The following is a 199,363-nucleotide window of genomic DNA, read 5'->3' on the forward strand; positions in this document are numbered from 1 at the left end:
CCGGCCATGTCGCCGTGCAGTGCACCCTGTTCGAAAAATCCGAGTCCGTTAATTGGCTGGTGCCGGTGCATCAGGATTTGAGCATTCCCGTACGCGAACGGACTGATGCCGAAGGCATGCGCGGCTGGTCGCTGAAAGAGGATGGCTGGTATGTTCAGCCTCCGTTATCAGTGCTAGAGCAGATGGTCGCAGTGCGCGTGCATCTCGATGATTGCGGTGCGGATGATGGGCCGCTTTATGTGGTACCTGGCTCGCACAGGCAAGGCGTCATCGGCGCGCCGGATGCAGCGGCGATGCGGGTTCACGAACAGGCTTGCCTTGCGAGGGCGGGTGATGCCTTGGCCATGCGGCCGCTGTTGCTGCATCGGTCGTCAAAGTCTTCAGGCGTCAACAGGCGCCGAGTCCTGCATTTCCTTTTTGGTCCAGCTTTTATATCGCAAGGTATACAATGGCGGGAGCAAGAAGGAGTGTGCTATGAAAGTTGTCGTCACAATAATTAGCTTGGTGATATGCCAGGCCGCGCTGGCCGGGACCAGCGCTTTGCCACCAGCCGACGAGGCTGCCGCCTTCAAGGCAGCCGGATTCAAACAACACGGCAAACAGTGGAAATCATGTAAGGACTCGAGCGCCAGCTATGTGCCGGGTGCGATCGAGCAAGTTCAGGACCTCAATGGAGACGGACGTCCCGAAGCCGTCATCACGGAAGGCAGCACCGCCTGCTTTGGCGATACCGGTGTGGGCTACGCCCTGGTCAGCAAACAAGCCGACGGCAGTTGGGAAGTCATGTCGCGCGGCGTCGGCATTCTTTTGGTCCAGAAGACCAAAGGTAAAGACGGCTGGCCCGACCTCGAAATCGGCGGCCCCGGCTTCTGCTTCCCTATCGAGCGCTGGAACGGCAGCGAATACAAAGTCGTCGGCAAACAGTACGAAGGCAAGCCCTGCAAGCGTTGATGCTTGAGCAAGCTCAATGTCAAGACACGTATGAAAGGTCTAAGATAGTCAGATAGAGTGGGCCAATTGGAGACCGACCATGGAACAGCAGAGAGACGAGGCCGACGAACGCATCCCGCAGGACGAAGAAGCAGAGCGGGCGAAAGTAATCAGGGAAATGTTTGTTCGCTTGCGCAAGTATCGAGGAGCATTGCCCGCCGAGTTCAAGTTTGACCGCGAACAGGCTCATGAACGGCGCTAGGCTCTTCTTTGATACCAACGTACTTCTTTACCTCGCGTCCGGCGAGGAATCGAAGGCCAATATTGCTGAATTCGTGCTTTCTTCCGGCGGGGTAGTCAGCGTCCAGGTATTGAATGAGTTTGTAGCCGTGGCGCGCCGAAAGATGTTCTTATCCTGGGACTCGATCGCGGAGATAACGCGTTCAATTCGCTTCTTATGCCGCGTGATCCCACTTACTGTTCCTGTTCATGATCACGCGGTCCGGATCGCGCAACGATACCAAATTCCAATTTACGACGCGGCGATAGTGGCGGCTGCAATTGACGGCGGCTGCTCACTTTTACTTACTGAAGATTTTCAGCATGATCAGCTGTTTGAAGGAAGCCTGCGCGTTCGCAATCCATTTTCCGCGACGGGCTAGAACCTGGTTTCGCGGGCGGCGCGGAGGAAACTGTCGAGGATGCCGGTGCAGTCGAGGAGTTCAACGCCGCCGGCGCGGTGGAACTCTGGATGCCACTGCAAGCCCATGACGAAGGGCGCCCTTTGGTAGCGGATCGCTTCGATCATATTGTCCGGATAGGACAAGGCTTCCACCTGCATGTCTTTGCCCAGCGCTTTCACTGCCTGGTGGTGGATCGAGTTTACCAGCGCGCGCTGCGGGCCCTTCACCATCGCGGGTAAGGAGGAGCCGGCAGGGAAAGTGACTTCGTGGCGGTGACGGTCGTAATCGTCCGAGACGTGGAGATGCGCGTCCGGTACGTCGCTGGCAATATCCTGGTACAGCGTGCCGCCGAAGGCCACGTTCAAAAGCTGGCATCCGCGGCAAATGCCCAGCACCGGCTTGCCCGCTTCGACAAACTCGTGCAGCAGTTCCAGCTCGTACATATCGCGCGCCCGGTCGCCGCTCCATTCCGGCTTGGTGGGTGCTTCGGCATAGCTTTGCGGCGAGACGTCGGCGCCACCTTGAAGCACCAAGCCGTCAAGGTGCTTGGCGTAATCGCGCAGGCGGATATTGGATGGGTGCAGCAGGCCCGATGTATTCACGGTAGGGATCATGAACACCAGCACGTCGCGCGACATCACCCACTGCGCCACCGACTCCTCGAGGTACTGCAGGTTCTTGCTGCGCAGCCCAGTGGCGCCGGGTTCGGGGTGGTAGATGCGCGCCGAGACGCCTATGTGCAAGGGCCGCTGGATGATGTGACGCGTGGCCGCTGCTGCCCAGCGCTTGTAGCGCGCCACAACCACGCGGCCCCACAGGGTGAAAATGGTTTCGCCGGGATCGAGATAGCGTGGAGCATCGCCGGCACGGCGCCGTTGTCCGCGGTCGCTTTCGCGGCGATCATTTTTGCGGGGATCGTGGTCGGTCATGCGCTGGCTGCCTCCTCAATACGAGTTTCGCATACACGCAGATTTAAAGACGCACTACTGGCCCTTGAGCAGCTCCAGCACTTCCTCTTCCGACACTTGCGGGAAACTGCGGTAATGCCGGCTGACCGACATGAAGTTCATCGGCGCGGCGAGATAGATGATTCCGTCCGCCAGCGGCGCAATGATTTCGAGGGAATCCGGCGCCGCCACCGGCACGGCGGCCAGCAACTGGAAAGGCTTGCGGACGCGCGTCGCACGCAGTGCTGCCGCCATGGTTGATCCGGTGGCCAGGCCATCATCGACAATGATTACGATGCGGCCTTCGGGGTCGGCGGGCGGCCGCTTGCTGCCGTAGGAGGCGCGGCGGCGCTTCATCAATTCAATCTGTTCGTGGGTTTGCAGTTCGACCCATTCCATGCTGGTGCGCGTACGGTTGAAGTAGGGCGCCAGTTCCCGGTTGCCATGTTCATCGACAGCGCCAACGGCCAGTTCAGGATCGATGGCGGAAGGGATCTTCCGCACCAGCACTACATCCAGCTCACCTTCCAGCCGGTCGGCGATGATGCGCCCCATCGGTACGGCGCCGCGGGGAATGGCAAGGATCAGTGGACTGCTTCCGCGCAGATGCGCGAGCTTTTCGGCAAGCAGTTCAGCGGCTTGCTTGCGATCTTGAAGGGGGAGTTCGATGTCGTCCATGCTGGCCTCCGCCACGCTGCCCATATGACAGCATAACGCGGGAAGCCGCGAACGTTAAGCCTTGATGTCCAGCAGTGTGCCGATACGCTCATCCGCCGCCTTCACGACTTTGGCGGACAGGTCGAAATTGGCTTTGTAGACCAGGGAGTTGGTGATAGCGCTTGCCGGGTCGGTACCCGAAGGTGCGCCGCCGGCATTGTCGGCAGCTGCCAGGCCGCGCGCAGCGGTGGAAATGGTGACGTTTGTCCCGCCAGGTGTTTGCTGGAAGTTCGCCTGTTGCGGCTGGAAATTCTGGGTCGACAGGTTGGCGATATTGTGCCCCTCCACCGCCAGCGCTTGCTGGTTGGCCTGGAGGCCGGAAAGTCCGGCTTGGAGTGCAGAAATCGTCATGGCGCTAGTTTAACCGATTCCGTGTGGAAACAATCCGCCTGCTCAAAAAATAAGCACGGCGCACAACACATGGTATGATGATGGTCGCAATGATTGATGCGAGAGGGGTTTGCCATGAAGATCACCAAGGAAAAAGCCGCCGAAAACCGGCAGTTGCTGGTTGAAACGGCGGCGCGGCTATTCCGCGAGAAAGGGATCGATGGCGTGGGCGTGGCCGAAATCAGCAAGGCCGCCGGCCTGACTCACGGCGCCCTTTACGCCCATTTCCCGTCCAAAGACGCCCTGGCGGCGGAAGCGATGCACTTCAGCACCGGCTCCGCCTATGGCAAGTTGACGGCAAATCCCATTTCGCTGCCCCAGCTGGTCGATTACTACCTGGCGCGTGAACAGCGCGACAACCTTGCCGAAGGCTGCCCCCTGGCCGCCGCTGCCAGCGAGATTGCACGCCAGGAAGAGGGTGTCGGCGCCAACTACACCAGCGGTTTCCGTCAGATGGTGGACTACATCAGCCGCCAGTTGCCGCCTGCGGAAGGGCAGAAGCAACAGGCGCAGGCAATCATGGCGGCACTGATCGGCGCCATCTCAGTGTCGCGGAATGTCTACAAAACCGACCCCAAATTAGCTGATGAAGTGCTGGAATCCGTGCGAACCATGCTGTTTAAGCTGAGTTAATTGCTACGTTTAATGTTTTGGGATTGCTTTCCTGAACCGTGCGCATAAGAATCTGGGATATTGCCCAAACGCATCGTTCCGGAGAGCATCATCAAAGCCTTCGCCGCCCGACTTGCCGCCGTACTGCTGGCCTGCGCCAGCCTGCCAATTGCGCAGGCCGGGGAAGTTGTGCTCGATGCACGCCTGAATGAGCAAATTATTAAGGTTCCCGCCGGCCGGGCACAGGACGTTCAGCTGGAAACCACGGTTTTCCGGCCGCCGGGCCCAGGCCCGTTCCCGCTGCTGATCGTCAACCATGGCAAAGCACCGGGCAACCCCAAGCTGCAGGCGCGCGACCGTTTTATCTATTTGGCCACGGCATTTGTGCGGCGCGGCTACGCGGTGATGGTGCCGATGCGCACCGGCTTCGCTAATTCCACCGGCAAGTTCGTTGAATACGGCTGCAATATGACTGCCAACGGCTACGAGCAGGCGGGTGATATTGCCGACGTAGTGCGCTATGCACGCTCCCAGTCATGGGTCGACAACGAACACATAGTGCTGGCAGGTCAGTCCTTCGGTGGCCTGGCCAGCATGGCCGCAGCTACACAGGAGATGCCGGGCGTGCGCGGCGTGATGAATTTTGCGGGCGGCCTGAAGGTGCACGGCGACCTGTGCGACTGGCGTGGTGCGCTGGTCAAAGCCTTCTCTGAATACGGCCGCCGCAACAAGCTTCCCAGCATGTGGATGTATGGCGCCAACGACAGCTATTTTGGCCCGGAACTGGTGGCGCGCATGCATACCGCGTTCCGGTCCGCTGGCGGCAAGGCGGAGCTGGTGGCTTACGGCGCGTTCAAGAAGGACGCCCACGGCTTGCTGGGCAATCGCGATGGCGCCACGGTCTGGCTGCCGGAAGTGGAGCGCTTCCTGTCTGAAATCGGCATGCCGACGCGTGAAGTCTATGCCGTGGCCGAGCCGCCGCCGCAGCGCGCCACACATTACGCGTCGCTGGATGACATCAACGCCGTGCCTTTCGTGCCGCAACGCGGCCGCGAGCAGTATCGTGAATTCCTGAAGAAGGCTACTCCGCGCGCCTTTGCGATTTCGTCCACCGGCTCGTGGGGCTGGGCGGAAGAGGGCGAAAATACCAACGAGAAGGCGCTGTCAGCCTGCCAGGCGGCGAGCAAGGAGCCATGCCGCCTGTATTCGGTCGACAACGATATCGTCTGGCCTGAACAAGGCACTGCCGGCCGCAACTAAATCAAAGTGAACGCCGCTACCAAGGTGAGCGCGGCGCTCAGGTAGCCAAGCGGACGCTGTGCCCACAGCATGCGGTAAGCCATCACGGCGCAAGGCCGGTGCAGGTTCACGAAGGCGTAACTGGAGAGCAGGTTCTGTACGGCGACCCAGGCATGCATCATGATGGCTGCGCCAAGCATTGCGATGCCTCCGCCATGTGCGTAGGTGGCGTGCTCAACGGCGGCTACGATCACCGCGCCTTGTGCCATCCCGAGCATCATTCCGAGCATCGCCACGCGCAGCAAGCGCGGGTTGAAGTATTGGTGCTGCCATTGCGGCACCAGGCTGAGGGCATGCAGAACCAGGACCGCCGTCAAACTGAGCTGGTATAAGTCCAACATGGACGCCAGTGATTGCAAATTTTCCACGGGCGCACCTCCGCGCTGTGGCATCCTTATGTTGAAATTAACATATTCCTCCACAGGGCTACGCATGATACCCTGAGGTAAGCATACGCCAATTACGCGAGGTGAATCAGCGCATGATTCCTATTGCAGTGCAGGGTGCCAGCCGGGAACGCAAACGCCAGCGGCCTAAAGGCCGGCAGGTTGAGGCTGCTGCGTTGCAGCAGGTGCAGGCTTTACTCGGCGCCGCTCCGCGCCGCCGCGATTTGCTGATTGAGTTTCTGCATCTGATCCAGGATGCGTATGGCTGCCTGTCGACGGCGCACCTGGCGGCGCTGGCTTCCGAACTGCGGCTCGCGCAGGTCGAAGTTTTTGAAGTCGCGTCCTTCTACCACCATTTCGATATTGTCCGGGAGGGCGAGACTGCGCCGCCTGCGTTGACCGTGCGCGTGTGCGATGGATTGTCGTGCGAGCTTGCTGGTGCGGGCGCGTTGGCGGCGCGCTTGCCGGCGTTGCTGGGGCGTGAAGTGCGAGTGCTTTCGGCGCCATGCATCGGGCGCTGCGAACAGGCGCCGGCGGTGCTGGTCGGGCAACGTGCGGTGGGGGAGGCCAGTTGCGAGAGCGTTGCGGCTGCCGTTGCCGCGACCGCCGGCGGTGCGGATACTTCGGCGATTGGCGACGGACCGCTCTTCACGGTGCTGCGCGAGTGCCTGTCCGGGATGCGGACGGTGGATTCGGTGATCGCGGAGCTGGAGGATTCAGGGTTGCGCGGCCTGGGGGGCGCAGGCTTCCCGGCCGGCCGCAAATGGCGCATCGTGCGCGACGAGCCTGGCCCGCGCCTGATGGCAGTCAATATCGACGAAGGCGAACCAGGCACCTTTAAAGACCGCTACTACCTCGAACGCAATCCTCGCCAGTTCATCGAAGGCATGCTGATCGCGGCATGGGCTGTCGGCATTGACGATATCTACGTCTACCTGCGCGACGAGTACCACGATTGCCGCAAGCTGCTTCAGCGCGAACTGGAACGTCTGGCCCCGGCAGAACCCCGCATTCATTTGCGCCGCGGTGCAGGCGCTTATATCTGCGGCGAAGAATCCGCCATGATCGAATCGATCGAAGGCAAACGCGGCATGCCCCGCCTGCGTCCACCCTTCGTGGCGCAGAAAGGGCTGTTCGGCCGCCCAACGCTCGAACACAATTTCGAAACTCTGTACTGGATACCGGAAATTCTGGCCAAAGGCGCGAAATGGTTTGCGAGCCATGGCCGGCGTGGTCGAAAGGGCTTGCGCTCATTCTCTGTGTCAGGCCGCGTCAAGGAACCCGGCGTGAAGCTGGCCCCCGCCGGCATCACGCTGCAGGAACTGATTTCCGAATACTGCGGCGGCATGCAAGACGGCCACCAGCTGTATGCCTACCTCCCGGGCGGTGCGTCCGGCGGCATCCTTCCCGCCAGCCTGGCCGACATTCCACTCGACTTCGACACCCTGCAACCGTATGGATGCTTCATCGGTTCGGCCGCCATCATTGTGTTGTCGCAGCAGGACAGCGCACGCGCCGCAGCCAGCAATATGATGCGCTTCTTCCGCCACGAATCGTGCGGCCAATGCACGCCATGCCGCGCAGGCACCGCCAAGGCAGTCGACCTGATCGCGCAGCCGGTGTGGGATGCCAGCCTGCTCGGCGAACTGTCGCAAGTGATGCGCGACGCCTCGATCTGCGGCCTTGGCCAGGCAGCGCCAAACCCGGTCGACTGCGTGCTGAAATACTTTCCGCACGAGGTGAGGCGATGATCGACTTCGAGCTCAATGGCCGCGCCATGCAAGCCGCAGAGGGCGAAACGCTTCTGCAAGCCGCGCGCCGTGAAGGCATCGAGATCCCGCACCTATGCTACAAGGACGGCATGGCCGCTGCCGGCAACTGCCGCGCATGCATGGTGGAGATCGACGGCGAGCGCGTGCTGGCCCCATCCTGCTGTCGCCACCCGGCGCAAGGGATGAAAGTCAGCACCGATAGCCCGCGTGCGCTCGCCGCGCAGAAAATGGTGCTCGAGCTGCTGCTCGCCGATATGCCGGAAAAGGGGCACACGCGCCACAACGAAGTCGAACAATGGGCCGCCAAGCTCGCCATCGGCAAGCCGCGCTTTGCCGCTCGCCGGCAGCCGCAACGTGACTTGTCGCACGCCGCCATTGCGGTCAATCTCGACGCCTGCATACAATGCACGCGCTGCCTGCGCGCCTGCCGCGACGAGCAGATGAACGATGTGATCGGCTTGGCCTGGCGCGGCGACCACGAGAAAATTGTGTTCGACATGGACGACGCGATGGGCGCCTCCACCTGCGTAGCCTGCGGTGAATGCGTTCAGGCCTGCCCGACCGGCGCCCTGATGCCCGCGCGCGATGCGGCGCTTTCCGTGCCGGACAAGCGGGTGGACTCAGTCTGCCCATATTGCGGCGTGGGCTGCCAGCTCACATACAACGTCAAGGACAACAAGATCCTCTATGTGGAAGGCCGCAACGGCCCCGCCAACCAGGGCAGGCTTTGCGTGAAAGGCCGCTACGGTTTCGACTACGCCCACCACCCGCAGCGACTGACCAAGCCACTGGTGCGACGCGCCGACGCACCGCCCAAGTCGGGCGACTTCGCGATGGACCCGGACCACGTGTACGGCGTGTTCCGCGAAGCCAGCTGGGAAGAGGCGCTGGCGCTGGCCGGCGGCAGGCTGGCAGCTATCCGCGACATGCATGGGCCGCGCGCGCTGGCCGGCTTCGGCTCCGCCAAAGGCAGCAATGAAGAAGCCTATCTGTTCCAGAAGCTGGTACGCACCGGTTTTGGCAGCAATAACGTCGACCACTGCACTCGGCTATGCCACGCCTCTTCGGTCGCTGCATTGTTGGAGGGGATAGGCTCGGGCGCCGTCTCCAATCCCGTCAAGGATGTGATGAAGGCCGAAGTGGTCATCCTGATCGGCGCCAATCCAGCGGTTAATCACCCAGTTGCGGCAACCTGGATCAAGAACGCGGTCAAGCAGGGCACCAAACTCATCGTGTGCGACCCCCGCCGCTCCGACCTGTCGCGCATCGCCCACCGATTCCTGCAATTCCAGCCCGACACGGACGTCGCGCTGCTGAACGCCATGATGCATGTGATCGTGACGGAAGGCCTGGTTGACAAGGAGTTTATCGCCAGCCGCACCATTGGCTACGACGAACTTGCAGCCAACGTGGCCGATTTCAGTCCCGAGGCGATGGCGCCGATCTGCGGTGTCGAGGCCGACATCATCCGTTCCGTCGCGCGCCAATATGCCACCTCGCGCGCATCAATGATCCTGTGGGGCATGGGCATTTCGCAGCACGTGCACGGCACCGATAATGCACGCTGCCTGATTGCACTCGCGTTGATGACAGGCCAGATCGGCCGGCCCGGCACAGGACTGCATCCGCTGCGCGGTCAGAACAATGTGCAGGGCGCCTCCGACGCGGGCCTGATCCCGATGATGTACCCCGATTACCAGCGCGTGACCGAACCCGCCGCCAAGGCCCGCTTCGAAAACGCCTGGGGCCTGGCACCCGGCGCGTTGGACGACAAGCCCGGCCTGACCGTGGTGGAAGTGATGGATGCGGCCAAGGCAGGCCAGGTCAAAGGCATGTACATCATGGGCGAGAATCCCGCCATGTCCGACCCGGACGCCAACCACGCGCGTGACGCGCTGGCTTCCCTCGAACACCTGGTGGTGCAGGATATCTTCCTGACCGAGACGGCCTACCTGGCGGACGTGATCCTGCCTGCCAGCGCCTTCCCCGAAAAGACAGGCAGTTTCACGAACACCGACCGGCTGGTGCAAATCGGCCGCCAGGCATTGCAACCGCCAGGCGAAGCGCGGCAGGATTTGTGGATCATCCAGCAGCTCGCGCAGCGCCTTGGCCTCGATTGGCGGTACAGCGGCGCCGCAGACGTATTTGCGGAAATGCGGCAAGTGATGCCCAGCATCGCCGGCATTACGTGGGACAGGCTGGAACGCGAACACGCCGTCACCTATCCATGTCTTGAGGAAGGCGATCCCGGCACGCCCGTGGTGTTCACTGAAGACTTCCCGCGCGAATCGGGCAGGGCGCGTTTCGTGCCGGCCGATATCATCCCGGCCGACGAGCGCCCCGACGCTGAATACACGATGGTGCTGATCACGGGCCGCCAGCTCGAACATTGGCACACCGGCAGCATGACGCGCCGCACGGTGGTGCTCGACGCGATCGAGCCGGACCCGGTAGCACTGGTGCACCCGCTTGACCTGGCCGACCTGGGCGGCAAGCCCGGCGACGTCGTGACGATCGCCTCGCGCCGCGGCCAGGTCTCGCTGTACGCGCGCGCCGACGACAGCTCACCGCGCGGCGCGGTGTTTGTGCCTTTCTGTTATTACGAAGCAGCGATCAATAAGCTGACCAACCCCGTGCTCGACCCGTTTGGCAAAATCCCGGAATTCAAATATTGTGCGGTTAAGGTGTCGCTGGGCGGCAAGGTCCAGCCCCAGTCCAGCTATGGAGGTGGCAAGGCGATGGAGGCAGCAAGCGCATGAGACTACCGGAAATGACCCAGGCCAGCGTGCCGCTCACGCAGGAAGTGGAAGCGGTCGACGAGAAAGGCCGCCGATCCTTGATCCACATCCCCGCCGAGCGCCCGCTGACGGTGTACGTCGACAAGCGCGAACTGGTAACCCTGATGACGCTGGGTGGTGCGCCGGAAGCCCTGGTGCTCGGCTACCTGCGCAACCAGCGCCTGGTGCGATCATTGGAAGATGTGGAGTCAATCCACGTTGACTGGTCGGTGGGCGCAGCAGCCGTCAAAACTCGCAACGGCGTCACGGACATCGAAGAACGCACATCACGCAAAGTGGTCACCACCGGCTGCGGTCAAGGCTCCGTATTCGGCGACTTGATGGACGAAGTGGACGACATCGTGCTGCCGCCGGACGCGCGGCTCAAGCAATCAGGCGTCTACCGCATCGTTGAAACCATCCGCACGCTGCAGTCGATTTACAAGCAAGCCGGCTCAGTGCATGGCTGCGCGCTCTTCACCCAATCCGGCGAACTGCTGTACTTCGTAGAAGACGTAGGCCGCCACAACGCGGTTGACTCCATCGCCGGGAAAATGTGGCTGGACGAGATGAAAGGCGACGACAAAGTGTTCTACACCACCGGACGCCTGACGTCCGAAATGGTGATCAAAGGCGCGCAGATGTCGATCCCCTTCCTGCTCTCCCGCTCCGGCACGACGCAAATGGGCCACAGCGTCGCCAGCCGTCTGGGCATGACGCTGCTGGCCCGTTGCACCGGCCGCCACTTCCTGCTCCTGACATCCCCCGAACGCCTGATCCCCGAACCCGAACTTGCCACAGTCCCGCCCGTGTCAACCGTGGAGCGGGAGGGGTGATGGGGCTGCTGGAGGCGGTGCAGGGGGCGTTCCGGCTGCTGTTTGAGGGTGATCCGGTGTTGTGGCGCATCGTGTGGATTTCGCTTAGTACCAGCGTTGTGGGCTTGCTGATTGCGACGCCGCTTGCGGTGATGGGCGGTTATGCGATTGCGATGTCGCAGTTCCGGGGGCGGCGTGTGGTGATCTGGCTTGTGCAGGCGGCGTTGTCGCTGCCGACGGTGCTGATCGGACTCCTGCTGTACATGATGTTGTCGCGCCATGGGCCGATGGGCGGCTTGCAGTGGCTGTTCTCGCAGCCGGGTATCGTGGCGGGGCAGGTGCTGATTGCGCTGCCGGTGCTGTTGGCGTTCACGCTGGCGGCGGTGCAGGCGGCTGATCCGCGCCTCGCGGAAACCGCTATCGCGCATGGCGCTTCGCCTTGGCGTGTGATGTCAACCTTGCTGTATGAAGTGCGCTTCGGCGTCATGGCTGCGATTATCAGTGGCTTCGGACGCGTGATTTCGGAAGTGGGCTGCGCGATGATGGTGGGCGGAAATATCGCTGGCGAGACGCGCACTATCACCACTGCCATTGCGCTGGAAACCAGCAAGGGCGAGTTCGCGCAGGGCATCGCGCTAGGCGTGGTGCTGGTGACCATCGCGCTGGCGATGAATGGTGCTTTAATGGTGCTGCAGGGCGATGCCCATGCGGCCAGGGGCAGGGGATGACAGCTATGCTTTCAATCGCCCGCTTGAGCAAGCACTATGGGGATAAGCTGCTGTTCGACCTGCGGGACTTCCAGCTCGAGGCCGCGTGCGCGTACGTGTTGACCGGGATGAACGGCGCCGGCAAAAGCACTTTACTGCGTGTACTGGCTGGCCTGGCGCCAGCGGATGCGGAGGGGATTCAATTCGCGGGCGAAGGGGTGAAGCTGGCGCCTTATCCGGCAAAGCTGCGGCGTGACATCGTCTATGTGCACCAGCATCCGGTGATGTTTTCCACCAGCGTGGCCGGCAATATCGCCTATGGCCTGCATGCGCGGGGCGTGGCGCGCGGCGAGGCGGCGCGACTGGTTGAGGAGGCCATGCATTGGGCCGGTGTGCAGCATCTGCGAGCAAGCCAGCCAGCAACGCTGTCGGGTGGCGAGAAGCAGCGGGTGGCGCTGGCGCGGGCAAAAGTCCTGCATCCGCGCTTGCTATTGCTGGATGAACCAACCGCCAGCCTCGATGGCGAGGCGCGCGAACAGGTCTTGGCCTTGATCCCATCGCTGACCCAGGCCGGCAGCACCGTCGTCATGGCCTGCCACGACCGTGACTTGATTAACTTGCCCGATGTGCGGCGCCTGAAGCTGCGCGACGGCCAACTTGAGGAGAAGTGAATGAAACGCAGGCTCCTGTTAGCGGCTTTTGCCACGGCACTGTTTGCCGCCCACTGCGCACAAGCGCAGCAAATCATCCGCCTTTCCACCACCACCAGCACGGAAAATTCCGGCCTGTTGGCTTACCTGTTGCCGGCCTTCGAGGCGAGGACCAACAGCAAGGTTCACGTGATCTCGGTCGGTACCGGCAAGGCGCTGGAGCTCTCGAAAAACGGTGACGTGGACTTGACCCTGGTGCATGCCCGTGCGGCCGAAGACAAATTCGTGGCCGAGGGCTGGGGCGTGGATCGGCGAGATGTAATGTACAACGACTTTATCGTGGTCGGTCCTGCTGGCGACCCATCCGGCATCAAGGGCGGCAAGGACGTGCTGGCAGCCTTCCGCAAGCTTGCAAGCGGCCCGGCGAAATTCATTTCGCGCGGCGATAATTCGGGCACCGATATCATGGAGAAGGCGTATTGGAAGCAGGCCGGCATGCAACCCGCTGGCGCACAATACGTTTCTGCGGGCCTTGGCATGGGCGAAGTGCTGAATATGGCGTCCGAAATCGGCGGCTATACGCTGACCGACCGCGCGACTTACGGTGCGTACCAGGCCAAAACCGGTCTGGCCCTGATGGTTGAAGGCGACCCGCGCATGTTTAACCCTTACGGCATCATCGCCACCAATCCGGCTAAGCACCAGGGCGTGAATTACAAAGGTGCGCAACAGCTGATCGAGTGGATCACGTCGCCGGAAGGACAAGCGAAGATCGCGCAATTCCGTCCCGCCGGCCAGCAGCTGTTCTTCCCAAGCGCAAAGACGGATTTAACCGCGCTGGAGCCACGCAAGTAGGGCATCCGCCACGGCGCCCGGATTTTCCCGCTGCGGGAAGTGGCCGACGCCGGCCAGCAGCACGCGATGGTATGGGCCTGTGAACAGGTGTTCCTTATGTTCGGATGTTTGCGGGCTGTTGGCGCCATCCTCGGTGCCGTGCAGGGTGAGCGTCGGCACGCTGATCACGGACTCGTGCCGCAAGCGGTTTTCCTGCGCCGCGTAAAACGGATCCGGGAAGGCCAGTCCCCAGCGGGCGCGGTAGGAATGCACGGTGACTTCCACCCAGTCCGGGTTGTCCCAGGCGTGCATCGTGTCGTGGAAAACGCCTTCGCCGAAATGCCAGGAGGGTGACCAGGTGCGCCATAGCAGGAGGGCGAAGTCGCGCCGTTCCTTGCGCAAGGCTTCCGCGCCGCGGTCGGTCGTCAAATACCACTGATACCAGTAGTTGCGGGCCTGGACCATGCTCAGCGCCTGGTCCGGGTCATTGGTGCCCCAGCCGACCGACAGCGCCATGCAGCGCATCACGCGCTCGGGCGCCAGCAGGGCGGCATTGTAGGCCGCTCGCGCTCCCCAGTCATGGCCAACTACGTTGAAGCGCTCGATACCGAGGGCGCTGGCGAAGTCCAGTAAGTCCTGGGCGAGGGCGGATAGCTGGCCGCTGCGCGGGGTGCCGTGGTCGAGGAAGCGGGTTTCGCCGAAGCCGCGCAGGCTCGGTACGATCAGCCGGTAACCCGCGGCGGCCAGGGTGGGCAGCACACCGTCCCAGGTGTGCATGTCATCGGGCCAGCCGTGCAGCAGGAAGATGGGTTCCCCCTGCATGTCGCCATGCTGGCGGAAGGCAATGCGCAAGCGGTCGGTATTCACGTATTCCATGAGGCCTCCTGGCTGGCGAAGCGTGCCCTCGGGATTATAAGCCTGCGCTATACTGGAATACATGGAAAACTTGCATATCGTCTGTCCCCATTGCGACGCGGTCAACCGCGTTCCCTCGGTTCGCCTGGAAGAAGGGGCCACCTGCGGCAAGTGCCAGCGCCCCCTGTTCACCGGCCATCCGGTCGACTTGTCGACGGAGCGTTTCCTCAAGCATGTTGAGCGCAACGATATTCCGGTACTGGTGGATTTTTGGGCGCCCTGGTGTGGGCCGTGCCGGCAAATGGCGCCGTTCTATGAACAGGCGACGGCCAAACTCGAGCCTTACTTCCGCGTGGTAAAGGTCAATACCGAGGCGGAACAGCAGTTGGCGTCCCGCTTTGCTATCCGCAGCATTCCCACGCTCGCCGTGTTCAAGGGCGGCCGCGAACTGGCGCGCCAGCCGGGGGCGATGGATACTAACAGCATCATCGCCTGGGTGCAGCAGCACCTTCGCTAAGCGCGCTCCAGCCAGCGGCGTACACCGTCCAGTGAGCGGAAGTCGGCCACGGATCGGCAATCGATGTCCGGGTGGCGTGCGGATAGCATTTTTGACAGGGCACTGCCCGGGCCAAGCTCCAGCGCCGCTGTGATCCCGCGTTCGGCGCAGGCATCCATGCAATCACTCCACATGACTGTTTCGGCCAACTGGCGCGAGAGGCGGTCGATGGCGCTATCCCTGTCGCGAACAGGCATGGCGTCCACTCCGCCCAGGACGGGGACTTGCATCTCGCGGAATGATTCGTGCCTAAGCAGGCCGGCAAACGGTTCGACTGCTGCCCGGAGGTAGGGGGTATGCGACGCGACGGCGACTGGTAGCGGCACGATGCGGGCGCCAGGGAGGACGATGGCGGCGACATTGGCGGTGGGGCCGCCTGCAATGCATGTGTCTTCGCCTGTTTCGATCGCGATATGGAAGCCTTGCGCGGCCAGCATGTGGTGCAAGGTGTCGATGCGCCGGCCGCTGATGGCGAGCATGGCATGCGGGCGGTCCGGGGCGACGCAGGCGTCCATGAATTCGGCACGTCGGCCTGCCAGGGCGACGGTGCGCTCGGGAGTCAATGCTCCCGCTACGCCGTAGGCTGTCAGTTCGCCGACGCTGTAGCCGGCGGCCAGCGCGGGTGGCGGACAGTCGCGGCGCAGCGCCTCCCATATGGCGAGGCTACTTGCGACGATGGCTGGTTGGGCGGTGCGATTGCTGAACAGGCTGGCCGGATCGCTCAGGCCGGGCAGTAGCGGCGCCAGTTGATCCAGCAGGGCGGCGCCGTGCGGGTTGCTGCGGGCCATGTCGTACATGCCGGCATGCTGGGCGCCCTGGCCGGGACAGAGTATCAGCAGGCGGCTTTTCATGGCGGCGGCATGGTGGACAGGCTGTGCACCAGGCAGGTGGCGGCCAGGAGGTCGGCCGCTCCGCCGGGCGATAATCGCTTCGCGACGAGGCGCTGGTGGCAATCCTGCGCGAGATCTTCCCACTGAGGATTTGCCGTGCCGCCCAGTTGCAGGAAATGGCACGCGTCGCGGCGCACCGTATCGGCGCCTTCCGCTCCGCCCCGATGGTAGATATTGGTGTCGCTGATGTGCGCCATCAGGGCGAAGATGGCGTCGACGCGGGCATGCAGCAAGGGTGCGCCGCGCGCCAAGGCCTTGTGCAGCGCGGGCAGGCCCACTTCGAATACCGAAGGCAGGCCAAGCGCGCCTTCTTCACGCGCGCCGCTCGCAGCGTGTTGGGCGGCCGCCTGCTGGCCGTGCGAATCGCCCGTAGCGTATGTGTGGGCGGCCAATTCCTCCCCCCAATGCAGCAGGAGCGCTGTACGCAGGGCGGTGGGCGTGAGCGTCATGCGCAGCGCGCGCAAGCGGCCCATCGCGGCGCACAGCAAGCCCAGTGCGAAGATGGCGCCGCGGTGGGTGTTGACGCCTTGTGTCGCGGCCATCATGCGCTGTTCGGCGGCGATGCCGAGTGCTTTCAGCACTGCAAAGGGAGCGCCGTCATAGCCGGCTTTGCAGATCCTGGCATAGTAGTGGCGCAGGGCGAACAGGCTGCGCATGAAAGTGGCGGCATCCATGTCGCTGTGGCTGCCGTTGTCGATGAAGGAGACCAGGCCGGGTTTTGGGTAGAGCGCCAGCTCGTGATACAGGCTGCGCACGGCGCGCAGCGCGACTTCGTGCGATAGCGCGTGCGCCGGATGGCGGCGCTGCGTGCAGCCGACGGCGCTGATGGCAGCTTGCGCGGGCGTGGAATGGACAGTCATGCTGCCTCCAGTTCTGCGCGCAGTTCGGCGCGGGGGGCGAGTTTCACGTCGACCTGTGATTTGACCAGCACCCGCTCGGTATGGGCGCGGGCTGTGAACCATTCTTTCCACGCTACGGCCTGGCCGCTGGGGAAAATGATCTCGCCATCCAGCGGCAGCTCGCCAAGGAAGCTGGCGAGCAGCAGGGTGCCGGCATCGAGCTCGCAGATGCTGCGTGGACGGAACAGCAAGTCGATGTCGGAGCTGTCGCGCAGGTACAACTGGCCTGTCAGCGCCTGCAGGGCCAGTGAGCCGAACACGCGCAGGTCGAGGCCTTCGCCGGCTTGGCGCAGGCGGGAAAACGGCGCCTGCCAATTCCCGGGAAGGGAGTGCGCGACTGCTTCCAGCAGCAGCGGGGCGCTGTGGCGGGCGATATGTCGGGCTGGGACGATCAGCGGCAAGCGGAATTTTGCGCCGCTGGCGGGATCAGGCGGCGCAGCGAGGCCGAGAAAGACCGCACCGCTATCCGTGCCGGTTTCGGCGCCTGGCTGCGTCGGTCTGTCGTGACGCCGCACGATGAGAGGCCAGCGTGAGCCGGCCCAGCGCGCGATCGCGCCGTGCGCGGCCGTGCCTGGCGCAACGGCCGACAGCTCTTGCTGCCAGCCGTCGTCCGTCAACCAGGCCAGGTCATGCCGTGCGTACATTTCCGCCGCCTATGATGGCCTCGATGACTGGCTGCGCTGCCTTGCGGCCTCCTCGCAGCAAACCTAGTGCGCTGCGCTGGTCCTCGCGTGGCGCATTGGCGATGGCGTGCGCAAGGTGCGCCGCGAGGTCGCCTTCCCAGATCGCCTGCAGGCCGCCCATGCGCAGGTAGTTCTCGGGACCCGGTGCAAAAACAGGATTGCTGCGCGCCAGTTCGACCAGCTTTTCTTCCGGCACCTTGGTAATGCGGGCCATGGCCGGCAAACCCATAACGCGGATCGTGGCATCGGGCAGGGCATAGCATGCGTCGGCCATCAGCCCGCTGGTAATGAAGCCGCCGGACAAAGCCTGGTCGTACACCAGCCCGATGATGCGGTGGCCCTGGCGGCGCGCCAGGTCGACGCATTTGCCCAAGTGGGCCATATAGCTGTTGATGCCTAACATTTCGTCGCGGTGGCGCAGGCGCTGGCCTTGCGTATCAACCAGCAGCACGATAGCTCGGCCGGGATGGTTGCGCACCGTCGCCAGTACAGCCTTCGCCTGCGCCAGCGCGATTTCCACGCCGATCGGCGCGTGGCCGGTGGTACCGATAATGCTGACTATCTGGTCAGCCACGCGTGCGGTACCGTTCAGGAATTGTTCGTGCTCCACGATGTCGTGCCCATCGGGGAACAGGGCATCGGCCAATACTTTCCATTCCATGCTCAAGCTCCCAGTCGGTGCGGCGCGACCGCTGCGGTGAATGAATCGACATCCAGCATCGGGATGTCTTGCGGTGCAGTAATGCCGATCGCAGCCCAGATGTCGGCGGGGTCACGCAGGTCGCCGAAGCGCTCGATGCGCTGCGCCAGCATGGCTTGCTCCGCTTCCAGCCCGGCCAGCGTCAGTTCCACAGTTCCGTTGCGGGCTTCTTCGATGGCCTCCAGCGCCGCCTGGCGGAAGGCGGGAATGCTGTCTTCCACGATGCGCTGCACGTCGCCCATCAGGTAGCGATGCTTGCCGCCGGTGGTGCGCCACACCAGGGCGCGGTCGCGCGAATCAAACTCCTCGACACCGTTGGCAGTCTCAATCACTTCCGGCCCCGACATGGCAAGGCGGCCTTCCTCGGAAATCACCAGCGTATTGGCGCAGCGTGCCACGATGCCCATGCCGCCGAAGGCGCCGTTGGAGCCGCCAATCAGGATCACGACGGGGATGCCCGCCGCGCGCACGTCAAGCACGGCTCGCATCACTTCCGATACCGCGATCAGGCCGGCATTGGCTTCATGCAGGCGCACGCCGCCGGTTTCCAGCAACAGCAGCACGGCGGCTGGGCGCTGAAGCAATGCGAGCCGCAGCAGGCCAACCAGCTTGGCGCCGTGCACTTCGCCCACAGCGCCGCCCATGAAACCGCCTTCCTGCGCGGCGGCAAACACGGTCAAGCCTTCCAGGCTGGCGCGGCCGACCACTACGCCGTCGTCGAAGGACACCGGCGCGTTGAGCTGCCCCAGGTGCGGGCTGACCACGCGCTGCGCCGGGCCGATGAATTCTTCGAAACTGTCGAACAGCGCCAGGCGCTCGCGCGCATTGGCTTCCAGGTAGCTGCTCATTTGGCCTCTCCCAGCATGGATTCCACCGCCTGGTCCAGCCGCAGGCTGACCACGGCCGGCGTTGCGCCCATATCGTTGATAGCGATGCGCGTGTCGGCCAACTGCCAGCGCTGCTGGAAGTCGGAGATGACGGCTTGCCAGATAGGGCCGAAGCCGACGGCGGCGGTCTGTATGCCAACTTCGCAGGCGCCGCCCAGCGGCGTACTCTCGATCAGTACTTCCAGGTTGCCCGAGCTGACCACGCCGACGATGCGCGGTTCGGCCGACAGCGAGCGGCGGCCTTGTTCGAATCGGTAATTGAGTGTTTCCATCTTGGCTCCTACCAGTTGCGGAAGCGTTTGGGCGGGTCATACAGGCCGCCCGACGCTCGCACGAGGTCTTTCATATTCTTTGCCGCCAGCAGGTCGCGCGTGGCCTGGCGCTTGTCGATGCCCAGGTCCTCGGCTCGCGTGATGATGCCGCGGTCGCGCAGGTTTTCCACCATGCGCTTGTCGCGGCCCAGGCCAACGGGGGTATATCCTGCCACGCCGCGGATCGCCTGCTCGCGTTCTTCCGCGCTGCGGCACAGCAGTAGGTTGGCGATGCCTTCTTCTGTCAGGATGTGGGTCACATCGTCGCCGTAGATCATCACGGGCGGGATTGCCATCTTAGCTTGTTCGCCCAGTTCCCAGGCGTCCAGTTTTTCGACAAACGCCGGCTGCATGTGCTCGCGGAAGGTTTCCACCATTTGCACCACCAGCTTCTGGCCGCGCGGGATGGCGCCGCTGCCCTGGCGCGCCTGTTCGCCTGCCTTGAGCCATGCCGGGCTGGCGTGGCGCCGGCCGCGCGCATCGGCGCCCATATTCGGTGCGCCGCCGAAGCCGGAGATGCGTCCCAGCGTCGCAGTGGAGGAGTTGCCGGCCAGGTCGATCTGCAGGGTGGAACCGATGAACATATCGCAGGCATAGTGGCCTGCCGCCTGGCAGTAGGCGCGGTTGCTGCGCATGGAGCCGTCCGGGCCAACCGCGAAGACGTCAGGACGGGCGCGGATGTAGTTTTCCATGCCCAGTTCCGAGCCGAAGGAATGGATCGATTCCACGAAACCGGCTTCAATCGCAGGGATCAGGGCTGGGTGCGGATTAAGCGCCCAGTTGGTGGCGATCTTGCCGCGCAGGCCGAGCGATGCGCCGTACGTTGGCAGCAGCAGCTCGATGGCTGCGGTGTCGAAGCCGATGCCGTGGTTCAGGCGCTGCACCTGGTATTCGGCGTAGATGCCTTTGATTGCCATCATCGCCATCAGCACCTGGATTTCTGAAATCTGCGCCGGGTCGCGCGTGAACAGCGGCTCGATGTAGTAGGGCGTCGGCGACTGTACGACGAAATCGACCCAGTCGCCCGGCACGTCAATGCGAGGCAGTTCGTCCACTATGCGGTTGACCTGCACGATCACGATGCCGTTCTTGAAAGCCGTCGCTTCGACAATGGGCGGCGTGTCTTCCGTATTCGGACCGGTGTACAGGTTGCCGTGGCGGTCGGCCGCTTCCGCCGCCACAAGGGCCACGCGCGGCGGCAGGTCGATGAAGTAGCGGCTGAACAGCTCAAGATAGGTATGGATCGCGCCGATATTCAGCTTGCCCGCGGCGGCCAGCTTTGCCACGCGCCCGGCCTGCGGACCGGAGAAGGAAAAGTCCAGCCTGGAGGCGACGCCGCGCTCGAACACGTCCAGGTGTTCCGGCAAGGCCAGTACCGATTGCAGCATATGCAGGCCATGCACGCGCTGCGGATCGAGTCCGGCCAGCGCTTGCGCCAGGAAGTCGGCCTGCTTCTGGTTATTGCCTTCGATGCAGACGCGGTCGCCGTTTTCCAGCACGGCATGCAGCAAGTCGGCGATGCGGGCGGCCGGCAACGCCTTGCCCGCCAGCTCGCCGCCCAGCACAGTGCGGGCGCGCGCCAGGCGCTCGTTGCGGTTGCGCTGCAGGCTGTCCCACACGCGGATTGGGGCGTTCATTTACTTGGCTCCCATGATCATGTCGGGCAGGCCGGTGGCAATGCCGGGGAAGAGGCATAGCAGGATCACGGCAACCACCATCAGCAGCAGGAAGGGCGTCACGCCCCAGATCACGTCCTTCAGCGGGATGTCCGGCGCAATGTTCTTGATGACGAAGATGTTCAGGCCCACTGGCGGGTGGATCAGGCCCATCTCCATCACCACCGTCATGACGATGCCGAACCATACCAGGTCAAAGCCCGCTTCGCGCAGCGGCGGTAGGATGATCGGCGCGGTCATCAGGATAATCGAGACCGGCGGCAGGAAGAAGCCAAGCACTACCACCAGCACCAGGATGGTCGCCAACAGCACCCATTTCGACAGGTGCATGCCGACCACCCAGCTGGCCGCCGCCTGGCTGATATGCAGGTAGCTCATGACGTAGGAATACAGCAGCGACATGCCGATGATCAGCAGCAGCATGGTCGATTCCTTGATGGTCGACGCCAGGATCGGCGACATATCCTTCGGCCGCCAGGCGCCGTACACCACGGCGATCAGCACCAGGGCAAGCAGGGCGCCCAGGCCGGCCGTTTCGGACGGAGTGGCGAAGCCGCCGTACAGGGCCACCATCACGCCGATCAGGAGCACGATGAAGGGCAGCACGCGCGGCAGCATTTCCACTTTCTCGCGCAGGGTGAAGTGCTCGTCTTCCAGGTAGGCCGACTTGGCGCCGCCTTTTTTGTATGCCTCGAACGCCAGCCGGTATTCGACACGGGCGCGGTACACCGCATAGCCGGCAAACAGCAGCACCAGCAGCACGCCCGGGCCAATACCGGCCAGGAACAGGCGTCCCAGCGACTGCTCCGCCGCCACTGCGTACAGGATCATGGTGATGGAAGGAGGCAGCAGGATGCCCAGCGTGCCGCCTGCCGCAATGATGCCGGCCGCGAATCCAGGCGAGTAGCCGCGCTTGCGCATTTCAGGAATGCCGGCCGAACCGATCGCCGAACAGGTTGCCGGCGAAGAGCCGGCCATGGCCGCGAACAGCGCGCAGGCAAACACGTTTGCGATGCCCAGGCCTCCCGGCACCTTGTGCAGCCAGGTGTGGATAGCCGAATACAGGTCTTTGCCGGCTGGCGATTTGCCGATTGCCGCGCCCTTCAGGATGAACAGCGGGATCGAGAGCAAGGTGATGGAAGCCATTTCCTCGTACACGTTCTGGGTGACCGTGTCGAGGGAGCTGGCCGGCATGAAGAAATACATGAAGGTAGTCGCCACGATGCCAAGCGCATAGGCGATCGGCATGCCGGAGAACATGACCACCAGGGTGACGATGCCGTACAGGGCGCCTAAAGTCAGTTCGCTCATTTTGCGGCTCCTTTTTCAGTGATTCGAGCCAGCACTTGCAGCAAAATCTGCAGGGTCAGCAAGGTCATCCCGGCCGCCATCATGGCGTAGGGAATCCACAGCGGCGGTGCGAAAGTGGAGGTGGTTGTCTGGCCGTCAGCCCAGGCCTCATGCCACAGCGTCCACGATTTCCAGGAGAAGAAGGCGCAGAACACAAAGGACAACAGGTCGACAATGAACATGCGTACGGCATTGGCCTTGGGCGGCAGGATGGCGGCCAGCGCCTCGATGCCGATATGGCCGCGGAAGCTTTGCACGTAGGCGCAGCTGAAGAAGGTCACGCCCACCAGCATGAAGATCGAGGCTTCATCCTGCCAGTCGGTCGGCACGTGGAAGAAATAGCGCGACACCACCGAATAGGTCAGGATCAGGGCGGTGGTTACCATCGCCACCATGGACAGGAGCAGCAAGCCCTGGTTCAGTTTCGCCAGCAGCGCGGCGACCGGCGCCAGGCCGGGTGTCTTCGGCAGCGCCGCCTCCTTGGGCGGATTGAGTTCGAATCCGTGGCTCACAGCGTTTTCTCCGCAAGTGCCAGCAGCTTGGCGCAGCTCTCGTTACGTTCGCCGTAATCCTTCCACGCAGTGGTGCGGGCGATGGCTTGCCATTTCTTGACGGAGGCGGCGCTCAGGTCGACCACTTTGGCGCCGCTCTTCTGGTAGACGGCGGCCACCTGGACGTCGTCGGCCTGGGCGGCCGTCTTGGCGAAGGTTTCAAGTTCGGCGCCAACGGCCATGATGGCGGCTTGCTGGTCTTTCGGCAGGCGTTCGTAGGCGGAGCGCGACATCATCAAAGGCTCGAACATGAACCAGTAGGCGGTACCGCGCCCGGTGGTCAGTGCTTTCGAGACTTCCTCCAGGCGGAAGGAAATCAGGGAAGTGGAGGAGGTCAAGGCCGCATCCATGGCTCCGGTCTGCATGGCCGCATAGATTTCGTTGGAGGGCAACGACACCACGGCGGCGCCGGCAGCCTTCAGGATCAGGTCCATTTCGCGCGAACCGCCGCGGATTTTCATGCCTTTGGCATCTTCCGGATCGACCACCGGCTTGACGCGCGAGGCGACGCCGCCGGCCTGCCAGATCCAGCTCACCAGCACCACGCCTTTTTCCCACAGCAGTTGCGTCAGCGCCTTGCCGATTTCCTGGTTCTTCCAGCCGTAGCCCTGTTCATAGGTGGTGACCAGGCCGGGCATCAGGCCGATGTTCACCTCGGGCACTTCGCCGCCGGCATAGGACAGCGGCACCAGCGACAGGTCCAGCGCGCCCTTGCGCATGGCGGAGAACTGGGCATTGGTCTTCATCAGCGAAGAACCCGGATAAATCGAAAACTTCAGGGCGCCCTTGGTGCGCTTTTCCACTTCTGCCGCGAACATGCGGGTCAGGCGGTCGCGGAAGTCGCCTTCGGCCAGGGTGCCGCCGGGGAACTGGTGGGAGATTTTCAGGGCGCCGGTCTGGGCCCAGGAAGTTTGCAGCCACAATGGGCTGGTGGCGAGTGCGGCAAGAACGGACCTGCGGGTCATCTGAGTCATGTCATCCTCCAAGGGTAAGTATGCAGCTTTGATTTTTATGTATACAAGAATATCCCCACCAAATACATTGTCAAGAGAAATATGCGTCTTATAATGGAGTCTCATATACATACTGAACTTTTGGTTCCATGACGAAACATTCATCCACCCTGCGGGAAACCATCGAGGAAATGATCGCGATGGGCGAGCTTCAGCCGGGACAGCACCTGGACGAGACCGAGCTGGCGACACGCTTTGGCGTCTCCCGTACGCCGATCCGTGAGACGCTGATCCAACTGGAGTCGATGGGACTTGTTGTTATCCGGCCGCGGCGCGGCGCAATCGTGGCCGAGCTGGGGCCGCAGCAGCTGGTCGAAATGTTCGAAGTCATGTCCGAGCTGGAAGCGACTTGCGGCCGCCTGGCCGCGCGCCGCATGACGCCGGAAGAACAGCAGGTGCTGTTGGCCGCGCACGAGGCGTGCAAGGCGGCCGTGGAAGCGGGCGAGCCGGACGAGTATTACTACCGCAACGAGGCCTTCCACGAGGCGATTTACGCGGGCAGCCATAACAGCTTCCTGTTTGAGCAGACGCGTGGCCTGTATCGCCGCTTGCGCCCATACCGCCGCCTGCAGCTGCGTGTGCGCAACCGCATCGGCCATTCCTATTCTGAGCATGAGGGCGTGGTGCAGGCGATCCTGGCCGGCGATGGCGACAGGGCGGCAGAGCTGCTGCGCAGCCACGTAATGATCCAGGGCCAACGTTTCTCGGACTTGATGGCATCGCTGCCGCAGCTGACCAAATCTGTCGCCTGATAATAAATAATCGTTTTTGTTTACTTATTGTCGGGCTGCCAGTATATTGGCGTGCATGAATAATGTCCTCCTCATCGCGGCGACTTGCCTGCTTGGCTTGCTTTCCACCACCGGCGCCTCGCTGCCGTATCCGATCCTGCCGCCCTTGTTTGCGGCGGAAGCCCACAATAGTTTGAACAACTTCCTCGGCTTGCCGCCCAAGCTGCTGTTCGGTATCGCGTTGACGGTCAACCCGATCGGCCTGGTCATCGGCTCCGCGCTGCTTGGACCATTGTCGGACCGTTACGGTCGCCGTCCTATCCTGCTGGCCACCGCGCTTGGCGCTGCGGCCGGCCATTCGCTGACCGCTTTAGCGCTGGTGATGCAGTCGTTCCCCTTGTTCATACTGGCCCGCTTCGGTACAGGTCTGCTTGAAGGGAATGGCGCGGTGGCGCGTGCCCTGGTGGCGGAGAAGCTGGAAGGCCCCCAGCGCCTGCGCGCACTGTCGCTGGTGAATGGTTCGCTGCACCTTGGCTGGCTGGTAGGACCTGTGCTGGCAGGTTTCACACTGGGCTTTGGCATCACGGTACCGTTCTGGGTGGCGGTGGTGGCGCTGGTGCTGGCAGCTGCGCTGGTGGCGCTGACCGTGCCGCGCGCCGCCAAGGCGCCTGCGGATGGAGCCTCGTGGTGGCAGGTGGCTCGCTCGCATCACGCCATGAATCTGCTGCGCTTCCCGGAGTTGCGCACGCTGTTCGTCGTGCAGCTTGCGCTGACCTGCGGCATTACGGGCTTCTATGAATACTATCCACTGTGGCTGGTCGAGCAGGGCGGCTACGACGCGCGCGGCATCGCGACCATCAATATGGCCATGTGCGCGATCATGACGCTGGCCGCGATTATTGCCGGCCGTCCGAGCCGCAGCGAACCGCTCCATCGCGCGAGCTGGCTGGCGTTCGGCCTTGCCGCAGCGGTGGCGGGTGTCGCTCTGGGCAACCTGTGGGTTGGGATGGTGGCGATCTGTCTCTTCGGCCTGCCTAATGCGTTCTACAACGCCACTGTGCAGTCGTGGGCGGCGGACCGATTCGCCTTGCACGGGCAAGGCTCGGTAATGGGCTTGTTGTCGATGACTTTCTGCTTCGCGAATATCGCGATGGCGGCCATCGGTTCGGTGCTGACGCTGGTCGATACGCGGCTTATCCTGCTGCTTGGCGCCGTACTCGCTGCGTGGTCGGGATGGCGCTTGCGCAGTTGGCGGCGCGAGCTTGCAGCCGCGCCTACGCCGCGGATGGTGGAGGGCGCGAGCGCATGAACACTGCCGACCAGATCCTGTTCCTGCTGAAAACGCGCGGCCCGCGCACGGCGCAGCAATTGGCCGAGCTGCTGGAGCTGACCTCGATGGGCGCGCGCCGCCATCTCGAGGCGGCAGAAGAGAAAGGCTTCGTCACGTTTGAAGATGTGGCCGAAAAAGTCGGCCGTCCTTCGCGCCGTTGGCTGCTGACCGACGCCGGCCATGCCCGATTCCCTGACCGCCATGCGGACCTGACGCTGCAGCTGATTACGCAAGTGCGCGCGCTGTTTGGCGAGGACGGCATGGATAAGCTGATCACTGCACGCGAGCAGGCCAGCGAAGCTTTCTACCGTGAGACGCTTGGGGAGGGCGCGGCACTGCCGGACCGTGTTCAAGCGCTAGCCCTTGCGCGCGACGTGGAAGGCTACATGGCCGAAGTTGAGGCGCAGGCGGACGGCTCGCTACTCCTGGTCGAAAACCATTGCCCGATCTGCGCCGCCGCGCGCGAATGCCAGAACTTCTGCCGCTCGGAGCTCGACGTTTTCCAGCGCGTGCTGGGTCCCGGCTGCGAAGTGCGGCGCGAAGAGCACATCCTCGCCGGCGAGCGCCGCTGTGTCTACCGTATTAAGCCCGTGTGACAATTTAAACGCCACTGGTGTAGAGTGGGGAAAACCCAACGGAGGCGCTCATGGACGATGAAACCAGGCGAAAGTTTGTCGCTGAGGTGTGGAAGCGGTTTGTAGACGTGCAGAACTGGGCCATTGCCAACTGGCCCGATCCGGATCATCCGCTCAGTTCTTCCGACTTTGTCGAAGGCAGGAAGGAAATCCTGGGTCTCGGCTTGCCGCCGAATCTCCGTCCGGGGCACGAAAAGCCGCAGGCTGCCCTCGAACCGTCGCAGGGCGGCCCGCAATATCAGGAAGTGACGCCGGCGCCCTGGCCTTGATGGCCGTGGTGGCCATGCGTCGCGCCGCGATAGCTGGCGTAGCTGACCACCAGACAGGCCACCAGTCCGAACGCCAGGTACAGCGCGCTGCCGAACAGCAGCGGCGCCACCAATCCTGACACCAGCGCAAACAGCATCATCTGCAGGAAAGACTGCATCGACGCAGCCAGGCCGCTATGCTGCGGGAACAGGTTCATGCCGGCCAGCGTCAGCGGCGGCATGGCCAAAGCCAGCGAGAACGAGAACAGGAACAGCGGCAGCACGGCCCAAGGTACGGTCGCCGCGAAGAACCAGTTGTAAGCCACGTTGAGCGCCGCGGCCACCGCCATCAGCGCGTAACTGAGGCCGATCAGTTTCGGCGCAGCCAGGCGGTGCGCCAGCTTGCCGCTCACGCTCGCTCCCAGCACGTGGCCGCTGATCAGGGGGATAAACAGCCAGGCGAAGGCCGTTTCCGGCAGCTTCAGGATCTCCATGATGAAGTAGGCTGCCGAGCCGATATACAGCGCAAAACCACCGAAAGCCGCGCCCAGTGCCACCGACAGCAGCAGGAACTGGCGGTGTTTCAGCACCATCCAGTAGTTGCCTGCGATGGCGCCGAGATGCAGCGGATGGCGCTTCTCGCGCGGCAGGCTTTCCGGCAGCCAGCGCCAGACAGCGAACCACATCAGCAAACCGAAGCCGGTCAGGAACCAGAAAATCGAGCGCCAGCCGAAGCTCACCTGCATCCAACCGCCCAGGACGGGCGCAATGGCCGGCGCCAGGCCGAACACCATCATGATATTGCCCAGCATTTTCTGAGCGGCGATGCCGTCAAAGCGGTCCTGCACGATGGCGCGGCCAATTACCGAGCCGGCGCCTGACGCCAGGCCTTGCAGGATGCGGGCGCCGAGCAGGAAGCCGAACGATCCGGCCAGGGCGCCGCCCAAGGAGGCGAGGATGTACAGCACCAGCGACCACAGGATCACAGGGCGGCGGCCGAAACTGTCCGACAGGGTGCCGTAGAACAGCATCATGAAGGCGAAGGTGAACAGGAACAGGCTCAGCGTCTGCTGGATCGCCATCGGGCTGGCGCTGAACGTCGCGGCAATCGCCGGGAAAGAGGGCAGGTAAGTATCGATTGCCAGCGGGCCAACCATGGTCAGGCCGGCCAGCAGCAGTGTAAGCAGGATGTTTTTCATTGAATACCAGAGGGGTGAACCCCGTATTTTAAGTGAATCGCTATATACCTGCAGGGCATAAGCAATTGACTATTGTTTCTTTCGTTTTCCGGCGCCACCTCGTTATGCTCGTCCCTTATGGTTAACGACTCTTACGGCGCCGCGAGCGGCGCAGCACGCTGGGACCTCGACGAGGTGGTTCACCAGCTGCGCGTGTCGCGCGAAGCGACCCACAATATCCGCCACCAGCGCCGCGTGCGCGAGCTGCCTTCGCGCGCGGAACTGGTGCAAATCCTGGAGGGGCTGGCCGCTGCGCTATTCCCCACCCATTACGGGCGCCCGAACCTGACCGACGAGAGTATCGACTACTTCGTCGGCGACACGCTGAACACCACGCTGGACCGGCTGAACGAGCAAGTGCGGCGCGGCCTGCAATTTGGCGCCGTGGTCGCGGAAACCGAGGAAGAGCAATCCGCTACCGCTCACGGCATCACCAAAGCCTTCGCTTCCTCGTTGCCGCAGATCCGCGCCCTGGTGGTGTCGGACGTGCAGGCCGCCTATGCCGGCGACCCCGCCGCCACCTCGATTGCGGAAATTCTCCTGTGCTACCCGGGCATGGTCGCCATCCTGCATTACCGCCTGGCGCATAGCCTGCACAAGCTTGGCGCGCCCTTCATCGCCCGTATCGTCAGCGATATCGCCCATTCGCGCACCGGCATCGACATCCACCCGGCGGCGCAGATCGGCGCCAGCTTCTTTATCGACCATGGTACGGGCGTGGTGATCGGCGAAACCACCATCATCGGCGAGCGCGTTCGCCTGTACCAGCACGTGACCCTTGGCGCCAAGCGCTTCCCGGCTGACGATTCGGGCAACCTGATCAAAGGTAATCCGCGCCACCCTATCGTGGAAGACGATGTCGTGATTTACGCCGGCGCCACGGTGCTGGGACGGATCACGATCGGCGCCGGCACCACGGTGGGCGGCAACGTCTGGCTGACGCAAAGCGTGCCGGCCAACAGCAATGTGTCGCAGGCCCAGATGCGGAGCGATTGCGAGTAGCTATTATCGAAAAAGTCGATCAATAGTGCGGATATTATCCGTTTTACACTGATCATTTGTCGACGCATAATGGGCTACCAACCTTCACTCTGGAGCCCTGACAATGAAAAAACTGATCGCCTTCGCCATCGCCGCTGGTTTCTCCCTGGCCGCATCCGCCGCGCCGGAAACCTACAACATCGATACCACCCACTCCTTCTCCCGCTTCGAGTACAGCCACTTCGGCTATTCGAACCAGGTGAACAAGTTCAATAGCACCGTCGGCAAGATCCAGATCGACCGCACAGCCAAAACCGGTTCCGTGGAAGTGAGCATCGATCCTAAATCGGTCAACACCGGCTACGACACCTTCAACGAACACCTGCAAGGCGCCGACTTCCTGGACTCGGCCAAGTACCCGGCCATCACCTACAAGTCCACCAAATTCCTGTTCAACGGCGACAAGCTGGTTGGCGTGGAAGGCAACCTGACCATCAAGGGCGTGACCAAGCCAGTGAACCTGGAAGTGACCTCCTTCCAATGCATGCCGCACCCAATGCTGAAACGTGATGCCTGCGGCGCCAACGCCATCGCCAAGATCAAGCGCTCCGACTTTGGCGCCGGCAAATACGCGCCATACGTTGGCGACGACGTGACCCTGGGCTTTTCGGTAGAAGCCATCAAGGAGTAATTCCATGAATCGACCGTTGCTGGCCGCAGCCTTGCTGGCTGCCGGTCTGTCGCACGCGTATGCGACAGACATGATCATCACCAATGGCAAGGTCGCCACCATGACGCGCGAAGGCAGCTTTGCGCAAGCGGTGGCGATCAGGGACGGCGTTATCACTTCCGTGGGCAGCAATGCCCAGGTGCTCAAGCTGAAGAAGCCGGGCACGCAAGTGATCGACGCCGGCGGCCGCACGGTCATTCCGGGATTGAACGATTCCCACCTCCACATCATCCGTGAAGGCCTGAACTACAACGCAGAACTGCGCTGGGACGGCGTGACGTCGCTCAAGCGCGCCATGCAGATGCTGCGCGAGCAGGCCGCGCGCACGCCGGACGGCGCCTGGATCAAGGTCGTCGGCGGCTTCAATGAATTCCAGTTCGAAGAGAAGCGCCTTCCGACGCTGGACGAAATCAATGAGGCGGTGCCGGACAAGCCGGTGTTCATCCTCTACCTGTATGGCCTTGGCTTCGTGAACAAGAAGGGCATCGAAGTCCTGGGCTACGACAAGGACACCAAGTACAAAGACGGTGAAGTGGAACTGGGCGGAGACGGCAAGCCGACCGGCCTTCTGGTCGCCAAGCCGAACGCCATGGTGCTGTATTCCACGCTTGGCAAGACAGGTGCGCTGCCGCGCGAGCAGCAACTGAACTCCACCATCCACTACTACCGCGAGATGAACCGCTTGGGCGTGACCAGTGCTATCGACGCGGGCGGCGGCGGCCAGGCCTATCCCGACGACTACGCAGTCAGTCTGGAGCTGGCCAAAAACGGTAAGCTCACCGTGCGCACCTCCTACTACCTGTTCGCGCAGAAGCCGGGCAAGGAGCTGGAGGACTACCAGCGCTGGCTCACCATGACCAAGCCAGACCGCAACGAGCATATGTTCTACGCGAACGGCTACAACACGGAAGGGGCAGGGGAGAACCTGGTCTGGAGTGCCGCCGACTTCGAAAATTTCCTCGAACCGCGCCCCGAAATGCCGGCCCAGATGGAAAGTGAACTGGAACCGGTGCTGCGCCTGCTCGTAAAGAATCGTTGGCCGTTCCGCATCCACGCAACGTATGGCGAATCGATTGAACGCGACCTGGCAGTGATCGAAAAAATCAATCGCGAGTTGCCATTCAATGGCCTGCGCTGGTTCTTCGACCACGCCGAGACGATCAGCGACGCACAGCTGGCGCGCGTGAAGAAACTGGGCGGCGGCATCGCCGTACAGGACCGCATGTACTTCCAGGGCGAGCATTACTGGAAACGCTACGGCGCGCAAACGCGCCAGATGCCGCCAATCCGCAAGATGCTGGACATGAAGCTGCCGGTTGGCCTGGGTACCGACGGCACACGCGTCTCAAGCTACGGCCCATGGCCATCGATCTACTGGGCAGTGACCGGCAAGACCGCCGGCGGCATGGCGATGTGGCAGCCCAAAGACCGCCTCACCCGCTATGAGGCCCTGAAACTGATGACCCAGGGGAGCGCCTGGTTCAGCGGCGAAGACAAGTTGAAGGGAGAGATCGCAAAAGGCCAATATGCCGACCTGGTGATCCTGCCGAAAGACTACTTCAGCATCCCCGAAGCCGAAATCAAGACGCTTGAAAGTGCGCTGACAGTAGTGAACGGCCGCATCGTCCACGCCGGCCCGGATTTCGGCCGCTACAGCCCCGAGCTCCCTCCCGTCCAGCCCGACTGGAGCCCCGTCAAACACTACGGCGGCTACCAAAACCACTAATACGGTCCAGTTCGTGTCAACCCTTGCCCCTAGGGGCGCTCTTTGGTTGACACGAGCTCAGCTGTAATGTTGCGGGCGGGCCATTGACTTATTGGGGGCGTGGTCAATACTTCCTTGACTGCCCATCCTGCCCCGAAGGTGTCCCTATGGATCTGCTGCAATTCCTGCCCCGCGTCGATGCGACGCGCACCGAAATCGTCGACCGTGGTATCGAGGTGCAAGCCAGCTTCAGCACCTTGTGCGCAGTGGAATACTTGAAGTCCCATAACATCGCTTCCCACATCATCCAGCGCGTGCTGTTGCAACCTGAACGGCGGCGTGCTGCTCAGGTTATGCACAAGAATTGACGGGAAGTAACGCGCGACTTTAATTAGTTAAAGATCGTGTGTGAGAATTTGTGAGTTTCTAAGTCTTTGATTTTTAAGGCGCTTTTTTCTGCACAGAGAACAGGCAGTTTGTTGGAAATGGCGTCGTTGAGGGCTGTTTGCCTTGTCAAGACCCCCTTATCAACAAAGATATCCACAAACAATGTGGATAATCGGAAAAGCCCTTTTCAATCCGCCACTTACGGGATTTTGGCCGGAATTAGCAGTCAGTTAGGAGTGAAATAAGTGCTGTATGTGCATACAGTACTTATTTCAGGATGTGTCCGGATGCTTTGAAACCGCCCGCTTCGGCGCTTGGCTGGACCTGGATATCCACAGTTGAGGCTGGCTGGCCGATGACCAGCTTGCCCGACCACGCTTCTCCCTTTTGCAGGCCCTGCAGGATCGCGGCAAATTGCTCGCGGTGGGCGTTGTATTGCGCCAGTTGGGCCTGCAGGATTTGCAGGTCCGAGTAGTTGCGCAGCGAGGAAATCACGGTGGTGAATAGCTTGCGTGTGGTGAGGTCGGTCTTGCACCAGAAATCGTTGATGTCGTAGTCGAGGATGATGCTGTGCTCGAGCGCCTGGCCAGGCTGGCCGGTGCGCAGCACGATGCGTACGAGTTCATTCTTCAGCTCGGCGCGGATCTGGTTGGCGACGCGCAGGCCGGCATCGCTGGTTTCCATGATGACGTCCAATAGCACCAGGGCCACGTCGGGGTTGTTGCGCAGGGTGGTCAGGGCTTCTTCGCCGGAGTAGGCGTGCAGGAAGCTGAGGCGGCGTCCCATGAAGCATGCATTGCTGAGGGAGAACTTGGTGACGACGTGGACGTCGACGTCATCATCGACAATCAGCACCCGCCATGGGGCGGGATTGGCGCCGGCAGCCTGCTCGGCCGAACTGGCTTGCGCCTCGTCGTCGATCATCCAACCTTCGCTCGAGTCGTCGTCAGGAACTTTCACGTCCATGCATTTTCCTTTATCGGTTGTGGACACGTTATTCTGCGGCACAAGTTTTGTCAAAATATTTTCCAGACACTCAGTGAGTTGCAAAAAGGGATACGCACTGCACTGCTAAGTCTTTGATTTTATTCAGACTAATTAATTGCCAAAGAAATGGGCAATTTATTGAAAGTCGCGCCGTTAAAGGCGAAACGGGCTGTCAGGGGCCGTTTTTCCACACGTTTATCCACAGCAGAAGTGGATAACTGAAATTTCGTCTTTAAAAACTTCGTATTACGGCAATTTTATCATCCGGACTATGAAGCCGCTGCCTTGAGACGGTTCAATTCGTCGAGGAAGCGTTCGCAAGCCAGGCCCGGCGGCCATGGTTCCCAGGCCGGCTCGCCATATAAAGCCTGTAATGGATCTTCATTTAAGGGCACTGCGGTGATCTTCAATGTCCGCTTGACCTCTTCGCCGCTCCAGCCCACCACATGCACGGCTTCACTGGCGGCCGCCAGGCGGTCGGCGCGTTTGTGGACCTGGTATTCCTTCGGCGTCCATGCAGGCAAGCCATAGCGCAGGAAAACGGCTTGCTCCAGCCGCTGGCTCAGCTCGCGGAAGCTGTCGCCGAGGAAGGGCTTCAGCACGGAAATGCAGTCGAAGCCCAGCAAGCCTTCTTCGGCGTCGTGTAGGAGTTCACGCAGGCTGCGCAGCGGGTCGAGGGGAACGGGCGACCACATGCGCCGCAATTGCAGCACGGTGATCGAATGCTGGGCCACTGAGAGCGGCAACGGCCAGGCCGAATGGCCGCCCCAGCGATAGGTGCGCGCCAGGCCTAGTGCGAGGTCGGCATCGTCCCAATCGAAGGGCGTGGGGTCCAGCAAATCCAGCCGACGGCCGGATGGCATGCGCACCCAGGCGCGTTGTGTCGTCATGCTGCTATCGTATCGTCGCGACGCAGGTCGGCGCAAGCTTGCAGGATGAGGGTCTCGAGTTCGGGCAACAGGGTGAGGGCGGTTTCCAGTTCGCCGGCGGCGCTGGCCTTTTCCATTTGGTGGCAAAGGGTGTGCAGTTCGGGGGCGCTGAGATAGCCGCAACTGCCTTTCAGCGCATGGAAAGCGCTGGTGGCGCCTTCGCCATCGCCGTTTTGCAGGGCGAGGCGGCCTTCGTCCATACGGCGCGGCGCTTCCTCCAGGAAGGCTTGCGCAATGCGCTGCTGGTGGCGGGCCGTCATGCCGCTCAAAGGCACGATGTGGATCGCCTGATTGGCTGGCTCGACGCCGAACATATCATCCAGTTCGGCGTGCGTCGGCGCGGTGCGTGGCAACTGACGGCCGCGGTTCAGCAATTGCGCGATGGTCTTTTCCAGCTGGTCGTACAGCAAGCGCTCGTCGACTGGCTTGCTGAGGAAACCGTCCATGCCGGCCGACAGGTAGTGGGCGCGATCCAGGTCGCTGGCGTTGGCTGTCAGGGCGATGATCGGCACCAGCGGATCGCGCACCGCCAGGTCCAGGCTGCCGCCGCGGCGAATCAGGCGCGCTGCCTGTTCGCCGTCCATTTGCGGCATGCGGCCGTCCATCAGCACCAGGTCGAAATCTTGTTCGTGCAGGGCGCGCAGTGCTTCCAGGCCGTTTTCTGCGACTACCACTTCATGGCCCATGCCTTCCAGCAGGGTGCCAATGATGATCTGGTTGGTGCGCACGTCTTCGGCGCAGAGTACGCGCAGGCGGTGGGCGTGGCGCAGGTGGGCCGGAACGTTGAGCGGGTCTTGCTCGGGTGGGCCGCCCAGGGCCAGCGGCAGCGAGAAGCGCAAGGTGGAGCCTTTGCCAAGGCGGGTGTCGGCTTCGATCTGGCCGCCCATCAGGTCGACCAGCTCTTTACAGATAGCCAGGCCCAGGCCGGGACCATCGGCACGGCGGGTCGAGGACAGGTCGGCCGGTTCGAATTTTCGGAACAGGCGTGGCAGCATTTCCAGCGGTATGCCAGGACCGGTATCGCTGATGGAGAAGCTGACGCGTGCCAGGCCGTCCGTCGTTTCGCCCGAGGCGCGCAGGCGCACTTCGCCGCGTTCGGTGAATTTGATGGCATTGCCCAGCAGGTTGAGCAGGATCTGGCGGATGCGGTTCGGGTCGCCCTGCACATGGCGCGGCAGGCCAGGCGCCAACTCGCAGCGCAGCAGCAGCGCCTTGGCGTCGGCTTGCGGGCGCAGGATGGTGATGGCTTCGTCGATGATGTCGATCAGGTCCAGGTCCTGGGTATTGATCGACAGGCGTCCGGCATCGATGCGGGAAAAATCGAGCAGGTCGTTAAGGATGGCGAGCAGGGCTTCGCTGTTTTTCAGGCCGATGCGCAGGTATTCCACGGTGCGGTCGGCGATGGTGCGGTCGCGCAGGGCAAATTTGAGCATGCCGATCACGCCCGCAAGCGGGGTGCGGATATCGTGGCTCATGGCCGCCAGAAAGTCGATCCGGTGGCGGCCAAGTTTCTCATTTTGGATTTGCGTTTGCTTGAGTGCGGCTTCACGAGCCGCCAGCTGCTTCTTTAAGCGGCGGTTCTCCAATATCAGCAGGATAAACGCGGCCAACCCCAGGATTATTAACAGGGGCGCTGCTGTTTGAATAAACGATGCAAACGAAGAAGGCAAACTAAATCATCTCCTCAATATCAATTATTGTAATGGACAAAACCGTTTTCGATGATAACGAATTGTTATGCCCTCGTACCCTCGTGTATGATCCTGCCTATGCTAATTTCTCCAGAACAAGGGCTGGCCTTCCTGGCCGCCGCCATGCTGATTACTGTTTCCCCGGGTCCCGATAACCTGATGGTATTAAGTATGGGCATGTCACGCGGACGCAAGCAGGGCGTCGTGTTTGGCCTTGGGTGCGCGCTGGGCTGTCTAAGCCATACGGTGCTGGCCGCCCTCGGCGTCGGCGCATTGATTGCGGCTTCGCCAACAGCCTTTACCGTCCTGAAGGTGGCGGGTGGACTCTACCTGATCTGGATGGGGATTGGCGCACTGCGCAGCAAGGGTGGGGCGCACGTGGACCAGGCGGCGCTGCCGGTCGAATCCCTGCGCAAGCTGTTTGCCAAGGGATTGTTCGCGAATGCCATCAACCCGAAGGTGGTGCTGTTCTTCCTGTCCTTCCTGCCGCAATTCGTGGTGGCGGGGCGCGGTGACGCGAGCTGGCAGACTGCCCAACTGGGTCTGATCTTCACATTGCAGGCTTGCGTGCTGTTTGGCGCGCTGGGCTATTTCTCGGGCGCGGTGGGCCGCTGGATCAACCGCAATCCGCGCGCCGGGCTGTGGCTGGACCGCGGGGCGGGCGCCATCTTCGTTGGCCTGGGCTTGCGGCTTATCGTCGCGCGCTGATCGCGAACTTCAATTCCAGCTCGTCTTTCACGGACAGGGCGCCGCCGAATACGGCGAAAGGCTTGATGCCGAAATCGCTCTGCTTGACCATGAAAGCGCCTTTTGCCAGTATGTTGGCGCCTTCTTCCTTCATTTGCAGCGGCACCTGATATTCGTGTGTCACCCCGTGCAGGGTGATCTGGGCACGCAATAGGTCGCGTGCGCCGGGTTCGAGTACTGCGCGTACGTGTACCCAGGGATAGGCTTCCGCCTGCAGCACTTTGGTGAACATATTGTGGCGGGTGCCGTCGATGGAGTCGGCCGAAGGCTGGGTTTCCAGGCCGGCATCCTTGCGCAGCGTCGCTTCGTCGACCGTCAGTTGGTCCAGGCGGAAGCGAAACTCCGTGCGGCCCTGAGCTGGATCCACGAATCCCTCAATCTGACGATTGGCGACCACGTGGTCGTGGCCCATGCGCGCCAAAGGACCGCTGCGTCGGACCGTAATGGTGATCAGCGATTCGCCGGCGACGATTTGATGCGCGGCTTTATTTGCTTGCAGCGTCGGCTCTGGGCCGGCTTGCGGCGAGGGCGTAGGCGCTGTGGTGCAGGCGGAAATGGCCAATACCGCCGCTAATAAGGCGGTTTGAATGGACCATTTGCAATTTTTTTCCTGCATTGTGACTATTGGAGAGTTTCTATTATAAAAATTGTACTATCTTATACGAAGTCGTGATGCTTTTAGTTTTATGGGTAATCACCGCGTCATATTCGCATGTGATTATTCTCCCTGCACTTTCAAATCTCTCCCGATTTGAATCCCTTCACCCGCGCAAAGACGCGGGTTTTTTTTTGCCCCAATTTTCCTGCTTATTAAACTACCTTAATGAAGTCCTAAGCCTCGGGCGGGGAAAAGCTGGCAAAGTACGTCCCATAGCGTACAGCATTCCTGTGCGCCGGGTTGCCGGATTCCTCAATCCGGCACGGTTTCTTCTATCCCCACGCCCTAAAAAGCGTTTTCACCGGCCCCCCAATCGGCCGGTTTTTTTTTGCCCGCCGGGTTATGCTGTGGGCCAAATCCTGGGAGAAAGCGATGATTGACCTCTACACTGCTCCAACACCAAACGGCCATAAGATTTCAATTGCCCTGGAAGAGCTGGCGCTGCCATACGAAATGCATGTCCTCGAATTGGGGAAAAATGTGCAGAAGGAACCCTGGTTCACCGCCATTAATCCCAACGGCCGCATTCCGGCCATTATCGACCGCGCCAACGACGATTTCGCGGTATTTGAATCCGGGGCGATCCTGGTCTACCTGGCGGAGAAAACCGGTCAGCTGATGCCGCAGGACGTGAAAGGCCGCTCCCGGGTACTGCAATGGCTGATGTTCCAGATGGGCGGCGTTGGACCGATGATGGGGCAGGCCAATGTGTTTTACCGCTATTTCCCGGAGAAGATCCAGGCAGCCATCGACCGCTACCAGGGCGAGAGCCGGCGTCTGTTCCGGGTGCTCGATCAGCATCTGGAGCAGAACGAATTCCTGGCCGGGGATTATTCGATCGCCGATATCGCCAACTGGGCCTGGGTGCGTACACATCGCTGGTCCGGCGTCGAGACGGAGGGCTTGCCGCACCTGCAGCGCTGGATCCACCAGATTCGTACGCGTCCGGCGGTACAGCGCGGTATCGAGCGGCCGCCCAGCAATGTGTTGGTTCGAGCTGACAGCGAGGAGAAAGTGGAACAATTTGCTGCCGAAGCGCGCAAAATGCTGGAAACCGGCCAGTCGCGCTGATTATTTGTATATGGAGATCGAATGAAGCTGTACACCGCCTTACGTGCCCCCAACCCGCGCCGCGTCGCTATGTTCATGGCGGAGAAGGGTATCGAAATCGATTTGCAGGCGGTTGACCTGGGCAAGGGCGAACAGCGCAGCGAGAGCTACCTGGCCGTGAATCCTTTCGGCCGTGTCCCGGTCTTGGAATTGGACGATGGCCGCATCCTGTGCGAAACGCGCGCCATCTGCACCTTCCTGGAGGGGCTTTATCCGGAGCCGAACCTGATGGGCGAAGGCTTTGAGGAGCGCGCCTTCATCGAAATGACAGACCGCCGCGTGGAGCTGCACTTGTTCTCCATCGCGGCAAACAGCATCCGCCATGGACATCCCGGCTTTGCCTCGCTCGAGAGTCCGCAGTTCCCCGAATTTGGGGCGTCGCAGGGAGATAAGTTCCGCGAGAATGCGCGTTGGCTCGATGGCGTGCTGGCCAAACAGCCCTTTGTAGCGGGCCAGCGATTCACCATCGCCGACATTACCGCTTTCTGCGCGATCGAGTTTGCGCGCGGCCTGATGAAATTCCGTCCGTCCGATGCGGGGCTGGCCCATCTCCAGGCCTGGCGCGACCGTATCGTCGAACGCCCAAGCGCAAGCGCCGGGACTTGAGCAATGACGGCGCTGCGCCCACACCGGCGACGGCGCCTGTTGGCTGGCCTGGTGGCTTCGATGTCGCTGGCGCTGGCCCCGTTGCCGCTACGCGCCGGCCGGCAGCGTGCGCTGCGAGCGGTTGTGCTGGCAATCATCCCTTACGGACAAATCGAGGCCAACGGGCGCAAGTCCGGCCTTTTCGTCGAAGCCTTCGAATTGCTTGAGCGCGTATTGGGCCGCCGTATCGAAGTCACGGTGGTTCCGTATGCCCGCGCCATCGCGATGTTGCGCGCCGGCGAGGCCGACCTGATGATCGCTACTTCCAATTCAGTGATTGCGGCGGCGGCCGAACCGATGGGAATGTTGTGGGCGGCGGAAGTCATCGCCATCGGCCGCGCGGGCCTCAAGCTCGAAAGCCAGCAGGATTTGCGGGGGCGCACGGTTGGCCTGTTGCGCGGCTCGGACTACGGCGCCATGTTCCTGGACGACGGCGAATACCACCGGCACGAAATCACCGACCAGGTGCAGGGCGTGCGCATGCTGATGGAAGGGCGGCTCGATGCTTCGCTCGGCACGCGGCTCGCTGTGTTTCACGCCATGCGCTTGCTGGGCGTGCCGCGTGCGAAGCTGGGGCCTTCGATTTCAGTGCAACCCCGTGAAATACATCTGCACCTGGGCCGTCACAGCGCCGACGAGGCGTTGGCAACGGAGCTGCGCCATGCTGTGGAGGAGTTGCGCAGCAGCGGCAAGGCCGATGCGCTACTGGCTAAGTACCTGGCTGGACTGCCTTCCGGCTAAGCCTTCCCACGATCCCGTTCGGGAAGAAATAGATCGCGAGGATGAACAGGATGCCGAGCCACAGCAGCCAGCGGTCCGGATGCAGGGCTGCTTCCAGCACCGGCACGCCGGCAACCGCGCCCGCGGCGTGCGCCATCAGGGATTTCAGGTAGTTGTTGGCCAGGATAAAGAGGGCGGCGCCGACCACGGAGCCATACATGGTGCCCATGCCGCCGATGACGACGATCAGCAGGATGTCGGTCATGACTTCAAAGCCCAGCGTGGTCCTGGGGCCGACATAGCGCAGCCACAGAGCCATCAGCGCACCGGCCAGCGCCGCCGCTACGGCGCCGATGCAGTTGGCTGCGATGCGGTACACCACGGTGCGGTAGCCCAGGGCCTCGGCGCGGAATTCGTTTTCGCGGATCGCCTGCAGCACGCGGCCAAACGGAGAGTTCACCACGCGCAGCAGGGCCAGGAAGATCACCACAGCGCAGAAGAAGACGATGTAATAAGTGAGGACTTTGCCGTCCACGATGCGGCCCATGAACTCGCCGAATTCGTTGGCGGGCGACAGTAGTTCGGGCACGTCGAAAGTCTTGCCGTCTTCGCCGCCGGTCCAGCCGGACATTTGGGATGCCAGCACCGCAAACGAGGATGCCACCGCCAGCGTGATCATGGCGTAGAAGATGGCGCGTACGCGCAGGGCGAACAGGCCGATGACGAAGGCCAGGGCCAGCGTCAGTGCGAGTGCTGCGGCCAGGCCCAGCACCATGCCGCTCCAAGTTGGAATGGATTTGTCGAATCCGAGGCCGACGCCGTAAGCGCCTATGCCGAAGAACATGGTGTGGGCGAAGGATACGATGCCGGTGTAGCCAAGCAGCAGGTCGTACGAAGCCACCAGCACGATGTAGATGCAGATGGTGGCGGCGGTGTTCAGCGGCCGTACGCCCGTGGTGATGAAAGGCGCCAGCGCAAGGCCGAGCACCACGATGAGGAGCAGTATGGACATGGCGCGGCTGCGCGGCAGGTCGCCGGAAAGCAGGGTATTCAGCATTTCATTTCCTCGACAGGCCGGCCGGGCGCCACAGCAGGATGGCGATCATCAGCACGATATGGGACACCAGCGCGAATTTAGGCGCCAGGAAGCCGGCGTAGTTGGCTGTCAGCGCCATCAGCAGCGCGCCGATAAAGCAGCCGCCGACCGAACCCAGGCCCCCGATGATGATGGTGATGAAGATCATGACCATCACTTCGCCGCCCATCGAGGCGGTCAGCGTTTCCTTGTAAAGCCCCCACATCACGCCGCCCAGGCCCGCCAGCGCGGAACCGGCGGCAAATACCGCGATGAACAGGCGGCGGATGCGGTAACCCAGGGCTTCCACCATTTCGCCGTTTTCGACGCCGGCGCGTATCAGCAGGCCAAGCTTGGTGCGGTTCAGCACCAGGGTGAGCGTGATGAAGACCAGCAGGCCGACAACCACGGCCAGCAGCCTGTATTTTTCGATGGCGGCGTCGCCTATGACGATGGCCCCGCGCAGGGCTGTCGGCAGCGGCATCGGTCGCTGCTCGGCGCCCCAGACTACCTGGATCAATTGTTCGACCACGATCATCCCGCCCATCGTGATCAGGATCTGCTTCAGGTGCTGGCCGTAGACGGGCATGATGATCAGGCGCTCGAATAGCCAGCCGAGTAGCGCGGTCACTGCCATCGCCAGTGCGATTGCCAGGCCGAGTGCGGCGAGGTTCATGGCGAGGGAATCGGCCTCCATCCAGCCGCGCATGGGCATCAGCACCAGGGTGGCGGTGAAGGCGCCGACGGCTACAAAGGCGCCGTGGCCGAAATTCAGCACGTCCATCAGGCCGAAGACCAGCGTGAGGCCGCTGGACATGATAAAGATCATCATGCCCATCGCCAGTCCGGCCACGGTCAGGGTGACCCAGGTTGGCGTGCTGCCGACCAGGGGCAGCACGGCCAGCATCAGCGCGGGCACCAGCAGCGACGTCAGGTAGTCGCGTGGAACGGTGGGAAGAGTTGTTTCGCTCACTGTCGTTCCTTATTGGTGTGAATCGAGTGCAAGGCCGAGCAGGCGTTCCTGCAAGGTGCGGTCGCCCGCGAGTTCGGACATGGAACCGCTGTGGACGATGCGGCCGTCGTCCATGACGGCCACGGTGTCGCCCAGCTGGCGCACGAAGTTGAAGTTCTGCTCCACCAGCAGTACCGTGGTCTGGCCTTTCAACTGGCGGATTGCTTCGGCCAGGCTCTGGATGATGGCCGGCGCCAGGCCCTTGGTCGGTTCGTCGATCAGCAGCAGCTGGCGCGGCTCGATGATGGCGCGCGCGATGGCGACCATCTGCTTCTGGCCGCCGGACAGGTTGCCGGCCGGGTAGTTCCAGAACTTCTTCAGGGCTGGGAAGAAGGAGAAAATCCATTCCAGGCGCGCCGTGTCCATCGGGCCGCTGCGGGCTGCGAGGTGCAGGTTTTCGCGAACGGTCAGGTCGCTGAACACGGCCATCGATTCCGGTACGTAGGCGATACCCGCCTGTGCGATGTCCGGCGTGCGCAACTTGCCGATGTCGCGGCCATTGAACTCGACGGTGCCGGCGCTGGGCTGCCACAGGCCCATGATGGTGCGCAGTGTGGTGGTCTTGCCGGCGCCATTTCGGCCTAGCAGGACCGTGAGGCCGCCGCGCGGCACATTCAGATCGACCCCTTGCAGGATGTGGTATTCGCCGATGTGCGTGTGCACGCCGGAGAGCTTGAGCAGCGCGTCAGTCATGGCTTGCAGTTCCCAGGTAGGCTTCCTGCACGATGGCGGAGGACATGACGGCGGCCGGTTCGCCGTCCGCCACCAGGGCGCCGTTGTGCAGCACGATGATGCGGTCGGCCAGCGCGCGCACCACGTCCATCTTGTGCTCCACCAGCAGGATGGCTTTGTTGCGTTCGGCCTTGACCTGGTGGATCAGGTCCAGCACGACGGGCACTTCATCCACGCTCATGCCGGCGGTCGGTTCGTCGAACATCATGACTTCGGGCTCCAGGGCCAGCATCAGCGCTACTTCCAGCTTGCGCTTGTCGCCGTGCGACAGGGCGGCCACCAGCGTATTGCGACGGCCGGCTAGAGCCACGCGTTCAAGGAAATGGTCAGCGCGGGCTATCAGGTCCTTGTGGCTGGACCAGATCGACCACAGCTTCATGCCCGCGTTGGCGCGCGCCTGAACAGCCAGGCGTACATTTTCGTGGACGCTGAGGTGTGGGAACAGGTTGGTCAGCTGGAAGGCGCGGCCGATTCCTTTGCGGGTGCGCGTCGCCGGGCCGCTGCGCGTGATGTCCTCGCCGCGCAGCAGCACCTGGCCGCTGGTGGCCGGCAATTGGCCGGACATCAGGTTGAAATAGGTGGTCTTGCCGGCGCCATTGGGACCGACGATCACCGTCAACTGGCCGGCATGGAAATCGGCGCTGACATTGTCGACGGCCGTGTGGCCGCCGAAGCGAATAGTCAGCCCGCGTGTGGACAGCAATGGTGTCATCGGTTCAGCGCTTGTTCTTGATCGGGACGGGCAGCTCGGAAGCCGGGATTTCGCGCACCAGTTCCAGCAAGTCCCACTCGCTTTTCTGGTCCTTCTTGATGCGGAAGTGGTACATGGGCTGCATGGCCTGGTGATCTTCCTTGCGGAAGCTCATTTTTCCTTTTGGCGTATCAAACTCCATGCCCTCCATGGCGGCGATCATTTTCTGGGTATTGCCGCCGCCCGTTTTGGCAAGGGCGTTGTAGACTGCGCTGGCCGCCGTGAAGCCACCGGCGGTAAACATATCGGGCGGCTTGTTGTAACGCTTCATGTGTTGGGCCACGAACCAGTCGTTCATGCTGTTCTTCGGGAAACCGTAGTAGTAATAGATGGTGCCTTCGGTACCGGCGAAGGATTTCCATGTCTTCAGAACGGGAAGGATGTTGCCGCCGGGAGCCAGTGTAATCCCGTAGCGCTCCGGTTTCATGTCGGCGATCTTGTTCATCGGGTTGGGGCCGGCCCAGATAATTTGCAGCACGCGCGGCGGCGGGGCATCTTTCAGCTTGTCGAACAGGCGCTGTGCCGAAGCGGTGAAGTCGGTCGCGTTTTGCGGCGCGTATTCCTCGTGCACGATATTGGCTTTGGAGCCGGTCAGCTTCAGCGCCTCGCGCGCGGCGGCCACGGCGTCCTTGCCGAAGGCGTAGTCCTGGGCCAGGAAGGCGACGCTGCCTTGCTTGAACGTAGAAGCTGCGGCGAGGCCGTCCTGCATGGAGTTGCGGGCTGTGCGGAAGATGTACTTGTTCCATTTTGCGCCGGTGATCGCGTCGGCCACGGCCGGCTCGACGATCAGGATCTTCTTGTATTCCGCAGCGATGGGCAGCATGGCGACGGCGGAACCGGAGGAACTGGTGCCGACCGCGATGTCGACCTTGTCGTCGTCATAAGCTTCCGCCAGCAGGGTGCGGCCCTGGTCAGGCTTGCTCTGGTCGTCCTTGACGATGACCTTCAGCTTGTGGCCGTTGATCTCCATCTTGCCGCCGGTGAGATATTCAAGGCCCATCATGAAGCCGGTCTCGGTTTCCCTGGCGTAGGGCTCGAGTATGCCGGTTTTGCCGGCGATTAACGCAACCTTCAGGTCCTGGGCCGCCGCCAGCATCGGGGCCAGCGCAAGCACCAGGGGGAACAGTTTTCTCATATCAGTCAACGCTGGCCAGGAAGCTGCGCAGCGCTGCCTGCGCTGCTGGTTCGGATAGCATCGGCGCGTGGCCGACGTTGGGCACCTCAGCATACAGCATGCGTGGAGCGGCAGCGCGCATGGCACTCGCCTGCGCCGGTTCGATCAGGTCCGACAGCGAACCGCGTATCAGCATGGTCGGGCGGCGCCGGGCCAGGCGGCGGAAGGCGAAGTGCGCCGCCATCGATGTGGAGCGCAGTTTGTTGGCGCGGATCGGCACAGCGATATTCGGGTCATAGCGCATGGCCAGCGTGCCGTCGCCCTGTTCACGGAAGGCACGGTGCGCCCAGCGCGCCCATTCTTGCGTCGTGTTCTCAGGGAACGCGACGCCGTTGATGCTGCTGATGTAATCGGCAGCCTGCTGCCAACTGGTGAACTGCTCGCCCTTGCCGGTATAGCTGCGGATGCGCGACAGACCGCGTTCGGACAAGGTCGGGCCCACGTCATTTAAAACGGCGGCGGCGATCAGGCTGGATTTGCGCAGGGCCAGTGTCATGGTAATCAGGCCGCCCATCGAGGTGCCGATGAAGACGGCGCGCTCGATGCCAAGGTCGCTCGCCATCTTGACCACGTCGTTGGCGTAGACCATGGCGGTGTAGCGGTCCGGGTTAGGGTCGTATTCGGAATTGCCGCGGCCCCGAACGTCGACGGCGATCACGCGCCGCCCCTGGGCTGCGAGCCAAGGTGCGACGTCTTCGAAGTCGGCGGAATTGCGGGTCAAGCCGTGGATGCAGATCACGGGCAGGCGCGCAGGGCCGCTGGCGGCAGGGTAGTCGCGCGCATAGAGGCGCAGGCCATCGTCGCTGGTGTAGCTGATCTCGGAATACATGGTCCTCGTAGGCAGCGTTGCAGGAGCGTGCAGTGTGCAAGAAATGCATCAAACGCGGAACCGGAGGCGGCGCCCACTGTGTGTGCAATTTTGCACAGTCGCACAATGCGAAGCGAAAATGATGCACAATACCCCGCATGAAAACACTGCCCGAATGGACCGACCTGCGCTTCTTCCTGGAGCTGGCGCGCTCCGGTACCCTGTCCGGCGCCTCGCGCCGCCTGGAAGTGGAGCACACCACCGTTTCGCGCCGCATCGACCGCCTGGAGCAGCAATTGGGCGCTACGCTGTTCGACCGCTCGCGCGAGGGGTATGAGCTGACTGAGATGGGGAACGCAGTCCTGCCGCACGCGGAGGCGATGGAAAGCGCCGTGCTGGCGGCGCAGGGGCAGTTGTCCGGCACCGAAGTCGCCATCCGGGGCGTGGTACGCCTCGGCGTGCCGGAGGCGCTGGGCGTACGCTTCATCACGCCGCTGCTGGCGCAGTTCCTGCAGGATTATCCTGATTTGTCGGTGGACCTTCTGGTGCAGCCGCGCTTCGCCAACCTGGCAAGCCGCGAGGCGGACCTGGGCGTGACGCTGGATGCGCCCAATACGGGCCGGTACATGGTGACGCGCCTGGCGTCCTTCCGCCTGTACGTGTACGGTTCGCCGGCGTACCTGGCGCGCCATGCGCCGATCAAGAAACGCAGCGACCTGGCGGGTCACGATTTTGTCGACTATGTGCAGGACCGCCTGGCCAGCAATGAGCTGAACTTCCTCGATGAACTGGGCGTCAACCCGCGACGCCGCTTGTGCTGCACCGGCATGCTGGCGCAGGCCGAGGCGGCTGCGGCGGGCCTGGGCCTGATGATGGCGCCGCCGTATATGGCGACCGATGGCCGGCTGGTGCCGGTGCTGCAGGACGAAGTGTTCCTGGAGCGCGCTTACTGGCTGGTGGCGCCGGTGGACTTGTACAGGTTGCCGCGCGTGCGCGCCGTCTGGAACCTGCTGCGCCAGTTCGCCGAATCGCGCTCCAACCTGTTTATCTCGAATAAATGAGGCAGGTCGCCGCCGATCTCGATGCGGTGCAGGTTGGGCGGCGCAGTGTCCGGTAAGGCGGTGTGGAGCGCCAGCGCGTGCAGGATGGGCACCGGGTCATAGCTCCAGTCCACAAAATAATGGCATGGATCGCCCTCGCGCGCCTTCATCAGCGCCAGTTCGAACTGCGAAACCGAAACGACGAGCGGGTCCTCATGGCCGGCCAGGTAGTCCAGGAAGGCCAGCGGCTGGTACTCGCGGAAAGGCGAGATATTCTTTTCCTTGATGAACGCTTCCAGAGCCTCGTCCAGCATCGCGCCCTGGCGCATTAATTCAACGGTCAGCACACAGGTACGCTCCAGAACATAGATTCGCCACAGGTGGACGTTGCCGCGCGCTTCCCGCAGGTCAGCCGAGGCGGCCACCCGCTGGTAGTAGGGCGGATCGTTTTCGCCCGGCTGGTAGCTGTCGCGCATCAGGCCAAGCAGCATTCGCTGATGGTTGCCAAGGTCCATTCTTACCTCCATTCGCGTTGACGCATTTGCCGCAGGGTGTCGGCGATTGCAGCATGGCCCAGGCCAGGCACGGCTTCGGGCATGAATTCATACACTATCACTTCCGCTTCGGTGGCGATGTCGCGCAGGACTTGATGCGCCAGGTCCATGGTGCATGGGCGCGGCAGGCGCGAATGCACGTCCAGCATCAGGCCATTGTGCTGCACGCCGCAGGCTACATGCAGCTCGTGCACATGGCTTCCGTCCAGCTCCGCCAGGAAGGCCTGGATGTCGAGCGCGTGGTTGTGCTCATCGCATTCGAGGTTGTAGACATCGAGGATCAAGCCGCAGCCGCTGTGCGCCGTAATGGCGTTGAGAAAGCCCGCGTCGCTGTAGTCGGCCGGACAGTCGGGCACCACGTGCACGATATTCTCCAGCAGGAAGGGAATGCCGTAGCGCTGCTGCAGGCACCAGGCCCGCTGCGCCACCAGTTCGGCCGCCTGCTCGGTGCGCGGCATGGCCAGCATGATGCCGAGATGTTCGCCGTCGACGCGGGTGTAGCCCAGGTGTTCGCTGTGCCAGCGCACGCGCACCTGGTCCATCAAATCGTCCAGCAGGTGGAGGTAGGTCGGCGACCAGCCGTCGTGGGAACCGATGGAGAGGCTGACGCCATGCACCACGATGGTTTTTTCGCGGTCGATGTTTTTCAGTTCAGCGATGATGGCGGGATCGAGGTAGATGCGATCGCCGTCGGCTATCGACATGGTTTCCGGCGTCACCTCGATGATGTCCGCGTGCTGCAGCATCATCTCCAGCAGCGCCGGATCGCGTCCTTCGTAGCTGACGCCCACGCCCAGTGCCGGGCGCGGGTCGGCAGACAGCAAGTTAGCGGAAGACGGTTTCATGCTGGATTACCGCGCCTTCGATATGCGGCACTTCGCGCAGCACCCGTCCGATCGATGGATCGCCGCGCAGGAAGGTCAGGTCGAAACCCGTGAGGCCGCAGTTGCAGCCGCCTTTTGGCACCATCTGGGCCACGGCGATATCAAGGGCGCGGTGCAGTTCTTCCAGGGTGACCTTGCCTTCACTGACGACAATCTTGATGTGGTTGTTCTTGGTTTGGGTATTGCGCATGCTCAGCTCTTCCATGACGTTCTCCATGCGGTCCGGTAGGGAACAAGGGCGGGTGGGCTGGACCAGGCGGTGAACCTCGCCCCTTGGGCTTTTCATGGCTGTCACTTTAGGCGGAGGGAAGGTTTGGCGAATTGGTACTGGCACCCAGATTCCATGGCGGCCAGCACCTAGTTTTTATGCAGTGAGGTGGGTGGGCGGCGCAGCAGGTCGATGCGGGTGGTGGCCCCCATCTTGCCTAGCAGGGTGGAAACATGGTGTTCGACGGTGCGTTCGGAACGGCACAAGCGCTGGGCAATTTCGAGGTTGCTCAGGCCTTCCAGCAACAGTTCCAGCACTTGGGCTTCGCGGCGTGTGAGGCCGCTCGGGTGTTCGCGCGCCGCTGCGTAGGGGCCGCGCCGGGATTTGGGCAACTGGGCTTGCGCGCCGCAGGCCCGTGCGCGCTGGCGAGCCATCGCGGCGGCCGGGGCGGCGCCGATCTGCTCCAGCAGCGCAACGGCTTTCGGCATGGCTTGCGCCGCCGATTCGCCCGGTATGTCGAGCAGGGCCAGCGCCGCCTCGAAGGGAAGGCAGAGCGCCAGCCAGGCGTCGCAGGCGGCTTGCCCGTGGCCGGACAATTCGGCGGCGCGCGGCGCTGGCGGTGGATGCTCGCATTCGGGCAGAGGCGCTACCGACGCGCGTTGCTGCCAGACGCAGACCTCGGCCAGGTCCCAGGCATTCACGCCTGAGAAATCGAATTTGGCGGCTTCTTCCAGCCAGCGGCGGCAAAGCTCGATGTCCTGCGCTTGCCAGGCTGCTTCCGTCAGCGCCAGCAGCACCGGCAGCAGGCGTTGCGACTCGCCAGTGGCGCGCGCCCATTGTAGGGCTTCCTGCAGGCAGCTGCTTGCTTCCGCATCGCCCTGGCGCGACAGCGTGCGGCCCAGCACCGTCAACGCGGGCAGGCGCATCACCAGGCTAAGGTCGGGCAGGGCGAGCACCTGCCGCGCCAGCGCGGCTGCGGCGGCGAATTCGCCCTTGTCGAGATGGAGCTGGGCTTGCCAGCCGGTGAGGTAATGCACCCAGGCGTCCAGTTCATGTTCGCGGTGGTAGGCCAGGCCGTCGGCCAGCAGGCGCTCCGCCAGCGCGAACTGCTTGAAGACGACGGCGTATTCGATCCAGTTGCTGTAGATGCGGGCCGCGTGTTCGTGCAGGTGCTGGGCCAGCGCGCATTGCAGGCCTTCTTCCATTTCCTGCTGGCCCTTTCCGTCGCCCAGGAATAGTTTGGCGCTGCCGATATTGGTCAGTGCATGGACGCGTGTGTCGTGGTCGTCCAATGCCGTGGCCAGTTCCAGTGCCAGCCGGCCCCATTCGATGGCGGATGCAGGGTGGTTTTGCAGCAGCTGGTGCTGGGAGCGCATGCTGTAGGCCATGGCCAGCTCTTTGCTGTTCGGCAGCTGCTCCAGGGTGCGGATCGCTTCCAGTCCATAGCGTTCTGCTTCTTTGGACTCGCCGCGGTACCAATAGGTGCGCGCCAGCCAGCGCAGGTTCAGGCCGACCTTGTCCGGCCGGTCCACGCTCTGCCAAAGCTCAATGGCCCGCTTGCGTGCGTCGATCAGGCGCTCGTCGATGCGCTGCAGGCCCGCTTCATAAGCCCAGTCTTCGTAAAGCTGGGCGGCTTCACCGGTCCAACTGACGGCATCAACGAATTGCAGGGCGCTGGCCAGGTGGGCTGCCGCCTGGCGGTGGGCGCCCAGCCGGGCCGCCTGGCGTGCCGCGCGCGGCGCAAGCTGCAGCACCATATGCGCATCCTGGGCGCCGGTGGCGTGGTGCACAAGACGCGCCAATTCCACCCGCGCATGGCTTGGCGCCTGCTCGGTAAGCGCTTTGCACAGGCGCTTATGCAGGGCGCGCGAGGCGGCGGGACGCAAGCCGTTCAGGACGGCCTGGCGCGCCAGTTCGTGGCGGAACGACAGCAGTCCGGGATTCGCCCGCTGCAGCAGGCCGCTATCGACGCTGCCGTCGATGGCGTCGTGCCCATCGTCGCCCAGCACGACTTCCAGCAGCCACTCTTCCAGCGCGACGGGACTGACGCTGACCAGTTCGAGCACGGTACGAACCTGTGTGGGCAGGCGCGACATGCGCGCCCACACGGCGTCGCGCACCGAAGCGGGAAGGTGGTCGGGCGTGCTGTCGCAATCAGTCAACAGCTCAGAGAGGAAAAAGGGATTGCCGCCGGTTACGCGGTACAGCTCCGCCGGATCGCAGGGTGCATTGCGCGCCAGCGTGGCGACGGCTTGCGGTGAAAGCGGCGGCAGCGCGATGCGCTGGGTGCTCGCGGCTGGCAGATCGCCGGCCCAGCGCCAGAAGGCGTGGTCGGGCGGCAGTTCATCATTGCGGACGCTGGCCAGCAGCAGGATGCGCTGGCCGCTGATTCGGCGGGCGAGGTACTTCAGCAAGTCCAGCGTCGCCTGGTCGGCCCAGTGCAAATCTTCGCACAGCACCAGCACGGGGCGCGGCTGCGCAGACAGGCGGCCAAGCAGCAGTGGCATCAGCTGGTCGGGACTGGCGGCATTATCGATGGCGGAAACAACGTCGGGACCCAGTTCGTGGGCAAAGTCGCGCAAGGGGCCGAGGACGCGGGGCGTGGACAGGTCTTCGCAAGCGCCTTGCAGGACTAGGAAGCGGTCACGCAGCGGTGCCGCGAAGGCTTGCAGCAAGGATGACTTGCCAATGCCGGCTTCGCCCAGCACAAGAGCCATGCCGCCCACGCCGGAGTCGGCACGGCTGGCTAGCCGCTGTAGTGTTTCCAACTCCCTTTCGCGCTCGAGCAACATCTGGCTCTCCTCACTGCCATGATATTCCTGTCAGCGCGAAAGGATTCTCACCAATCGTAACGTGCGTTCAGAACTTGTACGAGGCAGTGAGTTTGTAGGTGCGTGGGTCGCCGTAGTAGGTGGTGACCGTGTTGAAGAAGCCGCCGAAGGCGTAGCCTGCCACTTTGTAGCGTTTATCCGTCAGGTTGCGGCCGTGCAGTCCGATTTGCAAGCGACGGTCGGAGCTGGTCCATACCAGGCCGGCGTCCCACAGGGTGAAGCCTCCTTGGGCCAGCATCAGGTTTTGCGGCACCAGTGCGTCCATCGATGCGATGCCTGTCAGGCGCACGATTTCAGCCTGGTAGACCTTGTCCTTGTAGGACATGCTCGGGTTGAAGCTCATGCTGCCGCCGCGGCCGAACAGGCTGACTGGCCATTCATAAGTGGCGCCCAGGTTGGCCGATTTCTTCGGCGTGTTCTGGAATTCAGCGCTCTTGGCGACGTTGACCAGGTTTGCACCGCTGGCGACCATCCATTCCTTGTACTCGGCGTCGATGTAGCTCAGCATGCCGTTCAGGGTCAGGCTGTCGGTCACGCGGGCGATCGCTTCCAGTTCCACACCTTTGATCTTGGCCTTGCCGGCGTTGGTTAGCGTGCCGGCGAAGCCGCTCACCTGACCCTGAGCGTTGAAGGTCGGGATCGAACCGGGAATCTGCACATTCTTGTAATCGGTGTAGAACACGGCCGCATTGGTTTGCAGGCGGCCGCCGTTCAGCGAGGATTTCAGGCCCAGTTCAACCGAGTCGACTTCCTCTGGATTGACGCCCTTGCGCTTTTCCAGCGAAGCGGGGGTGTTAGGCCCACCGGTCGCGGCCAGGTCCATGCGCGGGTCGAACATGCCGCCTTTGAAGCCGCTCTGGTAGCTGCCGTACAGGTTATGCTCTGGCGAGATTTTCCAGCCGAAGCCGAGTTTCGGAGTGAACTTCTTGTCCTTGCGGTGCAAGTCGTCCTTGCTCATATCGGTGTTGGGCGCCAGGCCTACTGCAGCCGGGTTGCCCAGGTTCGGCGAGCCAGCCAGGCCGAGATAGGTACGCTTGTAGATAGCGGCTTCGCGTTCGTCATCGGTCCAGCGGCCGCCTACGCTCACGCTGAAAGCTTCGGTGACGTTGTAGCTGGCGTCGGCGTAGACCGCCCAGGTCTTGGAATCGATATCGTCGCGCGTCAGCAGCGAGAAGCCTGTGCCCGCGCCGTACAGCACGTCGAATTCGTTGAAGGCGTTGGTCTTCATGTAGAACAGGCCTGCCACGCCTTGCCATTTGGAGCCGGTGTAGGTCAGCTGGAATTCCTGGCTATCCTGCTTGTCGCTGTAGATAGCCGGCGCTTCCCACAATGGGGCGTTCAGCGAATCGAAGTCGATCGGCGCGTAGGACTTGGAGGAGCGGTGCGCCGTCACCGACTTGAACATGGTCTCCGGCGTAATGTTGTAGTCGATGGTCAGCGAGGCGCCCTTGGTGGTCACCTGCTGTTCATGGCCATTCACCTTGTACAGGTTGGCGCGGGTGTCGTAAGCGCCGTCCAGCGGCGGCTCATTGGCAGGCGGTGGGCCATTCAACAGGCGGTAGCCTTGCTTCGGCTCGGAATCGTCCTTGGTGTAATCGGCTGCCAGGCGGATGAACAGGTCGGAGCTCGGCACCAGTTCGGCGCTGACGCGTGCTGCGCCGACGTCCTTGTTGTAATTTTCTCGGCCATTGACCACGTTCTTGCCGAAGCCGTCGCGGTTGAAGGTGCCGATGGTGGCGCCCACGCGCAAGATGTCGCTGATCGGGCTGCTGCCTTTCAGTACCAGGTCGTGCTGTTTGTAGCTGCCCAGTGCTCCCTTGATTTCAAAGGTCGGGTTGGGGGACAGCCTGCGCGTTACGTATTTGACGGCGCCGCCGATGGTGTTACGGCCATACAGGGTGCCTTGCGGGCCGCGCAGGACTTCAATGCGTTCCAGGTCGTAGATGTCGGTCAACGCGCCTTGCGGGCGGGCCAGGTAGATGTCGTCCAGGTAGATGCCCACGCCTTGCTCGAAGCCGGCCACCGGGTCTTGCTGGCCGATGCCGCGGATGAAGGCGGTCAGGGTGGTGTTGGTTCCGCGCGAGGCTTTGAGCGTGGTATTCGGCACGATATCGGTCAGCGCGGTGATGTCGGGCAGGGCTTTCTTATCCAGCTGGGCGCCGGACAGTGCGGTGACCGAGCCTGGAACGTCCTGGATCAGCTCCGCGCGTTTGCGCGCAGTGACGATGACGCGGTCGATGGCGCCTTCAGCTTTCTCCCCGTCGGCCGTTTGCGCCAGTACTGGATGGGCGTACATGGCGGGAAGGGTCATCATCACCGCCGCCACGGAGCGGCGCAGCATGAAATTGTTTTTCGACACACGCATCAAAGTCTCCTCAGGTTTTGTTATGCGAGGAGTGTGCATGTTTTGCTAACTGTGCGAAACTGACAGTGCTGCACTCACGTTGTGCAATTTTGCACACGATAGCGAGTAGTGATATTTCGATTTCACGATGATCTAGTCCTAACTGATATAGCTTCGGTATAGATGGTGGCTTCCTTGATAATCTCAGGGAATGACTGCAAATCTCAAAGAGGATCAGATGACGGGGACGAATCAAGCCAGGCGTAAAGTATTTCTCGGATTACTTGGCGGTGCTGCCAGCCTGGCTTTTGCTGGAGGCGCGAGGGCTAAGGCGCTGGTGGACGACTCCAGCAAGGTGTTCCGGTTCGATGGCGGTGGTGCTACGTATGCGTTTGGCGTGAATGCCGAAGGCCAGCTGCAATCGCTGTACTGGGGCGCTGCACTGGGTGCGGGCGACACGCTGCCGGCAGCCGTCATGGTTGAAGCTAACTCCTCGAACGAAATGCCGATCGCCCTGACGCCTTATGAGTTTGCGGGCTTTGGCGGGGGCTTGACGACCGAGCCGTCATTGAAGGTCCGCTTCCCGGATGGTGTGCGCGACCTGGATTTGCGCTACATCGGCCACCAGGTCCGCGGCGAGCAGTTGGTGGTGCAGCTGAAGGACGTAAAGCGCGCCGTCCATGTCTCCCTGACTTATGCGATGGATGAAGCGACGGGCATTGTGGCCCGTTCCGCCGCGGTCGAAAACCGTACCGGCAGTTGGATCCAGGTCGACCAGATGGCGGCGGCCTGCCTGAATCTTCCTTACAGTGATGATTACCAGTTGTCTTTCCTGTCAGGCCGCTGGGCTGGGGAATTCATGCTCCAGACGCGGGCCGTAACGCCGGGCGCGTTTTTCGTGGAAAGCCGCAAGGGAATGACTTCCCACCAGTCCAATCCCTGGATTGCACTGAGCCGGAATATGACCGGCGAGGAGTCGGGGCCGGTGTGGTTTGGCGCCTTGGGCTGGAGCGGCTCGTGGCGCATCAACGTCGAAATGGATGCGATGGGCGGGGTGCACGCTACCGCTGGCTATAACCCCTTCGACTTCAATTACCGCCTGAAGCCTGGCGAGAGCCTGGCGTCCCCTGTGTTCTATGCGGGCTTTTCCAATGAAGGCTTTGGCGGCGCCTCGCGTATTTTCCACCGTTACCAGCGCGAGAAGATCCTGCCGAATGCTCCGGCGCCGCGCCTGCGTCCCGTGCTTTACAACTCGTGGGAGGCGACCTTCTTCGACGTCACCGAAGCGGGGCAGATGGCGCTGGCTGGAAAAGCCGCAAGCATAGGCGTCGAGCGTTTCGTAGTGGACGATGGCTGGTTCGGTGAGCGCAATAGCGACAAGAAGGGATTGGGCGACTGGCTGGTCAACCGCAAGAAGTTCCCGAATGGACTCGGACCGCTGATCAAGCATGTGAATGGATTGGGCATGCAGTTCGGCCTGTGGGTAGAGCCGGAAATGGTCAATCCCGACAGCGACTTGTATCGTACTCACCCCGACTGGGTGATCAACTTCCCCGGCAGGCAACGCTCGGAGGCGCGTAACCAGCTGGTGCTGAACCTCGCGCGGAAGGACGTGTACGAGCATCTGCTGAAGGTGCTGGATGAACTGGTATCGACCAACAAGATCGAATACCTGAAATGGGACCATAACCGCACATGGTCCGAGCCTGGCTGGCCGGAAGCAGCGCCGGATGAACAGCAACGGCTTTATGTCGCATACGTGGATAACCTTTATAGGTTGCTGGCCGAATTGCGGCGCCGGCATCCTCGCCTGGAGATCGAGTCCTGCGCCAGCGGTGGTGGGCGCGTCGACCTCGGCATCATGAAGCTCACGGAGCAAGTCTGGACATCCGATAACACCGACCCTTACGACCGCCTGGTGATCCAGGACGGCTTCACGCAAGCCTACGCGCCCGCCATCATGATGGCCTGGGTGACCGACTCGCCGAATTTCGTCAACCGGCGCGTGACTTCGCTCGAGTACCGCTTCCTGTCGGCGATGCAGGGTGGCCTGGGCATCGGCGCCAATCTGAAACACTGGAACGAAAACGACTTCGCTACTGCCAAGCGAATGGTGGAGGAGTACAAGCGCATTCGCGCCACGGTGCAGCTGGGGAATTTGTATCGCCTGGTCTCGCCGAGGAATGGCTCGCCGCGATCGGCTACGCTGTCCGTGTCGCAGGATCGCAAGCAGGCCGTGTTGTTCGCCTTCCTGCATTCGAGCATGATGCGTTCCGCGCAGCCGATGGTCCAGCTGCGAGGCCTGGACCCCAACGCCGTCTATGCCTTGCGCGCGATCGCAGGCGCGGCCGCCCCGGGGACGCCTGCCAAGGCAAGCGGCGCGTATTGGATGGGGCGCGGCGTGAAGGTCGGGCTGGAGGGTGACTTCCAGGCGGCGGCCTTCGTACTGGAAGCTTAGTCCGGCACCGAGCCGCAGGTAAGATTGGCGATGGCGCCTGTCATGGCGCCCGCGCCGTCAGATGCGGCAAAAGCCGCGAATGCGCCAAGCTGGGCCAGCGTGGGGAGGCGGCCCAGCAAGGTGGCATTGCTTGCACGGGCCTTCAACAACTCGTCCACGCTGATGCCCATCTTGTTGGCCATGCCTTCAAAAGCGCCCTTGGAGTGCGAAACGGGAACGGCTTCAGGAATCGCATCGGCGCGGATGCATATCACGCGCACACCTTGCTGTCCCAGTTCTCCGGCCAGGATGCGCGACATGGCTTCGACTGCGGCGCTACTCGTGCCGTTGCCAAGAAAACCCGCGCCGGAGAGGCGTGCACCTGGTGTGGACAGGGTCAGGATTACGCCTGACTTCTGTTTCACCATATATCGCGCCGCCGCCTGTACGGTGAGGAAGATGGTGCGTGTATAGGCCTGCACCGGTTGCTGGAAGTCCTGGAATGACAACTCGCCAAACGGCACACCCTGCACATGTGGAATCCCTAAGGCATTGAGCATGACATCAATGCCGCCCGCTGATTCGGCGACGGCATGTGCATGCTGCTGGACGGATTCTTCATCCAATGCATCGACACGGGCGGTATGCACGCTTGCGCCTCCGGCACGCAATTCCCCTGCCAGTGCATCGAGTTTCTGCAGTGTGCGGCCAGCGAGGAACAAGCGGGCGCCTTCGCGCGCGAATGCACGCGCCGCGGCACTGCCAATGGCGCCTGCGGCGCCGTGGATGATGCAGCGTTTCCCTTGCAAGATCATGATGGACTCCTTAATGAAGTCAGTTGATGCGCTTATACCAGGGCTGGCCGGGGCATATCGCCTGGTAGCCGGAACTGAATGGATCGGCGGGATCGAGCTCGCGGTCCAGGCCGAGGGTGCCGAATGGCACCAGGCTGTCGTGGAAAAGCTGGATCACTCGCTGGCGCAGCAGCGGGCCGAAGTCGGGCAAGGCGCGCCGGCAGGCGATCAGGTTGAACTCATTGAACGATGCGTCGGTGACCAGGTTGTACTGCGCCCAGGTGATATGGCTGCGCAGCGAGGGCGCCAGCGTGACGCGTCCGGCCTGGATATTGAAGTAGTCGGCCAGGCGGTTCTTGCCTCCCGCCTGCGCGTAGGCGGCTTGGGCGCTTTCGAGTTCGGCTTCCGGCAGCCAGGCGGCGGCTGCTTCGTCCAGCATATCGTCGCTGGCGACGGTGGCGTGGATTTCAGCGTGGGCCAGCAACCCCATTTCGGCCAGGATGATGGCGAGAGTCCAGGCCTGGCCCGCGCCTGCGCAATCGGCCAGCCAGATGCGAGGCAGGGCCGCGCCGCGCAGGGAATGCTCGGCGGCCTCGCGCAGCATCAGGGCTTCGGTCGGGTCGTCGAATAGAGTGGCCGGCGGCACGTGCAGGGCGCGCAGCAGGCTGCCCGCAGTGGCAGGATCGTGCAGCACATGATCCTGCAGCTGCGACAGCGTGGCCATCCCGCGCTGCTGCATGAAGCCGAATAGCTTGCGTTTCAAGGACGCGCGGTCGTGCAGGCGGAAGTCGAAGCCGAAGCGGCGCACCACCGCCTCCAGCAGCAGCTCCAGCTCGAGTTCTTCCAGCTCCGGCGCCGCGCTGCGGCGCAAATCTTCTGCTGCGCCCATCATTGCCGCCCTCAATGGAGCCAAACCCGCATCAGCGACAGCAGTTGCGCCACGTCCACCGGCTTGGTGATGTAGTCGGAAGCGCCGGCCGCAATACACTTGTCGCGGTCTCCCTTCATCGCTTTTGCCGTCAAGGTGATGATAGGCAGCGAACGGAATTTAGGGATGCGGCGGATGGCGCGCATGGTGTCGTAGCCGTCCATCTCCGGCATCATGATGTCCATCAGGACGATTTCGATGGTCGGGTCGCGCTCCAGCACCTCGATGCCGTCGCGCCCGTTCTCGGCGAAGGACACCAGCATCTGCTGCCGTTCCAGCAGCGAAGACAGGGCGAATATATTGCGCAAGTCATCGTCGACGATCAGCACTTTGCGCCCTGCCAGTGCGGCATCGGCGGCGTGCACTTCTTCCAGCATGCGGCGCTGCGCTTCCGGCAGGTTGGCCTGGGAACGGTGCAGGAAGAGGGCGGTTTCATCCAGCAGGCGCTCCGGCGAGCGGGCATCCTTGATGACGATGGTCTTGGCGTAGCGTTTCAGCTTCGCCACTTCCTTGCGGTTCAACTCCTTCGCGGTGTTGATCACGATCGGCAGGTCGCGCAGGCGCTGGTCCTTGCCGATCATGTCCAGCAGGTCGAAGCCGCTGATATCGGGCAGGGTCAGGTCCAGCACCATGCAATCGAAGTGCGAGGCGTGCAGTGCGCTCAATGCTTCTTGTCCGGTGCCGACCGCGGTGATATCAACGTCTGTGTCGCCAATCAGCTTGACCATGGCGTCGCGCTGGTTTTCTTCATCATCTACTATGAGCAGGTTGCGCTTGCCGCCGATCAGGAAGCGTTGGATGCGCGTGAACTCTTCGTTGAGGTCTTCCTTGCTGACCGGTTTGTTCAGGTAGGAGATGGCGCCCGAACGCAGCGCGCGCTCGCGCTCGCGCATGCTGGACATCACATGCACGGGAATATGGCGCGTGCTTGGATCGCGTTTCAGACGTTCCAGCACGGTGAAGCCGTCAATGTCCGGCAAGTCAAGGTCGAGCAGGATGGCCGATGGCAGGTAATCGCGCGCCAGGCTCAGAGCCCAGTCGCCCTGGTGGGTGACGATGCCCTTGAAGTTCTTTTCGCGGGAGAAGTCCAGCACCACTTTGGCGAAGCGTTCGTCGTCCTCGATGATCAGCACCGAAGGGTCGCCCGGCGACGTCAGGCCGCGATCGTCGATGGTGGAGCCATAGATTTGCTCATCTTGTTCGACCACCTGTTCCTGTGGCGGTGTTGCGTACACCACTGATGGCGTTGCGATGATCGGGTTGTTGCTTGCAGGCGCCGGCAGGCGTGGCATGGCCGGCAGGCGGGCAGTCTCGTAATACACAAAGCCGGAACGGTTATATGGCAGGAACAGCGTGAAGGTGGACCCGGCGCCGACCGTCGATTCAACACGGATCTCGCCGCCCAGCAGGCGGGCCAGCTCGCGCGAAATCGACAGGCCAAGGCCGGTACCGCCGTATTTACGTGCGGTGGAACCGTCGGCCTGCTGGAAGGCCTCGAAAATCAGCTGCAGCTTGTCGCCCGCGATACCGACGCCGGTGTCGCTGACCGCGAATGCCAGCACCGCGTCTGCATTGCCCAGGTTCGGGTGATCGTTGCTCCAGCCGGCCCCCACCAGTGCGATGCCGAGCGAAACCTGGCCATGGTTGGTGAACTTGAACGCGTTGGACAGGAGGTTTTTCAGCACCTGCTGCAGGCGCGTGGTGTCGGTCATCAGGGAAGCGGGCAGGTTCTCACCCAGTTCCACCGTGAAGCCGAGGTGCTTCGCTTCGGCCATGTGGCGGAAGGTACGCTCCACATAGCTGCGCAGGTTGGCGAAGCGGTATTCCGACACGTCCAGCGTCACGGTGCCGGATTCGATCTTCGACAGGTCCAGGATGTCGTTAATCAGGGTAAGCAAGTCGGAGCCGGAACCGTGGATGGTCTTGGCGAATTCCACCTGCTTGCCGGACAAGTTTCCTTCCGGGTTGTCGCCCAGTTGCTGCGCCAGGATCAACAGCGAGTTCAAAGGCGTGCGCAGCTCGTGCGACATATTTGCCAGGAACTCGGATTTGTACTTGGAGGACAGCGCCAACTGCGTGGCTTTTTCTTCCAGCGCCAGTTTCGCCTGTTCCACCTCGCGGTTCTTCCGCTCCACTTCGATATTCTGCTCGGATAGCAGGCGGGCCTTTTCCGCCAGCTCCTGGTTGGTCTGCTGAAGTTCCTGCGCCAGCGACTGCGACTGCGTCAGCAGCGATTCGGTACGGCTGTTTGCCTCGATGGTGTTCAGCACCACGCCGATCGATTCCATCAACTGGTCAAGGAAGGAAAGGTGGGTCTCGGTGAAGCGGTCCAGCGAAGCGATCTCGATCACCGCCTTCACCTGCTGCTCGAACAGGATAGGCAGCACCACGATATTGGTCGGCGGCGCCGCGCCCAGGCCGGAGCTCACCACGATGTAATCGCGTGGCACGTCGGTCAGCCAGATACGCATTTTCTCCAGCGCGCACTGGCCTACCAGGCCTTCCCCAGGCAAAAAGGAAGTCGGAAGCTTGCGCGAGGAGCGGTAGCCGTAGCTGGCGATCATGCGCAGGCGGGCGTCCGCCAGCTGCGAGTCCATCATATAGAACACGCCGTGGTGGGCCGACACCAGCGGCGCCAGCTCGGACAGGATCAGTTTCGTCACTGCCTGCAAATCGCGCTGGCCCTGCAGTAGGCGGGTGAAGCGTGCCAGGTTGGTTTTCAGCCAGTCCTGCTGCGCATTCTTCTGCGTGGTTTCCTTCAGGTTGCGGATCATCTCATTGATATTGTCCTTCAGGTAGGACACCTCGCCGCGCGCCTCCACCTGGATGGAACGCGACAAGTCGCCGCGCGTCACGGCGGTCGCCACCTCCGCAATCGCGCGCACCTGGTTGGTCAGGTTTGCCGCCAGCTGGTTCACGTTTTCGGTCAAGTCCTTCCACGTACCTGCCACGCCGGACACGTTTGCCTGGCCGCCCAGCTTACCTTCGGTACCCACCTCGCGCGCGACGCGGGTCACTTCCGATGCGAAGGAAGACAGCTGGTCCACCATCACGTTGATGGTGTCTTTCAGCTCAAGGATCTCGCCCTTCACGTCCACGGTAATCTTTTTCGACAAGTCGCCGCGGGCCACAGCGGTGGTCACCGCCGCGATATTACGCACCTGGCCCGTCAGGTTGGACGCCATGAAGTTCACGTTGTCGGTCAAGTCCTTCCAGGTACCGCCGACGCCCGGCACATAAGCCTGGCCGCCCAGCTTACCTTCCGTACCCACCTCACGCGCCACGCGGGTCACTTCCGATGCGAAGGAGGACAGCTGGTCCACCATCACGTTAATGGTGTTTTTCAGTTCAAGGATCTCGCCTTTAACGTCGACGGTAATCTTTTTGGACAGGTCTCCGTTTGCCACGGCGGTGGTCACCTCCGCGATATTACGCACCTGGCCTGTCAGGTTGGACGCCATGAAGTTCACGTTGTCGGTCAAGTCCTTCCACGTGCCGCCCACGCCGGACACGTTTGCCTGGCCGCCCAGCTTCCCTTCGGTACCCACCTCACGCGCCACGCGTGTCACCTCCGAAGCGAAGGAGTTCAGTTGGTCCACCATCACGTTGATGGTATTTTTAAGTTCGAGAATCTCGCCCTTCACGTCCACCGTAATCTTCTTGGACAAGTCGCCGTTCGCCACGGCGGTGGTCACCTCCGCGATATTACGCACCTGGGAAGTCAGGTTACCCGCCATGGAGTTCACGGAGTCGGTCAAGTCCTTCCACGTACCGGCCACGCCCTTCACCTGCGCCTGGCCGCCCAGCTTGCCCTCAGTACCCACCTCACGCGCAACGCGGGTCACTTCCGATGCGAAGGATGACAGCTGGTCCACCATCACGTTGATGGTGTTTTTCAGTTCAAGGATTTCGCCCTTCACGTCCACGGTAATCTTTTTGGACAAGTCACCGTTTGCCACAGCGGTGGTCACCGCCGCAATATTCCTCACCTGACCGGTAAGGTTGGACGCCATGAAGTTCACGTTATCGGTCAAGTCCTTCCAGGTACCGCCAACGCCCGGCACATAAGCCTGGCCGCCCAGCTTGCCCTCGGTACCCACTTCACGGGCCACGCGCGTCACTTCGGATGCAAAGGAGCGAAGCTGGTCCACCATTACGTTGATGGTGTCTTTCAATTGCAGGATCTCGCCGCGCACGTCCACCGTAATCTTTTTGGACAAGTCGCCGTTCGCCACGGCAGTCGTCACCTCCGCAATGTTACGGACCTGGGAAGTCAGGTTACCCGCCATCGAGTTCACGGAGTCGGTCAAGTCTTTCCACGTACCCGCCACACCCTTCACCTGCGCCTGGCCGCCCAGCTTACCCTCGGTACCCACCTCGCGCGCCACGCGCGTCACTTCGGACGAGAAGGATGTCAGCTGCTCCACCATCGTGTTCGCGGTCATCGCCGCACGCAGGTACTGGCCTTTCAGCGGATGGCCGTCAACCTCCAGCGCCATGGTCTGCGACAAGTCGCCCTTTGCCACGGCGCCGATCACGCGCGCCATTTCGGTGGTAGGTCGAACCAGGTCATCGATCAGGGTGTTGACCGCACTGATGATGGTGGCGTAGCCGCCAGGGACATGCACATTCGCACGCTGCGTCAGGCGGCCCTCACGGCCCACCACGCGGCTCACCTCCGTCACCGTCTTTACCATGCGTTCATTGGTTTCGATGATGTCGTTGAGGGTATCGGCGATCTTGCCCGACACGCCGGTCCAGTCGGACGGCAGGCGCGCAGAAAAGTCACCTTTTTTAAGGGCCATGAGAGTGGACAGGATCAGTTTAAGGTCCAACTCTTCCGGCAATTCGGTCATGTCGTTCATTGACGCTACCTCAGGGGGTGAAGGTGGAAAGCAGGCGAAGACCTAATGTCACTCGGGCAGTTGCGACAGTCAAGTACAACGCTGAACAAAAGCTTCACTTTGTTAACTTTGCAACACGCAGAGCAACTCTTTCCCTAGCATAAAGACCTGCAATATTCCAACGCGCACGATTGGGTTTGAAAGTCGGGGTCAGGTCGAGCAAACGGACACGGGCTCAAGCGCGCAGCGCTTGAGCCCGTGTCCGTTTGCTCGACCTGACCCCGACTTTTACCTGACCCCGACTTTTACCTTAGTTGCTTCAGGAGGAAGGCGTAGGTCAGGGCCCACATTTGGGCTTGCTGGTCGTTGTTGGCGGCGCCGGCGTGGCCGCCTTCGGTGTTTTCCCAGTACAGGACGTCGTGGCCCTGGGCCTTCATCCTGGCGACCATTTTCCGGGCGTGGCCGGGGTGTACGCGGTCGTCGCGAGTCGAGGTGGTGAACAGGACGCGGGGGTACTGTTTGGCTTCGGACACGTTCTGGTATGGGGAGTACCGGCTGATGTAGGCCCATTGCGCAGGATCGTCGGGGTCGCCGTATTCGCCCATCCACGAGGCGCCGGCCAGCAGCTTGCTGTAGCGCTGCATGTCGAGCAAGGGGACCTGGCAGACCACAGCGTTGAACAGCTCGGGGCGCTGGGTCAGTGCGGCGCCGACCAGCAGCCCGCCGTTGCTGCCGCCCATGATGCCGAGGTGGCGCGGGCTGGTGATCTTGCCCCTGATGACGTCTTCGGCGACGGCGATGAAGTCGTCGAAGGCGCGTTGGCGGTTTTCTTTCAGTGCGGCCTGGTGCCAGCGCGGACCGAATTCTCCGCCGCCGCGGATATTGGCCAGCACGTAAATGCCGCCTTGCTTGAGCCATGCTTCGCCGGTGGTGCCGCTGTAGAAGGGCTTCATCGATACTTCGAAGCCGCCGTAGCCGTACATCACAGTCGGGCTGCTGCCATCCAGCTTGGCGTTCCTGTCCATCAGGACGAAGTAGGGCACTTGCGTACCGTCCTTTGAGGTGGCCATGTGCTGCTGCACGGTGTATGGCTCGGCGTTGAAGAAGGCGGGCATGGATTTCAACGCGCTGCGCTCATCGCTGCCGGCATTGGCCAGGTACATCGTGGTCGGGTTCAGGAAGTCTGTCACCGTCAGGAAGTACTGGTCGGATTCGATCGAATCCAGCGCTTGCACTTCTAGCGTGCCGAAGGCGGGGGCGTTGACGTCGCGCCGCTGCCATTGGCCGCCCACATGGTGCAGTTCGACCAGGCGGTTTTTGACGTTATCGAGAATGTTCAGCAGCAGTGCGGTGCGCGTGGCGGAGACGCCGTCGAGCGAGCTGCTCGGCGTTGGCGTGAAGAGCACTTCAAATTGGCGGTCGCCGGCCATGAAGCGTTCGAAATCCGTCGCCAGCAGCGAGCCTTGCTGGTAGGTCGCGCCATCGACTGTCCAGTCGGAGCGCAAGTCGATGATCAGCTGGTCGCGTACAGTGTAGGCATTGGCGTCGCCCGGCTTGTCGATCTTCACAAGCCTGGCGCCGTCGCGCACAAACAGTTCGCTTTCGTAGAAGCCGATCTGGCGGCTGATGAACTGGTAGCTGTAACCTGGCGTGAAGTCCTTGTAGGCGCCGACGCCCAAGTCGTCTTCCCGTGCTTCGAACAGTGTGGTGGCTGCCGCCAACGGCGTGCCGCGCTTCCACTCTTTGACGATGCGCGGGTAGCCGGAGGTGGTCATGCTGCCTTCGCCGAAATCGGTCGAGACGAAGATGGTGTTGGCGTCGATCCAGGCGATGTCGCTCTTCGCTTCCGGCAGGTTGAAGCCATCCGCCACAAAGCTGCGCGTTATCATGTCGAACTCGCGCACCACGTGCGCATCGCCGCCGCCGCGCGAGAGCTGCACCAGGCATTGCTCGCCTTTGGGATACAGGCCGGTTACGCCATGCCACACCCAGTTTTCGTTTTCATCGGCTGCGAGCTTGTCGATGTCGAGTATCGTTTCCCACAGCGGCTCGGCTTTCTGGTATTCCGCCAGCGTGGTGCGGCGCCAGACGCCGCGTGCGTGCTGGGCGTCGCGCCAGAAGTTGTAGAAGTAGTCGCCGCGCTTGCTGACGTAGGGGATGCGCTCTTTGGAGTTGAGGATGGTTTTCAGGCGCTCGTGAATGCCGGGATAGTCCGGCTGCGCCTGAAGATCCTTGAGTGCGACGGCGTTTTGTTTTTCAACCCAGGACAGGGCTTCTTCGCCGCCTACGTCCTCCAGCCAGAGATAGGGATCGGGCGTCCCTTCCTGGCGCGTCACAGTTGGCGTGCCTCGAAGGTGTTGCACTGCGCGATTTCACCCGACTCAATGCCGCGGTTGAACCAGCGCACGCGCTGAGCCGAGCTGCCGTGGGTGAAGGAGTCCGGCACCACGTCGCCGCCGGCTTGCTTTTGCAGGGTGTCGTCGCCAATGGCGGTGGCGGCGTTCAATGCCGCTTCCACGTCGCCTTTTTCAATGATGTTGCGGGCGCGGTTGGCGTGGTAGGCCCATACGCCGGCGAAGCAGTCGGCCTGCAGTTCCAGGCGCACCGAAAGGGCATTGCCCTGACGTTCGGACGAATTCTGCTGCGCGTGGTGCACCTTGTCGCTGATGCCCATCAGGTTCTGCACGTGGTGGCCGACTTCATGCGCCAGCACATACGCTTGCGCGAATTCGCCCGGAGCGTGGAAGCGCTGCTCCATCAGGCGGAAGAAATCGAGGTCGATGTAGACGTCTTTGTCGCCAGGGCAGTAGAACGGGCCGGTCGCCGACCGACCCATGCCGCAGGCAGTTGGATAGCTGCCGCTGAAAATCCTCAGCTTAGGCTTTTGATAAGTGCCGCCATTTTGTCGGAACAGGTCCGTCCACACATCTTCTGTGTCTGCGAGGACGACTTTCATTAATTTGAATTCGCGTTCTTCTGCGGCTGAGTGCTGGCGTGGTTGCTGTTGTTGCTGGCTTACCTGGGCAGGTCCGCCGCCACCGCTCAGCAGGCCGAGGATGGTCAGGGGATTGACGCCCAACACCCAGCCGCCAATCAGCGCGATAACAATGGTGCCGATACCGATCGAACGGCCGCCGAAACCAAATCCGCCGCCGCCACCGCCACCGCCTTCGCCGCGTACGTCTTCGACGTTGTCACTTTCCCTGTTGCCGTCCCAGCGCATTTTCGTAACTCCTTGTTTATTTTCGCTAAGTGTAACGCATTGGTGCGCGGTGCAGGCGCACGTACAATGCTGGCTATGAAGATTCCAAGCAGAGTAATGGTCCTGGCGCTGGCCGGCGCCGTGGCATTGGTGCTGGCGGCGGGCGGCGCCTGGTACTACCAGCGCTTACAGGATCGCGGCAGCGTGCCTTGCGCGCAGCAGCCCGCATCCCAAATGAGCCCTTATTGCCTGGCGCAGTCGAAGGCGGCTGCTAAGCGCGGAGACCGGGCTGCGATGGCGGCGCTGGTTGAATATTTCGACAAACGCCAACCGGCGGAGGCGGTGCGCTGGACCCGCACGGCGGCCAATTTGGGCGATCCGCACGCCATTAGCCGGGTGCTGGCTGGGTGCGGCGAGGGCGGACAATTTGCTGCCGCCGAAGCGCAGGCCCTGTTGCCGAAAGCGCCGGCGCTGGACGCGTTGAACTACCGCCTGGGCGGTTCCTGTGCGGCGCCGGACATGGCCGCGGCGCGCGCAGTGGCGCCGGCCGAGCTGCTGGCGGCGCCGGATAGTGACGGCTTGTGCAAGGTGGCCTTGCGTTATGGCTTGCTGCGCATGTCGCGCGAGGGCGAGAAGCTTGACTCGCAAGCTGCGACGCAATTGCTGGCTGAGTGCGAGCGCCGGCAGCAGGTTGCACCCATTGTGCGCAAGGAAGCGGAAATCGTGCGCCAGATGCTGGCGCGCGAAGTCAAGCCGGTCCACATCACTGTTGATTGACCCAGATCGGGGCTGACCAGAGCTGATTGCCGTCGTCTTGCGTAATGCGGGCGTAATAGAAGTGCAGGCCTCGCTTTGGCTTGATATCGTGACGCAGCCCTTTTACGCCGGGCAGTGGCTTTACTTCGCCGCGTCGGCCCGGGATGCCTTCCATGATCGCAACGGCTGCGACGCCGCGTCCTGCCGCGCTGCGGAAGTGCACCTGAAGCTTGACCGGTCCCCGGTTGTCGATCTGCGCGCCCATTAACGTCCCGTTTGCTGTCAAGGCGATTGAGCCATGTTTGTCCATCGTCGCGAAAACATGGCGTGCCCGGATGGCGTCGAGCAGTGCGTTGGCTGTCGGCGCGGTGCCGGCTGGCAGAAGGATGCCGGTGCGGTTGCCGAACGAGGCGCCCCAGTTGGCGCAATGGTTGTCCTGGTCGCTGCTGAAGGCCAGGTGGTACCCGGCCTCCATAAGTTTGCCGCAGGCCTCTTTGTAAAAGCTGTGACGCGGCTCGCCTTCGTCCAGGCGGTTGGAGAAGGCGTTGGTGTTCATCACTTCGCATAAGGCCATGACGACGCCGCCATCTGCGTTGAAGGCGAGCGGTATGCCGTCGACCGGGAATTGGCTGGAATTCGGATGGTTGAATTGCCCGATGCAGCCCTGTTCATTCATTAGCCGGTATAGCGCGGCGTAGTCATTTTTTTTGCGTGCTGACGTCTTCAAACGGTTCGCCGCTGCTGCTGCGTTCCCAGCCGAGCAAAGCAGGGCTGTTGAATATATTGAGGTGGCCGCCGCCGCTGATGACGCCCCATTCCATGCCGTACAAGGCTACAAAGCCGGGATGGCTTGCGGTGAATTCTTCGGCGCTGGCAAGGCCCAAGCGGTAGAGCTGACGCGCGGCTTGCGGGTCGGCTTCCGGATCGCTGCCATCGCTGCCGTCGTACATGTGGTTATGCTCGGAAGCCATCAGGAAGTCCAGGCCGTGCCGGCGGGCGAATTCGAAGGCGTCTTCCGGCCCAAAGGCGCCGCTGTGCGGCGATTGGGCGCCATGGCATTGAGCTATATCGCCGCCGCCGTCGCTGTGGTTGGTCTGGCTGTGCAAGTTGCCGTAGATGATGTCGTAATCGAGTCCGGCAAGCCGCACGAGTAGCCGCGTTAATGAGTGGGCCACTGCGCCGGCTGCAACAGGGGCCAGCAGTTGAGGTTGGCCGATGGAAATGGGGCGCTGCTGACAGATATTGCCGGCTTGCATCCGAAGCTCGTAAATGCCGGCCGGTAGGGTGAATGTAGGGAGCCAGCTGATCGTGATTTGGCCGCTGCCGGCCGGCATGGCGTGGCGTCCGCGCCACTGGCGGAGCAGGGCGCCGTCCGGCCGATAGAGGCCTAACCGCCAGTCCAGATTGCTTACCGGTTGTGCACCCGGGAGTGTAAAGTGCACTATGAAAGCCCTGCTTTGGTCCGCTGGTGGGGATGAGAAAGCGGCCTCTAGCATGACCTCGAATTCCCGGTGTTCCAACACTGGCGCGGTGGACGCGGGCGGTGCGGCGCCAACAGGTGCTGCAAGGGAAAGCGCCAAGTAGTGCAAGCAGGCTAGGAAATTCCGGCGCGGGCGGGATGCCGGTAAGATGTGGAAACCGTTTTTCATGATGAGTCCTCCTGACGCGCTTTGGATCAGGGGACGAGGAATTGGTTCCGTTCCGGACTGCTTTAATAGTATGCTGCTTAAATGCAAGACTTTTCACAATGGATGAAGCATAGGGTGCGGGGCGTAGCCAGCGGGCGGGCATTGTTCTGGGGCCTGGGCCTGAGCCTGGCAACCGCCGTTGGCGCCACCTTGTACGCGACCACGTCCAACACGGTCGAGGACGAGGCACAGCTGCGCTTCGACAATATGAACCGCGCCACCCAGTACAGCATTTCGGCGCGCGTGAAAGCCTATTCGGATGTGGTGCGCGGCCTGGTCGCGCTGTTCCAGACTTCCGACCATGTGAGCCGCCTGCAGTTCCGTCAATACGTTACGACCCTGAACATCGGCAAGCATTACCCCGCGATCGAGGCGATCAATTTTGCGCCGGATGTGCCGCAAGAACAGCGCGATGCTTTCGTATCCGAGGTGAGGGCGGATGCCAGCCTGACTCCCGGCGGCTATCCCAAATTCGATATTAAGCCGCCTGGCAAGCGTGAACATTATTCGCCGCTGATCTATCTCGAGCCGATGGGCATGTTGATGGAAAAATTTGGCGTCGATATCACGGCCAATCCGAACATCGACCGTGCCATGCAGCTGTCGCGCGATACGGGGGAAGTCAGCGCCTCCGGCCAGCCCGTGATCGTCAAGCAGCCGGTTCCCCATATCGGCCTGGGCATGCGCCTGCCGGTCTACAAGCGCGGCATGCCGGTGAACGACGTGACCAGCCGCCGCGCCAATTTCCTCGGGTCGGTGGGCATTGGTTTTTCGGTGTCCAAATTGATCCAGGGCGCCATCGACGAGATGGCCGACCGCCAGGTGCACATGATCCTGTATTCGGATGCGTCGACCGATCCGGAAAAGCGCAGCCTGAGCATCGAGAGCGATGACCGCCTGCTGTTCAACGATAACGGCTCGATCAACAAGCCGGCCGCGCTGCCCGGCAATCCTGACGATTACTTCGTTTCCGTGCTGCCGATCGATTTCAACGGCAGCCTGTGGAAGGCCCAGTTCTACGCCCGCAAGGACGCGATGATCGTGGGCTTCGACCGCTGGATTCCGTTCATCGCGCTGTTGACTGGTTTTACCGGCACCTTGCTGATATACGGCTACTTCTTCACCATGTATGCGCAGCGCCGCAACGCGCTGGCGCAGCGCCGCCTGCTGGACAGCGTTCTCGATAACGTCGAAGCACACGTCTACATGAAGGACCAGGAGCGCCGCTACGTCTACGTCAATGCCAAGATGGCGGAGGTGATCGGGCTGCCGGTGGATGAAATCCTGGGCCGGCTCGATGTGGAAGTCATGCACAAACGCGAGGCGGATGAGGCATGGCGCGAAGACCGCGTGGTGCTAGCGGATGGCCAGAAACGTTCGGGTGAGGCTAGTTATACGGATCGCCACGGCGTGGTGCACCACCTGTGGACTGTTAAGGCACCGGTGCGGCTGGATAAGGACGTGACCGTGGTCATCGCGCTCTCCACCGATGTCACCGAGCTGCACATGCTGAAAGAGCAGGCGCGCGCGGCCAACCAGGCCAAGAGCGATTTCCTGTCGAATATGAGCCACGAGATTCGCACGCCGATGAATTCCGTGATCGGCATGGCCCACCTGGCGCTGAAGGGGGCCACCAACCCGAAGCAGAAGGATTACCTGCAAAAGATTTACCATTCGGGCCAGCACCTGCTGGGCATCATCAACGACATCCTCGACTTCTCCAAGATCGAGGCGGGCAAGCTGGACCTCGAAGTGCTGGACTTTGCGCTGGAGTCTTTGCTGACCAATATTTCTAGCCAGTTGGGCGATGCGGCGAGCCGCAAAGGGCTGGAGCTGGTGTTCGAAATCTGGCCAGGCCTGTCGCACCAGTTGCGCGGCGACCCGCTGCGCTTGGAGCAGGTGCTGCTGAACTTCACCAGCAATGCCATCAAGTTCTCGGAAAATAACAAGATCTACATCCGTGCGCGGCCCGTTGAAGACCGCGACAATTACACCGTGGTGCGATTCGAAGTGCAGGATGCGGGTATCGGCATGACGCCGGCCCAGGTCTCCAACCTGTTCCAGTCTTTCCACCAGGGCGATACGTCGACCACCCGCAAGTACGGCGGAACGGGCCTGGGCCTGGTGATCAGCAAGCAGCTGGCGGAGCTGATGGGCGGTACGGTTGGCGTGGAGAGCGAACCGGGGCACGGTTCTACCTTCTGGTTCACGGCCAAGCTGCAAAAGGGCACGCACCTGCTGCAGGCCACCGACAGCAACGCGCTGCAGCCGGACATGCTGGCGCCGATCCACGGCGCTTCCATCCTGCTGGTGGAGGACAATATCTTCAGCCAACAGGTGGGCCAGGAGTTGCTGGAAGATGCCGGCGCCACTGTGGTGGTGGCCAACAATGGCAAGGAGGCCATCGACCTGCTGCTGAAAGAGCATTTCGATTGCGTTCTGATGGACGTGCAGATGCCGGTAATGGATGGCTACGAGGCGACGCGCCTGATCCGCGCCCATCCGAAACTGTCCGGCACCCTGATCATCGCCATGACGGCCAATGCCGGCCGCGAAGACCAGGCGCGTTGCCTGGCCGCGGGCATGGACGAATTCGTGACCAAGCCGATTGCGCCGAACCTGCTGTTCTCGGTGCTGTCGAAGTGGATGAGTCAGCGCGCTGCGGAAGGCCGGTCGGCGCCGGTGCGCAGCACGGCCGCGCCAGCACCGGCGGCGGTGCCGGCCCCGGATCCCGCTCCGATCGCGGCGGCGGAGGCGGAGCCTGAGGAACAGGCAAGCAATGGCGAGTCGGAGCTGTTCGACCTGCGCGCCCTGGCGCAGACCTTCGGCAACAAGCCTGAAAAGATGCGCAAGTACGCCAATATGTTTATCGATTCGGCCCAGGATGGCATGCGTGAGGTGCAGGCGGCGCTGGAGGCGGGCGATATCGTGCGTTTGTCGGAACTCGGTCACCGCATCAAGTCTTCGGCGCGTGCGGTCGGCGCCATGAGCTTCGCCGATCTATGCCTGGCGCTGGAAAAACTGACACCTTCCGACAGCATCGATCGCGCCCGCGCCATCGTGATCCAGATGCAGCCTTTGCTGGACCGCCTGCGCGAGCATATCGCGCAAGAAATGAACGCCAATATCCCCGGATAAGCCGGTTTGCGGCGATAATGGCAATCCTTGCTATATCGCTGCATTTACATGGCCCAAATCCAACCCGGACTCCTGATTTTGCACGGCAACCAGCTCGAAGAGCTGCGCGGCGCCGTGTTCCAGTGGCTGCGCAGCCATCCGCTGGCGCCGCTGGAACAGGAAATTTTCCTGGTGCAGTCGAATGGGGTGGCCGAGTGGTTGAAAATCGCCCTGGCCGAGGAAACGGGCCTGTGCGGCGCCACCCGTGTCGCCTTGCCGGCGCGCCTGCTGTGGGAAATCTACCGGGGCATGCTGGGCCACGCGCAAGTGCCGAAAATCTCCGCCTTCGACAAGGGTCCCCTGACCTGGCGTTTGATGCGCCTTCTGCCGCAATTGCTGGCGCAGGAGGCCTTCGCGCCGCTGCGCCACTTCCTGCGCGACGGCGATCCTGAACGCCGCCTGCAGCTGGCCGAGCGCCTGGCCGACTTGTTCGACCAGTACCAGGTCTACCGCGCCGACTGGCTGGAAGACTGGGCCGTGGGCCGTGACCAGCTGCGCAATGCGCGCGGCGAGGCCGTGCCGCTGGCGCCGGACCAGTGTTGGCAGGCCGAGTTGTGGCGCGCTGTTGCCGCCAGCGTGCCGGAGGAGGAGCGTGGGCTGGGCCGCGCCAGCGTGCACGCGGCCTTCGTGCAAGCGGTGCAACGCGGCGATGCGCCCCTGGGCCGCCTGCCGCGCCGCATCGTGCTGTTCGGTGTTTCGGCGCTGCCTTACCAGACCTTGCAGGCCATGGCCTCGCTGGCGCGCTTTACCCAGGTGGTGATCGCGGTACCGAATCCTTGCCGCTACTACTGGGGCGACATCATCGAGGGGCGCGACCTGCTGCGCGCCGCGCGCCATCGACATGCGGCGCGCAACGATATCGACCTGTCGTCCGTACCGCTGGAGGCGTTGCATGCCCACAGCCATCCGCTGCTGGCGAGCTGGGGCCGCCAGGGTCGCGACTACATCCGCATGCTGGACGAATTCGACACCGCCAGCGATCTGGAAGGCCGCGACGACAAGCTGCGCGTGGACTTGTTCAGCGACGAGGAGGGGGCGACCCTGCTGGCGCAGGTGCAGGCGGCCGTGCGCGATATGCTGCCGCTGGCCGAGCATCCGCAAATCCCGCCGCCGGACAGCGACCGTTCCATCGAATTCCATGAAGCCCACAGCGTGCAGCGCGAGGTGGAAATCCTGCATGACCAGCTGCTGGCCATGTTCGCCGCCGATCCGGGCTTGCGCCCGCGCGACGTCGTGGTGATGGTGCCGGACATCGACGTCTTCACCGCCTCGATCCGTGCAGTGTTCGGCCAGCACCGCCGTCACGACCCTCGCTTCATCCCGCATGAAATCGGCGACGTCAACGACCGCAGCGTCAATCCGCTCCTGGTGGCGCTCGAATGGCTGCTCCGCCTGCCGCAGCAGCGCTGCCGCCAGAGCGAGGTGCGCGACCTGCTCGACGTGCCCGCACTGGCGCGCCGCTTCGGCCTGGCCGAAGACGATTTGCCGACCCTGGGGCAGTGGATCGAAGGCGCCGGCGTGCGCTGGGGCCTGGATGCCGGCCACCGCGCCGGCCTGGGCCTGGCGCCGGCCGGCGAGCAGAACGCGTGGATGTTCGGCGTGCGGCGCATGCTGCTTGGCTACGCGGCCGGCAATGGCGGCGCCTTTGCCGGCATCGAACCGTATGCGGAAGTGGGCGGCCTGGATGCCGCTTTGGCGGGCTCGCTGGCGCAGTTGATCGAGGCTTTGCTAAGCTGGCGCGAGCGGCTGAACGTGGCGCGCAATCCGGCCGAATGGGCAGAGCAGGCGCGCCTCTTGATGGCCGCCTTCTTCAGCGACCGCGAAGAAACCGACCGCCTGACCATTGCGCGCCTGGACGATGCTTTGAACAAGTGGCTGGAAACCTGTGAAGACGCAGGCTTCGACGAGGTAGTGCCGTTGGCCACCCTGCGCGAAGCCTGGATGGGCGACCTGGACGAGCCATCGCTGGAGCACCAGTTTGTGTCCGGCGGTGTCACTTTCTGCACCCTGATGCCGATGCGCGCCGTGCCGTTCCGTGTTGTCTGCCTGCTGGGCATGAACGACGGCGATTTCCCGCGCCGCGCCAGCCGCGCCGATTTCGACTTGCTGGCATTGCCGGGCATGGCCCGTCCCGGCGACCGCTCGCGCCGCGACGACGACCGCTACCTGATGCTGGAGGCGCTACTGGCGGCGCGTGACAAGCTTTACATCAGTTGGGTGGGTCGCAACGTGCGCGACAACAGCGAGCAGCCGCCGTCCGTGCTGGTGGCGCAGCTGCGCGACTACCTGCATGCGGGCTGGGGGCTGGACCTCGAGGCCCGCACCACGCTGCACGCACTGCAGCCCTTCAGCCGCGCCTATTTCGAACGTGGCGGCTTGCTGACCTTTGCCGGCGAATGGCGTGCAGCCCATGACGTGGATGGCGCTGCCGCAGCCGTGGCCGCGCTGCCACCGTACGAAGTGGAAGACGGCTTCCGCCTGCACTTGTCCACGCTGGCCGCTTTCCTGCGCCAGCCGGTGCGCCATTTCTTCCGCCAGCGCCTCGGTGTGTATTTCGCCGAAGCGGCCATGGTGGGCGAGGACGAGGAACCGTTCCAGCTGGACGGCCTGCAACGCTACACGCTGGAAGACGAGATGCTGGCCGACAGCGGCGATCCGGAGGCGGTCGATGATGTGCGGGCCAGCTTGGCGCAGCGCGGCCAGCGCCTGCGCCGCCAGGGCATGCTGCCGATTGGCCTGATCGGCGAGCGTGTAATAGATGAAATCGTGGAGGAGCTGGTTCCGGTGCGTACGGCGTGGCTGACGCTGTGCCGCACCTATTGGGAAACAGCGCCCAAACTTGCGGTACACCTGGAGCTTGCGGGGCTGGTGCTGGAAGACTGGATCGACCAGCTGCGCAGCGCGGGCGAGGCAACGGCTTGGCTGATGCAGATGTCCTCCCGCGTGTGCGACAAGTCCGGTGCGCCGCGCGGCGAAAAACTGATCCCGATGTGGCTGCGCCAGTTGGCGGCCGCAGCTCAGGGCCAGCCAGTGACGGGTTTCCTGGTGGCGCGCGACGCCATCGTCATCATGGACCCGCTTGATCCGCAAGCTGCCCGCGCTACCCTGGGCGCGATCATGCAGCTGTGGCGCACCGGTATGGACCGGCCGCTGCCTGCTGCCTGCAAAACTGGCCTGGCCGTGGTGATGGATGGCGATCCACGCAGTACTTATGACGGAGGATTCGAGCTGTCCGGCGAAAACGAAGATCCATGCCTGGCCCGCCTGTGGCCCGACTTTGCCGCGCTGTCGGCGCAGCCTGGTTTTGCAGATGAGAGCCGCGCGCTGTACCAGCCGCTGGCCGACTGGCTGGCGCAATCGGTGTCGGTGCAGCCGATTGCCGGCGATGAGGAGGGCGCGGAATGAGTGCTCCACTGAAGCCGCTCTCGTTCCCGCTGCACGGCTCGCGCCTGATCGAGGCCAGCGCCGGTACCGGAAAAACCTGGACCATCGCAGCGCTTTATGTGCGGCTGGTGCTGGGGCACGGCGGCGAGAACGCTTTCCGCCGGCCGCTGATGCCGAACGAAATCCTGGTCATGACCTTCACACGCGCCGCCACACGCGAGCTTTCGAACCGCGTGCGTGAACGCCTGGTGGAAGCTGCGGCCTATTTCCGCGCCGAGACGCCGCAGGAGCCGGATTCCTACCTCGACGCGATACTGGAAGAACTGCCGGATCACACCGCGCGTCAGCAGGCCGCCTACCGCCTGCAACTGGCTGCCGAAACGATGGACGAAGCGGCGATCTTCACCATCGACGCCTGGTGCCAGCGCATGTTGCGCGAGCACGCCTTCGACAGCGGCAACCTGTTTGATGAAGAGTTGCTAAGCGATGAAGCGGCGCTATACGAAGACGCGGTGCACGACTACTGGCGCCAGCAGGTCTACCCGCTGGCCGAGCCGGCCCTGCGCGTGCTGCTGTCAGCCTGCCGCGACGTGGCGGCGCTGGGCCGCAGCATCCGCGAACTCGCACGTCGCCCGGACGCGGCTGCGCAAGCCGGAATCGCCGGCCGCGAAGCGCTCGGCTCCTTAATCGCTCGCGTGCAGCGCGAGCAGCAGATGGCGCTGGCAAGCCTGAAACAAGGCTGGGCCGACCGTGCCGACCGCATGGAGGCCTGGATCGCCACCCAGCGCGAAGCCAATCCGAAATGCTTCAACGGCACCAAGCTGCGGGCCGACTCCATCGCCAAATGGTTCGCCGCCCTGCGCGACTGGGCTAACGATCCCGCGCTCGCCGAACCGGACATGACCGCTACGCCGTGGTTCCGCCTGACGCCTGCCGGCATGATCGACGCCTGCGCCAAAGGCTTTTCCCCGGACATCCCGGACGACTTTGAAGAAGTCAGGCCGCTGCGCCTCGCGCTGGACGCCATCGAACCGCTGCGCCACCTGCTGTTCCGCCACGCCGCCGCCACCGTGGCTGCGCGTATGGAAGAACTCAAGCGCCAACAGCGCCTGTTCGGTTTTGCCGACATGCTGGAACGCCTGCGCAGCGCGCTCGAAGGCGCCAACGGCCCGGCGCTGCGCCAGCGCATCGTGACCCAGTTCCCGGTGGCGATGGTGGACGAATTCCAGGATACGGCGCCAAGCCAGTACCGCATCTTCAACCTCCTGTACCAGGTGGCGGCCAACGATCCGGAGCTTGGCCTGTTCCTGATCGGCGACCCGAAACAGTCGATTTACGGCTTCCGCGGCGCCGACATCCACAGCTACCTGGACGCGCGCCGCGCCACGGAAGGGCGCCATTACCAGCTCGGCACCAATTTCCGTTCCACCGCGCAAATCGTAGCAGCGGTGAACCAGGTCTTCCTGCATGCGGAAGGCGTGGCCGGGCAGGGCGGTTTCGCGCGCGGCGCCTTCCGCTTCCGCACCGAGAAAGGCAATCCGCTGCCGTTCGACGCCGTGGGTGCGCGTGGCCGCGCCGAGCGACTGGTTGGGCCGTCCGGCGACATCCAGGCGCTGACGGCGGGCTGCACGCTGGAGCAACTGGGCGCCGACGCTTACCGCGAATTCTTCGCCGAGCAGTGCGCCGAGCACATCGCCCGCCTGTTGAACGATGCGGCCACCGGCTTTGAAGGCCCGGACGGCTTCAAACGCCTGCAGCCTGCCGACATCGCCATCCTGGTGCGCGACCGCCGCGAAGCCGCCGCCGTGCGCAAGTCGCTGCAACGCCGCCTGGTGCCGAGCGTCTACCTGTCCGACAAGGATTCTGTGCTGACGAGCGATGAGGCGGCGGACATGTTGCGCTGGCTGTCGGCGGTGGCCAATCCGCTGGACGGCCAACTGGCCCGCACCGCCTTCGCCACCCGCACCGCCAACCTGCCGCTGGCTGAACTGGCCCAGTTTTCCGCCGACGAACTGGCATGGGAGCGGCGCGTAGAACAGCTCAAGGAATGGCATGTGATCTGGCAGCGCCAGGGCGTGCTGGCCATGCTGCGCCGCTTCATCCACGACCTCGGCTTGCCGGCCCAAATGCTGGCGCGGGTCGGCGGTGAGCGCAGCCTGACCAACCTGCTGCACCTGGCCGAACTGCTGCAGCAGGCCAGCCGCCAGCTGGAAGGCGAACAAGCCCTGATCCGCTGGCTGGCGGAGCAGATCGACGACGAAACGGACGGTGGCGACGAGCGGGTATTGCGATTGGAATCGGACGCGGAACTGGTCAAGGTCGTCACCGTGCACAAGTCCAAAGGCCTGGAATATCCGCTGGTCTACCTGCCGTTCGCCGTCACCGCGCGCAAAGTCGACAAGCGCAACCGCATCTACTTCGAGTACACCGATGCCGACGGCGTGCGCCAGCTCGACATGCGCCTGTCCGACGAAGGCCAGGAAGCGGCTGAAGCAGCCCGCATCGAGGAAGACCTGCGCCTGCTCTACGTAGCGCTGACGCGCGCCCGCCACTTCCTTTGGCTCGGCGTGGCGGCGCTGCCGGCACGCAAGAAGGACGAGAACACCCTGCACGATTCGGCCCTCGGCTACCTGCTGACCGGCGGCGAGCCGCTGCCATCGGGCCAGTTGCTGGAAAGCTGGCAGCGCCTGCGCGCCGATTGCGGCGCGATTGCCGTCACGGTGCTGGATTCGGCAGCGCCGGTCACGCGCCTGGCGCGAGCGGTCGAACGCCCGCCGCTGGAAGCGCCTTTGGCCTACCAGGGCAGTTTCGAGCGCGACTGGTCGGTTGGCAGTTTCAGCTCGCTGGCAAGGCGCAGCGGCGGCGAAGCGCTGCCCGCGCCGATGCACGCTGCCCAGGAAACCCTGCTCGAAGGCGAGGAAGAAGGAAGTTCGCTGCGTATTGAAGACACGGCCTGGCACCGCTTCCCGCGCGGCTCGGTGCCCGGCAACTTCCTGCATGAACAGCTGGAGACGCTGGCGCATGAAGGTTTTGCCTCCATCCACCAGGAGCATTATGCGCAGCGTGCCGCACGCCAGATCAAGCGCGCCGGCTGGGGCCACCGTGAGGAAGACACCCTGGAATGGCTGAAAGTCATCGTCAGCACGCAGCTGCCGCCGCTGGGCAGCGCGCTCGATGCTGTCGACCATCTGCTACCAGAAATGGAGTTCTGGTTCCCGAGCGAGCGCCTGGATACGGCGCAACTGGACCGCCTGTGCCGCCAGCACCTGCTGGAAGGCATTGCGCGCCCGGGCCTGCCGCAGCGCGAGCTGCACGGCATGCTGAAAGGCTTCTGCGACCTGGTGTTCGAGCACGAAGGCCGCTACTGGGTGCTCGATTACAAATCGAATGCGCTGGGCGGCACCGATGCTGCCTATCACAAGTCGGCGCTGGCGCACGGCATGGCCGCCCACCGCTACGACGTGCAGGGCGCCATCTATATGCTGGCCCTGCACCGCCTGCTGCGTACGCGTCTTGGCGATGCCTACGATCCGGCCACGCAACTGGGCGGCGCAATCTTCTACTTCCTGCGCGGCGTGGGCAATGAGCAGACGCGCGGCTGCTACCTGCTGCCGCCGGACGAGCAACTGCTGGATGGACTGGAAGGGCTTTGCCAATGAGTTTCTACGAACATGCCGATATGCTGGCCGAAGGCGGCATGCTGCGCCGCCTGGGGCCCGTGTTCGCGCGCTTCGTCACTTCGCTGGTGCCGGAAGGCAGCCCTGCTGCAGGCAATGCGCTGGCCCTGGCTTGCCTGCTGCTGTCCGAGCTGGAAGGCCGTGGCCACAGCTGCCTGCAGTTGTCTGCACTGGCTGAAGATCCATCGGCCATGCTGGGCTGGAGCGACGACGATTGGCCAGGCCTGTGCATCGAAGCGGGCGAACTGCCGCAAGGCGAAGCGGCCTGGCATGCCTACCTGCAGGATTGCCCGCAGGTGCTGGCATGGCCGGGCGGCCCCGATCGCGGCCAGCCTCTGGTGATGGCAGGCGGACGCCTTTACCTGCGCCGCTACTGGTCGGATGAAAACACCGTGGCCGATGCAGTGCGCGCCCGTACCGCGGGCGGCGAGGCAGCGCAGGGCCGGTCCGAACCATCGCCCGCGCTGGTGCGCCACTGGCTTGACCAGCTGTTCACGCACGCCACGCGCGAAGGCGGCGCCGACTGGCAGAAGATCGCCTGCGCCATGGCAACGCGCGGCGGCCTGGCCGTGATTACAGGCGGTCCGGGTACCGGCAAGACTTATACCGTGGCGCGCCTGCTGGCATTGCTTTTCGCGGTGGAAGGAGAGCAGGCCGGCCAGCTGCGCGTGGCACTGGCCGCGCCTACCGGCAAGGCAGCCGCGCGCCTGAAGCAAGCCATCGACGATGCGCTGGAAAAGCTGTCCGACAGCCTGGAAGGCAATTTGCCGCTGCGCGAACTGGCCGGACGCATGGGCGGCGCCCGCACCCTGCATTCGCTGCTCGGCGCGCGGCCCGATACGCGCGCCTTCCGCCACAATGCCGGCAACCAGCTGGACGTGGACGTGCTGATCGTCGACGAAGCCTCGATGGTGCACCTGGAAATGATGGCCGCCTTGCTGGACGCCTTGCCGCGCGGCGCGCGCCTGGTACTGCTGGGCGACAAGGACCAGCTGGCGTCGGTGGAAGCCGGTTCCGTGCTTGGTGACTTGTGCTTCGACGCACAGGCCGGTGGCTACGGCGCCGCCACCGCGGCTTTTGTGGAAGCAGCATCCGGCCAAACCATTCCGCCCGAATTTCTTGGCAATGCCGGCGCATTGGCACAACAAACTGTGATGCTGCGCCAGAGCCGACGCTTTGGCGGCCCGATCGGGCAACTGGCGCTGGCGGTCAACAACGGCGATGCCGAAGCCGCGCGCGCCGTGCTGCGCGCCGACAGCGGCGGCCAGCTGCACTGGAACGAAGCGGCGCAGCAGGAAGATATGCTGCAACTGGCTGCCGAAGGTTACCGGCCTTTCCTGGAGCTGGTGCGCCAGGGGGCGGGAGCCCAAGGCCACGATGCCTGGGCTGCCAGCGTGCTGCAGGCATTCGAAGGATTCCGCCTGCTGTGCGCGGTGCGTGAAGGCGAGTGGGGCGTGTCCGGCCTGAACGACAGCATCTCGCAGCGCCTGGAAGAACATGGCCTGCTGAAACGGCGCGGCGACTGGTACGTCGGCCGCCCGGTCATGGTCACACGCAACGACTACGCCACCGGCGTGTATAACGGCGACATCGGCCTGGTGCTGCCCGATCCTGAACGTCCCGCTTCGCTGCGAGTGTATTTCTCCGATGGCGGCCAGGTACGCAGCGTGCTGGCGACGCGCCTGCGCAATGTGGAAACGGCCTTCGCCATGACGGTGCACAAGTCGCAGGGTTCGGAATTCAGCCACACGGTGCTGGTGCTGCCGCGCGAAGGGGCCAGCGTGCTTGCGCGGGAACTGGTCTATACCGGCATCACGCGCGCCCGCCAGCACTTTACGCTCCTGACGCCGAATGCGGGTGTGCTGCCGGATGCGATCCGGCGCCGCACCGAACGCACCAGCGGTTTACGCAGCCTGCTCGCCTGAGCTTTGCAGGTCGGTGTGGATGGCCTGCAGCACGGTGTCCAACGCGGGCGCCAGCTGCGCCAGTTCCGGCGCCGCGTCCCCGCCTGACCGCAGCGAATTCGCGACCTGCGCGGCCGCTGCACGCAGTGTGTTGAAACCGAGGTGGGCCGAATTTCCCGCCAGGGCATGGGCCAGGCGCTGCGCGCGCTGGCGGTCGCCATGCAATACGGCATCGGCAATAGTGGTGTGCACGGCAGCCTGGTTTTTCAAGAATTGCGCCAGCATCTTGCGCATTTGCGCGCCATTACCCTGGATGTGGCTCAGTGCTCCCGCGATGTCCGCGCCGCAGGCGCAAAGGGCAGGGAAGGCAGCCCTTGCGGATGCTTGTGCCTCCGCACTGGCGGCTGCTTCCGGCAGCGCATGGCGGAACAGGGCGGTAAACACGAAACGGTTGCCCTGCACTGGATCGCTTTCCAGCAGCAGGTGGCCGCCCATCATGGCCGCCAGCTGGCGCGCCACCGACAGTCCCAGGCCCGCCGCCGAATCGCCCGGCCCGGCCGGCTCGTATAACTGGACTGCCGCATCGCGCGCGGCGCCGGTGTCGCGCACTTCGCAGCGCAACATTGATTCGTTCCCGCCGGCCGGTTGGTCGCAGCGCAACTGGAGCTGCACCTTTCCCCGCTCCGTGAAACGGACGGCATGCGCCAGCAGGTGCTGAAGCAGCTGCTGCAAGCGCGCCGCGTCGCCGACCAATTGCTCCGGCACGGCGGCATCAACGGTGCACTCCAGCTGGAGCCCCTTGGCTTCGGCAGGGGCCTGCCACGCGGCGCAAGCCTGTGCGGCGGCTTCGCGCACGCTGAACACGCATTCTTCCATATGCAGCTGGCCCGCTTCGATGCGCGAGAAGTCGAGGATGTCGTTGAACATTTCCATCAGGCTGGCGGCAGCGGCATCAACCTGCTCCAGGTAGCCGCGCTGGCGCGCATCGAGGGGGCCCTGCAAGGCCAGCTCGGTCAGGCCGATGATGGCATTCAGCGGTGTGCGTATTTCGTGCCCCATATTGGCGAGGAAGGCGCTCTTGCTGCGGTGCGCATTGTCCGCCGATTCATGGGCGGCGGCGATTGCACGTTCGGCCTGGCGCAGCTCGGTCACGTCAATGCCGAAACTGAGCAGGGCGACTTCACCTTCCTCCAGCACCGTGTTGTGCCAGGCGATGCGGCGTTCGTCGCCGGACGCTGTGTGCAGAAGATGCTCGTGCGTTTCCGGCATGGCGTGCAGCTGCTCAAGCTGGCCGCCTGCCGGCCATAGCGACACCGCGGACATGGGCAGCAGCGGCAAGTCGCGCCAGACGCGGCCCAGCACGGCGTCGCGGCTGCAACCGGTCACCTGCGCCGCCATCTCGTTGAACATCAGGACCTCGCCCTCGTGTCCCAGCCCAAGCACCAGCACGTCGGCGCTGTTCAGCAGGCGATCGAGCAAGCCGCGCGCCTGGTGCAGCTTGTGCTCCGATTCCGCCCGGCCCGCGGCAGCGGCGGCAAGGCCCTGCTGCATCGCATGCATGGCGGCCAGCAGCTCGCCGGTTTCATCGTGGTGGGGTTCGGGCGGCGGCGAAGCCAGTTCGCCATTGCGGATGCGCTGGGCCAGTGCCAGCGCTTCAGCCAATGGCTGCGTGATGCTGCGGCTGATATGCCAGGCCAATATGATCGCCAGCGCAAGCGAGACGACCAGGATTGCCAGCATCAGCAGGCTGTCGGCCTGGATGCGGTCGGCCGCCTGGTCTTCCGTAAAACGCGCCCGGCTGGCCGCCTGCGCCACCAGTTCGTCGACCACCAGCCGATGCTCTTCGTAATGGCGCTTCATCGACAGCAAAACCTGCTCGGCGCGCGCACGGTCTCCTACGTCGAGCGCCGGCACCAACTGGCCGAAGGCGTCGTTGTAGAAGGCTGTCGCATGCCTATTGGCCAGCTTGAGCGTTCGTGCCAGGCCCTCGTCAAGCGGACGGCTTTGCCAGAACTGGACACGCGCCATCTGCTGCGCATGCAAGGTGCGCAGGCGCTGGGCCAACTGGTCGCGGTCGACCTGGCTGGTGGCGGCAGCGAGCTGCTGCGCCACCAGGAAGGACTCGATGATGTAGAGCGGGGGCGGAAGCACATCCGCTATCAGGTCCTTGCCCTGGATGACGTCCTGGTAAAGCGGGCCGTTGACGCGCAATTCCGCCAGCGTGCGGAACGACCAGAGGCCGTAAAGCAGGAAGCCGGCGGCGCAGATCCCTACCAGGATCGCCAGGCGGCGCGCGAAGCGCAGGTTGCGCAGCAGGTCCATGGCGCCTCTCGGCAGCGAACCCCGCCAGGATTACATGCGGCGGCGACGGCGTTCGGTTGTGCGCGCGGCTTTCTTGCGCGGGCTGGAAGCTTGCATCACCTTGGGCTCATTGCCCCCGGCCAGCAGGCGGCGGATGTTCAGCGCATCCATCAAGCGCGCTGAATTCCCCCCGGCGTTCAGCAGGACCAGGGTGGCGTTGCGGCCGGCCTCTTTGATGCGCATGATCAGGCAACGGCCCGCTTCTTCGGTATAGCCGGTCTTGGACAGGCCGATATCCCAACCCTTGGCCCCTACCAGGCGGTTCGTGTTGTGATACGAGACCTTGCGGCCTTTCATATTGATCACTTCCTCGGTATCGGTCGTGATGCGGCGGATTTCCTGATACTGGGCAGCGGCAGTGGCCATTTTCACCAGGTCGGCAGCGTTCGAGGTGTTTTCCGGCGACAGGCCGGTCGGCTCGTTGATCTGGGTGCTGGTCATGCCAAGCTGCTTGATCTTGGCGTGCACCGCGGCCTTGAAGGCTTCCGGGCCGCCAGGAAAGGTGCGGGCCAGCGCCGCGGCAGCGCGATTATCGGAGGACATCAGCGCCAGTTGCAGCACGTCGGCGCGGGAAATGGTGGCGCCCACCGGTACGCGCGACAGGCTGTGCTTGAGGGTATCGACGTCTTCTTTATCGATGCTGATCGGCTCTTCCATATCAAGTTTGGAGTCGAGCACGACCATTGCGGTCATCAATTTCGTGAGGGAGGCGATCGGCACTACCGCCGTCGCGTTCTTTTCAAGCAGTACCTTGCCAGTCTCATCCTCAACGACAAGCACGGATTGCGAGCCCAGGGGCACGGCAAATGCGGCTGCGGAGATCGACATCAGCAAGGCTGAGGTGATTTTCTTAAGCATTTTATGTTGGCTAATTAGCCATTCCTTCGTTTGGTCGGAATATTGCTAGATTAGGGGCAATATTCTAAATATGGACGATAGCACTAACGGGTTAACTCGTCCAGCTAACGTCAATCAAGCGCCACAATTAAAAAGTAATACGTGCGTCACAGGCGGCGCAAATACTGTTATTGTTATTTGAAAATATTTCCCTCTTGAAATTTGCCATGATGGTGAGTGAGAGAATTGCCCGACATCCGCTGCGCGCCTGGGGCCTGGTCGTCTGCCTTGCCATCGCCGCTGCGCTCGGGGCCGGCAATGCGCAGCGCGCGGGCCTGGAACGGGACCGGCTGGAATTATTGAATATCGACGTCCAGCGCGACGCGATCGCCGCCATGTCATTAACCCTGGACAGTAATCTGATGGGGGCGATTTCCCTGCTGGGATTGATTGAACCGGATATCAAAAAGGAAAGCACCGAGCCGATTCCCGCCAACCAGCCCAAAATAGCGGCCTTATTGGAAAGCGTGGCGCGCGGCCAGCAAATCCAGGGTTTATTCGTGGTGGGGCGGGACGGCATCGTCAAATCTTCCTGGGACGATAGCGGCCGGCCTTCGACCGGCATCGACGTGCGCTTCCGACCGTATTACAAGGAGGCCATGGCCGGCCGCAATAACATCTATGCCGCCATCAGCCTTGCGCGCGGCGACCATGCCCTGTATTTCGCCGCCCCGGTGTACGCCGGCATGCTGCGCAGTGGCGCGCCCGTGGGTGTGGTGGTGGCGCGCACCGACATGGAAAAGCTCAACCGGCTGCTGCAGCGCAGCGGCCAGTCCGTGATCCTGCTGTCGCCGCAAGGCGTGGTATTTGCCAGTAGCCGCAGCGAATGGCGCGGCACGGCGACCGGCGCGCTGAGCCCGCAGCGCCTGGCTGAAATCCGCGCCGTGCGCCAGTTCGGCAAGCTGTTCGAAGACCGGGAGCCGCGCCCCTTGCCGGTCAGCGTGGCGCCCGGCGTGAGCTACAGCGAAGGCCGCAAATACGCGGTGGCCGCGGCCGCAGTGGATTGGCACGACCCTTCCGGCAATTGGCAGCTGGTGGTACTGGAAGACCTGGGGCAGACGGTGCCGCCTGGCAGCGGCTTGCCCGGCGCCGCGCTGGCCGGCGCCGTGGTGGCCTTGCTGGGCGCGGCGGCGCTGCGCGCGGTGCGCAGCCAGGCGGCGCAGCAGCGCGTCCATCGCAAGCTGGAACAAGTGGCGCAGGAACAGGAGCAAAGGGCCGAGCGCAAGATGCAGCTGGCCCAGGTGGCGCTGCACATGCAGCAGGCGCCGGACCGGCATGCCCGCCTCGATGCCTTCCTCGACCAGTGCCATCTGCTGTTCGGGGCCATGCAGGGCACTATCTACACGGCCGACGGCGACGGACTGGCGCTGGCCGCCAGCTATGCCAGTTCGGCGCCGCCGCAGCGGCTGGCCCTGGGCGAAGGATTGTTGGGTCAATGTGCACAGGAACGCGAGCCGCGGGTGGTCGACGCCAGCGGCGCCGGCGCGGCCTGGAGCATCCGTTCCGGCTTGGGCGGCGGGGCGCCGGGCGCCTTGCTGCTGGCGCCAGTGCAGCTGCAGGGGCGCTTGCTGGGTGCGGTGGAGCTGGCGCTGCTGCAAGCGCCGGATGCGGCGGCCTATGAACAATTTCTGTCGGCGCTGGAACTGCTGGCAATCAATATGACTGCGTAGGGAGGGGCCGTGGCGCGCTTACTGTCTAGACTGGAAAAGCTGGGCCTGAACTGGAAGCTGGCGCTGGGCTTTGGCGGCGGCCTGTTGATTACGCTGGCCTTCGGACTGCACAACGTTACGACCCAGGCCCGCATGCACGACGAGATCCTGGGCATCTACAAGAACGACCTGCTGGGCATCTCCGACGCCAAGGATGCGCTGATCGCGTTTTCCCAGCGCGGCAGCGTGCTGCGCCAGGCCTTGCTCGCGCGCGACAAGGCCGGCCGCGAATACGCCTTGTCGCTGGTGGAGGATTCGCTGCGCAAGCAGAACCGCGCGCTGGAGGAACTGCGCCCGCGCATCATCCGTGCCGAGAACCGCAAGAACCTGGCCGAATTCGAGACCGCCTTCGCCGACTACCGCCAGCGGGTGGACGAGGCGGTGCACCTGATGCGCGCCGGGCAGGTGGAGCAGGCCGGCGCCGTGATTGCCGACGAAGCGTTCCAGGACTTTGGCATCCGCGCCAATAACGCGCTGACGCGCATCGCCGAAATCAAGGAAGACAGCGCGCGCCACCAGATCGAGGAAATGCAGGCGCTGTCGCGCTACGAGAAGCAGCTGACATACGGCTTGCTGGCATTGAGCCTGGTGCTGGGCGTGCTGTTCAGCGTGCTGGTCGGGCGATCGGTGCGCCTGCCGTCCGAACGCTTGCGCAGCGCGGTCCAGCAACTGGCCAAAGGCAAACTTGGCGCCGAGGTGCCGCTGACCGATTTCCCGAACGAGATCGGCAACCTGGCGCGTTCGGTCAAGGTGTTGCAGGAAGAAGCCGTCAAGATGGAGGCGCAGCGCTGGCTCAAGACCCACCTGGCGGCTATCGGCAACGACCTGCAATCGGCCGACAGCGCGCAGGACCTGGCCGCGCGCACCCTGGCCGCCCTGGCGCCGCTGGTGCAGGCCGGCCATGCCGCCTTCTACCTGTTCGACGAGGAGGCGGGCAGCCTGTCGCTGCTGGCCGGCTACGCCATGCGCGGGAAAGCCGCGGCGCAGTCCGCCTTCTTGCTGGGCGAAGGCCTGGTGGGGCAGTGCGCTTCTGAACGCAAGGCGATCGTCATGCGCCAGGCCCCGGCTGGCTACGTGCGCATCGGCTCCGCGCTGGGCGAGGCGGATCCCGCCAGTATCGCGATCGTGCCGGTGCTGCGCAGCGAGCGCCTGTTAGGGGTGATCGAACTGGCCACGCTGGAACCCTATGGCGACCAGGCGCAAGCCCTGCTCGACGGCGCCTTGCCGGTGATCGCGATGAATATGGAGATCCTGCAGCGCAACGAGCGCACCCGCGCGCTGGAAGAACGCAGCCGCCTGGTGCTGGGCGCCGTCAGCGACGGCATCGTCGGCCTGGACCTGGACGGGCGCGTCACCTTCGTCAATCCGGCGGCCCCGGCCTTGCTCGGCTATGAAGAGAGGGAACTGGTGGGCGCGGCCTGGGAGCAGGGCGACGGGCAACTGACCCGCAAGGACGGCAGCACCTTCCCGGTCGACCATGCGGAACGTCCGATGTATAAGGACGGCGCGCAAGTGGGCTCGGTGGTGGTGTTCCGCGACATCACGGAACGCAAGCTGCTGGAAGAGGAAATCCGGCGCACTAACTTCCTGGCCGATATTGCGCTGGAACTGACCGACTGCGGTTATTGGGTGGTCGACTACAGCGATCCGGATTACTACACCATGTCCGAGCGCGCCTGGCGCTTGCTGGGCGAATCGCCGCGGCCGGAGGCCCGCTACCACCTGCAGGACGAATGGTTTGCGCGCCTGGTGGAAGCCGATCCGGAAGGCGCACTGCGCACGGCCGCGCGGGTGCAGGGCGCGATCGACGGCACCTATGACAAGTTCGACGCCGTGTACGCCTACAAGCGGCCGCTGGACGGGCGCACCATCTGGCTGCACGCCGTTGGCAAAGTGGTGCGCGACGAGCAGGACGGCAGCGCGCGCTTCATGTACGGTGTGTACCAGGACATCACTTCGCAAAAGGCGGCCGAGGACGAACTGCGCGTGGCCAAGGAACAGGCGCAGGCGGCGACCCGCGCCAAGAGCGATTTCCTGGCTAATATGAGCCACGAAATACGTACGCCGATGAATGCGATCATCGGCATGTCGCACCTGGCCTTGCAAACCAGCCTGGATAAGCGCCAGCGCAATTACGTCGAAAAGGTGCAGCGCGCGGGTGAGAACCTGCTCGGCATCATCAACGACATCCTCGACTTCTCCAAGATCGAAGCCGGCAAGATGACGGTGGAGCAGGTCGATTTCGACCTGGACGACGTGCTGGACAACCTGGCCAACCTGATCGGCTTCAAGGCCGAAGACAAGGGCCTGGAGCTGCTATTCCAGGTGGCGCCGGAGCTGCCGACCGGCCTGGTGGGCGACCCCCTGCGCATCGGCCAGGTGCTGGTCAACCTGGCCAACAATGCCGTCAAGTTCACTGAAAAGGGCGAGGTAGTGGTCGGCATCGAACAGGCTTCTTCCAGCGCCGACGGCATCGAATTGCATTTCTGGGTACGCGACTCGGGCATCGGAATGAGCGAAGCACAGAGCGCGAAACTGTTCCAGTCCTTCAGCCAGGCCGACGCCTCCACTACGCGCAAATACGGCGGCACCGGACTGGGGCTGGTGATCTGCAAGAACCTCCTCGAGCTGATGGGCGGGCGGGTTTGGGTGGAGAGCGAGGTGGGCAAAGGCTCGACCTTCCACTTCACAGCCCGCTTCGGCCTGCAGGCCAATCCCAAGCCGCGCCGCATGTTCCGCGCCGACGAACTGCTCGGCCTGCGCGTGCTGGTGGTGGACGACAACGCTTCGGCGCGCGAAATCCTGTCCGGCATCGCCCGTAACTTCGGGCTCGAAGTCGACTTGGCATACAGCGGCCAGGAGGCGCTCGACATGCTCGCGCGTTCGGAAAAGCAGGCATTGCCCTACGACCTGGTCCTGATGGACTGGAAGATGCCGTCGATGGACGGCGTGGAAACGGTGCGCCGCCTGCAATCGGGCCAGGCTGGCACGCTGCCGGCAGTGATCATGGTGACCGCCTATGGACGCGAAGAAGCCCTGACCAATGCCACGGACCGTCAAGTGCAGCTCAAGTCCGTGCTGACCAAGCCGGTCACACCATCGGCCCTGCTGGAAGCGGTCGGCGAGGCGTTGGGCAAGGGCGTGGCGGTCGAAAGCCGGCGGGCGGCGGAACGCGACTTGCAGCACGGCGAAGTCATGGCGCGCCTGGCCGGCACGCGCGTGCTGCTGGTCGAGGACAATGAAATGAACCAGGAGCTTGCGATCGACCTGCTGGGCAAGGCTGGGATCGAGGCCGTGCTGGCCGGCCACGGGCAGGAAGCGCTCGATATCCTGGCCCGCGATGCGCGTTTCGACGGCGTGCTGATGGACTGCCAGATGCCGGTGATGGATGGTTTCCAGGCGTCGCGCGCAATCCGGACCAATCCCGCGCTCGACAAGCTGCCGATCATCGCCATGACGGCCAACGCCATGGCCGGCGATCGGGATAAAGTGCTGGCCTGCGGCATGCAGGACCATATCGCCAAGCCGGTCAATGTGGCGGAGATGTACGCCACGCTGGCGCGCTGGCTGCGGCCTGAAGCCGGCGAAGCGCGGGCGGTCGTGGCCAAGCCGCGCCCCGCCAACGGTAACGGCAATGGCAACGGTAACGGTAACGGCAAGTCCGCGCCGCTGCCCGCGCTGCCCATGGTCGACGTGCGCGCCGGCCTCGCTACCTCGATGGGCGACGACAAGTTGTATCGCCGCCTGCTCGTCAAGTTCCGTAACGGCCAGCAGGATTTCGCCGCCATGTTCGTACATGCGCTCGATGGCGGCGACGCCTCCGCGCCGGAACGCCTGGCGCATACACTTAAAGGAACGGCCGGTAATATTGGCGCGCGCGGCGTGCAGCAAGCCGCTCAGGAGCTCGAACAGGCTTGCCAGCAGGGCGCCGCGCGCGACGTGCTGGACCGCCTGCTGGCCAATGTGCTGGTGGAGCTGGACCCGCTGCTGGTCGCACTGCGCGCTGTTGACTCGGCCGGCCCCGCCGCCGCCTCGCATCCCGAACTGGCGCCGCTAGCCGCGCCACCGCTCGGGCGCCTGCGCCAACTGCTGGCCGACAGCGATTCCGCGGCGGCCGACCTGTGGGAAGCGCAGCTGGCGCAATTCAAGGCCGCCTTGCCCGAGCACTGGCGCCGCATTGCGAGCGGATTAGGTAACCTGGACCTGGAAGCCGCCCTGACGGCACTGGACGAAGCAATGGCAAGCCTGGAGGGCAAGTGAGATGGAGCTGGAACTGATTGCAAAGAAAACCGTGCTGCTGGTCGACGATTCGCCCGATAACCTGGTGCTGATGAACGACCTGCTGAAGGACCAGTACAAGGTAAAAGTCGCCAATAGCGGCGAAAAAGCGCTGCGCATCGCCACCACCGGCCAGCCGCCCGACGTTGTGCTGCTGGACGTGATGATGCCCGAGATGGACGGCTACGAGGTATGTCGGCGCCTGAAGGCCAACCCCGCCACGCGCGACATTCCCGTCATCTTCCTGACCGCCAAGACCGAAGTGGAGGATGAAAAACTGGGCCTGGACCTGGGCGCGGTCGACTACATTACCAAGCCGATCAGCCCGCCCATCACGCTGGCGCGTGTGCGCAACCACCTGATGCTGAAAGAGCACGCCGACTTCCTGCGCGACAAAAACGACTTCCTGGAGAAGGAAGTGGAAGCCCGCACACGGGAGGTGGTGGCGATCCAGGACGTCACCATCCTCGCCATGGCTTCGCTGGCTGAAACGCGCGACTCCGATACCGGCAACCATATCCGCCGCACGCAGTTCTATGTGAAGGCGCTGGCGGAAAAGCTGAAGGACCACCCGCGTTTCAGCGCCTTGCTGACGGACAGTTTCATCAGCCTGCTGTTCAAGTCGGCCCCGCTGCACGATATCGGCAAGGTCGGCATACCCGATCGCATCCTGCTCAAACCTGGCCGCTTCGAGCACCAGGAATTCGACATCATGAAAAGCCATACCACGCTGGGCCGCGCCGCCATTGAGCATGCCGAGCGGGCGCTCGGCATGACCATGCCTTTCCTGTCGGTCGCCAAGGAAATCGCTTATTCGCACCAAGAGAAATGGGATGGTTCGGGCTACCCGGAAGGGCTGGCCGGCGACGCTATCCCCGTATCGGCGCGCATGATGGCGGTGGCAGACGTGTATGACGCCTTGATCAGCCGGCGCGTCTACAAGGACGGCATGCCGCACGAGAAGGCGGTGCAGATCCTGGTCGACGGCAAAGGAACACACTTCGATCCCGATATGATCGATGCCTTCATTGAGCTGCAGGACGAATTCCAAGCCATCGCGGCGCGCTTCCATGACAGCGACCACGACATGGCGGAAAAGAAGGCGCAGATCGAGCGCGTGAATGGGGAGTAAGAAGGGGCGCAGGCGCTGCGCCCCCATGAACTGCGGGGATTACTTGGAGGTGTAGATCTTGTCGAACTCGCCGCCGTCGTCAAAGTGCTTCTTCTGCGCCGCGCGCCAGCCGCCGAATACTTCATCCACGGTGAACAGCGAGATCGGCTTGAAGTTGGCAGAGTACTTCTTGAATACCGCGTCCGAACGCGGTCGCAGGTAGTGCTTGGCGATGATCTCCTGGCCGGCATCGGTGTACAGGAAGTTCAGGTAAGCAGTAGCCTCCTTGCGGATATTCTTCTTGTCCACGACCTTGTCGACCACGGCCACCGGCGATTCCGCCAGGATCGAGGACGATGGATAAACCACCTCGAAGTTGTCACCGAATTCAGCGCGCACCAGGTTCACCTCGTTCTCGAAGGTCACCAGCACGTCGCCGATCTGGCGTTGGGTGAAGGTAGTAGTGGCGGCGCGGCCGCCGGCATCCAGCACCGGCACGTTCTTGAAGATCTTGCCCACCAGCTCGCGCGCCTGCGCTTCGGTGCCGCCTTTTTTCAGGACCGAGCCCCAGGCGGCCAGGTAAGTATAGCGGCCATTGCCCGCGGTCTTTGGATTCGGGATCACGACGGCCACGCCAGGCTTGGCCAAATCGCCCCAGTCCTTGATTCCTTTTGGATTACCTTTGCGCACCAGGTAGACCATGGTGGAGTAGGCCGGCGCTGCATTGTTCGGGAACTTCTTGGCCCAGTCCTGCGCCACCAGGCCACGGTCGGCCAGCATGTCGATGTCGTTGGCCTGGTTCATGGTCACCACTGACGCTTCCAGGCCGTCGGCGACGGCGCGCGCCTGCTTGGACGAGCCGCCGTGCGATTGCTTGATCACGACGTCGGTGCCGGCGCTCTTTTTATAAGCTGCGGCGAAGGCAGGGTTAATGTCTTTGTAAAGCTCGCGTGCCACGTCATAGGACACGTTCAGCAAGGTGACTTCTTCAGCCGACGCGAGCGGGGCGAAAGTCAGGCTTGCGGCCGCCAGGGTAGCGCCCAGTGCAAATGCGATTTTGTTATAAGTCATGGCGATCTCTATTGTTAAAACAGATAAGCATGGTCTAGAATCTCGCGCCGAAATGAAACTACTTATTCGTTATATGCTTAGACTGGCCTCGCGCCGCACGGTCCCGGACGGGGATTTTGCCGCTGGTGTATAGTCGGGCTGTAAATTGCTTACCTTTGAAGACGCATGAGTTTTGAGATTCGCCGCGCGGAAGCGAATGACGCCACGGCTGCCTGTGAGGTGCTGCGACGCTCTATTGCTGAATGTTGCGTGCTTGACCACAAAAATGATCCCGCCATCCTGGGCGCCTGGCTTGGCAACAAGACGCCGGAAACCGTGGCGTCCTGGTTTGCATCCCCTACCAATTTCTCGCTGGTCGCAGTCGAGGATGGCGTCGTCGTCGGCGTCGCCTTGCTGACCGCCGCCGGCAAGCTGGCCTTGTGCTACCTGCTGCCCGAAGTGCGCCAGCGCGGTGCCGGCAAGGCGCTGCTGGCCTGCGTCGAACAGCAGGCGTGCAGTTGGGGCGTCAAGGCATTGCAGCTGCATAGCACCGCCACCGGCGAGGAATTCTTTGCCAGCCAGGGCTACCTCCGCGCCGGCAATGTGCGCTCGCCCTATGGCGTGGACACGGTCTTCTTCTGGAAACAGCTCGATGGCGCCGTGTGCGACGCCAGCAAACCGAAACGCTTCTGCGGCTGTAACTGACTGGCTCAGTCGCGCAGAGTGTGATAACGTTCCCAATCATGAGGACAATATTTACATGGATTGCGCTGGCACTGGCTTGCGGTAGCGCGCAGGCAGCGCAATTCAGCGTGCTGGTTTTTTCCAAGACGGGCGGCTGGCGCCATGACTCCATTCCTGCCGCCGCCACGGCCATCCAGGAGCTCGGCAAGCAGCACGACTTCAACGTCGACTGGACGGAAGACGCCCAGCGCGCTTTCAACGACCGCGTGCTGGCCAAGTACCAGGCTGTGGTGTTCCTTCTTACAAGCGGCGACATCCTGGACGCGCAGCAGAAGGCCGCTTTTGAGCGCTACATCCATGCCGGCGGCGGCTACGTCGGCGTGCATAGCGCTTCCGACACCGAATTCGGCTGGCCCTGGTACACAAGGCTTGTCGGCCACATGTTCACCCAGCATCCAGAGATCCAGGCTGCCGCGCTGAAGGTAGAAGACCGCAATTTCCCCGGCATGGAAAGCTTCGCCCCGCGCACACTGTTGACTGAGGAGTGGTACAACTTCACGCCGTCAGCGAGCAAATTAAGCTACCTGCTGACAGTCGATGAAGCAAGCTACAAGCCTGGCCCCCAGGCCATGGGCGCCTTCCATCCGATCAGCTGGTACCACCACTTCGAAAATGGCCGCGTCTTTTATACCGCGCTCGGCCACCTGGCGGCCAGCTATGCCGAACCGCAGCTGCGCCGTCACCTGTATGGCGGGATCTGTTGGGCTGCGACCGGCGCGAAATGCAACTAATCAGGGCATTTCAAACGAACAATGCCTGTTAAACATTCCTGCTAAAGTGTCTTATCGACAATCTTCGTGCAGGAACGACCATGCTCCAGCCGCAGAACAACCAGACCGATACCTTTATCTCGACGGGCATCGCTGGGTTTGATGTCATCCTTGCCGGCGGCCTGACCAAGGACAGGCTTTACTTGCTGGAAGGCGACCCCGGGACCGGCAAGACCACCATGGCCCTGCAATTCCTGATGGAAGGGGCCAGACGGGGCGAGCCCGTGCTCTATATCACCCTGGCGGAGAACGAAGTGGAGCTGCGCGCCGTGGCGCGTTCGCATGGCATGTCGCTGGAAGGCATTACCGTGCACGAAATCATTCCTTCCGAAAGCATCCTCGACCCAGATGAGCAATACACGGTGTTCCATCCCACCGAAGTGGAGCTGGGCGAGACCAACCGGCACATCCTGTCCCAGATCGACGAACTCAACCCCAGCCGCGTGGTGCTCGATTCCCTCTCGGAACTGCAGCTGCTGGCGGGTAATCCCTTGCGCTACCGCCGACATGTGCTCGCGCTCAAGCAGTATTTCGCCAAGCGCGCCTGTACTGCGCTCTTCCTGGACGATATGACTGCGGTAGGCGCTGACCAGCAAGTGCGCAGCATTGCGCACGGCGTGATCTCTTTGCAGCAGCACGAATCGGGCTACGGCGCCGAGCGCCGCGTTTTGCGCGTGCTGAAATACCGGGGCATCGATTACCGGCGCGGGCCGCATGATTACACGATTGTGTCCGGCGGCGTGGTGGCATTTCCACGCATCGTGGCGGCCGACTCGCGTGAGACCGTCGCGCGCCAGCAAGTGGCAAGTGGGCTCGCTACGCTGGATGCGCTGCTGGGCGGCGGGATAGAAGAAGGGTCCAGCACCCTCATCTCCGGACCACCTGGTACCGGCAAGTCCAGCCTCGCCGCACAATTCGTCAAGGCAGTGACGGAGCGCGGGCAGAAAGCCGCCATGTTCGTGTTCGAGGAGGCGTTCAATACTTTGCTCAATCGGGCAGCAGGCATTGGCATGGACCTGCGCAAGCCTTTGGCAGAGGGTTTGCTGTCGGTGGTGCAGATCGATCCGGCCGAACTGTCGCCGGGCCAGTTCTCGCACGCCGTCTGCAAGGCTGCCGACGAGGGGGCCAAAGTCATCGTGATCGACAGCCTGAATGGCTACCTGAATGCGATGCCGGAGGCGCGCTTCCTCATCACCCATCTGCGTGAAGTGCTGACCTACCTCGGACAGCGTGGCGTCGTCACCTTCCTGGTCGGGGTACAGCAAGGCATCATTGGCCAGATGGGCAGCAATGTCGATGTCAGCTACCTGGCCGACAACGTGCTGATGCTGCGCTACTACGAAGCCTATGGCGCGGTGCACAAGGCCTTGTCGGTATTCAAGAAGCGCGGCAGCGAGCATGAGACGACCCTGCGTGCCTTCGAGATTACGGGCCAGGGTATTAAAGTGGGACCGGTACTGGCTGGTTTCCGGGGCATCCTGACCGGCGTTCCGGTCCGGGTCGGGAACGCTCAGGACGGAAGCGAGCATGAATGAGCAGGAACAGCGCATCGTCATCTTTGCCCCAGTAGGCAAGGACGCCCGCCTGATCAGCCAAGTGCTGGGCCGTGCCAGTCTTGAGTGCCTGGCTTGTCCGGAACTGGGCGATGTCGTCAAGGCATTGCAGCAAGGGGCCGCCGCGCTGTTTGTGATTGAAGAAGCGTTCAACGCCGAGTTCTTGCATGAACTGACCGATCACCTTGCCGCGCAACCGGCATGGTCGGATTTACCGGTCCTGGTGTTGAGCAAGGAGGGCCTGGATTCGCCGGGCATCCAGAAGATCTTCGAGGCGTTGGGCAATGTCACGCTGCTGGAACGGCCGGTGCGCGGCGCCACCCTGGTCAGTGCCGCACTGTCGGCGCGCCGCGCGCGCCGCCGCCAGTACCAGATGCGCGAAGTCGACCGCCGCAAGGACGAATTCCTGGCGATCCTGGGGCACGAGCTGCGCAACCCGCTCGCGCCGATCCGCACCGCGGTGGACGTATTGAACACCATGCCGGGCGGCTCGTCCGAGGTGCGCGAGATTGCCTTGGTCGTTGAACGCCAGGTCAAGCACCTGACGCACCTGGTGGACGACCTGCTCGATGTGGCGCGCATCACCAACGACAAGGTGGCGCTGAAATGCGAATGGGTCACCCTCGACACGGTGCTGCAGCATGCGGTGGAGATTTGCCAGCCGCAGATGACGGCCGGCGGCCACACGCTGGACTTGCGTAGGCCTGTCGGCAGTGTGCTCCTGTCCGGCGACCGGGCGCGCCTGGTCCAGAGCCTGGCCAATGTGCTGGGCAACGCTGTCAAGTTTTCATCGGCTGGTGGGGCCATCGAGCTGCGCGCCGAGGTTGAGGGCGGCGATATCGTGTTTTCTGTGCGCGACCACGGCGTGGGGCTGGAGCCGGAAGCTTGCTCGCGCATTTTCGACCTGTTTGTGCAGGGGCCGGCCGGGAGTTCGCACAAGCTGGGCGGATTAGGTATAGGCCTTAGCCTCGCACAGCGCTTCACAAGCATGCATGGCGGGACGGTGCAGGTGCGCAGCGAGGGCCTTGGCAAGGGATGCGAGTTCGTCCTGCGCATGCCGATCGTGGTGGCGGAGCGCCGCAGCCGTGATCGGGCGCTCGCGAAAAGCGCAAGCCATTCCGCTGCGGAGCAAGTCCGCATCATGGTGGTGGACGACAACGAGGACGGCGCCGACATGCTGCAGGTAATGCTTGAAATGGATGGCTATATGGTGGCCAAGGCCGGCACCGGGCAGGGCGCCATCGACCTGTCCCAGCGCATCCATCCACATGCCGTCCTGATGGATATCGGCCTGCCCGATATGCAAGGATATGAAGCGGCGCGCTGCATCCATGACCTCCCCGGCGGTGACGATATTGTGTTCATCGCCATGACAGGCTGGGGCCACGACGAGGCGCGCCGCCGCGCCGCCGACGCCGGCATGCAGCATTACCTTGTCAAGCCGGTGGACCTGACGGTGCTGCGGCAATACCTCGCCGACGTTCGGGACCGCACGCAACTGCGGGCCTGATCCCGTGCGTCAGCCGGCTTTGGCTTTGGCGGCAGCGTTGGCGCGCAGGGTTGTGACGTTGTCGTAGCCGATCCCCCAGTTGTCGGTCTCCACTTCGTCGATGATGACGAAGGTGGTAGCCGGGTTCTTGTTCAAAACCCGCTGCAGCAGCTCGGTCGCGCCCTTGATCAATTCCAGTTTCTGTTCAGCGGTGACGCCTTCTTTGGTGACGCGGAAATTTACGTACGGCATAGTGATGCTCCTTTGGTTGAAAGTGGGTGTTTGATGCAGCGCCAGGCCAAGGCGGCGCCCAGCAACAGCAAGATGGTCGAAATGGCGAGCGCCAGTCGAATGTCGTGCATGGCGCCGAAAATCGCCACGCCCATCGCGCCGCCAACCTGGCGCGCGGTGTTCAGTACTGCCGACGCGGTGCCAGCCTGGCTGCGGTCGACGGCGGAAAGAATCGAGGTGGTCATGGCCGGCACGGCCAGGCCCATGCCGGCGGGGATCAGGGCCAGGCCCGGCAGCATCTCGAGGAAGGTGGCGTCGTTCGTCACGCCGAAAATCCCCAGCAGCGCATAGCCCGCCGCTCCGACCAGTCCACCGATAACCATCGGCGAACGAGAGCCCAGGCGCGCCTGCATGCGGCCACTGGCGATATTGGAAAAAATGAAGGTCCCGGTCAGCGGCAGGAACACCAGCCCAGCAAGCATGACCGAGAAGCCGCGCACTTTCTGCAGGTAGAAGCTGAGCACGAAGATCACGCCGTAATAGGCAAAGTTGACCAGCACGCCAAACACCACCGCGCCGGAAAAGCCGATGTCGCGGAACAGGCCAAGCGGCAGCATCGGCGCAGCGCTGCGTTGCTGGCTGCGCACAAACAGCACGGCGGCAGCCAGCGCCACCAGCAAGGCGCCTTGCACCAGCGCGCTGCCGATGCCCAGCCCATTGACTTCGATCACGGCGCCGATGAAGGCGGTCAGCGCGAAGATGGCGAGCACCTGGCCAACGACGTCGAAGCTGCGTGCCGGATGCTTGCCGCGCAGGGCAGGGACCACGCGCAGCGTGAGCCAGAAGCCCAGCACGCAGATCGGGATATTGACCCAGAAGATGCTGCGCCAGCCGGCAATACTCATCAGCAAGCCGCCCAGGACGGGGCCGGCAGCAATTGACACGCCGCCCGCCGCTGTCCACCAGGCGATGGCCTTGGCCAGCTGCGCTCTGTCGTGGGCATAGGTGGCGTTCAGGATGGCGAGCGAACTGGGAACCAGCAGCGCCGCGCCCACGCCCTGCACGGCGCGCGCCAGGTTGAGGGCCAGGGCCCCCGGCGCTATCGCACAAGCCAGGGAGGCCAGCGTGAACAGCGCGAAGCCCGACAGGAACACGCGGCGTGCGCCGAAGCGATCGCCCAGCACGCCCGCCGACAACAAGAAGACTGCAAAGCCAAGGGTATAGGCATCGACCACCCACTGCAGGGCGCTCACGCTGGCGCCGAGTTCGCGGCCGATCTCCGGCAGGGCGACGTTGACGATGGTCACGTCCAGCTGGACGATGATGAAGGCGAAGCTGGCGGCCAGCAGTATTGCAGGTGAAGGCTTGTTCATAGTGAAGCTCCCGTTTCTTAGCTTGAACTATAAATCCCTTCCTGTATCAATGAAAATGAATAATAATGAATCGAGCTATCTCAAAATGAGAACGGAAATGGAACTCTCCTCCCTGCGCATTTTCAAGACCGTTGCCGAAGAGGGCAGCGTGACCCAGGCCGCCGCGCGCCTGAACCGCGTGCAATCGAATGTATCGGCCCGCCTGAACCAGCTGGAAGAATCGCTGGGAGTAACGCTATTCAACCGCTCGGGACGGCGCATGCTGATTACGGCCGAAGGCAGCCGCTTGCTGGAATACGCCGACCGCCTGCTGCGGCTGGCGGACGAAGCGCAAATGTCGGTGCGCGGAGAGCAAGAGCCTTCAGGCCAGTTACGCATCGGCTCCATGGAAACCACGGCCGCCGCGCGCTTGCCGAAAGTGCTGGGCGCCTTCCACCGCAAATTCCCGCAAGTAGACCTGCTGCTCGATACCGGTCCCACTGATTACCTGATCCAGCAAGTGCTGAACCACAAGGTTGACTTGGCGCTGGTGTCCGCCCCGATCGAACGCCCGGAGCTGGAGCAGGTGCCTGTCTTCGTTGAAGAACTGGTGCTGCTGACCGACGCGCTGCATGGCCCTGTCGAAGGACCGGCCGACGTGGCGCAGCGCACCTTGCTGGGATTCCGTAGCGGCTGCTCCTACCGCCGCCGCCTGGAATGGTGGTTCGCCGACGCCGGCGTTGCGCACGCGCGCGTGGCCGAATTCGGCACCTTCGAAGCCATCATCGGCTGCGTGGCCGCCGGCATGGGCGTGGCCATGATGCCGCGCGAAGTGCTGCGTCAGCGCGGACTGAGCAAGACCGTCCAATGCCACACGCTGCCACCCGAAGTCGCCGAAGTCGAAACTATGATGGTCTGGCGCCGCGACATACCCCACCACGCCTCCCGCGACGCCTTCATCACCAGCATCGGCAAGTAGCAATAAAAAAGTCGGGGTCAGGTCGAGCAAACGGACATTTCGCTGCGCGAAATGTCCGTTTGCTCGACCTGACCCCGACTTTAATAGACGGAGCGACTGTGCTTTAAAGGCTTACAGGGCGGCCAGGGCTTCGTTGAAGGTTGCGCTTGGACGCATCACGGCGGAGGTCTGGGCGCTGTCCGGCAGGTAGTAGCCGCCGATTTCGGTGGCTTTGCCTTGCACGGCATTCAGCTCGGCCACGATCTTGGCTTCGTTGTCGGTCAGCGACTTGGCGAGGCCCGAGAACTTGGCCTTCAGCTCAGCGTCTTCGTTCTGCGCTGCCAGGGCTTGTGCCCAGTACATCGACAGGTAGAAGTGGCTGCCGCGGTTGTCCAGCTCACCGGTGCGTGGCGATGGCGACTTGTTGTTGTCCAGCAGTTTGCCGGTCGCTTCGTCCAGGGTCTTGGCCAGGATCTTGGCTTTGGCGTTGCCGGTCTTGATGCCCAGTTCTTCCAGCGACACGGCCAGTGCCAGGAACTCGCCCAGCGAATCCCAGCGCAGGTGGTTTTCTTCCACCAGCTGCTTGACGTGCTTAGGAGCGGAGCCGCCGGCGCCGGTTTCGTACATGCCGCCGCCAGCCATCAGCGGAACGATGGACAGCATCTTGGCCGAGGTGCCCAGTTCCAGGATCGGGAACAGGTCGGTCAGGTAGTCGCGCAGGATGTTGCCGGTCACCGAAATGGTGTCCTGGCCGCGCGAGACGCGCTCCAGGGTGTAGCGCATGGCGCGTACCTGGGACATGATCTGGATATCCAGGCCGGTGGTGTCGTGGTCTTTCAGGTAGGTCTCTACCTTCTTGATCACTTCCGCTTCGTGCGGACGGTAGGTGTCCAGCCAGAACACGGCAGGCATGCCGGAGTTGCGGGCGCGGGTGACGGCCAGCTTGACCCAGTCACGGATCGGAGCGTCTTTCACCTGGCACATACGCCAGATGTCGCCTTCTTCCACGTTCTGGGTCAGCAGCACTTCGCCGGTCGCCAGGTCGGTGATGTTGGCCACGCCGGCTTCCGACACTTCGAAGGTCTTGTCGTGCGAACCGTATTCTTCGGCTTGCTGCGCCATCAGGCCCACGTTAGGCACGGTGCCCATGGTCTTCGGATCGAAGTTGCCATGCCATTTGCAGAAGTTGATCATCTCCTGGTAAATACGGGCGAAGGTCGACTCAGGCATCACTGCCTTGACGTCGGCGGTGCGGCCATCGGCGCCCCACATCTTGCCGCCGATACGGATCATGGCAGGCATGGACGCGTCGACGATCACGTCGTTCGGGGAGTGGAAGTTGGTAATGCCCTTGGCCGAATCGACCATGGCCAGTTTCGGACGGTTTTCCAGGCAAGCGTGCAGGTCTTTCAGGATCTCGTCCTTCTGCGACGCTGGCAGCTTTTCAATTTTCTCGTACAGGTTGGACATGCCGTTGTTCACGTTCACGCCCAGTTCTTCGAACAGTTTGGCGTGCTTGGTGAACGCGTCCTTGTAGAAGATGCGTACGCAATGGCCGAACACGATCGGGTGCGACACCTTCATCATGGTGGCTTTAACGTGCAGCGAGAACATGACGCCGGTTTTGTAGGCGTCGTCGATCTGCGCTTCGTAGAACTCCAGCAGGGCTTTCTTCGACATGAACATGGAGTCGATGATTTCGCCGGCTTGCAGGGAGACTTTTGGTTTCAGGACGATGGTCTTGCCCGATGCGGTCAGCAGTTCCATCTTCACGTCGCGCGCTTTGTCCAGGGTCATGGACTTTTCGCCGTGGTAGAAGTCGCCATGGTGCATGTGCGACACGTGGGTGCGCGATGCCTGGCTCCATTCGCCCATGGAGTGCGGGTTCTTGCGTGCGAATTCTTTAACGGCCTTAGGTGCGCGGCGATCGGAGTTACCTTCGCGCAGGACCGGGTTCACAGCGGAGCCGATGCACTTGCCGTAGCGAGCTTTCAGTGCTTTTTCTTCTTCGGTCTTCGCGTCTTCCGGATAGTCCGGCAGCTTGTAGCCGCGCGCTTGCAGTTCGCGCACGCAGGCGATCAGCTGGGAAACCGATGCCGAGATATTTGGCAGTTTGATGATGTTGGTGCTTGCGTCCTGGGTCAGCGCGCCCAGTTCAGCCAGGTTGTCCGGCACTTTCTGTGCGTCGGTCAGGCATTCCGGGAAAGCTGCGAGTACGCGGGCGGCGACCGAAATATCGCTGGTCACGACGTCAACGCCGGCCGGCGCTGCGAATTTCTGCACGATCGGCAGCAGGGAATAAGTCGCCAGCAGTGGCGCTTCGTCGGTAAGAGTGTAGATAATTTTGGAATTTTGAGACATGTTTTATTCCCTCGAACGCGGATGAAGTCTTATAGAAGACTAAGCTGAGGCGCATATTGTACGCGCTATTCGACCATTTTAGAAAATCAGTACTAATCCGTAGGGTTATGCTGCAGCGCACTTTCGTACCGTATCCCAGGTGCGTGTTGTGATGTCCTTGCCGAATGTCTTTTCGATAAGGCGCATGAAGACGGGGCCGTCGGCGCTAGGTAGGTAGCAGGAAAACACGTCGCGGCCGCGTACGCCCAGCACGCTGGCGCCGCTCATCTCTAGCGGAAGCGCGGCTTTGGCTTGCGGGGCGTCGCGCAGGAAGCTCACCACGCGCTTGGCGTCGGCGGAGGCTTTGAGGCCGGGGTAGGGGTCATTCTCCAGCAGGTCCTTGAGATCTTGCTGCGAGCGCACGATGGTATAGAAGCTGCGGCCCAGGGCCTTTTCCATGGCCGCTTCACATTTGCGTTCCAGGGCCGAATCGCTGGCGGAGCGGGCGTCGAATGCTACATTGCCACTTGATAGAAGCGTTTTGACGTTGGAGAATCCGGCACTTTCGAAGGCGGCTTTGAGTTCCGGCATCTTGCAGTTCATCGGGCTGACGCCGCGGAGCAGGGCAATATAGCGAGGCATTGTGTTTCAGATAAGAGTTGAGCCGAAGGGATTATCGTTCGAAACGGATGGCGAGGCCACCCTGCTGGTGTCGGCTATCGTTGCCGGGGTGGCGCTGCGCAGCTCCTGCCGCAACGGGACGTGCCGCACCTGCATCTGCCGGGTGCAAAGCGGCACGGCGCGCCACATCGTCGATTGGCCTGGTTTGAGCGTGGAAGAGAAGCTGGAAGGTTACATCCTGCCATGCGTAGCGGTCGCGACCTCGGACATGGTGATAGTGCCTGGTGACAATTAGTGAATTTATATGGTTTTCAAAATGATAGTATCTCAGGATGAATACCACCATTGATAATCAAATGATCTTCTGCCGCGCCTGCGGCAGCAAAATGCACATCACCGCCCGCGCTTGCCCAAGCTGCGGTGCGCCAAGCCAGTCGCAGTCGGCAACGGAAAAGCGCATTTTGCCGGCGGCCATTCTTTGCTTCTTCCTGGGTTGGCTCGGCGTGCACCGCTTCTATGTCGGCAAAATCGGCACCGGCATCCTTCAGCTGCTGACCTTTGGCGGCTTCGGTATCTGGGCCTTTATCGACTTCATCATGATCGTTGTGGGCTCTTTCCGCGACTCGGACGGGAACAAGATCGACCAGTGGACGTAATTGGCTAGCTTACGACAATTTGTTAAAGGGCTTTCTTAATTCCCCGGGCTGTTGCTATAGTTAGCCTATTGCATATAGTCGTAAATTCCATGGCAACACGCAGAGACTTCCTTCACATGATGGCGGGTACCGCACTGGCGGGCCTGCCGCTCATCGGTCGCACGGCCCAGGAGCCGGAGCCGCCTCCCGATATCTTCGACGCGCAGATGCTCGACCTGGAATTCTGGGTCAAGCCGCGCACACTGACTGTTGTCCGCCCACAGAGCGGTGAGAAAGCGCGCCTGCTGTATTGGAAGGATGGCGACATCATTGATTCCGCTTACCAGGAGTTGTGCCATCTGCTGCGCGATGTGAATGGCAAGGAGACGGCGGCGATTGATCCCAAACTGTTCGAAACGCTGTGGGGCGCACAGGCCTTTGTGCAGCGCTTTGGCATTGAGAGCCCGCTGGAGATTTTGTCGGGGTATCGCACGCCGGCTTCCAATAAGCGGCTGATCGAGCAGGGGATTCCGGCGGCGCGGCAGTCGCTGCATATGAGCGGGCGTGCGGCGGATATTCGGATTCCGAATTTGAATGCTGAGGTGCTGGGGAGCCTGGTGCAGAGTTTCCGCCAAGGTGGCGTGGGGTTCTATTACCGCGAGGGGCCGCGTGGAGGGTGGATTCATGCGGATACGGGCTTGCAGCGGAGCTGGAAGGGCTAAACCATCAAAACCGGACCACCGGGGTCCGACCCTTGGGTCCGACCCAGGTTTGCCGGGTTTTTAATGGTAGTAATAAGCCGGTGTCGGCACCGCATCAGTCCTGGCCACCCGCTCCGCCTCCAGATCCACCGTATGATCCCACCAGATATTCCACCCAACTCGCTGGTCCTCCACCATCTCCGGATGCTCATCCAATAGCTTCCCGAAGAACGCATCAAACTCAGAAACATATGCGTTTACTTTCATACGACCTCCCACTGATTCGGTTACACTCCTGACCCATGTTTAATGAAGACGACGAAGCGGCCAAGCCGCGCTTTCGCCCGGTGCCCTGGACTGCACTGGAAACTCCCCAGGATGTGGAGCTTTGGATCGCCGAGCACGACCTCGCGCTGAAAGAACACGTCGGCAAGCAGGAAACCGGCTACGGCGTGTGTTTCAGCCTGGCCGAAGGGGGCGATATCTATATGCAGACCACCGAAGGCGCCGTTATCCTCGATGTTACTCCTGAAGCTGATTGGGTGGAGCCATTGCTGTGCGCCATCGCCAGCGCCGAGCCGCCGAAGGGCCGCCTGTGGACCCTGCCGGAAGACAAGCTGACCCAGCTCATCCTTGGCCTGTCCACGCTGGTCGCCAGCACCACCCTCGTCGTCGGCCATAAATTCGGCCGTAGCCGTTCTTACTAAAGGATTCCCGATGCGCAAACCGTTGATCGCCTTGCTGCTGGCCGCCGCCGCACTGCACGCCAACGCCGCTGACCTGCTGCAAACCGTGAAAGCGCGCGGCACGCTGAAAGTGGCGATGGAAGGCGTCTACCCGCCATTCAACTTCAAGGAAAAGAATGGCGAGCTGGCCGGCTACGACGTGGACGTGGCGCGCCTGGTGGCAAGCAAGCTCGGCGTAAAGCTGGAATTCGTGACAACGGAATGGGCCTCGATCCTGGCCGGCCTGGCCAGCAATAAGTACGATGTCATCATTTCGCAAGTGGGCATCAATCCCAAGCGCGAACAGGTGTTCGACTTCAGCTCGCCCTACATCTACTCCTCGCCGATGCTGATCGTGCGCAAGGATGACAATAACAACTGGACCGCGCTGGCCCAACTGAAAGGCAAGCGCGTCGGCGCCGGCCAGGGCAGCGTGTACGAGATGCAGGCCAAAGCAGTGCCGGGTATTGAAGTCAAAGGCTATCCTGCCTCGGCCGAGCAAATGCAAGACCTGGCCGTGGGTCGCATCGACGCCGCCCTGAACGACAGCCTTATCGCAGCCTATATGCTGAAGACCACCAAGCTGCCGATCAAGGCTGGCGCACGCGTCGGTGCGATCGAACGCATGGGCATTCCCTTCCAGAAGGGCAATCCGGAATTCAAGGCCGCCATCAACAAGGCGCTGGCCGATGCCGCCGCCGACGGCAGCCTGAAAGCCATTTCCATGAAATGGTTCGGCGTTGACGTGAGCAAGGCGCCGTAAGCATGGAGTGGCTGGACCTGCTGCACGAAGCGGCTCCCGTCATGCTGAAGGGCGCCAGCTACACGCTGGCGTTTGCTGTGGCATCGATGGTGGGCGGCCTGGTGCTGGGCTTCCCCACGGCCGTCATGCGCATCCTGCCGTGGAAATGGCTGCGCTGGCCGGCCAATGTCTATGTCAGCCTGATGCGCGGCACGCCGCTGCTGGTGCAGATGTTCGTAATTTATTACGGCCTGCCATCGGTCGGCATCGAATTCACGCCGGTCACCGCAGGCATTCTTGCGTTGAGCCTGAACGCCGGCGCCTATCTGTCGGAAAGCCTGCGGGGCGCTATCCTCTCGATCCATAAGGGCCAATGGTCAGCCAGCTACAGCCTGGGCATGGGCTACGCGCAGACGCTGCGCTACGTCATCCTTCCGCAAGCGCTGCGTATCGCCGTGCCATCGATGAGCAACACCCTGATCAGCCTGATCAAGGATACCTCCCTGGTCTCCGTCATCACCATGACTGAGCTGATGCTATCGACCAAGGAGGTGATTGCCACCACCTTCCGCCCCTTGCCGTTGTATCTCGCGGCAGCAGCAATTTACTGGATTCTCAGCCTGGCATTCGAGCAATTACAACGCTTTGCCGAGCAACGCCTGAACCGCGCGCATCGACAAAGTTAGCTGCTCGACATTGTCACAAGGGCATGCTAGGCTGGAACCCATATGGACAAAGACCAGCATGCCAGGCAGGCGGAGCAGGCGACCGCTATCCGGCCCGCCGTCCCTGGACTGGCTGGGCTTGACTCACTCTTGCCCGGCGAAGCCGTGCTGGCAGCCATGGGCGGCACGCCGCCTGCGGTCTACAACGGCCTGCAGCGCGCCAACGGCGACCTGCAGCTGTCCACCGACCAGGAATATTTCAACGACCTCTACCTGCTGGCGCCTGTCGGCTATTTCGTACTTTCCAGCGATACCAAAATCCAGCAAATGAACCTGGTTGGCGCCGACCTGCTGGGACTGCCACGCCATAATCCGGAAGGGGTCACCTTCCGCCAGTTCATCTCGCAACGCTTTATCGCCGATTTCGACGCCTTCGTCAGCAATAGTCTTGTGACGGAAGAGCCGCAGCGCCTGTCACTGCAAATGACGCGCGGGCGCGGCGACCGCGGCTTTGCCGTCACGCTGCTCGGCAGCGGCACACCCGGCGCCGCACAGCTGCGGTTGGTATTGGAAATGGCCGAAGGCAAGCTGGCGGCGCTGGAAAAGAGCGAAGAGCGTTTCCGCCGCATTGTGCACAGCGCGGAAGAGGGCATCTGGGAAATCGATGCCGCCGCCCGCACCAGCTTCGTCAATCCCAAGATGGCGGCCATGCTCGGCTATACGATTGAAGAAATGCTGGAGCAGCCGCTGGTGCACTTCATGGACGACGAAGGCCGCTCACTGCTCGAACGCAATATCGCGCGCCGGCAGCAAGGCATTGCCGAACGCCACGAGTTCAAGTTTCTGCGCAAGGATGGCAGTGAGATGTGGGCCACGCTGGCCACCAATCCCATCTTCGATTCCGACGGCAGCTATCTCGGCGCGCTGGCGCTGGTCAGCGATATCACCGAACGCAAGCTATCGACCGAACTGATCTGGCACCAGGCCAATTACGACTCACTCACGGCCCTGCCGAACCGTAATATGTTCCAGGACCGCCTGTCGCAGGAAATGAAGAAAGCCCGGCGCGACGGGCTCTTCCTCGCGCTGCTGTTTATCGACCTCGACCAGTTTAAGGAAATCAACGACCGCCTCGGCCACGAGATGGGCGACGCGCTGCTGGTGGAAGCCGCTTCCCGCATCGCCGCCTGCGTACGCGCATCGGATACGCTGGCCCGGCTGGGAGGCGACGAATTCGTGGTGATCCTGCCCGGCCTGGACCATATCACCAGCGCCGAGCGTGTCGCCCAGCAGATCATCGCCAGCCTGAACCGGCCCTTCATGCTGGGCGAAGCGACAGGCTCGGTTTCAGCCAGCATCGGCATCGCCCTGCATCCCTCGGACGCCAACGACCCCGAGCAATTGCTGCGCAATGCCGACCAGGCCATGTACGCCGCCAAGAATGCCGGCCGTAACCGCTACAGCTACTTCACGCAGGACATGCAAGCCGCCGCCCAACTGCGGCTACGAATCACCCGCGATTTGCAGATGGCGGTGACCAACCAGCAGTTCGAGCTTTACTACCAACCGATTGTCAACCTGCACACCGGCGCCATCGAACGCGCCGAAGCGCTGCTGCGCTGGCGCCACCCGGAACGCGGCTTGCTGAACCCGGTGGACTTCATCGGCAGTGCAGAGGCCAGCGGCATCATTCTCGAAATTGGCGACTGGGTCTTCCGCAATGCCGCCGACCAGGCCAAACGTTGGCAGCAAGAGCTCGGCAGGCCATTCCAGATCAGCATCAACCAATCGCCCGTTCAATTCCGCACCGGCCCCGAAATGTTCGAAGAATGGATGCACTACGTCGAAAAACTCGACCTGGCGCCGCGCAGCATCGTGATGGAAATCACAGAACGCCTGCTGATCGACCAGGACGGCCCCGTGGTCGACCGCTTGCGGCAGTTCAAATCGATGGGCCTGCAAGTTGCGCTGGACGATTTCGGCACCGGCCATTCCGTGCTCGGCCATCTCAAAAAGTTCGATATTGACTACCTGAAGATCGACCGCAGCTTCGTGATGGACCTGGCCGGCGATTCCGGCGACCTCGCACTGTGCGAAGGCATCATCGTCATGGCCCACAAGCTCGGCTTGAAAGTCGTGGCCGAAGGCGTCGAGACCGAACTGCAGCTCAACTTGCTGAAAGCCGCCGGCTGCGACTACGCCCAAGGCTACGTCTACGCCCACCCCATGCCACCCGCCCAGATGACCGCCCTGGCCCGCGGCCCAGCCCGTCTTGCTGACTGACTGCGATGATTAAAGTCGGGGTCAGGTCGAGCAAATGGACATTTTAAGGTGGGCTTTCACGGCGCGGCTAACGGTACGTACCGATACTCGGCAGTATTCTGCGATTTCCAGCATGGTGTAGGCATGCGACAAATAGGCTCGGGCCATTGCTTCATGTTCATTTGGGTAAAACGCAAAATATTCGGCGAGAGGCCAAGCGATCGCGCGCCTGTGTGTCCGTTTGACTTGCAATAAATCTCCGCGGAATTCTCCCTTGGCAGCTCGCTCGCAGAATGCATCGTCGCCCAAGAGTAGTTGGTTGCGTACGGTGCGGAATGGACTGTCTAAGCCAACGCCGGCAAGCACAAAGATCTCAAATTCGCGGATCGCATTCTCACGATGGTTTCCAAATTGAGCAAGCACGATATCTCGTTCATGCCATGCGGGCGCATCAACGCTGCCAATCAGGATTTCGTAGCTGCTCCACCTCCAATGGCTGGGGTGTACCACCAGTTTAGCTCGCACTGGGTTCAGCACGGTATAGCGCACAAGCTCCTTCAAGTACAAGTCGGCCTGACAAAGAATCGCCGTATATCGGCCCTGGAATACGTGTCCAACGAGCCCATGTTGCCGATTGAAGTATTGGGAATAATTGCTGTTGAAGTAGCGCATGCCGCGCGCGAGCTGGCCCCGACGGGTCTGCAGTATCAGATGGTAGTGATTTCCCATCTGGCAGTAAGCATGCACGACAAAGTCAAAGCGCTCGCAAGTTTCCGCGAGAATGGTTAGCCAAGTCAGGCGATCGCTATCAGTGCGGAAAATGGCGCAGCGCCGATCGCCGCGTGCGATGACGTGGTAGTAAGCGTCGTCGTATTCAATGCGTAATGGCCGGCTCATGAGGCCAGTTTAGTCCCAGTGAAAAAGAGAACTTTGCGCCGGCGCAAGCAAATGTCCATTTGCTCGACCTGACCCCGACTTTCGTTTTCTAACTTAGACGGAGGAGGGAGACGACGCGGTCGCGGTTGATGCCGACCAGGGCGGAGGTGAGGGAGACCAGGGCGGCGTAGCCTGGCTCGTTGGCGATGTTGCGGAAGACGTCGGCCATCTGCCCCATGCCGGCGACTTCTATCTCGGGCAACTCCATGTGCATGCGCTGGGTCGTTGCGGTGAATTCTTGCCTTACTTTGGCGAGTGCGGCTTCAACTTGCGAGAGCGCTTGCGTGACTTGCTGCAGCGTGGCGCGCATCGAGTCGATGTCGCTGGTGCCCCAGTTTTCCGGCACCAGCGCTGGTGCTTCGGGATCAGCTTTGACGCGGTTCAGCTGGCCTGCGGGGAAGCGGATGCCGGAACCTTGCACGGCCAGCGAGTCGCGTACGCCTGGCCAGGCGTTTTCGGGAGCGCTGAAGACGAGTTCGCCGTCTTTGTTGATGGTGACGCGTACGCCAGTCGGGGCCATGGCCTGGTCGAAGCGGGCGATGATTTCGCCGTCAGACAGGCCGGGTGCGAGGTGCACCGAACGCAATCCGGCCGTGCCGCCGCCGACCGAAATGGCGAGCGTTTCGCGGGTGCCGTTGCGTAGGTTGGCGAGCGTCATGCCGCGCACGGTGAAGCGTTGGGTGGCGGGGTCGTTGGAGAAGTTCAGTTGCGCGTCGAGCGTGCCGCCGGAGGCCTGGCTGCGGTTGCGCCAGGTGTCGGTGAATTGGCGGACGCGCTGTTCCACTTGGCCGTCGCGTATCTGGCGCGTGGCGAGCTTGGCGGCAATGTCGGTCTTCAGCGCGCGTAGCTGGGCGGCGCTTTGTTCGAGGAAGTCGATCGCTTGCTGGGCGCCGGAGACGTCGCTTTGCAGCGGGGCGTTTGCGTTGCTGAGGCCGCGCCGCAAGGGGGCAGGGACGCTGTGGGCGGCTCCTTGTTCAACGGCTGTTCCCGCATCCGCCAGCGTGGACTCGGCCTGGCTCGCCGCCGGATTGGCGGTGGCGCGCGAGCTGAGTCCTGGTGTGCTGGGGCGCTGGGCGATTTCCATATTTATGAGATGACGTTGAACAGCGACAGGTTGCTGACCTTGGCGTATGCCTGGTACGTTGCTTGTAATGCGCTATTGTAGCCAGAGAGCTGGGTGGCTGCGAGGCCGTAATCCAGTTGTGCGATATCGGTAATGGCGATCTTGTTCGACAGGCTGACGTTGCCGTGGTTGTTGGCCAGCGTTTCCATCACGTTCTGCGCACCGCCGAACTGGGCGATCTTGCCGGAGACCAGGTTGACCGCTGTGTCGGTGCCGTCCAGGGCAGCTTTCAGCGCGGCTTGCAGGACTGGATTGCTGGCGCTGGCCGTCGGCTGGCTGAGCAGGTCGATTGCGGTGTCCAGCTGGTTCAGGTAGACGTCCATGCCATCCACGGTGACATTGGCCGGCTGGGTGATGCCGTTGCCGACCACTACTTCCTGCGTGTTGTTGTTGCCGGTGAAGCTGTAGCGCGAGCCGGGTGCGGCGGCGGCGTTCATGGCGAGGGCCGGGGTGCCGGTGGCGGTGCCGGAGAAGATGTACTTGCCTTCCTGGTCGAGCGTGTTGCCGTTGAAGAAGAGCGAGTCGCGCAGCGAGGTCAAGCTGTTGACCATCGAGTTCAGGTCGGCGGTGGTGTTGGAGCCGTCGGAGGCCCAGACGAACAGGTCGCGCGCGGCGCCCATATCGTTCACCATCGAGGTCAGGTAGGTTTCGTTTTTGGACAGGCGGATCTTTACCGCGTCGATATTTTCAATGTATTGGCCGACGATGTTTTCTTCGCGGCGCAGGCGCGACAGGCGTACATTGGCGATCGGTTCGTCGGACGGTACCTGGATCTTGTTGCCGGTTGCCATTTGCTCGGTCAGCTTGGAGATCACACCTTGGTTGATCTGCAGCGAGCGGTTCATGGAGGCCTGGAACTGGCTGGAGGCGATGCGCATCTTGCTTTTCCTTAGAACAGCGCCAACGTGGCGTCAAACAGGGTGTTGGCGACGGCGATCACCTTCATGTTCGCCTGGTACATATTCTGGAATTCGACCAGGTTGATCGCTTCTTCGTCTTTGTTGACGGAGCTGGTCGCGGCCCAGTCGTCTTCCGATTGTTGGCGGATGGTGGTGGCGGTGTCGAGCAGCGCCTGGTTCTGGCCGCTGTCGATGCCGAGCTTGCCTACCAGCTGGGTATCGGCGTCGCCGAGCAGCACGGTGCCGACCGAGGTCAGGGTTACCGGCTTGCCTTTGATGGCGATCAGTTTTTGCAGGTTGCCGCTGTCGCCCGGTTGGCCGTCCGACGAAAACGCGAGGTCGGAGGCCTGGATGCCTGGTGCCAGGTTCAGGATACCGCCGGCGCCAGTCGGGTTGAACGAGAACAAGTCGACACCGGCGGTACCGTCGGGCTTGAAGCCGGCTTGCAGCTGGGTGTTGACCATCTGCGCCATCTGGTCGGCCATATCGGTCAGCGACTTTTGCAGCGGGGCCAGGGTGTTCTTTTCGAAGTCGGCGAGGCCGCCCAACTGGCCGCCGACCTTGGTGTCGTCGAGGCCAAAGGTGGTGCCGGCAAACTTCAGCTCGAGCTGGGCGGGTGCTGCGGAGGTCATGGAGAGGGTGCCGGCAAGGTTGCCGGCTACCAACGGCTGGCCGCTGCGCAGGGATACGCTGCGGGTGCCGTCTGGCTGTTCCAGCACTTCCACCGATACGAGATTCGCGAGCGAGTCGATATTGCGGTCGCGCTCGTCGATCAGGGCGGAGACATTGGTGCCCAACGAGCCGGCGCTGGTGATGCGCTGGTTCAGGCTGGCGATATTGGCGGTCAGGGTATTCAGCTGCGGCAGCATCGCGTCGCGCTGCTGCGAGACGGAAACTTGCTGCTGGCGGGTGACGTTGTAGATGCTGTTGAACGATTGCGCCATGGCGTTGGCGGCGGTCAGTACCTGCTGGCGCAGTGGGCTCGATACCGGGTCGACGCCGGCTGCATTCAGGGCGCGGAAGAATTGGTCGACGCCATTGGACAGGCTGGTCTTTTCATCGCCCATGACGCGCTCGAGCTGCGTGAAGTAGGGCTGGGACTGGGTGCGCGAACCGAGCTCGGAATTGGCGCGCCACAGTTGCTGGCTCTTGTACGAATCGGAGAAGCGGATCAGTTGGCTGACTTCGACGCCGAAGCCGGCGCCTTTCGTGCCGCTGGCAGGCGCAACGGCCGACAGGACTACGCCCTGGCGGGTGTAGCCCTTCGTTTGCAAGTTTGCAATGTTCTGGCTCGTGGTGTTGATGGCGGTTTGGGCCGCCAACGATCCGGACAGTGCATTGTTGATAATCGACATGGTGCGTTCTTCCTTTGTTAAGGTGTAAAGGCGACCGCCCCCGGGCGAGGATTAAGCGTCAGCCGGATTTTTCTTTGGTAATACGTGATTTTCCGGCAAGGCTGCCGGCGATGGCGGCGGCGTCAGCTGGCGCAGGATAGCGTCGGCGATGCCGAAGGCGCGGCGGCCAGCCAGTTGGTCGGCGACCATATTGTCGGCCATGTCGAGCATGTCGCTGTTGATCGAGTCCTTGTAGATGCTGTCGTCGTCGGCCATGGCTTTGGTGGCGTCGCGCATCTTGTGCAGGGTCTGGGCGATGAAGAAGCTCTCGAACTTGACGGCCGCTTCCGCGGCCTTGGCCTGGTAGCGCGACTCGTCGGTCTGCGCAAGGGGGGCGGCCTGGCCGATCGCTGGTTCGGCGGACTTGCCGATATCCAGCTGGCGCACGGGCATGGGGAGGAAGCGGCTGTCCATCAGATCACCACCAGTTCGCCTTCGATGGCGCCTGCCTGGTCGAGTGCTTGCAGGATGGCCATGATGTCGTCGGGCGTCGCGCCCAGGCTGTTGACCGTGTCGATGATCGTTTGCAGCTTTGCGCCGGCCGGCCATTTGAAGGTGTGCGGACGGGATTCGTCCACGGCCACATTCGATTGCGGGGTGACGGTGGTTTGGCCCTGGCTGAATGGCGCTGGCTGGCTGACTTTCGAGCTTTCCGAAATCACTACTTTGAGCGAGCCGTGGGTGACAGCGGCGGCTTTCACGCGCAGGCCGTCCGCGATCACCACGGTGCCGGTGCGCGAATTGAAGACGACTTTCGGGGTCTCGGCGCCGACTTCGATCGGCAGCGCTTCCAGCCTGGCCATGAAGGCGACGCGCTGGGTTGGGTTCTGCGGCGCGACGACGTCGATGCCGGTGCCGTCGGCGGTGGTGGCGACCTCGCCGAACTTGCGGTTGATCGCTTCCACGATGTTGGTGGCGGTCTCGAAGTTCGGCTGGCGCAGCGACAGGTGCACCGTTGGCTTGGTGGCGAAGTCGGTGGCGATTTCACGTTCGATGACGGCGCCGTTCGGGATGCGGCCGGCGGTCGGGGTGTTGACCGTGACCGAGGAGCCGCTCTTGCCGCTGGCTGCCAGCCCGCCTACCACCACATTGCCTTGGGCGAGTGCGTAGACTTCGTTGTCGGCGGCTTTCAGGGGCGTCAACAGCAGGGAGCCGCCGCGCAGGCTTTTCGCGTCGCCCAGCGAGGAGACGGTGACGTCGATTGGCTGGCCGCGGCGGTAGCCGGGTGGGAAGACTGCCGAGACCATGACTGCGGCGACGTTCTTGCTCTTGGCGTCGGCGCCGTCGGGCATTTTGACGCCGAATTGCTTGAGCATGTTCACGACCGATTGGCTGGCGAACTTTACCTGGGTGGAGTCGCCGGAGCCGTTCAGGCCGACGACCAGGCCGTAGCCGACCAGGGGGTTGTCGCGGACGCCTTCGATGGCGACGAGGTTGCGGAGCTGTGGTGCGGCTGAGGCGGGGATTGCTATGGCCAACAACAGCGCTGCAACAAACCGGTAAACCGGTGTCAGACCCGCAGGGTCAGACACCAGCCAGCGGCGGCCGCGTGCCAGTGTCTGACCCTGCGGGTCTGACACTGAGCTACCGGTTCTAATGCGGAACATCATGACTCACCTCAAAATGGCATCAAGGGGCCAAGGAAGAACCTGGTCAACCAGCCTGGCTGGTTGGTCTCGGCGAGCGACCCCTGCGCGCCGTAGGCAATGCGCGCATTGGCAATGCGCTGCGACGATACCTGGTTATTCGCATCAATATCCGCCGCGCGCAGGTAGCCGCGCAGGCGCACAAATTCTTCACCCTGGTTCAGGGTCAGCACTTTTTCGCCGGCGACTTTCAGCAAGCCGTTCGGCATGACTTCCTGCACGATCACGGTGATCGCGCCGGTCAATGCATTCTGCTGCGTGCTCGATGCATCGCCCTTGAATCCGCGCTGCGCGGAAATATCGACGCCGGCTTTCGGGAAGGTCTTGCCGAATAGGCCCGGCGAGGCGATGCCTACGCTGGAATCCTTGCCCAGGCTGGTACCGGCACTTTTCGATGCCTGAGTGGTTTCCTGCAAAATCACAGTCACCACATCGCCGACGCGGAAGGCGCGGCTGTCCGAGACCAGCGACATATTGCTGTCCGGAGTAAAGACGCCGCCGGAACTGCCGCGCGGTGGCGCGCTGCGGGTCACGGTTGGGGCTTCTTCGAATGGCGCCGGACGCACGGTCGGCTGCAGGCTGTTGCATCCAGCCAGGAGCAGAAGTGCCAGCGCGGGCAGGGCGGTTTTCATCAGCGTGCAGCCTGTGCCAGGTATTGCAGCATATTGTCGGCCGCGGTCAGTACTTTGGTGTTCATTTCGTAGGTACGCTGGGCAGCGATCATGTCCACCATCTCTTCGACCACCTGCACGTTGGAGCCTTCCAGCGCGCCTTGTTTCAACTTGCCGAACTGGGCGTCGCCGGGACGGCCTTCGGTCGGGGCGCCGGAGGCTGGCGTTTCGGCGAACAGGTTTTCGCCCAGCGCTTGCAGGCCGGTCGGGTTGATGAAAGAGGTCAGGGTCAGTTGGCCCAATTCGGTCGGCTGGGTATTGCCCGGAATGGTGGCCGACACCGTGCCGTTCTCGCCAATGGTGATGGCGGTCGCGTTTGCGGGCACGGTAATCTGCGGCACCAGCGGCAGACCGGAAGCATTCACCAGCACGCCGTCCTTGTCCACTTGCAGTTGGCCGGCGCGGGTGTAGGCCGGTTCGCCGTTCGGGCGGCGCACTTGCAGGAATCCATTGCCCATTACGGCCAGGTCGAGGGCGTTATTGGTGGTTTGCAGGTTGCCGTTGGTGAAAATCTTCTGGGTGCCCACCAGGTGGGTGCCGTTACCCATCTGCACGCCGGAAGGATTCAGCGTGTTGTTGTCGGCGCGCTGGGCGCCCGGCTGCTGGTCGATCGAGTAGAACAGGTCTTCGAACACCACGCGGTCGCGCTTGTAGCCGACGGTGTTGGCGTTGGCCAGGTTGTTGGCAATCGCCTGCAGTTTCGAATCTTGCGCCTGCACGCCGGTCTTGCTGATCCACATTGCTGGATTCATCGTCTTCTCCTGTTAGCCGGTAATCAGTTTGTTGCCGGTCGAAGTCATGTCGTCGGCTACCTTGAACAATTTCATCTGGATTTCGAAGGTGCGGTTCAGGCTCATGGTGGCGACCATCTCTTCGACGGCCGATACGTTGGAGCCTTCCAGGTGGCCCGCCTTGACTTGCACCGTCGGGTCGGTGTTCAGCGGCTGGCCGTCGCGCGCCACCAGCAGGCCCGCTTCATTCTTGGTCAGCTCGGACGCTTCGGCGCGCACCACCTTGAGCTTGTCGATCACCTGCATCTGCGTATCGGCGCCGGCGCCCAGCACGGACACGGTGCCGTCCTGGCCGATTTCGATCTTGCGGTACGGCGGCAGGGTGATCGGGCCGCCTTCGCCCAGCAGCTGCATGCCGTTGACGGTCATGGTGCCGTCCGCATCCAGCGTGATGGCGCCGGCGCGGGTATAGCCTTCACCGGTTGGACCCTGCACGGCGAAGTAGCCGTTGCCGGAAATGGCGACGTCCAGATCGCGGCCGGTCTGCCGCAGCGCGCCCTGGCGGTCGGTCACGGCGTTCGATTTCAGCTGCGACATATGGCGGTCGTCGTAGCCATAGCCGGGCAGGTTGGCGGCCTGCGCCAATTCGAGGTTGGCGCGGAAGCCGTTGGTGTCGAGGTTGGCGAGGTTGTTGGCATGCACCTGCTGGCCACGCATGGCCCGCTCGGCGCCGCTCATCGCGGTGTAGATCAGCGCGTCCATTCAGTATTCCTTTTTACAGGGCCTGCATCAGGGACTGCAGCATCTGGTTCTCCGCGGTGATGACCTTGGAGTTGGCCTGGTAGTTGCGCTGCGACGTCATCAGGCTCACGAGTTCGGCGGTGATGTCGACGTTCGAGGTTTCCAGCGAAGCCACGGTCAGCGAGCCTGCTACGCCCTGGCCGGCTTCGGACAGGTTGGCGTTGCCGGACTGGACGTTGGCGGTCCAGGAGGTTTCGTTCACAGGTGTCAGCGCATCTTCATCAGGGAAGGTGGCGATGGCCAGGCGGCCGACGGCTTGCTTCTCGCCGTTGGAATACTTGGCCACCACATTGCCTTGCTGGTCCAGGTCCACGCCCACATAGCTGCCGGAGGCATAGCCGTCGGCGGCGTTGGTGGAGGTGGTCGATTCGCCCTTCTGGAAGGTGGTGCCGGTGTAGTCCAGTTCGACCGACATGGCGGCGGCCGGGGCCGGAGCGAAGGTCAGGTTGTGGACGAAGTTGCCGCCGTTGGCTGCCGTGTCGAGCTGGCCGTTGGCGTCGAAGGTCAGGGTGTATGGCGAGCCGCCGGCTGCGCCCAGGTCGGTGCCGTCGACCGCCGCATAGACTTTGACGGTCAGCGCGGTCGGGTCTTTCACGAAGTACTGGGTCACGGTGTGCTCAACGCCCAGCGAGTCATGCACCACGGTGACCTTGGACATATTGTACATATTGGCGTCCGGTACCACGGCCGGAGTGACGGTCGCGTTCGGCAGCTTGGTGGTGATATTGCCGGTAGGGACAGTCCAGTCCGCCGACAGGTTGGCCACGAAGTCGAGGTTGGTGGTCTGCTTGGCTGCCAGCAGGTTGGTCGGTACCTTGATGTCGCCCATCGGACCGGCCACCATGCTTGGCGGGGTCAGCTGGAAACCCTGCACGCGCGCACCGCTGGTGTTGACCAGGTAATCGGTGGCGTCCTTGTTGAAGATGCCAACGCGGGTGTAGTTGGTCTGGCCGGTGGAATCCTTGGCGACGAAGAAGCCGCGCCCATTGATCAGGGCGTCCAGGCTGCGGTTGGTGGCCTGGATGCCGCCGTTCAGGCCGATCGACTGGGTGGTCGATTCCACGTGCACGCCGGTCGGTTGCGCGCCCGCGTGCAATGACGCGAAATTGGCGCGGCTGGACTTGAAACCAAAGGTCCCGGCGTTGGCGATATTGTTGGAAATCGTGCCCAGTTGCTCGTTGATGGCCTGGATGCCGGACAAAGCGATATCGAAACTCATGGCGAGGACCTTTCGTTAAATTGCTGTAGTCGGGGTTTTGCCCCGGAATGCGGAAATGGCCGAAGGCGGCACTTCGCCCACGGAATCAATCTTGACGGTGACGTTGCCTCCGCTGCCGACCTGCACGCTGTCCAGGCGGCCTTGCACGGCCAGCGGCACCACGGCGTTGCTTTCGCTGGCGACGCGCATCGAGTAAGTGCCGGCAGGCAGGCCCAGCGCCACCGGATCGATGGTGAACTGGTGGGTGCCGGCGGGCAGGGTGCCCATGGTGATTTCGAACTGCTGGCCATTGCCCGAGGTGAGCACCAGGGTGGTTTTTGCCGAGCTGCTGCCCAGGGTTGCTTCGCCAGTGACTTTCTGGCCGTCGAGCGTGACCTGGTTCGATTGCACCAGTACGTCGGAGCCTACCTGGGCGCCCATCGCCAGCACCTGCATCGACTGCAGCACTGAAGCGTTGGCCGAGGTCAGGCTGGCCAGGTTCTGCAGCGCTTCGGTTTGCGACAGCTGGGTCAGCTGCTGGACGAACTGCGACGGGTCTTGCGGCGACAGCGGGTCCTGGTTCTGGATCTGGGCCACCAGCAGCTTGGTGAACATGTCGCGGCCTTCGTTGGAAGCGCCGTTCAGCGCCACGCCGGTCGGGTTGGACGCTGGCGCGGCCGCGTTGGTGAACAGGTTGGTTTCCATCAGGATTCGCCCAGTTTCAGCAGGGAGGCCTGCATGCCGCGAATGCGGCCCAGCACTTCCACATTGGTTTCAAAAGCGCGCGAGGCCGACATCATGTCGGTCATCTCGGCCACCTGGTTGACGTTGGGGTAGAACACCATGCCGTCGGCATTGGCCAGCGGGTTGCCCGGCTCGTAGACCTTGCGCAGCGGTTCGGCCGACTGGACCACGTCCAGCACCTGCACGCGGCCGCTGGCGGCATCGCTGCCTTCATCCATCATGGCGGCGAACACGGGCTTGCGGGCGCGGTAGGTTTCCGCCTCGCTGCCGGCCACGGAATCGGCGTTGGCCAGGTTGGATGCGACGGTGTTCAGGCGAACCGTCTGCGCCGCCATCGCCGAACCGGCGATTTGCGCAATATCTTTAAAGCTCATGGGTTTCCCCTTTTTTGGTTACTGGCCGTTAATGGCCTTGGCAAGGCCGCGCAACTTCATGTTAATGAAGGTCAGGCTGGTCGCGAAGTCAGTCGCGTTCTGGGAAAAAGCAGCTTGTTCGACGCCGATTTCAACGGTGTTGCCGTCGCCGGTTGGGTGGTAGGGCACACGGAATTTGGTTTCTCCGTCGCCTTCAAAGACAGGTTCGCCCGCCGTTTCGGCTTCCACGCGCGCCAGCGACTCTTTGAAGTCGATATCCTGGGCGGAGAAACCCGGCGTGTTCTCGTTGGCGATATTCGATGCGAGGATGCGAGTACGCTGTGCACGCAACTGCAGTGCATCGGCGTGAAGGCCTACTGCGTCTTTAAAATTAATGGCCATTTGATACTCTCCTCTGGTAATGTCCCAGCGAATTTACAGTCTAAAGGTATTGCCTATGCCCAACAATCCTATTGTACATGTTTTCCGCGTTTTGTTGCTCTTGAGCATTTGTCATTACCATGTGGCAAGTGCTTCAGAAATGGATGATTTGTTGAGCAAGATACAAGAAGCTGCAAAAAATCAATTGCAAAACCTGTCAGAAAATCAGCGCTGGCAGGAGGCGAAGTTCGATGTGGAAGTGATACGAAATAATCGCGTGATTCCGGCCTGTCCCTCTGAAGTTCGAGTGGAGAGCCTTGATCCGCGGGGGATTGCGCGCATGCGCTTCGTTGCCGTCTGCCCAAACTTGCAAGGATGGCGCTATGAATTCATTGCAAAAGGCAAGGTTTCGGCAAAGGTTGCCGTTGCTGCAAACGATTTAATGTCTGGAAAAATTCTGTCGCCTTTAGATTTGTTGTGGCAGCGCCACGATATCACCTTGATTCCTGACGCTTTTTTTAATGTTGGCGAGCTTGAAGGCATGGCTGCGCGGCGCAGTATCCGCACCGGTGAAGTCATGCGCCAGAACATGCTGGTGGCGCCGCAATTGGTCAAACGGGGCGAACAGGTGCGCATCGTTGCGCGGCGCGAGCAGATTGAGGTCTCGATGTCGGGCGAGGCGATGGATAACGGCGTGCGGGGGGCGGTGATACGGGTGAAAAACAGCAGCGGCACCCAGATCAGGGCGCGCGTTATTGACGTCGGGACGGTGGAGCCAGCTGAGCTGCCTTGATGCTGGCGGCGACTTTCCCCAGCTTGTCGGCATAGGCAGGATCGGTGGCGTAGCCGCCCGCTTGCAGGGCGTGGGCGAAGGCCTCGGCATCGCTGCCGGTGTTAAGGGCGCGGCGATAGCGTGGGTTGTCCAGCAGCATGCCGGCGTAGTCTTCAAATGAGCCTGCCATATCGCCATAGCCGCGGAATTGTTCCTTGCGGTTGTGCGCTGCGCCGCCTTCCACTTCTACTGTTGCGAGGGCTTGCACGGCGCCTTGCCAAGTGCCGCCGGCCTTGATGCCGAACATATTGTTGGCGGGGGCGTGACGGCCCCAGCCTGTTTCCAGTGCCGCATGGGCGACGACCAGTTCCGGCGCCACGCCAAGGCGGGCTGCGGCTGCTTCGGCGTGTGGACGGATCGCCTCCAGGAAGGCTTGCTGGGCGGCGTCAGGGACGCCATTTTCGCCGGCTGGTGTGTCGGTGCCGCCGATTGCGCGGGCGGCGATACGGGCGCGCAAAGCGGCGCCGTCGGCGGTCAGGGCGCTGCCTGCGGAAGCGGAGCCGGAGCTTGCTGTGCCGGCGGAGGCGATATAGCGGGCGACCTCGTCATGCACTTGGCGGAAGGTGGCGCTCATGGCGGCTCCCGCTGGCGCGTTGCCGGCGGCGTGTGCGGCGGCTGCGTTGGTCGCGATGCTGGTGCTGAACGAGGCCGGCAGCACTGGGCGCGTGGCGCTCATATTGCTGCTGGTCGCCGACGTTGCCTTGGTAGGCGCGGTGGCGGGCGTCAATGCAGTGAAGTCAGACCGGCTCATAAGTTTGATCGTCGCCATGCAGCACGCGCTGCATGATGGTGTATTGCTCCGCCAGCAAATCGGCATTGCGGCGGCCCATTTCGCGCGCCGTCTGCACCATGGCTTCGAGCTGGGCCCAGTCAGCTTCCAGCCGCGCACGCGGCTCGGGCTTGAGCAGGGCGAAAACCTGTTCCATCGATGGTGTCGGGCCGGTCAGGCGGGTAGCCAGTTCGACCCGCTGGGCGCGGCGCGCTTCCAGGACATCGACCAGCGCGCCGATTTCTTTCGCGAGCTCACCAAGGCGCTCGCTCTGGTGGCGTACGGCAGCTTCAAATTGCTGGGCAATCAGGTCCAGCATTTGCTGATAACTTTGCAAGTCCGCCTGGATGCCCTCCAACAGCATCTTCATCGCGTCCTGGCGTGACAAATCTTTCACTGCTCGCCCCGGTGGAATTTCTGGATCAGGCCGGCCAGCTTGCCGGCGTCGAAGGGCAGTTCTCCCTTGGCCAGTGCGTCGCGCAACTGCGCCACGCGTTCGTGGTCGATATCGCCCATTTCCTTCATCGCCTTGATGGCGGGCTGCATCACAGCAGTTTCCAGCTCGCGCTGGGCGGCAGGGGCGTTGGCCGGGTGCGCCGATTCCGCTGGCGCGCTGTCGGAAACGGTTTGCACCGGAGTGCCTGGTGTGGAACCGGAAATCCTCATACGGCTTCCTCTTGACTTAACATTAATGGCCATTGCTCTTCCCCTTGCCAGGCAGTAGTTGTTGTCGCAATTTCTGCAAGAGGCCAGGTTCGGGCAGGTCCGATTCCCGGATGATAGCAGTCTTGCTGCTTGGCATACCAAACATATCGGCGATGGATTTCGCCTGGTTGTTGGTGAGGATCAGTAGTTCGATTCGGCGGTTGACACCAGCATCGGCCCGTTTGGCATCGAGCGGCGCACGGTCGGCCATGCCCACCACCTGCAGCACGCTGTCCTGCGGCATGGTGCCGGCCAGCAGCTGCGAGCGCGCCGCCATGGCGCGGTTGCTGGAGAGGTTCCAATTGGAGAAGGCTTTGTAGCTGGTGTCGGCGTATTGCGAGGAGTCTGTGTGGCCGACGATCAGCATCTGATTTTCCATGCGCGCGAACAGCGGGCCCATGCTTTGCAGCAGGCGCGCGAACTTATCGGTCGGCACCGCCGAGCCGCGCACGAACATGCCCTGGCTGTCGGTGTCATGCAGCATGACGCGCAGGCCGTACGGGGTGATTACCGCTTCCAGGTTGCTGGAGAGGCCGTTCTCTTCGCTCATCTTGCTGAGCGTTTTCGACAACAGCTTGAGGTCTTCCGGCGACTCATAGCGCACGCGGTTTTCGGCGGTCTGTGTCGGGCTCTTGTTATAGCCTTGCGTGGCGTTGCCATCGACATCGGTATTGCCGGTGCGCGGCATCGGGAAGCGTTCGATCAGGCTGCCGCGCGGGCCGCCAACCTGTTCCGGCATCACGCCCTTGCCGACGTCGGTCTTGCTGCCGTCGGACTGGGTCAGCACGTGTTCCAGCGCTTCCTGGTTGCGCACGGCCATCAGCCACAGCACGAGGAAGAGGCACATCAGGGCCAGGCAAAAGTCGGCGAACGCTACTTTCCAGGCCCCGCCGTGCTCATCATGCTTGTGCTTGCCACCGCCGCGCTTGACGATGGTTTGCTCATGGTGCTTGTCATGCGGCTTTAGCACGGCCACCTCCTCGGCGCGAGGTCGACTCAGGCTCGTCGCCGCCTTCCATTGCATTGATCCAGCCTTCGAGCTGGGCGAAACTTGGCTTGATGTTCAGCTGCACCAGGCGGCGGCCGGCGTCGATCGCCAGCAACGGCGGCTTGCCGGCCACGTGGGTCACCAGCACCACCTTCACGCTTTCCATGGTGGAGGCTTCCTGCACCACCAGCTGCTTGAGCATATTGGAGATCGGATCCAGCACGCCGTAGCACAGGAAGATACCGATGAAGGTACCGACCATGGCCGCGCCGACGTGCTCGGCGATTTCGGCCGAGGTGGCGCCTTCGCCCACGGTGCCCATGGTGATCACGATGCCCAGCACGGCGGCCAGGATACCGAAGCCCGGCATCGCTTCGGCGATCTTGTTGAGCGACTTGGCCGGCTGGGTCAGTTCTTCGTGGATGGCTTCCAGTTCCTGTTCCAGCACGCCTTCCAGCTCGTGGGCATTGATCTTGCCCATGGCCATGAGGCGGAAATTGTCGACAATAAAGGCCAGCAACTTGGGTTCTTCCAGGATCAGCGGGTAGCGCTGGAACAGCGGCGATTCGCGCGGCGCTTCAACGTGCGCGTCCAGCGCCTTCAGGCCGCCTGCGGCCAATTGCAGCAGTTCGTACATCAGCAGCAGCAGCTGGCGCTGGAATTCCGAGTCGTACTTCTTGCGCGACAGCAGGTGCTTGCACTGGGTCATGGTCTCGGCCAGCACGTGGCGCGGGTTGCCGATGACGAAGGCGCCAAAGCCGGCGCCGGCAATCACCAGCAGCTCCAGCGGCTGCCAGATCGCCGTGAAGTGGCCGCCCATCATGGCGTAGCCACCGAACACGGAGCCAAACACGATCATGATGCCGAATAATTGCTGCATGGTTTATGCCTTTCGAATGTCTGTGCACATAGCGCAGCGGCTCAGGCCGCCAGCACCGCTTTCATCTTGTTCAGGGCCTGCTTGTTCAACTGGCAGACGCGGGCGTCGGTCAGGTCCAGCACGGCGGCGATTTCTTTGTAGCTGAGCTCGAATTCGTAATACATCTGGATCACGCGCTGCTCGCGCTCGTCGAGTCCGTTCAATGCCTGCTCCAGGCTGCGGCGTATCATCAGCTGCTCTTCCGGGCCGGCGACGCTGCCGGTGTCGGCCAGGGTGTCTTGCAGGATCTCGTCGAAGCTGGCGATGGTTTCTGCGTTTTCATCAAGCAGGTAAGCCTGGTAGCCCTCCGCATCGAGGCCGAGCGCGGTCATGGTTTCCTGCTCGCTTGGTTCGCGGCCCAGCTTGCGCGTCAGGTCGCGCACGGCGTCGCGCATCTTGTGGCTTTGCTGGCGTACGGCGCGCGGGCGCCAGTCCTGGCGGCGCAGCTCGTCGAGGATGGCGCCTCGTACACGCAGCGAGGCGTAGCTGCCGAAAGACGCGTCGGGCTCGCCGTAACGGCGCAGGGCTTCGAGTAGGCCCATCAGGCCGATCTGCTCCATATCGTCGCGGTCGATCGCGCCTTGTACTTGCGAGTTCAGCTGGCGCACGATGCGCTTGACCAGCGGGGCGTAGGCGAGCAGGTGCTTTTGCTCGTCGGCTACGCTGACCGCGCCGTAGTTTTCGGCATAAGGGTCTGCAAGCGTGTCCACCAATCCCATGGCAGCCTCTTTATTCCAGGATCAATTTGCCGATCATGACCTCTTTGAAGGGGCGCTCGCGCTGCTCCTTCGCATAGGCTTCATCGTAGGCCTTGTTCAATTCTTCGACAAACTGGTCGATGGTCATCATGGATGCTTTTTCCATCGGCAGGGCCGACAGGGAACGTACGGCTACGCTGCGCAGCAGCGGCAACGCTTCCTTGGCTTCCTTCTCCTGCTTGAGCGTGGTCGAGATAACGAGGTCGGCCGACATATAGTGCGGCACGGTGTCGCCTGGCTGGCGGCGCAGCATGACGATGACTTTTTCGATGGTCAGGTATTTCAGCGGTTCACCGGGCTTTTTCTCTGCCGCTTCTGCCTTGGCCGGCTCGGCGCCTTTGCCCTTCATGTACCAGACTGCGCCTCCGGCGGCGCCTGCGCCCACCAGCAGCACGGCTGCCACGATCAGAACCAGTTTCTTATTCATTGAATGCTTACTCCCGTTCGCCCAACATGGCAAATGTGGTGGTGCCGGCTTCACCGTCGTCCAGGCCTCGGCCTGGCTGGCGTTGTTGCCCGGATTGTTGCTGGCGCTGCTGCTGGCCGCCATCGGCCGGGCTGCGCGCGTTGCTCGACGACACCGTGACCGCGACTTCGCCCAACTGGCGCTGCGACAGGTCCTGGCGTACGGCATCGCCGATGGTGTTCAGCTGGCGCAGTACTTCGCTGTGGCTGGCCGCGATATTCACTTGCAGTGCGCCGCCGCTATGTCGCACCGAGATTTCGACACTGCCCATATTAGGCGGTTCAAGGCGGATCACGGCGCGCTCGTCGTTGCGCGACAGTTGCAGTTGCAGGCGGTCGCCCAAGGCGGCGCGCAGTGGCTGCTGCCATTGCTCGGGGCTGCCGCTCAGGTGCAGCGCATCGCCGGACTGGCTGGCGGCGGTGTTGGCGAGCACGCTGCGGAAGCCTTGCAGGGCGCTGGCGTCGCCAGGCTGGCGTTGGCTGTCGGCCAGCAGGCTGGCACTGTCTTTGGCGATGATCGGAGCGGCGCTGCTGTCGGCAGCCTGGCCGCCTTGCAGGGCGGTGAGTGCGGCCGACAAGGCTTCGCTCGCTGAAGTTCGGCTGGCGACTGGCTGGCCCGATACGGAGGCTTGCTGGCTGCCGTCCGGCAGGGGGGGGACTGTTGCGGCCAGCATTGCGGCGCGTGCGTTGAGCAGGGATGCGGCTGGCGCCTGGGAGGCTTCGGCGGCAGCTTCGCGCGCCGCCAATGTGCTTGCCTGCGCTTGCTGGCGGAGCAGGGCGTCTGCAGCATTAACTGTATTTGCGGCGCTGGTCAGGGCGGCGGCAACGGCGGCCACGCTGCCTGGCGTGGCGCCTGGCGTGCCGGCGAGCGGCAGGTTGCCCATGGCGGGCAGCATGGTGGCGAGTGCGGCTGCGGCGGCTTCGTCGCTGCTGCTATCTTGCGCATCGCCTTTGCTGTCGTCGGCCGCATCGGACATGGCGCCAAGCATGGCGCCGAATGGAATGGTCGCGGGCTGCGCTGCGGCGCTGGAATTGGAGCCAGGCTGGCCGCTAGCTTGCGCGCCGGCCTTCACCGGTGCGGCCTTCGCGGCGTTGGCTGCTGGCGGCGGCTGGCCGGCATTGGCCGCGCTCGAGCCCTTGGCGGTGCTGGCGGCGTTCGCGGCGCCGTTGGTAGCGGGGGCGGCATTCGCCGCAGGCAAGTTCATCATGCTCAAGTTCCGGTTTCAGCGTCGCCGCTGTCGAGGGCATAGGCGAGCCAGCCCTCTCTGTTGTTGGTCATATCTTGCAGGTGCTGGCCCAACTCGACGGCCGCGCCGTCAACTTTGGCCACGGCCGCCAGGTGCAAATCGCGCAATGCAGCCAGCGCGGCGCGCTCGGCCGGAGTCCACTTGCCCTGCGCCGCCAGCTGGGGCAGGGTGTTGCCCATCAAAGTATTAATCGCCGCCAGCGCCTGCCAGTCTTTGGCGGCGGTGGCGGCGTTCATCTGCTGCGCCAGCTGCAGCAGCGTCTGGCGCCTATCCATGCTTGTCATGCACGCCTTGCCAGCCGGCGCGGATCGTCGTGAGCAATCCAACGATTTCGTCGATCACGGCCGGGTCCATATCGACCCCGGCTCGGTACAGGCGGGCGGCGCAATAGTCATACAGGCGGCCCAGGTTGGCCACCACCTCGCCGCCTTGCTCGAAGTCGAGCGAGCTGGCCAGGCCATTGATGATTTCCGTGCACTTGTCCAGGCTCAGCGCTTTCTGCTCGTAGCGCTTGCCCATGATGTGGCCGCGGGCGCGTGCCAGCTCTTCCAGCAAACCATCGGTCAGCACCAGCACCAGTTCGACTGGTGTGGCGCGGGCTGTCTGGGCTTCGAGATTGGTGGCGTGATAACTGCCGTAGGCTTCGTGATCCATTTTTTAAAACCTTCAGGAATCGTTTTTACTGAACATAGCTTCAAACATGCCCGTGGTGCCGCTCATCTGGGACTGCAGGCTTTGCAGCTGGGTGAACTGGGCCAGGTAACGGTTGTAGGCGTTGTCGTATTGGGTTTGCAGGGCGGCCTGGCGGGCCGTCAGCTCGGTTTGCAGGTGTGCGTTCGCGTTCCTGCGGCTGGCCAGTTGGCCGGTGCCGGTCTTGGTCCAGCTGTTCAACAGCGTGTCGAGGTTGCCCAGCACGCCGCTCGGCGCGGTGAGGCTGACCTTGCCCAGGATGGCGTCCAGCCCGGTCGGGTTGGTGGCCAGTGCCTTGTCCATGCGCGTTTTGTCCAGCGCCAAGGTGCCGTCGCGCTGGGCGCTGATGCCATAGGTGACGAGGCTGGCGCCGCCCACCGAAGTGCGCAGCAGCGACTGCATACGCGACTTGAGCGCAGCAATGCCGGCGTCGGATGCGTAGATGCCGCTGTCCTTGCCTTTTGCTGCATCGCCGGCCGCAGTCAGGTCGGACAGCGTGCCCATCATCTTGTTCCACTGGTCGACGAAGTTTTGCACATTACCGGCGGTGCCGCCGCTGTCGCGCGATACGTTCAGGGTGGCCGGCGCCGCACCCGGCACCTGGGCTTTGTTGAAAGTCATCGACACGCCGTCCACCACGCTGAAGGTGTTCGACGCTTGCGTGATCTTGTTGGCTGGCGCGCTGTTCTGGGCGCCGACCCAGATGATGGCGTCGGTGCCGGCTTGTGCGGCCATATTCGGGTCGCCCAGCGCTGTCTTCAGGTTGGCATCGCCGAGGTTGGTAGTGTCGATGCCGGCCACGCTGTTGTTCTGCCCGGTCAGGTTCGAGGTCAGTACCAGGCGGGTCTGGCCGTTGACCGTCAGGGTCGAAGCGGTTACGCGCGAATTATTCGTCGCTTCCATATTGATGGCGGCGGCGATTTCCTTCGCGCTCAGCATATTGTTTGCGTCCTTGTCGCCATTGGCCAGGTTGACGGTGAAGCTGCTGCCGTCGGCCAGTTTGACTGACAGGGTGCCGGCTGCTGCGCCCACCACATTGGAGTCGGCGACGCCGCTGTACGAGACCTGGCCTGCCGTGGCCAATTGTTCAACATAGAACTGGTAATTGCCGGCCACTGCGGTGGCGTTCGCGGTGGCAGTGCCGACGTCGGAACTGAACGTTGCCTTATTGGCTACGACCGAGCCCGAGGAGGACAGCGAGGAAAGCGAGCTGCGGAAGCTGCCCATCGCCAGGCTGAGCGTGCTCAGCGCCTTGTCTGTGGCAGTGGCGATGCTCGACTGCGCATCGATCATCGACTGTCGGCCCTGGGTGTAGATTTGGGCCAATTGCGTGGCCGTGGTCTTAGGGTCGTATGTAGGGACAGAAGTTGCCATTTCTCGTGCTCCGAGGAAATTAAATGAAGTGTACCAAGGTAAGAGGCGACCAAAGTTGCGACTTCATGAAATCTCCAGCTCAGCTTTTCATTTATGCCCGCGGTACCACAGTTGGGTTGCCAATTCATCATGACGCTTGCGCTCTTGCGCCCGCTGCTGCGTCGCCGCCGCATCCTGGTGCCGCTCCAGCACCTGGCCCAGCACCTCGCGCTTGACATAGGCTGCGGTCAGGGCGCGCTGCGACACCGCCATGTCGGCCTCATGCATGTGCAGGTTGAGGCGCTGGCTGTCGGCCATGGCCATCACGCCTTGCTTGTAATCGCCGCAATTGACGGCCAGCGCCATCGGCAGGCGGCCGGAAGCGCCGCTGCTCTGGTACAGGTCGGTCAGCTTGTCGAGCGTCTTCTTGTAGCGCTCGCGCACGTTTTCCTTGGAAGCCATTTCCGATTGCAGCCGGTCCACTTCGTTGCTGCGCATATCGACCAGGGTCGACAGGCTGCGGATGGTGTGCTGGGGCGTGGTCATGCCATTAACCTTTCAAGCTGGGACACGCAATTTTCATAAGGCGCCGCTTCGCGGGTGCCCTGGCACAGGAATTCTTCGATATGCGGATTCAGGTTCACCGCTTTATCGGTGACAGGATCGGCGCCGGGCACATAGGCGCCAAGCGGTATCAGGTCGCGCACACGTTCGTGGCGCGCCATCGAGGCTTTCAGTGCGCGCGCGGCCAGCATGTGCTCGCGCGAGATCACGTGGTTCATGCAGCGGCTGATCGAGGCGGCAATATTGATTGCCGGGTAGTGGCCGCGCTCGGCCAGTTCGCGCGTGAGCACGATGTGGCCATCCAGGATCGCGCGGGCGGTATCGACCACCGGGTCCTGCTGGTCATCGCCTTCGGCCAGCACGGTGTAGATCGCGCTCATGCTGCCGTAAGGGTTCTCGCCATTGCCGGCGGACTCAACGAGCTGGGGCAGGGCGGAAAACACCGATGGCGGATAGCCCTTGGTGGCAGGCGGCTCGCCCAGGGCCAGCGCTACTTCGCGCAAGGCCATGGCGTAGCGGGTCAGCGAATCGACCAGCAGCAGCACGTTCTTGCCCTGGTCGCGGTAATGGGCCGCGACGGAGTGGCACAGCTCGGTTGCCATGATGCGCATCAGCGGCGACTCGTCGGCCGGCGCGATCACCAGCACAGCCTTCTTCAAGCCATCCGGACCGAGCGACATTTCGATGAATTCACGGACTTCGCGCGAGCGTTCGCCGATCAGGCCGACCACCACGACATCGGCCACGGTCTGGCGGGTAATCAGGCCCAGCAGCACAGACTTGCCGACGCCGGAGCCGGCCATCAAGCCGACGCGCTGGCCTTTGCCGAGCGTTAGCATGCTGTTGATCGCGCGCACGCCAACGTCGAGCGGGTCGATGACCGGTTGTTTCTTGAGCGGATTGACGCGCGGGGGCTGCGCGTCCAGCGCATGCTCGCCGCCCAGCTTGCCCAGGCCATCAATCGGTTCGCCGATGCCATTGACCATGCGGCCCAGCCAGCTGTCGCCGATCTGCAAGCTGCCCTTGTCATTGGTCGGCAGCACGCGCGCGCCGGTTGTCAGGCCGGACGCTTTTTTGAACGGCATCAGGAAGGTCAGCTTGTCGCGGAAGCCCACCACTTGCGCGTCGAGCCAGTCGCCATCGACTGTCTCGATCTGGCAACGCTGGCCGGTGTGCAGCTTGCAACCCGTGGCCTCCAGCAGCAGGCCGGACGCGCCCACCAGACGTCCGGTCGGGGTCGCCAGCGGAACGTCGTCGAGTTCCAGTTTGCGCAATGCTTCGGCAATCATTCTTCGCTCTCAGCGTCGTCGCCGCCATCGGCAGCCTGCAATTGATTATCGACCTGTTCCATGACCGCAGCAAGACGCTGATGACAGCCGGCATCGACTTCCGTATCGCCAGCGCGGATATGGCATTCGCCCAGGTCGAGGCGGGCATCGCCGATCAGGTTCCAGCGCTTGGCGCGCTTGGAATCGACTTCCATGATGCGTTTGACTTCTTCCGGATTCAGGTAGACGTCGATCTCGTCGCGCGTTGGCGGCATGGAGGCCAGGGTCTCGTCGACCAGGGCCATGATCTGCACCGGCTGCAGGGCGAGCTCGGCGCGGATCACATTGCGCGCCACTTTCGCCACCAGGTCCACCACTTCCTTGCGCTGCGCCGCACGGTAATCGGCGCGCAGTTTCTTCAGCGATTTCAGCATGCCGTCCACCGGACGTGCCAACTGGTCGAAGCCGACCAGGGTCTCCTGGCGTCCCTCTTCACGGCCCAGCTCAACGCCTTGCTGGCGGCCTGCTTCAAAGCCATCTTCCTGGCCGCGCTGCAAGCCGATTTCATAGCCGTCGCGTTGGCCCTGTTCGAACCCTTCGCTGACCGAAGCCTGCCATTGCGCGGCGTCGACCAGGTGACCCTGTCCAGCGTTGGCGCCGTGCGGATGCACGTACTGCTGCAGCGGCGGGAAACGGTAGGGGCGGAACTGTTTCATTATTCGATCACCGTTTCGGCGAAGAGCTGTACTTCGACTTCGCCGGCATCGGCCAACGCTTTGACGGTGGCCATGATTTCCTGGCGTGTCGCTTCGATGCGCGACATCGGCACCGGACCGGCGCGGCGCATCATGTCTTCGAAGGCTTGGGCCTGGCGTTTCGGCATCGTCTTCAGCACGGCGTCGCGGATCGCGGGCTCGGCGCCTTTGAGCGCGATGGCCCACTGTTCCAGCGGCACTTCCTCGATGATGCGGGTCAGGGTGACTTCGGTCTGGGTCGACAGGATGAGGAAGTCGTACATCTGCATTTCAATCTGTTCCACCACTTCCGGATCGTGGGCGCGCAGCAGTTCGACGATCTGGGCGCGGTTGCCCGGCAGTCGGTTGAGGATCTCCGCGACCTGGCGTACGCCTTCCACGCTGGTCGATTGCGAATCGAAGGAGGACAGGCAGCGGTTGACCAGCTCTTCCAGTTCCAGCAGCAGGTCGCGGTCGATCTCGTCCAGGCGCGCCATGTTCAGCAGCACCAGGTCTCGCCCTTCCAGCGGCAGCGCGTCCAGGATCTGGCCGGCCAGCGCCGGCGGCAGGAAGGCCAGGAAGACCGCCTGCATCTGCACGTGTTCGTTGGCGATGTAATCGGCCAGCCATTTCGGCGAAGCCCACTGCAGGCGCGCCATTTTCGGGCGCAGCTCGTCGCCGTAAATGCTGTTCAGCACGGTGTTCGCGATATCGCCGCCCAGCGCCAGGTCCAGCGAACGCTTGAGGAAGGAGCGCGAGGCGCCATGCACGCCGGATTGCTGGCGGTAGTCATCGAAGAAGGTTTGCATGGCAGTTTTCACTTCTTCCACCTTGATGCCGCTCATGCGCGACATCACCTGGGTAACTTCCAGCAGCTCTTCACGCGACAGGCAGCGCAGCACGGCAGCGGCCGGCTCTTCGCCGATCGACAGCAGCACGATGGCGGCTTGCTCGACCGGGCTCAGGCCCTGTTCATGAACCTGGTCCAGGTTATTGTTGATGTCGGCCATTTTTCTGCATCCATTGTTTGACGACTTCGGCTACGCGCTCCGGCTCTTTCTCGGCCAGAACCTTGAGGTGGTCCACCATTACGTCGACCGGGGAGCCGGCCGGAGGCAAATCGTAGTTTTCCAGCAAAGGCACGACGGGCATCTGGCTGCCTTCCAGCGCGCCCGTCTTGCCGGCGATTGCTTCCTCCGGAGAGCCTAGTGCAGCCGCCGGTGCAATGGCGCCAGGCAGCGCGGTGCCGGCAGCTGCAACCGCGGTTGCCTCCGCCTGCGCCTGGCGTGCGGCTGTGCCCGCCAGTGCAGGCTTGGCCGCTTGTGCTGGAGCTGGCGGGGCGAAGCGTGCGGTCAGCATGCGCAGCAGCGGACGCGCCAGCAGCAGGTAGGCCAGCAGCAATGCAATCGCATAACCGATCCAGTTAGCCGAATCGACCACCGTATCGCGTTCCTGCCACCATGGGGTCTCCGCCGCTTTCGCCGGGAAGTTCATGGCGCTCACGACGAGCTTGTCGCCGCGGTCTTCATTGATGCCCAGGCCGCTGCGCAGCACCTTGTCGATATTGGCGATCTCAGCCGGGGTCCAGCCGGTTTTAGGGAAGGGCGCAGCGGCCTGCGCCAGCACCACGGCCACGTTCTGGCGCACCATGCGGCCACGGGCGCGCTTGGTCGAGGTGATGCTGCGGTCGTAAGCGAACTGCCGTGTGGTGGCGTTCTTGCGGTTGGTGCCTTCCGGCGCCTGGCCCGGCGCACCTGCCGTGCCGCCTGCCGCAGCGGCATCGGCTGCCTGCTGTTGCGGTGGTCGGTTGGACAGGGTGCCTGGCACGCCCATCGCAATGCGGTTGCGGTCCTGCTCTTCGCGCATCGCTTCGCTGGTCACCTTTGGATCGGCGCCATATTTCTCAACGGTTTCTTCGACCTTGTCGTTATCGACATCGGCAGTCACGCTGACGCGGAAATTGTTGTCGCCGACGATAGGGCCCAGCAGGCCGTGGATGTTGTTGCGGATTTCGTCTTGCTGGCGTTTGGCGTTCTCGTTAGTGGCGGTGGAAGCGTCGAAAGTTTCGCTCAGGTCGACGTGCGAAGAGAGCAGGTTTCCCGACTGGTCAACCAGGCTCACGCGTGCAGGGTTCAGCGAGGCAACGCTGCCCGACACCATATTGACGATGGCGGCAATGTGCTCAGGAGCCAGCGTACGGCCCGGCTTGGTAGCGATCACCACCGATGCGGAAGATTTTTCGCCATCGCTCGATACGAATGAGGTGGACTTGGCGATCGACAGATGCACGCGCGCATGCGAGATGGCATCCAGCGTCATGATCGATTGCGCCAGTTCGCCTTCCAGGCCGCGGCGGAAGCGCACGTCCTGCACGAATTGCGACACGCCCAGCGGATCGCTCTTGTCCATCAATTCAAGGCCGGCCGGCAGTTGCGCGGTCACGCCTTTTGCGGCCAGCATCATGCGCACCTGGCCCAGCTTGCCTTCCGGTACCAGCACCTGGCCGGTGTCCGGATGAATGCGGTACGAAATTTTTTCCGCATCGAGCACATTCATCATGTCGGCGGCCGCGACTTTTTCGCGTTGGCCAAAGACAGGCTTGTAGCCGCTCTGGTCCTTCCACATTACCATCAGCACAAGCGCGGTGACGCCGACGGCCAGCAACAGCAGCGGGTACAGGTTCTTTACGACAGCAGGCGGCACAGCTGGAGCCGCGGCGCCACGCCAGCGTCCAAAGGCGGACTTGAGGTTCTCGATCACGTGTGGTCTTTCGAAAGGGAAGGCGTAAAAGGAGCTTACAGCGGAAGCTTGATCAATTCATCCACCGCACCCATCACCTTATTGCGGACCTGCATCAGCATCTGGAAAGACAGGCTGGCTTCCTGGCTGGCCAGCATGGCGCCAACAAGGTCGTCGCTACGGCCGGCATCGACGTCGGCCATCTTTTGGCTCGCGTTCATGTCTTGCGCATTGACACCGGCGACAGCGTCTTGCATCGATTGGGCAAAAGAGAAGGTGGAACCTGGCTGCGGTGCGTTGAATTGCGCCGCCGGAGCGATGGCCGTGGCATGCTGGGTGAGTTCGGAAGCCGCGTTGTTCAGGGCTGCCAGGTCGGCCTTGATCAGGCCTGCGAATTCATTTGCCATAGGGCACCTCAGGTGGGTTGCGCGGCGCTAAGTAACTATTGTTGTTGCAGCAACTGTATTGACTTCAAGACAGTAACTAACAATATGGAGTGAATGTTAAATAGTGCCGTACGGGAATACGGAGTGTAGCGCGAATTCGTGCTCGTAACAACCGCTTACAAAATGCAAAACCTCTTATAAATCATGCATTAAGAGTCGTTTTTGCAACCAACTGACATTGCCAAACACTAATGAATATTAACGTGCGGCAATTTTTATGTAAAGACTTTTTGACCGATGAGATACTTGATCCATGGCAATACGGAGGGAATTGAGTTATTCTACGCTTACCAATTCATCCCGAGCGGATAACTTTGCGATACGATTAAAGCGGACGGATGGGCCACCATGAATTCCACTCAAAGCACTGTGCGATACGAAGTCTTAGACCCCTGCTTATTGGGGCGGCCAGTCCACCGGCTCCCCGAATTTGCCGCACAATTGCGCGAAGATCTGGCGCAGTCCATGCGACTGAATGTGCATCGCCGATATTGGGGTACCTGCCAGGTTGACGAGGTGACTTTCAGTCGTCTCGACGGCAGCGAAGTGCGGCAGCGCTGGCTCGGTTTTGCTTCAACGTCGGGCCAGCTCGGCTTTGCGATGGAGCGTAAGTTGTTGCTGAGTCTCCTGAATTTTCGCTACGGCCGCGCGACGCGCGCTGAAGCAACAGTTGACGAACAGGCAGTGCGCGTTACCGCTACTGAAGAACGTTTGGCTGTGGTGCTCGGGCAACAGCTGGCCAGCATCCTCGCAGCTCGCATTGAAAGCAACCTGCCCAATGGCGGCAAGGAGCTTGACGAAGATGACAATATTAAAGCCGGCAGCGTTGCACAGCCTGCCAAAGGCAGCTGGGTGATTACCGTTTCGCTAAGTGACGGCGAGCTGCAAGGCAAGGCCTGGTTCGCACTCGATAAGCAAGTGATGGGCAGCGTGCTGCGCGGCCTGCAGCCCGGGCGCGATGCAAGCAAGAAGGGCAGCAAGAATCCAGGGCCGCTGGCGGCGCGGCTCCAGGTTGGACTAAGCGGCAGGCTGGTTTCCAAGGAAACTACGCTGGGCGCAATGTTTGACTTGCGTGTGGGCGATGTCATCCCGATCAGCCTGCACAGGGCAGACGTTATGCTCGAAGACTCCCGCCTGTTTACAGCTGCGGTAACTGAGCACAAGGGCAAACTCTGCTTAACCTCTTTTGAAGACTCAGAATGAATATGATGAACAACCCGAATGGCGCCAACGACTCCATGCTGGACGATATGTCGGAGGAGATGATCATCGACCAGGTGTCGCAGGATTTGAACGATGTTCCGGCGCCGCGTCCCGGCCGCCGCGACCTGCCGGCCATGATGCGCAAAATTCCTGTCACGCTGACGCTGGAGGTGGGCTCGGCCCGCCTGTCGTTGCAGGACCTGATGCAGATCGGCCCGGACAGCGTGGTGGAACTGGACATGCTCGCTGGCGAACCGCTGACCATCAAAGTCAACGGCACGGCCATTGGCCGCGCCGAGGTGGTAGTTGCGGGTGAGAACTACGGCCTGAAGGTCATCGATCTGGATGGTTTGAACCTGGACATGATGGCGCCATGACCTTGCGCCGCCTGATGCCCGGCTTCGCGGCTGGGGCAGTGCTGCTGTGCGCCTGCGCGCCTGCGTGGGCCCAGGACTTGCTTGGCGGCGTCGTCCCCGGCGCCAAGACCGAGCTGTCGGTAAAGATGCAGATCCTGATCATCATGACCCTGCTGGGCTTGCTGCCCATCATGGTGATGATGATGACCAGCTTTACCCGTTTCGTCATCGTGCTGTCGCTGCTGCGCCAGGCCCTCGGCTTGCAGCAGGGTCTTCCCAATCGCATCATCACCGGCGTGGCGCTGATCCTGACCCTGCTGGTCATGAAGCCGATCGGCGACGCCGTGTGGCGCGATGCCTTCGTACCGTATGATCAGAACAAGATCGGTTTGCAGGATGCGCTGGTCATCGCCGAAAAACCGATTTCACGGTTCATGCTGGCCCAGACCAGCAAGGCGTCGCTGAAACAGATCGCCCACCTGGCAGGCGAAGATGCAATTACCAATCCGGCCGACCATGCTTTCACGGTCAAGCTGGCGTCCTTTGTTTTGTCTGAATTGAAGACGGCATTCCAGATCGGTTGCCTGCTGTTCATTCCCTTCCTGATCATCGACCTTGTGGTGTCGTCTGTGCTGATGGCGATGGGTATGATGATGCTGTCGCCGCTAGTGATTTCGCTGCCGTTCAAGCTGCTGCTGTTTGTGCTGGTGGATGGCTGGACATTGACTGTGAATACGCTCGTCACGAGCATACAGGCCTATTGAATGTTGACTCCGGACGTGGCCGTCGACCTGGTGATCGAGGCCCTGCATATCGTTATGATCCTGGTCCTGGTGCTGGTGGTGCCAGGCCTGGTCGCGGGCCTGCTCGTCGCGCTGGTGCAGGCCGCAACGCAAATCAATGAACAGACGCTGAGCTTCCTGCCGCGCCTGTTGGTGACACTGCTGGCGATCATCCTGACAGGGCGCTGGATGTCCGGCTACCTGATGGACTATTGCGTTTCCATTTTCCAGCGCGCGGCAACACTGGTGGGGTAGCGAGCCATGGAACAGGTCCTGGCTAACCTCCTGGTGTGGATGACGGCAATCTGGTGGCCTTTCGTGCGCTGCATGGCGATGCTGAGCGCGGCGCCGGTGATCGGCGAGATGATGGTGCCGGTAACGGTGCGGCTGCTGGTGTCGCTGGTGCTGTCCATCATCATGCTGCCGGTGACGCAGGCCCAGATGGTGCACAACATCGATCCGATTTCTGTGCAGGGCATTGCGGTCACGCTGGAGCAGGCGGTGATTGGCGGCGTGATCGGGCTGGCTTTCCATTTCTCGATGTCGGTGATTGCGGTGCTGGGCTATTTGGTATCGAGCCAGGTCGGCTTTTCGATGGCGGTGATGAACGATCCGCTGAATGGTACTTCGTCCGACGTGGTGTCGGCCTTGCTGTCCATGCTGGCCATTGTGATTTTCTTTTCGATTGACGGCCACCTGGTGCTGGCGGGCGTGGTGGGGCAAAGCTTCAAGGCCTGGCCGCTGGGTGGCGGTTATTCCGCACTCCTGCTGCAGACGGTGGCGTGGAATGTGGCGTGGATTTTCTCGGCGGCGATGCTGCTGGCGATTCCAGTGGTGTTTTCGGCGTTGGTGGTGCAGCTCGGCTTTGGTTTCCTGAACCGCGTGGCGCCGACGCTGAACCTGTTTGCTTTGGGCTTTTCCGTGATCACCATCTTCGGCTTGATGATGCTGGGCCAGGTGGTGCGCTTTATCCCGCAGCATTACATACGCATGTCGACGCGTGTGCTCGACATGATCCAGCAACAGATGGTGTCCCATGGCTGACGACAGCGGCGGCGACAAGTCAGAGAAGGCTTCAGCGCAGAAGCTGAAGAAGACCCGCCAGGAAGGCCAGGTGGTGCGTTCGCGCGACCTGGCCACGGCCATCGGCATCCTGGTGTCGCTTAAGCTGTTCGTCTACATGCTGCCTTCGTACCTGCTGGAGTTTCGTGAAATCTTCCACCAGGCGTTTGCGCCGCTGGAAGGCGAGGGCGCGCTCGATAACGTCATGAGTACTGTCTGGCTAAGCGCCGCGGCACTCCTTGTGAAGATGGTGCTGCCGCTGTTCGTGGTGCCGCTGTTTATCGTGCTGGGCGCCATGGTACCGGGCGGCTGGGTGATGAGCGCCAAGAACCTGGAGCCGAAACTGGAGCGCTTCAACCCGGTCAGCAATCTTGGGCGGCTGTTCACCAAGAAGCACGGCTTTGAGCTGGCGGTATCGATCGGCAAGGCGGCGATCCTGGGCTGGGTGCTGGTCCACGTAGGCACCAGCACCATCAACGATTACACCCGCTTGCAGGGGTTGGGGATGAACGATGCCATGATTTCGGGCGCCAACCTGATGCTGAACGGGGTGATGGCCATGGTGGCTGTGTTCATCATCTTCGCGATCATCGACGTGCCGGCGCAGGCTTACTTCTTCGCCGAGCAACAGAAGATGTCCAAGCAGGAGCTGAAAGAAGAGTACAAGACGCAGGAAGGCCGTCCCGAGGTGCGCCAGCGCATCCGCCAGTTGCAGCGCGTCCTGGCCGAACGCTCGGCGCGCAAGATCGTGCCGGGTGCGGACGTGGTGATCGTCAACCCGCAGCACTATGCGGTGGCGCTCAAGTACGATGAAAAGCGCGCCGAAGCGCCGTACGTGCTGGCCAAGGGCGTCGACGAAATGGCGCTGTATATCAGGAAGTTGGCGCAGGAGCATGGGGTGGAAGTGCTGTCCCTGCCGCCGCTGGCGCGCGCAATCTATAACACCAGCCAGGTCAACCAGCAGATTCCCGTGCAGTTGTACCAGGCTGTTTCCATGGTCCTGCATTATGTGCTGCAGCTGAAGGCGTTCCGTGAAGGCCGCCGTCCATCGCAGCCAAATCCGCTGGAAGCGGCGCAGGTGCCGGTACCCACATCCATGAGTGAGGCAGCAACAACATGAATTTTTTGAAGAGCTTGTTCGCAGAAGCAGGCCGCCACAAACTTGCCACGCCGGTATTCCTGCTCGGGATATTGGCGATGATCATCCTGCCGCTGCCGCCTATCCTGCTGGACGTGCTGTTCACGTTCAATATCGTGCTCGCGCTCATTGTGATCCTGACCAGCGTGAACGCCAAGCGGCCGCTGGACTTCTCTGTGTTCCCGACGGTGATCCTGGCGACCACGCTGGCACGATTGACGCTGAATGTGGCCTCGACCCGCGTGGTGCTGCTGCACGGCCACCAGGGTACTGATGCTGCGGGTAAGGTGATCGAGGCATTCGGCCAGGTGGTCATTGGCGGTAATTATGTGGTCGGCATGGTGGTGTTTGTGATCCTGATGATCATTAACTTCGCCGTGGTGACCAAGGGCGCGGAGCGCATTTCCGAAGTGTCGGCGCGCTTCACCCTTGATGCCTTGCCGGGCAAGCAGATGGCGATCGATGCCGATTTGAACGCGGGCCTGATCAACCAGGAGAAGGCAACACAGCGCCGCAAGGAAGTGGCGACGGAGGCGGACTTCTACGGTGCGATGGATGGCGCGGCCAAGTTCGTGCGCGGTGATGCGATTGCGTCGATCCTTATCCTGATCATCAATATCGTCGGCGGTGTAGCCATCGGTACGCTGATGCAGGATATGAGCTTCGGCGACGCGTTCAAACAATACGCGCTGCTCACCATTGGCGACGGCCTGGTGGCGCAGATTCCGGCGCTGCTGTTGTCGGCGGCGGCTGCGATCATCGTTACCCGCGTGTCCGAGTCGGAAGGCGCAGATTTCGAATCCCAGGTGGGTAGCCAGTTGCTGGCATCGCCGAATGTGCTCTTCAGCGCGTCGGCGGTGATGGTGATCCTCGGCCTGGTGCCGGGTATGCCGAAACTGAGCTTCCTCACCTTTGCTGCGGCGCTGGGCTATGTCGGCTGGCGAATGCGCGAGAAGCAGGGTCTGCCGGTGGTCGACAATATTGCCGCTATCGAAGCAGCGCTGCGCGAAGAAAAGGTGCCGGAACTGGAATGGCAGTCGTTGCCTGTGGTGCAGCCTTTGCAGGTTTCTCTGGGCTACAAGCTGGTGGGGATGATCGACAAGGCGCACGGCGAGATGCTGACCAAGCGCCTGCGCGGCGTGCGGCAAAGCTTGTCGGAGGCGATGGGCATGGTGCTGCCGCAGATTAATGTGCGCGACGACCTGGGTTTGAAGCCAACGCAATATGCGGTGGTGCTGGGCGGTTCGACCATCGCGCTGGCGGAGGTGTTTGCCGACAAGCTGATGGCGATTCCTTCGCCGAATGTGTACGGGCAGATCGATGGCATCCCTGGCGTCGAGCCGGCTTATGGCATGCCTGTGACCTGGATCGAGCCTAAAGATAAGGCGCATGCGCTGGGGCTGGGCTACCAGGTGGTGGAGGCGCCCAGCGCGATTGCGACCCATGTGTCCAAGCTGATTCGCGAGTACCTGCCGGAGTTGTTCAAGCATGAGGATGTGTCGGCGCTGGTGGAACGCTTGACTGCGCTGTCGCCCAAGCTGGCGGGGGCGCTGGATAAGGCGTTGACGCATACGCAGCTTTTGCGCGTGTTCCGCGTGTTGTTGCAGGAGTCGGTGTCGTTGAAGGATATCGTGCCGATTGCGACGACCTTGCTGGATTCGTCGGAGACGACCAAGGATCCGATCTTGCTGGCGGCGGAGGTGCGCTGTGCATTGCGGCGGCAGATTGTGTCCGGGCTGTTCGGGCAGAAAACGGAGATGCTGGCGTTTAACCTGGGCGGGGAATTGGAGAATATGCTGCTTGGTTCTTTGAACCAGGCAAGGCAGACGGGGAAGGTGGTGCTGGATAATTACCCGATCGATCCGCATTTGCTGGCGCAGTTGCAGGTGAATATGCCAGTGGCGAGGGAGCAGATGAAGCAGCAGGCGACGCCGCCTTTGCTGCTGGTGTTGCCGCAGATCCGGCCTTTGCTGGCAAGGTATGCACGCTTGTTTGCGCCGGGGTTGCATGTGTTGTCGTATAACGAGGTGCCGGAGAACCGGGAGGTTTCCATCATCGGTACTGTCGGCTAAAACCGGTAAACCTGGGTCTGACCCGCAGGGTCAGACCCTCAACGGTCTCGGAGCCGAGGGTTCCGGGTGTGCGCCGTTGATCTTCGTCGAAAGTCAAGGACCTTAACCCTACCACCGGCCGTCGAACAGTCGGGGTCAGACCCTTGGGTCTGACCCCGGTTTACCGGTTTTGCTGTTAAAATCCCCCGCTCAAAATTACGTCTTCGGGGCGGGGTGCAATTCCCCACCGGCGGTAAAAACAGCAATGTTCAAGCCCGCGAGCGCCTGTCAGGCTTCATCGACAGGGTCAGCAGACCTGGTGTGACTCCAGGGCCGACGGTATAGTCCGGATGAAAGAAGATGTGCGCTTTTGCGCGTATACCCTGTCCGCTCTCGCGGCACGGGTGGCCGCGCCTATTCGCTTGCCCTGGAGCGTTTTTCGTTAACATTTAGCGAGGAGCGTTTCCTATGTTGTCCCCTGTAACTTCCCTTGAATCCCGCATTCACGCAGCGCTTGAAGCCATGCGCGCCGGCGTCCCCGTCATCCTGCTCGACGACTTCGACCGCGAAAACGAAGCGGACCTGATCGTCGCTACCGACCGGCTCACTGTCGAAACGATGGCCCTGATGATCCGCGAATGCAGCGGCATTGTCTGCCTGTGCCTGACCGCCGACAAGGTACGTGAGCTCGAACTGCCACCCATGGCCGCCGAAAACGGCAGCAAATACGGCACTCCGTTCACAGTCTCGATCGAAGCACGCCATGGCGTGACCACGGGCGTCTCGGCCGCCGACCGCGTGACCACAATCCGCGCCGCAACCGCGCCCAACGCACGTCCAGAAGACGTGGTGCGTCCCGGCCACGTCTTCCCTTTGCGTGCCATGCCGGGTGGTGTCCTGATGCGCGCCGGTCACACCGAGGGTTCGGTCGATCTGGCGCATCTGGCTGGCCTCACGCCATCCGCAGTGCTGTGCGAATTGATGAACCCAGACGGCACGATGATGCGCGGCGAGGCCATCGAACAGTTCGCGCAACTGCACGGCATGCCAATCCTGACCATCGCCGAGCTCATCTCTTGGAGACAAAGGATGCAACACTGAATTGTGTTCTGCTTGACAACGATGTTCGGTTCCGCAACTCTTTGAGACTCGGACGGAGGATGCGACATGACGAACTCGGACCTGGCAATAGACTTTTCAAAGCTCACACCGGTTGAGCTGACGTTCGGGGACGACTTTGAGGAAGCGCAGCAACGCGCTGCGCTTTTTGAAGAGGCGGAACTGTACTTGAATTCATTCGCATGGTGCGGTGGTGTGAAAAAAGTTTATTTTGGCCTGGGCATGTCGGATTTCATCGGCATCTTTTTGTTCGAAGTGGCCTCGGGTGCGGATGAGAGGGACCGGTACCACTGGGTCGTTGCGGGCGATCTCCCGCCGGCCCATTTTGGCATCAACAATTGCCCTGATCCTTCCTTCGCGTTGAAGGGATATATTGAGGAGATACGGGGAAAGGTCGACGCGGCGCAAGAACGTGAACTTTTGAGATTGGCACGCTTTGCTGGTTGATTGACGCCGTTTGCCAGTGACCTGGCGCCGGGTGCGCGATAGTCTTCTACCTGTGACTATTCAGCCCTGGAGCTAGTGATGAAAAATATTGAAATCGATAAGAGCAAGCCAGTTTTGGTGACCGGTGCGTCCGGTTACGTGGCAGGCTGGATTGTGAAGCGTTTGCTGGAAGAAGGCGTCACGGTGCATGCCGCCGTGCGAAATCCCGACGACCGAAGCAAGGTCCGTCACCTCGACGAGTTGGCGGCTTCGCTGCCCGGCACACTGCGCTATTTTAAGGCGGATTTGCTGGACGAGGGTTCTTTTGCGGCGGCGATGGCTGGCTGCGGCATCGTCTTCCATACCGCATCCCCGTTCACCCTCAACATCCGCGACCCGCAGAGGGAATTGGTTGATCCGGCCTTGCTGGGCACGCGCAATGTGCTGGAAACGGCCAAACGAACCGGTTCGGTTAAACGGCTTGTGCTGACCAGCAGCTGCGCTGCGATCTACGGCGACAACGCCGACATCGAAGCCACGCCGAACAGAGTCTTCACGGAGGAGATCTGGAACACCAGTTCTTCAGTGAACCATGCGCCATATTCCTATTCCAAAGCCGTGGCGGAGCGCGCGGCGTGGGAGATCGCCCGTAGCCAGTCCGCCTGGGATCTGGTGGTGGTGAATCCAAGCCTGGTGATCGGGCCCGGCGTGAACCCGCATGGCACTTCCGAAAGCTTCAACATCGTCCGCCAGATCGGCGATGGGACGATGAAGGCCGGCGTGCCGGATCTCGGCCTGGGCGCGGTGGACGTGCGTGATTTGGCGGAGGCGCATTTGCGCGCAGCCTACCTGCCCAAGGCGGCTGGCCGCCACATCATTTCGGCGCATAACACTTCGCTGCTTGGCATCGCCAAGGCGCTGCTGCCCAAGTTCGGCGCCTATCCGGTGCCGCGCCGGAACCTGCCGAAGTGGCTGGTCTGGCTGGTCGCGCCTATCGTGGATAAGGCGACTACGCGCAAATTCGTGTCCCGCAATGTGGGCTATGCATGGAGTGCCGACAGCAGCAAGAGTGCGCGGGAGCTCGGCATGGTGTATCGTCCGCTGGAGAACTCGATTAGCGAAATGTTCCAGCAAATGATCGACAACGGTTTGATTCCCAAGGAAGTTTAATGAAGTATCCGACGCACTTCGCCGTTCATCCCGGATGGAAGCTGGTTCTGGCCGACATGGGCATCGATCCGGCGCATGTGCTGCGGTTGGCCGAGCTGCCGGCCGATCTGTTTGCGCGTCAGGAGGTCACCATCTCGCCACTGCAGTACTTCAGGCTGTGGCGGGCTGTGGAACTGGCGGCGGGGGAAGGGGCGGCCTTGCCGCTGCCCCTCAGGATAGGACAGGCGGTGTCGGTTGAAGCGTTCGATCCGCCGATTTTTGCCTGCTTGTGCAGCCCGAACCTGAACGTGGCCTTCCAGCGCTTGTCAGCATTCAAGAAGCTGATCGGGCCATTGGCGCTGCTGGTGGATATCGATGAGGAGCAGACGTCCGCGGCGCTGGAGTGCTACGCAGATGCTGGCCCCATCCCGCACACGATGGCGGTGGCGGAGACGGTCTTCCTGACGCAGCTGGTGCGACTGGCGACGCGTCATCGCGTTGTCCCGGTCGCGGTCACGGTGCCGGAACTGCCGGACAACATTGAGAGCTATGCAGAATATTTCGGGGTGATGCCGAAAGCCGGTAATGCGGTCAGCGTGTCGTTCTCACGTGAGGACGGTTTGCGGCCATTCCTGACGGCGAATGAGTCGATGTGGACTTTCTTTGAGGCGGGCTTGAGCAAGCGCCTGGCCAGCCTCGATGCCACGGCGAGGACGAGCGACCGCGTCAAGGCGGTATTACTCGAGGGACTGCCGGCCGGCCAGTATGCGGTGGAAGACGTGGCCAGGAGCCTCGCCATGAGCAAGCGCACCTTGCAGCGTCAACTGGGCGAGGAATCGGCGACCTTCAAAGACATCCTGAATGCCACGCGCCAGCAGCTCGCACTGCACTACCTGCACAAGCCGCATATCGCGCAAGGCGAAATCGCATTCCTGCTTGGATTCCAGGATGTGAATTCCTTCATCCGAGCGTTCAAGGATTGGCAGGGCGTCACACCAGGCGCCTACCGCCACGAAATCAAGGTGGCGGTACCGGCTTGAGGGCAGGAACGCCCGCCGGGCTATGTAGCCAGGTCATGATGACCGTCGCTGCGGTCATGCCAAGCAACTGGGCAGCGACGTAGCCGGAAACGTCTTCGAAACGGATGCCTGCCACCGTGTTGGTCGCCGCACGCGCGAGCGTGAGGGCGGGATTGGCGAATGAGGATGAAGCCGTGAACCAGTATGCTGAAACGATGTAGGCTGCCACGGCAAAAGGTGTCAGCGCCGGCCGGCTGCGCGCGCAACCGCCGATGACGGCGATGAGCCCAAACGTCGCAACAAATTCACTCCACCACTGGGCAGCGCCAGTCCTGGCCTGGGTCGCCGCAGCGAACACCGGCTCGCCAAACATCGCGTGCGCGGCCGCTACACCGGCAAAGGCGCCAAGGATTTGTGCCGTGATGTAGGGCAGTGTTTCGCGCCAGTCCATGCCGCCTTGCCAGGCTTCCGACAAGGTGAGGGCAGGATTGAAGTGTGCGCCGGAGATGGCGCCGAAGGTGAGGATCAGCGCCAACAGGCCCAAGCCGCTCGCGAGGGAATTCGCGAGCAGGGCGAGGGCCGTATTACCGCCGGCGAGGCGGTCGGCCATGGTGGCCGAACCGACCGCCACGGCCAGCAGCAGCGCCGTGCCTAAAGCTTCAGCAGTGACGCGGCGCGCGAGCGTCATGCCATGGCGCGGACTGCGTCCACTGCATCGAGGATCGCTTCGCCGGTGGCTGGGGCGCGCAGCGGCGGGTTGAAACGGTAGTCGCCAACCGAAGCGACGGCATCGCGGATCGCCAGGAACACCGAGAACGGCAGCAGCAGCGGTGGTTCGCCTACGGCTTTCGAACGGTGGATGCTGTCGAATGGATTGGGCTTCTGGAACAGGCGTACGTTGAAATCGTCCGGGCAGTCGGACACGCCAGGAATCTTGTAAGTCGATGGCGCGTGCGTCATCAGCTTACCCGCCGGGTTCCACCACAATTCTTCCGTCGTCAGCCAGCCCATGCCCTGGATGAAGGCGCCTTCCACCTGGCCGACGTCGATGGCCGGGTTCAGGGAATTGCCGGCGTCGTACAGGCAGTCTGCCTTCAGCAGCTTCCATTCGCCGGTAAGGGTGTCGACGATCACTTCCGACACCGAGGCGCCATAGGCGTAGTAGCCGAAAGGATTGCCGCTCATGGTTTCGCGGTCCCAGCTCAGGCCAGGCGTGGCGTAGAAGCCATCGGACCACAGCTGGACGCGCGCGAGATAGGCCTTCTGCACCAGGTCCGCGAACGGCATGACTACTTCACCGGCGAATACGGTGCCGTTGGCGAGGATCACGCTGTCGGAAGCAACGCCGAATGCCTTGGCGGCGAATTCCACCAGGCGACGGCGTAGCGTATGGGCGGCATCCTGCGCTGCCTTGCCGTTCAGGTCCGCGCCCGTTGATGCGGCCGTGGCGGAGGTGTTGGCGACTTTGCTGGTATCGGTGGCGGAAGCACGCACGCTGGAGAGAGGAATGCCCAGTTCATGCGCCACAACCTGGCACACCTTGGTGTTGATGCCCTGGCCCATTTCCGTGCCGCCGTGGTTCACCAGCACCGAGCCGTCGGTGTAGATGTGCACCAGCGCGCCGGCCTGGTTGAAGTGGGTGACGTTGAAGGCGATGCCGAATTTCACTGGCGTCAGGGCCAGGCCCTTCTTCAGCACCGGATTGGCGGCGTTGAACGCGCGGATGGCTTCGCGGCGGACGCGGTAATTGGTATCGCTTTCCAGCTGCGCCACCAGTTCGTGGATCACATTGTCTTTGACCTTCTGGCCGTACTGCGTGACGTTGCGGCCTTCTTCATCATTGCGGCCGTAGAAGTTCACCTTGCGCACGTCCAGCGCGTCCTTGCCCAGGTTACGGGCGATTTCGTCCACGATGTATTCAATCGCGATGGCGCCTTGCGGGCCGCCGAAGCCGCGGAAGGCGGTGTTGGACTGTGTGTTGGTCTTGCCCGCCATGGCGCGGATATCCACGTCCGACAAGTAGTAGGTGTTGTCGAAATGGCAGATGGCGCGGGTTGCGACTGGCGCGGAAAGGTCAGCCGAGAAGCCGGCGCGCGATACCATCTGCACTTTGGCGGCGGTGATCAGGCCCTGGTCGTCGTAACCGATCTCATACTCGTAGTAGAAGCAGTGGCGCTTGCCGGTGACCATCATGTCGTCGTCGCGGTCGGCGCGCAGCTTTACCGGGCGCTTGAGGCGGGCGGCGCTGACGGCGGCGCAAGCGGCCCACAGCGCGGATTGCGATTCCTTGCCGCCGAAGCCACCGCCCATGCGGCGGCATTCCACCACCACCGCGTGCGAAGGGTAGTGCAGGGCGTGCGAAACCACGTGCTGCATCTCGGTCGGATGTTGGGTCGAGCAGTAGACGTGCATGCCGTTGCCTTCCTTCGGGATGGCATACGAAATCTGGCCTTCGAGGTAGAACTGTTCCTGGCCGCCCACGTGCAGCTTGCCTTTCAGGATGTTCGGCGAGCGCTCGAAGGCCGCCTCGGCGTCGCCGCGCGTCAGGCGCATTGGCGGCACCACATAGGACTCGGCCTCGCGCGCCGCTTGCGGCGTGAGGATTGCCGGAAGTTCTTCATACTGGATGTCGGCCTTGCGGGCCGCGCGGCGGGCGTTGTCGTGCGTGTCCGCCACCACGATGAAGATGGGCTGGCCGACGTATTCCACCTTCTGCTCGGCGAGGATCGGGTCATCGTGGATGATCGGGCCGCAATCGTTGGTGCCGGGGATGTCCTTGTAGGTGTACACGGCCACAACGCCCGGCATGGCTTTCACCGGATCGAGGTTGACCGAGAGGATGCGTGCATGGGCTTTCGGCGACAGGCCGAGCGCGGCATGCAGGGTGCCTTGCGCTTCCGGGATGTCGTCGGTGTACACGGCCTCACCCAGCACGTGGAGGATTGCCGATTCGTGCGGGTGGCTCTGGCCAACTTCGGTCCAGCCCTTGGCGGCGCCGAGCGTCATGAACTGTTCGGACTTGCTGTTCATGCGGCGGCTCCTTCCTTGAATGCGTAAGCGTTGACGTAGGTGTTTGAAATCGCATCTTCGGGACGGGTCTCCATCCAGAAGCGGCGCAGCAGGTTTTGCGCGGTGCGCATGCGGTAGTTCGCGCTGGCGCGCATATCGGTCAGCGGGGTGTAGTCGCGCGCCAGGGCTTCCATGCCGGCGCGCAGGGTGGTTTCGTTCCACGGCTGGCCATTGAGGGCAGCTTCCGCCAGCGGTGCGCGGCGCGAAGTCGCAGCCATGCCGCCGTAGGCGATTTTGGCGTTGCGCACGACGCCGTTTTCCACTTCGAGCGAGAAGGCGGCGCAGACGGCGGAAATATCCTGGTCGTAGCGCTTGGCCAGTTTGTAGGTGCGGAATTGCTGGCCGGCTTTCGGGGCCGGGATGCGCACGGCTTCCACGAACTCGCCAGGCTGCCAATCCTTCTTCATGTAATCGAGGTAGAAGTCCTGCAGCAGCAGGACGCGCTGGCCTTTATTGGAGCGCAGCACGATTTCCGCGCCCAGCACGATCATCCACGGGGCGGAGTCGCCGATCGGGGAGCCGTTGGCGACGCTGCCGCCCAGGGTGCCGGTGCTGCGGATAGGCTGGGATGCGAAGCGCTGCCACAGTTCGTGCAGGGATTCGTTCGGATACAGTTCCAGCACGGCTTTGTAGGCATCGTCCAGCGAAACGGCGGCGCCGATTTCCAGCTTGCCGTCGACGGTGGCGATGCGGTGCAGTTCCTGCACCTGGCGCGTGTAAATCACATCGCCCAGGTTGCGCATCTGTTTGGTGACCCACAGGCCGACGTCGGTGGAGCCGGCCAGGATGGTGGCGGTCGGCTTGGCGGCGCGCAGTTCGGCCATTTCGGCCAGGGTGCGCGGCGCATGGAAAGTCTGGCCGTCGTGGGTGTAGCTGAACATGGTGTCTCGTTGCAGGTCTTGCAGTGTGGCCTTCAGCGCTTCGCGGTCGAAGCTGACGGCCGGCAGCTCGCCCATGCGGACGGCTGCGTCGATAATCGGGCGGTAACCCGTGCAGCGGCACAGGTTACCGGATAAGGTCTCGTCGATCGTTTTACGGCAGGGCGGTTCGGACTTGCCTTCCTGTTTCAGGTACAGGCTCCAGAGGGACATGGCGAAGCCGGGAGTACAGAAACCGCATTGGGAGCCGTGGCATTCCACCAGGGCTTCCTGCACGGGATGCAGGCTACCGTCCTGCTGCTTCAGGTCTTCCACCGTGAAGACTGCCTTGCCGTCCAGCGTAGGCAGGAACTGGATGCACGAGTTCACATTGCGCAGTTCCAGTTCACCATCCACGAGGGAGCCGATCACCACGGTGCAAGCGCCGCAGTCGCCTTCGGCGCAGCCTTCCTTGGTCCCGGTGCAGTGCAGATCTTCCCGCAAGTGCTGAAGCACCGTACGGGTCGGGGCGGCGGAATCAACTTCCTGCACACGCCCCTGGTAGAAGAAACGAATCGGTTGAGACATCTTTACTACTCCTTACTTCATCCTGCGATGTAAATTGTTTTAAACAGGAACACGCCAGCGACACACCAGATCATGGCGCTGACTTCTTTGTACTTGCCGGTCAAGAGTTTCAGTGCTGCGTAGCTGATAAAGCCCAGCGCCAGGCCGTTGGCGATCGAATAGGTGAATGGCATCACCAGTGCGGTAACAACGGCTGGAACGCTTTCGGTGGTCTCGGCCCAGTTGATCTCCGCCAGTTCGCGCAGCATCAGGCAGGCGACGAAGAACAGTGCAGGTGCGGTGGCGTATGCCGGTACCACGCCAGCCAGCGGAGCGATGAACAGGGCTGCCAGGAACAGCAGGGCCACGGTGACCGCGGTCAGGCCGGTGCGGCCGCCAGCTTGCACGCCAGCCGCGCTTTCGATGAAGGCGGTGGTGCTCGAGGTGCCCATCACGGAACCGACGATGATCGCGCCGGAGTCGGCCAGCAGCGCCTTGTTCATGTTCTTAGGCAGTTTGCCGTCCTTCATCAGGCCAGCGCGTTGGGCAACGCCCATCAGGGTGCCGGTTGCGTCGAACAGTTCAACCAGGAAGAACACCAGCACCACGTTCAACAGGCCGTGGGAAATAGCACCCATGATGTCCAGTTTCAGTGCGGTCGGTTCGATCGAAGGTGGAGCGGAGACGATGCCGTGGAAGGCGTTACCGGCAAAGAAGAAGCTCAGCACAGTCACAGACATGATGCCGATCAGCAGGGCGCCGGTGACGCGCAGGCGGTCCAGGGCGACGATGATGAAGAAGCCCACGATGGCCAGCACTGGAGCCGGCTTGTGCAGGTCGCCCATGGTGATGAAGGTGGCAGGGCTGGAAACCACGATGCCTGCGTTCTTCAGCGAGATCAGCGCCAGGAACAAGCCCACGCCGGCTGGAATGGCAATACGCAGCGAGGCTGGAATGGCATTCATGATCTTTTCACGGATCTTCAGCAGGCTGACGATCATGAAGCAGCAGCCCGAGATGAAGACCGCGCCCAGTGCCGCCTGCCATGGGAAGCCCATGCCGGCAACCACGCCGTAAGCGAAGTAGGCGTTCAGGCCCATGCCCGGCGCCAGGCCGATAGGGAAGTTGGCGTACAGGCCCATGATCAGGGTGCCGACAGCCGCCGCAACGCAGGTGGCCACAAAGACCGAGTCCTTGGGCATGCCGGCGTCGCCGAGGATGGATGGATTGACGAAGATGATGTACGCCATCGTCAGGAAGGTGGTAATGCCGGCCAGCACCTCGGTCCGCACGTTGGTGCCGTGCTCACCGAGCTTGAAGTATTGTTCCAGGAATTGCATTTGGGTTGTCTCCGTTTAGTTTTTAGCGCCCGAAATTCCGCCTCTCCGGGCGGAAAAATATGGCGTCCTTGCGCTGCATGTTTTAACAATATCGTCGAAGGGCTCCTTTTAGGCTTATATGCCAGGGCATATGGGCTATCTTGATTTACGTATAGTTGCGCAGGAAGCTCAGGAGGATGCGGGCCGAAAGGTCGGCGTCGTCGTCCGTCATGGTCTCCAGCGGGTTATGGCTGATGCCGCCGTTGCCGCAGCGTGTGAACAGCATGGCGACGTCTGTGACGCGCGCCATCAGCATGGCGTCGTGGCCGGCGCCGGAGGCGAGCTGGAAGGCGGGGATGCCGCTGCGTTCCACGGCGGCCGCCAGTTGATCCATCAGGCGCGGTGCGCATGGTGCGCAATCGGCTGCGACGGTCTGTTCGATTTCGACGGTGATGTGGCGTTTTTCGCACACTTTTTGAATGTGGGCGAGGATGTCGTCCACGGCGGCATCGCGCGCGGCGTTGTTCGCGGCGCGGATATCGAGCGATAGGGTGCAGGCGCCCGGGATCACATTGGTCGAGCCGTTCGGCACTTGCAACTGGCCGACGGTGCCCACCAAGGCTGAATCCTGGTCCTGGGCGCAGCGCTGCTCGACGTAGAGGATGATCTCGGCGGCTGCTGCGGCAGCGTCCTTGCGCATTGGCATAGGCGTGGTGCCGGCGTGGCTGGCGACACCTTTCAGGTCGACCAGATAGCGTTTGCTGCCTGCAATGGAGGTCACGACGCCGACCGGCAGGCCGCGCTCCAGCAATACCGGGCCCTGTTCGATGTGGACTTCCACAAAGCCCAGCAAATCTGCCGGGTCGCGTGCAATGGCGCCGATGGCGTTCACGTCATGGTCTGCTTCTGTCAGCACGTCGCGTAGCTGCTGGCCGTCGCGGTCGCGCAGGTCGAGCAGTTTGGGATCGAACTGGCCGATCACGGCGCTGCTGCCCAGGAAGGTGCTCTTGAAGCGCACGCCTTCTTCTTCCGCAAAGCCGATCACTTCGAGGTGGAAGGGCAGGGTTTCGCCGGTTTCGTGGAGGTGCTTGACCACGGCGATCGGGGTCAGGATGCCCTGGCGGCCGTCATACTTGCCGCCGTTACGCACGGTGTCGTAGTGCGAGCCTGTGAGCAGGGTGCGCGCGCCGGGATCGGTGGAGAGGTAGCGGCCCACCACATTGCCGACCGCGTCGATATGGGCGTGCATGCCCGCTTCGCGCATCAGCTTCGCCAGCTGGTTGGCGGTTTTGCGGTGGGTTGGCGTCATGTAGGTGCAGGTCAGGCCTTGCTCGTCTTCGCTCATGGCGCCGATCTGTTCGGCCCACTCCATAATGTCGCGGCCCATATGCGGCACGTAGGAGAGCAGGGCGTTCAGGCGCATTTCCGCGATGCGGTGGATCTGGCGCAGCGCCTCGCGCTGTTCGTCATCGGCCTGGTTGCGCAGGCGGCGGCGGAACGCTGCGATGATGGCCTGGCGCGACAGGCCTTGGCCGTCACCGCCCTTCACTGCGAGAATGAAGGGGAAGCCGAATTTCGCGTTGTAGCTGGCGTTCATTTCCTGCAGCGCCGCGAATTCTTCTTTCGTGCACAGGTTCAGGCCCGCTTTGGCTTGCTCGCCGGTGGATTCAGGCGTCAGCTCGCCCGCAACGGCGGCTTTGCCGGCCAGCTCCGGGTGGGCGCGGATCAGGCCCAGTTGTTCATCATTGGTGGCCTGCGTGACGACCTTCTGCAGGCCGAGTTTCAGTTCGTCGAGGGTGCGGAACGGGCGCTGCGCGGCGGCGCGCTGCGGAATCCACGGGGAATGCTCGTACAGGCCGTGCAGGATCTCGGTAAAGGTGTCTGCGTCGCAGGTGTTCAGTCGCTTCAGGCTCGTCATCGTGCTTCGGGCCGCCGCTGGCAGCGGCCCGCTCCATGTAAGGTGTTCTGGGGAATGGCAAACTGATAATAGAGGCCCAGCTGGCGGGAGATATAACGCTGGGCCGATATCGCCTATCCGGCGAAGGTTTATTTGACTAGCAAGCGGGCGGCGGCGCTGACCTGTGCGCGCAGCCATTTGTGCTCCGTGGCGTGGTGAGCGCGCTCGTGCCAGAGCTGGTAGAAGCTCAAGGGCGGGAATTCCAGCGGAACTTTGTAGGACTTCAGGCCCAGCAGGTTTTCATAGAAATTGGCGAATTGTTTGCCACTCGTCAAAACTAAATCTGTTTGCTGGACGATGTAGGGCAGCATGCGGAAGTGTGCCGATTCCACAACAATGTTTCGCTCCATATCACGCTCTTCCAGGAAGGAATCAATGTTGCCGTGGTAGCCGGGCAGGATCTGGGCCGGCGCCACATGCGGCAGCGTCAGGTATTCCTCCGGTGTCATGCCGTCTTTCGGCGTGCGGCGGGCGTAGGCGCTGTTGGCGCGCATCAGGCAGACGATGGGGTCGTCGAACAGCTTGGAGATATGCAGGTGCTGGGGCGGCTCGTCCCAGTTGCCGACCACCAGGTCCAGGTCGCCGTCCGACAGCAGGCGCACATAGTCGACGTCCGGGCCCAGGGAGTGGATCACCAGGCGGCTGCGCGGCGATTCGCGGCGCAGGCGGGCGATCACCTCGGTGAAGAACTGGGTATTCATATAGTCCGGCGCGGCGATATGGAAGGTTCGCGCCTCGTCCTGCGGCACAAACGCAGTTTTCGGGCTGAACAGGCTTTCGGTTTCGTCGAGAATGCGCTTGGCGGTCTTCAGCAGGCTCTCGCCGTGTTGCGTCGGCACCATACCTCGGCCGCCGCGTACCAGCAGCGGATCGCCCGTCAGGTCGCGCAATTTGCGCAGGGAACCGGAGATCGAGGGCTGCGGCTGGTTCAGTTTCAGGGCCACCCGGGACACGTTTTTCTCTACCAGCAGCAAGTACAGAATACGGATCAGGTGGATGTCTAAGTGTTCTGGCAATCTGGACATCATGGTCTCCGAATATTAGTTATTTAGATTTATCCATGTGAGAGTCTCACCTTCTGGGCCTCCGAACTATATCTCCAGTTATATGCAAGTTATAGCCAAAACGGAAGGTCTCCCGCGCTCGCAACCGATATCTTTCCACCACCAGGTCGTAGCGGCGGCGGTATGACGACCGATTGGTTCATCTGAAGTGCCCGCCAGAGGCAGATGAACGGTTTGATTGGAAAAGAAAATCATGGAGACTCTCTTTGGACCCTACGGGGTTGAATGGCTGAACCTGCTGGTTCGCTGGCTGCACCTGATCACGGGTATTGCGTGGATCGGGGCTTCGTTCTATTTCGTCTGGCTGGACAACTCGATTCGTCCACCTAAGGCCGGCAGCCCGCTCGCCAAGAAGGGCGTGATGGGTGAGCTGTGGGCCGTGCACGGCGGCGGCTTCTACAACCCGCAAAAATACCTGGTTGCTCCGGACGAGCTGCCGGAAGACCTGCACTGGTTCAAATGGGAAGCCTATGCCACCTGGCTGAGCGGCTTTGCCATGCTGTTCATCGTCTACTACTTCAACGCTTCGGCGATGATGATCGACAAGAACGTAGCCGACCTGACGTCGCTGCAAGCAGTCGGCGTGGGCCTGGGCACCCTGGCTGGCGGCTGGCTGGTGTACGACACACTGTGCAAAACCTCGCTGGCTGAAAAGCCTGCGGTGCTGGGCTCCGTGATGTTCGTGCTGATCGTCGGTGCTGCGTATGCGCTGACCCATCTGCTGAGCGGCCGTGCTGCCTACATCCACGTGGGCGCCATGATCGGTACTATGATGGTCGGCAACGTGCTGTTTGTGATCATCCCTGGCCAGCGCAAGCTGGTGGATGCGATGGCCAAGGGCGAGTCGCCAGACCCGATCTACGGCAAGCGCGCGAAAGTGCGTTCGGTGCACAACAACTACTTCACGCTGCCTGTGCTGCTGATCATGATCAGCAACCACTACGCGATGACTTACAGCCATGCATACAGCTGGCTGGTGCTGGCCGCCATCATGGCCGCCGGTGTGCTGATCCGCCACTTCTTCAACCTGCGCCATGCAGGCAAGGTGTCGCCGGCATTCCCGATCGCCGGCGTGATCCTGCTGGCTGGCGTGGCTGTGGCAATCGCTCCAGCACCACGCAAGGCTGTTGCCGCTCCGGTGGCCGCTGCCGCAACCGTGGACGCTGACGGCCACGCCGCTGTTGCTGCGGCTCCAGCCGGCCAGGCCAACCTGGCCAGCGTGCAGCAGGTCGTTACGGCACGCTGCGTGGCTTGCCACTCGGCCAGTCCGACCCAAGCCGGCTTCGCATCCGCTCCAGGCGGTGTGATGCTCGACACCGAAGACCAGGTTAAACAGCACGCAGCCAAGATTTACCAGCGCGCTGTGCAGAACAAAGATATGCCGCTGGCGAACATGACCCATATGACCGACGCTGAACGCCAGCTGATCGGCACCTGGTTCGAGACCAGCGCGAACTGAAAGGACAAGCAATGAGCAACGTAACTATCGACGGATTCAACCTGACAGCGGAAGAAGTGCTGGCAGTCGCGCGCGACGGCGCCAAGGTAGAACTGTCCGCCACCTCGCGCGCCGCGCTGAAGGAAAGCCGCGACTACATCGAATCCACCTGGATGCACGATGAAGCGCCGATGATGTACAGCTTCAACACCGGCGTTGGCCTGCTGAAGGACACCCGCATCAAGGTCGAACACATCGAACTGTTCCAGACGCAGTTGATCAAAGCCCACAGCGGCGGCATCGGCGAGCCGTTCTCGGAAGAGGTGAGCCGCGCCACCATGCTGCTGCGCGCCAACGCGTTCGCCAGCAATTACTCGGCGCCGCGCGTGGAAGTGGTGGACCGCCTGCTGGCCTTCATCAACGCCGGCATCCACCCGATCATGCCGCAGAAAGGTTCCGTGGGCGCCTCGGGCGACTTGGCGCCGCTGGCATACCTGGCAGCCGCCATCGCCGGCTTCGACGAAGCGGAAGTGATGTACAAGGGCGTGCGCATGTCGGCTACTGAAGCAATCACCAAGTCCGAAGTCGGTCCGGTCAAGTTCGACCTCAAGGCCAAGGACGCATCGGCCCTGATCAACGGCTGCACCGCCTCGCTGGCTGTCGCCGTGCTGGCCGCGAAAGATGCACGCGACCTGCTGACCGACGCCTGCCTGTCGCTGGGCCTGACCCTGGAAGCCATGCGCGCCGAAATGGCCGCCTTCGATCCGCGCATCCAGCAGGCACGCCCGCATCCGGGCCAAATCAAAACAGCCTCCGTGGTGCGCAAGCTGCTGAAAGGCTCGACCCGTACGACGCATGAAGCACGTACCGTGCAATTCCCGGATGAACTGCGCCGCACCGACATTCCGTACACCCCGCGTATCCAGGACGTGTACTCGCTGCGCTGCACCCCGCAAGTCTACGGCCCGGTATTCGATGCGCTGGACTACATCGACACCATCGTGAAGAACGAGATCAACTCGGCCACCGACAATCCTCTGATCTTCGGCAAGGACGGCGGCGGCTTCGAGATCATCTCGGGCGGCAATTTCCACGGCCAGTACCTGGCGCAAGCGATGGACTTGCTGGCGATGGCGATTACGGACCTGGGCAGCATTTGCGAACGCCGTGTCGCCCGCCTGATCGACCCAACCCTGTCGTGGGGCCTGCCACGCAACCTGATGTCCGGCCTGCGGGGTGTGAACACCGGTTACCCGGTGGTGCAATGCTCTCTTAGCTCCCTGGTGATGGAAAACCGCACCCTGTCCATGCCGGGCAGCGTAGATTCGATCCCGTCCAAGGCCAACAGCGAAGACCACATCTCCAACTCCACCTGGTGCGCGCGCAAGGCGCACACCGTGGTGCAGAACACCCAGTACATCGTGGGTGTGGAGATGCTGCTGGCCGCACAGGCGCTGACCATGACCGAAGACCTTCTGCCAGGCTTCAAGCTGGGCGAGGGTACCCAGGCCGCTTACGACGAAATCCGCAAGCAGATTCCCGCATGCCTGGACGGCGACCGCTGGTTCCATAACGACATCCAGGTAGCCCACAGCTTCGTCACCAGCCGCTCGGTGCAGGAAGCGGTGACCGCAAAGGTTGGCGAATTCGTTTAACTGTTAGCAGCACCAACGACAACGGCCCGCAAGGGCCGTTTTTTTACGCTTCGAAAACAATGGAGTAGATCTGAATGACAAAGCTGAAGTTGTTGTTAAAGATGGTCGCAAGCTTTCTTGCGTTGCTCTTCCTGTTCATCGCATTCGTGTTTTTTGTCAATCGCGAAGACAAGCCTCAATCGGAATCCGTGGACGAGTTGCAGCGGCTTGCAGCCGCCATCACACCAGTTCCGGACCGCGAGAATGCCTATGTTTACGTCATGGGCTTCTCGGCATCGAATAATTCCAACGTCATGCCGGAAGGGCTGGCCCGCGTCGATTCATTGCGCAAGTTTATGGATACTCCTGGGTTGTCCGACACGCCCGAAATGCCTGTCGATAATCAGGTACAGGACGAAGCCCAATTGATTGAGCGCTATGAGCGTCTGCTGGAGTTCAAAAAATGGCGCGAAATCTGGCCAAGCGACGAGCGCACGCCGAAAGCACCATTCAACCTGGTCCTTCAATCGCAGCGACTGATGTATTCCAGGGCGTTGTCGCCGGAGGGCAAAGTCGACGCAGCGGAATGCAAACGCATGCTGGAGATGGACTATCGGTTCTGGCGAATGGTCCTGGCCGAGAGTTCCAGCGCGGCGGTCAAAATGATTGCAGCGCGCAGCATTGAACAGCATTTTGAATTGGGTAATCTCATTGTGCGCCGATTCCCGCCGTCGTTGACAATGACGGCGATTCCGGACGGCTGGCGAGAACCTGTTTCAGATCGCGAGCGATCGATGGCGAAGATCATGGCAAACGAATGGATCTTGTCAGATACCTATGCGGACAGGGCGAAGCAGTTCGGAAGTTTCCTGTACCAGCCGCAGGCAACGACCAATGCCAGTGCCTACCGCATGCTTCGGGTAGCCGAATTGTTCGACCGCGATTACACCGCGATTCCGCAGGCTGCACATACTTTTCTTGCGTCCTACGGGGTGGATAAGAAAGCTGCGGCCGACATCGGCGTCTACAACCCGGTCGGACGGATCCTGCTCAATATGGAGGGTATGGATGCTTACACCAGCTACGGCTTCCGTGTCGTCAACCTGGAAGGTATGCGAAGGTTGGCCCTGCTGGCGTCCCAACTGCGAAGCAGCGGCGCCAAAGGCAACGACGTGGCCGAAGGAGTGCGGACGAGCGACCTGCGCGATCCTTACGACGACAAGGAATTCGCCTGGGACCAGGCGCACAATTCCCTCTCATTCCATCGAACTCTCGAGGGAAAGCCCGATTTCGAAATCGCCTACTAAGCACCTTCGAAATCGTAGCCGCCAGCCTCGTGCAGCTCCCAGCCGCCATCACCGGTCAGCCGCAGTACGTGGGTATGGTGGCGCAGCACGGCCGCACGGTGGGCGATGCTGATCAGGGTTGTCCCATTTTCGCGCAAGCGGCCATATAAGGAAGCTTCGTTGCCGCTGTCGAGGGCGCTGGTCGCTTCGTCCAGAATGGCGACTTTGGGTTGATGCACGAGGACGCGTCCAAAGGCAAGGCGCTGCTGTTCGCCAACCGACAGCAGCTTGCCCCAGTCGTGAATGGTATCCAGTCCGCCTACGTGGTCGGCGAGGAGCGGTAAATGGACCTTAGCGAGGATTTCAAGCAGTTCGTCGTCGCCCAGCTTCGATTCAACGCTTGGGTAGATGAGCTGGCTGCGCAGCGTTCCTGGTTGAAGGTAAGGCTGCTGCGGGAGGAAGAAGCAATCCTCCAGCGGCGGGTGGTGTATCACGCCGCTACCGGTATGCCACAAGCCTGCGATCGCCCGCAACAGCGAACTCTTTCCACAGCCGCTTTCGCCGGTAATCAGCAGCGCATCGCCGGTCTTCAGGACCAGCGAAAGCTCCTTGATCAGCACCCGTTCGGATTGCGGCGGACAAAGGGTGACAGCGTCGAGCCTGAAATGTTCGCCCGGGCGGGTCTGGATGCGAGGCGTGCTGCTGTCCTTTTGAGTCGCGACAGGAAGCACAAGCTTCGACAATGTTTGCAGGCGCTCCGTGCCCGCCACAAATCGGCTCAGGCTTTCAAAGTTGTCGACGATGACGCCGACCGCGCCAAGTACGGCGGTAAATGCGCCTGCGGCCTGCACCGCTTGCCCAACCTCCAGTTCGCCCGATAAAACACGTTCAGCCAGAAGTACGCCCGGCAGCACCAGGGTAAGCTGGCTAAAGGTCCGTTGGAAGAAATTAAGCGTCCGCTGGTTCTTGATCAAACGAGCAAAATTGTGGAATACCTTGTCGAAGCGCGTGTTGATGCAGGCACGCTCCTGATCCTCGCCACGGTAAAACGCGATCGATTCGGCGTTCTCGCGCACGCGCATCAGGCTGAAACGGAAATCCGCCTCACGCTGCAGCTGCCAGAAGTTCAGCCGGATTAGCGGGTTGCCGAACAAGTAGAGCGCGATCACGGTCCCCGCCGTTGCGTAGATGATCAGCACCCCGACCAGCAAATGCGAGATGGACCACAACACGGAGCTGAACGCGATCAGCTGCATGATCGAGCCCAGGAAGATCAGCAGGAAGTTGATCGATCTTCCGGTGAAGGTGTTGATGTCTTCACTGATACGCTGGTCGGGGTTGTCGATTTCGCTGTCGGCCCCCAGCTCATAGTATTTGCGTCCCTTCAAATAGCCATCGAGGAAGCGATGCGTAAGCCAGCGCCGCCAGTGGTTGGCGAAAAGGTCGCGCATATAGTAATAAAACGCATAGGCCGGCACGGCAAACGCCAGGATGATCAGGCAGGTTCGCACAGAGTTCCAGAAGCGGCCGCCATCCTTTCCTGCCAGGGCCGAGGTCATCTCGCCGGTTTGGCTGTTGAGCATGACCGCAACTTCGGTTTCAACCAGCATCAGGACAATCAGCAGCAATAACAGGCCCCAGGCACGCCAGCGTTCATCACCTAGCCAATAAGGTTTGGCCACGTTGAGGAATTGGCGCCACGCCGCGAGCGACAAAGGCGGCATCCGCCGCTTTTTTTCTTGCTTCATGAGCCCAGCATACGACTCAGCATCAGCTCACACCGTGCGGAAACAGACATAGCTAAGCTGGACTTCCGGGCATGCTATATTGATAACCTATTGTCTATTGGAAAGGCTATCATGCATACGCATTTGAAGATCAGCGCGCTCCCCCTCATGCTCGCACTGGCCGGCGTAATGGGCGCACAAACCGCTGCCGCCGCTGAGAAGCAACTCTTCAACATCCAGCTGGACGCCAGCGCCAAAGACGCCACGAATGGCCGGCTGCTGGTGTTTGCGCGTGATGCCAAGTCCGCCGAGGCAGAGGCGATGGAAAGGTCCAAAGAAAAGTCGAACGAAGTAAGCGCAGTGGACGCTGACCCTTTCTCCGCCACTGCGACCACCGTTGCAGCAAAAGAAGTAAGCCGCATCCAGCCAGGACAAAGCATTGCCATTGACGGCGACGACATCGCATTTCCCCAGCCTTACTCGCAGCTGCCGCCTGGCGACTATTACGTCCAGGCCGTGCTGGATGTTGATCACAGCTACAACTACACCGGCCGCGGCGCCGGTGATTGGGTCAGTGATGTCGTCAAGGTTCATCTGCCATCGGCCGCGGCGCCGTCGCTCCGCCTGGCCCGCGTGCTGCCTGCAAACGATCCTTGGAAACGGGAATCCGCATCGCCCGAAGAGAGCAGCGCGCTGGAAACGGCCCGCCAACACGCGCAGGCAATCGACTACACCAGCCCAGCCCTGAGCGCATTCTGGGGCCGCCCAGTGAAGATGGCTGGCTGGGTACTCACGCCGCCAGGCTACGATGCGAAGGCAAAGGTGAGCTACCCAACCGTCTATTTCACCCACGGCTTTAGCGGGAATGCGGCTCGCCTTGTGCCTGTGCTAGGGCAAATTTACGGTTCCATGGCCAGCGGAAAAATGGCGCCCATGATCTGGGTGCTGCTCGATGAATCCAGCCCGACCGGCACCCACGAATTTGCGGACTCGGTCAACAACGGCCCTTGGGGCCAGGCATTGACCGCCGAATTGATTCCGCATCTTGAGAAGAACTACCGCATGGACGCCAAGCCTTCCGGACGCTTCCTGAATGGCCACTCTTCGGGCGGATGGGCGACGCTGTGGCTGCAGACGCGCTATCCGAAGCTGTTCGGCGGCACCTGGTCCACCTCCCCAGATCCATCCGACTTCCACGATTTCACGAACGTGGACCTGTACGCACCACAGGCCAATGTGTTCCGCAAACCTGACGGAAGTGCGTACCCATTGGTGCGCGATCATGAAAAGGTGATGGGCACCTTCGAGCAGTTCGCCAAGCTGGAACGTGTGCTGGGCAACTACGGCGGCCAGCTCGCATCGATGGAATGGGTGTTCTCGCCGCGCGACCCGGCCGGCGGGCCGCAGCCGATGTTCGACCGCGACACCGGCAATGTCGATCCAACCGTCGTCGCATACTGGCGCGAGAACTACGATATCGCCCACCGCACGAAGCGCGACTGGCCGAAGCTGAAAGCAGACCTGGACGGCAAGATCCACCTGATCGTCGGCACCGCCGACACCTTCTACCTTGATGGCTCAGCCCAAAAGCTCAAAGCAGTGATGGATGGCCTGAGCGCCAAAACCGACTTCCGTTTCATCCCTGACAGGACCCATTTCGACCTTTACAAGGACGGCGACGACAAAATGGCCTTGCTGAATCAAATCAGCTGGGAGATGTATTCAAAGGCGCGCCCGAAGTCCGCGTTGAAGGGCAAATAGTCATTTCGCCGGAGTTTATGCGCATCGCGAAATTTGGAATTGGCTTGGCATGTGCTGGCGTCATTGCGGTCGTCGCGATGAATGGGACTAGGCAGGCGAGTAGCGAGACAGTTGATGGCAACGCTCCGAAGGCTACCGCCAAGGCATCAGCCACTTCGCATGAACCATCCAGGGCGACTCGGCCGGCGTTGCCGATGCCGAATGGTGAGGTGACCTTGTCCAGGCAAGTCCTGGATCTGGTGGCAACCCATGATCCGGAGAAGCTCTTCCTCGCGTATGGCCTGCTGGCGGACTGCGTTGAGTTCAACCGGGAACATGACCGGTTGATCTTCGATCCAGAGTTGTTGGAGAAGACACCGAAATCGGAAAACGTCACCGGCTTGCGCGGCATGACCGACCAGGAGAAACGTCAGGACGCTAAACGCTGCGGCGCCATGACGGAGCGGGAGCGGCAATCGCGCCTGGAGTATCTTGCCGCTGCAGCCAAAGCAGGTGTGCCGGGATCGGCGATTGCATTCCTTCGCGAGGGGCCATTTGGCGACCCTTCCGCACTTAAAACCCGTCCTAATGATCCGCTTGTCGAGGAATGGAAAGCACTCGCTAGGGCACAACTTACCGCCGAAGCGGATGCGGGGACAGATCCCGGAGTGGTCAACTACATTGCAGTCGAATATGCGGGTGGTTCGCCAACGATTGAACAGAATGCACGGCTGGCCTATCGCTACTTCCTTGCGAATGGATTGATGCAAAGCGAATTATTAGGGCCGGATTCCGATGTCGCGAAATTTTTTGCCGAAGATAGTCCGTTGATGGACTCAATCGGGAAGGATCTTAGTTTGGCCGACCGGGCGGCCGAGATGGCGGCGGCTAAACAAATTGCGAGCAAGTTCCGGAGGCAAAGGGCACGCTAGGTCTCTGACAAAGAAAAAGCTCGCCGAAGCGAGCTTTCCTTGATTGCCGTTCCTACTTTTTACAGGACTTGCCGTGTGAGCCGTGGAAGCCTTTGGCCATGGCGTCGGATTCGCTCATGTACTCACCGGTTTTGGTCTTGCCGTAGTAGCGGTCACCCTCGCAGTGGTACACCTTGGTCGACACGTTGACCCATACCTTGCCGGCGCCTCCGCCGGCGGCTGCCTGGGCAGGCATTGCGGACTTGGCGGGTTTGGCGGCCGGTGCGGCTGCAGCGGCTGATGCTGGAGCCGCCGCAGGAGCGGCAGCCGCGGATGCTGCCGATGCTGCGGAAGCCTTTTTATCTACGCCGCCGTGTCCACGGCAAGCGCCCTTCATGGTGGCGCCGCTATAAGGCGTGCCATCCTTGCAGGTTGCAGTGACAGTAGCTGCCGCTTCGGCGGCTTGCGCGAAGCTGGTGAAAACGAAGGAGGAAGCGATTGCCAGCGAAAGTATGATTTTTTTCATGACCGACTCCAACAGACACGAACATACGTGCGTGTTTGGATAGTATTTCAATTTCGAAACTATTGAAAGCTAGTTACATGCGTGCGCTAACTTGGCGGCCAGCTGGTTGTGGCGTTCCAGCACCAGCGGCAGGTCGATGGTCTGCAGGATGCCGTCCTTGACCACGATTTTGCCGTTGATGATGCTGTAATTGACATTGGCCGGGGTGCAGAACACCAGCGCCGCCACCGGATCGTGCATGGCGCCGGCGAAACCTACCTGGTCAAGCTTGAACATTGCGATGTCGGCGGACATGCCTGGCTTGAGAGCGCCGATGTCGTCGCGATTCAGGACCTTGGCGCCTCCGAGGGTGGCCAGTTCGAGCGCCTGGCGTGCTGTCATGGCATCCGGGCCGAAACCTACGCGCTGCAGCAGCATGGCCTGTCGTACTTCGCCCAGCATGTGGGCGCCGTCGTTGGAGGCGGAACCATCGACGCCCAGGCCGACCGGCACGCCTGCATCGACCATCTTGCGGATCGGAGCAATGCCGGAGGCCAGGCGCATGTTCGAGCAAGGGCAGTGGGCGATGCCGGTGCCGGTGCGGGCGAACATATAGACGCCGGCGTCGTCGAGTTGCACGCAGTGTGCGTGCCACACGTCGTGGCCCACCCAGCCGCAGTCCTCGGCATATTCGGCCGGAGTCATATTGAATTTTTCGCGGCTGTAGGCGATGTCGTTGACGTTTTCCGCCAAGTGGGTGTGCAGGGAAACGCCGTGGCTGCGCGCCAGGGAGGCGGCTTCCTTCATCAGGTCACGCGAGACGGAGAACGGGGAGCAGGGCGCCACGACGATGCGCTGCATGGCGTGGCGGCTGGAGTCGTGGAAGGTCTCGATCAGGCGCTGGGTATCGCGCAGGATGGCCTTTTCGTCTTCCACCACGCAGTCCGGCGGCAGGCCGCCTTTTGACTGGCCAACGCTCATCGAACCGCGCGCAGCGTGGAAGCGCATGCCGATTTTGGTGGCCGCTTCGATGCTGTCATCGAGCTTGCAGTCGTTGGGGTAGATGTAGAGGTGGTCGCTGCTGGTGGTGCAGCCGGAGAGGATCAGCTCCGACATCGCGGTCAGCGTCGATACGTGCACCATTTCCGCATCCAGGTTGGCCCAGATCGGGTACAGGTTTGTCAGCCAGTTGAATAGTTCGCCGTTCTGCGCGGCGGGAATCACGCGCGTGAGGCTTTGGTACATGTGGTGGTGGGTGTTGACCAGGCCGGGGATCACCACGTGGTTGGCGGCGTTGATGACTTCATCGGCGCTTTGAGGCAGCTCGGACGAAGGGCCGACTTGTTCGATGACGTTATCGCGCACGAAGATGGCGCCGTCGTTGATTTCGCGGCGCTGTTCGTCCATCGTGACGACGACGCGCGCGTTTTTGATCAGGAGGGTCTTGGACATATTGTTTCCAGTTCTTTGAAATGATTGAACACTGCGGAAACAAAGCAATAAGCAATGCGGAAACAATGTTGAAAATACACCGGACCTGCATCGTTGCGGATGCAGGTCCGGTTGGGATCAGCCGACTTTAGGAATCAGCATCGGCTGCGGTACATCATCCTCTTCCTCGTCATCATGCACGGCAACCGGGCGGTCCGGCAAGACCAGGTTCAGGACCACGGCCACGATAGCGGCGGTGGAAATGCCCGAACCGAAGATTTCGTGCACGAAGGACGGCAGCTTGGCCAGCAGTTCCGGACGCGCCGACACCGCCAGCCCGCAGCCCACCGACACCGCGATCAGCAGGCCGGTACGCTTATCGTGTTCGACGTTGGACAGCATCTGCACGCCTGCCGCGATAATCATTGCGAACATCATCAGGCCAGCACCGCCCAGCACAGGCTGCGGGATCGTCACGACGATTGCACCCAGCACAGGGAACAGGCCGGCGGCTGCCAGGAACACGCCCGTCAGCGCCACCACGTAACGGCTTGCCACACCGGTCAGCGAAATCACGCCGACGTTCTGCGCGAAAGTCGATACCGGTGGAGCGCCCAGCACGGAGACGAAGGCGGAGCCCAGTCCATCGCACAGAACGCCACGGCACAGCAGCTTGCCTTTCATCTTGGTGTTGGTTGCGGAGCCGAGCGCCATGAAGGTGCCGGTGGTTTCCACAATCGTCACCACATAGGCCAGGGCCATGGCGAGGATGCCGCTAAGCGGGAAGGTCATGCCGAAGTACAGGGGCTGTGGAACGGCGAACACTGCGGCGTTTTGCACGGCAGTGAAGTTCACCATCCCGAGGCCCAGGCACACGGCATAGCCGATTGCGATGCCAAGTACAACGGCGGAAGCGGAAATGATTCCTTTGCCGAATTGTACCAAGGCGATCACGGTAGCCAGCACGAACAGCGCGATGGCAAGATTGGTCGGGTCGCCATAATTGGCGCCGGCATTCTTGCCACCGGCCGCCCAATCAACTGCGACTGGCACCAGAGACAGGCCGATCATGGTGACCACGACCGCCGTGACCTGGTGCGGGAACAGCTTGCGGATCTGCGGCATGAAGAAGCTGCCGAGGATCATGATGGCTGAGCCAGCCAGCGACGATCCCAGGATGCCCGGCACGCCGTGCTCCAGGCCCACGCTGATGGCAGCGCCGACGAAGGCAAAGCTGGTGCCCATGACGCAAGGCAGGCGGATGCCGACCCGTCCCACACCGATACACTGGATGGTGGTGACGATGCCGGAGCCGAGCAGCGCGGCGTTGACCAGTGCCACTACCTGGTCGGCGGGGAGTTTGAGGACTGCGCCGACCACGAGCGGGACGGCGATAATACCGCCCAGGGCGGCCAGCATGTGCTGGGCCGCCAGCAGGGCGGTAGTGATTGGCGGTGGACGGTCGTCCACCTGGTATAGCAGGTTGTTCATGGGGTCTCCGTTATAGGACTTTTTTTGAACTACTTGTTCCGGTGCTATCCGGCATGCCACTACGGGTCGTGCAATGATCTTAGAAGTGGTACTCCGCGCGGATCATTGGCGTTTTGGCGGTGCTTCCCGGGATATTATGCGGGTTGCCAAATTTATTGCGCCAGTATTGGTATTCCAGCCCGATCTTGAACGTATTCGGCTTGGCGTTCAGGTGGCGGCTCAGGTCATACATCACCTGTGCGTCGATATTCACCTCCGGCGAAGTCTGGCCGCCGAATTCGTCCTTGCCCTTGTTGCCGATCCAGTTGGCATAGCCTTCGAAGCTGAAGCCCGAACCCAGAGGGATGCCCCAGGCGGCGCTCAGCATGGCGTGCGTGTCGTATTTGTAGCGATTGGCGATGCCGAGCGGCTGGTTGCTTTCCCACATAGCCAGCAGGCTCACATTCAGGAAGCCCGGTACGTCCACCATCAAGGTAGGGCCGGCGACGATCATGCGCTTGCGCGAGTTGTAGCTGTCGTCGTTTTTGGTGTTCCAGTCGAAGCCTGCGGTGAGGCCGACGCCGCGAACCGGGCCGAACTTAAAGTCCTTGCCGCTTACTTTGCCCAGGTCCAGGGTGTGGCGGTACAACAGGTAGGCCTCGTGGGCGTTGTTGTCCGCACCGTCGGAGCGCAGGAAGTCGATGTTCATGTAGTTGCCGCCGTATTTGTAACCATCGGCATACGTCCAGTTAAGGATCTGCTTGTGGATGTCTTGCGGGTTGTACGGTTCGGCGAACTTGGTGCCGTAGCGGTAGCCGATGGAAGTGTCACTCCAGTCGGCGGCGCTGGCCTGTTGGGCGCCCACGGTCAGGGCCAGGACAGCGATGGTTCCTGCTGCCGCTACGCGTAATGCTTGCTGCATGTTGTCTCCTGTGATTTTTTGATATGGAGACCTGATTATGTCCGTGTCCCTCATGGTTGATATTCACCACCGTGTATATATCGCAATGCCCTGCCGTATATGATTTTCTCTATTCATAGGAGGAGACCCAATGGGCAAACTGAGTACACACGTATTGGACATCACGCAAGGCAAGCCTGGCGCAGGTGTGAAAGTGAAACTGTTCCGCGTCGAGGGCAGCACAAAAGTGTTGTTGAAGACCGACACCACCAACCAGGACGGCCGTTGCGAAACGCCTTTGCTGGCCGGCGGTGAAGTCGTTGCGGGCAAATATGAGCTGGTTTTCGCAGCAGGCGATTATTTCGCGGGGCAGGGCGTGAAACTGCCGGAGCCGCGCTTTGTTGACGAAGTCGTCATCGCCTTCGGTATTGCGGATGTTGAGGCCAACTACCACGTGCCAATCGTGGTGTCGCCATGGGCATATTCGACTTACCGGGGCAGCTAGGACGACGTTATGAGCAATACGAAAGCATTTCGCGCCAGCATCCTTCACTTCACGGCCGATCCGGCCCTGAGCGACAAGGCGCATTCCTGGCATGAAGACGGCCTGCTGGTGGTCGAAGAGGGCCGCGTGGTGGCTGCTGGCGATTACGATCGCCTGAAGGACACGCTGACGCCAGGCACGCAGGTGCGCGACTATCGCGGCAAGATCATCATGCCGGGATTTATCGACACCCACATCCATTACCCCCAAACGGACATGATCGCCTCGCCGGCGCCTGGACTGCTGCCGTGGCTGGATACCTACACTTTCCCGACCGAGCGCCAGTTCAAGGATCCGGAACATGCGCGCGGTGTGGCGGATTTCTTCGTCAAAGAGCTGCTGCGTTGCGGCACTACCACAGCGATGGTGTACTGCACCGTTCACTCGGAGTCGGTGGATGCCTTCTTTGGCGCTGCCGAAGTCCACAACCTGCGTATGGCGGCGGGCAAGGTGATGATGGACCGTCATTGCCCGGACTTCCTGCAGGATTCCGCCATCAGGGGCGCGCGAGAGAGCGAGGAATTGATCCACCGCTGGCATAACAAGGGCCGCAATATGTATGCCCTGACGCCGCGCTTTGCACCAACGTCCACCGAGGCGCAGCTGGCGATGTGCGGCGAACTGGCGCGTGCTTATCCGGATACATATGTTCAGACGCACGTGGCTGAAAACACGGATGAAGTGGCATGGGTGAAGGAGTTGTTCCCGGAAGCCCGCAGCTATCTGGATGTGTACGATAAATTCGGCCTGCTGCGCCAGCGGTCGATGTATGCGCATTGCATCTGGCTGGATGATGAGGATCGGGCGCGTATGGCTGATACGGGGGCTGCGGTGTCGATGTGCGCTACGTCGAATCTGTTCCTTGGCAGCGGGCTGTTTGATTTTGCTGCGGCGGATCGGCAGAAGGTGGCGTTGTCTCTGGCTACGGACGTTGGCGGCGGGACTTCTTTCTCCATGCTGCAGACCATGAACGAGACCTATAAGGTGGCGCGCATGGGGGGGACTTATTTGCCGGCGTTGCGGATGTTCTATATGGCTACGCTGGGTGGTGCGCGCAGTATGCAGCTGGAGGGGACGGTGGGGAATTTTGCCGTCGGAGCTGAGGCTGATTTTATTGTGGTTGATCCGAAGGCGACGCCGTTGCTGGAGCGGCGGACTACGCGGTGCAATAGCCTGGAGGAGTTGCTGTTTGCTGTGGCGTTGCTTGGGGATGATCGTTCGATTGCTGCTACCTACGCTGCTGGTGCGCAGGTGCATCAGCGCGGGGAGTAAACCCGGTAAACCAGGGTCAGACCCAAGGGTCTGACCCTGGTTTACCGGGTTAAAAAAAACGCCGGTTGGAGGACCGGCGCAAAAAGAGAAAGTCTGTACTTGGTAAATTATTGCGGCCAAATCTCGGCCAGGCGTAGCAAGTTGGTACTACCAGGCTGCCCGAAAGGCGTGCCGGCCGCGATAGCAATCTGATCCCCCGCCTGCACAAATCCTTCTTTCAGCGCAGTACGGCAAGCCGCAGCCACCATTTCATCCACACTATTCACATCCAGGCTCACGGTGCTATGCACACCCCAGGCCAGCGCGAGGCGACGGGCGGTTTCAGGCTTCGGCGTAATACTCACAATCGGCGCCATAGGCCGCTCGCGCGCCGTGCGCAGGCTGCTATGGCCGGAAGTGGTATAAGCCACCATCGCCTTCGCCCCCATGATCCGCGCCGCATCGCGCATGGCCGCGCTGATCGCATCACCCTTGTTCGGCAACGGCGCCTGGTGCTGCGCCTCGATCATGGCCGGATACAACGGATCGCGTTCAACTTCAGAAATAATGCGGTTCATGATCGACACCGCCTGCACCGGATAGGCACCGCTGGCCGATTCGGCCGACAGCATCACCGCATCAGCGCCTTCATAGACCGCATTGGCGACATCGGATGCTTCGGCGCGGGTCGGCACCGGCGCGCTGACCATCGATTCCAGCATTTGCGTCGCCACGACCACCGGCTTGCCATGCTTGCGGCACAGGCGCACGATGCGCTTCTGCACGCCAGGCACGCGTTCTGGCGGCAATTCCACGCCCAGGTCGCCGCGCGCCACCATAACGGCGTCGGAGACGCTGACGATTTCTTCCAGGCGATCCAAAGCGGCAGGCTTTTCCAGTTTCGACAGCACGCCGGCACGGCCTTGCACCAGCTCCTTGGCCTGTACCACGTCTTCCGGCAGCTGCACGAAGGAGAGGGCGATCCAGTCTACGCCGAGCCCCAGAGCGAACTCCAGGTCGGTCTTGTCCTTGGTGGTCAGCGCGGGAATCGGCAGCACGGCGTCCGGTACATTCACGCCTTTGCGGTCCGACAGCACGCCGCCATTCACCACGCGGGTGCGGATGGTGGTCGCGTCGTTCGACAGCACTTCCAGGCGGATGCGGCCGTCGTCCAGCAGTAAAGACTGGCCGGCGCTGACGACTGCGAACAGTTCAGGATGCGGCAGGCGCACGCGCGTGACGTCGCCGGGAGTTGCCGACTGGTCCAGCTGGAACTCAGCGCCGGCGTCCAGGCTTACCTTGCCTTCGGCGAACTGGCCGATGCGCAGCTTGGGACCTTGCAGGTCGGCCAGGATAGCGATAGGGCGGCCCAGCTCTTTTTCAATGGCGCGCACGATGCCGTAGCGCGCCTGGTGGTCGGCATGGCTGCCGTGGCTGAAATTGAAGCGGAACACATCCGCGCCGGCTTCGAACAACGCCTTGATGGTGGCGTGGTCACTGCTGGCCGGGCCCAGGGTTGCAACGATTTTTGCTTTGCGTTCGCGACGCATATTGGTGTCTCTCTCTATTCTCAAAAATCTGCTTAAAGAATCAGGATGGCGCGGAAGTCGTTCACGTTGGTGCGTGTCGGTCCGCTTACCACCAGGTCGTCCAGTGCGCTGAAGAAGCTGTAGGCGTCGTTATTGGCCAGCAGGTGCTTGCCGCTGGCGCCTTTCGCTTCTGCACGGGCCAGCGAATCCGGGGCGTAGAGCGCGCCGGCATTGTCTTCCGAGCCGTCGATGCCATCGGTGTCGCAGGCAATAGCGTGCACGCCCGCCGCACCTTCCATCGCCAGCGCAAAGCTGAGCAGGAATTCAACGTTGCGGCCACCGCGCCCATTGCCGCGTACCGTGACCGTGGTCTCGCCACCGGACAGGATGACGCATGGGCGCTGGAATGGCTGGCCATGTGCGAGGACCTGGCGCGCCATGGCGGCGTGCATAAGGCCGATATCGCGTGCCTCGCCTTCGATCCCGTCGGACAGGATGTAGGGCGTGAGGCCGGCGCTGCGTGCCTTTTCGGCAGCCGCGTCCAACGCATGCTGCGCGGTTGCGATCACATGGTGGCTGTGGCCTTCAAAGCGCTTATCGCCAGGCTTCGGCGTTTCGCTGGCCGGCGATTGCAGGTGGGCCAGCACGCTTTTCGGAATCTCGATCTGGTACTTGCACAGGATCGCCAACGCTTCTGCGCTGGTTGTCGCGTCGGGCAGGGTAGGTCCGCTGGCGATGACGCGCGGATCGTCGCCCGGTACGTCGGAAATCAGCAGCGTGACCACGCGGGCCTTGCCGCAGGCCAGCGCCAGGCGGCCGCCCTTGATGGCGGAAAGGTGCTTGCGCACGCAGTTCATTTCACCGATGGTGGCGCCGCTTTTCAGCAACGCCTTGTTCAGCGCCTGCTTCTCAGGCAGCGAAATCCCTTCGGCGGGCAAGGCCAGCAAGGCCGAACCGCCGCCGGAGATCAGGCACAAGACCAGGTCGTTCTCGGTCAAGCCTTGCACCATGTCCAGCATGCGCGCGGCGGCTTTCTGGCCCGCGTCATCCGGTACAGGGTGCGAAGCTTCAACGACTTCGATGTGTTTCGTATCGGCGCCATGGCCGTAACGTGTCACCACCAGCCCCGAAAGCGGGCCTTGCCAGTGCTGCTCCACTGCCTGCGCCATCGCTGCAGCGCCTTTGCCGGCGCCGATCACCAGCGTGCGGCCATTGGCGGGCGGCGTTGGCAGGTAGTCCTGCATCAGGTTGCGTGGATGGACCGCGCCGATGGCGGCGTTATACAGGTCGAGCAAGAGCTCGCGTGGGGCTGGGGTGTACGTCATATCAAGCCTGTGCGATACGGTGGTTGGACATCAGCTCGATTGCCTGGCACAGCGCGGAGTGGTCGAGGCCGGACAGACCGTTGGCGGCGCAGGCGTTCATCAGTTCCTGGGTGGCCGAGGTGTTAGGCAGCGACACGCCCAGCGCCTTGGCGCCTTGCAGCGCCAGGTTCAGGTCCTTCTGGTGCAGGGCGATACGGAAGCCTGGATTGAAGGTACGCTTGACCATGCGCTCGCCGTGCACTTCCAGGATGCGCGAGGAAGCGAAACCGCCCATAAGCGCTTCACGCACCTTGGCTGGATCGGCGCCGGCTTTGGAGGCGAACAGCAGCGCTTCGGCCACGGCCTGGATGTTCAGTGCAACGATGATCTGGTTGGCTACCTTGGTGGTCTGGCCGTCGCCGTTGCCGCCTACCAGGGTGATGTTCTTGCCCATCAGGTCGAACAGCGGCTTGACGGTGTCGAAGGCTTCCTGCGGGCCGCCGACCATGATGGTCAGCGAGGCCGCCTTGGCGCCCACTTCGCCGCCGGATACCGGAGCATCCAGGTAAGCGCAGCTCTTCTTGTTGATCTTTTTGGCGAATTCCTTGGTGGCGATCGGCGAGATGGAGCTCATGTCCACCACGATCTTGCCGGCGGTCAGGCCAGCGGCGATGCCGTCTTCCGAGAACAGGACTTCTTCTACCTGCGGGGTGTCCGGTACCATCAGGAAGATGATGTCGGCGCGCTTGGCCACTTCCATCGCGGAGGTGCATACGGTGGCGCCGCCTTCGACCAGGTTGGCCGGCGGGTTCTTCACGTCGTGCAGGTACAGTTTGTGGCCCGCTGCTTGCAGGTGACCGGCCATTGGGCCGCCCATGATGCCGAGACCGATGAATCCGAGTTTTTGCATGGTACTTTCTCCTCTATGTGTTATTCAGGCAGCCGAAACCTGGCGCCATCCCAAGCCAGCTTCGGTGCCGGCCTTTGGTTTGTATTCGCAGCCCACCCAACCGTCGTAACCGATTTCGTCGAGGAAGCTGAGCAGGTAGCGGTAATTGATTTCGCCGGTACCCGGTTCGAAACGGCCCGGGTTGTCGGCCAGCTGCACGTGCTTGATCACGGATAGGTGGTTCTTGATCGTGTTCGCCAGTTCGCCTTCCATGCGCTGCATGTGGTAGATGTCGTACTGCAGGAACAAGTTGTCCGAACCCACCGATTCAATCAGGTCCAGGCCCTGGCGGGTGCCCGACAGGAAGAAGCCCGGAATATCGAAAGTGTTGATCGGCTCGATCAGCAGCGGGATGCCGGCTTTCTTCAAGGCGTTGGCCGCGAATTTCAGGTTGCTCACCAGGACAGCGCGGGCATCGGCATCGGCTACGCCTTGCGGCTTGATGCCGACCAGGCAGTTGATGCGCTGGGTGCCGAGCACGCTGGCGTAGGCCAGTGCGGTTTCCACGCCTTGTTCGAACTCGCCGACGCGGTTCGGGTGGCAGGCGATGCCTCGCTCGCCGCCGGCCCAGTTACCGGCCGGGAGGTTGTGCAGCACCATCTCCAGCTTGTGCTGTTCCAGTTGCTCGTGAATCTGTTGCGGTTCGAATTCGTACGGGAACAGGAACTCCACACCCTTGAAGCCGTTGCGCGCAGCGGCGCCGAAGCGTTCCAGGAAAGGCTGCTCGTTGAACAGCATGGTCAGGTTGGCAGCGTATTTTGGCATTGCAGTTCCCTCTTAAGCGACGTCGATGATGTCGTTGAATTCGTTGATGGCGTTGATCTCGGTGCCCATGGCGATATTGGTCACGCGCTCCAGGATCACTTCCACCACGACCGGCACGCTGTACTTGGCCATCAGCTCGCGGGCTTGTTCGAAAGCGGGGATGATGTCGTCCGGCTTGTGCACACGGATCGCCTTGCAGCCTAGGCCTTCCACGACAGCGACGTGGTCCACGCCGTAGCCATTCAGTTCCGGCGCATTCACGTTTTCGAAGGACAGCTGTACGCAGAAGTCCATGTCGAAGCCGCGTTGCGACTGGCGGATCAGGCCCAAGTAGGAGTTATTCACCAGCACGTGGATATAAGGCAGCTTGAATTGCGCGCCCACGGCCAATTCTTCGATCAGGAACTGGAAGTCGTAGTCGCCCGAAATCGCCACGATGTCGGTGGTAGGATCGGAGGCACGTACACCCAGCGCGGCAGGGATGGTCCAGCCCAGCGGGCCTGCCTGGCCGCAGTTGATCCAGTTGCGCGGCTGGTAGACGTGCAGGAACTGCGCGGCAGCGATCTGCGACAAACCAATCGCGGACACATAGCGGGTGTTGCGGCCGAAGTACTTGTTCATTTCCTCGTACACGCGCAGCGGCTTGACCGGGACATTGTCGTAGTCGGTCTTGCGCAGCATGGTGCGCTTGCGGTTCTGGCACTGGGCGACCCAGCCGCTGCGGTCGCGCAGCTTGCCGGCGGCTTTCCATTCCTTGGCCACTTCGATGAACAGTTCCAGCGCATAGCCTGCGTCGGAGACGATGCCCAGGTCCGGGCCGAACACGCGGCCGATCTGGGTTGGTTCGATATCCACGTGCACGAACTTACGGCCTTCGGTGAACACGTCGACGGAGCCGGTGTGGCGGTTCGCCCAGCGGTTACCGATGCCGATGATGAAGTCCGATGCCAGCACGGTGGCGTTGCCGTAGCGGTGGCTGGTTTGCAGGCCTGCCATGCCCGCCATCAGCGGGTGGTCGTCAGGGATGGTGCCCCAGCCCATCAGGGTAGGGATCACCGGCACGTTGACGATTTCGGCGAATTCCTGCAGCAGGGCCGATGCATTGGCGTTGATGATGCCGCCGCCGGCGGTGATCAGCGGGTATTCCGCGTCCATCATCATTTCCAGCGCTTTCTCAACCTGGGCGCGGGAGGCGCGCGGCTTGAAGGCTTCCAGCGGGGTGTAGGTCTCCGGATCGAACTCGATCTGCGCCATCATCACGTCGAATGGCAGGTCGATCAGGACCGGACCTGGGCGGCCGGAGCGCATCAGGTGGAAGGCTTGCTGGAACACGCGCGGCACCTGGGCCGGTTCCAGAACCGTGGTCGCCATCTTGGTGACCGGTTTGGCGATGGACGAAATATCCACGGCCTGGAAATCTTCTTTGTGCAGGCGGGCGCGCGGCGCCTGGCCGGTAATGCACAGGATAGGGATCGAGTCAGCTTGTGCCGAATACAGGCCGGTGATCATGTCGGTGCCGGCAGGACCGGAAGTGCCGATGCAGACGCCGATATTGCCTGGGGCGGCACGGGTGTAGCCTTCAGCCATGTGGGAAGCCCCTTCAACGTGGCGGCCCAGGATGTGCTTGATCTTGCCGTTCTTTTTCAGCGCAGCGTACAGCGGGTTGATGGCGGCGCCCGGCACGCCGAACGCGACCGAAATACCTTCCTTCTGCAGTACGTGAACAGCTGCTTCAGCTGCCGTCATTTTTGCCATGGTGATCTCCTGATGTGCATACAAAGTGTGTTGTTGATGTTTTGTATGCTATCGGCGAAGCGCTCCCCTGATAAGACGACAAAAAATCGTTTCATTCGATACCTTGGGTATGGAATAATCAAAGACATGGATAAATTGAAGCAAATCGAGGCCTTTGTGGCCGTCGTCGAGAAGGGCAGCCTGGCCCGCGCGGCGCTGGAACAGAACATCACGCCGGTCATGCTTGGACGGCGAATTGATGCGCTGGAGAAACGTTTGGGCGTGAAACTGATGCACCGCACAACGCGCCACCAGACGCTGACCGAGCAGGGCAATGTGTTCTTGGAGGATTGCCGCAAGCTGCTCTCTGATATGGATATCGCCGAGCGCAATGTTTCGGAGGGTAAGCACAAGGCGACGGGCCACCTGATCGTGTCCGCGCCGGCCTCGTTTGGGCGCCAGCATGTTGCACCGCACGCACCAGGCTTTTTGGCCGCCAATCCGGAGGTGCAGCTGTCCTTCAACCTGACCGACCAGGTGATCGACCTCGTGCGCGAAGGCTATGACCTTGGCATCCGTATCGGCGGTGTGATCGACCCCAGTTTCGTTGCAGTGCGCCTCGCAAAGAACCGACGTGTTGTATGCGGCACACCGGAATACTTCGAACGTAACGGCATTCCGCGCACGCTGGACGACCTGGCACAACACAACTGCCTGGCGTTCAACCTTCAAGGCGGACAGCAGCGCGGCTGGTATTTCCAGCAGGGCGGCAAGCCAGTCACGGTAAGGGTGCAGGGAAATCTGGACTGCAACGACGGTGAGTTACTGCACCGCTGGGCGTGCGAGAGCCTTGGATTAGCGTGGCGTTCGACGTGGGAGATCCAGGCGCAGCTGGCGGAGGGCAGCCTGATTACGGTGCTCGATGATTTTGCGCTGCCCGATTACGACATCATGGCGGTTTACCTGCAGCAGCGCCACTTGCCGGCAAAAATCCGCTTCTTCATCGACGAACTGAAAGCGATTTATGCGGAGCCGGGTTACTGGACTAAGCCGATTGCGCAGCGTCCGGCAAACGCGGCTGCGACAGGAACACTGCAACTTCCGCCATCGCCTTAAAGACGGCGGCGGTCAGCAGCGAAACCTGCGCCCGCGACGGGTCGTTTTCGAAGGAAGTGAGCGGCGACAGTTCGCGCATCAGGCGGGCGCGCACGATCTGCAAGCCGCAGCCGGCAATGATGGTGGCAAGCTGCGGCAACAGGGCGCGCATGCGCTGCACGCCGTCGTTAGACTGGGCTGCGATTTCCAGCACGATGCCGCCTTCCGCAGGCTCCATTTGCACCGACACTTTGCCGACGTCCAGCAAATTGAGTTCAAGGCGCAGTGCTACGCGCGGACGGCGGCGGCGCTGGTCCGGGCCTTCTTCCTGGCCGGGATCGCGCGCGATTACGCGCAGCGTCAGCTTCTCTGCGCCCCAGGCGTAGACGGCGAAACGCCAGGCATCCAGCTCCGACACCAGGCCGTGATTCGCGCGCTGCATCTGCGGCGGCGGATCGGCCATGAACAGGCTGGCCGGAACGTGTCGGCCTTCATGTTGCTGCATCAGGGCGGCGCGCTGCTCGCCATAGGTGCGCACCATCACTTGCCAGGAAGCGGCCAATTGATTGGTGTCGGGGTTGTGCCAGACCAACTGGCGCAAGGAGAAAAGCTGGTTGGGCTGCATCGACAGCGTTTCCTGCGCCAGCATCGCGCTGGCGGCGGCAACCGAAGAAGCGGCTGCCTTGCTCGCCAAGCCTTGCTGCGCGGCGCCCTCCATCGAATCGATCAAGGCGCCCACGGAGGACGGCAAGCCGCTCTGCAGCGCGAACTCGGGCGCGTCGCCCGGTGGCTGGGCAACGGGAGGAACCGGCTGGGCATTGACCAGGCCAGGCGTCTCGCGAACCTGGCGATCGTGCACGCTCAGTGCCGGATTGGATGGTGTAACGCGATCGAGTGCCATAAAAACTGATAGTAATACGGCGATATCGAAAAAGCCAACCGCGTACGGTTGGCTTTCTCAGGCAAGCTGCGAAATTACTGCAGCAGGGACAGGACCAGGGAAGACTGGCTGTTGGACTGCTTCAGCATGGCGGTGCCGGCTTGCAGCAGCATCTGCGACGAGGTCATGGTGGCGGATTCGGAAGCGAAGTCCACGTCCATGATGCGGCCGCTGGCGTTCTTGGTGTTGGTCGAAATATTGGCCAGGTTGTTGTAGACGTGGTCCAGGCGGTTCGACACAGCACCCAGCTTGGAGCGCAGCGCGCCAACGGAGTCAATAGCGGTGGCCAACTGGTCGATCGCAGCATTGGCGCTGGCGGTCAGCTGGGTACCTGGTGCAACCATTGCGGTACCCGCCTGGCTGAAGGTACCGGCGCCACCGGTTGCAGCGGTGATGTCGGTCACAGCGGTGGACAGTTCGGTGTTGAAGTTCACCGACAGTTTTTCGCCGGAGCTGGCGCCAATCTGGAAGGTCAGGGCAGCGGTCATCTTGCCGCCGGTGGCGATCAGCGAAGTGCCGCCGAACTTGGTGTTGCCGAAGATGTTCGACAGTTCGTCGGTCAGCGAGTCAAATTCCTTTTGCATCGCGGTCTGGTCGGCGGCGGTGGACGAGCCATCGGCAGCCTGGGTCGCCAGGTCCTTCATGCGGTTCAGGATATTGGTGGTCTCTTCCAGCGCGCCTTCGGCGGTCTGCATCAGGGAAACCGAGTTTTGGGTGTTGCGCATTGCAACGCCCATGCCGCTGGTCTGGGTTTTCAGACGGGTGGCGATCTGCAGGCCTGCAGCGTCGTCCATTGCCGAGTTGATGCGGAAGCCGGTGCTCAGGCGGGTCATCGACGTCGACAGCGAAGTCTGCGTGCGGGAAATCGAGTTTTGCGCGGACAGCGCCGCTGCGTTGGTGTGAAGGCTCAGCATGCTAGCTCCTGGGTGGTTGGTTCAATTGAGCAGCGAGGTGTTTTCTGCGCTCTCACCATTACAAGGCGACTGCCCGGCGCAGGACATTAAATGCTCTGTGGAAATTTCTAAATAAAAAAAGCCAACCGCGTACGGTTGGCTTTCGTGGCGAAGCGACTGGATTACTGCAGCAGGGACATGACCAGGGAAGACTGGCTGTTCGACTGCTTCAGCATGGCAGTGCCCGCTTGCAGCAGCATCTGCGACGAGGTCATTTGCGCGGATTCGGAAGCAAAGTCCACGTCCATGATGCGGCCGGTTGCGTTCTTGGTGTTGGTCGAAATATTGGACAGGTTGTTGTACACGTGGTCCAGGCGGTTCGACACGGCGCCCAGTTTCGAACGCAGCGCGCCGACCGAGTCAATCGCGGTGGCCAGCTTGTCGATGGTGGCGTTGGCGTTGGTGGAACCGACGGAGGCAACACCGCCGACGTCGCTGATTTCGTTGCCGTTGGCGGCACCTGCGACGCCCAGATCAACGAAGCCGGTAGCGGCCAGTTTGATGTCAGCGGAGGCCGTTCCCAGCTCAGCGGTGAAGTTGGCGCTCAGCTTCTCGCCGGAGCTCGCGCCGATCTGGAAGGTGATGGCGGCGGACAGTTTGCCTGGGCTGGTACCAGCTGCCTTTTGCAGCAGGCTGGTGCCTCCGAACTTGGTGTTGTTGAAGATGTTCGACAGCTCATCGCTCAGGGAGTTGAACTCCTTCTGCATGGCGGTCTGGTCGGCGGCGGTCGACGAACCATCGGCAGCCTGGGTGGCCAGGTCCTTCATGCGGTTCAAGATGTTGGTGGTCTCATCCAGCGCGCCTTCCGAAGTCTGCATCAGCGAGATCGAATTCTGGGTGTTGCGCATGGCAACGTTCATGCCGCTGCTCTGGGTTTTAAGACGGGTGGCGATCTGCAGGCCGGCAGCGTCATCCATTGCCGAATTGATGCGGAAGCCGGTGCTCAGGCGGGTCATCGAGGTCGACAAGGAGGACTGCGTGCGGGAAATCGAGTTTTGCGCGGAAAGGGCCGCTGCATTGGTGTGAAGGCTCAGCATGCTAACTCCTGGGTTATTAGTTCAATTCGAGCAGCGAGTCTTTTCTGCGCTCTCATGAGTTCAAGGCGACCGCAACGGCAAACTCATTAAGTGCTGGACAGGAATTTTTTGAAAAAAAAAGCCAACCGCGAACGGTTGGCTTTTTGCTGTGCAGGCCCAGGAATTACTGCAGCAGGGACATGACCAGCGAGGACTGGCTGTTCGATTGCTTCAGCATTGCGGTGCCGGCTTGCAGCAGCATTTGCGAGGAGGTCATTTGCGCGGATTCGTTAGCGAAGTCCACGTCCATGATGCGGCCGGTGGCGTTCTTGGTGTTGGTCGAGATATTGGACAGGTTGTTGTAGACGTGGTCCAGGCGGTTCGATACGGCGCCCAGCTTGGAGCGCAGCGCGCCCACGGCGTCGATGGCGGTCGCCAGTTTGTCGATGGCGCCGTTAGCGGCAGCGGAGGTGCTGATTTCGACACCAGCCGCGGCGCCGGCGGTGCCGTCGTCCTTGAAGCCCACCGACGCGGCCAGGATCTTGGCGGAGGCGTTGGTCAGTTCAGCCGTGAAGTCTGCGGTCAGCTTCTCGCCGGAGCTGGCGCCAATCTGGAAGGTGATCGCGGAGGACAGCTTGCCTGGGCTGGCGCCGGTGGCCAGGTTCTGCAGCAGGGTGGTGCCGCCGAACTTGGTGTTGTTGAAAATGTTGCTCAGTTCGTCGGTCAGCGAGTCATATTCCTTCTGCATTGCGGTCTGGTCAGCAGGGGTGGAAGAACCGTCGGCTGCCTGGGTCGCCAGGTCCTTCATGCGGTTCAGGATGTTGCTGGTCTCGTCCAGCGCACCTTCCGAGGTCTGCATCAGGGAGATCGAATTCTGGGTGTTGCGCATGGCAACGTTCATGCCGCTGGTCTGGGTCTTCAGGCGGGTGGCGATCTGCAGGCCTGCCGCGTCGTCCATTGCCGAGTTGATACGGAAGCCTGTGCTCAGGCGGGTCATCGAAGTCGACAGCGAAGACTGGGTGCGGGAAATCGAGTTTTGCGCGGAAAGCGCCGCTGCGTTGGTGTGAAGGCTCAGCATGCTAACTCCTGGGGTTGTTGATTGCGTTCAAAAGTACAAGGCGACCACCCGGCGCAAAGCATTAAATGCCGAGTGGAAAAATTTTTGAATAAAAAAGCCAACCGCGAACGGTTGGCTTTTTGCCAAGCAAACTGCGGAATTACTGCAGCAGGGACAGCACCAGCGAAGACTGGCTGTTGGACTGCTTCAGCATCGCGGTGCCGGCTTGCAGCAGCATTTGCGACGAAGTCATGGTGGCGGATTCGGAAGCGAAGTCCACGTCCATGATGCGGCCGGTTGCATTCTTGGTATTGGTCGAGATATTGGACAGGTTGTTATAAACGTGGTCCAGGCGGTTCGACACGGCGCCCAGCTTCGAACGCAGTGCGCCGACGGCATCGATGGCGGTGGACAGCTTGTCGATGGTCAGGTTGGCAGCGCCCGCTGCAGTCAGTTCGGTACCGCCAGCTGCGCCGGCACCGGCGTCGGTGAAGCCAGCGGCGGCCAGCTTGATCTTGCCAGCGGCGCCGGTACCGCCGCCGGTGGTGCCCAGTTCGGCGCTGAAGTCGGCCGACAGGGTCTCGCCGGAGCTTGCGCCAATCTGGAAGGTAATCGGCGCAATCATCTTACCGCTGGCGGAATTCAGCAGCGCAGTGCCGCCGAACTTGGTGTTGGTGAAGATGTTCGACAGTTCGTCGGTCAGCGAGTCGTATTCTTTTTGCATCGCGGTCTGGTCGGCGGCGGTGGACGAGCCATCGGCTGCCTGGGTTGCCAGGTCCTTCATGCGGTTCAGGATGTTGGACGTCTCGTCCAGCGCGCCTTCTGCGGTCTGCATCAGGGAGATCGAGTTCTGGGTGTTGCGCATGGCAACGCCCATGCCGCTGGTCTGCGTCTTCAGGCGGGTGGCGATCTGCAGGCCGGCAGCGTCATCCATTGCCGAGTTGATACGGAAGCCGGTGCTCAGGCGGGTCATCGAAGTCGACAGCGAGGACTGGGTCCGCGAAATCGAATTTTGCGCGGACAGGGCCGCTGCGTTGGTGTGAAGGCTCAGCATTGCAAGCTCCTGGTAAGTGGTTCAAGTCGAGGAGCGATTTGCGCGCTCTCAGAAGTACAAGACGACCGCAGGGGCAGGCGCATTAAATGCCGAGTGGAAATAATAAAGGGAGCCGAAGCTCCCTTGTTACTTACATATTTGGATAGTTCGGACCGCCGCCGCCTTCCGGCGTGATCCAGACGATGTTCTGGGTCGGGTCCTTGATATCGCAGGTCTTGCAATGCACGCAATTCTGCGCGTTGATCTGCAGGCGGTCCTGGCCTTCGTCGGTCTTGACGAATTCATACACGCCGGCCGGGCAGTAACGCGATTCCGGACCTGCATATTTGGCAAGGTTGACGTTCACTGGCACCGAATCATCTTTCAGCGTCAGGTGGATAGGCTGGTCTTCCGCGTGGTTGGTGTTCGAGATGAAGACCGAGGACAGGCGATCGAAGGTCAGCTTGCCATCCGGCTTAGGATAGGTGATCGGGGTGAAGTCCGAAGCAGGGCGCAGGCAGGCGTGGTCCGGGGTCGAGTGATGCAGGGTCCAAGGTGCTTTACCGCGGAAGACGATCTGGTCGATGCCGGTCATCAGGGAGCCCAGGTACAGGCCCTTCTTCAGCCATGGCTTAACGTTACGCGCCACATGCAGTTCTTCGTGCAGCCAGGACTTCTCGAACGCTTCTGGATAAGCGGCCAGTTCGTCGCCGGTACGGCCGGCGCCCAGCGCTGCCACGACAGCTTCAGCAGCCAGCATGCCGGACTTGATCGCAGCGTGGGAACCCTTGATGCGGCTCATATTCAGGAAACCAGCGTCGCAGCCGATCAGTGCGCCGCCCGGGAATACCAGCTTAGGCAGCGATTGCAGGCCGCCCGCGGTGATCGCGCGCGCGCCGTAGGAAATGCGCTTGGCGCCTTCGAAGAAGGTGCGGATTTCCGGGTGGGTCTTGTAGCGCTGGAATTCTTCGTATGGGGACAGGTACGGGTTCTCGTAGTCCAGGCCCACGACGTAGCCAACCATGACCTGGTTGTTTTCCATGTGGTACAGGAAGGAACCGCCGTAGGTCTTGGTGTCCAGCGGCCAGCCGGTGGTGTGGATCACCAGGCCAGGCTTGTGCTTGGACGGGTCGATTTCCCACAGTTCCTTGATGCCGATGCCGTAGGACTGCGGATCTTTGTCTTTGTTCAGGTTGTACTTGGCCATGAGCTGCTTGCCCAGGTGGCCGCGCGCACCTTCGGCGAACAGGGTGTACTTACCGTGCAATTCCATGCCCAGCTGGAAGTCAGGGCCTGGTTCGCCATCGCGCTTCACGCCCATATTGCCGGTCGCAACGCCTTTGACCGAACCATCGTCGTTGTACAGGATTTCGGCGCCGGTAAAGCCAGGGAAGATTTCCACGCCCAGGGCTTCAGCCTGCTGGCCCAGCCAGCGCACCACATTGCCCAACGAGATCACGTAGTTGCCGTGGTTCTCGAAGCACTTCGGCAGCAGCATGTTCGGGGTCTTGTAAGCCTTGGTCTCGGTCAGGAAGAGCACACGGTCTTCGGTGACTTCGGTGTTCAGCGGCGCGCCCAGCTCTTTCCAATTAGGGATCAGCTCGGTAATGGCTTTCGGGTCCATCACGGCGCCGGACAGGATGTGGGCGCCCAGCTCACCGCCTTTTTCCAGCACGACCACGGAGGTATCCGCATTCAGCTGTTTAATCTTGATCGCTGCCGCCAGGCCAGCAGGGCCGCCGCCAACGATCACAACGTCGTACTCCATTGCCTCGCGTGGGCCGTACTGTTCTACAAGGTTGCTCATAATTTTTTATAAGAATGATGGAAAAATTCGTGCTGGAAATAGAACGAGTGTGCTCTTTTTCCCTTGGTAATGCAACGGTGGCGCCATTGTGAGGGCTAATATTAGACGTGGCAATCTAATAAGGAGGTTTTTTGTGTCATCATGGCGGAACAGAATCAAAAGGAGTAGCCGGTGGGGATTGAAGTAAATTTTGAGGGCAAAATCGCCCTGATCACGGGCGCTTCCAGCGGGCTTGGCGCCCGTTTCGCCAAGGTGCTGGCCAAGGCCGGATGCCAGGTGGTACTGGCCTCGCGCCGGATCGAACGCCTGAAGGAATTGCGCGCCGAAATCGAAGCCGACGGCGGCGCCGCCCATGTGGTCACGCTGGACGTGACCGACTTTGCCAGTATCAAATCCGCGATCGCCCATGCCGAGACCGAGGCGGGTCCGATTGATATTCTGGTCAATAATTCCGGTGTGTCTATGACGCAACGTTTGCTCGACGTTTCGCCGGAAGATTATGATTTTGTTATGGATTGCAACCTGCGCGGCGCGTTTTTTGTGGCGCAAGAGACCGCAAAGCGCATGGTGGCGCGGGCCAAGGGCGATCCCCGCAAGCAGCACCGCATTATCAATATCGCCTCGGTGGCGGGATTGCGGGTGCTGCCGCAGATTGGCGTGTATTGCATGAGCAAGGCGGGCGTGGTGCAGATGACCAAGGCCATGGCGGTGGAGTGGGGCAAGTATGGGATCAACACCAATGCGATCTGCCCTGGCTACATCGAGACCGAGATCAATGAGGACTATTTCGCCAGCGAGCAGGGCAAGCGATTGATCGATATGCTGCCGCGCAAGCGGGCAGGGAAGCCGGAGGATCTGGATGGCCTGCTGTTGCTGCTGGCGGGCGATGAGGCGCATTTCATCAATGGCGCCATTATTTCTGCCGACGACGGCATGATGGCTGGCTGAAACCCCTTAACAGTCTCAAGACCGCGGGGCTGGTTCTAGGTCTTTGACTTATTGCGAAGATCAAGAGCGCACAACCGAAACCCTTTGCAGTCGCGCCGACGGGGTCCGCCCCTTGGGTCGTACCCTGGTTTTCCGGGTCTGGCGGTTTTAGCGCGCCCCAGCCAGCTTATGTACCAGCTCGGTCGCCGTCGAGGCGCCGAACTTCCGCATCAGGCTGGCCCGATGCATTTCCACCGTGCGAGGCGACAGTCCCGCATCGCGCGCAATCATCTTGCTGGTCTTGCCCTCTACCAGCAGCGCAGCAATCTCGCGCTCACGCGGGGTCAGGGCAGCCGACACCGGCCTTTGCTCCGACACATCCTCAAACGTCCAGATGCCCGCGCCTAAAGGCTGCGATGGGTCCAGCGCCCGCCCGGTCACATGGCACCAGAACAATTCCCCGCTAGCGCGGCGCATAATCCGTTCATCCGAATAGCGCCCGCGCGCATTCATGATCGGGATAATCCGGTCACCAGTGCGCAAATACTCATCCTGGGTCGGATACAACACCTGAAAGGATTGCCCATCCAGCTCCGCCGCCTGATAGCCGAACATGGCCGCCAGCGCATCATTGCTGGCCTGGATCACGCGGTTATCGGAAACGCACATGCCAACCGGGGCAAATTTGAAGATGGACTCGTAATTGATCGACATTGCGGTAGTTCTACGGTATTGAAGTTTGCGCGGGCGTATTCTATCCTCAAACGCCAATCTGGCCATTCAAGCAAGGAGACATAATGAATAAAATTTACCCGGATGCCAAGGCCGCCCTGGCCGGCATCGTGGCCGACGGCCAGACGATCGCCGTTGGCGGTTTCGGCCTGTGCGGCATACCGGAAGCCCTGATCGCCGCCCTGCGCGATACCGGCGCCACCGGCCTGACCGCCATTTCCAATAACGCAGGCGTGGACGGCTTCGGCCTGGGCCAGCTGCTGGAAACCCGCCAGATCAAGAAAATGATCTCCTCCTACGTGGGCGAGAACAAGGAATTCGCACGCCAGTTCCTGGCCAGCGAACTGGAACTGGAATTCACCCCGCAAGGCACACTGGCTGAAAAGCTGCGCGCCGGCGGTGCAGGCATCCCAGCCTTCTTCACCAAAACCGGCGTTGGCACCATCGTCGCCGACGGCAAGGAAATCCGTGAATTCGACGGCGAGCAATACGTGATGGAACGCTCCCTGGTCGCCGACGTCTCCCTGGTTAAAGCCTGGAAGGCCGACAAATCGGGCAACCTGGTCTTCCGCAAGACCTCGCGCAACTTCAACCCGAACGTGGCCGCCGCGGGCAAGGTCTGCGTCGTGGAAGTGGAAGAGATCGTCGAAGTCGGCGCCATCGATCCGGACGCCGTGCACCTGCCGGGCATCTACGTGCACCGCATCGTGCTCAACGCCACCCCGGAAAAACGCATCGAACAGCGCACCGTGCGTGCCAACTAAGGAGAAGACAACATGGCATGGACTCGTGATGAAATGGCCGCACGCGCGGCAAAAGAGCTGCAAGACGGCTTCTACGTAAACCTGGGCATCGGCCTGCCGACCCTGGTCGCGAACTACGTACCGCAACACATGGAAGTGTTCCTGCAGTCGGAAAACGGTTTGCTGGGCATCGGCCCATTCCCGACCGAAGCGGAAGTGGACGCTGACCTGATCAACGCCGGCAAGCAAACTGTGACCGCACTGCCGGGCGCAGCCTACTTCAGCTCGGCTGACTCGTTCGCCATGATCCGCGGCGGCAAGATTAACCTGGCGATCCTGGGCGCGATGCAGGTATCGGAAAAGGGCGACCTGGCCAACTGGATGATCCCAGGCAAAATGGTGAAGGGCATGGGCGGCGCGATGGACCTGGTCGCCGGCGTCAAGAAAGTGGTGGTGCTGATGGAGCACGTCGCCACCGCCAAAGACGGCTCGACCTCCCATAAGCTGCTGAAGAAATGCGACCTGCCGCTGACCGGCGTCGGCGTGGTGGACATGATCATTAGCGACCTCGGCGTGATGGAAATCACTGCGACCGGCGTCAAAGTCACCGAACTGGCGCCAGGCGTCACCCGCGAAGAAATCACCGCCGCCTCCGGCGTGGAACTGTCGTTTGCATAATTAAAGTCGGGGTCAGGTCGAGCAAACGGACACGGGCTCATGCGCGCAGCGCATGAGCCCGTGTCCGTTTGCTCGACCTGACCCCGACTTTCAAAGAAGAAGGGGACGCCGCGGCGTCCCCTTTCTTTTGTTCCTTGCTGGCCGGGCTTACTGGCCTTTGACGTAGGTGTATTTACGCTTGCGTTCGGACTTGATCAGCGGGCCGACTTTGCTGGAGTCGATCGGCGATTTCGATTTCGGGCTGCCGATTTCGATGTCGCGGCGTACCACGGTGCCGTCGTTCAGCTGGATCGGTACGGCGGTTGCCAGCACTGGCGATGGGGGCAGGCCGCCGCCGGCAAAGACGGAGGAGCGGTTGCCGCCGCAGATGCCATCCACGCCCAGGGTGCCGGAGGCGTTGAACAGGTTGACCATGTAGCCGCGTGCTTCACCCAGGGAGGTGGCGCACGATGCTTCTTCGCCAACGATTGGTCGGTTGGTGGAGAAGGTCACAGCGCCGCCTGCGATCAAGGCGGAGGTCACGACCTGTTCCCCCACGCCCAGCTGCATGTACCAACCTTTGCTGCTGCCGTTTGGCAGGGTCTTTGGCGAGTTGCAGTCGGTCGGGTCGGAGCTGTCGGTCAGCGCTGTATCCAGGTTCAGGCTGGTGGCGTCGGTCACCGGCTTGTTGTTCAGATTGTCCAGCGCCACGTAGAAGCGGTTACGCACCGAAGAGTAAGGATACTGCCAGCCGAGCGGGTGTTCGCGGTCGCCGCTGCCCAGTGCCAGGTAGACCGAGCCTTTGTTGTACAGCACGGCCGGGCCAAACATGAATTTGCGTGGGCTGGTCGTCTGGTTGGTGTAAGCCACGCGGTACATTGCCCACGAAGCCTGTGCCAGCGGGGTGGTCACGCCATTGGCTGGCGGTGGGCCGCTCACGAAGTCGATACGGTAGACGTTGCCGCCGAGGTCAGCCGCATAGGCGTAGTCGATCATGCCGTCGCCGTCGACGTCGATTACCGAGACGTCGGCCGCTACGCTGCGGCGGGTCGGGAAGCTCGCCAGCAGGGCGCCGGTGCTTGCATTCAGCACGTACACGAAGCCGCCTTTGCCGGTGGTGCAGGTTGGGGCGCCCTTGTTCTCGTCTTCGCAGTTGTCATAGCCGCCGCCCACGATCACAACCGGAACGGTTTCCGAGTAGCCCTTGACGAAGGCGACTGCCGGTGTGGACCAGGTTTGGCCGATGCCGGACATGCCGGAGGTGCAACCGGTGTCGTTGTTCAGGTTCGGGCAACCGGCCGACCACATCAGCGAAGGATGGTTCATGTCGCTGACGTCCAGGCCGTACAGCATACGACCGCCGCGGCGCATCGATGGGAAGACCCAGACGCGCGAGCTGTCCGCGTTCTGGAAGAAGCCGGTCGAACCGTCGAAGAAGTAGTCCTTCTGGGTACCGGTTGCCGACACGTCGCCGGGACCGGACAGGTTAGGGTAGTTCACCAGCGGGGTCTGGTCTTTCAGGCGCGACAGGCGGCTGAAGAATTCCGGTGCAATGAAGGCCCAGCGCTCTTTGCCGGTTTCCGCTTCCACGGCGCGGAAGTAGCCGTCGTTGGCGCCGTAGAACACGAACACACCGCCACGGGACTCGCCATAGTTCAGTGGCAGTGGACGCGAGTGGATCACGTCGCCGTGGATCGATGGGCGGGTCAGGGTTGGGCCGCCAGCAGGGCGCTCGTTATTGACGTCGGCGCCCTTGATGTAGTTGACCAGGTCGCTTGCCAGGCCGCTATTGGTGGTGTTGAAATCGACCAGGGCCGAACCGGTCGGAGTACGGGTGTAAATCGTACGGTTCACGGCATAAGTCGGGTTGGCGCTGGTGGTCGGCGGATTGTTACCGTTACGCAGTACTTGCGCCACCGCGCCTTTTTCCACCAGCGGGCCGTCAGGCGAGTCGGAATAAGGATCCTGCCCCGAGCATTTGCCGGCCGGGTCGGGGTCGATACCAAGGTTTTTCCAGTACGCGCCGTTGTCGCTGGTCCAGTAGCTGACGGCGCAATCGGTGATGAAGCCGGTGTTGTCGTTGACTGCCAGTTGCGATGGATTGCGGTTGTCGCCCAGCTTGACGTCGGAACCCTGGGCAATCAGCTTGTAGCGCTTCAGGTTACCGAACCAGCGTGGCTTGGCGTTCGGATCGGGACGGAACATGCCGATGAACACTTGGTTTTCATTTTGCGACCGGTTGGTCGAGTTCACAGGCAGCGAGGTCGATGCAAAGGTCGAGTTGACCGCCTGGATTTCGCCAATGATCTGCTTCAGCGCCTCGAAGATCGCTTGCTGGCTCTTGGCCGCGAAATATTTACCGCCGCTCGCACGCGCCATGCTCAGCATCAGGGCAGTGTGGTCGGTATTTTGCTGTTTGTTATAAACGTCGATGGTGTAGAACGTGACGTTGGACATCAGCGTCGTGTTGGCGATCGGCACGCCTTTGTCGTGCATGAAGCGCGCCCATTCGTCGGCGTTGTAGGGGTTGGTATCGTTGCGTTCGCCGGTGGTGGCGATGACGTTGGTGGTCTCGGCGTTGGTGCCGATGATCGCATACGAAGCCTGGCCGGCCGGGCAAACCTTGCTGCCGTCGTTCAGCGGCGATCCAATGGAGCAGCCTTTGCTGTACGGCGTGCAGGCGGTGGTCCAGGGGGCGACGCCAAGCTCGGTCGCGGCTGCGGTCGGCGTTGCATAGCACAGGTTGGTCTGGCCAAGCGTGGTCTTCACGTCGACGGTTTGCGAGGTGAAGTTAGGCAGTTTCAGCTGCGCGGTATTGCCGCCCAGGGTGCTCAGCGTGGTTGTATTCGCGCCGCTATCCGTGGTTGGGCCGCTCTGGTCGGGGTTGGTGACGAAGACCACGACGGTGTTGGCGCAGCTATTGAGTACGTTCAGCGGCGACTTGAAAGTTCCCCACTGTTGGGAATACGCGGCAGGATCGGGGCCATAACTGCCCCCGGTTGCGGCCGGCGAGTAACTGCCGAAACCGCCGAAGTAGTTGTATATGTCGTACATCAGGTTGCCGTACATGGTGCCCGAGTTGCGCTTTTCGGACGGCGAGTTGATGTTGTTGTCGATGCGGTCCAGCTGGGTGCCCAGCAAGCCCTTGTTCGCGTTGTTCATTGGGCGGATGGCAAAGCGCACATAGCCGCCGTTGTCGTTGGCATTACCGCCGGTGACAAACTCCATCAGGCCGACATTGACGGTGTCATCAAGTTCGCCCAGTGCCTGCTTGATTGCCCGCACTTCCGATTGGCCCTGGGTCAGGCCGCCCGGCCATTGCTGCGCCTGGCGCGACCAGTTGGACGTGTTGTCCAGCACGATCAGGATGTTTGGGTTGCCTTTGGTACCGGCAGAGGCGCCGGTAAAGATGTCGATGTCGTCAGCACCAGCCGGGAACGACAGAAGGGTGGCGCATGCACCGATGCTGGTTGCTACCAGGGTGGTGATTAGCTTTTTTTGCATGGCTGGCTCTCTAAATAAAAAGCGGGCTAGTACTTCAGTTGCAGCTGGTTTCTGCGTTGGCCTGTGGAATACGCACACCGACCCCCTGTACAACTTCCACTTTGGTCTGGGTCTGGCTGTCTTCGCTTGCTGCCGTCATTTCCCAGGTGGTGTCGGCGCACAGCGAATTGCCTGGCTTTGCGCCGACCAGTCCACTCTGGCCCTGTTGCACCCCAACGGCGCAGCCGGCTTCTTCACTATTTGCCAGGTTCAAGTCCTTGGTCTGGATGGTCTTGATCTTGACGCAGGCAGGCCGGGTGAGGGTCGTCACGATATCGTTGACGCCGTCGCCATTGATGTCATGACAGCGATGGTTCGCCGTTCCGCAAGGTGAACCCAGCGCATCTTGCGGTGTATCGAAGAAGCGGTTGCCGGACATTGCCTCGTCCAGGGTACGCCGGCTGGCGGCAATGCTCTGGTCGCGGTTTTGCATATTGTTGACCACCTGGATGCTGGATTTGCCCAGGTTGAAGGTGGACATGGCCAGCAGCGAGATCAGCACCAGCATGACCAGCGCCACGAACAGGGTCATGCCACGCTGCCGGTGGAATGCGTGCAATTTCATCATTTGATCCTTCCCGCCACGTTAGGCAGGCCTACCATCTGGGTGAAGACGTGTCGTTTGTACTTGTCGTTGGCTGCTGCAATCACGTTTGGCGTGCCATCGGCTTTCATGCCCAGGTCGTAGGACTTGTTGTCGGTATAGGTGAGTGAAGGGCTCAGCGTACGCGCCAGCAGGTTAACCTTGAGCGAGACCACATGGCTCCAGTTGGCGAGCTTGCACGGGGCTGCAGTACAGGCGAAAGCGGCGTTCACATCGGGGGTGTAAACATCGGCGACGCCATCAGGTCCGGCTGGGGCTGTGTCGTCAGCCGGGTCCTCGATCCCGTACTCGATCTGCATGTTCTCGATCCCTTCAGCCAATGGCACGATGGAGACCGAGACGGTGGTGCCGCTGCTGACGATGTCCGCACGCTTAAGGGTCGGGATCCCGTCGGTGGAGACGCTGTTATTAGCGATGAAGTAGATATGAATCAGCAGGCGGCGCACGTCGGCAGCGGTGCCGGCGGTGCCGTCGGAGCTGCAATTGCGCTGGTGCAGGCCGAAGCCGCTCGAGCTGGTGCCCACCTGGAAGGCGCCCGCCAGGGTGCCGCCGCCGAGTTCAAAGTTATTGTTGCACAGCGAAGCCTGGAAGAAGGGGCCGCCGGCCGACGCCGGTTCGCAATCGGCAGCGCCCACTACGCAGGTCTGTGTATGGCGCACGACAACCACGTCGGTTCCGGTCTTGACGCCGGCGCCCGACAAGCAGCCGAGTGTGCTGGCGGTGACGTTGTCATAGCCTTGCACTGCCAAGGGGATGGCGGCCGTGATATCGGCGATGCTGGTGGAGCAGGGGTCGGGCAGGGTCGCAGGGACGATGCCGGTGGCGTCGAATTCGCCGAAATAGCCGGCGTTACGCAGGTCGCCCGAGATGACCTGCATGGCGTAGCGGCCGTTTTCCACTTGGCGGTTGGCGCGCTCGATTTCCATTTGCGAGTTGTTATTGCCCGCAAACAGGGTCGACAGGCCAGCCAGCATCAGCAAACCGACGGCGATTGCCACCATCAGTTCAACAATGGTAAAGCCTTGCTGGCGGCGGTGGATCAGAGGCATGGGAGCGGTCCTCATTTGCATAACAGTTGAGGAATCATGACCTGGGCAGCAATCAGGCGGCGATAGTTATCGGCGCCGAATTTGTTCTGGCCGCAGGTCAGGGTCGGCGCCTGGGTGGCATGCAAGCCTTGCCAGACAACGGAAACCTGGTAAATGCCGGGCAGGCAGACGCCGTCGTTCGGGTTGGGCGCCTGGATCTGGGTGATGCAGCCACGTGCACCGATCATGGCGCCTACCTTGTTATTGCTGCTGTCGGTTTCGGCCGCGCCCTTCAAGGTCCTGCTCCATTCGCAGAGGTCGCGTGCGGCGCCGATGGCGACAGTGGTGCAATCGGCTGGCTGGGTGTCGCCGGTGCCGACTTCGGCCACGACATAGCTGCCGCTGTTGGCTGGATTGGCTTGCAGGCGGGCGGTCATATCGTCCAGCAGGATCACAGCCTGGGCGCGTTGATAGGATTCGACCGAGCCCAGGTTGGCTTTCGACTGGAAGACGGCAATGCCGAGCAAGCCGAAGGCGAGGATCACCATGGTGACCAGGACTTCAATCATAGAAATGCCGTGTTGGTGACGCATGGCAGGCCTTATGAGCATGAATGGGGTTGCACGTTAGGACGCCCGCCCAGGTCAATGGTAATGCAGCGCGGGGTGCCCTTGGTGGAGCTCACATTGAATGTTACGTTGCTGGCGCCAGTCAGCCGGCCGGCAGCTGTAAAGGTGATGCCGTTGGCCGGGCCCGTGACGGTGATCGAGGAGCGGGTCGACAATTTGAGCAGGTCTGGTTCGCCGTTAGTCGGGCTGGGGATAGTCCAGCCGGTACTCCAGTCGGTGGTGGGATTCATCGAAACATTCGTATTGCGCTTGATCGCTTCGCTGCGGGCGCGCAGGATGCTGGCGAACAGGTCGCTGGAAGTGGTCTTGATGCGTTGGTTGACGACCATTTCCTGCATGGCCGGCACGCCAATGCCACCGAGGACGACCATGATGGCTATTACGATCATGATCTCAATCAGGCTAAAGCCGGCTTGGCGTTTCATGGCATCACCACTTGGTAGCGGGTAGTTTGGTGCCGGCCTGGTCGATGCTCAGGGCGCCGTCAGCGGCCTGCTTGCTGCCGACGATAGGCGTGGCGGTAATGGTGAAGGTTGGCGGCGGACCGTCGCTGGCCACAATCGAGATCGTGTAGTTCTTGGTCACGGTGGCCGGCGAAGTCATGTTCAGGCCGGCGACCGTGTTCTTGTAGGCGCGTGCGTCGGCCAGGATCTGGGTTTCGCGCTGCGCCAAGTCCATCAGGTGCTGCTGGGCGGCTGCGCGGTTGCCACGCAGGACGTAGCTGGTATAAGCGGGCATGGCGATGGAAAGCAGGACGCCGATGATCACAATGGCGATCAACACTTCCATCAGGGTAAAGCCGCGGTGGCTGGGTAGTTTCATTCCTGGCGTCCGTAGATATACATTTTTAGTGACTTTATTCTAGTTGGCGTGTTGCCGTGTGTCAACTTTTTCCCTGCGACTTTTCGTTACATTCTAACCACAAAAAAAGAAAGGCCCCACGCAATCTTGCATGGGGCCTGACTTTCGGTATGGAAATGTTGTTTATTCGGCAGTAGCAGCCAGGGCATCTTCGCCCGGCAGCGAATCGCTCAGGTCGGCGAGGGGCGTTGGGTTGGCCAGTTCGCGCTGCAGGGTGTCATGGTCGAGCTCGCCTTCCCACTTGGCGACCACCAGCGCGGCAACGCCGTTACCGCAGAAGTTGGTCAGGGCGCGGCACTCGCTCATGAAGCGGTCAATACCCAGGATCAGGGCCATGCCGGCGACTGGAATGGTCGGCACGACGGCCAGGGTGGCGGCCAGGGTGATGAAGCCGGCGCCGGTAATGCCGGACGCGCCTTTCGAGGTCAGCATGGCAACGCCGAGGATCGTCAGCTGCTGCATCAGGGTCAGGTCGGTATTGGTTGCCTGGGCCACGAACAGGGCAGCCATGGTCATGTAGATATTGGTGCCGTCCAGGTTGAAGGAGTAGCCAGTCGGGATCACCAGGCCAACCACAGGTTTCGAGGCACCCAGTTTTTCCAGCTTGCGCATCAGGGAAGGCAGGGCGCTTTCCGAAGACGAGGTGCCCAGCACGATCAGCAGCTCTTCCTTGATGTAGGCAATAAAGCGGAAGATCGAGAAGCCGGTGTACTTGGCGATCAGGCCCAGCACGACGAACACGAACAGGCCGCAGGTCAGGTAGAACGAACCCATCAGCTTGGCCAGCGGCAGCAGGGAGGCGATGCCGTATTTACCAATGGTAAAGGACATAGCGCCGAAAGCACCCAGCGGGGCGGCCTTCATGATGATGTTGACCATGCCGAAGAAGGCGTGCGACACCTCGTCGATCAGCTTGTGCACCGGACGGCCGCGCTCACCCAGCAGCGACAGCGCGAAGCCGAACAGAATGGCCACCAGCAGCACTTGCAGGATATCGCCCTTGGCAAAGGCGTCGAACACGGTGTTCGGGATGATGTTGAGCAGGAAGTCGACGGTAGTCAGCGACTTGGTCTTGTCGGTGTACTGGGCGATCGATTTGGTGTCCAGGGTGTGCGGATCGGCGTTGAAGCCGGCGCCAGGCTGGATGAAATTGGCTACGAACAGGCCGATGACGAGGGCGAAGGTCGAAACGACTTCGAAGTAGATCAGGGCCTTGCCGCCGACACGGCCGATCTTCTTAACGTCCTGCATGCCGGCGATGCCGCTCACCACGGTACAGAAGATGACCGGGGCGATGATCATCTTGATCAGTTTGATGAAGCCGTCGCCTAGCGGCTTCATTGCCACGGCGTCCGCCGGCAGGTAAATGCCGAGCATGACGCCGCAGAAGATTGCGAACAGTACTTGTACGTACAGAATTTTGTAGAAGGGTTTCTTTTCCATGATGAGGGGCCTTGTTTGTCTCCGAATATCCTCATCATTGCAAATGGGTTGTGCCCGCGCTATTGTGTGTTTCCCGTATTGTAGGGAAAACCACAAAGCTACTGCGCCACCCAGCCCCCATCCATATTCCAGGCTACGCCGCGCATCTGGCGTGCTGCATCGGAGCACAGGAATACCGCCATCGCTCCTAACTCTTCCGGTGTCACAAACTCGCCTGAAGGCTGCTTTTCAGCCAGCAGGGCTGCCTTGGCCGCCTCGTTCGACAAGCCTTCTTTTTCGGCTCGCGCATCGACTTGCTTTTGTACCAGGGGAGTCAATACCCAGCCAGGGCAGATCGCGTTGCAGGTAATGCCCGTCTTGGCCGTCTCAAGGGCGGTTGCCTTGGTAAAGCCTACCAGGCCGTGCTTGGCCGCTACATAAGCCGATTTGCCGGCCGAGGCCACCAGGCCGTGCACTGAGGCGAGGTTGATGATGCGGCCCCAGTTGCGCGCTTTCATATGCGGCAGCGCCAGGCGCGTGGTGTGGAAGGCGGAGGTCAGGTTGATGGCGATGATGGCGTCCCAGCGCTCGGGCGGGAAATCCTCGACATTGGCGACGTGCTGGATGCCGGCGTTGTTGACCAGAATGTCAACGCCGCCAAACACGTCGGCCGCGTAATTCATCATCGCTTCGATCTGTGCCGGCTTGCTCATGTCGGCGCCGTTATAGCCAGCCTGCACGCCGAACTCGGCGGCCAGCGATTCCTGCAGCTGGGCGATCTCGCCGGCGTCGCCAAAGCCGTTCAAAATGATGTTGGCGCCTTCCGCGGCCAGGCTGCGCGCGATGCCCAGGCCGATGCCCGAAGTGGAGCCGGTGACGAGCGCAGTTTTGCCGCGCAAAGTGGTGCTGACCATTTGGTCCCCTATAATTTGTTAGCCAATGTAGAATGTAGCGCAAAAACCACTAGCGATCCAATAGCGCGGGGAGTGAGGAACCGAATGCCAGAAGCGAAAATAAAGTCCGTTCAGTGTTTCTCCATGTCTGGCCTGCACCAGATGGCATATAAGGAATGGGGGGAGGAAGACAATCCGAACGTGCTCGTTTGCGTGCACGGCGTGACCCGCGTTTCTGACGATTTCGATAATCTCGCACAGTCACTGTGCAAGGATTACCGTGTGGTTTGCCCCGACGTGGTGGGCCGCGGCCGTTCCGGCAGCCTGGTCAACCCGCAGTTGTACCGTCTTCCGCAATACGTCAGCGATATGGTGACGCTGCTGGCACGCGTGCTGGCTAACGGCGAACGCCAGACCGTGGACTGGTTCGGCACCTCGATGGGCGGCCTGATCGGCCTGGGCCTGGCCTCGCTGCCCGATAGCCCGATCAGCAAGCTGGTATTGAACGATATCGGCCCCACATTGGATGCAGTAGCGATCCAGCGCATTGGCGACTACATCGCACAGGAAGTGCGCTTCCCAAGCTTCAAGGCCGGCGCCGAGTTCGTGAAGATGGTCTCGGTCACCTTCGGCGAGCACACCGACGCGGAATGGCATAAGCTGGCTGCCGATGTGCTGCGCCAGGATAAAGACGGCTCGTGGGTGCGCCATTACGATATGGGGCTGGCGCTGCCGTTCCAATCGGTGACGCCGGAATCGGCCAAGGCCGACGAAGCAATGCTGTGGGCAGCCTACGATGCGATCCGCTGCCCGACCTTGCTGGTGCGCGGCGCCAATTCGGATCTGCTGTCGCGCGAGACCGCCGAGGCGATGACGCAGCGCGGCCCGAAAGCGAAGCTGGTGGAAATTCCGAACGTGGGCCATGCGCCGACCTTCCTGCATGCCGACCAGATCGCGATCGCCAAAGATTTTTTGTTGAACCACTAAGAGAAAGAGCATGGAAATCAAACGTTTTCACGTAGGTAAGCGCATGTCCGAAATGGCTGTTCACAACGGCACCGTCTACCTGGCCGGCCAGATCGCCGAAAAGCTGGGCGACATCAAGGCGCAAACCACCGAAGTGCTGGGCCACATCGACCGTCTGCTGGCCGAAGCCGGCAGCGACAAGGCGCACATCCTGCGCGCCCAGATCTACATCACCGACCTCGCCAACTTCGCCGCAATGAACGAAGTGTGGGAAGCGTGGGTTGTCGAAGGCAATACCCCGCCGCGCGCCACCGTGAAAGCGGAGCTGGCAAATCCTGAATGGCTCATCGAAATCGTGGTGACTGCCGCACAAAAATAAAGTTCATGTTGTAAGAGGTTCTCGTAATGGTTTCAATCGCGGCTCTCAATAGCGCAACGACGGAGCAACTGGTACAAGGCTTATCCGCCGACGACGGCGCGCGCGTGCTGGCTGCGCTGGATCACGCCAGCCAGGCGTACAGCGGCCGTGTTACCGGTCACGGGCAGGATGCCCTGGAATTCGCCATCGGGGTCGCCAGCACACTGGCCATCCTGCGCACCGATGCGGAAACCCGCATCGCGGCACTTATGTTCGAGCTCACATTGCTCGACGCCGACACTGCTCCCTCGATCGAACCGCGCTACGGCCAGGAAGTCAACGACTTGGTAGCCGGCGTGCGCCAGCTGATCCGCCTGCGCGAACTGACGCTGGCGTCCTCCGGCAGTGCGGCGCGCACCAAGACTGCGGCGCAGCAGGCTGTTGCCCAGGTCGAATCGCTGCGCAAGATGCTGCTGGCGATGGCCACCGATATGCGCGTGGTGCTGGTGCGGCTGGCTTCCTGCTGCACCACCTTGCGTTACTTCTCCGATATCAAGCGTTTCGATGAAGTGACGCGCGCTTACGGCCGTGAAACCCTGGACCTTTACGCGCCGTTGGCTAACCGCCTCGGCATCTGGCAGATCAAATGGGAGCTGGAGGACTTGTCCTTCCGCTTCATCGAGCCGGAAACCTATAAGCGCATTGCGAAGATGCTGGAAGAGAAGCGCATGGCGCGCGAGAGCTTCGTCACGTCTTCCATTGCGCGCCTGCAGTCCGAACTGGCATCGGCAGGCATCAAGGCTGAAGTATTCGGCCGGCCCAAGCACATCTACTCCATCTGGAACAAGATGAAGGGCAAGGACCTGGACTTCTCGGAGCTGTACGATGTGCGCGCCTTCCGCGTGATCGTTGACGACGTGAAGACCTGCTACACGGTGCTCGGCGTGGTCCACAATATCTGGACTCCGATCCCGAAAGAATTCGACGATTACATTTCCCGTCCAAAGCCGAATGGCTACCAGTCGCTGCACACCGTGGTGACGGCGGACGATGGCCGTCCCCTCGAAGTGCAGATCCGCACCCAGGAAATGCACAGCTTCGCCGAGTACGGCGTGGCGGCGCACTGGCGCTACAAGGAGGAAGGCGGCTCCAATTTCAAAGGGCAGCAGTACGACGAGAAGATCGCCTGGCTGCGCCAACTGCTGGCCTGGAAGACTGAGGTTGCCGACAATGTGGTCGGTAACGAAGACCAGCAGCGCGAGTGGGTGGAGAAGCTCAAGTCGGCCACGCTGGACGACCGCATCTTCGTACTGACGCCGCAGGCACGTGTGATCGAGTTGCCGGTTGGCGCCACGCCGATCGACTTCGCCTACCACCTGCACAGCGATGTCGGCCACCGCTGCCGCGGCGCCCGCGTCGACGGCCAGATGGTGCCGCTGAATACGCCGCTGAAGAGCGGTCAAACTTGTGAAGTCATTACCGCCAAAGGTGCCCCCGGTACGGCCGGGCCTTCGCGTGATTGGCTGAGCCCCGGCTACACGGTGTCGAACCGTACGCGAACCAAGGTGCGTGCCTGGTTCCACGCGATCGACATCCAGGAGACTGTTGCAAACGGCCGCTCACTGGTTGAGAAGTCGCTGCAGCGCGAAGGCAAAACCGCAGTCAACCTTGAAGCGCTGGCGCAAAAGCTGGGCTTCCCCAAGGTGGACGACCTGTTCCTGTCCGTTGGTAAGGATGAGTTCTCGCTTCGGCACGTTGAAATGGCCCTGCGCGATCCGGGTGAGGCCGAGGAAGAAGTTGCCGACCAGGTCGCAGTCAGCAAGAGCCGCAATTCCAGTGTCGAGTCAGGCGCCAAATCCGGCGTCCTGGTAGTGGGTACCGATGGCCTGATGACGCAATTGGCCAAATGCTGCAAGCCGGCGCCACCCGATCCAATAGTCGGTTTTGTCACACGTGGAAAAGGCGTATCGATCCACCGTGCCTCGTGCAAAAACTTTGCCGAAATGCGCGCCAAGGCGCCGGAACGGGTGATTGTCACGGAATGGGGCGCAGCGCGTTCGGATACCGTATTCCCGGTCGATCTATTCGTATTGGCAGCCGACCGCCAGGGCTTATTGCGCGATATTTCCGAGATTTTCTCGCGCGAGAAAATCAACGTCACCGGCGTTAATACCCAATCGGCAAAAGGCCAGGCCCGCATGACCTTTACGGTCGAGATCGGCGCCACCAGCCACCTTCAAAAAGCCCTCGCCGCCATCGGCGAAGTCACCGGCATCCTCGAAGCCCGCCGCGCTTGACCGCGATTCGCGTCCATCATTCGGACGCGTTCGCATTTGGTATGCCACGGATTGGCGTGTTGCCGCCAACATTTAGCGCGCGGGGCGGTCAAACAATTCGGCGAGGAGGTCAGCGGTGCGGCGGACGCGCGGGGATTTGCGGACGTCGTCGTGCATAACCATCCAGAGTTTGCGCTGAACCGGGCATTCACTGTCGGGGATAATCAGTCCGTTGGCGAGATAATCGGGCAGCACCGCTACACCCAAGCCGGTGCGGGTTGCTGAGGTAATTACGCCTAAATCGTTGCTGCTTAAAATAAATCGCCGGCCGGCGGAGAATTCATCGAGCCACTCCTGCTGCGGAGTTTTTGCCAGGCTTTCATCGTAGCCGATAAATTCCCATTCGTCCGGGCTGCGGGTGGCGAGATATTCAGGTGCTGCGCACAGAAAATATTGAATGTTCGCGATCTGCCGTACTGCCATATCGGATGCTTGCGGGCGTTGAAAACGGATTGCGATATCGGCTTCGCGCCGTGACAAATCCACCTGGGCCGGTTCGGCGGCCAGTTCAATATCGATATCATCGAGTAGCGAGCGCAATGCCGGCAAGCCGGGTGCGATCCAGTGCGCGGCAATTGCTGGCGGCGCGGAAACGCGGACCGTGCCGCGCCCAGCGCTCGCACCGGTAGCCCGGCGCAGCAAGCCGTGCACTTCGCTTTCTACGCGCTGAGCCTGGGGCAGCAGGGCTTTGCCTGCCTCGGTTAGCGCCCATCCTCGTGCGAATCGATCAAACAGCCGCACGGCTAAGACGCGTTCAAGCGCTTCGATTCGCCGCGAAACCGTCGTGTGCTCGACGCTGAGCGCCCTGGCGGCAGCCGAAAGCGACCCAGCTTGAGTCACGGCGAGGAAGTAGCGAAGGTCGTTCCAGTCAGGGGTATCCATCGGTGCAATTATGCACGGATGACGCGAAGTTTTTGCAATTTTGCTCCGAGGTGAATCCGGTTATCGTTTTCAACACAATTAACCGAAGGAGATTGCAATGAAGAGGTTCATTTTCGCAGCGCTGGCGCTGCCAGGCTTCGCCATGGAGGCGGAAGGTGGCGGCGCGCCGGGTGCAGCGGGTGTTGCAGGCGTAGCAGCCCTGGCTGGCGCCTGGGAATTAATCGGGGCCTATCGCGAGCATCGCGACGGCAGCCGCAGCGACGACTACGGCGCCAAGCCGCGCGGCACGCTGACCGTTGGCAGCGACGGCCGCTACGCGCTTCAGATTTATCATGCCGAGCGACCACCTTTTGAGGGTAACTTCCGTACTGCGGAGCCGTCCGAGTACAAGCGCCTGCTGCTCGCCATGAGCACGCATTTCGGCAGCATGGCAGTAGAGGAGGGCAAGCTTGTCTTCCGCATTACCGCCGCGTCCAACCCGCAATGGGATGGAACGGTGCAGCGACGGGCATATAAGATGGAGGGCGATGTACTTGAGTGGCGCGTGCCGCCGCGCCCAGATGGGGACGTGCCAATTTCAGTTTGGCGGCGAACGCGCTAATCTCCGCCGCCGTCCGGGGCATCATTGAGCGATTGGAGGGGCGATTCGGGCGGATCAAGGTTGTCATCCGGTTCCGCGATTTCGCGGTATCGGCCCGGCGACTTTTCTTCGCTTCGATACATTCCCCAAATCGCGATCGCCCCAATGAGCGGCACCAGCCAGACGAAGAGCATTTGCGCTCTACGCTGAGCTTTCTCAGAGAACTCATCCCGACGAACAAGGATCGTCGCAAATACGTTCAGGCCTAGCATAATCAGTGTGATTGCGACAATCAGTGTCATGATCATTGTGGAGACTGTTCAGGAAGCCCCGCAAACACTTCCATATTTCCAGTTGCCCATTTGATTAAGGCCTCGGTGACCAGCGGCTCGATGTCGAAATGTATGCCAAATGCGGTGTCGGCAGCCTCTGATTCGAGTTCGATTTCATCGAGGACTTGTTGGCGTGTGGCCAAGTCCATTGGGTAGGTGCTTCCGAATACAGTCTTGGCATATGCCTGTAGTCGCTCGGCGATTGTTGGAAGTCCGATCAGTTCAAGACCACGAACCGCAGATTCGTACAAGTATCCGTCGTAATAGAAAAAGTGTAGAAGCCCGTTATTCATTGCCGCCGTGTTGAGAATGTCCACGGCGAGAAACATCCTTTGCTCGTCCGTTAGCGCAGCGATGCCGGCGTCAATCAGCTTGCGATTGAGGCGAATCAGGAATAGGGCATCGTCGTACGCTTGCGTAGTCATCTTCCGTGAGGTTCGGCTTGAAGGGTGATGTGATCGATGCCGTGTTTGGACAGAAGCATGGCTTTGACATTGTGCAGGATTTGCGGCCATTCCTGCAGGTCGTTGATTTCGAGGTGGCCGATCAGTGCAGGCTGGCCTGGCGACATTTCCCACACGTGGAGGTCGTGCACCGAAAGCACGCCCGGCACATCGGCCAGGTCTGCGCCGATCTGGGCGTAGTCGGCGCTGTCTGGCACGCCTTCCATCAGGTGGTGGAAAGACTCGCGCAGCACGCCGATCGTTGATTTGAGAATCAACAGGGAAACAAGCAGCGACAGGATCGGGTCGATCTGCATCCAGCCGGTCGCCATGATGACGCCGCCGGCAATCAGTGCGGCAACGGAGCCGAGCAAGTCGCCGAGTACGTGCACCAGCGCGGCGCGCGCATTCATGCTCTCTTTGTCGCGCGACAGGCTCCACGCGACGAGTACGTTTACGGCCAGGCCAATCGCCGCCACCACCAGCACAGTGCCGCCTTGCACCGGCACCGGCGCGGAGAAGCGCTGCACTGCTTCAAATACGATCCAGCCAACGACCAGCAACATTGCCAGGCCATTCACGAAAGCGGCCAGCGCCTCGGCGCGGCCGAAGCCGAAAGAGTAGCGCGCGGAAGGGCGGCGCTTGGCGATCAGTTGCGCCATCAGTGCAAGGCCAAGCGCAGCGGCATCAGTCACCATATGGCCCGCATCGGAAATCAGGGCCAGCGAATTGGCCATAAAGCCGGCGACAACTTCGACCACGGCAAAGCCTAAGGTCATGGCCAAGGCAACGGCAAGGGCCGTTTGGCTGCGGTGTTCGTTGAAGTGCGCGTGTTGCGCGTCGCCGTCTAAATGAGCGTGGAGGTGCGTGGAATCGTGGTTTTGCATAGCCCCTGAATATATCAGTAATGTTTTCTTCGGAAAACACTTGTCATAGAGGGAAGTGCTCTCTATAATGCTGGCTCTCGGGCGGTTAGTTCAGCTGGTTAGAATACTTGGTCGACATCCAAGGGGTCGGGGATTCGAATTCCTCACCGCCCACCAGGACAATTTAATGTAGTACCATTGCAAAAGACAAACGGGCGGTTAGTTCAGCTGGTTAGAATACTTGGTCGACATCCAAGGGGTCGGGGATTCGAATTCCTCACCGCCCACC

Annotated in this window: 185 protein-coding genes, 2 tRNA genes and 1 riboswitch (1 of these 188 running past the window's edge); of the genes, 76 read left to right on the forward strand and 111 right to left on the reverse strand. The window is 61.9% G+C overall.

Annotated elements, in window-relative coordinates; all coding sequences use genetic code 11:
* From AC1RTP_RS05160 to AC1RTP_RS05175, 4 genes are all read left to right on the forward strand, one after another.
* Positions 1 to 500: the 3' portion of a phytanoyl-CoA dioxygenase family protein gene (locus tag AC1RTP_RS05160; RefSeq protein WP_498605310.1), read on the forward strand. 190 nt of this gene lie to the left of the window's left edge; 500 of the gene's 690 nt are visible here — the last part of the coding sequence; the start codon falls outside the window, past its left edge; its stop codon occupies positions 498 to 500.
* Entirely contained in the window at positions 475 to 951 is a 477-nt protein-coding gene (locus tag AC1RTP_RS05165; RefSeq protein ID WP_498605312.1) for a hypothetical protein, read from the forward strand. Before AC1RTP_RS05160 ends, AC1RTP_RS05165 begins: the two co-directional genes overlap by 26 nt.
* A gap of 79 nt (positions 952 to 1,030) precedes the next feature.
* The gene (locus AC1RTP_RS05170; protein ID WP_498605314.1) at positions 1,031 to 1,192 is read left to right on the forward strand and encodes a hypothetical protein; all 162 of its coding nucleotides are present in this window, start codon (positions 1,031 to 1,033) and stop codon (positions 1,190 to 1,192) included.
* The gene (locus tag AC1RTP_RS05175; RefSeq protein ID WP_498605316.1) at positions 1,179 to 1,592 is read left to right on the forward strand and encodes a PIN domain-containing protein; all 414 of its coding nucleotides are present in this window, start codon (positions 1,179 to 1,181) and stop codon (positions 1,590 to 1,592) included. The genes AC1RTP_RS05170 and AC1RTP_RS05175 overlap by 14 nt, the downstream gene beginning before the upstream one ends.
* Here AC1RTP_RS05175 and AC1RTP_RS05180 read toward each other — a convergent pair.
* From AC1RTP_RS05180 to AC1RTP_RS05190, 3 genes are read right to left on the reverse strand one after another with little or no spacing between them, the layout of a single operon-like run.
* Positions 1,589 to 2,542 (reverse strand): gamma-glutamyl-gamma-aminobutyrate hydrolase family protein, encoded by a 954-nt coding sequence (locus AC1RTP_RS05180; RefSeq protein ID WP_498605317.1) that lies wholly within the window; start codon positions 2,540 to 2,542, stop codon positions 1,589 to 1,591. The two genes, AC1RTP_RS05175 and AC1RTP_RS05180, sit on opposite strands and share 4 nt — an antisense overlap.
* 54 nt (positions 2,543 to 2,596) lie before the next feature.
* Positions 2,597 to 3,238, reverse strand: a complete 642-nt coding sequence (locus AC1RTP_RS05185; RefSeq protein ID WP_498605318.1) for a phosphoribosyltransferase — start codon at positions 3,236 to 3,238, stop codon at positions 2,597 to 2,599.
* A 54-nt stretch (positions 3,239 to 3,292) separates the two neighbouring features.
* Entirely contained in the window at positions 3,293 to 3,628 is a 336-nt protein-coding gene (locus tag AC1RTP_RS05190) for a flagellar basal body protein (RefSeq protein ID WP_498605320.1), read from the reverse strand.
* A 114-nt stretch (positions 3,629 to 3,742) separates the two neighbouring features.
* Here AC1RTP_RS05190 and AC1RTP_RS05195 point away from each other — a divergent pair, with 114 nt between their 5' ends.
* Positions 3,743 to 4,300, forward strand: a complete 558-nt coding sequence (locus AC1RTP_RS05195) for a TetR family transcriptional regulator (protein WP_498605321.1) — start codon at positions 3,743 to 3,745, stop codon at positions 4,298 to 4,300.
* A 168-nt stretch (positions 4,301 to 4,468) separates the two neighbouring features.
* Positions 4,469 to 5,539 (forward strand): dienelactone hydrolase family protein, encoded by a 1,071-nt coding sequence (locus tag AC1RTP_RS05200; RefSeq protein WP_498605832.1) that lies wholly within the window; start codon positions 4,469 to 4,471, stop codon positions 5,537 to 5,539.
* Here AC1RTP_RS05200 and AC1RTP_RS05205 read toward each other — a convergent pair.
* A complete protein-coding gene (locus tag AC1RTP_RS05205; RefSeq protein ID WP_498605323.1) occupies positions 5,536 to 5,919 on the reverse strand; it encodes a hypothetical protein in 384 nt (127 codons plus the stop codon). The two genes, AC1RTP_RS05200 and AC1RTP_RS05205, sit on opposite strands and share 4 nt — an antisense overlap.
* Positions 5,920 to 6,047: 128 nt before the next feature.
* On the opposite strand from AC1RTP_RS05205, the gene AC1RTP_RS05210 reads away from it, so the two are divergent.
* From AC1RTP_RS05210 to AC1RTP_RS05235, 6 genes are read left to right on the forward strand one after another with little or no spacing between them, the layout of a single operon-like run.
* Complete coding sequence (locus AC1RTP_RS05210; protein ID WP_498605325.1) at positions 6,048 to 7,715, forward strand: NAD(P)H-dependent oxidoreductase subunit E; 1,668 nt, start codon at positions 6,048 to 6,050, stop codon at positions 7,713 to 7,715.
* Positions 7,712 to 10,495, forward strand: coding sequence for a formate dehydrogenase subunit alpha (gene fdhF / locus AC1RTP_RS05215; protein ID WP_498605327.1), 2,784 nt, complete (start codon positions 7,712 to 7,714; stop codon positions 10,493 to 10,495). Before AC1RTP_RS05210 ends, fdhF begins: the two co-directional genes overlap by 4 nt.
* The gene (locus AC1RTP_RS05220) at positions 10,492 to 11,349 is read left to right on the forward strand and encodes a formate dehydrogenase accessory sulfurtransferase FdhD (protein WP_498605329.1); all 858 of its coding nucleotides are present in this window, start codon (positions 10,492 to 10,494) and stop codon (positions 11,347 to 11,349) included. The genes fdhF and AC1RTP_RS05220 overlap by 4 nt, the downstream gene beginning before the upstream one ends.
* Positions 11,349 to 12,056, forward strand: a complete 708-nt coding sequence (locus AC1RTP_RS05225) for an ABC transporter permease (RefSeq protein ID WP_498605331.1) — start codon at positions 11,349 to 11,351, stop codon at positions 12,054 to 12,056. The genes AC1RTP_RS05220 and AC1RTP_RS05225 overlap by 1 nt, the downstream gene beginning before the upstream one ends.
* Positions 12,053 to 12,706: an energy-coupling factor ABC transporter ATP-binding protein gene (locus AC1RTP_RS05230; protein WP_498605333.1), complete on the forward strand. Its 654-nt coding sequence runs from the start codon at positions 12,053 to 12,055 to the stop codon at positions 12,704 to 12,706. The genes AC1RTP_RS05225 and AC1RTP_RS05230 overlap by 4 nt, the downstream gene beginning before the upstream one ends.
* Positions 12,707 to 13,540, forward strand: coding sequence for an ABC transporter substrate-binding protein (locus tag AC1RTP_RS05235; RefSeq protein ID WP_498605335.1), 834 nt, complete (start codon positions 12,707 to 12,709; stop codon positions 13,538 to 13,540). It begins immediately after the preceding gene.
* Here AC1RTP_RS05235 and AC1RTP_RS05240 read toward each other — a convergent pair.
* Entirely contained in the window at positions 13,514 to 14,395 is an 882-nt protein-coding gene (locus AC1RTP_RS05240; RefSeq protein ID WP_498605337.1) for an alpha/beta fold hydrolase, read from the reverse strand. The genes AC1RTP_RS05235 and AC1RTP_RS05240 overlap by 27 nt on opposite strands.
* Before the next feature lie 61 nt (positions 14,396 to 14,456).
* On the opposite strand from AC1RTP_RS05240, the gene trxC reads away from it, so the two are divergent.
* Entirely contained in the window at positions 14,457 to 14,891 is a 435-nt protein-coding gene (gene trxC / locus AC1RTP_RS05245; protein ID WP_498605339.1) for a thioredoxin TrxC, read from the forward strand.
* Here trxC and AC1RTP_RS05250 read toward each other — a convergent pair.
* The 10 genes from AC1RTP_RS05250 to dctP are packed head-to-tail and all read right to left on the reverse strand — an operon-like array spanning position 14,888 to position 23,851.
* Positions 14,888 to 15,781 (reverse strand): ACP S-malonyltransferase, encoded by an 894-nt coding sequence (locus AC1RTP_RS05250; protein WP_498605341.1) that lies wholly within the window; start codon positions 15,779 to 15,781, stop codon positions 14,888 to 14,890. The two genes, trxC and AC1RTP_RS05250, sit on opposite strands and share 4 nt — an antisense overlap.
* Entirely contained in the window at positions 15,778 to 16,680 is a 903-nt protein-coding gene (gene mdcB / locus AC1RTP_RS05255) for a triphosphoribosyl-dephospho-CoA synthase MdcB (protein ID WP_498605343.1), read from the reverse strand. The genes AC1RTP_RS05250 and mdcB overlap by 4 nt, the downstream gene beginning before the upstream one ends.
* Complete coding sequence (gene mdcG, locus AC1RTP_RS05260; RefSeq protein ID WP_498605345.1) at positions 16,677 to 17,363, reverse strand: malonate decarboxylase holo-[acyl-carrier-protein] synthase; 687 nt, start codon at positions 17,361 to 17,363, stop codon at positions 16,677 to 16,679. Before mdcG ends, mdcB begins: the two co-directional genes overlap by 4 nt.
* A complete protein-coding gene (gene mdcE, locus AC1RTP_RS05265) occupies positions 17,347 to 18,063 on the reverse strand; it encodes a biotin-independent malonate decarboxylase subunit gamma (RefSeq protein WP_498605347.1) in 717 nt (238 codons plus the stop codon). Before mdcE ends, mdcG begins: the two co-directional genes overlap by 17 nt.
* Positions 18,064 to 18,065: 2 nt before the next feature.
* Positions 18,066 to 18,950, reverse strand: a complete 885-nt coding sequence (locus AC1RTP_RS05270; RefSeq protein WP_498605349.1) for a biotin-independent malonate decarboxylase subunit beta — start codon at positions 18,948 to 18,950, stop codon at positions 18,066 to 18,068.
* Positions 18,947 to 19,261, reverse strand: coding sequence for a malonate decarboxylase acyl carrier protein (gene mdcC / locus AC1RTP_RS05275; protein ID WP_498605351.1), 315 nt, complete (start codon positions 19,259 to 19,261; stop codon positions 18,947 to 18,949). Before mdcC ends, AC1RTP_RS05270 begins: the two co-directional genes overlap by 4 nt.
* Before the next feature lie 8 nt (positions 19,262 to 19,269).
* Positions 19,270 to 20,937, reverse strand: coding sequence for a malonate decarboxylase subunit alpha (mdcA, locus tag AC1RTP_RS05280; protein WP_498605353.1), 1,668 nt, complete (start codon positions 20,935 to 20,937; stop codon positions 19,270 to 19,272).
* Positions 20,938 to 22,287: a TRAP transporter large permease gene (locus AC1RTP_RS05285; protein WP_498605354.1), complete on the reverse strand. Its 1,350-nt coding sequence runs from the start codon at positions 22,285 to 22,287 to the stop codon at positions 20,938 to 20,940.
* Positions 22,284 to 22,838 (reverse strand): TRAP transporter small permease, encoded by a 555-nt coding sequence (locus AC1RTP_RS05290; protein WP_498605355.1) that lies wholly within the window; start codon positions 22,836 to 22,838, stop codon positions 22,284 to 22,286. Before AC1RTP_RS05290 ends, AC1RTP_RS05285 begins: the two co-directional genes overlap by 4 nt.
* On the reverse strand, positions 22,835 to 23,851 hold the full coding sequence (gene dctP / locus AC1RTP_RS05295) for a TRAP transporter substrate-binding protein DctP (RefSeq protein ID WP_498605356.1): 1,017 nt from the start codon (positions 23,849 to 23,851) through the stop codon (positions 22,835 to 22,837). The genes AC1RTP_RS05290 and dctP overlap by 4 nt, the downstream gene beginning before the upstream one ends.
* A gap of 128 nt (positions 23,852 to 23,979) precedes the next feature.
* Here dctP and AC1RTP_RS05300 point away from each other — a divergent pair, with 128 nt between their 5' ends.
* Genes AC1RTP_RS05300 through AC1RTP_RS05315 form a run of 4 tightly spaced genes read left to right on the forward strand, consistent with a single transcriptional unit; the run spans position 23,980 to position 26,855 of the window.
* The gene (locus AC1RTP_RS05300) at positions 23,980 to 24,642 is read left to right on the forward strand and encodes a GntR family transcriptional regulator (protein ID WP_498605357.1); all 663 of its coding nucleotides are present in this window, start codon (positions 23,980 to 23,982) and stop codon (positions 24,640 to 24,642) included.
* Positions 24,643 to 24,697: 55 nt separating this feature from the next.
* Positions 24,698 to 25,930 carry an MFS transporter gene (locus AC1RTP_RS05305; RefSeq protein ID WP_498605359.1) on the forward strand — a complete coding sequence of 411 codons (1,233 nt, stop codon included), beginning with the start codon at positions 24,698 to 24,700 and terminating at the stop codon, positions 25,928 to 25,930.
* A complete protein-coding gene (locus AC1RTP_RS05310) occupies positions 25,927 to 26,547 on the forward strand; it encodes a helix-turn-helix transcriptional regulator (RefSeq protein ID WP_498605362.1) in 621 nt (206 codons plus the stop codon). The genes AC1RTP_RS05305 and AC1RTP_RS05310 overlap by 4 nt, the downstream gene beginning before the upstream one ends.
* 50 nt (positions 26,548 to 26,597) lie before the next feature.
* Complete coding sequence (locus tag AC1RTP_RS05315; RefSeq protein WP_498605364.1) at positions 26,598 to 26,855, forward strand: hypothetical protein; 258 nt, start codon at positions 26,598 to 26,600, stop codon at positions 26,853 to 26,855.
* Here AC1RTP_RS05315 and AC1RTP_RS05320 read toward each other — a convergent pair.
* Positions 26,825 to 28,033, reverse strand: coding sequence for a multidrug effflux MFS transporter (locus AC1RTP_RS05320; protein ID WP_498605366.1), 1,209 nt, complete (start codon positions 28,031 to 28,033; stop codon positions 26,825 to 26,827). The genes AC1RTP_RS05315 and AC1RTP_RS05320 overlap by 31 nt on opposite strands.
* Before the next feature lie 117 nt (positions 28,034 to 28,150).
* Here AC1RTP_RS05320 and epsC point away from each other — a divergent pair, with 117 nt between their 5' ends.
* The 4 genes from epsC (at position 28,151) to AC1RTP_RS05340 (ending at position 31,856) form a co-directional block, all read left to right on the forward strand.
* The gene (epsC, locus tag AC1RTP_RS05325; protein ID WP_498605368.1) at positions 28,151 to 29,074 is read left to right on the forward strand and encodes a serine O-acetyltransferase EpsC; all 924 of its coding nucleotides are present in this window, start codon (positions 28,151 to 28,153) and stop codon (positions 29,072 to 29,074) included.
* A gap of 103 nt (positions 29,075 to 29,177) precedes the next feature.
* Positions 29,178 to 29,744 (forward strand): YceI family protein, encoded by a 567-nt coding sequence (locus AC1RTP_RS05330; RefSeq protein WP_498605370.1) that lies wholly within the window; start codon positions 29,178 to 29,180, stop codon positions 29,742 to 29,744.
* Between the two features lie 4 nt (positions 29,745 to 29,748).
* Positions 29,749 to 31,509 (forward strand): amidohydrolase, encoded by a 1,761-nt coding sequence (locus AC1RTP_RS05335; protein WP_498605371.1) that lies wholly within the window; start codon positions 29,749 to 29,751, stop codon positions 31,507 to 31,509.
* Between the two features lie 146 nt (positions 31,510 to 31,655).
* Positions 31,656 to 31,856: a hypothetical protein gene (locus tag AC1RTP_RS05340; protein ID WP_498605373.1), complete on the forward strand. Its 201-nt coding sequence runs from the start codon at positions 31,656 to 31,658 to the stop codon at positions 31,854 to 31,856.
* 286 nt (positions 31,857 to 32,142) lie between these two features.
* Here AC1RTP_RS05340 and AC1RTP_RS05345 read toward each other — a convergent pair whose 3' ends face one another.
* The 3 genes from AC1RTP_RS05345 to AC1RTP_RS05355 all read right to left on the reverse strand — a co-directional run bounded on the left by AC1RTP_RS05345 (position 32,143) and on the right by AC1RTP_RS05355 (position 35,461).
* Entirely contained in the window at positions 32,143 to 32,841 is a 699-nt protein-coding gene (locus AC1RTP_RS05345; protein WP_498605374.1) for a PleD family two-component system response regulator, read from the reverse strand.
* A 290-nt stretch (positions 32,842 to 33,131) separates the two neighbouring features.
* Positions 33,132 to 33,752: a phosphohydrolase gene (locus AC1RTP_RS05350; RefSeq protein ID WP_498605376.1), complete on the reverse strand. Its 621-nt coding sequence runs from the start codon at positions 33,750 to 33,752 to the stop codon at positions 33,132 to 33,134.
* A complete protein-coding gene (locus tag AC1RTP_RS05355) occupies positions 33,749 to 35,461 on the reverse strand; it encodes an ATP-binding protein (RefSeq protein WP_498605379.1) in 1,713 nt (570 codons plus the stop codon). The genes AC1RTP_RS05350 and AC1RTP_RS05355 overlap by 4 nt, the downstream gene beginning before the upstream one ends.
* A gap of 99 nt (positions 35,462 to 35,560) precedes the next feature.
* Here AC1RTP_RS05355 and AC1RTP_RS05360 point away from each other — a divergent pair, with 99 nt between their 5' ends.
* Positions 35,561 to 36,190: a LysE family translocator gene (locus tag AC1RTP_RS05360; protein WP_498605381.1), complete on the forward strand. Its 630-nt coding sequence runs from the start codon at positions 35,561 to 35,563 to the stop codon at positions 36,188 to 36,190.
* On the opposite strand, the gene AC1RTP_RS05365 is transcribed toward AC1RTP_RS05360, so the two are convergent.
* On the reverse strand, positions 36,174 to 36,791 hold the full coding sequence (locus AC1RTP_RS05365; RefSeq protein ID WP_498605382.1) for a YceI family protein: 618 nt from the start codon (positions 36,789 to 36,791) through the stop codon (positions 36,174 to 36,176). The genes AC1RTP_RS05360 and AC1RTP_RS05365 overlap by 17 nt on opposite strands.
* Positions 36,792 to 37,259: 468 nt before the next feature.
* On the opposite strand from AC1RTP_RS05365, the gene AC1RTP_RS05370 reads away from it, so the two are divergent.
* From AC1RTP_RS05370 to AC1RTP_RS05380, 3 genes are read left to right on the forward strand one after another with little or no spacing between them, the layout of a single operon-like run.
* Complete coding sequence (locus AC1RTP_RS05370; protein WP_498605384.1) at positions 37,260 to 37,958, forward strand: glutathione S-transferase family protein; 699 nt, start codon at positions 37,260 to 37,262, stop codon at positions 37,956 to 37,958.
* Between the two features lie 21 nt (positions 37,959 to 37,979).
* Positions 37,980 to 38,603 carry a glutathione S-transferase family protein gene (locus AC1RTP_RS05375; protein WP_498605387.1) on the forward strand — a complete coding sequence of 208 codons (624 nt, stop codon included), beginning with the start codon at positions 37,980 to 37,982 and terminating at the stop codon, positions 38,601 to 38,603.
* Between the two features lie 3 nt (positions 38,604 to 38,606).
* Entirely contained in the window at positions 38,607 to 39,383 is a 777-nt protein-coding gene (locus AC1RTP_RS05380) for a substrate-binding periplasmic protein (RefSeq protein WP_498605389.1), read from the forward strand.
* Here AC1RTP_RS05380 and AC1RTP_RS05385 read toward each other — a convergent pair.
* The 6 genes from AC1RTP_RS05385 to AC1RTP_RS05410 all read right to left on the reverse strand — a co-directional run bounded on the left by AC1RTP_RS05385 (position 39,352) and on the right by AC1RTP_RS05410 (position 44,935).
* The gene (locus AC1RTP_RS05385; protein ID WP_498605392.1) at positions 39,352 to 40,419 is read right to left on the reverse strand and encodes a branched-chain amino acid ABC transporter permease; all 1,068 of its coding nucleotides are present in this window, start codon (positions 40,417 to 40,419) and stop codon (positions 39,352 to 39,354) included. The two genes, AC1RTP_RS05380 and AC1RTP_RS05385, sit on opposite strands and share 32 nt — an antisense overlap.
* 1 nt (position 40,420) lies before the next feature.
* The gene (locus AC1RTP_RS05390; protein WP_498605833.1) at positions 40,421 to 41,344 is read right to left on the reverse strand and encodes a branched-chain amino acid ABC transporter permease; all 924 of its coding nucleotides are present in this window, start codon (positions 41,342 to 41,344) and stop codon (positions 40,421 to 40,423) included.
* 75 nt (positions 41,345 to 41,419) lie between these two features.
* Complete coding sequence (locus AC1RTP_RS05395; RefSeq protein WP_498605394.1) at positions 41,420 to 42,142, reverse strand: ABC transporter ATP-binding protein; 723 nt, start codon at positions 42,140 to 42,142, stop codon at positions 41,420 to 41,422.
* The gene (locus AC1RTP_RS05400; protein ID WP_498605834.1) at positions 42,135 to 42,884 is read right to left on the reverse strand and encodes an ABC transporter ATP-binding protein; all 750 of its coding nucleotides are present in this window, start codon (positions 42,882 to 42,884) and stop codon (positions 42,135 to 42,137) included. Before AC1RTP_RS05400 ends, AC1RTP_RS05395 begins: the two co-directional genes overlap by 8 nt.
* A gap of 13 nt (positions 42,885 to 42,897) precedes the next feature.
* Positions 42,898 to 44,067 carry a substrate-binding domain-containing protein gene (locus AC1RTP_RS05405; RefSeq protein WP_498605395.1) on the reverse strand — a complete coding sequence of 390 codons (1,170 nt, stop codon included), beginning with the start codon at positions 44,065 to 44,067 and terminating at the stop codon, positions 42,898 to 42,900.
* Between the two features lies 1 nt (position 44,068).
* A complete protein-coding gene (locus tag AC1RTP_RS05410) occupies positions 44,069 to 44,935 on the reverse strand; it encodes an alpha/beta fold hydrolase (RefSeq protein WP_498605397.1) in 867 nt (288 codons plus the stop codon).
* A gap of 137 nt (positions 44,936 to 45,072) precedes the next feature.
* On the opposite strand from AC1RTP_RS05410, the gene AC1RTP_RS05415 reads away from it, so the two are divergent.
* On the forward strand, positions 45,073 to 45,975 hold the full coding sequence (locus tag AC1RTP_RS05415; protein WP_498605401.1) for a LysR family transcriptional regulator: 903 nt from the start codon (positions 45,073 to 45,075) through the stop codon (positions 45,973 to 45,975).
* On the opposite strand, the gene AC1RTP_RS05420 is transcribed toward AC1RTP_RS05415, so the two are convergent.
* From AC1RTP_RS05420 to AC1RTP_RS05440, 5 genes are all read right to left on the reverse strand, one after another.
* Positions 45,861 to 46,469 carry a hypothetical protein gene (locus AC1RTP_RS05420; protein ID WP_498605404.1) on the reverse strand — a complete coding sequence of 203 codons (609 nt, stop codon included), beginning with the start codon at positions 46,467 to 46,469 and terminating at the stop codon, positions 45,861 to 45,863. The two genes, AC1RTP_RS05415 and AC1RTP_RS05420, sit on opposite strands and share 115 nt — an antisense overlap.
* Positions 46,470 to 46,471: 2 nt before the next feature.
* Complete coding sequence (locus AC1RTP_RS05425) at positions 46,472 to 47,353, reverse strand: MbnB/TglH/ChrH family RiPP precursor modification enzyme (protein ID WP_498605406.1); 882 nt, start codon at positions 47,351 to 47,353, stop codon at positions 46,472 to 46,474.
* A complete protein-coding gene (locus tag AC1RTP_RS05430; protein WP_498605408.1) occupies positions 47,334 to 47,678 on the reverse strand; it encodes a hypothetical protein in 345 nt (114 codons plus the stop codon). Before AC1RTP_RS05430 ends, AC1RTP_RS05425 begins: the two co-directional genes overlap by 20 nt.
* A 71-nt stretch (positions 47,679 to 47,749) precedes the next feature.
* On the reverse strand, positions 47,750 to 50,392 hold the full coding sequence (locus AC1RTP_RS05435; RefSeq protein ID WP_498605411.1) for an AAA family ATPase: 2,643 nt from the start codon (positions 50,390 to 50,392) through the stop codon (positions 47,750 to 47,752).
* 67 nt (positions 50,393 to 50,459) lie between these two features.
* Positions 50,460 to 52,796 (reverse strand): TonB-dependent receptor, encoded by a 2,337-nt coding sequence (locus AC1RTP_RS05440; protein ID WP_498605415.1) that lies wholly within the window; start codon positions 52,794 to 52,796, stop codon positions 50,460 to 50,462.
* Positions 52,797 to 53,013: 217 nt separating this feature from the next.
* On the opposite strand from AC1RTP_RS05440, the gene AC1RTP_RS05445 reads away from it, so the two are divergent.
* Complete coding sequence (locus tag AC1RTP_RS05445) at positions 53,014 to 55,233, forward strand: alpha-galactosidase (RefSeq protein WP_498605418.1); 2,220 nt, start codon at positions 53,014 to 53,016, stop codon at positions 55,231 to 55,233.
* On the opposite strand, the gene AC1RTP_RS05450 is transcribed toward AC1RTP_RS05445, so the two are convergent.
* The 5 genes from AC1RTP_RS05450 to ypfJ form a co-directional block, all read right to left on the reverse strand.
* On the reverse strand, positions 55,230 to 56,027 hold the full coding sequence (locus AC1RTP_RS05450; RefSeq protein WP_498605421.1) for an SDR family NAD(P)-dependent oxidoreductase: 798 nt from the start codon (positions 56,025 to 56,027) through the stop codon (positions 55,230 to 55,232). The genes AC1RTP_RS05445 and AC1RTP_RS05450 overlap by 4 nt on opposite strands.
* A gap of 19 nt (positions 56,028 to 56,046) precedes the next feature.
* On the reverse strand, positions 56,047 to 56,898 hold the full coding sequence (locus tag AC1RTP_RS05455; RefSeq protein ID WP_498605426.1) for a CheR family methyltransferase: 852 nt from the start codon (positions 56,896 to 56,898) through the stop codon (positions 56,047 to 56,049).
* Positions 56,899 to 56,906: 8 nt separating this feature from the next.
* Entirely contained in the window at positions 56,907 to 61,799 is a 4,893-nt protein-coding gene (locus AC1RTP_RS05460; RefSeq protein ID WP_498605429.1) for a hybrid sensor histidine kinase/response regulator, read from the reverse strand.
* 284 nt (positions 61,800 to 62,083) lie between these two features.
* Entirely contained in the window at positions 62,084 to 64,141 is a 2,058-nt protein-coding gene (locus tag AC1RTP_RS05465) for a prolyl oligopeptidase family serine peptidase (RefSeq protein WP_498605432.1), read from the reverse strand.
* Entirely contained in the window at positions 64,111 to 65,001 is an 891-nt protein-coding gene (gene ypfJ, locus AC1RTP_RS05470; RefSeq protein ID WP_498605436.1) for a KPN_02809 family neutral zinc metallopeptidase, read from the reverse strand. The genes AC1RTP_RS05465 and ypfJ overlap by 31 nt, the downstream gene beginning before the upstream one ends.
* A 66-nt stretch (positions 65,002 to 65,067) precedes the next feature.
* On the opposite strand from ypfJ, the gene AC1RTP_RS05475 reads away from it, so the two are divergent.
* Positions 65,068 to 65,757 (forward strand): hypothetical protein, encoded by a 690-nt coding sequence (locus AC1RTP_RS05475; protein ID WP_498605439.1) that lies wholly within the window; start codon positions 65,068 to 65,070, stop codon positions 65,755 to 65,757.
* On the opposite strand, the gene AC1RTP_RS05480 is transcribed toward AC1RTP_RS05475, so the two are convergent.
* The gene (locus AC1RTP_RS05480) at positions 65,744 to 66,412 is read right to left on the reverse strand and encodes a CehA/McbA family metallohydrolase domain-containing protein (RefSeq protein ID WP_498605441.1); all 669 of its coding nucleotides are present in this window, start codon (positions 66,410 to 66,412) and stop codon (positions 65,744 to 65,746) included. The genes AC1RTP_RS05475 and AC1RTP_RS05480 overlap by 14 nt on opposite strands.
* Positions 66,413 to 66,434: 22 nt before the next feature.
* Positions 66,435 to 67,178: a hypothetical protein gene (locus tag AC1RTP_RS05485; protein ID WP_498605442.1), complete on the reverse strand. Its 744-nt coding sequence runs from the start codon at positions 67,176 to 67,178 to the stop codon at positions 66,435 to 66,437.
* Positions 67,179 to 67,466: 288 nt separating this feature from the next.
* Between AC1RTP_RS05485 and AC1RTP_RS05490 the strand changes: the two genes are divergently transcribed.
* The 4 genes from AC1RTP_RS05490 to recD are packed head-to-tail and all read left to right on the forward strand — an operon-like array spanning position 67,467 to position 79,587.
* A complete protein-coding gene (locus AC1RTP_RS05490) occupies positions 67,467 to 70,562 on the forward strand; it encodes a CHASE domain-containing protein (RefSeq protein WP_498605445.1) in 3,096 nt (1,031 codons plus the stop codon).
* A gap of 48 nt (positions 70,563 to 70,610) precedes the next feature.
* Positions 70,611 to 74,006 carry an exodeoxyribonuclease V subunit gamma gene (gene recC, locus AC1RTP_RS05495; protein ID WP_498605448.1) on the forward strand — a complete coding sequence of 1,132 codons (3,396 nt, stop codon included), beginning with the start codon at positions 70,611 to 70,613 and terminating at the stop codon, positions 74,004 to 74,006.
* Positions 74,003 to 77,644 carry an exodeoxyribonuclease V subunit beta gene (gene recB, locus AC1RTP_RS05500; RefSeq protein ID WP_498605450.1) on the forward strand — a complete coding sequence of 1,214 codons (3,642 nt, stop codon included), beginning with the start codon at positions 74,003 to 74,005 and terminating at the stop codon, positions 77,642 to 77,644. Before recC ends, recB begins: the two co-directional genes overlap by 4 nt.
* Positions 77,641 to 79,587, forward strand: a complete 1,947-nt coding sequence (gene recD / locus AC1RTP_RS05505) for an exodeoxyribonuclease V subunit alpha (RefSeq protein WP_498605452.1) — start codon at positions 77,641 to 77,643, stop codon at positions 79,585 to 79,587. Before recB ends, recD begins: the two co-directional genes overlap by 4 nt.
* Here the strand turns inward: recD and AC1RTP_RS05510 are convergent.
* Positions 79,567 to 81,888, reverse strand: a complete 2,322-nt coding sequence (locus AC1RTP_RS05510; protein ID WP_498605454.1) for a histidine kinase dimerization/phospho-acceptor domain-containing protein — start codon at positions 81,886 to 81,888, stop codon at positions 79,567 to 79,569. The two genes, recD and AC1RTP_RS05510, sit on opposite strands and share 21 nt — an antisense overlap.
* 30 nt (positions 81,889 to 81,918) lie before the next feature.
* Complete coding sequence (locus tag AC1RTP_RS05515; protein ID WP_498605457.1) at positions 81,919 to 82,785, reverse strand: serine hydrolase; 867 nt, start codon at positions 82,783 to 82,785, stop codon at positions 81,919 to 81,921.
* Positions 82,786 to 82,991: 206 nt separating this feature from the next.
* On the opposite strand from AC1RTP_RS05515, the gene AC1RTP_RS05520 reads away from it, so the two are divergent.
* From AC1RTP_RS05520 to AC1RTP_RS05530, 3 genes are read left to right on the forward strand one after another with little or no spacing between them, the layout of a single operon-like run.
* Complete coding sequence (locus tag AC1RTP_RS05520; RefSeq protein WP_498605459.1) at positions 82,992 to 84,494, forward strand: cache domain-containing protein; 1,503 nt, start codon at positions 82,992 to 82,994, stop codon at positions 84,492 to 84,494.
* Between the two features lie 9 nt (positions 84,495 to 84,503).
* Positions 84,504 to 88,793 (forward strand): response regulator, encoded by a 4,290-nt coding sequence (locus AC1RTP_RS05525; protein WP_498605461.1) that lies wholly within the window; start codon positions 84,504 to 84,506, stop codon positions 88,791 to 88,793.
* A 1-nt stretch (position 88,794) separates the two neighbouring features.
* On the forward strand, positions 88,795 to 89,943 hold the full coding sequence (locus tag AC1RTP_RS05530; protein WP_498605463.1) for a response regulator: 1,149 nt from the start codon (positions 88,795 to 88,797) through the stop codon (positions 89,941 to 89,943).
* Between the two features lie 39 nt (positions 89,944 to 89,982).
* Here AC1RTP_RS05530 and AC1RTP_RS05535 read toward each other — a convergent pair whose 3' ends face one another.
* Entirely contained in the window at positions 89,983 to 90,993 is a 1,011-nt protein-coding gene (locus AC1RTP_RS05535; RefSeq protein WP_498605464.1) for a sulfate ABC transporter substrate-binding protein, read from the reverse strand.
* Positions 90,994 to 91,158: 165 nt separating this feature from the next.
* Here AC1RTP_RS05535 and AC1RTP_RS05540 point away from each other — a divergent pair, with 165 nt between their 5' ends.
* The 4 genes from AC1RTP_RS05540 (at position 91,159) to AC1RTP_RS05555 (ending at position 95,549) form a co-directional block, all read left to right on the forward strand.
* Complete coding sequence (locus AC1RTP_RS05540) at positions 91,159 to 91,677, forward strand: GNAT family N-acetyltransferase (protein ID WP_498605466.1); 519 nt, start codon at positions 91,159 to 91,161, stop codon at positions 91,675 to 91,677.
* A gap of 38 nt (positions 91,678 to 91,715) precedes the next feature.
* On the forward strand, positions 91,716 to 92,447 hold the full coding sequence (locus AC1RTP_RS05545) for a ThuA domain-containing protein (protein WP_498605468.1): 732 nt from the start codon (positions 91,716 to 91,718) through the stop codon (positions 92,445 to 92,447).
* Between the two features lie 80 nt (positions 92,448 to 92,527).
* Entirely contained in the window at positions 92,528 to 94,021 is a 1,494-nt protein-coding gene (locus tag AC1RTP_RS05550; protein WP_498605470.1) for an ATPase domain-containing protein, read from the forward strand.
* Complete coding sequence (locus AC1RTP_RS05555) at positions 94,014 to 95,549, forward strand: hybrid sensor histidine kinase/response regulator (protein ID WP_498605472.1); 1,536 nt, start codon at positions 94,014 to 94,016, stop codon at positions 95,547 to 95,549. The genes AC1RTP_RS05550 and AC1RTP_RS05555 overlap by 8 nt, the downstream gene beginning before the upstream one ends.
* 9 nt (positions 95,550 to 95,558) lie before the next feature.
* Here the strand turns inward: AC1RTP_RS05555 and AC1RTP_RS05560 are convergent, their stop codons facing one another.
* Positions 95,559 to 95,780 carry a 2-hydroxymuconate tautomerase family protein gene (locus tag AC1RTP_RS05560; protein WP_498605474.1) on the reverse strand — a complete coding sequence of 74 codons (222 nt, stop codon included), beginning with the start codon at positions 95,778 to 95,780 and terminating at the stop codon, positions 95,559 to 95,561.
* On the reverse strand, positions 95,768 to 97,132 hold the full coding sequence (locus tag AC1RTP_RS05565; RefSeq protein WP_498605476.1) for an MFS transporter: 1,365 nt from the start codon (positions 97,130 to 97,132) through the stop codon (positions 95,768 to 95,770). The genes AC1RTP_RS05560 and AC1RTP_RS05565 overlap by 13 nt, the downstream gene beginning before the upstream one ends.
* A 97-nt stretch (positions 97,133 to 97,229) precedes the next feature.
* Here AC1RTP_RS05565 and AC1RTP_RS05570 point away from each other — a divergent pair, with 97 nt between their 5' ends.
* On the forward strand, positions 97,230 to 98,090 hold the full coding sequence (locus AC1RTP_RS05570; RefSeq protein WP_498605478.1) for a LysR family transcriptional regulator: 861 nt from the start codon (positions 97,230 to 97,232) through the stop codon (positions 98,088 to 98,090).
* Between the two features lie 111 nt (positions 98,091 to 98,201).
* On the opposite strand, the gene AC1RTP_RS05575 is transcribed toward AC1RTP_RS05570, so the two are convergent.
* Both AC1RTP_RS05575 and AC1RTP_RS05580 read right to left on the reverse strand, forming a co-directional pair.
* Entirely contained in the window at positions 98,202 to 100,430 is a 2,229-nt protein-coding gene (locus AC1RTP_RS05575; protein ID WP_498605479.1) for an NADP-dependent isocitrate dehydrogenase, read from the reverse strand.
* A 105-nt stretch (positions 100,431 to 100,535) separates the two neighbouring features.
* A complete protein-coding gene (locus AC1RTP_RS05580; RefSeq protein ID WP_498605481.1) occupies positions 100,536 to 101,051 on the reverse strand; it encodes a DUF1697 domain-containing protein in 516 nt (171 codons plus the stop codon).
* Between the two features lies 1 nt (position 101,052).
* Between AC1RTP_RS05580 and AC1RTP_RS05585 the strand changes: the two genes are divergently transcribed.
* The 3 genes from AC1RTP_RS05585 (at position 101,053) to AC1RTP_RS05595 (ending at position 102,387) form a co-directional block, all read left to right on the forward strand.
* Complete coding sequence (locus AC1RTP_RS05585; RefSeq protein ID WP_498605483.1) at positions 101,053 to 101,325, forward strand: 2Fe-2S iron-sulfur cluster-binding protein; 273 nt, start codon at positions 101,053 to 101,055, stop codon at positions 101,323 to 101,325.
* A 37-nt stretch (positions 101,326 to 101,362) separates the two neighbouring features.
* Entirely contained in the window at positions 101,363 to 101,686 is a 324-nt protein-coding gene (locus tag AC1RTP_RS05590) for a TM2 domain-containing protein (protein ID WP_498605484.1), read from the forward strand.
* Positions 101,687 to 101,802: 116 nt separating this feature from the next.
* The gene (locus tag AC1RTP_RS05595; protein ID WP_498605835.1) at positions 101,803 to 102,387 is read left to right on the forward strand and encodes a YcbK family protein; all 585 of its coding nucleotides are present in this window, start codon (positions 101,803 to 101,805) and stop codon (positions 102,385 to 102,387) included.
* Positions 102,388 to 102,447: 60 nt separating this feature from the next.
* Here AC1RTP_RS05595 and AC1RTP_RS05600 read toward each other — a convergent pair whose 3' ends face one another.
* Positions 102,448 to 102,633 (reverse strand): DUF3460 family protein, encoded by a 186-nt coding sequence (locus tag AC1RTP_RS05600; RefSeq protein WP_498605485.1) that lies wholly within the window; start codon positions 102,631 to 102,633, stop codon positions 102,448 to 102,450.
* 35 nt (positions 102,634 to 102,668) lie between these two features.
* Between AC1RTP_RS05600 and AC1RTP_RS05605 the strand changes: the two genes are divergently transcribed.
* The 4 genes from AC1RTP_RS05605 to AC1RTP_RS05620 are packed head-to-tail and all read left to right on the forward strand — an operon-like array spanning position 102,669 to position 106,781.
* On the forward strand, positions 102,669 to 103,073 hold the full coding sequence (locus AC1RTP_RS05605) for a hypothetical protein (RefSeq protein WP_498605487.1): 405 nt from the start codon (positions 102,669 to 102,671) through the stop codon (positions 103,071 to 103,073).
* A 10-nt stretch (positions 103,074 to 103,083) separates the two neighbouring features.
* Complete coding sequence (locus tag AC1RTP_RS05610; RefSeq protein WP_498605489.1) at positions 103,084 to 103,854, forward strand: transporter substrate-binding domain-containing protein; 771 nt, start codon at positions 103,084 to 103,086, stop codon at positions 103,852 to 103,854.
* A 2-nt stretch (positions 103,855 to 103,856) separates the two neighbouring features.
* Positions 103,857 to 104,519: an amino acid ABC transporter permease gene (locus AC1RTP_RS05615; protein WP_498605491.1), complete on the forward strand. Its 663-nt coding sequence runs from the start codon at positions 103,857 to 103,859 to the stop codon at positions 104,517 to 104,519.
* Positions 104,520 to 104,561: 42 nt separating this feature from the next.
* Positions 104,562 to 106,781, forward strand: coding sequence for a putative bifunctional diguanylate cyclase/phosphodiesterase (locus AC1RTP_RS05620; RefSeq protein ID WP_498605493.1), 2,220 nt, complete (start codon positions 104,562 to 104,564; stop codon positions 106,779 to 106,781).
* Positions 106,782 to 106,802: 21 nt separating this feature from the next.
* Here AC1RTP_RS05620 and AC1RTP_RS05625 read toward each other — a convergent pair whose 3' ends face one another.
* The 13 genes from AC1RTP_RS05625 to flgB all read right to left on the reverse strand — a co-directional run bounded on the left by AC1RTP_RS05625 (position 106,803) and on the right by flgB (position 117,658).
* Complete coding sequence (locus tag AC1RTP_RS05625; RefSeq protein WP_498605495.1) at positions 106,803 to 107,657, reverse strand: transposase; 855 nt, start codon at positions 107,655 to 107,657, stop codon at positions 106,803 to 106,805.
* Between the two features lie 88 nt (positions 107,658 to 107,745).
* Positions 107,746 to 108,780: a hypothetical protein gene (locus AC1RTP_RS05630; protein WP_498605497.1), complete on the reverse strand. Its 1,035-nt coding sequence runs from the start codon at positions 108,778 to 108,780 to the stop codon at positions 107,746 to 107,748.
* Positions 108,781 to 108,782: 2 nt separating this feature from the next.
* On the reverse strand, positions 108,783 to 109,697 hold the full coding sequence (gene flgL / locus AC1RTP_RS05635; protein ID WP_498605499.1) for a flagellar hook-associated protein FlgL: 915 nt from the start codon (positions 109,695 to 109,697) through the stop codon (positions 108,783 to 108,785).
* An 11-nt stretch (positions 109,698 to 109,708) separates the two neighbouring features.
* Entirely contained in the window at positions 109,709 to 111,073 is a 1,365-nt protein-coding gene (gene flgK / locus AC1RTP_RS05640) for a flagellar hook-associated protein FlgK (RefSeq protein ID WP_498605501.1), read from the reverse strand.
* Between the two features lie 51 nt (positions 111,074 to 111,124).
* Positions 111,125 to 111,526, reverse strand: coding sequence for a rod-binding protein (locus AC1RTP_RS05645; RefSeq protein WP_498605503.1), 402 nt, complete (start codon positions 111,524 to 111,526; stop codon positions 111,125 to 111,127).
* Positions 111,526 to 112,596 (reverse strand): flagellar basal body P-ring protein FlgI, encoded by a 1,071-nt coding sequence (locus AC1RTP_RS05650; RefSeq protein ID WP_498605836.1) that lies wholly within the window; start codon positions 112,594 to 112,596, stop codon positions 111,526 to 111,528. Before AC1RTP_RS05650 ends, AC1RTP_RS05645 begins: the two co-directional genes overlap by 1 nt.
* A gap of 134 nt (positions 112,597 to 112,730) precedes the next feature.
* On the reverse strand, positions 112,731 to 113,390 hold the full coding sequence (gene flgH, locus AC1RTP_RS05655; RefSeq protein ID WP_498605505.1) for a flagellar basal body L-ring protein FlgH: 660 nt from the start codon (positions 113,388 to 113,390) through the stop codon (positions 112,731 to 112,733).
* Positions 113,390 to 114,181: a flagellar basal-body rod protein FlgG gene (flgG, locus tag AC1RTP_RS05660; RefSeq protein ID WP_498605507.1), complete on the reverse strand. Its 792-nt coding sequence runs from the start codon at positions 114,179 to 114,181 to the stop codon at positions 113,390 to 113,392. The genes flgH and flgG overlap by 1 nt, the downstream gene beginning before the upstream one ends.
* A 12-nt stretch (positions 114,182 to 114,193) precedes the next feature.
* Positions 114,194 to 114,922 carry a flagellar basal-body rod protein FlgF gene (gene flgF, locus AC1RTP_RS05665; protein ID WP_498605509.1) on the reverse strand — a complete coding sequence of 243 codons (729 nt, stop codon included), beginning with the start codon at positions 114,920 to 114,922 and terminating at the stop codon, positions 114,194 to 114,196.
* A 13-nt stretch (positions 114,923 to 114,935) separates the two neighbouring features.
* Positions 114,936 to 116,180: a flagellar hook protein FlgE gene (locus AC1RTP_RS05670; RefSeq protein ID WP_498605510.1), complete on the reverse strand. Its 1,245-nt coding sequence runs from the start codon at positions 116,178 to 116,180 to the stop codon at positions 114,936 to 114,938.
* A gap of 15 nt (positions 116,181 to 116,195) precedes the next feature.
* A complete protein-coding gene (locus AC1RTP_RS05675) occupies positions 116,196 to 116,864 on the reverse strand; it encodes a flagellar hook assembly protein FlgD (RefSeq protein WP_498605512.1) in 669 nt (222 codons plus the stop codon).
* Positions 116,864 to 117,277: a flagellar basal body rod protein FlgC gene (gene flgC, locus AC1RTP_RS05680; protein ID WP_498605514.1), complete on the reverse strand. Its 414-nt coding sequence runs from the start codon at positions 117,275 to 117,277 to the stop codon at positions 116,864 to 116,866. The genes AC1RTP_RS05675 and flgC overlap by 1 nt, the downstream gene beginning before the upstream one ends.
* A gap of 18 nt (positions 117,278 to 117,295) precedes the next feature.
* The gene (flgB, locus tag AC1RTP_RS05685; RefSeq protein ID WP_498605516.1) at positions 117,296 to 117,658 is read right to left on the reverse strand and encodes a flagellar basal body rod protein FlgB; all 363 of its coding nucleotides are present in this window, start codon (positions 117,656 to 117,658) and stop codon (positions 117,296 to 117,298) included.
* A gap of 55 nt (positions 117,659 to 117,713) precedes the next feature.
* On the opposite strand from flgB, the gene flgA reads away from it, so the two are divergent.
* Positions 117,714 to 118,430 carry a flagellar basal body P-ring formation chaperone FlgA gene (gene flgA, locus AC1RTP_RS05690; protein ID WP_498605517.1) on the forward strand — a complete coding sequence of 239 codons (717 nt, stop codon included), beginning with the start codon at positions 117,714 to 117,716 and terminating at the stop codon, positions 118,428 to 118,430.
* Here the strand turns inward: flgA and AC1RTP_RS05695 are convergent.
* The 17 genes from AC1RTP_RS05695 to fliE all read right to left on the reverse strand — a co-directional run bounded on the left by AC1RTP_RS05695 (position 118,390) and on the right by fliE (position 132,075).
* Positions 118,390 to 119,220: a glycoside hydrolase family 73 protein gene (locus AC1RTP_RS05695; RefSeq protein WP_498605519.1), complete on the reverse strand. Its 831-nt coding sequence runs from the start codon at positions 119,218 to 119,220 to the stop codon at positions 118,390 to 118,392. The genes flgA and AC1RTP_RS05695 overlap by 41 nt on opposite strands.
* A complete protein-coding gene (flgN, locus tag AC1RTP_RS05700; protein ID WP_498605521.1) occupies positions 119,207 to 119,635 on the reverse strand; it encodes a flagellar export chaperone FlgN in 429 nt (142 codons plus the stop codon). The genes AC1RTP_RS05695 and flgN overlap by 14 nt, the downstream gene beginning before the upstream one ends.
* Positions 119,632 to 119,937, reverse strand: coding sequence for a flagellar biosynthesis anti-sigma factor FlgM (gene flgM / locus AC1RTP_RS05705; RefSeq protein WP_498605524.1), 306 nt, complete (start codon positions 119,935 to 119,937; stop codon positions 119,632 to 119,634). Before flgM ends, flgN begins: the two co-directional genes overlap by 4 nt.
* Positions 119,927 to 120,913 carry a flagellar motor protein MotB gene (locus AC1RTP_RS05710; RefSeq protein WP_498605527.1) on the reverse strand — a complete coding sequence of 329 codons (987 nt, stop codon included), beginning with the start codon at positions 120,911 to 120,913 and terminating at the stop codon, positions 119,927 to 119,929. Before AC1RTP_RS05710 ends, flgM begins: the two co-directional genes overlap by 11 nt.
* Positions 120,897 to 121,811 carry a flagellar motor stator protein MotA gene (gene motA, locus AC1RTP_RS05715; protein ID WP_498605529.1) on the reverse strand — a complete coding sequence of 305 codons (915 nt, stop codon included), beginning with the start codon at positions 121,809 to 121,811 and terminating at the stop codon, positions 120,897 to 120,899. Before motA ends, AC1RTP_RS05710 begins: the two co-directional genes overlap by 17 nt.
* Positions 121,812 to 121,852: 41 nt before the next feature.
* A complete protein-coding gene (locus AC1RTP_RS05720) occupies positions 121,853 to 122,569 on the reverse strand; it encodes a FliA/WhiG family RNA polymerase sigma factor (protein WP_498605531.1) in 717 nt (238 codons plus the stop codon).
* Positions 122,570 to 122,579: 10 nt separating this feature from the next.
* Entirely contained in the window at positions 122,580 to 123,035 is a 456-nt protein-coding gene (locus AC1RTP_RS05725; protein WP_498605532.1) for a flagellar basal body-associated FliL family protein, read from the reverse strand.
* 7 nt (positions 123,036 to 123,042) lie between these two features.
* Positions 123,043 to 124,281, reverse strand: a complete 1,239-nt coding sequence (locus AC1RTP_RS05730) for a flagellar hook-length control protein FliK (protein WP_498605535.1) — start codon at positions 124,279 to 124,281, stop codon at positions 123,043 to 123,045.
* 2 nt (positions 124,282 to 124,283) lie between these two features.
* Positions 124,284 to 124,595 carry a hypothetical protein gene (locus tag AC1RTP_RS05735; protein WP_498605536.1) on the reverse strand — a complete coding sequence of 104 codons (312 nt, stop codon included), beginning with the start codon at positions 124,593 to 124,595 and terminating at the stop codon, positions 124,284 to 124,286.
* Positions 124,588 to 124,974: a flagellar export chaperone FliS gene (gene fliS, locus AC1RTP_RS05740; RefSeq protein ID WP_498605537.1), complete on the reverse strand. Its 387-nt coding sequence runs from the start codon at positions 124,972 to 124,974 to the stop codon at positions 124,588 to 124,590. The genes AC1RTP_RS05735 and fliS overlap by 8 nt, the downstream gene beginning before the upstream one ends.
* Positions 124,975 to 124,986: 12 nt before the next feature.
* Positions 124,987 to 126,384 carry a flagellar filament capping protein FliD gene (gene fliD / locus AC1RTP_RS05745; RefSeq protein ID WP_498605538.1) on the reverse strand — a complete coding sequence of 466 codons (1,398 nt, stop codon included), beginning with the start codon at positions 126,382 to 126,384 and terminating at the stop codon, positions 124,987 to 124,989.
* 87 nt (positions 126,385 to 126,471) lie between these two features.
* Complete coding sequence (fliJ, locus tag AC1RTP_RS05750) at positions 126,472 to 126,909, reverse strand: flagellar export protein FliJ (RefSeq protein ID WP_498605540.1); 438 nt, start codon at positions 126,907 to 126,909, stop codon at positions 126,472 to 126,474.
* Complete coding sequence (fliI, locus tag AC1RTP_RS05755; RefSeq protein ID WP_498605542.1) at positions 126,906 to 128,216, reverse strand: flagellar protein export ATPase FliI; 1,311 nt, start codon at positions 128,214 to 128,216, stop codon at positions 126,906 to 126,908. The genes fliJ and fliI overlap by 4 nt, the downstream gene beginning before the upstream one ends.
* Complete coding sequence (gene fliH, locus AC1RTP_RS05760) at positions 128,213 to 128,911, reverse strand: flagellar assembly protein FliH (RefSeq protein ID WP_498605544.1); 699 nt, start codon at positions 128,909 to 128,911, stop codon at positions 128,213 to 128,215. Before fliH ends, fliI begins: the two co-directional genes overlap by 4 nt.
* Complete coding sequence (locus AC1RTP_RS05765) at positions 128,911 to 129,939, reverse strand: flagellar motor switch protein FliG (protein ID WP_498605546.1); 1,029 nt, start codon at positions 129,937 to 129,939, stop codon at positions 128,911 to 128,913. The genes fliH and AC1RTP_RS05765 overlap by 1 nt, the downstream gene beginning before the upstream one ends.
* Entirely contained in the window at positions 129,920 to 131,689 is a 1,770-nt protein-coding gene (fliF, locus tag AC1RTP_RS05770; RefSeq protein ID WP_498605548.1) for a flagellar basal-body MS-ring/collar protein FliF, read from the reverse strand. The genes AC1RTP_RS05765 and fliF overlap by 20 nt, the downstream gene beginning before the upstream one ends.
* 35 nt (positions 131,690 to 131,724) lie before the next feature.
* Positions 131,725 to 132,075, reverse strand: a complete 351-nt coding sequence (gene fliE / locus AC1RTP_RS05775; RefSeq protein WP_498605549.1) for a flagellar hook-basal body complex protein FliE — start codon at positions 132,073 to 132,075, stop codon at positions 131,725 to 131,727.
* A gap of 387 nt (positions 132,076 to 132,462) precedes the next feature.
* On the opposite strand from fliE, the gene AC1RTP_RS05780 reads away from it, so the two are divergent.
* From AC1RTP_RS05780 to AC1RTP_RS05830, 11 genes are all read left to right on the forward strand, one after another.
* Positions 132,463 to 133,317: a FliM/FliN family flagellar motor switch protein gene (locus AC1RTP_RS05780; protein WP_498605551.1), complete on the forward strand. Its 855-nt coding sequence runs from the start codon at positions 132,463 to 132,465 to the stop codon at positions 133,315 to 133,317.
* 5 nt (positions 133,318 to 133,322) lie between these two features.
* The gene (locus AC1RTP_RS05785; protein WP_498605837.1) at positions 133,323 to 133,694 is read left to right on the forward strand and encodes a FliM/FliN family flagellar motor switch protein; all 372 of its coding nucleotides are present in this window, start codon (positions 133,323 to 133,325) and stop codon (positions 133,692 to 133,694) included.
* Complete coding sequence (fliP, locus tag AC1RTP_RS05790) at positions 133,691 to 134,437, forward strand: flagellar type III secretion system pore protein FliP (protein WP_498605553.1); 747 nt, start codon at positions 133,691 to 133,693, stop codon at positions 134,435 to 134,437. Before AC1RTP_RS05785 ends, fliP begins: the two co-directional genes overlap by 4 nt.
* Entirely contained in the window at positions 134,438 to 134,710 is a 273-nt protein-coding gene (gene fliQ / locus AC1RTP_RS05795; protein ID WP_155455668.1) for a flagellar biosynthesis protein FliQ, read from the forward strand. It begins immediately after the preceding gene.
* A gap of 6 nt (positions 134,711 to 134,716) precedes the next feature.
* Positions 134,717 to 135,499 (forward strand): flagellar biosynthetic protein FliR, encoded by a 783-nt coding sequence (locus AC1RTP_RS05800; protein WP_498605554.1) that lies wholly within the window; start codon positions 134,717 to 134,719, stop codon positions 135,497 to 135,499.
* Positions 135,492 to 136,637: a flagellar type III secretion system protein FlhB gene (gene flhB, locus AC1RTP_RS05805; RefSeq protein ID WP_498605556.1), complete on the forward strand. Its 1,146-nt coding sequence runs from the start codon at positions 135,492 to 135,494 to the stop codon at positions 136,635 to 136,637. Before AC1RTP_RS05800 ends, flhB begins: the two co-directional genes overlap by 8 nt.
* Entirely contained in the window at positions 136,634 to 138,727 is a 2,094-nt protein-coding gene (locus AC1RTP_RS05810; RefSeq protein WP_498605558.1) for a flagellar biosynthesis protein FlhA, read from the forward strand. Before flhB ends, AC1RTP_RS05810 begins: the two co-directional genes overlap by 4 nt.
* Positions 138,728 to 138,922: 195 nt before the next feature.
* A riboswitch (FMN riboswitch) is annotated at positions 138,923 to 139,072 on the forward strand.
* A gap of 102 nt (positions 139,073 to 139,174) precedes the next feature.
* Entirely contained in the window at positions 139,175 to 139,807 is a 633-nt protein-coding gene (gene ribB, locus AC1RTP_RS05815) for a 3,4-dihydroxy-2-butanone-4-phosphate synthase (RefSeq protein ID WP_498605560.1), read from the forward strand.
* 66 nt (positions 139,808 to 139,873) lie between these two features.
* Positions 139,874 to 140,272, forward strand: coding sequence for a hypothetical protein (locus tag AC1RTP_RS05820; RefSeq protein ID WP_498605562.1), 399 nt, complete (start codon positions 139,874 to 139,876; stop codon positions 140,270 to 140,272).
* Between the two features lie 78 nt (positions 140,273 to 140,350).
* The gene (locus tag AC1RTP_RS05825; RefSeq protein WP_498605564.1) at positions 140,351 to 141,421 is read left to right on the forward strand and encodes an NAD-dependent epimerase/dehydratase family protein; all 1,071 of its coding nucleotides are present in this window, start codon (positions 140,351 to 140,353) and stop codon (positions 141,419 to 141,421) included.
* Positions 141,421 to 142,440, forward strand: coding sequence for a helix-turn-helix transcriptional regulator (locus tag AC1RTP_RS05830; RefSeq protein WP_498605566.1), 1,020 nt, complete (start codon positions 141,421 to 141,423; stop codon positions 142,438 to 142,440). The genes AC1RTP_RS05825 and AC1RTP_RS05830 overlap by 1 nt, the downstream gene beginning before the upstream one ends.
* On the opposite strand, the gene AC1RTP_RS05835 is transcribed toward AC1RTP_RS05830, so the two are convergent.
* From AC1RTP_RS05835 to AC1RTP_RS05860, 6 genes are all read right to left on the reverse strand, one after another.
* A complete protein-coding gene (locus AC1RTP_RS05835) occupies positions 142,418 to 143,107 on the reverse strand; it encodes an aquaporin (protein WP_498605569.1) in 690 nt (229 codons plus the stop codon). The genes AC1RTP_RS05830 and AC1RTP_RS05835 overlap by 23 nt on opposite strands.
* Positions 143,104 to 145,449, reverse strand: a complete 2,346-nt coding sequence (gene xdhB, locus AC1RTP_RS05840; protein ID WP_498605571.1) for a xanthine dehydrogenase molybdopterin binding subunit — start codon at positions 145,447 to 145,449, stop codon at positions 143,104 to 143,106. Before xdhB ends, AC1RTP_RS05835 begins: the two co-directional genes overlap by 4 nt.
* Positions 145,446 to 146,933 carry a xanthine dehydrogenase small subunit gene (gene xdhA, locus AC1RTP_RS05845; protein ID WP_498605572.1) on the reverse strand — a complete coding sequence of 496 codons (1,488 nt, stop codon included), beginning with the start codon at positions 146,931 to 146,933 and terminating at the stop codon, positions 145,446 to 145,448. Before xdhA ends, xdhB begins: the two co-directional genes overlap by 4 nt.
* Positions 146,934 to 146,950: 17 nt before the next feature.
* Positions 146,951 to 148,252, reverse strand: a complete 1,302-nt coding sequence (locus AC1RTP_RS05850; RefSeq protein WP_498605573.1) for an NCS2 family permease — start codon at positions 148,250 to 148,252, stop codon at positions 146,951 to 146,953.
* 145 nt (positions 148,253 to 148,397) lie between these two features.
* Positions 148,398 to 150,149: an allantoate amidohydrolase gene (locus AC1RTP_RS05855; protein ID WP_498605575.1), complete on the reverse strand. Its 1,752-nt coding sequence runs from the start codon at positions 150,147 to 150,149 to the stop codon at positions 148,398 to 148,400.
* A 128-nt stretch (positions 150,150 to 150,277) separates the two neighbouring features.
* Positions 150,278 to 151,213, reverse strand: coding sequence for a LysR family transcriptional regulator (locus AC1RTP_RS05860; RefSeq protein ID WP_498605838.1), 936 nt, complete (start codon positions 151,211 to 151,213; stop codon positions 150,278 to 150,280).
* 232 nt (positions 151,214 to 151,445) lie between these two features.
* Here AC1RTP_RS05860 and AC1RTP_RS05865 point away from each other — a divergent pair, with 232 nt between their 5' ends.
* The 3 genes from AC1RTP_RS05865 (at position 151,446) to AC1RTP_RS05875 (ending at position 155,631) form a co-directional block, all read left to right on the forward strand.
* Positions 151,446 to 152,711, forward strand: a complete 1,266-nt coding sequence (locus AC1RTP_RS05865; protein ID WP_498605577.1) for a urate hydroxylase PuuD — start codon at positions 151,446 to 151,448, stop codon at positions 152,709 to 152,711.
* Between the two features lie 11 nt (positions 152,712 to 152,722).
* Positions 152,723 to 154,345 carry an HAL/PAL/TAL family ammonia-lyase gene (locus tag AC1RTP_RS05870; RefSeq protein ID WP_498605580.1) on the forward strand — a complete coding sequence of 541 codons (1,623 nt, stop codon included), beginning with the start codon at positions 152,723 to 152,725 and terminating at the stop codon, positions 154,343 to 154,345.
* Positions 154,346 to 154,419: 74 nt separating this feature from the next.
* Entirely contained in the window at positions 154,420 to 155,631 is a 1,212-nt protein-coding gene (locus AC1RTP_RS05875) for a hypothetical protein (protein WP_498605583.1), read from the forward strand.
* Here the strand turns inward: AC1RTP_RS05875 and AC1RTP_RS05880 are convergent.
* Positions 155,628 to 157,358: an ABC transporter ATP-binding protein/permease gene (locus AC1RTP_RS05880; RefSeq protein ID WP_498605586.1), complete on the reverse strand. Its 1,731-nt coding sequence runs from the start codon at positions 157,356 to 157,358 to the stop codon at positions 155,628 to 155,630. The genes AC1RTP_RS05875 and AC1RTP_RS05880 overlap by 4 nt on opposite strands.
* A 111-nt stretch (positions 157,359 to 157,469) precedes the next feature.
* Here AC1RTP_RS05880 and AC1RTP_RS05885 point away from each other — a divergent pair, with 111 nt between their 5' ends.
* Both AC1RTP_RS05885 and AC1RTP_RS05890 read left to right on the forward strand, forming a co-directional pair.
* Complete coding sequence (locus AC1RTP_RS05885) at positions 157,470 to 159,098, forward strand: alpha/beta hydrolase (RefSeq protein WP_498605588.1); 1,629 nt, start codon at positions 157,470 to 157,472, stop codon at positions 159,096 to 159,098.
* Between the two features lie 17 nt (positions 159,099 to 159,115).
* Positions 159,116 to 160,009, forward strand: coding sequence for a hypothetical protein (locus tag AC1RTP_RS05890; RefSeq protein ID WP_498605589.1), 894 nt, complete (start codon positions 159,116 to 159,118; stop codon positions 160,007 to 160,009).
* A gap of 52 nt (positions 160,010 to 160,061) precedes the next feature.
* On the opposite strand, the gene AC1RTP_RS05895 is transcribed toward AC1RTP_RS05890, so the two are convergent.
* The 4 genes from AC1RTP_RS05895 to AC1RTP_RS05910 form a co-directional block, all read right to left on the reverse strand.
* Positions 160,062 to 160,514 carry a DUF3761 domain-containing protein gene (locus tag AC1RTP_RS05895; protein ID WP_498605591.1) on the reverse strand — a complete coding sequence of 151 codons (453 nt, stop codon included), beginning with the start codon at positions 160,512 to 160,514 and terminating at the stop codon, positions 160,062 to 160,064.
* Positions 160,515 to 160,583: 69 nt separating this feature from the next.
* Positions 160,584 to 161,945 carry an 8-oxoguanine deaminase gene (locus AC1RTP_RS05900; protein WP_498605594.1) on the reverse strand — a complete coding sequence of 454 codons (1,362 nt, stop codon included), beginning with the start codon at positions 161,943 to 161,945 and terminating at the stop codon, positions 160,584 to 160,586.
* Between the two features lie 117 nt (positions 161,946 to 162,062).
* Complete coding sequence (locus AC1RTP_RS05905; RefSeq protein WP_498605596.1) at positions 162,063 to 163,415, reverse strand: uracil-xanthine permease family protein; 1,353 nt, start codon at positions 163,413 to 163,415, stop codon at positions 162,063 to 162,065.
* Positions 163,416 to 163,494: 79 nt separating this feature from the next.
* Positions 163,495 to 164,316 carry an outer envelope protein gene (locus AC1RTP_RS05910; RefSeq protein ID WP_498605599.1) on the reverse strand — a complete coding sequence of 274 codons (822 nt, stop codon included), beginning with the start codon at positions 164,314 to 164,316 and terminating at the stop codon, positions 163,495 to 163,497.
* Between the two features lie 130 nt (positions 164,317 to 164,446).
* Here AC1RTP_RS05910 and uraH point away from each other — a divergent pair, with 130 nt between their 5' ends.
* Positions 164,447 to 164,800, forward strand: coding sequence for a hydroxyisourate hydrolase (uraH, locus tag AC1RTP_RS05915; RefSeq protein WP_498605602.1), 354 nt, complete (start codon positions 164,447 to 164,449; stop codon positions 164,798 to 164,800).
* A 9-nt stretch (positions 164,801 to 164,809) separates the two neighbouring features.
* A complete protein-coding gene (gene guaD / locus AC1RTP_RS05920; RefSeq protein ID WP_498605604.1) occupies positions 164,810 to 166,111 on the forward strand; it encodes a guanine deaminase in 1,302 nt (433 codons plus the stop codon).
* A gap of 107 nt (positions 166,112 to 166,218) precedes the next feature.
* On the opposite strand, the gene pyk is transcribed toward guaD, so the two are convergent.
* Genes pyk through gcl form a run of 5 tightly spaced genes read right to left on the reverse strand, consistent with a single transcriptional unit; the run spans position 166,219 to position 172,392 of the window.
* Positions 166,219 to 167,640, reverse strand: coding sequence for a pyruvate kinase (pyk, locus tag AC1RTP_RS05925; protein WP_498605606.1), 1,422 nt, complete (start codon positions 167,638 to 167,640; stop codon positions 166,219 to 166,221).
* A 32-nt stretch (positions 167,641 to 167,672) separates the two neighbouring features.
* Positions 167,673 to 168,944, reverse strand: coding sequence for a glycerate kinase type-2 family protein (locus AC1RTP_RS05930; RefSeq protein WP_498605609.1), 1,272 nt, complete (start codon positions 168,942 to 168,944; stop codon positions 167,673 to 167,675).
* A gap of 1 nt (position 168,945) precedes the next feature.
* A complete protein-coding gene (gene glxR, locus AC1RTP_RS05935) occupies positions 168,946 to 169,833 on the reverse strand; it encodes a 2-hydroxy-3-oxopropionate reductase (RefSeq protein WP_498605612.1) in 888 nt (295 codons plus the stop codon).
* A 24-nt stretch (positions 169,834 to 169,857) separates the two neighbouring features.
* Positions 169,858 to 170,637 carry a hydroxypyruvate isomerase gene (hyi, locus tag AC1RTP_RS05940; protein WP_498605614.1) on the reverse strand — a complete coding sequence of 260 codons (780 nt, stop codon included), beginning with the start codon at positions 170,635 to 170,637 and terminating at the stop codon, positions 169,858 to 169,860.
* Positions 170,638 to 170,649: 12 nt separating this feature from the next.
* The gene (gcl, locus tag AC1RTP_RS05945) at positions 170,650 to 172,392 is read right to left on the reverse strand and encodes a glyoxylate carboligase (protein ID WP_498605616.1); all 1,743 of its coding nucleotides are present in this window, start codon (positions 172,390 to 172,392) and stop codon (positions 170,650 to 170,652) included.
* A 126-nt stretch (positions 172,393 to 172,518) separates the two neighbouring features.
* Between gcl and AC1RTP_RS05950 the strand changes: the two genes are divergently transcribed.
* A complete protein-coding gene (locus tag AC1RTP_RS05950) occupies positions 172,519 to 173,487 on the forward strand; it encodes a LysR family transcriptional regulator (protein ID WP_498605618.1) in 969 nt (322 codons plus the stop codon).
* Here AC1RTP_RS05950 and AC1RTP_RS05955 read toward each other — a convergent pair.
* From AC1RTP_RS05955 to AC1RTP_RS05980, 6 genes are all read right to left on the reverse strand, one after another.
* Positions 173,417 to 174,367, reverse strand: a complete 951-nt coding sequence (locus AC1RTP_RS05955) for a hypothetical protein (RefSeq protein ID WP_498605619.1) — start codon at positions 174,365 to 174,367, stop codon at positions 173,417 to 173,419. The genes AC1RTP_RS05950 and AC1RTP_RS05955 overlap by 71 nt on opposite strands.
* Positions 174,368 to 174,441: 74 nt before the next feature.
* Positions 174,442 to 175,320: a flagellin N-terminal helical domain-containing protein gene (locus tag AC1RTP_RS05960; RefSeq protein ID WP_498605620.1), complete on the reverse strand. Its 879-nt coding sequence runs from the start codon at positions 175,318 to 175,320 to the stop codon at positions 174,442 to 174,444.
* A 161-nt stretch (positions 175,321 to 175,481) separates the two neighbouring features.
* Positions 175,482 to 176,396 carry a flagellin N-terminal helical domain-containing protein gene (locus AC1RTP_RS05965; RefSeq protein ID WP_498605622.1) on the reverse strand — a complete coding sequence of 305 codons (915 nt, stop codon included), beginning with the start codon at positions 176,394 to 176,396 and terminating at the stop codon, positions 175,482 to 175,484.
* A gap of 163 nt (positions 176,397 to 176,559) precedes the next feature.
* Positions 176,560 to 177,453, reverse strand: a complete 894-nt coding sequence (locus AC1RTP_RS05970; protein ID WP_498605624.1) for a flagellin N-terminal helical domain-containing protein — start codon at positions 177,451 to 177,453, stop codon at positions 176,560 to 176,562.
* A 139-nt stretch (positions 177,454 to 177,592) separates the two neighbouring features.
* Complete coding sequence (locus AC1RTP_RS05975) at positions 177,593 to 178,486, reverse strand: flagellin N-terminal helical domain-containing protein (RefSeq protein ID WP_498605626.1); 894 nt, start codon at positions 178,484 to 178,486, stop codon at positions 177,593 to 177,595.
* Between the two features lie 130 nt (positions 178,487 to 178,616).
* Positions 178,617 to 180,233 (reverse strand): electron transfer flavoprotein-ubiquinone oxidoreductase, encoded by a 1,617-nt coding sequence (locus AC1RTP_RS05980; protein WP_498605839.1) that lies wholly within the window; start codon positions 180,231 to 180,233, stop codon positions 178,617 to 178,619.
* A gap of 210 nt (positions 180,234 to 180,443) precedes the next feature.
* Between AC1RTP_RS05980 and AC1RTP_RS05985 the strand changes: the two genes are divergently transcribed.
* Positions 180,444 to 181,220 (forward strand): SDR family oxidoreductase, encoded by a 777-nt coding sequence (locus AC1RTP_RS05985; protein WP_498605628.1) that lies wholly within the window; start codon positions 180,444 to 180,446, stop codon positions 181,218 to 181,220.
* Between the two features lie 147 nt (positions 181,221 to 181,367).
* Here the strand turns inward: AC1RTP_RS05985 and AC1RTP_RS05990 are convergent, their stop codons facing one another.
* A complete protein-coding gene (locus AC1RTP_RS05990; RefSeq protein WP_498605630.1) occupies positions 181,368 to 181,913 on the reverse strand; it encodes a LuxR C-terminal-related transcriptional regulator in 546 nt (181 codons plus the stop codon).
* Positions 181,914 to 181,996: 83 nt separating this feature from the next.
* Here AC1RTP_RS05990 and AC1RTP_RS05995 point away from each other — a divergent pair, with 83 nt between their 5' ends.
* Both AC1RTP_RS05995 and AC1RTP_RS06000 read left to right on the forward strand, forming a co-directional pair.
* Positions 181,997 to 182,695, forward strand: a complete 699-nt coding sequence (locus tag AC1RTP_RS05995) for a CoA transferase subunit A (protein ID WP_498605632.1) — start codon at positions 181,997 to 181,999, stop codon at positions 182,693 to 182,695.
* Positions 182,696 to 182,707: 12 nt separating this feature from the next.
* Positions 182,708 to 183,352, forward strand: coding sequence for a 3-oxoacid CoA-transferase subunit B (locus AC1RTP_RS06000; RefSeq protein WP_498605634.1), 645 nt, complete (start codon positions 182,708 to 182,710; stop codon positions 183,350 to 183,352).
* 147 nt (positions 183,353 to 183,499) lie between these two features.
* Here the strand turns inward: AC1RTP_RS06000 and AC1RTP_RS06005 are convergent, their stop codons facing one another.
* The 8 genes from AC1RTP_RS06005 to AC1RTP_RS06040 all read right to left on the reverse strand — a co-directional run bounded on the left by AC1RTP_RS06005 (position 183,500) and on the right by AC1RTP_RS06040 (position 192,332).
* Positions 183,500 to 186,835, reverse strand: coding sequence for a pilus assembly protein (locus tag AC1RTP_RS06005; protein WP_498605635.1), 3,336 nt, complete (start codon positions 186,833 to 186,835; stop codon positions 183,500 to 183,502).
* A 34-nt stretch (positions 186,836 to 186,869) separates the two neighbouring features.
* On the reverse strand, positions 186,870 to 187,442 hold the full coding sequence (locus AC1RTP_RS06010) for a pilus assembly PilX family protein (RefSeq protein WP_498605636.1): 573 nt from the start codon (positions 187,440 to 187,442) through the stop codon (positions 186,870 to 186,872).
* The gene (locus AC1RTP_RS06015; protein ID WP_498605638.1) at positions 187,439 to 188,527 is read right to left on the reverse strand and encodes a PilW family protein; all 1,089 of its coding nucleotides are present in this window, start codon (positions 188,525 to 188,527) and stop codon (positions 187,439 to 187,441) included. The genes AC1RTP_RS06010 and AC1RTP_RS06015 overlap by 4 nt, the downstream gene beginning before the upstream one ends.
* An 11-nt stretch (positions 188,528 to 188,538) precedes the next feature.
* Complete coding sequence (locus AC1RTP_RS06020) at positions 188,539 to 189,099, reverse strand: type IV pilus modification PilV family protein (protein WP_498605640.1); 561 nt, start codon at positions 189,097 to 189,099, stop codon at positions 188,539 to 188,541.
* 8 nt (positions 189,100 to 189,107) lie between these two features.
* Positions 189,108 to 189,560, reverse strand: coding sequence for a GspH/FimT family pseudopilin (locus AC1RTP_RS06025; RefSeq protein WP_498605642.1), 453 nt, complete (start codon positions 189,558 to 189,560; stop codon positions 189,108 to 189,110).
* Between the two features lie 4 nt (positions 189,561 to 189,564).
* On the reverse strand, positions 189,565 to 189,957 hold the full coding sequence (locus tag AC1RTP_RS06030; RefSeq protein WP_498605644.1) for a type IV pilin protein: 393 nt from the start codon (positions 189,955 to 189,957) through the stop codon (positions 189,565 to 189,567).
* A gap of 162 nt (positions 189,958 to 190,119) precedes the next feature.
* The gene (locus AC1RTP_RS06035) at positions 190,120 to 191,439 is read right to left on the reverse strand and encodes a dicarboxylate/amino acid:cation symporter (protein ID WP_498605646.1); all 1,320 of its coding nucleotides are present in this window, start codon (positions 191,437 to 191,439) and stop codon (positions 190,120 to 190,122) included.
* Between the two features lie 98 nt (positions 191,440 to 191,537).
* Complete coding sequence (locus AC1RTP_RS06040; RefSeq protein ID WP_498605648.1) at positions 191,538 to 192,332, reverse strand: 3-hydroxybutyrate dehydrogenase; 795 nt, start codon at positions 192,330 to 192,332, stop codon at positions 191,538 to 191,540.
* Positions 192,333 to 192,416: 84 nt separating this feature from the next.
* Between AC1RTP_RS06040 and AC1RTP_RS06045 the strand changes: the two genes are divergently transcribed.
* Genes AC1RTP_RS06045 through AC1RTP_RS06055 form a run of 3 tightly spaced genes read left to right on the forward strand, consistent with a single transcriptional unit; the run spans position 192,417 to position 195,932 of the window.
* On the forward strand, positions 192,417 to 193,298 hold the full coding sequence (locus AC1RTP_RS06045) for an alpha/beta fold hydrolase (protein ID WP_498605649.1): 882 nt from the start codon (positions 192,417 to 192,419) through the stop codon (positions 193,296 to 193,298).
* Positions 193,299 to 193,308: 10 nt separating this feature from the next.
* A complete protein-coding gene (locus AC1RTP_RS06050) occupies positions 193,309 to 193,656 on the forward strand; it encodes a RidA family protein (RefSeq protein WP_498605650.1) in 348 nt (115 codons plus the stop codon).
* Between the two features lie 26 nt (positions 193,657 to 193,682).
* The gene (locus tag AC1RTP_RS06055; RefSeq protein ID WP_498605653.1) at positions 193,683 to 195,932 is read left to right on the forward strand and encodes a RelA/SpoT family protein; all 2,250 of its coding nucleotides are present in this window, start codon (positions 193,683 to 193,685) and stop codon (positions 195,930 to 195,932) included.
* Positions 195,933 to 196,004: 72 nt separating this feature from the next.
* Here AC1RTP_RS06055 and AC1RTP_RS06060 read toward each other — a convergent pair whose 3' ends face one another.
* The gene (locus tag AC1RTP_RS06060) at positions 196,005 to 196,853 is read right to left on the reverse strand and encodes a LysR family transcriptional regulator (protein ID WP_498605656.1); all 849 of its coding nucleotides are present in this window, start codon (positions 196,851 to 196,853) and stop codon (positions 196,005 to 196,007) included.
* A gap of 97 nt (positions 196,854 to 196,950) precedes the next feature.
* On the opposite strand from AC1RTP_RS06060, the gene AC1RTP_RS06065 reads away from it, so the two are divergent.
* A complete protein-coding gene (locus AC1RTP_RS06065) occupies positions 196,951 to 197,454 on the forward strand; it encodes a lipocalin-like domain-containing protein (protein WP_498605658.1) in 504 nt (167 codons plus the stop codon).
* Here AC1RTP_RS06065 and AC1RTP_RS06070 read toward each other — a convergent pair.
* The 3 genes from AC1RTP_RS06070 to AC1RTP_RS06080 are packed head-to-tail and all read right to left on the reverse strand — an operon-like array spanning position 197,451 to position 199,095.
* Positions 197,451 to 197,741: a hypothetical protein gene (locus AC1RTP_RS06070; protein WP_498605660.1), complete on the reverse strand. Its 291-nt coding sequence runs from the start codon at positions 197,739 to 197,741 to the stop codon at positions 197,451 to 197,453. The two genes, AC1RTP_RS06065 and AC1RTP_RS06070, sit on opposite strands and share 4 nt — an antisense overlap.
* On the reverse strand, positions 197,738 to 198,190 hold the full coding sequence (locus tag AC1RTP_RS06075; RefSeq protein WP_498605661.1) for a DMP19 family protein: 453 nt from the start codon (positions 198,188 to 198,190) through the stop codon (positions 197,738 to 197,740). Before AC1RTP_RS06075 ends, AC1RTP_RS06070 begins: the two co-directional genes overlap by 4 nt.
* On the reverse strand, positions 198,187 to 199,095 hold the full coding sequence (locus tag AC1RTP_RS06080; RefSeq protein ID WP_498605663.1) for a cation diffusion facilitator family transporter: 909 nt from the start codon (positions 199,093 to 199,095) through the stop codon (positions 198,187 to 198,189). Before AC1RTP_RS06080 ends, AC1RTP_RS06075 begins: the two co-directional genes overlap by 4 nt.
* 79 nt (positions 199,096 to 199,174) lie before the next feature.
* On the opposite strand from AC1RTP_RS06080, the gene AC1RTP_RS06085 reads away from it, so the two are divergent.
* A tRNA-Val gene (locus AC1RTP_RS06085) sits at positions 199,175 to 199,251 on the forward strand.
* 36 nt (positions 199,252 to 199,287) lie between these two features.
* Positions 199,288 to 199,361 (forward strand) — tRNA-Val (locus AC1RTP_RS06090).
* Positions 199,362 to 199,363 lie beyond the last annotated feature (2 nt).

The organism is Pseudoduganella sp. GW821-FHT11H04, from assembly GCF_058807935.1.

Coding starts and splice junctions, on each gene's coding strand:
- AC1RTP_RS05165 (WP_498605312.1), top strand. CDS start 475: ATGAAAGTTGTCGTCACAATAATTAGCTTGGTGATATGCCAGGCCGCG.
- AC1RTP_RS05170 (WP_498605314.1), top strand. CDS start 1,031: ATGGAACAGCAGAGAGACGAGGCCGACGAACGCATCCCGCAGGACGAA.
- AC1RTP_RS05175 (WP_498605316.1), top strand. CDS start 1,179: ATGAACGGCGCTAGGCTCTTCTTTGATACCAACGTACTTCTTTACCTC.
- AC1RTP_RS05180 (WP_498605317.1), bottom strand. CDS start 2,542: ATGACCGACCACGATCCCCGCAAAAATGATCGCCGCGAAAGCGACCGC.
- AC1RTP_RS05185 (WP_498605318.1), bottom strand. CDS start 3,238: ATGGACGACATCGAACTCCCCCTTCAAGATCGCAAGCAAGCCGCTGAA.
- AC1RTP_RS05190 (WP_498605320.1), bottom strand. CDS start 3,628: ATGACGATTTCTGCACTCCAAGCCGGACTTTCCGGCCTCCAGGCCAAC.
- AC1RTP_RS05195 (WP_498605321.1), top strand. CDS start 3,743: ATGAAGATCACCAAGGAAAAAGCCGCCGAAAACCGGCAGTTGCTGGTT.
- AC1RTP_RS05205 (WP_498605323.1), bottom strand. CDS start 5,919: ATGTTGGACTTATACCAGCTCAGTTTGACGGCGGTCCTGGTTCTGCAT.
- fdhF (WP_498605327.1), top strand. CDS start 7,712: ATGATCGACTTCGAGCTCAATGGCCGCGCCATGCAAGCCGCAGAGGGC.
- AC1RTP_RS05220 (WP_498605329.1), top strand. CDS start 10,492: ATGAGACTACCGGAAATGACCCAGGCCAGCGTGCCGCTCACGCAGGAA.
- AC1RTP_RS05225 (WP_498605331.1), top strand. CDS start 11,349: ATGGGGCTGCTGGAGGCGGTGCAGGGGGCGTTCCGGCTGCTGTTTGAG.
- AC1RTP_RS05230 (WP_498605333.1), top strand. CDS start 12,053: ATGACAGCTATGCTTTCAATCGCCCGCTTGAGCAAGCACTATGGGGAT.
- AC1RTP_RS05235 (WP_498605335.1), top strand. CDS start 12,707: ATGAAACGCAGGCTCCTGTTAGCGGCTTTTGCCACGGCACTGTTTGCC.
- AC1RTP_RS05240 (WP_498605337.1), bottom strand. CDS start 14,395: ATGGAATACGTGAATACCGACCGCTTGCGCATTGCCTTCCGCCAGCAT.
- trxC (WP_498605339.1), top strand. CDS start 14,457: ATGGAAAACTTGCATATCGTCTGTCCCCATTGCGACGCGGTCAACCGC.
- AC1RTP_RS05250 (WP_498605341.1), bottom strand. CDS start 15,781: ATGAAAAGCCGCCTGCTGATACTCTGTCCCGGCCAGGGCGCCCAGCAT.
- mdcB (WP_498605343.1), bottom strand. CDS start 16,680: ATGACTGTCCATTCCACGCCCGCGCAAGCTGCCATCAGCGCCGTCGGC.
- mdcG (WP_498605345.1), bottom strand. CDS start 17,363: ATGTACGCACGGCATGACCTGGCCTGGTTGACGGACGACGGCTGGCAG.
- mdcE (WP_498605347.1), bottom strand. CDS start 18,063: ATGGAATGGAAAGTATTGGCCGATGCCCTGTTCCCCGATGGGCACGAC.
- AC1RTP_RS05270 (WP_498605349.1), bottom strand. CDS start 18,950: ATGAGCAGCTACCTGGAAGCCAATGCGCGCGAGCGCCTGGCGCTGTTC.
- mdcC (WP_498605351.1), bottom strand. CDS start 19,261: ATGGAAACACTCAATTACCGATTCGAACAAGGCCGCCGCTCGCTGTCG.
- mdcA (WP_498605353.1), bottom strand. CDS start 20,937: ATGAACGCCCCAATCCGCGTGTGGGACAGCCTGCAGCGCAACCGCAAC.
- AC1RTP_RS05285 (WP_498605354.1), bottom strand. CDS start 22,287: ATGAGCGAACTGACTTTAGGCGCCCTGTACGGCATCGTCACCCTGGTG.
- dctP (WP_498605356.1), bottom strand. CDS start 23,851: ATGACTCAGATGACCCGCAGGTCCGTTCTTGCCGCACTCGCCACCAGC.
- AC1RTP_RS05300 (WP_498605357.1), top strand. CDS start 23,980: ATGACGAAACATTCATCCACCCTGCGGGAAACCATCGAGGAAATGATC.
- AC1RTP_RS05305 (WP_498605359.1), top strand. CDS start 24,698: ATGAATAATGTCCTCCTCATCGCGGCGACTTGCCTGCTTGGCTTGCTT.
- AC1RTP_RS05310 (WP_498605362.1), top strand. CDS start 25,927: ATGAACACTGCCGACCAGATCCTGTTCCTGCTGAAAACGCGCGGCCCG.
- AC1RTP_RS05315 (WP_498605364.1), top strand. CDS start 26,598: ATGGACGATGAAACCAGGCGAAAGTTTGTCGCTGAGGTGTGGAAGCGG.
- AC1RTP_RS05320 (WP_498605366.1), bottom strand. CDS start 28,033: ATGAAAAACATCCTGCTTACACTGCTGCTGGCCGGCCTGACCATGGTT.
- epsC (WP_498605368.1), top strand. CDS start 28,151: ATGGTTAACGACTCTTACGGCGCCGCGAGCGGCGCAGCACGCTGGGAC.
- AC1RTP_RS05330 (WP_498605370.1), top strand. CDS start 29,178: ATGAAAAAACTGATCGCCTTCGCCATCGCCGCTGGTTTCTCCCTGGCC.
- AC1RTP_RS05335 (WP_498605371.1), top strand. CDS start 29,749: ATGAATCGACCGTTGCTGGCCGCAGCCTTGCTGGCTGCCGGTCTGTCG.
- AC1RTP_RS05340 (WP_498605373.1), top strand. CDS start 31,656: ATGGATCTGCTGCAATTCCTGCCCCGCGTCGATGCGACGCGCACCGAA.
- AC1RTP_RS05345 (WP_498605374.1), bottom strand. CDS start 32,841: ATGGACGTGAAAGTTCCTGACGACGACTCGAGCGAAGGTTGGATGATC.
- AC1RTP_RS05350 (WP_498605376.1), bottom strand. CDS start 33,752: ATGACGACACAACGCGCCTGGGTGCGCATGCCATCCGGCCGTCGGCTG.
- AC1RTP_RS05360 (WP_498605381.1), top strand. CDS start 35,561: ATGCTAATTTCTCCAGAACAAGGGCTGGCCTTCCTGGCCGCCGCCATG.
- AC1RTP_RS05370 (WP_498605384.1), top strand. CDS start 37,260: ATGATTGACCTCTACACTGCTCCAACACCAAACGGCCATAAGATTTCA.
- AC1RTP_RS05375 (WP_498605387.1), top strand. CDS start 37,980: ATGAAGCTGTACACCGCCTTACGTGCCCCCAACCCGCGCCGCGTCGCT.
- AC1RTP_RS05380 (WP_498605389.1), top strand. CDS start 38,607: ATGACGGCGCTGCGCCCACACCGGCGACGGCGCCTGTTGGCTGGCCTG.
- AC1RTP_RS05385 (WP_498605392.1), bottom strand. CDS start 40,419: ATGCTGAATACCCTGCTTTCCGGCGACCTGCCGCGCAGCCGCGCCATG.
- AC1RTP_RS05390 (WP_498605833.1), bottom strand. CDS start 41,344: ATGCTGGCCGTGCTGCCCCTGGTCGGCAGCACGCCAACCTGGGTCACC.
- AC1RTP_RS05395 (WP_498605394.1), bottom strand. CDS start 42,142: ATGACTGACGCGCTGCTCAAGCTCTCCGGCGTGCACACGCACATCGGC.
- AC1RTP_RS05405 (WP_498605395.1), bottom strand. CDS start 44,067: ATGAGAAAACTGTTCCCCCTGGTGCTTGCGCTGGCCCCGATGCTGGCG.
- AC1RTP_RS05410 (WP_498605397.1), bottom strand. CDS start 44,935: ATGTATTCCGAGATCAGCTACACCAGCGACGATGGCCTGCGCCTCTAT.
- AC1RTP_RS05415 (WP_498605401.1), top strand. CDS start 45,073: ATGAAAACACTGCCCGAATGGACCGACCTGCGCTTCTTCCTGGAGCTG.
- AC1RTP_RS05420 (WP_498605404.1), bottom strand. CDS start 46,469: ATGGACCTTGGCAACCATCAGCGAATGCTGCTTGGCCTGATGCGCGAC.
- AC1RTP_RS05425 (WP_498605406.1), bottom strand. CDS start 47,353: ATGAAACCGTCTTCCGCTAACTTGCTGTCTGCCGACCCGCGCCCGGCA.
- AC1RTP_RS05430 (WP_498605408.1), bottom strand. CDS start 47,678: ATGAAAAGCCCAAGGGGCGAGGTTCACCGCCTGGTCCAGCCCACCCGC.
- AC1RTP_RS05435 (WP_498605411.1), bottom strand. CDS start 50,392: ATGTTGCTCGAGCGCGAAAGGGAGTTGGAAACACTACAGCGGCTAGCC.
- AC1RTP_RS05440 (WP_498605415.1), bottom strand. CDS start 52,796: ATGCGTGTGTCGAAAAACAATTTCATGCTGCGCCGCTCCGTGGCGGCG.
- AC1RTP_RS05445 (WP_498605418.1), top strand. CDS start 53,014: ATGACGGGGACGAATCAAGCCAGGCGTAAAGTATTTCTCGGATTACTT.
- AC1RTP_RS05450 (WP_498605421.1), bottom strand. CDS start 56,027: ATGATCTTGCAAGGGAAACGCTGCATCATCCACGGCGCCGCAGGCGCC.
- AC1RTP_RS05455 (WP_498605426.1), bottom strand. CDS start 56,898: ATGATGGGCGCAGCAGAAGATTTGCGCCGCAGCGCGGCGCCGGAGCTG.
- AC1RTP_RS05460 (WP_498605429.1), bottom strand. CDS start 61,799: ATGAACGACATGACCGAATTGCCGGAAGAGTTGGACCTTAAACTGATC.
- ypfJ (WP_498605436.1), bottom strand. CDS start 65,001: ATGCGCTGGGACGGCAACAGGGAAAGTGACAACGTCGAAGACGTACGC.
- AC1RTP_RS05475 (WP_498605439.1), top strand. CDS start 65,068: ATGCTGGCTATGAAGATTCCAAGCAGAGTAATGGTCCTGGCGCTGGCC.
- AC1RTP_RS05480 (WP_498605441.1), bottom strand. CDS start 66,412: ATGAATGAACAGGGCTGCATCGGGCAATTCAACCATCCGAATTCCAGC.
- AC1RTP_RS05490 (WP_498605445.1), top strand. CDS start 67,467: ATGCAAGACTTTTCACAATGGATGAAGCATAGGGTGCGGGGCGTAGCC.
- recC (WP_498605448.1), top strand. CDS start 70,611: ATGGCCCAAATCCAACCCGGACTCCTGATTTTGCACGGCAACCAGCTC.
- recB (WP_498605450.1), top strand. CDS start 74,003: ATGAGTGCTCCACTGAAGCCGCTCTCGTTCCCGCTGCACGGCTCGCGC.
- recD (WP_498605452.1), top strand. CDS start 77,641: ATGAGTTTCTACGAACATGCCGATATGCTGGCCGAAGGCGGCATGCTG.
- AC1RTP_RS05510 (WP_498605454.1), bottom strand. CDS start 81,888: ATGGACCTGCTGCGCAACCTGCGCTTCGCGCGCCGCCTGGCGATCCTG.
- AC1RTP_RS05515 (WP_498605457.1), bottom strand. CDS start 82,785: ATGCTTAAGAAAATCACCTCAGCCTTGCTGATGTCGATCTCCGCAGCC.
- AC1RTP_RS05520 (WP_498605459.1), top strand. CDS start 82,992: ATGATGGTGAGTGAGAGAATTGCCCGACATCCGCTGCGCGCCTGGGGC.
- AC1RTP_RS05530 (WP_498605463.1), top strand. CDS start 88,795: ATGGAGCTGGAACTGATTGCAAAGAAAACCGTGCTGCTGGTCGACGAT.
- AC1RTP_RS05535 (WP_498605464.1), bottom strand. CDS start 90,993: ATGACTTATAACAAAATCGCATTTGCACTGGGCGCTACCCTGGCGGCC.
- AC1RTP_RS05540 (WP_498605466.1), top strand. CDS start 91,159: ATGAGTTTTGAGATTCGCCGCGCGGAAGCGAATGACGCCACGGCTGCC.
- AC1RTP_RS05545 (WP_498605468.1), top strand. CDS start 91,716: ATGAGGACAATATTTACATGGATTGCGCTGGCACTGGCTTGCGGTAGC.
- AC1RTP_RS05550 (WP_498605470.1), top strand. CDS start 92,528: ATGCTCCAGCCGCAGAACAACCAGACCGATACCTTTATCTCGACGGGC.
- AC1RTP_RS05555 (WP_498605472.1), top strand. CDS start 94,014: ATGAATGAGCAGGAACAGCGCATCGTCATCTTTGCCCCAGTAGGCAAG.
- AC1RTP_RS05560 (WP_498605474.1), bottom strand. CDS start 95,780: ATGCCGTACGTAAATTTCCGCGTCACCAAAGAAGGCGTCACCGCTGAA.
- AC1RTP_RS05565 (WP_498605476.1), bottom strand. CDS start 97,132: ATGAACAAGCCTTCACCTGCAATACTGCTGGCCGCCAGCTTCGCCTTC.
- AC1RTP_RS05570 (WP_498605478.1), top strand. CDS start 97,230: ATGGAACTCTCCTCCCTGCGCATTTTCAAGACCGTTGCCGAAGAGGGC.
- AC1RTP_RS05575 (WP_498605479.1), bottom strand. CDS start 100,430: ATGTCTCAAAATTCCAAAATTATCTACACTCTTACCGACGAAGCGCCA.
- AC1RTP_RS05580 (WP_498605481.1), bottom strand. CDS start 101,051: ATGCCTCGCTATATTGCCCTGCTCCGCGGCGTCAGCCCGATGAACTGC.
- AC1RTP_RS05590 (WP_498605484.1), top strand. CDS start 101,363: ATGAATACCACCATTGATAATCAAATGATCTTCTGCCGCGCCTGCGGC.
- AC1RTP_RS05595 (WP_498605835.1), top strand. CDS start 101,803: ATGATGGCGGGTACCGCACTGGCGGGCCTGCCGCTCATCGGTCGCACG.
- AC1RTP_RS05600 (WP_498605485.1), bottom strand. CDS start 102,633: ATGAAAGTAAACGCATATGTTTCTGAGTTTGATGCGTTCTTCGGGAAG.
- AC1RTP_RS05605 (WP_498605487.1), top strand. CDS start 102,669: ATGTTTAATGAAGACGACGAAGCGGCCAAGCCGCGCTTTCGCCCGGTG.
- AC1RTP_RS05610 (WP_498605489.1), top strand. CDS start 103,084: ATGCGCAAACCGTTGATCGCCTTGCTGCTGGCCGCCGCCGCACTGCAC.
- AC1RTP_RS05615 (WP_498605491.1), top strand. CDS start 103,857: ATGGAGTGGCTGGACCTGCTGCACGAAGCGGCTCCCGTCATGCTGAAG.
- AC1RTP_RS05620 (WP_498605493.1), top strand. CDS start 104,562: ATGGACAAAGACCAGCATGCCAGGCAGGCGGAGCAGGCGACCGCTATC.
- AC1RTP_RS05625 (WP_498605495.1), bottom strand. CDS start 107,657: ATGAGCCGGCCATTACGCATTGAATACGACGACGCTTACTACCACGTC.
- AC1RTP_RS05630 (WP_498605497.1), bottom strand. CDS start 108,780: ATGGAAATCGCCCAGCGCCCCAGCACACCAGGACTCAGCTCGCGCGCC.
- flgL (WP_498605499.1), bottom strand. CDS start 109,697: ATGCGCATCGCCTCCAGCCAGTTCCAGGCCTCCATGAACCGCTCGCTG.
- flgK (WP_498605501.1), bottom strand. CDS start 111,073: ATGTCGATTATCAACAATGCACTGTCCGGATCGTTGGCGGCCCAAACC.
- AC1RTP_RS05645 (WP_498605503.1), bottom strand. CDS start 111,526: ATGGACAGCCGCTTCCTCCCCATGCCCGTGCGCCAGCTGGATATCGGC.
- flgH (WP_498605505.1), bottom strand. CDS start 113,390: ATGAAAACCGCCCTGCCCGCGCTGGCACTTCTGCTCCTGGCTGGATGC.
- flgG (WP_498605507.1), bottom strand. CDS start 114,181: ATGAATCCAGCAATGTGGATCAGCAAGACCGGCGTGCAGGCGCAAGAT.
- flgF (WP_498605509.1), bottom strand. CDS start 114,922: ATGGACGCGCTGATCTACACCGCGATGAGCGGCGCCGAGCGGGCCATG.
- AC1RTP_RS05670 (WP_498605510.1), bottom strand. CDS start 116,180: ATGAGTTTCGATATCGCTTTGTCCGGCATCCAGGCCATCAACGAGCAA.
- AC1RTP_RS05675 (WP_498605512.1), bottom strand. CDS start 116,864: ATGGAAACCAACCTGTTCACCAACGCGGCCGCGCCAGCGTCCAACCCG.
- flgC (WP_498605514.1), bottom strand. CDS start 117,277: ATGAGCTTTAAAGATATTGCGCAAATCGCCGGTTCGGCGATGGCGGCG.
- flgB (WP_498605516.1), bottom strand. CDS start 117,658: ATGGCCATTAATTTTAAAGACGCAGTAGGCCTTCACGCCGATGCACTG.
- flgA (WP_498605517.1), top strand. CDS start 117,714: ATGCCCAACAATCCTATTGTACATGTTTTCCGCGTTTTGTTGCTCTTG.
- AC1RTP_RS05695 (WP_498605519.1), bottom strand. CDS start 119,220: ATGAGCCGGTCTGACTTCACTGCATTGACGCCCGCCACCGCGCCTACC.
- flgM (WP_498605524.1), bottom strand. CDS start 119,937: ATGGCCATTAATGTTAAGTCAAGAGGAAGCCGTATGAGGATTTCCGGT.
- motA (WP_498605529.1), bottom strand. CDS start 121,811: ATGCAGCAATTATTCGGCATCATGATCGTGTTTGGCTCCGTGTTCGGT.
- AC1RTP_RS05720 (WP_498605531.1), bottom strand. CDS start 122,569: ATGGGATTGGTGGACACGCTTGCAGACCCTTATGCCGAAAACTACGGC.
- AC1RTP_RS05725 (WP_498605532.1), bottom strand. CDS start 123,035: ATGAATAAGAAACTGGTTCTGATCGTGGCAGCCGTGCTGCTGGTGGGC.
- AC1RTP_RS05730 (WP_498605535.1), bottom strand. CDS start 124,281: ATGATGAACTTGCCTGCGGCGAATGCCGCCCCCGCTACCAACGGCGCC.
- AC1RTP_RS05735 (WP_498605536.1), bottom strand. CDS start 124,595: ATGGATAGGCGCCAGACGCTGCTGCAGCTGGCGCAGCAGATGAACGCC.
- fliS (WP_498605537.1), bottom strand. CDS start 124,974: ATGGATCACGAAGCCTACGGCAGTTATCACGCCACCAATCTCGAAGCC.
- fliD (WP_498605538.1), bottom strand. CDS start 126,384: ATGGCAACTTCTGTCCCTACATACGACCCTAAGACCACGGCCACGCAA.
- fliJ (WP_498605540.1), bottom strand. CDS start 126,909: ATGACCACGCCCCAGCACACCATCCGCAGCCTGTCGACCCTGGTCGAT.
- fliI (WP_498605542.1), bottom strand. CDS start 128,216: ATGATTGCCGAAGCATTGCGCAAACTGGAACTCGACGACGTTCCGCTG.
- fliH (WP_498605544.1), bottom strand. CDS start 128,911: ATGAAACAGTTCCGCCCCTACCGTTTCCCGCCGCTGCAGCAGTACGTG.
- AC1RTP_RS05765 (WP_498605546.1), bottom strand. CDS start 129,939: ATGGCCGACATCAACAATAACCTGGACCAGGTTCATGAACAGGGCCTG.
- fliE (WP_498605549.1), bottom strand. CDS start 132,075: ATGGCAAATGAATTCGCAGGCCTGATCAAGGCCGACCTGGCAGCCCTG.
- AC1RTP_RS05780 (WP_498605551.1), top strand. CDS start 132,463: ATGAATTCCACTCAAAGCACTGTGCGATACGAAGTCTTAGACCCCTGC.
- AC1RTP_RS05785 (WP_498605837.1), top strand. CDS start 133,323: ATGAACAACCCGAATGGCGCCAACGACTCCATGCTGGACGATATGTCG.
- fliP (WP_498605553.1), top strand. CDS start 133,691: ATGACCTTGCGCCGCCTGATGCCCGGCTTCGCGGCTGGGGCAGTGCTG.
- fliQ (WP_155455668.1), top strand. CDS start 134,438: ATGTTGACTCCGGACGTGGCCGTCGACCTGGTGATCGAGGCCCTGCAT.
- AC1RTP_RS05800 (WP_498605554.1), top strand. CDS start 134,717: ATGGAACAGGTCCTGGCTAACCTCCTGGTGTGGATGACGGCAATCTGG.
- flhB (WP_498605556.1), top strand. CDS start 135,492: ATGGCTGACGACAGCGGCGGCGACAAGTCAGAGAAGGCTTCAGCGCAG.
- AC1RTP_RS05810 (WP_498605558.1), top strand. CDS start 136,634: ATGAATTTTTTGAAGAGCTTGTTCGCAGAAGCAGGCCGCCACAAACTT.
- ribB (WP_498605560.1), top strand. CDS start 139,175: ATGTTGTCCCCTGTAACTTCCCTTGAATCCCGCATTCACGCAGCGCTT.
- AC1RTP_RS05820 (WP_498605562.1), top strand. CDS start 139,874: ATGACGAACTCGGACCTGGCAATAGACTTTTCAAAGCTCACACCGGTT.
- AC1RTP_RS05825 (WP_498605564.1), top strand. CDS start 140,351: ATGAAAAATATTGAAATCGATAAGAGCAAGCCAGTTTTGGTGACCGGT.
- AC1RTP_RS05830 (WP_498605566.1), top strand. CDS start 141,421: ATGAAGTATCCGACGCACTTCGCCGTTCATCCCGGATGGAAGCTGGTT.
- AC1RTP_RS05835 (WP_498605569.1), bottom strand. CDS start 143,107: ATGACGCTCGCGCGCCGCGTCACTGCTGAAGCTTTAGGCACGGCGCTG.
- xdhB (WP_498605571.1), bottom strand. CDS start 145,449: ATGAACAGCAAGTCCGAACAGTTCATGACGCTCGGCGCCGCCAAGGGC.
- xdhA (WP_498605572.1), bottom strand. CDS start 146,933: ATGTCTCAACCGATTCGTTTCTTCTACCAGGGGCGTGTGCAGGAAGTT.
- AC1RTP_RS05850 (WP_498605573.1), bottom strand. CDS start 148,252: ATGCAATTCCTGGAACAATACTTCAAGCTCGGTGAGCACGGCACCAAC.
- AC1RTP_RS05855 (WP_498605575.1), bottom strand. CDS start 150,149: ATGACGAGCCTGAAGCGACTGAACACCTGCGACGCAGACACCTTTACC.
- AC1RTP_RS05860 (WP_498605838.1), bottom strand. CDS start 151,213: ATGTCCAGATTGCCAGAACACTTAGACATCCACCTGATCCGTATTCTG.
- AC1RTP_RS05865 (WP_498605577.1), top strand. CDS start 151,446: ATGGAGACTCTCTTTGGACCCTACGGGGTTGAATGGCTGAACCTGCTG.
- AC1RTP_RS05870 (WP_498605580.1), top strand. CDS start 152,723: ATGAGCAACGTAACTATCGACGGATTCAACCTGACAGCGGAAGAAGTG.
- AC1RTP_RS05875 (WP_498605583.1), top strand. CDS start 154,420: ATGACAAAGCTGAAGTTGTTGTTAAAGATGGTCGCAAGCTTTCTTGCG.
- AC1RTP_RS05880 (WP_498605586.1), bottom strand. CDS start 157,358: ATGAAGCAAGAAAAAAAGCGGCGGATGCCGCCTTTGTCGCTCGCGGCG.
- AC1RTP_RS05885 (WP_498605588.1), top strand. CDS start 157,470: ATGCATACGCATTTGAAGATCAGCGCGCTCCCCCTCATGCTCGCACTG.
- AC1RTP_RS05890 (WP_498605589.1), top strand. CDS start 159,116: ATGCGCATCGCGAAATTTGGAATTGGCTTGGCATGTGCTGGCGTCATT.
- AC1RTP_RS05895 (WP_498605591.1), bottom strand. CDS start 160,514: ATGAAAAAAATCATACTTTCGCTGGCAATCGCTTCCTCCTTCGTTTTC.
- AC1RTP_RS05900 (WP_498605594.1), bottom strand. CDS start 161,945: ATGTCCAAGACCCTCCTGATCAAAAACGCGCGCGTCGTCGTCACGATG.
- AC1RTP_RS05905 (WP_498605596.1), bottom strand. CDS start 163,415: ATGAACAACCTGCTATACCAGGTGGACGACCGTCCACCGCCAATCACT.
- AC1RTP_RS05910 (WP_498605599.1), bottom strand. CDS start 164,316: ATGCAGCAAGCATTACGCGTAGCGGCAGCAGGAACCATCGCTGTCCTG.
- uraH (WP_498605602.1), top strand. CDS start 164,447: ATGGGCAAACTGAGTACACACGTATTGGACATCACGCAAGGCAAGCCT.
- guaD (WP_498605604.1), top strand. CDS start 164,810: ATGAGCAATACGAAAGCATTTCGCGCCAGCATCCTTCACTTCACGGCC.
- pyk (WP_498605606.1), bottom strand. CDS start 167,640: ATGCGTCGCGAACGCAAAGCAAAAATCGTTGCAACCCTGGGCCCGGCC.
- AC1RTP_RS05930 (WP_498605609.1), bottom strand. CDS start 168,944: ATGACGTACACCCCAGCCCCACGCGAGCTCTTGCTCGACCTGTATAAC.
- glxR (WP_498605612.1), bottom strand. CDS start 169,833: ATGCAAAAACTCGGATTCATCGGTCTCGGCATCATGGGCGGCCCAATG.
- hyi (WP_498605614.1), bottom strand. CDS start 170,637: ATGCCAAAATACGCTGCCAACCTGACCATGCTGTTCAACGAGCAGCCT.
- gcl (WP_498605616.1), bottom strand. CDS start 172,392: ATGGCAAAAATGACGGCAGCTGAAGCAGCTGTTCACGTACTGCAGAAG.
- AC1RTP_RS05950 (WP_498605618.1), top strand. CDS start 172,519: ATGGATAAATTGAAGCAAATCGAGGCCTTTGTGGCCGTCGTCGAGAAG.
- AC1RTP_RS05955 (WP_498605619.1), bottom strand. CDS start 174,367: ATGGCACTCGATCGCGTTACACCATCCAATCCGGCACTGAGCGTGCAC.
- AC1RTP_RS05960 (WP_498605620.1), bottom strand. CDS start 175,320: ATGCTGAGCCTTCACACCAACGCAGCGGCGCTGTCCGCGCAAAACTCG.
- AC1RTP_RS05965 (WP_498605622.1), bottom strand. CDS start 176,396: ATGCTGAGCCTTCACACCAATGCAGCGGCCCTTTCCGCGCAAAACTCG.
- AC1RTP_RS05970 (WP_498605624.1), bottom strand. CDS start 177,453: ATGCTGAGCCTTCACACCAACGCAGCGGCGCTTTCCGCGCAAAACTCG.
- AC1RTP_RS05975 (WP_498605626.1), bottom strand. CDS start 178,486: ATGCTGAGCCTTCACACCAACGCAGCGGCCCTGTCCGCGCAAAATTCG.
- AC1RTP_RS05980 (WP_498605839.1), bottom strand. CDS start 180,233: ATGGAGTACGACGTTGTGATCGTTGGCGGCGGCCCTGCTGGCCTGGCG.
- AC1RTP_RS05990 (WP_498605630.1), bottom strand. CDS start 181,913: ATGTCGATCAATTACGAGTCCATCTTCAAATTTGCCCCGGTTGGCATG.
- AC1RTP_RS05995 (WP_498605632.1), top strand. CDS start 181,997: ATGAATAAAATTTACCCGGATGCCAAGGCCGCCCTGGCCGGCATCGTG.
- AC1RTP_RS06000 (WP_498605634.1), top strand. CDS start 182,708: ATGGCATGGACTCGTGATGAAATGGCCGCACGCGCGGCAAAAGAGCTG.
- AC1RTP_RS06005 (WP_498605635.1), bottom strand. CDS start 186,835: ATGCAAAAAAAGCTAATCACCACCCTGGTAGCAACCAGCATCGGTGCA.
- AC1RTP_RS06010 (WP_498605636.1), bottom strand. CDS start 187,442: ATGATGAAATTGCACGCATTCCACCGGCAGCGTGGCATGACCCTGTTC.
- AC1RTP_RS06015 (WP_498605638.1), bottom strand. CDS start 188,527: ATGCCTCTGATCCACCGCCGCCAGCAAGGCTTTACCATTGTTGAACTG.
- AC1RTP_RS06020 (WP_498605640.1), bottom strand. CDS start 189,099: ATGCGTCACCAACACGGCATTTCTATGATTGAAGTCCTGGTCACCATG.
- AC1RTP_RS06025 (WP_498605642.1), bottom strand. CDS start 189,560: ATGAAACGCCAAGCCGGCTTTAGCCTGATTGAGATCATGATCGTAATA.
- AC1RTP_RS06030 (WP_498605644.1), bottom strand. CDS start 189,957: ATGAAACTACCCAGCCACCGCGGCTTTACCCTGATGGAAGTGTTGATC.
- AC1RTP_RS06035 (WP_498605646.1), bottom strand. CDS start 191,439: ATGGAAAAGAAACCCTTCTACAAAATTCTGTACGTACAAGTACTGTTC.
- AC1RTP_RS06040 (WP_498605648.1), bottom strand. CDS start 192,332: ATGGTCAGCACCACTTTGCGCGGCAAAACTGCGCTCGTCACCGGCTCC.
- AC1RTP_RS06045 (WP_498605649.1), top strand. CDS start 192,417: ATGCCAGAAGCGAAAATAAAGTCCGTTCAGTGTTTCTCCATGTCTGGC.
- AC1RTP_RS06050 (WP_498605650.1), top strand. CDS start 193,309: ATGGAAATCAAACGTTTTCACGTAGGTAAGCGCATGTCCGAAATGGCT.
- AC1RTP_RS06055 (WP_498605653.1), top strand. CDS start 193,683: ATGGTTTCAATCGCGGCTCTCAATAGCGCAACGACGGAGCAACTGGTA.
- AC1RTP_RS06060 (WP_498605656.1), bottom strand. CDS start 196,853: ATGGATACCCCTGACTGGAACGACCTTCGCTACTTCCTCGCCGTGACT.
- AC1RTP_RS06065 (WP_498605658.1), top strand. CDS start 196,951: ATGAAGAGGTTCATTTTCGCAGCGCTGGCGCTGCCAGGCTTCGCCATG.
- AC1RTP_RS06070 (WP_498605660.1), bottom strand. CDS start 197,741: ATGATCATGACACTGATTGTCGCAATCACACTGATTATGCTAGGCCTG.
- AC1RTP_RS06075 (WP_498605661.1), bottom strand. CDS start 198,190: ATGACTACGCAAGCGTACGACGATGCCCTATTCCTGATTCGCCTCAAT.
- AC1RTP_RS06080 (WP_498605663.1), bottom strand. CDS start 199,095: ATGCAAAACCACGATTCCACGCACCTCCACGCTCATTTAGACGGCGAC.